General features: G+C 32.6%; 219 protein-coding genes, 2 tRNA genes and 1 pseudogene (2 of these 222 only partly in view). 78 read left to right on the top strand and 144 right to left on the bottom strand.

Annotation, left to right across the window (positions count from 1 at the left end; genetic code table 11):
- The 9 genes from RC62_RS01830 to RC62_RS01870 all read right to left on the bottom strand — a co-directional run.
- Positions 1-557 carry the beginning of a PIG-L family deacetylase gene (locus tag RC62_RS01830; protein WP_055092048.1) on the bottom strand. The gene continues 1,975 nt to the left of window position 1, outside the view, so the window shows 557 of its 2,532 coding nt (coding positions 1-557); the start codon lies at positions 555-557; its stop codon lies off the left edge, out of view.
- Positions 558-728: 171 nt separating this feature from the next.
- Positions 729-1,250: a hypothetical protein gene (locus RC62_RS01835; protein WP_055092051.1), complete on the bottom strand. Its 522-nt coding sequence runs from the start codon at positions 1,248-1,250 to the stop codon at positions 729-731.
- A gap of 192 nt (positions 1,251-1,442) precedes the next feature.
- Positions 1,443-3,272, bottom strand: a complete 1,830-nt coding sequence (locus RC62_RS01840) for a hypothetical protein (protein WP_055092053.1) — start codon at positions 3,270-3,272, stop codon at positions 1,443-1,445.
- 84 nt (positions 3,273-3,356) lie between these two features.
- Positions 3,357-4,457 carry an AI-2E family transporter gene (locus RC62_RS01845; protein WP_055092055.1) on the bottom strand — a complete coding sequence of 367 codons (1,101 nt, stop codon included), beginning with the start codon at positions 4,455-4,457 and terminating at the stop codon, positions 3,357-3,359.
- Between the two features lie 113 nt (positions 4,458-4,570).
- Entirely contained in the window at positions 4,571-5,101 is a 531-nt protein-coding gene (locus tag RC62_RS01850) for a mechanosensitive ion channel domain-containing protein (RefSeq protein ID WP_055092057.1), read from the bottom strand.
- A 10-nt stretch (positions 5,102-5,111) separates the two neighbouring features.
- Positions 5,112-5,696, bottom strand: a complete 585-nt coding sequence (locus RC62_RS01855; protein ID WP_055092059.1) for a Maf-like protein — start codon at positions 5,694-5,696, stop codon at positions 5,112-5,114.
- Positions 5,689-6,615 carry a geranylgeranylglycerol-phosphate geranylgeranyltransferase gene (locus tag RC62_RS01860; RefSeq protein ID WP_082421192.1) on the bottom strand — a complete coding sequence of 309 codons (927 nt, stop codon included), beginning with the start codon at positions 6,613-6,615 and terminating at the stop codon, positions 5,689-5,691. The genes RC62_RS01855 and RC62_RS01860 overlap by 8 nt, the downstream gene beginning before the upstream one ends.
- Before the next feature lie 140 nt (positions 6,616-6,755).
- The gene (locus tag RC62_RS01865; RefSeq protein WP_055092061.1) at positions 6,756-7,283 is read right to left on the bottom strand and encodes a KdsC family phosphatase; all 528 of its coding nucleotides are present in this window, start codon (positions 7,281-7,283) and stop codon (positions 6,756-6,758) included.
- Positions 7,267-8,028, bottom strand: a complete 762-nt coding sequence (locus RC62_RS01870) for a Rossmann-like and DUF2520 domain-containing protein (RefSeq protein ID WP_055092063.1) — start codon at positions 8,026-8,028, stop codon at positions 7,267-7,269. Before RC62_RS01870 ends, RC62_RS01865 begins: the two co-directional genes overlap by 17 nt.
- A gap of 374 nt (positions 8,029-8,402) precedes the next feature.
- Here RC62_RS01870 and ccsA point away from each other — a divergent pair, with 374 nt between their 5' ends.
- Positions 8,403-11,606, top strand: coding sequence for a cytochrome c biogenesis protein CcsA (gene ccsA, locus RC62_RS01875; RefSeq protein WP_055092066.1), 3,204 nt, complete (start codon positions 8,403-8,405; stop codon positions 11,604-11,606).
- 37 nt (positions 11,607-11,643) lie between these two features.
- Here ccsA and RC62_RS01880 read toward each other — a convergent pair whose 3' ends face one another.
- From RC62_RS01880 to RC62_RS01905, 6 genes are all read right to left on the bottom strand, one after another.
- Positions 11,644-12,285 carry a hypothetical protein gene (locus RC62_RS01880; protein ID WP_055092069.1) on the bottom strand — a complete coding sequence of 214 codons (642 nt, stop codon included), beginning with the start codon at positions 12,283-12,285 and terminating at the stop codon, positions 11,644-11,646.
- 16 nt (positions 12,286-12,301) lie between these two features.
- Positions 12,302-12,775 (bottom strand): DUF6428 family protein, encoded by a 474-nt coding sequence (locus tag RC62_RS01885; protein WP_055092072.1) that lies wholly within the window; start codon positions 12,773-12,775, stop codon positions 12,302-12,304.
- 18 nt (positions 12,776-12,793) lie between these two features.
- Positions 12,794-13,126 (bottom strand): ArsR/SmtB family transcription factor, encoded by a 333-nt coding sequence (locus RC62_RS01890; protein ID WP_055092074.1) that lies wholly within the window; start codon positions 13,124-13,126, stop codon positions 12,794-12,796.
- A 103-nt stretch (positions 13,127-13,229) separates the two neighbouring features.
- A complete protein-coding gene (locus RC62_RS01895; protein WP_055092077.1) occupies positions 13,230-13,628 on the bottom strand; it encodes a DoxX family protein in 399 nt (132 codons plus the stop codon).
- A gap of 106 nt (positions 13,629-13,734) precedes the next feature.
- A complete protein-coding gene (locus tag RC62_RS01900; protein WP_055092079.1) occupies positions 13,735-14,523 on the bottom strand; it encodes an anti-sigma factor domain-containing protein in 789 nt (262 codons plus the stop codon).
- A complete protein-coding gene (locus RC62_RS01905; protein WP_055092081.1) occupies positions 14,523-15,053 on the bottom strand; it encodes an RNA polymerase sigma factor in 531 nt (176 codons plus the stop codon). The genes RC62_RS01900 and RC62_RS01905 overlap by 1 nt, the downstream gene beginning before the upstream one ends.
- Before the next feature lie 839 nt (positions 15,054-15,892).
- On the opposite strand from RC62_RS01905, the gene RC62_RS01910 reads away from it, so the two are divergent.
- Positions 15,893-16,480, top strand: a complete 588-nt coding sequence (locus RC62_RS01910; protein ID WP_055092084.1) for a glutathione peroxidase — start codon at positions 15,893-15,895, stop codon at positions 16,478-16,480.
- Positions 16,481-16,716: 236 nt separating this feature from the next.
- On the opposite strand, the gene RC62_RS01915 is transcribed toward RC62_RS01910, so the two are convergent.
- The gene (locus tag RC62_RS01915) at positions 16,717-17,214 is read right to left on the bottom strand and encodes a GNAT family N-acetyltransferase (protein WP_055092087.1); all 498 of its coding nucleotides are present in this window, start codon (positions 17,212-17,214) and stop codon (positions 16,717-16,719) included.
- Between the two features lie 21 nt (positions 17,215-17,235).
- Positions 17,236-18,414, bottom strand: a complete 1,179-nt coding sequence (locus RC62_RS01920; protein WP_055092089.1) for a thioredoxin family protein — start codon at positions 18,412-18,414, stop codon at positions 17,236-17,238.
- A gap of 175 nt (positions 18,415-18,589) precedes the next feature.
- Here RC62_RS01920 and menD point away from each other — a divergent pair, with 175 nt between their 5' ends.
- Positions 18,590-20,257, top strand: coding sequence for a 2-succinyl-5-enolpyruvyl-6-hydroxy-3-cyclohexene-1-carboxylic-acid synthase (gene menD, locus RC62_RS01925; RefSeq protein ID WP_055092091.1), 1,668 nt, complete (start codon positions 18,590-18,592; stop codon positions 20,255-20,257).
- Between the two features lie 87 nt (positions 20,258-20,344).
- On the top strand, positions 20,345-20,686 hold the full coding sequence (locus RC62_RS01930) for a DUF2853 family protein (RefSeq protein WP_055092093.1): 342 nt from the start codon (positions 20,345-20,347) through the stop codon (positions 20,684-20,686).
- A 54-nt stretch (positions 20,687-20,740) separates the two neighbouring features.
- Here the strand turns inward: RC62_RS01930 and RC62_RS01935 are convergent, their stop codons facing one another.
- Positions 20,741-22,090: a M28 family metallopeptidase gene (locus RC62_RS01935; RefSeq protein ID WP_055092095.1), complete on the bottom strand. Its 1,350-nt coding sequence runs from the start codon at positions 22,088-22,090 to the stop codon at positions 20,741-20,743.
- A gap of 168 nt (positions 22,091-22,258) precedes the next feature.
- Here RC62_RS01935 and RC62_RS01940 point away from each other — a divergent pair, with 168 nt between their 5' ends.
- The 7 genes from RC62_RS01940 to RC62_RS01970 all read left to right on the top strand — a co-directional run bounded on the left by RC62_RS01940 (position 22,259) and on the right by RC62_RS01970 (position 29,541).
- Complete coding sequence (locus RC62_RS01940) at positions 22,259-23,116, top strand: S1 RNA-binding domain-containing protein (RefSeq protein ID WP_055092097.1); 858 nt, start codon at positions 22,259-22,261, stop codon at positions 23,114-23,116.
- 725 nt (positions 23,117-23,841) lie between these two features.
- Positions 23,842-24,675, top strand: a complete 834-nt coding sequence (locus RC62_RS01945; protein WP_035625114.1) for a 1,4-dihydroxy-2-naphthoyl-CoA synthase — start codon at positions 23,842-23,844, stop codon at positions 24,673-24,675.
- Between the two features lie 96 nt (positions 24,676-24,771).
- A complete protein-coding gene (gene menA / locus RC62_RS01950; protein ID WP_055092099.1) occupies positions 24,772-25,734 on the top strand; it encodes a 1,4-dihydroxy-2-naphthoate octaprenyltransferase in 963 nt (320 codons plus the stop codon).
- Positions 25,735-25,764: 30 nt separating this feature from the next.
- Positions 25,765-26,442 (top strand): metal-dependent hydrolase, encoded by a 678-nt coding sequence (locus tag RC62_RS01955; RefSeq protein WP_055092101.1) that lies wholly within the window; start codon positions 25,765-25,767, stop codon positions 26,440-26,442.
- Between the two features lie 182 nt (positions 26,443-26,624).
- The gene (locus RC62_RS01960; protein ID WP_209435082.1) at positions 26,625-27,137 is read left to right on the top strand and encodes a DUF2199 domain-containing protein; all 513 of its coding nucleotides are present in this window, start codon (positions 26,625-26,627) and stop codon (positions 27,135-27,137) included.
- 40 nt (positions 27,138-27,177) lie between these two features.
- Positions 27,178-28,380: a tetratricopeptide repeat protein gene (locus RC62_RS01965; RefSeq protein WP_055092103.1), complete on the top strand. Its 1,203-nt coding sequence runs from the start codon at positions 27,178-27,180 to the stop codon at positions 28,378-28,380.
- A 126-nt stretch (positions 28,381-28,506) separates the two neighbouring features.
- A complete protein-coding gene (locus RC62_RS01970) occupies positions 28,507-29,541 on the top strand; it encodes an o-succinylbenzoate synthase (RefSeq protein ID WP_055092105.1) in 1,035 nt (344 codons plus the stop codon).
- A 116-nt stretch (positions 29,542-29,657) separates the two neighbouring features.
- Here the strand turns inward: RC62_RS01970 and RC62_RS01975 are convergent, their stop codons facing one another.
- A complete protein-coding gene (locus tag RC62_RS01975) occupies positions 29,658-30,209 on the bottom strand; it encodes a hypothetical protein (protein WP_055092107.1) in 552 nt (183 codons plus the stop codon).
- A 19-nt stretch (positions 30,210-30,228) separates the two neighbouring features.
- The gene (locus RC62_RS01980; protein ID WP_055092109.1) at positions 30,229-31,140 is read right to left on the bottom strand and encodes an OmpA family protein; all 912 of its coding nucleotides are present in this window, start codon (positions 31,138-31,140) and stop codon (positions 30,229-30,231) included.
- 197 nt (positions 31,141-31,337) lie between these two features.
- Between RC62_RS01980 and RC62_RS01985 the strand changes: the two genes are divergently transcribed.
- Both RC62_RS01985 and RC62_RS01990 read left to right on the top strand, forming a co-directional pair.
- Positions 31,338-31,814, top strand: coding sequence for a CYTH domain-containing protein (locus RC62_RS01985; RefSeq protein WP_055092112.1), 477 nt, complete (start codon positions 31,338-31,340; stop codon positions 31,812-31,814).
- Positions 31,815-31,818: 4 nt separating this feature from the next.
- Complete coding sequence (locus RC62_RS01990) at positions 31,819-32,787, top strand: YpdA family putative bacillithiol disulfide reductase (RefSeq protein WP_055092114.1); 969 nt, start codon at positions 31,819-31,821, stop codon at positions 32,785-32,787.
- A gap of 44 nt (positions 32,788-32,831) precedes the next feature.
- Here the strand turns inward: RC62_RS01990 and RC62_RS01995 are convergent, their stop codons facing one another.
- Together RC62_RS01995 and msrA are read right to left on the bottom strand one after the other, a co-directional pair.
- Positions 32,832-34,400 (bottom strand): protein adenylyltransferase SelO, encoded by a 1,569-nt coding sequence (locus RC62_RS01995; protein ID WP_055092117.1) that lies wholly within the window; start codon positions 34,398-34,400, stop codon positions 32,832-32,834.
- Between the two features lie 124 nt (positions 34,401-34,524).
- The gene (gene msrA / locus RC62_RS02000; protein WP_055092119.1) at positions 34,525-35,058 is read right to left on the bottom strand and encodes a peptide-methionine (S)-S-oxide reductase MsrA; all 534 of its coding nucleotides are present in this window, start codon (positions 35,056-35,058) and stop codon (positions 34,525-34,527) included.
- A 180-nt stretch (positions 35,059-35,238) separates the two neighbouring features.
- Here msrA and RC62_RS02005 point away from each other — a divergent pair, with 180 nt between their 5' ends.
- A complete protein-coding gene (locus RC62_RS02005) occupies positions 35,239-36,726 on the top strand; it encodes an aminotransferase class V-fold PLP-dependent enzyme (RefSeq protein ID WP_055092121.1) in 1,488 nt (495 codons plus the stop codon).
- A gap of 392 nt (positions 36,727-37,118) precedes the next feature.
- On the opposite strand, the gene RC62_RS02010 is transcribed toward RC62_RS02005, so the two are convergent.
- Genes RC62_RS02010 through RC62_RS02030 form a run of 5 tightly spaced genes read right to left on the bottom strand, consistent with a single transcriptional unit; the run spans position 37,119 to position 40,013 of the window.
- Positions 37,119-37,589, bottom strand: a complete 471-nt coding sequence (locus tag RC62_RS02010) for a nuclear transport factor 2 family protein (protein WP_055092123.1) — start codon at positions 37,587-37,589, stop codon at positions 37,119-37,121.
- 52 nt (positions 37,590-37,641) lie between these two features.
- Complete coding sequence (locus tag RC62_RS02015) at positions 37,642-38,166, bottom strand: hypothetical protein (RefSeq protein ID WP_055092125.1); 525 nt, start codon at positions 38,164-38,166, stop codon at positions 37,642-37,644.
- Positions 38,167-38,175: 9 nt separating this feature from the next.
- Positions 38,176-38,652, bottom strand: a complete 477-nt coding sequence (locus tag RC62_RS02020; protein ID WP_055092128.1) for a hypothetical protein — start codon at positions 38,650-38,652, stop codon at positions 38,176-38,178.
- Between the two features lie 6 nt (positions 38,653-38,658).
- On the bottom strand, positions 38,659-39,336 hold the full coding sequence (locus RC62_RS02025; RefSeq protein WP_055092130.1) for a peptidoglycan DD-metalloendopeptidase family protein: 678 nt from the start codon (positions 39,334-39,336) through the stop codon (positions 38,659-38,661).
- Between the two features lie 11 nt (positions 39,337-39,347).
- Positions 39,348-40,013: a spermidine synthase gene (locus RC62_RS02030; protein ID WP_055092132.1), complete on the bottom strand. Its 666-nt coding sequence runs from the start codon at positions 40,011-40,013 to the stop codon at positions 39,348-39,350.
- 66 nt (positions 40,014-40,079) lie between these two features.
- Between RC62_RS02030 and RC62_RS02035 the strand changes: the two genes are divergently transcribed.
- Positions 40,080-40,631 carry a 1-acyl-sn-glycerol-3-phosphate acyltransferase gene (locus tag RC62_RS02035; RefSeq protein ID WP_055092134.1) on the top strand — a complete coding sequence of 184 codons (552 nt, stop codon included), beginning with the start codon at positions 40,080-40,082 and terminating at the stop codon, positions 40,629-40,631.
- 83 nt (positions 40,632-40,714) lie between these two features.
- Here the strand turns inward: RC62_RS02035 and RC62_RS02040 are convergent, their stop codons facing one another.
- Positions 40,715-41,167, bottom strand: a complete 453-nt coding sequence (locus RC62_RS02040) for a helix-turn-helix domain-containing protein (RefSeq protein WP_055092136.1) — start codon at positions 41,165-41,167, stop codon at positions 40,715-40,717.
- A 312-nt stretch (positions 41,168-41,479) separates the two neighbouring features.
- Here RC62_RS02040 and RC62_RS02045 point away from each other — a divergent pair, with 312 nt between their 5' ends.
- From RC62_RS02045 to RC62_RS02060, 4 genes are all read left to right on the top strand, one after another.
- Entirely contained in the window at positions 41,480-42,634 is a 1,155-nt protein-coding gene (locus RC62_RS02045) for a M14 metallopeptidase family protein (RefSeq protein WP_055092138.1), read from the top strand.
- A 77-nt stretch (positions 42,635-42,711) separates the two neighbouring features.
- A complete protein-coding gene (locus RC62_RS02050) occupies positions 42,712-43,191 on the top strand; it encodes an Lrp/AsnC family transcriptional regulator (protein ID WP_008468989.1) in 480 nt (159 codons plus the stop codon).
- 89 nt (positions 43,192-43,280) lie between these two features.
- A complete protein-coding gene (locus RC62_RS02055; protein WP_055092140.1) occupies positions 43,281-45,866 on the top strand; it encodes a phosphoenolpyruvate carboxylase in 2,586 nt (861 codons plus the stop codon).
- Between the two features lie 45 nt (positions 45,867-45,911).
- The gene (locus RC62_RS02060) at positions 45,912-46,427 is read left to right on the top strand and encodes a DinB family protein (protein WP_055092142.1); all 516 of its coding nucleotides are present in this window, start codon (positions 45,912-45,914) and stop codon (positions 46,425-46,427) included.
- Positions 46,428-46,550: 123 nt separating this feature from the next.
- Here the strand turns inward: RC62_RS02060 and recQ are convergent, their stop codons facing one another.
- From recQ to aroB, 5 genes are all read right to left on the bottom strand, one after another.
- Entirely contained in the window at positions 46,551-48,659 is a 2,109-nt protein-coding gene (recQ, locus tag RC62_RS02065; protein ID WP_055092145.1) for a DNA helicase RecQ, read from the bottom strand.
- Between the two features lie 138 nt (positions 48,660-48,797).
- The gene (locus RC62_RS02070; RefSeq protein ID WP_055092148.1) at positions 48,798-49,205 is read right to left on the bottom strand and encodes a hypothetical protein; all 408 of its coding nucleotides are present in this window, start codon (positions 49,203-49,205) and stop codon (positions 48,798-48,800) included.
- A 7-nt stretch (positions 49,206-49,212) separates the two neighbouring features.
- A complete protein-coding gene (locus RC62_RS02075; protein WP_007811609.1) occupies positions 49,213-50,181 on the bottom strand; it encodes a deoxyhypusine synthase family protein in 969 nt (322 codons plus the stop codon).
- A 106-nt stretch (positions 50,182-50,287) separates the two neighbouring features.
- Entirely contained in the window at positions 50,288-51,691 is a 1,404-nt protein-coding gene (locus RC62_RS02080) for a decarboxylase (protein WP_055092150.1), read from the bottom strand.
- Positions 51,692-51,989: 298 nt separating this feature from the next.
- Positions 51,990-53,057 carry a 3-dehydroquinate synthase gene (gene aroB / locus RC62_RS02085; protein ID WP_055092919.1) on the bottom strand — a complete coding sequence of 356 codons (1,068 nt, stop codon included), beginning with the start codon at positions 53,055-53,057 and terminating at the stop codon, positions 51,990-51,992.
- Positions 53,058-53,328: 271 nt separating this feature from the next.
- On the opposite strand from aroB, the gene RC62_RS02090 reads away from it, so the two are divergent.
- Positions 53,329-54,498 carry a proline dehydrogenase family protein gene (locus tag RC62_RS02090; protein ID WP_055092153.1) on the top strand — a complete coding sequence of 390 codons (1,170 nt, stop codon included), beginning with the start codon at positions 53,329-53,331 and terminating at the stop codon, positions 54,496-54,498.
- Positions 54,499-54,677: 179 nt separating this feature from the next.
- On the opposite strand, the gene RC62_RS02095 is transcribed toward RC62_RS02090, so the two are convergent.
- Positions 54,678-56,465: an ABC transporter ATP-binding protein gene (locus RC62_RS02095; RefSeq protein WP_055092156.1), complete on the bottom strand. Its 1,788-nt coding sequence runs from the start codon at positions 56,463-56,465 to the stop codon at positions 54,678-54,680.
- A 263-nt stretch (positions 56,466-56,728) separates the two neighbouring features.
- Here RC62_RS02095 and RC62_RS02100 point away from each other — a divergent pair.
- A tRNA-Val gene (locus RC62_RS02100) sits at positions 56,729-56,803 on the top strand.
- Positions 56,804-57,111: 308 nt separating this feature from the next.
- Here RC62_RS02100 and RC62_RS02105 read toward each other — a convergent pair.
- On the bottom strand, positions 57,112-57,726 hold the full coding sequence (locus RC62_RS02105; protein ID WP_055092158.1) for an NAD(P)H-dependent oxidoreductase: 615 nt from the start codon (positions 57,724-57,726) through the stop codon (positions 57,112-57,114).
- A 115-nt stretch (positions 57,727-57,841) separates the two neighbouring features.
- Between RC62_RS02105 and RC62_RS02110 the strand changes: the two genes are divergently transcribed.
- Positions 57,842-58,207 carry a winged helix-turn-helix transcriptional regulator gene (locus tag RC62_RS02110; RefSeq protein ID WP_055092161.1) on the top strand — a complete coding sequence of 122 codons (366 nt, stop codon included), beginning with the start codon at positions 57,842-57,844 and terminating at the stop codon, positions 58,205-58,207.
- Between the two features lie 379 nt (positions 58,208-58,586).
- On the opposite strand, the gene RC62_RS02115 is transcribed toward RC62_RS02110, so the two are convergent.
- A complete protein-coding gene (locus RC62_RS02115; protein ID WP_055092163.1) occupies positions 58,587-59,108 on the bottom strand; it encodes a GNAT family N-acetyltransferase in 522 nt (173 codons plus the stop codon).
- A 143-nt stretch (positions 59,109-59,251) separates the two neighbouring features.
- Complete coding sequence (locus RC62_RS02120) at positions 59,252-60,091, bottom strand: alpha/beta fold hydrolase (protein WP_055092165.1); 840 nt, start codon at positions 60,089-60,091, stop codon at positions 59,252-59,254.
- A gap of 283 nt (positions 60,092-60,374) precedes the next feature.
- On the opposite strand from RC62_RS02120, the gene RC62_RS02125 reads away from it, so the two are divergent.
- From RC62_RS02125 to RC62_RS02145, 5 genes are all read left to right on the top strand, one after another.
- Positions 60,375-60,989, top strand: a complete 615-nt coding sequence (locus tag RC62_RS02125) for a hypothetical protein (protein ID WP_157472322.1) — start codon at positions 60,375-60,377, stop codon at positions 60,987-60,989.
- Positions 60,990-61,113: 124 nt separating this feature from the next.
- Positions 61,114-61,473 (top strand): VOC family protein, encoded by a 360-nt coding sequence (locus tag RC62_RS02130; RefSeq protein ID WP_055092169.1) that lies wholly within the window; start codon positions 61,114-61,116, stop codon positions 61,471-61,473.
- Positions 61,474-61,617: 144 nt separating this feature from the next.
- The gene (locus RC62_RS02135; protein WP_055092171.1) at positions 61,618-62,079 is read left to right on the top strand and encodes a MarR family winged helix-turn-helix transcriptional regulator; all 462 of its coding nucleotides are present in this window, start codon (positions 61,618-61,620) and stop codon (positions 62,077-62,079) included.
- A 126-nt stretch (positions 62,080-62,205) separates the two neighbouring features.
- Positions 62,206-62,613, top strand: a complete 408-nt coding sequence (locus RC62_RS02140; RefSeq protein ID WP_055092173.1) for a helix-turn-helix domain-containing protein — start codon at positions 62,206-62,208, stop codon at positions 62,611-62,613.
- Between the two features lie 671 nt (positions 62,614-63,284).
- The gene (locus RC62_RS02145) at positions 63,285-64,481 is read left to right on the top strand and encodes a PQQ-binding-like beta-propeller repeat protein (RefSeq protein ID WP_055092175.1); all 1,197 of its coding nucleotides are present in this window, start codon (positions 63,285-63,287) and stop codon (positions 64,479-64,481) included.
- A gap of 106 nt (positions 64,482-64,587) precedes the next feature.
- Here the strand turns inward: RC62_RS02145 and RC62_RS22965 are convergent, their stop codons facing one another.
- The 24 genes and pseudogenes from RC62_RS22965 to RC62_RS02265 form a co-directional block, all read right to left on the bottom strand.
- Positions 64,588-65,724 carry a nuclear transport factor 2 family protein gene (locus RC62_RS22965; RefSeq protein ID WP_167343841.1) on the bottom strand — a complete coding sequence of 379 codons (1,137 nt, stop codon included), beginning with the start codon at positions 65,722-65,724 and terminating at the stop codon, positions 64,588-64,590.
- A 37-nt stretch (positions 65,725-65,761) separates the two neighbouring features.
- Entirely contained in the window at positions 65,762-66,223 is a 462-nt protein-coding gene (locus tag RC62_RS02155; RefSeq protein ID WP_055092178.1) for a nuclear transport factor 2 family protein, read from the bottom strand.
- A gap of 67 nt (positions 66,224-66,290) precedes the next feature.
- The gene (locus RC62_RS02160) at positions 66,291-67,340 is read right to left on the bottom strand and encodes a helix-turn-helix domain-containing protein (RefSeq protein WP_055092179.1); all 1,050 of its coding nucleotides are present in this window, start codon (positions 67,338-67,340) and stop codon (positions 66,291-66,293) included.
- 94 nt (positions 67,341-67,434) lie between these two features.
- Positions 67,435-68,994 (bottom strand): serine hydrolase, encoded by a 1,560-nt coding sequence (locus tag RC62_RS02165; protein WP_055092181.1) that lies wholly within the window; start codon positions 68,992-68,994, stop codon positions 67,435-67,437.
- Between the two features lie 236 nt (positions 68,995-69,230).
- Positions 69,231-69,647, bottom strand: a complete 417-nt coding sequence (locus tag RC62_RS02170) for a hypothetical protein (RefSeq protein ID WP_055092183.1) — start codon at positions 69,645-69,647, stop codon at positions 69,231-69,233.
- 39 nt (positions 69,648-69,686) lie between these two features.
- Positions 69,687-71,063, bottom strand: a complete 1,377-nt coding sequence (locus tag RC62_RS02175; protein WP_055092185.1) for a hypothetical protein — start codon at positions 71,061-71,063, stop codon at positions 69,687-69,689.
- 123 nt (positions 71,064-71,186) lie between these two features.
- The gene (locus RC62_RS02180) at positions 71,187-72,263 is read right to left on the bottom strand and encodes a calcium:proton antiporter (protein ID WP_055092187.1); all 1,077 of its coding nucleotides are present in this window, start codon (positions 72,261-72,263) and stop codon (positions 71,187-71,189) included.
- A 257-nt stretch (positions 72,264-72,520) separates the two neighbouring features.
- A complete protein-coding gene (locus RC62_RS02185) occupies positions 72,521-72,940 on the bottom strand; it encodes a VOC family protein (RefSeq protein WP_055092189.1) in 420 nt (139 codons plus the stop codon).
- An 84-nt stretch (positions 72,941-73,024) separates the two neighbouring features.
- Positions 73,025-73,567, bottom strand: coding sequence for a hypothetical protein (locus tag RC62_RS02190; protein WP_055092191.1), 543 nt, complete (start codon positions 73,565-73,567; stop codon positions 73,025-73,027).
- A 38-nt stretch (positions 73,568-73,605) separates the two neighbouring features.
- Positions 73,606-74,109 carry an endonuclease V gene (locus tag RC62_RS02195; RefSeq protein WP_055092193.1) on the bottom strand — a complete coding sequence of 168 codons (504 nt, stop codon included), beginning with the start codon at positions 74,107-74,109 and terminating at the stop codon, positions 73,606-73,608.
- Positions 74,110-74,214: 105 nt separating this feature from the next.
- Positions 74,215-74,781, bottom strand: coding sequence for a DUF4256 domain-containing protein (locus RC62_RS02200; protein ID WP_055092196.1), 567 nt, complete (start codon positions 74,779-74,781; stop codon positions 74,215-74,217).
- Positions 74,782-74,867: 86 nt separating this feature from the next.
- Positions 74,868-75,250, bottom strand: a pseudogene (locus tag RC62_RS02205) (DoxX family protein).
- A gap of 7 nt (positions 75,251-75,257) precedes the next feature.
- Positions 75,258-75,725 carry an SRPBCC domain-containing protein gene (locus RC62_RS02210; protein WP_055092198.1) on the bottom strand — a complete coding sequence of 156 codons (468 nt, stop codon included), beginning with the start codon at positions 75,723-75,725 and terminating at the stop codon, positions 75,258-75,260.
- Positions 75,726-75,729: 4 nt separating this feature from the next.
- Positions 75,730-76,053 carry an ArsR/SmtB family transcription factor gene (locus tag RC62_RS02215; RefSeq protein WP_055092200.1) on the bottom strand — a complete coding sequence of 108 codons (324 nt, stop codon included), beginning with the start codon at positions 76,051-76,053 and terminating at the stop codon, positions 75,730-75,732.
- 159 nt (positions 76,054-76,212) lie between these two features.
- Entirely contained in the window at positions 76,213-77,799 is a 1,587-nt protein-coding gene (gene abc-f, locus RC62_RS02220; RefSeq protein WP_055092202.1) for a ribosomal protection-like ABC-F family protein, read from the bottom strand.
- Between the two features lie 243 nt (positions 77,800-78,042).
- Positions 78,043-78,411, bottom strand: a complete 369-nt coding sequence (locus RC62_RS02225) for a hypothetical protein (RefSeq protein WP_055092204.1) — start codon at positions 78,409-78,411, stop codon at positions 78,043-78,045.
- 233 nt (positions 78,412-78,644) lie between these two features.
- Entirely contained in the window at positions 78,645-79,577 is a 933-nt protein-coding gene (locus RC62_RS02230) for a hypothetical protein (protein WP_055092206.1), read from the bottom strand.
- 18 nt (positions 79,578-79,595) lie between these two features.
- Positions 79,596-80,447 (bottom strand): substrate-binding domain-containing protein, encoded by an 852-nt coding sequence (locus RC62_RS02235; RefSeq protein WP_055092208.1) that lies wholly within the window; start codon positions 80,445-80,447, stop codon positions 79,596-79,598.
- Positions 80,448-80,501: 54 nt separating this feature from the next.
- The gene (locus RC62_RS02240) at positions 80,502-80,978 is read right to left on the bottom strand and encodes a DUF4265 domain-containing protein (protein WP_055092210.1); all 477 of its coding nucleotides are present in this window, start codon (positions 80,976-80,978) and stop codon (positions 80,502-80,504) included.
- A 70-nt stretch (positions 80,979-81,048) separates the two neighbouring features.
- The gene (locus tag RC62_RS02245; RefSeq protein WP_055092212.1) at positions 81,049-81,441 is read right to left on the bottom strand and encodes a VOC family protein; all 393 of its coding nucleotides are present in this window, start codon (positions 81,439-81,441) and stop codon (positions 81,049-81,051) included.
- A 4-nt stretch (positions 81,442-81,445) separates the two neighbouring features.
- Positions 81,446-81,886 carry a DinB family protein gene (locus RC62_RS02250; RefSeq protein WP_055092214.1) on the bottom strand — a complete coding sequence of 147 codons (441 nt, stop codon included), beginning with the start codon at positions 81,884-81,886 and terminating at the stop codon, positions 81,446-81,448.
- Positions 81,887-81,921: 35 nt separating this feature from the next.
- Complete coding sequence (locus tag RC62_RS02255; protein WP_055092216.1) at positions 81,922-82,791, bottom strand: nucleoside phosphorylase; 870 nt, start codon at positions 82,789-82,791, stop codon at positions 81,922-81,924.
- Between the two features lie 223 nt (positions 82,792-83,014).
- Positions 83,015-83,347 carry a translation initiation factor gene (locus tag RC62_RS02260; RefSeq protein WP_055092218.1) on the bottom strand — a complete coding sequence of 111 codons (333 nt, stop codon included), beginning with the start codon at positions 83,345-83,347 and terminating at the stop codon, positions 83,015-83,017.
- A 112-nt stretch (positions 83,348-83,459) separates the two neighbouring features.
- Positions 83,460-84,410: an isopenicillin N synthase family dioxygenase gene (locus RC62_RS02265; protein WP_055092220.1), complete on the bottom strand. Its 951-nt coding sequence runs from the start codon at positions 84,408-84,410 to the stop codon at positions 83,460-83,462.
- A 172-nt stretch (positions 84,411-84,582) separates the two neighbouring features.
- Between RC62_RS02265 and RC62_RS02270 the strand changes: the two genes are divergently transcribed.
- Together RC62_RS02270 and RC62_RS02275 are read left to right on the top strand one after the other, a co-directional pair.
- Positions 84,583-86,559 (top strand): thiamine pyrophosphate-dependent enzyme, encoded by a 1,977-nt coding sequence (locus RC62_RS02270; RefSeq protein WP_055092222.1) that lies wholly within the window; start codon positions 84,583-84,585, stop codon positions 86,557-86,559.
- Between the two features lie 68 nt (positions 86,560-86,627).
- Positions 86,628-88,370, top strand: coding sequence for a DUF885 domain-containing protein (locus RC62_RS02275; RefSeq protein WP_055092224.1), 1,743 nt, complete (start codon positions 86,628-86,630; stop codon positions 88,368-88,370).
- A 321-nt stretch (positions 88,371-88,691) separates the two neighbouring features.
- Here RC62_RS02275 and RC62_RS02280 read toward each other — a convergent pair whose 3' ends face one another.
- The 3 genes from RC62_RS02280 to RC62_RS02295 form a co-directional block, all read right to left on the bottom strand.
- The gene (locus RC62_RS02280) at positions 88,692-89,663 is read right to left on the bottom strand and encodes a zinc-binding alcohol dehydrogenase family protein (protein ID WP_055092225.1); all 972 of its coding nucleotides are present in this window, start codon (positions 89,661-89,663) and stop codon (positions 88,692-88,694) included.
- Between the two features lie 142 nt (positions 89,664-89,805).
- Complete coding sequence (locus RC62_RS02285) at positions 89,806-90,381, bottom strand: Crp/Fnr family transcriptional regulator (RefSeq protein WP_055092227.1); 576 nt, start codon at positions 90,379-90,381, stop codon at positions 89,806-89,808.
- Between the two features lie 530 nt (positions 90,382-90,911).
- Positions 90,912-91,313 (bottom strand): hypothetical protein, encoded by a 402-nt coding sequence (locus RC62_RS02295; RefSeq protein WP_055092231.1) that lies wholly within the window; start codon positions 91,311-91,313, stop codon positions 90,912-90,914.
- Between the two features lie 184 nt (positions 91,314-91,497).
- On the opposite strand from RC62_RS02295, the gene RC62_RS02300 reads away from it, so the two are divergent.
- The gene (locus tag RC62_RS02300; RefSeq protein WP_055092233.1) at positions 91,498-91,929 is read left to right on the top strand and encodes a hypothetical protein; all 432 of its coding nucleotides are present in this window, start codon (positions 91,498-91,500) and stop codon (positions 91,927-91,929) included.
- Between the two features lie 82 nt (positions 91,930-92,011).
- Here RC62_RS02300 and RC62_RS02305 read toward each other — a convergent pair whose 3' ends face one another.
- A complete protein-coding gene (locus RC62_RS02305) occupies positions 92,012-93,268 on the bottom strand; it encodes a mechanosensitive ion channel family protein (protein WP_055092235.1) in 1,257 nt (418 codons plus the stop codon).
- Entirely contained in the window at positions 93,261-93,548 is a 288-nt protein-coding gene (locus RC62_RS02310) for a DUF3817 domain-containing protein (RefSeq protein WP_055092237.1), read from the bottom strand. Before RC62_RS02310 ends, RC62_RS02305 begins: the two co-directional genes overlap by 8 nt.
- A gap of 104 nt (positions 93,549-93,652) precedes the next feature.
- On the opposite strand from RC62_RS02310, the gene RC62_RS02315 reads away from it, so the two are divergent.
- From RC62_RS02315 to RC62_RS02335, 5 genes are all read left to right on the top strand, one after another.
- Positions 93,653-94,186 (top strand): DUF6155 family protein, encoded by a 534-nt coding sequence (locus RC62_RS02315; protein WP_055092239.1) that lies wholly within the window; start codon positions 93,653-93,655, stop codon positions 94,184-94,186.
- Between the two features lie 108 nt (positions 94,187-94,294).
- Complete coding sequence (locus RC62_RS02320; RefSeq protein ID WP_055092241.1) at positions 94,295-95,839, top strand: DEAD/DEAH box helicase; 1,545 nt, start codon at positions 94,295-94,297, stop codon at positions 95,837-95,839.
- 407 nt (positions 95,840-96,246) lie between these two features.
- Positions 96,247-97,581: a DEAD/DEAH box helicase gene (locus RC62_RS02325; protein ID WP_055092243.1), complete on the top strand. Its 1,335-nt coding sequence runs from the start codon at positions 96,247-96,249 to the stop codon at positions 97,579-97,581.
- 75 nt (positions 97,582-97,656) lie between these two features.
- On the top strand, positions 97,657-98,181 hold the full coding sequence (locus RC62_RS02330; RefSeq protein WP_055092246.1) for a GNAT family N-acetyltransferase: 525 nt from the start codon (positions 97,657-97,659) through the stop codon (positions 98,179-98,181).
- Between the two features lie 120 nt (positions 98,182-98,301).
- Positions 98,302-99,570, top strand: a complete 1,269-nt coding sequence (locus tag RC62_RS02335) for an NAD(P)/FAD-dependent oxidoreductase (RefSeq protein ID WP_055092250.1) — start codon at positions 98,302-98,304, stop codon at positions 99,568-99,570.
- Between the two features lie 146 nt (positions 99,571-99,716).
- Here the strand turns inward: RC62_RS02335 and RC62_RS02340 are convergent, their stop codons facing one another.
- Entirely contained in the window at positions 99,717-100,946 is a 1,230-nt protein-coding gene (locus RC62_RS02340) for a multidrug effflux MFS transporter (protein ID WP_055092252.1), read from the bottom strand.
- Between the two features lie 151 nt (positions 100,947-101,097).
- On the opposite strand from RC62_RS02340, the gene RC62_RS02345 reads away from it, so the two are divergent.
- The 4 genes from RC62_RS02345 to RC62_RS02360 all read left to right on the top strand — a co-directional run bounded on the left by RC62_RS02345 (position 101,098) and on the right by RC62_RS02360 (position 104,877).
- Positions 101,098-101,517, top strand: a complete 420-nt coding sequence (locus tag RC62_RS02345; protein WP_055092254.1) for a hypothetical protein — start codon at positions 101,098-101,100, stop codon at positions 101,515-101,517.
- A gap of 100 nt (positions 101,518-101,617) precedes the next feature.
- Positions 101,618-101,995 carry a hypothetical protein gene (locus RC62_RS02350; protein ID WP_055092255.1) on the top strand — a complete coding sequence of 126 codons (378 nt, stop codon included), beginning with the start codon at positions 101,618-101,620 and terminating at the stop codon, positions 101,993-101,995.
- A gap of 366 nt (positions 101,996-102,361) precedes the next feature.
- A complete protein-coding gene (locus RC62_RS02355) occupies positions 102,362-104,278 on the top strand; it encodes a DUF294 nucleotidyltransferase-like domain-containing protein (RefSeq protein WP_055092256.1) in 1,917 nt (638 codons plus the stop codon).
- A gap of 2 nt (positions 104,279-104,280) precedes the next feature.
- Positions 104,281-104,877 (top strand): PolC-type DNA polymerase III, encoded by a 597-nt coding sequence (locus tag RC62_RS02360; protein WP_055092258.1) that lies wholly within the window; start codon positions 104,281-104,283, stop codon positions 104,875-104,877.
- Positions 104,878-105,027: 150 nt separating this feature from the next.
- Here the strand turns inward: RC62_RS02360 and acs are convergent, their stop codons facing one another.
- The 7 genes from acs to RC62_RS02395 all read right to left on the bottom strand — a co-directional run bounded on the left by acs (position 105,028) and on the right by RC62_RS02395 (position 115,609).
- A complete protein-coding gene (gene acs, locus RC62_RS02365; protein ID WP_055092260.1) occupies positions 105,028-106,938 on the bottom strand; it encodes an acetate--CoA ligase in 1,911 nt (636 codons plus the stop codon).
- Between the two features lie 495 nt (positions 106,939-107,433).
- Positions 107,434-108,903 carry a ketol-acid reductoisomerase gene (gene ilvC / locus RC62_RS02370; RefSeq protein ID WP_055092262.1) on the bottom strand — a complete coding sequence of 490 codons (1,470 nt, stop codon included), beginning with the start codon at positions 108,901-108,903 and terminating at the stop codon, positions 107,434-107,436.
- A 65-nt stretch (positions 108,904-108,968) separates the two neighbouring features.
- Positions 108,969-109,490 (bottom strand): acetolactate synthase small subunit, encoded by a 522-nt coding sequence (gene ilvN, locus RC62_RS02375; protein WP_055092264.1) that lies wholly within the window; start codon positions 109,488-109,490, stop codon positions 108,969-108,971.
- Positions 109,491-109,544: 54 nt separating this feature from the next.
- On the bottom strand, positions 109,545-111,233 hold the full coding sequence (ilvB, locus tag RC62_RS02380; RefSeq protein ID WP_055092265.1) for a biosynthetic-type acetolactate synthase large subunit: 1,689 nt from the start codon (positions 111,231-111,233) through the stop codon (positions 109,545-109,547).
- A 68-nt stretch (positions 111,234-111,301) separates the two neighbouring features.
- Complete coding sequence (gene ilvD / locus RC62_RS02385; RefSeq protein ID WP_055092266.1) at positions 111,302-112,975, bottom strand: dihydroxy-acid dehydratase; 1,674 nt, start codon at positions 112,973-112,975, stop codon at positions 111,302-111,304.
- Between the two features lie 268 nt (positions 112,976-113,243).
- Positions 113,244-114,362, bottom strand: coding sequence for a 3-isopropylmalate dehydrogenase (gene leuB, locus RC62_RS02390; RefSeq protein ID WP_055092269.1), 1,119 nt, complete (start codon positions 114,360-114,362; stop codon positions 113,244-113,246).
- 71 nt (positions 114,363-114,433) lie between these two features.
- Positions 114,434-115,609 carry a 2-isopropylmalate synthase gene (locus RC62_RS02395; RefSeq protein WP_082421216.1) on the bottom strand — a complete coding sequence of 392 codons (1,176 nt, stop codon included), beginning with the start codon at positions 115,607-115,609 and terminating at the stop codon, positions 114,434-114,436.
- Positions 115,610-115,764: 155 nt separating this feature from the next.
- Here RC62_RS02395 and RC62_RS02400 point away from each other — a divergent pair, with 155 nt between their 5' ends.
- Entirely contained in the window at positions 115,765-117,309 is a 1,545-nt protein-coding gene (locus RC62_RS02400) for a hypothetical protein (RefSeq protein ID WP_055092271.1), read from the top strand.
- Between the two features lie 71 nt (positions 117,310-117,380).
- Here RC62_RS02400 and RC62_RS02405 read toward each other — a convergent pair whose 3' ends face one another.
- Complete coding sequence (locus tag RC62_RS02405; protein ID WP_055092272.1) at positions 117,381-117,587, bottom strand: hypothetical protein; 207 nt, start codon at positions 117,585-117,587, stop codon at positions 117,381-117,383.
- Between the two features lie 232 nt (positions 117,588-117,819).
- Complete coding sequence (locus tag RC62_RS02410) at positions 117,820-119,475, bottom strand: M1 family metallopeptidase (protein ID WP_055092273.1); 1,656 nt, start codon at positions 119,473-119,475, stop codon at positions 117,820-117,822.
- Between the two features lie 180 nt (positions 119,476-119,655).
- Between RC62_RS02410 and RC62_RS02415 the strand changes: the two genes are divergently transcribed.
- Positions 119,656-120,354, top strand: a complete 699-nt coding sequence (locus RC62_RS02415) for a carbohydrate-binding family 9-like protein (RefSeq protein WP_055092274.1) — start codon at positions 119,656-119,658, stop codon at positions 120,352-120,354.
- Between the two features lie 164 nt (positions 120,355-120,518).
- Here the strand turns inward: RC62_RS02415 and RC62_RS02420 are convergent, their stop codons facing one another.
- From RC62_RS02420 to RC62_RS02470, 11 genes are all read right to left on the bottom strand, one after another.
- Positions 120,519-121,121, bottom strand: coding sequence for a hypothetical protein (locus RC62_RS02420; protein WP_157472325.1), 603 nt, complete (start codon positions 121,119-121,121; stop codon positions 120,519-120,521).
- Between the two features lie 130 nt (positions 121,122-121,251).
- A complete protein-coding gene (gene hisIE, locus RC62_RS02425) occupies positions 121,252-121,854 on the bottom strand; it encodes a bifunctional phosphoribosyl-AMP cyclohydrolase/phosphoribosyl-ATP diphosphatase HisIE (RefSeq protein ID WP_262494059.1) in 603 nt (200 codons plus the stop codon).
- Positions 121,855-121,969: 115 nt separating this feature from the next.
- The gene (gene hisF / locus RC62_RS02430) at positions 121,970-122,725 is read right to left on the bottom strand and encodes an imidazole glycerol phosphate synthase subunit HisF (protein ID WP_055092278.1); all 756 of its coding nucleotides are present in this window, start codon (positions 122,723-122,725) and stop codon (positions 121,970-121,972) included.
- Between the two features lie 82 nt (positions 122,726-122,807).
- The gene (hisA, locus tag RC62_RS02435) at positions 122,808-123,533 is read right to left on the bottom strand and encodes a 1-(5-phosphoribosyl)-5-[(5-phosphoribosylamino)methylideneamino]imidazole-4-carboxamide isomerase (RefSeq protein WP_055092279.1); all 726 of its coding nucleotides are present in this window, start codon (positions 123,531-123,533) and stop codon (positions 122,808-122,810) included.
- Positions 123,534-123,586: 53 nt separating this feature from the next.
- Entirely contained in the window at positions 123,587-124,168 is a 582-nt protein-coding gene (hisH, locus tag RC62_RS02440) for an imidazole glycerol phosphate synthase subunit HisH (protein ID WP_055092280.1), read from the bottom strand.
- Positions 124,169-124,268: 100 nt separating this feature from the next.
- Entirely contained in the window at positions 124,269-125,405 is a 1,137-nt protein-coding gene (gene hisB, locus RC62_RS02445; protein WP_055092281.1) for a bifunctional histidinol-phosphatase/imidazoleglycerol-phosphate dehydratase HisB, read from the bottom strand.
- A gap of 329 nt (positions 125,406-125,734) precedes the next feature.
- Entirely contained in the window at positions 125,735-126,781 is a 1,047-nt protein-coding gene (hisC, locus tag RC62_RS02450; RefSeq protein ID WP_055092282.1) for a histidinol-phosphate transaminase, read from the bottom strand.
- A gap of 152 nt (positions 126,782-126,933) precedes the next feature.
- Positions 126,934-128,226 carry a histidinol dehydrogenase gene (gene hisD, locus RC62_RS02455; RefSeq protein WP_055092283.1) on the bottom strand — a complete coding sequence of 431 codons (1,293 nt, stop codon included), beginning with the start codon at positions 128,224-128,226 and terminating at the stop codon, positions 126,934-126,936.
- 101 nt (positions 128,227-128,327) lie between these two features.
- Entirely contained in the window at positions 128,328-129,185 is an 858-nt protein-coding gene (gene hisG, locus RC62_RS02460; protein ID WP_055092285.1) for an ATP phosphoribosyltransferase, read from the bottom strand.
- A 309-nt stretch (positions 129,186-129,494) separates the two neighbouring features.
- Complete coding sequence (locus tag RC62_RS02465) at positions 129,495-130,895, bottom strand: sensor histidine kinase (protein ID WP_055092288.1); 1,401 nt, start codon at positions 130,893-130,895, stop codon at positions 129,495-129,497.
- On the bottom strand, positions 130,896-131,561 hold the full coding sequence (locus RC62_RS02470) for a response regulator transcription factor (protein ID WP_055092290.1): 666 nt from the start codon (positions 131,559-131,561) through the stop codon (positions 130,896-130,898).
- A gap of 188 nt (positions 131,562-131,749) precedes the next feature.
- Here RC62_RS02470 and RC62_RS02475 point away from each other — a divergent pair, with 188 nt between their 5' ends.
- Complete coding sequence (locus RC62_RS02475) at positions 131,750-133,840, top strand: alkaline phosphatase family protein (protein ID WP_055092293.1); 2,091 nt, start codon at positions 131,750-131,752, stop codon at positions 133,838-133,840.
- Between the two features lie 328 nt (positions 133,841-134,168).
- Here the strand turns inward: RC62_RS02475 and RC62_RS02480 are convergent, their stop codons facing one another.
- Positions 134,169-135,167: a zinc dependent phospholipase C family protein gene (locus RC62_RS02480; protein ID WP_055092295.1), complete on the bottom strand. Its 999-nt coding sequence runs from the start codon at positions 135,165-135,167 to the stop codon at positions 134,169-134,171.
- 174 nt (positions 135,168-135,341) lie between these two features.
- Here RC62_RS02480 and RC62_RS02485 point away from each other — a divergent pair, with 174 nt between their 5' ends.
- The gene (locus RC62_RS02485; protein WP_055092297.1) at positions 135,342-136,298 is read left to right on the top strand and encodes a hypothetical protein; all 957 of its coding nucleotides are present in this window, start codon (positions 135,342-135,344) and stop codon (positions 136,296-136,298) included.
- Positions 136,299-136,308: 10 nt separating this feature from the next.
- Here the strand turns inward: RC62_RS02485 and RC62_RS02490 are convergent, their stop codons facing one another.
- The 15 genes from RC62_RS02490 to RC62_RS02560 form a co-directional block, all read right to left on the bottom strand.
- Positions 136,309-137,286: a YeiH family protein gene (locus RC62_RS02490; protein ID WP_055092299.1), complete on the bottom strand. Its 978-nt coding sequence runs from the start codon at positions 137,284-137,286 to the stop codon at positions 136,309-136,311.
- Between the two features lie 73 nt (positions 137,287-137,359).
- Positions 137,360-138,256 carry a LysR family transcriptional regulator gene (locus RC62_RS02495; RefSeq protein ID WP_055092301.1) on the bottom strand — a complete coding sequence of 299 codons (897 nt, stop codon included), beginning with the start codon at positions 138,254-138,256 and terminating at the stop codon, positions 137,360-137,362.
- Between the two features lie 5 nt (positions 138,257-138,261).
- The gene (locus tag RC62_RS02500) at positions 138,262-139,047 is read right to left on the bottom strand and encodes a hypothetical protein (RefSeq protein ID WP_055092303.1); all 786 of its coding nucleotides are present in this window, start codon (positions 139,045-139,047) and stop codon (positions 138,262-138,264) included.
- Positions 139,048-139,132: 85 nt separating this feature from the next.
- Positions 139,133-139,537: a hypothetical protein gene (locus tag RC62_RS02505; protein ID WP_055092306.1), complete on the bottom strand. Its 405-nt coding sequence runs from the start codon at positions 139,535-139,537 to the stop codon at positions 139,133-139,135.
- A 48-nt stretch (positions 139,538-139,585) separates the two neighbouring features.
- A complete protein-coding gene (locus RC62_RS02510; protein WP_055092308.1) occupies positions 139,586-141,613 on the bottom strand; it encodes a hypothetical protein in 2,028 nt (675 codons plus the stop codon).
- Positions 141,614-141,760: 147 nt separating this feature from the next.
- Positions 141,761-142,507, bottom strand: coding sequence for a 3-oxoacyl-[acyl-carrier-protein] reductase (gene fabG / locus RC62_RS02515; protein ID WP_055092310.1), 747 nt, complete (start codon positions 142,505-142,507; stop codon positions 141,761-141,763).
- Positions 142,508-142,695: 188 nt separating this feature from the next.
- On the bottom strand, positions 142,696-143,121 hold the full coding sequence (locus RC62_RS02520) for a hypothetical protein (RefSeq protein ID WP_055092312.1): 426 nt from the start codon (positions 143,119-143,121) through the stop codon (positions 142,696-142,698).
- 139 nt (positions 143,122-143,260) lie between these two features.
- Positions 143,261-144,133, bottom strand: a complete 873-nt coding sequence (gene sucD, locus RC62_RS02525) for a succinate--CoA ligase subunit alpha (protein WP_055092315.1) — start codon at positions 144,131-144,133, stop codon at positions 143,261-143,263.
- An 84-nt stretch (positions 144,134-144,217) separates the two neighbouring features.
- A complete protein-coding gene (locus RC62_RS02530; RefSeq protein WP_055092317.1) occupies positions 144,218-144,580 on the bottom strand; it encodes a hypothetical protein in 363 nt (120 codons plus the stop codon).
- Between the two features lies 1 nt (position 144,581).
- A complete protein-coding gene (locus RC62_RS02535; RefSeq protein ID WP_055092318.1) occupies positions 144,582-145,511 on the bottom strand; it encodes a UDP-3-O-(3-hydroxymyristoyl)glucosamine N-acyltransferase in 930 nt (309 codons plus the stop codon).
- A gap of 92 nt (positions 145,512-145,603) precedes the next feature.
- On the bottom strand, positions 145,604-146,170 hold the full coding sequence (gene efp, locus RC62_RS02540) for an elongation factor P (RefSeq protein WP_047775112.1): 567 nt from the start codon (positions 146,168-146,170) through the stop codon (positions 145,604-145,606).
- Positions 146,171-146,264: 94 nt separating this feature from the next.
- Positions 146,265-147,050: an acyl-ACP--UDP-N-acetylglucosamine O-acyltransferase gene (lpxA, locus tag RC62_RS02545; protein ID WP_055092319.1), complete on the bottom strand. Its 786-nt coding sequence runs from the start codon at positions 147,048-147,050 to the stop codon at positions 146,265-146,267.
- Positions 147,051-147,123: 73 nt separating this feature from the next.
- Positions 147,124-148,512 (bottom strand): bifunctional UDP-3-O-[3-hydroxymyristoyl] N-acetylglucosamine deacetylase/3-hydroxyacyl-ACP dehydratase, encoded by a 1,389-nt coding sequence (locus RC62_RS02550; protein WP_055092924.1) that lies wholly within the window; start codon positions 148,510-148,512, stop codon positions 147,124-147,126.
- Positions 148,505-149,548 carry a UDP-3-O-(3-hydroxymyristoyl)glucosamine N-acyltransferase gene (gene lpxD / locus RC62_RS02555; protein WP_055092321.1) on the bottom strand — a complete coding sequence of 348 codons (1,044 nt, stop codon included), beginning with the start codon at positions 149,546-149,548 and terminating at the stop codon, positions 148,505-148,507. Before lpxD ends, RC62_RS02550 begins: the two co-directional genes overlap by 8 nt.
- A 39-nt stretch (positions 149,549-149,587) precedes the next feature.
- A complete protein-coding gene (locus tag RC62_RS02560; protein ID WP_055092323.1) occupies positions 149,588-150,817 on the bottom strand; it encodes an HD domain-containing protein in 1,230 nt (409 codons plus the stop codon).
- A gap of 222 nt (positions 150,818-151,039) precedes the next feature.
- Here RC62_RS02560 and RC62_RS02565 point away from each other — a divergent pair, with 222 nt between their 5' ends.
- The 5 genes from RC62_RS02565 to RC62_RS02585 all read left to right on the top strand — a co-directional run bounded on the left by RC62_RS02565 (position 151,040) and on the right by RC62_RS02585 (position 155,322).
- Positions 151,040-152,593 carry a bifunctional response regulator/alkaline phosphatase family protein gene (locus RC62_RS02565; RefSeq protein ID WP_055092325.1) on the top strand — a complete coding sequence of 518 codons (1,554 nt, stop codon included), beginning with the start codon at positions 151,040-151,042 and terminating at the stop codon, positions 152,591-152,593.
- A gap of 84 nt (positions 152,594-152,677) precedes the next feature.
- Positions 152,678-153,085: a tRNA (adenosine(37)-N6)-threonylcarbamoyltransferase complex ATPase subunit type 1 TsaE gene (gene tsaE / locus RC62_RS02570; RefSeq protein WP_055092327.1), complete on the top strand. Its 408-nt coding sequence runs from the start codon at positions 152,678-152,680 to the stop codon at positions 153,083-153,085.
- A 74-nt stretch (positions 153,086-153,159) separates the two neighbouring features.
- Positions 153,160-153,627 (top strand): GNAT family N-acetyltransferase, encoded by a 468-nt coding sequence (locus RC62_RS02575; RefSeq protein WP_055092329.1) that lies wholly within the window; start codon positions 153,160-153,162, stop codon positions 153,625-153,627.
- A gap of 84 nt (positions 153,628-153,711) precedes the next feature.
- Positions 153,712-154,911, top strand: a complete 1,200-nt coding sequence (locus RC62_RS02580; RefSeq protein WP_055092331.1) for an alanine dehydrogenase — start codon at positions 153,712-153,714, stop codon at positions 154,909-154,911.
- A 36-nt stretch (positions 154,912-154,947) separates the two neighbouring features.
- Positions 154,948-155,322 (top strand): DUF4258 domain-containing protein, encoded by a 375-nt coding sequence (locus tag RC62_RS02585; RefSeq protein ID WP_055092333.1) that lies wholly within the window; start codon positions 154,948-154,950, stop codon positions 155,320-155,322.
- Positions 155,323-155,380: 58 nt separating this feature from the next.
- On the opposite strand, the gene RC62_RS02590 is transcribed toward RC62_RS02585, so the two are convergent.
- Entirely contained in the window at positions 155,381-156,046 is a 666-nt protein-coding gene (locus tag RC62_RS02590; protein ID WP_055092334.1) for a uracil-DNA glycosylase, read from the bottom strand.
- Between the two features lie 134 nt (positions 156,047-156,180).
- On the opposite strand from RC62_RS02590, the gene RC62_RS02595 reads away from it, so the two are divergent.
- Together RC62_RS02595 and RC62_RS02600 are read left to right on the top strand one after the other, a co-directional pair.
- Positions 156,181-158,346, top strand: coding sequence for an endonuclease MutS2 (locus RC62_RS02595; protein WP_055092336.1), 2,166 nt, complete (start codon positions 156,181-156,183; stop codon positions 158,344-158,346).
- Positions 158,347-158,666: 320 nt separating this feature from the next.
- On the top strand, positions 158,667-159,083 hold the full coding sequence (locus RC62_RS02600) for a thiol-disulfide oxidoreductase DCC family protein (protein ID WP_055092338.1): 417 nt from the start codon (positions 158,667-158,669) through the stop codon (positions 159,081-159,083).
- A 250-nt stretch (positions 159,084-159,333) separates the two neighbouring features.
- On the opposite strand, the gene ettA is transcribed toward RC62_RS02600, so the two are convergent.
- From ettA to holA, 3 genes are all read right to left on the bottom strand, one after another.
- On the bottom strand, positions 159,334-161,025 hold the full coding sequence (ettA, locus tag RC62_RS02605; protein WP_055092340.1) for an energy-dependent translational throttle protein EttA: 1,692 nt from the start codon (positions 161,023-161,025) through the stop codon (positions 159,334-159,336).
- Positions 161,026-161,090: 65 nt separating this feature from the next.
- Entirely contained in the window at positions 161,091-161,273 is a 183-nt protein-coding gene (locus tag RC62_RS02610) for a CAL67264 family membrane protein (RefSeq protein WP_035680915.1), read from the bottom strand.
- Positions 161,274-161,340: 67 nt separating this feature from the next.
- A complete protein-coding gene (holA, locus tag RC62_RS02615) occupies positions 161,341-162,345 on the bottom strand; it encodes a DNA polymerase III subunit delta (RefSeq protein ID WP_055092342.1) in 1,005 nt (334 codons plus the stop codon).
- Positions 162,346-162,439: 94 nt separating this feature from the next.
- Between holA and RC62_RS02620 the strand changes: the two genes are divergently transcribed.
- From RC62_RS02620 to RC62_RS02630, 3 genes are read left to right on the top strand one after another with little or no spacing between them, the layout of a single operon-like run.
- Positions 162,440-162,886 (top strand): type I restriction enzyme HsdR N-terminal domain-containing protein, encoded by a 447-nt coding sequence (locus RC62_RS02620; RefSeq protein WP_055092345.1) that lies wholly within the window; start codon positions 162,440-162,442, stop codon positions 162,884-162,886.
- Between the two features lie 25 nt (positions 162,887-162,911).
- Positions 162,912-163,931 carry a glycosyltransferase family 2 protein gene (locus tag RC62_RS02625; RefSeq protein ID WP_055092347.1) on the top strand — a complete coding sequence of 340 codons (1,020 nt, stop codon included), beginning with the start codon at positions 162,912-162,914 and terminating at the stop codon, positions 163,929-163,931.
- A gap of 34 nt (positions 163,932-163,965) precedes the next feature.
- The gene (locus RC62_RS02630) at positions 163,966-164,799 is read left to right on the top strand and encodes a flagellar motor protein MotB (RefSeq protein ID WP_055092349.1); all 834 of its coding nucleotides are present in this window, start codon (positions 163,966-163,968) and stop codon (positions 164,797-164,799) included.
- Between the two features lie 250 nt (positions 164,800-165,049).
- Here RC62_RS02630 and RC62_RS02635 read toward each other — a convergent pair whose 3' ends face one another.
- The 4 genes from RC62_RS02635 to RC62_RS02650 form a co-directional block, all read right to left on the bottom strand.
- Positions 165,050-166,087 carry a carboxypeptidase-like regulatory domain-containing protein gene (locus RC62_RS02635; protein WP_055092351.1) on the bottom strand — a complete coding sequence of 346 codons (1,038 nt, stop codon included), beginning with the start codon at positions 166,085-166,087 and terminating at the stop codon, positions 165,050-165,052.
- Between the two features lie 79 nt (positions 166,088-166,166).
- Positions 166,167-166,787, bottom strand: coding sequence for an L-threonylcarbamoyladenylate synthase (locus RC62_RS02640; RefSeq protein ID WP_055092353.1), 621 nt, complete (start codon positions 166,785-166,787; stop codon positions 166,167-166,169).
- Between the two features lie 227 nt (positions 166,788-167,014).
- Complete coding sequence (locus tag RC62_RS02645; RefSeq protein ID WP_055092355.1) at positions 167,015-169,351, bottom strand: ATP-dependent helicase; 2,337 nt, start codon at positions 169,349-169,351, stop codon at positions 167,015-167,017.
- 530 nt (positions 169,352-169,881) lie between these two features.
- A complete protein-coding gene (locus tag RC62_RS02650; RefSeq protein ID WP_055092356.1) occupies positions 169,882-170,649 on the bottom strand; it encodes a sulfite exporter TauE/SafE family protein in 768 nt (255 codons plus the stop codon).
- Positions 170,650-170,774: 125 nt separating this feature from the next.
- Here RC62_RS02650 and RC62_RS02655 point away from each other — a divergent pair, with 125 nt between their 5' ends.
- Complete coding sequence (locus RC62_RS02655) at positions 170,775-171,296, top strand: hypothetical protein (protein WP_055092359.1); 522 nt, start codon at positions 170,775-170,777, stop codon at positions 171,294-171,296.
- A 50-nt stretch (positions 171,297-171,346) separates the two neighbouring features.
- Here RC62_RS02655 and RC62_RS02660 read toward each other — a convergent pair whose 3' ends face one another.
- The 4 genes from RC62_RS02660 to RC62_RS02675 all read right to left on the bottom strand — a co-directional run bounded on the left by RC62_RS02660 (position 171,347) and on the right by RC62_RS02675 (position 175,909).
- Positions 171,347-172,081 carry a hypothetical protein gene (locus tag RC62_RS02660; RefSeq protein ID WP_055092360.1) on the bottom strand — a complete coding sequence of 245 codons (735 nt, stop codon included), beginning with the start codon at positions 172,079-172,081 and terminating at the stop codon, positions 171,347-171,349.
- Between the two features lie 26 nt (positions 172,082-172,107).
- Positions 172,108-173,010 (bottom strand): patatin family protein, encoded by a 903-nt coding sequence (locus RC62_RS02665; protein WP_055092362.1) that lies wholly within the window; start codon positions 173,008-173,010, stop codon positions 172,108-172,110.
- A 184-nt stretch (positions 173,011-173,194) separates the two neighbouring features.
- Positions 173,195-175,255 (bottom strand): M1 family metallopeptidase, encoded by a 2,061-nt coding sequence (locus RC62_RS02670; protein ID WP_055092364.1) that lies wholly within the window; start codon positions 175,253-175,255, stop codon positions 173,195-173,197.
- Between the two features lie 6 nt (positions 175,256-175,261).
- On the bottom strand, positions 175,262-175,909 hold the full coding sequence (locus RC62_RS02675; RefSeq protein ID WP_157472328.1) for a transposase: 648 nt from the start codon (positions 175,907-175,909) through the stop codon (positions 175,262-175,264).
- Between the two features lie 130 nt (positions 175,910-176,039).
- Between RC62_RS02675 and RC62_RS02680 the strand changes: the two genes are divergently transcribed.
- The 3 genes from RC62_RS02680 to RC62_RS02690 are packed head-to-tail and all read left to right on the top strand — an operon-like array spanning position 176,040 to position 177,741.
- The gene (locus RC62_RS02680; RefSeq protein ID WP_055092368.1) at positions 176,040-176,777 is read left to right on the top strand and encodes a diphthine--ammonia ligase; all 738 of its coding nucleotides are present in this window, start codon (positions 176,040-176,042) and stop codon (positions 176,775-176,777) included.
- A 6-nt stretch (positions 176,778-176,783) separates the two neighbouring features.
- Positions 176,784-177,185, top strand: coding sequence for a hypothetical protein (locus RC62_RS02685; protein ID WP_055092370.1), 402 nt, complete (start codon positions 176,784-176,786; stop codon positions 177,183-177,185).
- A 52-nt stretch (positions 177,186-177,237) separates the two neighbouring features.
- Positions 177,238-177,741 carry an MBL fold metallo-hydrolase gene (locus RC62_RS02690; protein ID WP_055092926.1) on the top strand — a complete coding sequence of 168 codons (504 nt, stop codon included), beginning with the start codon at positions 177,238-177,240 and terminating at the stop codon, positions 177,739-177,741.
- A gap of 21 nt (positions 177,742-177,762) precedes the next feature.
- Here RC62_RS02690 and RC62_RS02695 read toward each other — a convergent pair whose 3' ends face one another.
- Positions 177,763-178,305 carry a DUF1697 domain-containing protein gene (locus RC62_RS02695; RefSeq protein WP_055092372.1) on the bottom strand — a complete coding sequence of 181 codons (543 nt, stop codon included), beginning with the start codon at positions 178,303-178,305 and terminating at the stop codon, positions 177,763-177,765.
- 33 nt (positions 178,306-178,338) lie between these two features.
- Positions 178,339-178,752, bottom strand: coding sequence for a hypothetical protein (locus RC62_RS02700; RefSeq protein ID WP_055092374.1), 414 nt, complete (start codon positions 178,750-178,752; stop codon positions 178,339-178,341).
- 280 nt (positions 178,753-179,032) lie between these two features.
- Between RC62_RS02700 and recG the strand changes: the two genes are divergently transcribed.
- Complete coding sequence (recG, locus tag RC62_RS02705) at positions 179,033-181,141, top strand: ATP-dependent DNA helicase RecG (protein WP_055092376.1); 2,109 nt, start codon at positions 179,033-179,035, stop codon at positions 181,139-181,141.
- A gap of 367 nt (positions 181,142-181,508) precedes the next feature.
- Here recG and RC62_RS02710 read toward each other — a convergent pair whose 3' ends face one another.
- The 3 genes from RC62_RS02710 to RC62_RS02720 form a co-directional block, all read right to left on the bottom strand.
- Positions 181,509-182,111: a PAS domain-containing protein gene (locus tag RC62_RS02710; protein WP_055092378.1), complete on the bottom strand. Its 603-nt coding sequence runs from the start codon at positions 182,109-182,111 to the stop codon at positions 181,509-181,511.
- Positions 182,112-182,203: 92 nt separating this feature from the next.
- A complete protein-coding gene (locus RC62_RS02715; RefSeq protein ID WP_055092379.1) occupies positions 182,204-183,064 on the bottom strand; it encodes a hypothetical protein in 861 nt (286 codons plus the stop codon).
- 29 nt (positions 183,065-183,093) lie between these two features.
- Positions 183,094-183,690: an AhpC/TSA family protein gene (locus RC62_RS02720; protein WP_055092380.1), complete on the bottom strand. Its 597-nt coding sequence runs from the start codon at positions 183,688-183,690 to the stop codon at positions 183,094-183,096.
- A gap of 560 nt (positions 183,691-184,250) precedes the next feature.
- Between RC62_RS02720 and RC62_RS02725 the strand changes: the two genes are divergently transcribed.
- The 5 genes from RC62_RS02725 (at position 184,251) to RC62_RS02745 (ending at position 191,763) form a co-directional block, all read left to right on the top strand.
- Positions 184,251-185,309, top strand: a complete 1,059-nt coding sequence (locus RC62_RS02725) for an efflux RND transporter periplasmic adaptor subunit (RefSeq protein ID WP_055092382.1) — start codon at positions 184,251-184,253, stop codon at positions 185,307-185,309.
- An 85-nt stretch (positions 185,310-185,394) separates the two neighbouring features.
- Positions 185,395-188,493 carry an efflux RND transporter permease subunit gene (locus RC62_RS02730; protein ID WP_055092384.1) on the top strand — a complete coding sequence of 1,033 codons (3,099 nt, stop codon included), beginning with the start codon at positions 185,395-185,397 and terminating at the stop codon, positions 188,491-188,493.
- A 74-nt stretch (positions 188,494-188,567) separates the two neighbouring features.
- Positions 188,568-189,878, top strand: a complete 1,311-nt coding sequence (locus tag RC62_RS02735; RefSeq protein WP_055092386.1) for a TolC family protein — start codon at positions 188,568-188,570, stop codon at positions 189,876-189,878.
- 26 nt (positions 189,879-189,904) lie between these two features.
- Positions 189,905-190,768 carry a bestrophin family protein gene (locus tag RC62_RS02740; protein ID WP_055092388.1) on the top strand — a complete coding sequence of 288 codons (864 nt, stop codon included), beginning with the start codon at positions 189,905-189,907 and terminating at the stop codon, positions 190,766-190,768.
- Positions 190,769-190,839: 71 nt separating this feature from the next.
- Positions 190,840-191,763 (top strand): AraC family transcriptional regulator N-terminal domain-containing protein, encoded by a 924-nt coding sequence (locus RC62_RS02745; RefSeq protein WP_055092390.1) that lies wholly within the window; start codon positions 190,840-190,842, stop codon positions 191,761-191,763.
- Positions 191,764-192,135: 372 nt separating this feature from the next.
- Here the strand turns inward: RC62_RS02745 and RC62_RS02750 are convergent, their stop codons facing one another.
- Together RC62_RS02750 and RC62_RS02755 are read right to left on the bottom strand one after the other, a co-directional pair.
- On the bottom strand, positions 192,136-192,510 hold the full coding sequence (locus RC62_RS02750) for a DUF779 domain-containing protein (RefSeq protein ID WP_055092391.1): 375 nt from the start codon (positions 192,508-192,510) through the stop codon (positions 192,136-192,138).
- 76 nt (positions 192,511-192,586) lie between these two features.
- The gene (locus RC62_RS02755) at positions 192,587-194,092 is read right to left on the bottom strand and encodes an aldehyde dehydrogenase family protein (RefSeq protein WP_055092928.1); all 1,506 of its coding nucleotides are present in this window, start codon (positions 194,090-194,092) and stop codon (positions 192,587-192,589) included.
- Between the two features lie 274 nt (positions 194,093-194,366).
- On the opposite strand from RC62_RS02755, the gene pheT reads away from it, so the two are divergent.
- Positions 194,367-196,787 (top strand): phenylalanine--tRNA ligase subunit beta, encoded by a 2,421-nt coding sequence (gene pheT, locus RC62_RS02760; protein ID WP_055092393.1) that lies wholly within the window; start codon positions 194,367-194,369, stop codon positions 196,785-196,787.
- Positions 196,788-196,843: 56 nt separating this feature from the next.
- Here pheT and RC62_RS02765 read toward each other — a convergent pair whose 3' ends face one another.
- The 6 genes from RC62_RS02765 to RC62_RS02790 all read right to left on the bottom strand — a co-directional run bounded on the left by RC62_RS02765 (position 196,844) and on the right by RC62_RS02790 (position 202,361).
- Entirely contained in the window at positions 196,844-198,082 is a 1,239-nt protein-coding gene (locus RC62_RS02765) for a peptidoglycan-binding domain-containing protein (protein ID WP_055092395.1), read from the bottom strand.
- 12 nt (positions 198,083-198,094) lie between these two features.
- The gene (locus RC62_RS02770; RefSeq protein WP_082421193.1) at positions 198,095-199,768 is read right to left on the bottom strand and encodes a S8 family serine peptidase; all 1,674 of its coding nucleotides are present in this window, start codon (positions 199,766-199,768) and stop codon (positions 198,095-198,097) included.
- On the bottom strand, positions 199,752-200,279 hold the full coding sequence (locus RC62_RS02775) for a hypothetical protein (RefSeq protein WP_055092399.1): 528 nt from the start codon (positions 200,277-200,279) through the stop codon (positions 199,752-199,754). The genes RC62_RS02770 and RC62_RS02775 overlap by 17 nt, the downstream gene beginning before the upstream one ends.
- A gap of 65 nt (positions 200,280-200,344) precedes the next feature.
- The gene (locus RC62_RS02780) at positions 200,345-201,067 is read right to left on the bottom strand and encodes a hypothetical protein (RefSeq protein WP_055092401.1); all 723 of its coding nucleotides are present in this window, start codon (positions 201,065-201,067) and stop codon (positions 200,345-200,347) included.
- A gap of 17 nt (positions 201,068-201,084) precedes the next feature.
- Complete coding sequence (locus RC62_RS02785; protein WP_055092403.1) at positions 201,085-201,489, bottom strand: hypothetical protein; 405 nt, start codon at positions 201,487-201,489, stop codon at positions 201,085-201,087.
- Between the two features lie 20 nt (positions 201,490-201,509).
- The gene (locus RC62_RS02790) at positions 201,510-202,361 is read right to left on the bottom strand and encodes a hypothetical protein (protein ID WP_055092405.1); all 852 of its coding nucleotides are present in this window, start codon (positions 202,359-202,361) and stop codon (positions 201,510-201,512) included.
- 284 nt (positions 202,362-202,645) lie between these two features.
- On the opposite strand from RC62_RS02790, the gene RC62_RS02795 reads away from it, so the two are divergent.
- From RC62_RS02795 to RC62_RS02810, 3 genes are all read left to right on the top strand, one after another.
- On the top strand, positions 202,646-203,086 hold the full coding sequence (locus RC62_RS02795; RefSeq protein ID WP_055092408.1) for a hypothetical protein: 441 nt from the start codon (positions 202,646-202,648) through the stop codon (positions 203,084-203,086).
- Positions 203,087-203,712: 626 nt separating this feature from the next.
- The gene (locus RC62_RS02805) at positions 203,713-204,498 is read left to right on the top strand and encodes a sensor histidine kinase (RefSeq protein ID WP_055092412.1); all 786 of its coding nucleotides are present in this window, start codon (positions 203,713-203,715) and stop codon (positions 204,496-204,498) included.
- Complete coding sequence (locus tag RC62_RS02810) at positions 204,488-205,132, top strand: response regulator transcription factor (protein ID WP_055092414.1); 645 nt, start codon at positions 204,488-204,490, stop codon at positions 205,130-205,132. The genes RC62_RS02805 and RC62_RS02810 overlap by 11 nt, the downstream gene beginning before the upstream one ends.
- Before the next feature lie 40 nt (positions 205,133-205,172).
- Here RC62_RS02810 and RC62_RS02815 read toward each other — a convergent pair whose 3' ends face one another.
- Entirely contained in the window at positions 205,173-205,685 is a 513-nt protein-coding gene (locus tag RC62_RS02815; RefSeq protein WP_055092416.1) for an adenine phosphoribosyltransferase, read from the bottom strand.
- Between the two features lie 114 nt (positions 205,686-205,799).
- Here RC62_RS02815 and RC62_RS02820 point away from each other — a divergent pair.
- A tRNA-Arg gene (locus RC62_RS02820) sits at positions 205,800-205,873 on the top strand.
- Positions 205,874-206,287: 414 nt separating this feature from the next.
- Here the strand turns inward: RC62_RS02820 and RC62_RS02825 are convergent.
- The 4 genes from RC62_RS02825 to RC62_RS02840 all read right to left on the bottom strand — a co-directional run bounded on the left by RC62_RS02825 (position 206,288) and on the right by RC62_RS02840 (position 210,464).
- Positions 206,288-206,881, bottom strand: a complete 594-nt coding sequence (locus RC62_RS02825) for a DUF4136 domain-containing protein (protein ID WP_055092418.1) — start codon at positions 206,879-206,881, stop codon at positions 206,288-206,290.
- Positions 206,882-206,962: 81 nt separating this feature from the next.
- Positions 206,963-207,340, bottom strand: coding sequence for a hypothetical protein (locus tag RC62_RS02830; protein WP_055092420.1), 378 nt, complete (start codon positions 207,338-207,340; stop codon positions 206,963-206,965).
- A 198-nt stretch (positions 207,341-207,538) separates the two neighbouring features.
- Positions 207,539-209,491 carry an alkyl/aryl-sulfatase gene (locus tag RC62_RS02835; protein ID WP_082421194.1) on the bottom strand — a complete coding sequence of 651 codons (1,953 nt, stop codon included), beginning with the start codon at positions 209,489-209,491 and terminating at the stop codon, positions 207,539-207,541.
- 7 nt (positions 209,492-209,498) lie between these two features.
- Positions 209,499-210,464 (bottom strand): transporter, encoded by a 966-nt coding sequence (locus RC62_RS02840; protein WP_055092424.1) that lies wholly within the window; start codon positions 210,462-210,464, stop codon positions 209,499-209,501.
- 542 nt (positions 210,465-211,006) lie between these two features.
- On the opposite strand from RC62_RS02840, the gene RC62_RS02845 reads away from it, so the two are divergent.
- Positions 211,007-212,008 carry a hypothetical protein gene (locus RC62_RS02845; RefSeq protein WP_055092426.1) on the top strand — a complete coding sequence of 334 codons (1,002 nt, stop codon included), beginning with the start codon at positions 211,007-211,009 and terminating at the stop codon, positions 212,006-212,008.
- A gap of 301 nt (positions 212,009-212,309) precedes the next feature.
- Here RC62_RS02845 and RC62_RS02850 read toward each other — a convergent pair whose 3' ends face one another.
- On the bottom strand, positions 212,310-213,734 hold the full coding sequence (locus RC62_RS02850) for a PLP-dependent aminotransferase family protein (RefSeq protein WP_055092428.1): 1,425 nt from the start codon (positions 213,732-213,734) through the stop codon (positions 212,310-212,312).
- Between the two features lie 175 nt (positions 213,735-213,909).
- Between RC62_RS02850 and RC62_RS02855 the strand changes: the two genes are divergently transcribed.
- The 4 genes from RC62_RS02855 (at position 213,910) to RC62_RS02870 (ending at position 217,792) form a co-directional block, all read left to right on the top strand.
- Positions 213,910-214,707, top strand: a complete 798-nt coding sequence (locus RC62_RS02855; protein ID WP_055092430.1) for a Rid family detoxifying hydrolase — start codon at positions 213,910-213,912, stop codon at positions 214,705-214,707.
- 26 nt (positions 214,708-214,733) lie between these two features.
- Positions 214,734-215,216 (top strand): GNAT family N-acetyltransferase, encoded by a 483-nt coding sequence (locus RC62_RS02860; RefSeq protein WP_055092432.1) that lies wholly within the window; start codon positions 214,734-214,736, stop codon positions 215,214-215,216.
- A gap of 275 nt (positions 215,217-215,491) precedes the next feature.
- Entirely contained in the window at positions 215,492-215,896 is a 405-nt protein-coding gene (locus RC62_RS02865; RefSeq protein WP_055092434.1) for a helix-turn-helix domain-containing protein, read from the top strand.
- A gap of 285 nt (positions 215,897-216,181) precedes the next feature.
- Complete coding sequence (locus RC62_RS02870; protein WP_055092436.1) at positions 216,182-217,792, top strand: serine hydrolase; 1,611 nt, start codon at positions 216,182-216,184, stop codon at positions 217,790-217,792.
- A gap of 37 nt (positions 217,793-217,829) precedes the next feature.
- Here the strand turns inward: RC62_RS02870 and RC62_RS02875 are convergent, their stop codons facing one another.
- The 4 genes from RC62_RS02875 to RC62_RS02890 all read right to left on the bottom strand — a co-directional run bounded on the left by RC62_RS02875 (position 217,830) and on the right by RC62_RS02890 (position 220,219).
- Complete coding sequence (locus tag RC62_RS02875) at positions 217,830-218,522, bottom strand: hypothetical protein (protein ID WP_055092438.1); 693 nt, start codon at positions 218,520-218,522, stop codon at positions 217,830-217,832.
- A 176-nt stretch (positions 218,523-218,698) separates the two neighbouring features.
- The gene (locus RC62_RS02880) at positions 218,699-219,121 is read right to left on the bottom strand and encodes an organic hydroperoxide resistance protein (protein ID WP_055092440.1); all 423 of its coding nucleotides are present in this window, start codon (positions 219,119-219,121) and stop codon (positions 218,699-218,701) included.
- Position 219,122: 1 nt separating this feature from the next.
- Entirely contained in the window at positions 219,123-219,557 is a 435-nt protein-coding gene (locus RC62_RS02885; RefSeq protein WP_055092443.1) for a MarR family winged helix-turn-helix transcriptional regulator, read from the bottom strand.
- Positions 219,558-219,586: 29 nt separating this feature from the next.
- Entirely contained in the window at positions 219,587-220,219 is a 633-nt protein-coding gene (locus tag RC62_RS02890; protein ID WP_055092445.1) for an NAD(P)H-dependent oxidoreductase, read from the bottom strand.
- 305 nt (positions 220,220-220,524) lie between these two features.
- On the opposite strand from RC62_RS02890, the gene RC62_RS02895 reads away from it, so the two are divergent.
- Positions 220,525-221,103 carry a TetR/AcrR family transcriptional regulator gene (locus tag RC62_RS02895; RefSeq protein ID WP_055092447.1) on the top strand — a complete coding sequence of 193 codons (579 nt, stop codon included), beginning with the start codon at positions 220,525-220,527 and terminating at the stop codon, positions 221,101-221,103.
- Positions 221,104-221,158: 55 nt separating this feature from the next.
- The gene (locus RC62_RS02900; protein WP_055092449.1) at positions 221,159-221,950 is read left to right on the top strand and encodes a glucose 1-dehydrogenase; all 792 of its coding nucleotides are present in this window, start codon (positions 221,159-221,161) and stop codon (positions 221,948-221,950) included.
- Between the two features lie 112 nt (positions 221,951-222,062).
- Here RC62_RS02900 and RC62_RS02905 read toward each other — a convergent pair whose 3' ends face one another.
- Entirely contained in the window at positions 222,063-222,923 is an 861-nt protein-coding gene (locus tag RC62_RS02905) for a LysR family transcriptional regulator (RefSeq protein ID WP_055092451.1), read from the bottom strand.
- Between the two features lie 89 nt (positions 222,924-223,012).
- On the opposite strand from RC62_RS02905, the gene RC62_RS02910 reads away from it, so the two are divergent.
- Complete coding sequence (locus tag RC62_RS02910; protein WP_082421196.1) at positions 223,013-223,966, top strand: alpha/beta fold hydrolase; 954 nt, start codon at positions 223,013-223,015, stop codon at positions 223,964-223,966.
- 291 nt (positions 223,967-224,257) lie between these two features.
- On the opposite strand, the gene RC62_RS02915 is transcribed toward RC62_RS02910, so the two are convergent.
- From RC62_RS02915 to RC62_RS02930, 4 genes are all read right to left on the bottom strand, one after another.
- Positions 224,258-224,710: an Lrp/AsnC family transcriptional regulator gene (locus RC62_RS02915; RefSeq protein WP_035644147.1), complete on the bottom strand. Its 453-nt coding sequence runs from the start codon at positions 224,708-224,710 to the stop codon at positions 224,258-224,260.
- A gap of 77 nt (positions 224,711-224,787) precedes the next feature.
- Complete coding sequence (locus tag RC62_RS02920; RefSeq protein ID WP_055092453.1) at positions 224,788-225,780, bottom strand: bile acid:sodium symporter family protein; 993 nt, start codon at positions 225,778-225,780, stop codon at positions 224,788-224,790.
- 58 nt (positions 225,781-225,838) lie between these two features.
- Positions 225,839-226,870: a methionine synthase gene (locus RC62_RS02925; RefSeq protein WP_055092455.1), complete on the bottom strand. Its 1,032-nt coding sequence runs from the start codon at positions 226,868-226,870 to the stop codon at positions 225,839-225,841.
- 30 nt (positions 226,871-226,900) lie between these two features.
- On the bottom strand, positions 226,901-227,953 hold the full coding sequence (locus RC62_RS02930; protein WP_209435083.1) for a DUF1852 domain-containing protein: 1,053 nt from the start codon (positions 227,951-227,953) through the stop codon (positions 226,901-226,903).
- 175 nt (positions 227,954-228,128) lie between these two features.
- Here RC62_RS02930 and RC62_RS02935 point away from each other — a divergent pair, with 175 nt between their 5' ends.
- The gene (locus tag RC62_RS02935; protein WP_245176765.1) at positions 228,129-228,851 is read left to right on the top strand and encodes a nitroreductase family protein; all 723 of its coding nucleotides are present in this window, start codon (positions 228,129-228,131) and stop codon (positions 228,849-228,851) included.
- Positions 228,852-229,339: 488 nt separating this feature from the next.
- Positions 229,340-230,242, top strand: coding sequence for a GyrI-like domain-containing protein (locus RC62_RS02940; RefSeq protein WP_055092458.1), 903 nt, complete (start codon positions 229,340-229,342; stop codon positions 230,240-230,242).
- A 375-nt stretch (positions 230,243-230,617) separates the two neighbouring features.
- On the opposite strand, the gene RC62_RS02945 is transcribed toward RC62_RS02940, so the two are convergent.
- Positions 230,618-230,686, bottom strand: partial view of a response regulator gene (locus RC62_RS02945; RefSeq protein ID WP_055092459.1) — the 3' end only. The gene runs 324 nt beyond the window's last position; the window shows 69 of its 393 coding nt (coding positions 325-393); its start codon lies off the right edge, out of view; its stop codon occupies positions 230,618-230,620.

The following is a 230,686-nucleotide window of genomic DNA, read 5'->3' on the forward strand; positions in this document are numbered from 1 at the left end:
TTTGTGAGTTTAAAACTTTCAACACTTAACATTGCCGATGATGTATGATGTCCGTGTGTGGTTCCGGGAGAACGATGATCAAATCTATTGATGATCACATCCGGCTGAAATTTTCTGATTGTCCAGATTACATCTGCAAGAACTTTATCTTTATCCCAGATTTCAAGAGTTTCATCTGGATTTTTTGAGTAACCAAAATCATTTGCACGTGAAAAAAATTGTTCGCCACCATCAATTTTTCTGGCTTCGATCAACTCCTGAGTTCTTATTACACCTAATAATTCGCGTAATTGGGGACCAATCAAATTCTGACCTCCATCACCGCGTGTTAGTGATAAATAACCTGTTCTGGCGTTCATTTCATTTGCCATATACGCAATCAAACGTGTATTTTCGTCGTCAGGATGCGCGGCAACATATAAAACAGAACCTAAAAAATTTAATTTTTTGATTTGATTGTAAATTTCTACTGAACTTGGTTTTTGTGGTTGTTGCGCAAAAGAAATGGAAATCCCTGTTAAAAAAATAAGAAGAATCTGGATCTGAATTTTTCGCATAGTATAGTTAAATGTTTGAAAGAGCTTCAAAAATACTAATTATATTTTTGAAGACTAATTAAATGAAATGTTAATGTTTGGTTATTGATTTCCTTTTTCATTGATAAACTTCACAAAAAAAGAGACTATCAGTATTTTGATAGTCTCTTTTTGAAAATTTATTGGTAAAAATTATCTTCTGCCTCCGTGGTGATCATCATGATCATGTCTGTCGTCGTGTCTATCATGTCTGTCATGTTTATCATGCTTGTCGTGATATCTGTTATCGTGTCTGTACTCTCTGTGAGGACGTTCATTATATCCGTAAACTTCTCTTGGTCTGTAAGGTCTTTGAGGTGCTCCGTGATATCCTTTGTAATATTTTACTCTGTGACGATCAAAATACGTATAAGGAGTTCTTCCGTGATAATCATTTAAAACTACTTTGTATCCTCCGTATAAATCGTAATTTCTATATTGTCTTGGTAAATAAGTTGTTCTAACCCATCTACCTCCTCCAAAATAAATAAACTGCGAAGCTCTTACATCATAATACGCTTCAATATCCGGTAAGTAGTAATATTCCATTTCAGAATATCCCTGAGGTCCCCAGGCAGGAGGTGATCCTATATTAACATTTATAGATACCTGAGCTTGTGTGGCACTTGCAACCAAAAGGAATAAACCTACGATTGCTATTTTTATTGTTTTCATTTTTTTTAGTTTTAATGTTAATGTTATTCCTGTTTAGGGATATTCATATACTGTGCCAAAAATGAAAAACAAAATGTAGTTTATCGGATAAACGATGTATTTTAACGAGTGTAATCTGTTTGATTATTTTGTAAAGTTTTGATTTTGAAAACGTTTTCGTAAAATTTAAATTTTAAAAAAAAGATAAAAATATTATCGGTACTCTACAGCTCTTGGTTTTGCAAGCTCAAAATTTTGCAAACCAAAATCAGTAGTTTCAAAAGTATTTGTTTTAAATACGTTATCACCCTGAAACGGAATAGTAGGGTAGTAGGAAATAGAAAGCTGAAATGAACTGAATACCAGGTAATCATTGCTTATCAATAAACCTAAAGTAATTTTTTGATAGGCTTTATTTCTTCCCATAGCATTATTTGGACTTCCTAATACGGCAATCGAATAATTAAAAAACGGGTTCATACGAAATCCCCAAAGGGCATGAGGAGAATATGTCTGGGTTTGAAGGGACAAAACCATTTTATTTGTTCCGTATATGGCGCTGTTAAATCCAGCCAAACCATTTCGTTCGTTGATATTCAATTGATCTCCAATAATATTCTCTCGATTTGCACCTATAACAAATTTTGGATTTACAAATTGTCTGAGTTTCCAATTCCCAATCTTGTAGAGTTTTGTAAAATAATTGGTTTCCATCAAAAATGCTGTCTGATATGTTTTGGATTGATGAAAGAAGGTTCCGGCTTCAAAATTCATACTTAAAAATCCCCATCTGTAATAATTCCCAAAAGAAAATTGTCCGCCAACATAAGGTCTCCAAAATGTATTCTTGTATTGATATCCAAAAGTAACGCCATAAATTCGGCCTATCGGTACATCCTCGACTTGTCCATTTCTAAAAAGATAAGTCTCTTTTATAAATTTACGTCTGTTAAGCCCAATTCCGGCAAAAAGAAATTTTTCGTCTGAATAAAAATTGGTAGGATCATAAAGTTCAGACGGACTTTCACTGTAATTAACATTCAGAAAGCGTCCGCTTGCCACCAGGTTTGTTATACCATTTTCGTCTTCAAATACTTTAGAAGCATGTCCTGCCCATAAATCCTGAAAATTATTTTTAAAAGGCTGGTAAGCATAACTCATATCCGGTGCCTGCAAGGTATCTCGTCGAAAAATCTGACCTACATAAGCTCCTCCGGCCCATTTTGTAAGCGGGGAGTAAAAGAGCCGTTCTACATTGATACTTTTAGTATAATTGTTATCCAGGTCCATATTATAATAAAGTGTCGTTCCTATGTAAGTATTTTTAATATTAGGAGCGGTATAAGTAACTTCATTAGCGTTTCGTCCATCATCAAACCTGTTGGTAAAACGATATTCTAATTGCTGCCCTGAGCCAAAAAAGTCTTTTTCTTTAAACCCGAGAGAAACACGATTACTAGAGATTGAAAATTTTGGTATTGTACTCCAGGAATCCAGAACACGAATGGTAACATCTACAGAATCTGATGCTGCACCAGCTAGTTTATTTGTTATCCTGACTGCTGTTACATATTTCTGAGAACGTATTAAACGCTCAGATTCCTGTACTTTATAGGTATTATAAGTAGAATTTCTTTTAAACAGCAACAAATTATAGATAGCTATTTTTTTTGTTTTCAAATGCAGCCTGTTTCCCGTTCTTTCACCCCAATTTTTTGGCATTTGGGTTGTATCAGTAATAGAATGTCCAAAAGGATCAAGTGTTACAATATTAATGTTCCTGATGATTTTTCCATTAAAATTGGTCGTATCATTCTGTACAAGAATTTGTTCCTTTTTTTTGGTTTTTGCAGTTCTGAAAAATAATTTATGAAGTGTTTGTGTAAATTTATTCTTTTTTGAATAATTTTTAATTTTTGTATAAACTTCTGTAGTGTCTTTTTTCTCCTTTGTATCTTTCTTAGATTTATCAACCTGAGCATAGGTGCCTTGTAAGCAAAAGCATAACAAAATAAAAACTACTATTTTTTTGTTTACAAACATTAGATAATTGATGACTGGCTTAAAGTTGATTATGATATGAATATATAAAATTAATAAGACTTTTTTGTAAAATCTAAGTACTATTTAGTTTTCGATCTTTGTTTTTCGAATTCTCCAGGTAAATTTTCTGGGCATATGATTGCCCATTAAATAACCCCATGGTTCTAATGATTCTATTCTGTCAAATATGATTTTTAGAATAGCTAAGAGAGGAATGGCTAAAAACATACCTGATATTCCGGCAGCTGCACCACCAATAATAATTCCCATTATAGAAACAAAGGCATTAATTTCGACTTTAGAATTAATGATTAAAGGCACTAATAAATTATTGTCTATTAACTGAACAATGATGTTTACAATTAAAATCCCTAATATAACCGAGCTTTCTCCAGAGCCTGTTAATGATGCCAAAAGGGTGATAATACCAGCAATTAAAATACCAATATAAGGGATAAGATTTAGAATTCCGGTTATTAATCCTAATAAGATGAAGTATTTGATTCCAATAATCCAAAGCCCTAAACCTGTCAATACAGATACGACTATCATTTCTAAAATCAGACTTACAATGTAATTATTAATAGAAACTTTTATTTGTGCTAAAATGGCTTTTAGGTTTGCATGATCATTTTTGTTGACCAATTTTGCCAAAAACAAAATAAAATGATCTTTATATAAAAGGAACAGAAAAGTATAAATAGGAATAATGGTGCAATCTACAAGTAAATCGGTTATGGAAACTATAGCAGAGCCTATAGTTGCTTTTCCGTTTTGTACAGAATCTTTGGCAACCGTATCAATGTATTTTTTCTGTTCGCCAATACTTACATGAAAATTATCTTTTACAAATCTATGAATGTCTGTAATAAACTTATTAGCATTCTTTTTTATAGTGTCAAAATCATTTGCAATATCACTTACCTGATACGAGATAAAAACCAAAATACCCACAATACAAGCTGCAAAAAGTAAAATACAGCAAGCAGCGGCTAAATGTCTGGGGAATTTTAACCGGGAATTTAAAAAAGTAAAAATCGGCACTAATAATACGGCAAATAAAAATGCCATTAATACTGGTGTGATAATATCTTTGCCAAGGCAAAATATAAAAGCAAAAGAAATTAAGCTAACAAGTATAAAAGCAAGTTTAGCATAAAACGGTAATTCTATGTTACGAATCATTTGTAGTTGGTGAATTAGTAAAAACTAGTAATTGGTAAAACAAATATTATATTTTATTTAAGAAATATCGTTTTAGCTTTTTATTATTAGTTTATAAAATTCCCATTATGATTTTAGTCAAAGAACTCTTTGTCTTCGTAATGTGTAGGCATGATTGAAATTCCTTTTTGTAATAAAAGATTATTTGGGAAAATAATTTTTTCGCCTTCTTTTGTTCTTAAGTTAACATGAAATGCACTAATATCTTCAATTTCTGCTTCGATAGGAAAATCTTTATCATGAATTTTAATTGTATCGCCAATTCTGAAAGGAAAGGAAAAAAATAAAATCATTCCGGATGTGATGTTACTCAAAATCGACCATTGTGCAAACATAGCCACACCAATAACGGTTGCAATGGAAGAAACTGTAATAAAAATATCTTTTGTATCTACACCCCAAATAACGATTAAACTTATGGTTACCAGTATATTCATTAATATCTGTATATATTTGATCACCAAATTAGTACGGTGCTCTAATAAATGACTTGTACTGGCGTAACGGCGTATAAGTTTTGCAATAATAACTCTTAACGCGACTAAAGCAAAAAGGAGAACAACAGTGCTTAAAATTTCCTGACTATATTCTTTAAAAGAAAACATAAATAATTTTTTACACTAAAGTACTCAAATATTCGTAAACTTTGGCTGTTGGCAAGCCCATAACATTTGTATAAGAACCTTCAACTTTTGCAACTGCCATGAAACCAAACCATTCCTGAATTCCGTAAGCTCCCGCTTTATCGTAAGGTTTATAGTTTTCGATGTAATATAAAATTTCCTCGTCTGACAGATCTTTAAAAGTAACTTTAGTAACATCATTTAGTACGGTAGAAGTAAAGCTTGTTCTAAAACAAACCGATGTAAAAACTTCATGAGTATTATTTGACATCGATTTGATCATTTCAAAAGCTTCTTCGGCATTTTTTGGTTTACCTAAAGCTTTATTATTGTGCCAAACGATAGTATCGCTGGTTACTAAAATCTCATTTTCTTTTAGTTCACCATCAAATGCACTCGCTTTTAATGCTGCCAAATAATCCGTTATCTCAACTCCTTTTAACTCGGGTGGATATATTTCTTCAATATCTTTTAATCTAATTTCGAAATCGAGATCAAGGTCTTTAAAAAATTGTTGTCTGCGAGGTGATCCCGAAGCCAGAATTAAAGTATATTTTTTTAATTTTTCTTTAAGCATTGTATTTAATATTTAAGGTAATAACCAGAATTGATAAAATTCCGAAAAATAAGATTAGTTTTAAAACACTACTCAAATGATGATAATCCTTATTTGATTTTGCCGAAATTATTTTAATAATAAAATATAAAAGAGGTGCTAATACAAAAGCAAAAGCATAGAAAGTAGCGATATAAAGATTATTCTCAAGAAAATATTTATTGATATAAAGCAGGCAGGAAATAAAAGGAATAATAGCAAAAACCAATGCTACTTTTGCAGCACGGCTTATACCTATCGCAATTGGTAATGTATTCATTCCTTGGTTATAATCGCCATTTACATCCTCAATATCTTTAATGATTTCGCGAATAAAATTGATCATGAAAGCAAACAAGGAATAATCTGTTAATATCGAAAAAAGACTCGCCATTTGTGCCTGATTCTCTGAATTAGTTGCCGGAAAAATATCAAAAACTCCAATAATAAGTACACTTGCAGAAAGCAGTAATGCGACAACAAAATTCCCTAAAATCATGATTTGCTTTAAGGTTGTCGCATAAAAATAAAGCAGTGTCGCAATCAGGATAAAAAGTGATGCAAAATTAGGTCTTAAAATAATATTCGATAAAATAAATCCAATTGCAACACCAGAGATATTAAGTCCGATATAAATATTGTAAGCAGCAGTTTCAGAAATTCCTTTGCCAATTACTACGTCCTCAGGTTTATTGATTGTATCGGTAAAAACATCATAAATGTTATTGATGACATAACCCGCTGCCGCTAATAAAACGGTACTTAATACCAATAATCCATATTGCCAATCTGCTAAAGCCAAAGGAATATCCTGTTGTTTTAAAAATGCATAACGAAATAATATCTGCATAAAAGCAAGCATCAAAAGGTTTTTGTATCGAATAAGTTTAAGGAATTTCATTTTTTTTAAGTTACTGAGTTTTTTTAAGGTTCAAAGAGTCAAAGATGCAAAGGTTTAAAGCTTTTGAGCTATCTTAGATCTTTGTCAAAGTTAACACGGTTATTTATTTAAACTGGAAACTGAAACGGAAAACTGTCCTTTTAATCGTGTTGACCATTAAAATATTCCATCCATTTTCCCTGTACCTTCATTACTTGTTCTATAACATCACGTGCAGCACCTTTTCCGCCTTTTACATGCGAAATATAACGAGAAATATTTTTGATTTCAGGACTTGCATCTTGAGGGCAAGTTGGTAATCCTACTAATTTCATTACATGAAAATCAGGAATATCATCTCCCATATACAATACCTGTTCAGGTTTAATGTTGTAAGTATCAGTGTATTCTTTAAAAGTTTTAACTTTGTCAGGAGTTCCCAAATGAATATCTTTGATTCCCAGATTGTGTAAACGAACACGAACACCTTCGTTGCTTCCGCCAGAAATAATGCAAACATTATAGCCGCTTTCTACAGCCGCTTTCATCGCATAACCATCACGAATATTCATCGTGCGAAGTATTTCTCCTTCATTGGTTACAAAAACCGAACTGTCTGTAAGTACGCCATCAACATCAAAAACAAACGTTGTGATATCGTTCATTATTTCTTTATAACTTTTTGCCATTATTCTGTATAGATTGTGTTAGTATTTTATAAATATTCTTTTGATTTTCTTTGGTCAAATAGTCTAAATGAGTCTGAATTGTCGTGAAATCATTTCGTTTTGCGGGACCAGTTTGCGCGTCAATTGCATCAAGTGTATTGATTTTATTGGCTGTTTCCTGAATTAAAGGTCTTAAAATTTCAAACGGAACCTGGTGTTCTTCGCAAATTTCCTGTCCGATCTGATACATATGATTTGTAAAATTATTTACAAAAACAGCTGCAACATGCAGTGCTTTTCTCTGATCAGAATTAATTGGGAAAATGGCAGTAGAAACACTTTTGGCCACAGTTTCTAAAACTCGGAAATCAAAAGTATTTTCAGCTTCTAAGCAAAGTGGGACTGTCGAAAAATCAATCTCTTTATTTTTAGAAAATGTCTGAAGCGGATAAAAAACACCTTTCCTGTTTTTAGAGTCTAAAACATCAAGCGAAGCTGCGCCGGAAGTATGAACGACGATTCGGTTTTGAAAAGGCAGTTGACTCGAAACATCTGCAATAGCCTTGTCTGAAACGGCTATAATATATAGGTCAGCTTCTTTTAATTCCTCAAAATCACTTGTAATTTTATCGTATTCGATTAAAGAAGACAATGTTTCCTTTTTTCTGGAATATACCTGTACAATTTCTACAAGTTCACTTTTAGAGAAAGCTTTTATCAAATGTTGAGCAACATTTCCGGAACCAATTATCGTTATTTGAATCATATCGCAAAATTAGCATTATTTTTTTTAAAGTTTAACCACGGATTATAGAGATTAAAAGGATTTTTGCTGAACACTTATTTGTTAATGATATTCAAACGCTTTTATAAAGGCGAATATTTATTATACATTAGTTTTAAATTGAGTGTAACAGTTTAATAATCAGTAAAAATAACTTTGATGTTTTTGATTTGTTATAAATATTCAATTTGATGCTGCTATATATACTATTCAATTTGTCAAATTAGGCGTACGTTTTTAAGAATTTGATTTTATTAAAAGCTCTTTTTTTAGTTTTTATTAACAAAGTACAAATATTGCAACTCAACATTTTTAAGTACTTTTGTGCCACTTTTATACAATGTAATTCCTTAAAAATGGATAAAAAAATATTCTCTTTTTTGTTTTCTACAAGATTAATGTCTGTTCTTTTTTTAACATTTGCTATAGCAATGGGTATTGGTACTTTTATCGAAAGTAAGTACAATACAGATACAGCTCGAATTTTGATTTATAATACCTGGTGGTTCGAAGCGATAATGGTCTTTTTTCTGATCAATTTTTTCGGAAATATCAAACGTTACCAATTGCATAAAAAAGAAAAATGGGCGACACTGATACTTCATATTGCGTTTATTTTTATCCTTTTAGGAGCATTTATTACACGATATATCAGCTACGAAGGGATGATGCCAATCCGTGAAGGTGCTGCAGAAAATCAAATTTACTCAGATAAAACATTCCTGACTGTTTTTGCAGACGGAGAATACAAAGGCGAAATGAAACGCAGGTCTTTTGATAAAGCCTTATTGTTTTCGCCGGTAACAAATAACGATTTTACACTTTCAGGTAAATTTGACGAAACTCCTTTTGAAGTAAGTTACGTGAAATATATTATGGGAGCTAAAGAAACGATCAAACCAACTGCCAACGGAACTTTATATCTTAAGTTAGTAGAAGCAGGAGCGGGAGGTCGTGAAGAACATTTTCTGAAAGAAGGAGAAGTTCAAAATATTCACAATGTATTGTTTGCCTTAAACAAACCTACAGATGGTGCAATTAATATTAATACAACAGGTGAAAAATACACCATTCAAACGCCTTTTGAAGGAGAGTTTATGCGAATGGCAGATAAATTAAAAGGAGCCGTAACAAAAGATAATGTACAGCCTCTTATGATGCGTTCCTTATATAGTATAGGTGACATCCGAATTGTTTTTCCGGATCCGGCAATAAAAGGAATTGTTGATTACGAATCAGATAATGATTTTAAAGCCAAGTCGCACCATGATGCCTTAATTGTAAAAGTTAAAGCAGACGGTCAGGAAAAAGAAGTTCGTCTTTTAGGATCTAAAGGCAGTGTAGGAGAACCTCAAACCGTAAAAATTGGTAAAATCGAATACAGTTTATTCTACGGAAGTAAAGCTTACGTTTTACCATTTAAAGTGAAACTAAACGATTTTATCGCAACAAAATATCCTGGAACAGAAAAAAGTTATTCTGCTTTTGAAAGCAAAGTAACCGTTCAGGATTCTACAGAAACTTTTGATGCTAGAATTTTTATGAACAACGTTTTAGATTACAAAGGATATAGATTTTTTCAATCTTCATTCGATCCGGACGAAAAAGGGACTGTATTGTCTGTAAACCATGATTTCTGGGGAACATCTATTACTTATTTAGGATATTTTATGCTGTACTTTGGTTTAATGGCTATTATGTTTACCAAACATTCTCGTTTTGCTGATCTAAAACGTAAATTAGACATTGTGAAAAAGAAAAAAGAAAAACTAATTACCATTTTGATTTTAATGATCAGTATGACCGGTTTTGCTCAGGCACCACATGTTCATACACCGGGTCATAATCACGATCATCCTGTAGATCCTAACGATCATGCCAATCACGTAACTGCGGCACCAAGCCAGAAGCAAATAGATTCGCTCTTAACAATTTATAAAGCTCCGGAAGCACATGCGGAAAAATTCGGACGTTTGATTATTCAGGATGCGGGTGGTAGAATGAAACCTATTAATACGTTCTCATCAGAATTGTTGAGAAAAGTAAGTCAGAGCGATACCTATAACGGAATGAATTCTGATCAGGTATTCTTGTCAATGACACAATACGCTCAGGTTTGGATCCAGGTCCCAATTATTTATTTAAATACAAAAGATGATAGTATTCGTAAAATCATTGGTGTAGACAGAAAAGCAAAACTGGTACCGTTTGTAAAATTCTTTGATGAAAACGGAAATTATAAATTATCACCTTATTTAGATGCAGCTTACAAAGCAGGGAATCCAAATAGCTTTGAGAAGGATTTTATTGAAGCAGATAAAAAGGTTAACCTAATGGAATCTGCGTTAAGCGGAAGTATCCTGAAAATTTTTCCAATCCCCAATGATCCAAATAACAAATGGATTTCGTATTTAGAAATGCAAAATGCAGGTTTAAAAGGAATGGATTCTACTTATGTAAAGCAAATTTTACCTATGTATTTTAGTGCTTTAAACAACGGATCAATTTCTAAAGACTTCACAACAGCTGATCATCTGGTTGAAAGTATAAATGGTTTTCAGAAAAAATTTGGAAGTAAGGTACGACCAAGTGACAAGAAAATCGATCTTGAAATAGCATACAATCAATACAATATTTTACCTAAAATGTTCTATTGGTATTCTCTTGCCGGAATTTTCATGTTGATTTTTACATTGTTTAATATTTTCTTTGATAAAAAATGGCTTCGCATTACAGTAAATGGTTTTCATATACTAATAGGGATAATATTTGTATTTCATACCGTTGCATTAATAGCACGTTGGTACATTTCAGGTCACGCGCCGTGGAGTAATGCTTACGAAGCAATTGTATATGTGGCGTGGTCAACAATGTTCTTTGGATTGGCTTTTGACAGAAAATCGAAGCTTACGGTGGCATCTGCAGCGTTTGTGACAGCGATGATTTTCATGGCATCAAATGCAAACTGGATCGATCCTGAAATTGCAAATTTACAACCTGTTTTGAATTCGTATTGGTTAATGATTCACGTTGCTGTTATTGTGGCTAGTTACGGGCCTACCGCACTTGGAATGATTTTAGGCTTTGTAGCCCTGATATTGATTTTCTTTACCAATGAGAAAAACAAGACTAAAATGGAACTAAACATTAAAGAGATTACTTACATCAACGAAATGGCCTTAACTATTGGTTTAATTATGTTGACAATTGGTAACTTCCTTGGAGGACAATGGGCCAACGAAAGCTGGGGACGTTACTGGGGATGGGATCCAAAAGAAACTTGGGCCCTAATTTCTATTATGTTTTATGCATTTGTGATTCACGCTCGTTTTGTACCATCATTAAGAGGAACATGGTTCTTTAATTTAATGAGTATGTATGCATTTGTGTCGATTTTATTTACCTATTACGGAGTAAACTTCCACTTGGTAGGTTTGCACTCATATGCAAGTGGAGATGCACATTCATTAAGCTGGACTTGGTATTCATTAGGAACAATCTCCCTTATCGGAATTCTGACATATCCAAAATACCGCAAGTATTATAAAAAGAAAAAATAATTAAATAAAGGAGTTTTATTAATTCACAAAAAAAGGTTCACATAAGTGAACCTTTTTTTATTTGTGAGAAAACATAAAACATTTCAGTGGCAATTTGCAGACTTCTTACATTATATTTTTCTGTTTCTTGCGGAGTATTATCAAAAGCTTTTGGATCATCATAAGTTACTGCAATTCTTTTCTCAGCTCCTGAAATAAAAGGACAACCTCCGTCAGCTTGCGAACAAGTCATGATAGCAGCAAATTCACTTTCCGGATTAAAATCGTCATTGTATGTTTTAGAAAAACCAATGATTGGCGATTCGTTTTCGGAAAATTTTATCGCATAAACAGGATTATTGCCTTCTGATATTTTCTTGATTTTAAAACCTGATCCTTCTAGTGTTTCAATGATTTTAGGATATAAAGCTGTAGTTTCAGTTCCGCCAGAATAACAAAACACATTGTTTATATTATAATAATGTGCTGCCGTTTGCGTCCAAACCTGAGCCAAATGACTTCTTCTGGAATTGTGCGTACAAATTAAATTCAATCTAATTTCTTGTTGTTGCTCAAACTTTTGCTGAATAAAACCAACAAGTGGTTGTAGTATGTCTTTACGACCTTTAGAAATTACGGTAAAATCAAAAGATTGCGCTAAAGATAGAATTTTCGAATATAAGGCATTTTGATTCGACATTTTTAACCTTTTAAGTTTAGCAACAACTTCCCCCCGGAGTACAGGAATTTGATTCGTCAACATTCAATTGGGTCAGTTTTAATTTTGGCTTTTCTGACGGAATTCCGCATTGGTCCTGCGCTAGGCAAGCTGTTGTTTTGTTTAATAACAAAAAATATTTTCCGTTAAAACCTAAATCATATTTACCAATTGTGGTATTTTGATATTCTACCTCGATTTCAAAATCCTCGATTCCTAAAACTTTCTCTGAAAGTTCAATAATATGAATTAATTTCTGAGGTTTTAAGCGGTGCTCATAATCATTAGCATTCCAAAGCTGGAAATTTACAACCGTTTCTTTACGAACAACCCCGCCACAATCGATAAAGTTTTTAGTGATCAAACCTACTTCGGTTACATGAAAATATTCGGGAACAAATTTTCCGTCAGGAAGTTCAAAATTAACGGATTCAAGAGTAGTCAGTATTTTTTTAATTTCAGAAAGTTTCATAATAATTCAAATTAATAGTTAGCAGCATTCATTTTTTGTTTTTTCTAAATGGAGGTCAACTTGCGTGAATAGACCTTTGATTTTTGCAAATCCAATTTCATTAATGCAATAGCAAATAGCATTTCCTTCCACATTTCCTTTGATTAATCCGGCATTTTTTAATTCTTTTAAATGCTGAGAAACTGTTGGCTGCGAAAGCGGAAGTTCATTTACAATATCACCGCAGATACAAGTATTTACTTTTAAGAGATATTGAATAATTGCTATTCTTGCAGGATGACCTAAAGCTTTTGTTAAAATAGCCAATTGGTTTTGTTCGTCTGTGAAATGTTCAGATTTTGTAGCTCCCATCGTTTTATTTTTATATTGCAATATTACGATATATATCGATATTAAAAAAGAAAATAATCCAATATTTTCTTTTTTAAAATGTTTATCATGAATATATTAGATTCTATACATCATTTAAGTTATGATTTTTCTTTGCAAATCCTTCAGGATACATAATAGCCAATAAAACAATAATAAGTAAAACGTTATATTCCATACCATTTCTTCCGCCGCCAACAACAAACCAGCCTTCTTTAAAATGAACTAATATAATTCCCATTATTAAAACAAAAATGGTTATAAATCCAGCCAGCTTAATATATTTATTTAAAATCAAAAGTATCGCCGCAACGATATGAGATAATTTAATAGACCACGCCAGGATTACACCAAAAGGAGCAAAGCCAATCTGATTGAGAAATAAATTCCCAAAATCATTAATTCCGTTATCAAATATTCCAAAAATGGAATGAGTAAGAAGTATTACAGCAACAGAAAGACGCAAAAGTAAAGTTGAATTCATGGTTGAAAAGATATTGGTTTGCAGATAGTTATTAGAGTTAAGATAATAAAAAAACGCATATTAAAATAAATTAATATGCGTTTTTAATTTTAATTTATTTCAGTTTTTAAACTTTTCCTAAAGTGTACAATTGTTCCATTGTAGGCGTTAAACTTCCTCCTGCAGGCTCCAGAGTAATCCCAAAAGCTTCAGCTGAATCTGTTTGACTTACAGCAAAGATTTTTTGATCATTTCCTTCAAAATTATCAAGTAAACCAATACTTGTTGGTGTAAGAACCGGGCTTAATTTTAAAGACCAAACTTGGTAAACCATTCCTTTTGGTGGAGTTGGTAAACCTGCAGCGTCAATATAAGTCGTTTTCGTTTCTTTGTTCCAGTATACTTTTGCAAATGATTTAGGAGAAACTGCCTGTCCGCCAAGTGTTACGCCGGTATTTTTAATATCCCTTACAATAGTCAGGTTTTTCTCTGTTTGTTTATTTTGCTGGTCTAAGAAAGCATAATCTCTTTGTATTTTGTTTTTCTCAGTACCAACAGTAGCAATAGCATCTTTTGTTTTAGTAAGTTCCAGTGTTTGATATCCAAAACCTAAAAGTAATAATACTGCTGCAGCCCATCCTACGTATTGTGACCAGTTCGACGCTGGTTTCATCTCTACTACTTTGCCGTGTTTCAATTCTAAACGGGCTTTTATCTTTTCGAAATTAGCTACAGAATGAAAAGGGGAGAAGCTTGATGATAAAGCTACAATAGCTTTTTCTATGGAAATGATTTCCTGTTCGACCTCCGGATTCTTTTTTGCCAGTTCCGCTATTTCCAGATTTTCAGTTTCGGTTAATAAACCATAAACATACAATTCCAGAATTCCTGATTCTATATATTCTTGTGCTTCCATTATATTTTTAAATAATTACGTAAATCGTTAATACAGTTTCTGTTTTGTGTTTTGATAGTCCCCAATGGAATTGCTAATTCTTCTGAAGCTTCCTGTTGGGTATATCCTTTAAAAAATAATAAATCTATAATCTCAATACATTTTGGTTTCAGTTTTTTGACGAATTCCTGAATTCCAATTGTATCAATTCTATTAGTCAATTTATTGCTGTCGTCTAACAGATTTACGAAATTATCTGAAGATAGGTTTTTTTGGCTGTTATTAAAATTCTTTGATCTTAGCTTGTCAATCGATGTATTCCTAGCTATATTAAGGATCCAGGTATAAAAACGACCTTTTCCTTCATTATAAGAATCTATATTTTTCCAGATTTTGACAAAAACTTCCTGCAAAACATCTTCGGCTTCTTCTCGATTTTTTATTAAAACATTGATGACAGAAAACAAACTTTTAGAGTACATATCATACAAATGGGTAAAAGCTCTTTCGTCTTTCTTGTAAATTAAAACTAACAACTCATCTTGACTCATAGATTTTGGATTTTAAAGCTTAAACAAAATTTTAGTATACAATTTTATACTTTGAGATAAAGATAATTTATTTTTTTGTGAAAATTGTAAATTTTTTTGTAGCCTTAAACCTAGTAAAATAAAGGGTTTGAAAAAAAATATAGATTTTTTCTCAATATTTTAAAACCAAAAGTAATCCAATTACGTATATGCTATTATAACATCAAACGATAATTCTGAAAATAGCAGAACGAAAGAAAACAGCTTCAAAATTTAAATTCGCGGAGTAGTTTCAAAACGAAAGTGAGAGGTTAAAATTTAAAAAATTATTAAAATTTAAGTAAAGTAAATCTCAATATTTAAAACCGAATGTCATGGGTTACGTATATACTTTAAGAATATTGATTGTTGGATTAACAACAGTTTTGGCATTAACGAATTTTAATAGTGTTGATTTTCGAAATTCTATCATTTATAATAAAATTCAGATTTAATATAATATTTAATGGTTGATGTCCCCGGACTTCCAAACCGAAAATTAAAAATAAAATTTAAAATAGTTAGATTCATCTCATTATAAGAATTAGTAAATTTTATAATATAAACGCCAGTAAACGATATAAAACAGAAAGATATTTAGATTTTAAATATAATTTTCACAATAACCGGGGCATCAATTATAATAAAAAATATAAAAGCATAACAATTAATTCATGGTTTGATTTGTTTGTATGGGGGGAAGCCTAGCGTCTGATTAACGCTAGGCTTCAATTTTTTATTTAACTTATGTTTAATAAAAATAAAGCAGGCAAAATATTTAATGAAAACAGATTTTAACTAATTTTATAAAAAATTAAACAATGAAAAAAATAGTATTCATAGCTTGTAGTGTTGTCTTTTTATTAGGCACACAAATTCAGGCTCAAACAAGTAAAAATAAATTATCTAAAACAGATAAAGCCATGGCAAAAGAAAACATTTACCAATTTAAAGTTCAGGATTTATCAGGAGATACTTTTGATTTCGCCTCTCTAAAAGGTAAAAAAGTTATGATTGTAAATACTGCTTCAAAATGTGGATTAACTCCTCAGTACAAAGATCTTGAAGCTATTTACAAAGAGTATAAAGACAAAGGTTTTGTAATTGTAGGTTTTCCTGCTAATAATTTTGCCTCTCAGGAACCTGGTACTAACAAAGAAATCGAAACATTTTGCCAACAAAATTATGGTGTAACTTTTCCTATGATGGATAAAGTTTCTGTAAAAGGAGATGATATGTGCGAAGTTTATAAATTTCTGACGCAAAAATCCAAAAACGGATTACAGGATTCTGAAGTAGAATGGAACTTTCAAAAATACCTAATCAACGAAAAAGGAGAATTGGTTAAAGTAATCAAGCCAAGAACATTACCTACAGATCCTGAAGTGATCAATTGGATAAAAAGTTAATAGTAACTATCTCAACCAAAAAATCCACAAATTTGAATCAGTTTCAAGTTTGTGGATTTTTTTATGCCGTTTAGTTGTCAAATGACAAAAAAATAGCATCCAGCTTTGTGCCTTTTGTGGTAAAAAAAAGCTTTCAGGTAAAAGCGTTCCAGAAAATAAACATTGCAGTAAAAAAAAGAAAAAATCCGCGTTAATCAGCGTTTTCGCATTAGCGAATCCGTTTCATCCGCGTCCCATTACTTCAAGATCAACTGCATGAAAACCAAATCAAGCCAATGATCAAATTTATAGCCCACTTCTCGAATTGTTCCTGTAACTGTGAAACCAAATTTTTCATGAAAGGCAATACTTCCTGCATTATCAGCATCAATAGCACCAATCATAACATGATAGCCTTGTTCTTTTGCCAGACGAATTAATTCAAGTAATAGTTTAGATCCAACACCTTTTCCAATTACATTATCAACAACATAAACGGAATGTTCGACCGTATATTGATACCCAATTTTTTCCCGAAACTGTCCGTAGCTGCCAAAACCAACAACTTCTCCTTCCAGCTCTGCCACAACAATAGGCAGGTTCTTGGCTGTTTTATCTTCAAACCATTTCGTTTGTACTTCAAGAGTTTGAATGTCATAACTATAATTTGCAGTAGTATGCAAAATAGAATGATTTACAATTTCAAGAATTTTCTCTAAATCATTGGTTGTGGCAGGTCTAAGTAATACGTTCATGGTTGTTTTGGTAGTTTTTTGTTATTTTTTATTTAGTTCAGCCAATAAATCATCGACATCTTTGGTACTCCAGCCCATTTCAGCACCAATTCCCTTAGCATCTTTAGCATATTTTAAAGCTGATTTTTTGTCTTTTATCTTATTATAAAGTCTGGCAACAAGTAAATTACCATCAAATGAATCATTTAATTCTAAAGAATGTTTTACCCAGGAAATTGATTTGTTTAAGCTTTCGGTATCTGAAATATGTTTTAAATAAATCTGTCCAATATCCTTTAGGAAACTCGCATCATTCCAAACCAATTTTTCTGTATTTTCAAGCGTTACTTTCTTGTAGAAATCCCATTTTTCAGTTCTTTCTGCCAGAGTCAGATCAAATTTAAACACAATTGAATCTGTCTTTTGTAATCGAATAGATTTGGCAACTTCTCTTTGTTTGTAATAGTTTATAGTATCTAAATTATCAACATAAGGACGAAGTAATTCATTTACAATACTTTCAATTTTTCGATCGACACGATTTTGAGAAGCCACGGCAGCAAAATCTTTTTGATGACTTAAAACATATTGAAACTCTCTCGATTTAATATCGGTTACACCATTTGCAATAACACGCCAATTGAGTTCACTAACCAATTGCGTATCAGATTGTGTATTGAGGTAAATATGTGTTGGAATCGATAAATCAGTTCTGTCTTTTCCTTTCTTCAATGTATTCAGATAAGTAAAAAAAGTGGTCGAATTACTTGGGTCTGCAAGAAATTGCTTTTCTAAATACGGCAATTGCATCTTGGGATTCAAAGCATAATTAGCTTCGTTTATAAAATCAGCCTTTTTAGATTCTCCTTTTAAAGCATATAAAAGCGTTTCATTATTTGGGTCTATAAATAAAAAAGCAGGCAGTGATTTTGTGCCATATTTATCCTTAAGAGCAATTCCTTCTTCTTTTTCGATATTTTTCCAGGCACACGTATAGTTTTTCTTTAAAAAATCGATCACTGCAGGATCGCTAAAAACTTCTTTCTTCATCTGGTTGCAATGCGGGCACCAATCTGCATAAAGCATTACAAAAAGTGGTTTACCTTCTTTTTTTGCATTTTCTAAGGCTGTTTTATAAGGCGTATCATCAGGAACAAACTGATTTTGAGATTGTATGGCTTGTAACGAAAGGTAAAAGAATAATATATAGAAGAAACGCATATGGAGTATATTTTTATTAAAAAATCAGTTTTACAAATATATTCCCTTTTTCTAAAAACAGCCCTTAATATCTTCCTATTTATAAGTTAAATCCAATGTGAAGTTTGTAACTTTGTGATATTAAAAAGAAATCGTCAACTTTAGATTTTCTTAAAAAAAGTAATACTCCATAAGAATGATTTACCCCAAAATAGCGCTTGCTCAAAGCATTATCGAAATTTGTTTAGCAAAAGGAATCACCAATATTATAATTTCTCCTGGATCAAGAAACGCACCTCTAACAATTGGGTTTGCACAAAACCCTAATTTTAAATGTTACAGCATTGCTGATGAGCGTTGCGCCGCTTTTTTTGCCTTAGGAATTGCACAGCAAACCAAACTGCCAACTGCAATTGTTTGTACCTCAGGATCAGCATTATTAAATTATTATCCGGCTGTAGCCGAAGCTTTTTACAGTCAGATTCCGTTAATCGTAATTTCGGCAGACCGTCCGCAAAGTAAGATTGATATTGGCGATGGTCAAACCATTCGTCAGGAAAATGTTTTTCAGAACCACTCTGTTTTCAATGCCAATTTAACAGAAGATGCATCTGTCGAAAATGATTTAAAAATCAATAAAGCAATCGAAACCGCTATTCTTCAAAAAGGACCTGTTCATATCAATGCTCCGTTTGAAGAACCTTTATATGAAACGGTTTCACAACTTTCTGTTGAACCAAAAATTACTCACTCAGAGGAAATTCTCGGAACAAAAATTATCGAAAATATTGATGATGTAGTTTCTGTTTGGAATACTTCAAAAAGAAAATTAATTCTTATTGGAGGCATAAACGAAGCTAATTCTGTAAGCAAAGAAATTCTGGAAAACTTCGCCAAAGATCCCTCAATTGTAGTGCTTACGGAGACAACATCAAACTTACATGACCCAAGTTTTATTAATAGTATAGACAGCTTAATTACACCTTTTGACGATTGTGATTTTAAAGAATTAGAACCAGAAGTTTTAATCACTTTTGGCGGTATGATTGTTTCAAAACGTATTAAGGCTTTTTTACGAAAATACAAACCTGCACATCACTGGCATATAGATACTTTACGTGCTTACGATACATTTAATGCTTTAAGTAAACATTTTGTAATGGAACCAGAAGATTTTTTCAAAGAACTGCTTCCAAAAACAGCATTTGTATCGAGTAAATATTTCTCGAAAATTGATAAAATTTACGATTTAAGAAAAATCAGAAAACAGGAATATTTGCGTAAAATTACATTCTCTGATTTTAAAGTATTCGAAAAAGTAATAGAATCACTTCCTAAAAACAGTCAGCTGCAAATTAGCAATAGTTCAGCGATTCGTTATGCGCAGTTAATTGAGATTGATCCTTCAATTGAAGTTTATTGCAACCGCGGAACAAGTGGTATTGACGGAAGCACATCAACAGCAGTAGGTGCGGCGGTAGGAAGAAGCGATAAGCAAACCGTATTTATTACAGGAGATATTGGTTTTCTTTATGACAGCAATGCGCTTTGGAATTCCTATATTCCTAAAAATTTCAAAATTATTTTGATAAATAATGGAGGAGGGGGAATTTTCAGGATTTTACCAGGACACGAAGAAAAACCTGTTTTTAATACCTATTTCGAAACTTCACATCAATTGACAGCAGAACATTTGGCTAAAATGTATGACCTTAATTACTTTACTGCCAAAGATGTAGCTTCTTTAGAAAAGAATATAGCAGCGCTTTATAATGAAAATAACACTGCGGGAATTTTAGAAGTTTTTACTCCAACTTTTGAAAACGATGTTGTTTTAAAACAATATTTCAAAGAGTTGGTATAATTTGTAAATAAAATTAACTAAAAATAATTTTTAATGTAGGATAAATCTTTAAATTTGAATTTTATAAATCTAATTTAAATTTTTATTATGAGTGCAAGAGAAGAATTAATTAAAAAGTATGCAGAAGATCTAAAAGTAAAATGTGGTGTAACACCGGATATGGATTTACTCACAAAAGTAGTTATTGGGTGTGGACCTTCTATTTATAATGCAGATGCATCGACAGTGGCCGGAACCCAACATTCAGAAATAGATACTGTGAGAAAAAATTTCCTGATTAAAAAACTAGGATTGCCGGATGGCCCGGATTTAGAACCTGCCATTTCTACTGTTCTTCAAAAATACGGACATTCGAATAAACACAAATACAGAGCGGTTGTTTATTACTTACTGACATTGCATTTTAAAAAAGAAAGTGTTTACAAATAACATTTTAGATTAAAAAAAGAAAAGCGCCTAATTGGCGCTTTTTTATGTTGTAATTTATCGTATTGGTATCGGAAAAACAGGTAAACTTGCATGTCCTAAGGCATCTACAGCTTGTATGGCAAAAAAGTAATTGTCTTTAGAATAGGGGATTTCAGCTTTTGTATCCTTTACAAAAAATGTTTTTTCCCAGTGAGAAGAGGATGTCTCTCTCATTAAAATCTGATATCCGTATTGTGCTTTTCCATCTGGGGCATTCCAGGAGAAAGCAGATGAATTCGAAAGGTTTTTAACCTCAATACCTACATTTACAGGCGCTTTTGGGGACCAGGCTAAATTGGCAAGAGTAACTAAGTTAGAACAAGTGTTTTTTCGTAAATAATCAAAATCCATAAACTCAACTAAATCACCGTATTTTATATTGTTTTCGGTTCTTAGATCCTGATGCTGATGATCAAAATTCTCATTCATCTCACAAAAACGAACAGCCGCAAAACCATTTTGACTAAACGGAGTATGATCACCGCCACGTAAAAAACGATCATTTCTGTAAACCAGTTTTACTTTTAGCTGATCTACATATTGTTCTGTAACCGTTTTTATATAGCGCGCCAATAATCTCGACGGACTATCATTATCACGACTTGTTGCTTTGCGCATTTTCGCCTCTTCTTCAGTTTCCACAAACGGAATTGTCTCACTAAAAATTCTGATTTGTGTATTATCTCTTAAGTTAGTTCCGCTAGACAAACTATTGCCAATCATATCATTATTTAGCATTGCGATGATATTCCAGTTTGATTCTTTTGCTGTTTCAGCAAGATGACGGGCACCAATAAGACCTTGTTCTTCACCAACAACAGCCACAAAAATAATGGTTGCCGGAAAAGATCTTTTGCTCATTACTTTTGCAAGTTCCATTACAGCCGCTACTCCTGAAGCATCATCATTTGCACCCGGAGCATCTGATTTTACATTCATCACATCAGAAACCCGCGAATCAAGATGTCCGCTTATAATAAGGACACGATTATCATTAGGGTCAGTTCCTTTTAAAGTTGCCATTACATTGCCAAGCTGGCTATCTTTATTAATACGTTTTCCGTCTGCTTTAACTGTAAAATAATCAATTACAGAAGTCAGTCTTCCATTAGATTCCAATGCATATTTATCAAATTCAGATTTCACCCATTGTTGTGCAGCGCCAATTCCTTTGGTTTTACTTTTAGTATCGCTCAGCGTATGCCTTGTACCAAAAGAAACTAATTTACGAACTGTTGCTTCAAGGTTTTCAGCCTTAATTTCGGTAATCATTTTCTTTATTTCCGGATCTTCAACAACTTGAGAAATGGCTACCTGAGTGCAAAACAGAAAGGTAAAAACAGAATAAAAAATGGTCTTTTTCATTGATTTGGAGTTAATTTTAGATGCTCAAATTTAATTAAAAAAAAGAGAAACCGGAAAAAGATGTTGCGATACATTTTTATCTAAAACATTTTTCGTCGTACCATTTTCAAACTTCGTACATTTGCACTTTAAAAACTCAGCTATTTTACAGCTTAGAACCTTATAGAAATGATTGAAATAGGAAAATACAATACCCTTATCATATTACGTGATACCAAAGTTGGTTTATTTTTAGGAAATCCTGAAGAAGATCCGGAAGGAATTCACGATATATTATTACCCAATAAATACGTTCCCAACGAATTTGAAATAGGCGAAGAATTAATCGTCTTTGTATATTTAGACCACGAACAACGCCCTGTCGCTACAACACTTGAACCTTATATATTATTGAATGAATTTGCACTGTTAAGAGTGAATTATATCAATCAGGTTGGTGCTTTTATGGATTGGGGAATGGAAAAAGATATTCTTGTTCCGTTTAAAGAACAAGCCCGTCCGATGGAAAAAGGAAAACGATACTTAGTTTACCTTCATATGGATGAAAAAACCAATCGTCTGGTAGCTTCAAGTAAATTAAATCAATTTTTAAGCAATGAAAACCTAACGGTTGAAAAAGGAGAAGAAGTAGACTTAATTGTTTCGCATATTACTGAATTAGGAATCAATGTAATCATCAATGAACAGCACAAAGGTTTGTTGTACAAAGATGAAGTTTATGATGATGCGATCAGGACGGGAGACAGAATGATTGGTTTTATTAAAAACATTCGTCCTGATAATAAAATTGATGTTGCATTGCAAGTGCAAGGTTACCAAAGTATTGAACCAAATGCAGAAAAAATATTAGATGAATTAAGAGCCAATCGTGGTTTTTTACGTCTAAATGACGCTTCGCATCCGGAGGATATCAAAACGGTTTTGAAAATGAGTAAAAAAACTTTCAAAAAAGCTATTGGAGCTTTATATAAAGACAAACTTATAGAAATTAAAGACGACGGAATTTATCTGATAAAAGATAACTAAAGTTTCTTCTTTAAGATTATTTCTTAAAAACAGGAAAGGCTGCTCATTACAAGCAGCCTTTCCCTTTTTATTCTAGTTTTAAAAAAAATTGTAATTAAAAAAAAACAGAAATAAAATAAATTCGAATCCATTCAAGAGATAACTACTTTAAAAATTTTAGAAATTACTTCTTGAAATGGTATGTCTTCAAACAATCTATCCATTCATATTAAAAGCGAAACATCAATTTCACGGCTAATCCATTGGTTGATAAAATAACTTATAGAAAGTTTTCGTTAGTATTTTTTCCTCTTTTCGTAATCAATTTTATACTAATTACTACACAATTCTAGCATTTAACCTTAGGTGTTACTATTTCCTTTTCGAAGTTTCAACAAATGAGTAAATCATTTGCTCATTATTTAAGGGCTTACAAATAAAAACCATATAAAAATGAGCGACAAATTTTTTAAATTTTCTCAAAAAAATCATTTTTTAGGTTAATAAATCAGTGAAAGAAAATCAATCTGAATCCTATGAAATAAAATGTATCTCATTGATTTCTAGGGTGTAAAATTACTTATTATTTTTTAAAACTAGTGTTAAAAAATGTTATTTTTTGTAAGATAATACCAATTGTTAACATTAGAGGTTATTTTCTCACAGACTTAAAGTAAATTGAGTAGGTAAAAATGTAAAAATGCTTTATTTTTACACTATAATTATTTAAAATTAAACAAATAGAAATGGATTGGATAACTGCCAGAGAATTTGAAGATATAACTTATAAAAAATGTAACGGAGTTGCAAGAATCGCATTCAACAGACCAAATGTAAGAAACGCTTTTCGTCCTAAAACAACTTCAGAATTATACCAGGCTTTTTACGACGCACAAGAAGATACTTCGATAGGAGTGGTTTTGCTTTCTGCAGAAGGACCATCAACAAAAGATGGTGTATATTCTTTTTGCAGTGGAGGAGATCAAAATGCCCGTGGACACCAGGGTTATGTTGGTGAAGATGGTCAGCATCGTTTGAATATTCTTGAAGTACAGCGTTTAATACGCTTTATGCCAAAAGTAGTTATTGCAGTTGTTCCGGGATGGGCAGTTGGCGGCGGGCATAGTTTGCATGTAGTTTGCGACATGACACTGGCAAGTAAAGAACACGCCATTTTTAAACAAACAGATGCAGATGTTACCAGTTTTGATGGAGGTTACGGATCAGCTTATCTGGCAAAAATGGTAGGTCAGAAAAAAGCACGTGAGATTTTCTTTCTAGGAAGAAACTATTCTGCTCAGGAAGCGATGGATATGGGGATGGTGAATGCCGTTATCCCACACGATGAGTTAGAAGATACAGCATACCAATGGGCTCAGGAAATCCTTCAGAAATCACCAACATCTATAAAAATGCTAAAATTCGCCATGAACTTAACAGATGACGGAATGGTAGGACAACAAGTTTTTGCCGGTGAAGCAACTCGTTTAGCATACATGACCGAAGAAGCAAAAGAAGGAAGAAATGCTTTCTTAGAAAAAAGAAAACCAAACTTTGGTGAAAATAAATGGTTGCCATAAAAGTAATTAGTTTCTAGTCTCAGCCACAGTCACAGTCTGAAAACTGAAACTGTGACTGAAAACTTTTTCAAGAAATCTAAAATCTAAAATTAAAATATGAAACATTGGATTGAAGCCGCACGATTGCGCACATTGCCTTTATCAGTTTCTGGAATTATAGTTGGAAGTATTTACGCGCTTTCAAACCCTACAGAAGCAATAAACACCCCAACAGAAGTATTCAGTTGGAAGATTTTTGGTTTTGCACTATTAACAACATTGGGATTACAGGTTTTATCCAATTTTGCAAATGATTACGGAGATGGTGTAAAAGGTACTGATAATGAAGACAGAATAGGACCAAAACGTGCTATTCAAAGTGGTGTTATCACGCCTCAGGCCATGAAAAAAGCTATAATAATTACCTCTTTGCTAACTTTGTTATCAGCAATAATCTTAATTTATTTTGCATTTGGTGAAACTAATTTCGGATATTCCATCTTTTTCTTATTGCTTGGGGTTGCAGCAATTGCTTCTGCAATTCGTTACACAGTAGGAAATTCAGCTTACGGATATAAAGGGCTTGGAGATGTATTTGTTTTCATTTTCTTCGGACTTGTAAGCACATTGGGAGTTAATTTTTTATATTCTAAAGAAGTTGATCCTTTATTGATCCTTCCTGCAATTTCAATTGGTTTATTAAGTGTAGGAGTTTTGAACCTGAACAATATGCGCGATGAAGAATCAGACAGAAAATCAGGAAAAAACACAATAGTTGTTCAAATTGGCGGAGCAAAAGCTAAAATATATCACTTTACGTTGATTATTACAGCGATGCTTCTGGTTGTTGTTTTTGCTGTTTTGAGCGATTACAATTTTGATCAATATCTGTTTTTACTGGCTTATATACCTTTAACTAAACATTTAATTACCGTATATAAAAACCAAAACCCTAAGCTTTTAGATCCTGAATTAAAAAAATTGGCACTTAGCACATTTTTGCTTTCAATATTATTAACGGTATGTATGATTTCCTTGATTTCAGACATAATTGTTAACCTTTTCCTGGGCGGAAGATAAAACAAAGTTCAACTTTAAAATTTTACAAAAATGAAAATCACATTTTACGGACACGCGTCATTGGGCATTGAAGTTGGAGGAAAACATATTATTGTTGACCCATTTATTACAGGAAACCCAAAAGCTGCGGCAATTGACATAAACACACTAAAAGCAGATTATATATTGCTTACACATGCACATGGCGATCACGTTCTTGATGTAGAAGCTATTGCAAAACGTACCAATGCAGTAATCGTCTCAAATGCTGAGATTACAAGCTATTATGCACAAAGAGAGCTAAAAGCACACCCAATGAACCATGGTGGTAGCTGGAATTTCGACTTCGGAAAAGTAAGATATGTAAATGCCATTCATTCAAGCTCTTTCCCTGACGGAAGCTATGGCGGAAATCCAGGTGGGTTTGTGATCGAAAGTGAACACAAAAACATTTACATAGCCGGCGATACAGCACTTACCTATGATATGAAACTGATTCCGTTGCGTACAAAATTGGATTTAGCAATACTTCCAATCGGTAATAATTTTACCATGGATGTAGAAGATGCTATTATTGCTTCTGATTTTATTGAATGTGATAAAATCCTGGGCTATCATTTTGACACTTTCGGTTATATCGAAATCAATCATGAAGATGCAATTCGTAAATTTTTTGATAAAGGAAAAGATTTGATGCTTCTTGAAATTGGAGATTCAATAGAACTTTAATCATTATATTAAGTGAGCTTTTTAGATTTTTGATTTTTTTAAATTAAAATTAGGAATTTTTAGAAATTATAAGGAGCTATTTCCCGCTTTCGGCTATATCTTTTTTGAGAAGATGAAAAATCTTCTCAAAAAAGATATAGCCTTTATCGGGGCTAGGATTTTAGTATTCATAAAAAAAATAGATGAACGACACCATTAAATTCATTTGTGATTGTTGCGGCAAAGAGCATGAAAGCTGGCCCGCATTAACCTACAATTCCCCTAATAGTTATCATAATCTTTCTGATCAGGAAAAAGAGGAAATTGCAGTAATTGATTCCGATTTTTGCGTAATCAAACATCCCGAACATATTCTAAGATTTGTAAGATGTGTTTTATTTCAAAAAGTTAACGATCATTGCGAAGATCTTGAATATGGTTTCTGGGTTTCTCTAAGCGAACAAAGTTTTAAGGATTATTTGGAAAACTTTGATAATGAAAATCACGAAACACAATATTTTGGATGGCTTTCCAATTATATTTCGCAATATGAATTTGCAGGCAGTATCCCAACAACAGTAGTGACTAAAAGCGGTAATGAAAGACCGGAAATTTTCCCTCATAAAGATTTCGATCATCTTTTTGTAAAAGATTTTTATAACGGAATCACAAAAGAAGAAGCTGAAAAAAGAATTCAGCAAATGCTCAAAAATTAGGCCTGAAAATTGCGTAGATATTTAAACTAAATTTTACAAAATGAATTTAAAAAAAGTTGCCCTGTTTTTTTTAATCACAGTTTCATTTCATTCTTTTGCCCAAAAAGATGGTTATTGGGACAAGGAACGTGCTACAACAAAAGAAATCATAGTTTCAGCACGTGATCGAATCGTATTAAAAACCGAAGATCTGCCGGTTGGTACAACAGAAATCGTTTATAGAATTACACTATTAGACGAAAACCAGCAAATGGCAAACAGTTTAGTCTCTGTACTAAAATCAATTCCGGATCCCACCGGAATCAGTCAGGGCTCTGCAGGAGCAGTTTTTTTAATGTCAAAAATCTCCGGAGATGACACCTGTACATATGCACTTTTTACCTCAAATGATGCTGCAAAAAAATACATAGATGATGGCAAGACAGATAAATCCTGCTATGCTCAGGTAGAACCATTAAGCAAAGATGCCAAAAGATTATCGCTTGATAAATCGTCGTGTCTGGGTCAGGATATAAGTACAATCTGGTTTGGATTTCACAGCAAAAATTGGCTTCTTAATCAAAAAATAGTCCTTGAAGTTGTGCCTTGGGTAGACACGAAATTAAACCGCGGGTGGAATCAAGACAATAAAAATGAAATTATAAGCCTTTGCAAAACATCTACAATGGCTCAAAAAATGGCCAATTCTGATGATTTTTGCGTTTGTATTCTGGATAAAATCATAAAACAATATCGCTACACTGAGTTTCAGAAATTATTACCAATAGAAAAAAACAAAGTATACAAAGATTTTGGAAATACGTGTTATAAAGATGCAGATATTTCTAAAAACGTGTATAATGATTTGAGAACCCAGGCTTCGACTTTAATAAAATTACAAAAGTACAATGAAGCGATTCAAAAGTTAAATACAATCATAAATGATGGCAAAGCTACTGCGATAGACTATAGTTCTATTGGGTATTGCTACATCCTTACAAAACAATATGCAAAAGCCATTAAGTTTCTTAAAGAAGGTGAAAAACTGGATGATACCGAGTTATTGGTCAAATTAAATTTAGCGCATGTTTATCTGGTAAGCGACGATTACAGTGAAGCAAAGGCAATCTATAAAAAATATCAGACTCAAAATGTCACGGATAGTTTAAGCTGGAAAGATAAAACAAAACAAGACTTTACCGTTTTTGAAAAAGCAGGTTTACCATCAAAAGACTTTGAAAGAGTTTTAAAATTATACAATTAAAGTTTTACCATTTAAGTTTTACCATTTAAGTTTTACCATTTAAGTTATATAAGTCCATTTAAACGCATTGCACATAATGCGTTACTTCAATTTACTGATATAACTTATATGGTTTAAAATAGAACCATGAAAGCTACTTACCACAAATACATGCTCGAGTTTAAGCGTCCATCAGGAACTTCCAGAGGCGTTATGACGCAAAAGGAAACCTGGTTTATTGTTCTCGAAGAAAACGGCAAAAAAGGAATTGGCGAGTGCGGAATTCTACGGGGTTTAAGTGCAGATGACAGGGATGATTATGAAGAAAAACTAAACTGGGCTTGCGAAAATATTCATTTAGGAGAAACTGCTTTGTGGGAATCATTACTTGAATTTCCTTCTATACAATTCGGGATCGAAATGGCTTTTTTATCACTAAAAAGTAAAGATCCATATGTATTGTTTCCATCAGATTTCACAAACAATTCTAAATCAATTGCTATAAATGGTTTGGTCTGGATGGGAGAAGCTTCGTATATGAAACAGCAAATCGAAGAGAAATTAGCCGATGGTTTCAATTGTATCAAACTTAAAATTGGTGCAATAGATTTTGAGAAAGAATTAGAATTATTACACTTTATCCGAAGTCATTTTTCAGCAGAACAAATTGAAATTCGAGTTGATGCCAATGGTGCCTTTTCTTTAAACGAAGCTTTAGATAAGCTTGTTCAACTTGATAAATTCCAGCTTCATAGTATCGAACAGCCCATTAAAAAAGGTAATATTTCAGCAATGGCAGATTTATGTAAATCAACGCCATTTCCTATTGCACTGGATGAAGAATTAATAGGTGTTTTTTCGTTAGAAGAAAAAGAAAAATTATTACAAGAAATCAAACCTCAGTATATTATTCTAAAACCAAGTTTTATTGGCGGTTTTAGAGGAACTAAAGATTGGATTGATTTGGCTGAAAAATATAATATTGGCTGGTGGATTACATCGGCATTAGAGAGTAATGTTGGACTTAATGCTATTTCACAATGGACATTTCTTCAGCATTCAAATATGCCGCAAGGTTTAGGAACCGGAGCACTTTATACCAACAATATCGATTCTCCGCTTGAAGTTTCGCAAGGGCAATTGTGGTACAATGCTTCTAAAAAATGGGATTCAATTTTTTAGGAGGTTCAAAATAACAAAGGTTCAGAGATTCGAATAAAATAACAAAAGTTTAAAATAAAAATACAGAGTTACAAAGCCTTTGAATCTTTGCAACTCTGTACCTTTGTAACTTTCCTTTACTCTTTCCCTCCAAGCAAACCTTGTTGCCAGTCTTTTAATTCCTGCCATTTTCCCTGATAAGCCAGAAAGGCTTGTTTTGCCCAGGTTCCCGGATTATGAATGGCAAAATTTTCTCCGCCCGCATTAAGAATTGACTGCAATTTTTCAGTTGATGTTTCTGATAATTCCTGCCAGGTTGCAATTCCTGCTGCGTTTAGTAAAGCTTCAATCTTAGGCCCGATTCCTTCAACGATTTTCAAATCGTTTTCTTTGATTTTTTTTCCATAAACAGTTGATGCCAGTACTTCATCAAACAAAAACGCCGGAGCTGTAGCAGAAGCAAAAGATTGTCCGGAAGCCGAAATGGTAGTTTTTGATGCTAAATCATCCTCTAAAGAAGAAATTTTTGCGTTCAAATTTTTTGTATTTGCTTTACAGGCATCTAAATCAGCCTGCAATGATGAAGCAAGTGAATCATCTCCTTTAGAATTCATTTTTCCTAGTAAGTAACCTAAAATTCCACAGATTAATCCAACTAGCACAGGTATTAAGATACATGGTATATTCATAATAGTATATTTTGATTTATTATTTGATTGTAATTACGGTTCTTCTGTTAGTCGCTTTTCCTTCAGCCGTATTATTGTCACCAATAGGTTCGTCAGGTCCTTTTGATTCAGTGGTAATACGACTGTCTTCAATGCCTTTTTCAGATAAATAATTTTTAGAAAAATCGGCACGTTTTTGGGCAAGGATGATATTAGAATCACGATTTCCAACATTATCACTATGGCCAGTCACTAAAATAACAGCATCTTTTTCATGTTTCATATATTGTACTAAATCTGCCACTTTCTGATTTTCGACATCTGTCAGTTTATCACTGGATTTATTGGTGTTAAAATGCAGTATTAAAGGATCTTGATTAATTTTATTTTTCAAAACTACCCATTCATCAGTTGCATCGGGAGTTGCCTCCAATGTTTCAAATTTGTATTCGGCCGGACCTAAAAGTGTATCTGAACTTGTTTTCCATTTATCAATTATCTGACCTTTAGTATCAAATTGCGAATCTGATAAACCTTTAGAGATAAAATACTTCTTTATATCATTTGCTCTTGCAAGACCAAGATTTTCATACGAAGTACTATTGGTTTCATCCGAAGTAGCATAACCGGTGATGGTAATTTTTTGTTTTGGATTTGCAATTAAAAATTTTTTAAGATTTTCAATTCCAATTGCTACAGAATCACTAACAGGCAGTATGACTGCAAAACTGTTTTTCAGAAACTTGATGTTATCGTTTGTATGATAATCAATTCCCGAACCATTTAGAATAAAAGGGACAAAATTAGTCTCCTCAGCTACCACTGCTGGTGCTTTTTCAGTATCAGGCGCTGGTGTTTTTATAGTACAATTGCAACAAAAGTTTACATACAAGTAAGTACCTAAAATAATGGTTATTGCAATGCCTAATAGATAAAGTGCTTTTTTAGACATAAGTGATGGAGTTAAGATTCTATCAAATTTAACAAAAAAATAAATACATAATACATTCATACTCCGATATTTAGAATCTAAATATCTAATTTTTAGATGATTATATTTTTGAAGTAAATCTCATAGATAAAAAAATCTTCATTTTAGGAGTGAATTAAATTAAGTAACTTGCATAAAATTTAATTTAATACAGAGAAATGGTCGAAATAGAAAGAAAGTTTCTTGTAAAATCAGAAGATTTTAAAGAACAGGCTTTTACTCAAAATAAAATTGCTCAGGGATATTTAAGTTCAATCCCGGAAAGAACCGTTCGGGTTAGGATTAAAGGAAATAGAGGCTTTATTACCATAAAAGGAATTGGAAAACAAGGCGGAATGTCCCGTTTTGAATGGGAAAATGAAATTCCCGTTGATGAAGCTCAGGAATTACTTAAATTATGCGAAAAAGGCAAAATAGAAAAGACCCGTTTTGAGATAAAGTCAGGAAAACATGTTTTTGAAGTAGATGAATTTTACGGAGAAAATGAAGGTTTAATAATGGCAGAAATCGAACTGGAATCTGAAACAGAATCGTTTGAGAAACCAGATTGGTTAGGGGAAGAAGTGACCAATGATCCAAGATATTATAATGCTTATCTGAGCAAAAAACCTTTTAAAGACTGGGAAAAACAATAGTACTATGACAGAACAATATGATTTAATCATTGTTGGAGGCGGTCCTATTGGTCTTGCTTGTGCAATAGAAGCTCAAAAGAAAAACCTGCGTTATTTGATCATAGAAAAGGGTGCAATTGTAAACAGTATTTTCAACTATCCTTTGTATATGACTTTTTTTTCAACAGCAGAAAGACTGGAAATTGGAGATATTCCGTTTAATTGCTTGGCACCAAAGCCTGGCCGTCAAGAAGCGCTGGAATATTATCGTAATATACATCGCTACTTTAATTTTAACATTAACTTATTTGAACAAGTTACACAGGTTGAAAAATTAGAAAATAAACGATTTCAAATCACAACAAACAAAACTTCATACGACGCTAAGAATGTGATTATTGCTACCGGATTTTATGACATTCCAATTACAATGAATGTAAAAGGGGAGGAGTTGCCAAAAGTACGTCATTATTATAAAGAAGCACATGAATACGCTTTTAGAAATATTTTAGTTGTGGGTGCTAATAATTCATCTGTTGATGCAGCGCTAGAATGTTGGAGAAAAGGAGCAAATGTTACAATGGTTATTCGTAAAAACGAAATAAACAATCGGGTGAAATATTGGGTAAAACCAGATATCGAAAACCGGATCACCGAAGGCAGTATTAAGGCTTATTTTGAATCTAATATTACTGAAATTAGTGAAGATAAAGTCGAAATTGAAACTCCAAACGGAAAAGTTACAATTGAAAATGATTTTGTCTTAGCATTAACAGGTTATAAACCAGATTTGACTTTTCTTGAAAAAATGGGAATTCAATTATCTGAAGATGAATTAAAAACACCAACATATAATACTGAAACGATGGAGACAAATATCGAAGGTTTATTTCTGGCAGGTGTTGTTTGTGGCGGCATGCAAACTCATAAGTGGTTTATTGAAAACTCACGTGTTCACGCAACTATGATTGTGGATTATATTGCTTCTAAGTAAAAAAGTTTGCCACTAATTTCACGAAATTAGTGACAAAATAGCTTTTATGAACTACAAGAAAGCATAGAACAACCTACTTTAGAGCGAGCCCAATCCGGTCGTTTTGCAAACCATTTTTGATATTCGGGTTGTTCATCATACGGCTTTTGCAACAATATATATAATTCATTTATTAGGGAATAATCTGCTTTGTCAGCGGCATCAATAGCCAATTGCGACATATAATTTCGGAGCACATATTTAGGATTAATAGTATTCATTTTTTCAGATCTGTCATCATCTGATAATGTTTCAGTATTTAATCTTTCGAGATAAACAACAAACCATTTTTTCCATGAATCTAAAATATCCCCCGAAATTTCTTCTGGTATATAAAATGAATATTGAATTTTTTCGATCGCCTCATCAACTGAATCAGTCTTTTTAATCTGGCTTAAATTTCTAAAAAAGATTGTCATATCAGTTTCAGATAATTGTAAAACCGTGTCTAAAGCTATTATTAATTTACTGTCAGCTTCAGTAGAAGTAAATATTCCTAACTTGCTTAAAAACATTTTTTTATAATCTGAATCAAAATCATTAATAAATGATTCTAAGATTTTTTCCAAAGGTTCTGCCTCATTAATTAAAGGATAAAGGGCATTCGCTAATTGATACAAGTTCCACTGTGCAATTTGAGGCTGATTGCCAAAACGATATCTTCTGTTTTGACTGTCTGTAGTATTTGGAGTCCAGTTTGGATCATAGTTTTCTAACCAGCCGTAAGGACCGTAATCAATCGTGATTCCGTGAACCGACATATTATCTGTATTCATTACGCCATGCACGAAACCTACACGCTGCCAATGCAAAATCATTTCACGGGTTTTATCAGCAACTGTTTTAAAAAACTGTACATACTGCTCTTTTGGTTCGCCTTTAATTTCGGGGAAATAATATTTTATATTGTACTCAACAAATTGCTTTAAATTTTTAAGTTCATTTCTTGCAGTCAGCATTTCAAAACTTCCAAAACGTATAAAAGACGGAGCAACGCGGCAAACAATAGCACCTTTTTCGTAAGCTGGATTTCCGTTATATAAAATATCGCGTAAAACCTGATCTCCTGATAACATAAGCGAAAGTGATCGGGTAGTGGGAACACCTAAATGATGCATCGCCTCAGCACATAAATATTCTCTCACAGAAGAACGTAAAACTGCTAAACCATCAGCGGTTCTGGAGTATGGCGTTTTTCCGGCTCCTTTTAATTGAAGTGTAAAAAACTCATTATTATGCTCTACTTCAGTCAAATTGATAGCACGGCCATCACCCAATTGTCCTGCCCAGTTCCCAAATTGATGTCCGGCATAACACATGGCATACGGACGTGTGTCCGGAAGGATTTCTTTTCCTGAAAAAGCATTCAAAAAGGATTCAGATTGAATTTCACCTATTGAAATTCCCACTAATTCAGCAACTTCTTCAGAAGCGTGAATCAATACCGGATTTGAAGGTTTTGTTGGGTCTACATAAGAAAAAACAGCATTGGAAACCTGACGAATTTCATTTGTTTCGTTAGGATCTGCAGGTAATTCAGTAGTAAATCGATTCTTTATTTTTAAATTTTTCATTTGAATTTTTATTTTTTTGCCACAAATTATACAGATTAAAATGATTCTTTTTAAATCTCTAAGAGATCAATAAGTAAGTGAGGAGAATCATTCTAATCCTTCTAATCTGTGTCAAAATCTTTAATTAGTCCACTAACTTATCTGCGTACATTTTTTGTAATTTCTGTACTTTCGGATCTATTACAATCTGGCAATAACGCGCATCCTGATTGTTGTTATAATAATTTTGATGATCTTCTTCTGCGTTGTAAAACACTTCAAAAGCTTTTAATTCAGTTACAATCGAATCTTCATAAAAAGGTTTGACTTCTTCTAAAACTTGTTTCGCAATTGCTTTCTGTTCTTCATCATGACACAAAATAATAGAACGATATTGTGTTCCTGAATCAGCTCCCTGACGATTTAAGGTTGTTGGATCGTGACTTGTCATGAAAATAAAAATAAGATCATGATATGAAATTATGTCAGGATTAAATGTAACTTGTATCACTTCTGCATGTCCTGTCCTGCCAGTACAAACTTCACGATATGGAGGATTTTTGATAAAACCTCCTGAAAAACCTGATTTTAAAGATTCTACTCCTTTTAAACGCTGGATTACAGCTTCAATACACCAAAAACATCCGCCACCGAAAGTAGCTACTGATAAATTTTCCATAAATGGTATTGTTTAGTTTTACTTGCCCTATTAATCCGATAGAATATTGTGATAAATTATTAAAAAAACGACAATTTAAGTAAAGATACTAAGCGGTTATGTAATGTTTGAAGTTTACAATTGATAAATTCGCAATTATATAAAAAAGCAATATATTTGCAGTCAAACTCAGGCACACTAATGAATAGCAAAAATAATACCATCACTCTGGAAACTTATTTTCAGGATTTTAGACAACATATTGTTGGAATTGATCAGGAATTTACTTCTCCATACGGCAAGAAAAAAATCATTTATACAGATTGGACGGCCAGCGGAAGGTTATATCGCCCTATTGAAGAGAAACTTCTCAATGAATTTGGACCTTTTGTAGCGAATACTCATACAGAAACAACTGTGTCAGGTACTGCCATGACAAAAGCATATCATCATGCCAGAAATATCATCAAACGTCATACAAATGCAAATCAGGATGATGTTTTGATTACTGACGGAACAGGAATGACAGGTGTTGTAAATAAATTTCAACGTATTTTGGGTTTGAAAATTCCTGAAAATCTAAAAGATTTTATTAATGTTCCGGCAGAAAAAAAACCAATTGTTTTTATTTCACATATGGAGCACCATTCTAATCAAACATCATGGTTAGAGACTATTGCTGATGTTGAAATTATTCCGTCTTGTGAAAAAGGACTTTTTTGTTTGGATAATTTAGAGGTGTTATTAGAAAAGTATGCTGACAGAACGATCAAAATTGCCTCTATAACATCATGTTCGAATGTTACAGGTTTAAAAACTCCTTTTCATGAAGCTGCAAAATTAATGCACCAACATAACGGAGTTTGTTTTGTAGATTTTGCCTGTTCCGGACCTTACGTAGAAATTGACATGCATCCTGAAGATCCAGAATCGTATCTTGATGCTATTTTCTTTTCTCCACATAAATTTTTAGGCGGGCCGGGAACTTCGGGAGTTTTGATTTTTAATAAAAAACTATACAATAATATGATTCCTGATTGTCCTGGCGGAGGAACTGTAAGCTGGACAAATCCTTGGGGTGAACATAAATATATTGACAATATCGAAGATCGTGAAGATGGTGGTACTCCGGGTTTCCTGCAAGTTATAAAAACAGCGCTGGCAATTGAGCTGAAAGAAGAAATGGGAATTGAAAATATCCTGCAGCGCGAACACGAAATTGTTGATTATGTTTTTAATGAACTTGGTGCGGTTTCTAACATTAAAATTTTAGCCGGTCAACATACGAACCGACTTGGTGTTATTTCTTTTTTTATTGAAGATCTTCATTTTAATTTAGGTGTAAAATTACTGAATGACAAATTTGGAATTCAAACCAGGGGAGGATGCAGCTGTGCCGGTACTTATGGGCATTTTTTACTGCATGTAGATCAGGAAACTTCAAATAAACTGGTAAACGAAATTACCATTGGCGATTTGATCAAAAAACCGGGATGGATTAGAATGTCAATTCACCCAACAACAACTGATAAAGAAATTGCTTTGGTTTGCGAAAGTATTAAAGATCTCGCTAAGAATCACAAAACATGGGCTTTAGATTATTCGTATAATAAAAATACAAACGAGTTTATTCATAAAAATGCAAATTCATTTGAAGATGAATTAGTTGCCGGTTGGTTTAAAAGCTAAAAACAAGCTTTTTCTTTTAAACAAATAAAGCGCAAATATTTTGATCTTATAACATTAGAAAACATAAAGTTCGCAAAGCTGTTTCAAAACAAAGCTTTTCGAACTTTTTTATAAAAATCAATCTAGTTTACGAAATCACTTTTATTTCTTATGAATGATAATTTTCTGGTTAGCCCCGATAGAGCCGATATACTTTGAGAGGAACGAACAAAGATAAAGGCGAAAGCGGGAACAAAAAGTCTTGAAAAAACAGATTTATGTGCTCCCTAAAATTAAGTTACATAATTAGACGTACACCGCCAAGATCAGAAACAGATAATCTTACCGGAAGGCAAATAAGTATAAAGTAAACTAAAGAGAATATCTTAGTTCTGGATTTTTTACAAAACAAATTATTTTGACTCCTGAAACTTTTTTAGTGATAACAAGGCTTGTTCCTGAATTTTTTTATGAAAGTAGCCTGTCCATCCCAATAAATAACCTGTAAGTCCAAAAGCTTGTTTTGACCACTTCCAAACATTAAAACTATCCGTATGTTTGATAATAAGTCCGTCTTGAAATACAAATTCGGCAGAAACTCTATTGATTACTTTTCTATTTGTTTTACTGAAATTATAGGTTGCAATCCATTTTGCAGATCCAGAAACATCATCTGCTTTTATATTTGAAAATTCAATTTTGATATTGCCTTTACTTCTTAAAATCAACATTTCCCACATTTTAGAAACCTGGTCTTCTTTAAGTAAACCAAATGCAGGATCAACAAAATGAATTTTAGGATGGTAGCATTCACTCATAGTTTTAGCATCAGCGTTTGCAAAAGCAGTATAGAATTTAGTAATTAAGGCTTCGTTAGAATTCATAGGATATTAAAATTAGATATAAATATAAGATTTATTAGAGCAAATATTTTATTTATAATGCACTAATTGCTGCAGCTGTATCAAATGTTTTTTTTGATTTATCGAAGGCCGTCGAAAAATAAGACATTTTATTCGAAGCTGTAAAATAGCCCGTTTGATCACCAAAAGTTGCAGTGTTTCCTTTTACTATAAATCTAATTCCTTTAATATCATTTTTTTTAAGCTTAATCATTTCAGCCGGAGTAAAATAATAGTATGAAGATGTTTTACCTTCGATAGTTTCATTACTGTTTTTATCGACACACGGTATAACATCCCCATTTGCTAAATCAACATATAAACCACCTGAAATACGGGTTTTATCATTTGTGGTTTGTATGCTTATTTTTAAAACTCCTCCTTTTTCTGTTTTCGCAATCTGAACATTTGCTTCGCCTGTATATACATATTTTTCACAAATAAAAGTATAATCCTGTGTGGCGGGATAAGGTTTTGAACCTTTTATGCTCATAGTTTCCTGAGCGTTTGCAAATGTCGAAATTAACAATATTATTAAAAGAGATAGTTTTAAATTCATAGTTTTATTTTATTGTTCTGTTAGTTTAGAATCAAATTTTTCATCCCAATCCATTGATTTGATTGCAGAAATTAAATTGTCTTCATTTACAAAAACGCGTAATTCCTTATTAGCAACCTTTTTTGTGTATAAAGCATGATAGCGATAAACGACTTCTTGTTTTGTTTTATAAACTCCATCTAATTTTAAATCTATAAAACTTCCGTAATACTGTCTAAATCTCTGGCAAGTTTTAGTCAGGCGTTCTTCAGTTGTATTTTCCCTTACCGATGACGTAACTTCAGTCTCATTAAAAGGTTTAAACTTTGATGTATTGCAAGTTTCTAAAACCCGCTTGCCTAATTCATAGGCTTTTTGCTGTTGATTGGCATCAATTTCTGAACCAGAAATTTTCTTAATCTTTAAATCTTCCGTGTCTCTGCTGATGTTTTTCGATTTACATCCAATTAGCAACAACAAACATATAATCAATCCTGCTTTCTTCATAACTATTTAAGTAATTTTTAATAATAAGTTGGGGTCAGGGCAGTTTTCGATATAGAAATTCAAATCATTTGTATTACAAACTCCGGGATAATCACCATCATATTCTTCGATATTTTTTATAATCTGAAAGTGAACATGCGGTGCGTAATCTCCATTGACAGAGGAGTTTCCTAAGGATCCAATTTTTTGACCTCTATTAAAAACTTTCCCAACACTAAGGTTTTCTATACTTTCTAACGATAAATGTCCGTATAAAGTATAAAATTTTTCATTTTCGACAATGTGTTCTAAAATTATTGTTGGTCCGTAATCTCCCAAACCAATATTGTTTTTAAAACTATGTACTTTTCCGTTTAACGGAGCTAAAACTGCGGTATCGACTTTTGTCCATAAATCCAGGCCTATATGAATATTACGTTCCGGAATCGAGTCGTTCTTAAAAATGGTACTTCGCTGGTACAAAGTACGGCCTTCAATATAACCGCCAAATGCAACTTGTGCATTATTTTTTTCTAAATAATTTGAAATAAAATTTTCAAATTCCGCAGCATTTTCAGGTTTAGTTTCTACCAACTCATGGTTGGTTATAGATAAATCCAACGGAATATATTTTGATAATTGAATACTGGAATCAATAATCTTAGTAGGCGGCAAAGCTTTTAGTATAGATACAAGAGGTTTCATAAAATTTGATTTTAGGCGACTTTTTCAATAATTATCAGTTCATTATGTACTTCTACGCGGGGCAGCATTTTTGAAGTAAATAACTCAGCGTTTATCTCCGAAATATATTTTTGATTTCGAACATTATGTGCTTCATCTAAAATCATGGTGTTAAAAAGCACAAAACCATTATTTTCTAAAAGAAAACAGATACGTTCGCTAAAAAAACTTTCAAATAAAAAGTTAGGCATTTTTATATCTTCAAAAATATCAATTATAATCAGATCATATTTATTTTTTGTTTTCAATACAAATTCAAATGCATCATCAATAATAATTTCCAATTGTTTTATCTGATCCAGATTAAAATATTGATTTGCGATCTGAATCATATCCGAGTCAATTTCGACACCCGTAATTTTACCTTTGTATTCAATTTCATCCACCAATGTTTTTATAACACTTCCGCCGGCAACTCCTAATAATAAAATATGATCCATTTTAACAATAACATCATAGCCTATATTTCTAAGACCATACCTTAATATACGCTGCAAACTGCCGTATGAATAATTTGTATTTTCAGAATCTAAAACCAATTCACCATTCGCCCAGGTAATTTCGATAATTTTACTTCTTTCTGATTTTTTCTTGAATATTTTTATTGGAATGATATAACTGAATAATTTTTGAATCATTTTTAAATGCTTTTACTCAAATTTACCACTTTAAATCTTTTATTTTGCAACAAAAAATAAATTTTAATGAAAAAACAGTTGTACAAATTCATCTTTTTTAAGCTAATGTGCTGGAAAATAGTAGGAATTGAGAATGCAGAAGTTAAAAAATGTGTGATGATGGTGATGCCACATACGAGTAATCATGATTTTTATTTAGGAATTTTTACGCGTGGAATCTCCGGATTAGAAATGAACTGGGTAGGAAAGAAGGAATTGTTCCAATTTCCGTTTGGATATTATTTCAGAAGTGTAGGGGGAGAACCATTAGATCGCAGCGGCGGACTTAACAAAGTCGATTCGATTGCGGCTATTTTTGAAAGAAAAAAAGTATTTCGTCTTGCTGTTGCTCCTGAAGGAACACGAAAGAAAGTCACAGAAATCAAAAGCGGATTTTATTATATTGCCCTTAAAGCAAATGTACCAATCATTCCGGTTGCTTTTGACTGGGGTAAAAAAGAAGTGAATTTAGGAAAGGCATTTTTTCCAACCGGGAATTATGAAGCCGATCTTCTGGTATTGAAAAAACATTATGAAGGAGTTTTAGGTAAAATTCCTGAAAATGGATTTCAACTCTAAATTTTCAATATTTTTAAAGTCACGTGAGAATCGCTTAAATGAAAATTATTTTTAAAAATTTTAAAATATGCGATTTTTCAAAATTATGGGTTATAGGCCTTGAAAGTTCCGTTTTTATAAAAAATAACTATTTTTTCAATTTCACCTTCTTCAGAAATTAATTTTTGATTTTTAATTTCCGGAGATGGTGTTGTTTCTGTGTTTTGAACTTCTTTATAATTAATCTGAGAAAATAAATCTCCACCTGCAAAATTTTCTTGTGGTGAAACAGGAGCAGGTGTTTTTATAGTTTCTAAATCTTCCTCATTATTTTTAGGAAAACTTCCTTTACCATTTAGGATCCAATATAAATCTACATCCGGAAAAACTTCTAAAATTTTCATTACAAAATCCAGACTTGGTTTGTTTCTTCCGGAAAGAAGGTGAGACATACTTGAACGCTGAACACCAATTCTATCTGCAAAAGAAGAAGCGTTCAATGCATAATAATCCAGTATAATCTCCAGACGTTTTACAAAATCATCGATGTTTACCATTGTAAATTGTTGTTATTTTAATCGTTGTTTACAAATGTAACTAAAAGGATTCAATAAAGCAATTTTACACTTGTAAATTATATATTTTAGCTGTTTATTAGGTAACAATAACTTTAATTAAATAGTTTTAAAACCTTAATATATAGTTATTTAGTTTTACTTATTTAAAGTAATAACATTTGTCAACTACTGATATACTTAATAACTAAATAAAAGCAAAAAATGTGTTTACAATTATAAATTATCTTGTTTTTCAATTGTTTACAATTGTAAAAATAAAGATGTTTACTTTTGTAAACTAATTAAAAGACAATGAATTTAGAAGAATTATTTAGCCAGCATAAAGAACAATCAATATCAGGTCGTTATTTGACTTTAGATCATATTCAACCTTTATTAGAGAAATTAAATACGAATAATCAAGTACAAATAATTGGCAGATCAGTTTTAGATGAACCTATTTACAGTTATAAAATTGGTACTGGAGAAACACGTATTTATCTATGGTCACAAATGCATGGAAATGAAAGTACAACTACAAAAGCGTTGTTTGACTTTATTAATGTATTAAACAGCGGATCTGATTTTGCAGAAAAAATGCTCAATACATTTACCTTTTATAGTATTCCGATCTTAAATCCTGACGGTGCAAGACTTTATACAAGAGAAAACGCTAATAAAGTAGACTTAAACCGTGATTCACAGAATCTGACACAACCCGAAAGCAAAGTTTTGAGAGAAGCTTTTGAATCCTTTAAACCTCATTATTGTTTTAACCTGCATGACCAGCGTACTATTTTTGGTGCGGGAGCAACTGGCAAGCCGGCAACTGTTTCGTTTTTAGCACCTTCATATAATGAAGAAAGAGAGATAAATGAGAACCGCTTAAAAGCTATAAATGTAATTGCAGGAATCAACGATGTATTGCAAAAATATATTCCAGGGCAAATAGGAAGATTTGATGATTCCTTCAATATCAATTGTATAGGGGATACATTCCAGTTTTTAGGAGTTCCAACAATACTATTTGAAGCAGGCCATTTTGCTAATGATTACGAGAGGGAAATGACTCGAAAGTTCCTATTTTTCTCACTTATTTCAAGTTTTGAATTGATAAGCGAAAACGATTTAGTTAATAACAGAATTAATGATTATTTGAATATTTCACAAAATAAAGTGGTTTTTTATGATTTTATGTATAAAAATATCAAAATAAATTATGATGGTATCGAAATTATTACGAATTTTGTCGCACAATACAAAGAAGAATTGATTGAAAATAAAATTCATTTTAACGCTTACATAGTTGAAGTGGGCGAATTGGAAAATTATTTTGGACATTATGAATATGATGCAAAAGGTGCAGTTTATTCAGATGACTTTACTAATTTTCCGAAATTGAATCAAAAAGCAGATTTTTATTTAAATAAAAATGTTAAATTTGTTAACGGATTGATAAAAAGTTAATTTTTATGTGAATTTGTTGTTTTTTATATATATTTTTATACTTTGTAATAGCAATTAGTAATATTAATTAAAGAATTATGAGTAAATTTCGTTTAGATGAAGTAGATCACCAGATTTTAGATATGTTAATAGACAATACGAGAGTTCCGTTTACTGACATTGCAAAAAAACTATTGATATCTGCTGGTACAGTGCATGTTAGAGTAAAAAAAATGGAAGACGCCGGGATAATAATGGGTTCTTCATTGGCCTTAGATTACGATAAATTAGGATATTCATTTATTGCTTATGTAGGGGTGTTCCTTAATAATACGTCTCAAACAAAATTTGTACTAGAGCGAATCAATCAAATTCCGTTTGTAACAGTAGCTTCTGTAACGACAGGAAAATTCAATATCTTTTGTAAAATCAGAGCAAAAGATACTAAGCACGCAAAAGAAGTTATCTTCATGATCGATGACATCGATGGTGTTTACAGAACAGAAACAATGATTTCATTAGAAGAAAGTATAAACGATAAGAAGCGTTTGATGCACACTATTTTTAAAAATATGTAATATCTTCTTGAATGCTATATTTAAATATAACCTCAAGTTTATTCTTGGGGTTTTTTTATGACTAATTAACCAACCAACTACAATAGATTATGTACACGTTGCCTAAAATAGAACGTTTTAATCAAGATGTTCTCTCTAAATACCATATATATAATAGTGTATTTATAACATTACCCTTTGACTCCATAGACAATACCGGAGCTTTACTTCCTTTATTTTCAGAAACTTGCGAAACAGGATTTAAAAAACAAGAAACACCTAAAGAAATTTTTGATTTCTTTTCAGACAGATACTTAAACGATGCTTCAGAGACGGAGAAAATCGATTTAATGTTTCGTTTTATTCAATATATCGAACGTCAGATCGTATTGTTTGATGCAATTGAAGACGCAGCCTTTCCTGAAGTAAACAATATGGAAGGACGCGGATCTTTGCGTGATATCAAAGAGAAATCTGATGCAAAAGAAAAAGATGAAGAACTAATTGAATTTCTTGAAAATTTTAATGTAAGAACTGTTTTAACAGCGCATCCTACACAGTTTTATCCAGGTCCGGTTTTAGGGATTATAAATGATTTGACTGAAGCAATTCGTTTGAATGATTTATTAAAAATAAAACAATTATTGGCACAATTGGGTAAAACTCCTTTTATCCAGAATGAAAAACCAAATCCTTACGATGAAGCAGTTAGTTTGATCTGGTATTTAGAAAATGTTTTTTACGCTACTTCAGGAGAAATTGTTCATTATTTACAAAAAAATATTCTTCAGGGAAGTGCTATTCAAAATCAATTAATCAAACTTGGTTTCTGGCCGGGCGGGGACCGTGACGGAAATCCGTTTGTTACTACTGAGATTACATTAAAAGTTGCAGAACGTTTGCGTACTTCAATCTTGAAATGTTATTATATAGAAATGAGAAACCTAAAACGAAAGTTAACGTTCTCAGGTGTTGATACTTTGGTATCTGAACTTGAACAAAAACTTTATCGTTCTGTTTTTTACTCAAAAGGGGAAATCTATATTACTTTAGACGAATTGTTAACGCAATTAAATCTTATCAGAGATATCATTATCGAAAAACATCAGTCACTTTATTTAGATGAACTGGAATCTTTTTTAGTAAAAATCAATCTTTTTGGTTTTCATTTTGCAACTTTGGATATTCGCCAGAATAGTAAAATTCACGATGCCGTATTTAAAGATGTTGTAAATCATTATCTAAATTCTGACTCTAAAATATTCCCTACTAATTATTTTGAATTATCTGAAGAAGAGAAGTTAGTTGTTTTATCAAAAGTAAAAGGAGAATTAAATCCGGCAGATTTTGATGACGAAATCACAAGATCTACTTTAGAATCTGTTCAGGCAATAAAAACCATTCAGGCTAACAATGGCGAATTTGGAGCAAATCGTTATATTATTAGTAATAACGAAAGTGCGCTGAATGTTATGGAGACTTTTGCCATGATTCGTTTGAATAATTGGGAGAATCCAACAGTGGACATTATCCCACTTTTCGAGTCTGTTGATGATTTGCAAAATGCTCATCAAATCATGGAGCAATTATACACTAACCCTGAGTATTCTAAACATTTGCAAGCCAGAGGAAATAAACAAACTATAATGCTAGGTTTCTCTGACGGAACTAAAGATGGTGGATACCTAATGGCAAACTGGAGTATATATCAGGCTAAAATTGCACTCACTGAAATCTCCAGAAAATATGGTATTAAAGCCATTTTCTTTGATGGCCGTGGCGGACCTCCTGCACGTGGTGGCGGAAAAACACATAAATTTTATGCATCTCTAGGTCCAAAAATTGAGAATAATGAAATTCAGATTACCGTTCAGGGACAAACAATAAGTTCTAATTTTGGAACTTTAGATTCTTGCCGTTATAATATTGAGAATTTATTAAGTGCCGGAGTAACAAATCAGGTATTTAGCAAAGGAAAAAACGAATTGAGCGATGAAGAAACACAAATTTTGACTCAATTAGCAGGTTTAGGATATGATAAATATTTAAGTTTTAAGAACCATCCTAAATTTATTCCTTATTTAGAGAAAATGAGTACCTTAAAATATTATTCTAAAACCAATATTGGAAGCCGACCATCTAAAAGAAGCAAATCTGAATCATTAGATTTTGCTGATTTAAGAGCCATTCCGTTTGTAGGTTCGTGGAGTCAATTGAAACAAAATGTACCTGGATTTTTTGGGGTAGGATCTGCTTTAAAACATTTTGAAGAAAACGGACAATGGGATAAAGTACAAGATTTATATCACAACTCTTTATTCTTTAAAACACTTTTAGAAAACAGTATGATGTCATTGGCCAAATCATTTTTACCATTAACAGCTTATATGAGAAAAGATCCTGAGTTTGGTGAATTCTGGCAAATTATTTACGATGAGTTTTCAGAAACTAAACGTCTTTTATTAAAAATAGCCGGACATAAAACCTTAATGGAAAACTATCCTGATGGTATAGCTTCTATTCAGGTAAGAGAGCGTATTGTATTGCCATTGTTAACAATACAACAATATGCTTTATTGAAAATTAATGAATTGAATAAAGATTCTAATGGTAATGAAGAGTTGATAAAAGTATACGAAAAAATCGTTACGAGATCGCTTTTTGGAAATACAAATGCAAGCAGAAACTCAGCATAAAGTTAGATTAGAAAAAAATTACAGAATAATAAAATTGTAAAAAACATGAATTCAAGTCAATTATTAGAAACAGAATATTCCGGCCCTTTTGCAAATTATGTCCGTGAAGCCGGAGAAGTTAATCTGATCGAAGAGTTAGAAATTTCTCTTCATGATTTTATTCGCTTTGTACAAAATATTCCATTAGATAAATTTGATTATCGCTATGCGGAAGGAAAATGGACTATTAAGGATATTATTCAGCATTTGATAGATTGCGAACGTATTTTTATGTATCGTGCTTTACGTTTTTCAAGAAACGACAAAACTCCTTTACCGGGATTTGAAGAGAATGATTATGTAGACAATACAAATGCAAATGGAAGAAGTATTCAGGATTTACTAACTGAATATTCGGCTGTAAGACATTCAACCTTATTATTTTATAAAAGTTTATCTGATGAACAGCTTAAAAGAACAGGAACTGCTTCAACACATCAATTATCAGCAGGAGCTTTAGGCTTTGTTATTATTGGTCACCAAAAGCATCATCAAAAAGTCTTTGAAGAAAGATATTTGTAGACCTTTGTATTATTGATATAAAAAATCCTGTGAATTGATTCACAGGATTTTTTTTGTTTTTTAAGTACGCAAGCTTCAGTTTCTGAAATTCCTACAGAAATCGCTTCGTTCCTCACAATGACTTTACTTGTTCCTCTCGACTATAGCAAGTCCAAATCTGATTTTATCGTAAGACATTTTTTCTTCAAAATAATCATAATAAGGTCTTAGCGCTGTTGGATATTCTAATTCTATTTGTGCTTTGTGCAATTGCAAAACTTCATTATCAGACACAAATTGACTTAAATCGATATCACTTCCATCTACATATAGTTTAGCTAAATGCGAAACAATCGTCGTTTGTCCCAGATTTCGTTTTTCTGCAATTTCTGCAACAGTATTGCCACCTTCAAACATTTCTAAAGTTGTTTTATAAGTGTTGCCTTCTTTTTTAGCTTTAACTTTTGTCTTTTTTACTTTTTCATAATAAATAATAGCATCTATAAATTCTTGTCCGTATTTTTCAAGTTTTGCTTTACCAACACCATCGATAGCAAGAAATTCTTCATCGCTCATTGGTCGCAAAGTTTCCATTTGTCTTAATGCTGCATCACTAAAAATTACATAAGCAGGAACTTCTTCATCTTTGGCAATTTCGTAACGCAATATTCGAAGTATTTCAAAAAGGGAATTTTTAGCCGTTTTAGTTTTTGCTTCTTTAATTTCGTTCTTATCAATTACTTTTTTGATTACCGTAGTCAGTTGTACTTTTTCACCTTCAAACAAAACCTTCTTTGCAAATGGAGTTAAAAGAATTTTATTGTGCTGATGAAAAGCAATTTCGCAATATCCTAAATTTATCAACTGAATTAGATATTGATTCCAATCATACCAGGATATGTCGGCGCCAATTCCGTACGTTTTTAAGCTTTGATAATTTTTTTCGTAGATATACGCGTTTCTCGAGCCTCTTAAAAAATCTACAATTACAGCCAGAGGTTCAGATTCCTGCAAACGACTTATAGCAGACAATGCTTTTTGCGCGAGAATCGTACCATCGAAAAATCTTGGAGGATTTTTGCAAATATCGCAGTTTCCGCAATTCTCTTTTACGAGTTCACCAAAATAGGAAAGCAGAATTTTTCTTCTGCAACTCAAAGCATCTGCATATTGTTTCATCCGCTCTAGTTTTGCAAGCTGAACATCAGAGTTCAATCCTTCTGAAGCAAATTTCTGAAGCTGAATCACATCGGCATAACTTTCAAATAATACAGTTTCAGCAGGTAAACCGTCACGACCGGCCCTACCAATTTCCTGATAATAACCTTCAATGTTTTTTGGTAAATTATAATGAATTACCCAACGAACATTTGATTTATCAATTCCCATTCCAAATGCAATTGTAGCACAAACCACCTGACAATCATCGTTTATAAATTCATCCTGTGTTTTAGCACGGAGTTTATTTTCCAGACCAGCGTGATATGCTTTGGCTTTTACACCGCTTTTTTGCAATTTTAAAGCAAGTTCTTCTGTAGTTTTTCTGCTTAAGCAATAAATAATCCCGGATTCATTGGGTTTATTTTCTACAAAATCAATAATTTGTTTTACTCTGTCTAATGCCGGACGAACTTCTAAACTTAGATTTTTTCTATCAAATGAAGCTACGAAAGTTTTTGGATTTCTTAATTTCAGCTGTTTTGTTATATCTGTACGTGTTGCTTTATCTGCTGTTGCAGTTAAAGCGAGGACAGGAGTAGAAGGGAAGCGACTTTTTAGATATCCCAAATTGGTATATGCAGGACGAAAATCATGACCCCAAGATGAAATACAATGTGCTTCATCGATTGCAATCAAACTGATTGTCAGCTCATTAAAAACAACATCAAGATAAGACAGGCTTTCGGGAGCGATATAAACGAGTTTGAATTTATTTGATTTTAAGTTATCAATATAAAATTGCTGTTCTTCACTTGATTGACTGCTATTGATATAGCAAGCCAAAATTCCGTTTGTCTTCAAACTGTCTACCTGATCTTTCATGAGGGCGATCAAAGGAGAAATAACAATCGTAATTCCTGGCAGAACCAACGCCGGTAATTGGAAACAAATCGATTTTCCACCTCCGGTTGGCATAATAGCTAAAGTATCCTGACCTGAAAGTATGGTATTGATAATTGTTTCCTGATTGGGTCTGAATTTTTCAAATCCGAAATTTTCTTTTAATTTGGCATGTAAAATTTCTGAAGTCATTGGCTCATATTTATTGATCGCTAAATATAATGAAAAATATTAAATATAGTATTTTTCTTATATTTTTATAATTGTTTTTTAAGTAATAAAAAAAGGAACCCCAATAGAGTTCCTTTAGTTTATTTTTGAAAGATAAAATTAATCTTCGTCGTCTTCATCATCTTCGTCAGCAATATCATCTGGATCTTTGTCATCATCGTCATCATCATCTCCGCCATCAACATCCGGTTTATCAAGCGTATCATCGTCATCGTCATCATCAATATCATCATCAAGATCAAGACCTTTTACTGGTTCGATTACATCAACATCTACGTCGATATCATCATCTTCATCGTAATTCTCGATTCTGTCAGCAAGTTTAGTACTAATTTTTACTAAATAAATAGTGTCTTCAGTACGAACTTCAACAGCTTCGATCAATTCGTTTTTAGCATTTCTAAAACGGATTACATCCGAATCATCATAACCATCAGGAAATTTCTCCACCAAAAGGTTCAAAATTTCGTTGGTAAGTTTAGCGTAGTCTACTATAACTCTTTTCATAAATATCCTATAAATCTAATAAGTAAGCAAAAATTAACGGTGCAACAATTGTAGCATCCGACTCAATAATAAATTTAGGGGTTTTAATATCTAATTTACCCCAAGTGATTTTCTCGTTTGGAACTGCTCCGGAATAAGATCCGTAACTAGTTGTAGAATCTGAAATCTGACAGAAATAACTCCAGAACGGAATATCATGCATTTCCATATCCTGATAAAGCATTGGCACTACACAAATAGGAAAATCTCCTGCAATACCACCACCAATTTGGAAAAATCCAATTCCGTTAGTACTATTTTTTGGATACCAGTCAGCAAGGAATGTCATATATTCAATTCCTGATTTCATGGTAGAAGCTTTTAAATCTCCTTTGATTACGTATGAAGCAAAGATATTTCCCATCGTACTATCTTCCCAACCCGGTACAATAATAGGTAAGTTTTTCTCAGCAGCTGCATACATCCAGCTATCTTTTAAATCTATCTCGTAATATTCTTCTAAAACACCTGATAACAACATTTTATACATAAATTCATGCGGAAAATAACGTTCTCCTTTGTCATCAGCATCTTTCCAGATTTTATAAATGTGTTTTTGCAAACGACGAAATGCTTCATGTTCAGGGATACAAGTGTCTGTAACACGGTTTAGTCCTCTTTCAAGCAAAGCCCATTCATCTTCCGGAGTCAAATCACGATAGTTAGGCACTCTTTCATAATGAGAGTGTGCTACTAAATTCATGATGTCTTCTTCTAGATTGGCTCCGGTACAGGAAATAATTTGTACTTTATCTTGTCTGATTATTTCGGCAAAAATTTTACCAATTTCTGCTGTACTCATTGCGCCAGCCATACTTACCATCATTTTAGCACCATTTGCCAATTGTTGCTCGTATGCTTTTGCAGCGTCAACAAGAGAAGCAGAATTAAAGTGTAAATAATGTTTTTCAATAAACTGACTGATTGGTCCTTTCATTTTGTTTTTGTTTTTTTGTTTTTTTTGAATTAAAAGTGTAACCTTTTGGATGGTACTGCAAATTAATAATTTTATATTTATTAACTTTTATTTTGCAGGTTTTTTTTTATACTTTTTTAGTATATCCTAAAATTTTCAATACATCATCAGAAGTTTGCTGTTCTGAGAAAACTTCAGTCGCTAAAATGCCGTTTTCATCACGATCTATTAAAATATGTTTAGGCTGTGGGATTAAACAGTGGTGTAAACCTCCGTAACCACCAATAGTTTCCTGATACGCACCAGTATTAAAGAAACCAATATACAATGGCTTTTCTTTGTTGTATTTAGGCAAATAAATGGCATTCATATTTTGTTCTGAGTTGTAATAATCGTCACTATCACAAGTCAAACCTCCTAATAAAACCCGCTCGTAAGTATCATTCCAGCGGTTTACCGCTAACATAATAAAACGTTTATTTATAGCCCAAGTATCCGGCAAAGTGGTAATGAATGATGAATCAATCATATTCCATTTTTCTCTGTCATTTTGTTGTTTTTGGTACAAAATCTGATAGATTGCGCCACCGCTTTCACCTACTGTAAATGATCCAAACTCTGTAAAAATATTAGGAACATCAACTTCGGCTTCATCACATGCAATTTTAATCTGATTGATAATTTCATCAATCATATATTGATAGTCATATTCAAACGCAAGAGAATTTTTAATCGGGAAACCTCCGCCAATGTTCAAACCATCAAGGGTAGGACATTCCTTTTTAAGCGCAATATATACTTTAATACATTTTACTAACTCATTCCAGTAATATGAAGTATCGTTTATTCCGGTATTGATAAAAAAGTGAAGCATTTTAAGCTCTAATTTATCATTTTCCTGAATTTGTTTTTTATAAAACGAAACAATGTTTTTATATCCAATACCTAATCTAGAAGTATAAAACTCAAATTTAGGTTCTTCTTCAGCTGCAATACGGATTCCAATTTTGAATTTTCCTTTAATCTCAGCCTGAAGTAAGTCAAGCTCTTCATAATTATCAATAATCGGAATAGTGTTTTTATGTCCGCTATTGATTAATCGTGCAATATTGGTAATGTATTCGTCTCTTTTAAATCCGTTACAAATAACATAAGTACTCTTGTTGATTTTTCCATTTTCAAGCAGATTTTCTACAATATTAACATCAAACGCTGATGATGTTTCTATATGAATGTTATTCTTGAAAGCTTCATTCATAATATATTCAAAATGAGAACTTTTTGTGCAATAACAATAGTAGTATTTTGCGTCGTACTTGTTTTTTTCCATCGATTTTCTGAACCAGGCTTTTGCCTTATTGATGTTTTCAGAAATTTGTGGCAAGTAAGTAAATTTTAAAGGTGTACCGTATTGTTCAACTAATTTCATCAAATCGATATTGTGAAATTGTAAGTTGTCTTTGTTTAGTTTAAATTCCGTTTGAGGAAAATAGTAAGTTTGATTAATTAGATCAGAATATTTTGTATTCATTATATTTTGTGATATTTGAGATTGTAATTTTTAATTTAGAGAACGGTACTAAATCTAAAATTCAAACCCTAATATTCGCAAATACAATTTGCAGTTTTTCGTGTTCTGCTTTTGAGCATTGAAAAATATCACAACAAAACGGACTTTTGCTATTATAAAAACGATTCAACATCCTTAGCAAGGAACTATTGAGCCGGTTTCTATAAGAACTAAATTGTCTTTGTTTTTTGTTTGTTTTCATCGTGGCAAATGTAAAAAATAATATATACCTAAAGCAAAGCTTTTTATTAAAAAAAGTTTAAGATTTATAATCTTGAAACGCGTCTAGAATCAATTTATTTTCAACAGATTGATTAATTTTTATTTTTCCTATTCCTTCAATTAAGGCAAATTGAATCAAACCGTATTCATTTTTTTTGTCATGAATAAGCAATTCCAGGATAGGATCGATGTCATTTTCTTCTACTTTTACATCATCATAAATGCTCTTTATTGCAGTTTTGATTTCTTTGTATTCTTCTGCTGTAATTAAGTTTTTATGCAAAGAGATATAACTTTCCAAAATCATTCCAATTGCAATGGCTTCTCCGTGCAGCAATGTTTTCTTAGTTTCACTTTCTAAAAAGTAACTTTCGATAGCATGCCCTAAAGTATGTCCGAAATTTAATGCTTTACGAATATTTTTTTCCGTTGGATCCTGAATTACGATATCATTTTTAATTTCGACAGAACGATAGATCAATTCATCAAAATCAGCAAAATCAATTGCTTTTAGGTCTAAAAACTGTTTCCAGTATGCTGCATCATATATTAAGCCGTGTTTTAGCATTTCTGCCAATCCGGAACGCATTTCGCTTTGTGGTAAAGTTTCAAGATATTGTGTATCAATCAATACCATTTGAGGTACGTTGATAACACCAATCTGGTTTTTAAGATTTCCTAAATCAACTCCGGTTTTTCCGCCTACAGAAGCATCTACCATAGATAATAAGGTTGTTGGAATATTAATAAAATCGATGCCGCGTTTAAAAGTAGAAGCAACAAATCCGCCAAGATCCGTTACTACGCCGCCTCCAAGATTTATGACAAGTGATTTTCTATCTGCACCAAGTTCTGTTAGTACTTTCCAGATTTCAATACAGGTTTCAATATTTTTATTGATTTCTCCTGATTCAAATTCAATAATTTCAATCTTTAAATCAGTTTCAAGCAAAGGCAAAAATTTAGGCAGGCAATACTCATTTGTTTCATTATCAACTATAATAAACAAATTAGAGTATTTATTTTCTTTTAAATGATTATTTAAGGCTTCGTATGCATTTTGGTTAAAATGTACGAGATAATTATTGGCTTGAATAGATTGCATATTTCTGTAGTTAATTGAAACCGCAAAATAAGGCATTTTTAACTAAATAATATTCAAACTTTGGTTCAAATTTGTTTTAAAACGAATGATTCTAAGTAATGATTTAATCTCTTTATTTTGATTTTTTAAATCTCAATCTATATAAAGAAGTAAACTCTTACTACTTTATATAATAATTGACTCAATCTTATTAACGATATTAAAAATTATGCTGTGTTTTAGTAAATAATATTCAAAACTCTATCTATATTTGCACAAAAAACTGACCTTAATGGAAAAAATATTCGATAACACTCAGGTTGCATTTTCGCTAAAAAGCGATACAGAACTTGATAGAGCTTATTTTCTTTTTAAAATGATCGACAGTCAACCTTTAGTAAGGATAGGAACTGCTGTTACCAATTTTGCGATAAAAGCAAATCTTCCGGTAGAAGGATTAATTCGTGCAACTGTTTTTGACCATTTTTGTGGTGGTGTAAACGAGAACGATTGTATTACAGTGGTAGATAAAATGTTTACCAAAGGTGTTTCATCTGTTTTAGATTATTCTGTTGAAGGAAAAGAGGAAGAAGAGCAATTTGACGCTGCTTTACAAATGACTTTAAAAACAATTGAATTTGCTAAAGAACGTTTGGCAATTCCGTTTGCTGTTTTTAAACCTACAGGTTTTGGCCGTTTTGAATTGTATGAGAAATTAGGCGAAAAACAAACCTTAACTCCGGCAGAACAAGCAGAGTGGGACAGAGTAGTGGCCCGTTTTGACCAGGTTTGTGGTGAAGCGCATAAAAAAGATGTGGCTTTATTGATTGATGGTGAAGAAAGCTGGATGCAGGATGCCGCTGATGATCTTGTTACTGATATGATGCGCAAGTATAATAAGGAGAAAGCAATCGTATTTAATACTTTGCAAATGTACCGTTGGGATCGTCTGGATTATTTAAAGAAATTGCATGAAGTGGCTAAAACTGAAGGCTTTTTTATTGGAATGAAGCTGGTTCGTGGTGCTTATATGGAAAAAGAAAACAAAAGAGCGGAAGAGAAAAATTATGTTTCGCCAATTTGTGTTTCTAAAGAAGCTACAGATATTAATTATGATGCTGCTGTACATTATATGTTAGAGCATCTGGAAATTATGTCAATTTTTGCAGGAACTCACAACGAATTGAGTTCTTATAAATTGATGGAAATGATGCAGGAAAAGGGAATTGCAAAAAACGATAATAAAATATGGTTTGGACAATTATACGGAATGAGTGATAATATTAGTTACAACCTGGCCGAAAACGGTTATAATGTGGCGAAATATTTGCCATTTGGTCCTGTAAAAGATGTTATGCCTTATTTGATTCGTCGTGCAGAAGAAAATACTTCTGTAGCCGGTCAAACAAGCCGTGAACTATCAATGATAAAAGCAGAACGTAAACGTAGAAAAGGGAAATAGTTTTCAGTCTCAGTTTACAGTTTACAGTTTACAGTTTACAGTTTACAGTTTACAGTTTACAGTTTACAGTTTACATAAAAAAAGCTCCAATTTACATTGGAGCTTTTTTATGCACTTTTTTTTAACCGGACAGGTTTCAAAAACCTGTCGGGTTTGATTTTGAGGTTTAGGATTTTCTACTAATAATTACTAAACTGTAGATTACTCAGGTTTTTATAGGTTCCGTTTTCAAGATTTATTAGTTCCTGATGTGTTCCTTCTTCCGTTATTTTTCCGTTATCCAAAACTAAAATTTTATCAGCGTTTCTAATAGTCGAAAGGCGGTGAGCAATTATAATACTTGTTCTTCCTTCCATTAAAACTTCTAAAGCTTCCTGAACTAATTTTTCGCTTTCGCTGTCTAAAGATGATGTTGCTTCATCTAATATCAAAATACTTGGGTTTTTAAGTAATGCTCTTGCAATTGCAATACGCTGGCGTTGTCCTCCGGATAATTTTACACCGCGTTCTCCTACGACAGTTTCGAATTTTTCAGGAAATCCTTCTACAAAATTAAATGCATTTGCTTGTTTTGCAGCCAGGATAATTTCTTCGTTCGTTGCATCTGGTTTTCCGTATGCAATATTCTCTTTTATGGTTCCACCAAATAAAATTACATCCTGCGGCACAATGCTCATATTACCACGAAGATTTTCTAGATCAAAATCATAGATATTTTTTCCGTCAACCGTGATTTCTCCTGAAGTAATATCATAGAAACGCAGTAAAAGGGAAGAAATAGTAGATTTTCCGGCACCACTTGGACCTACAATCGCGATTTTTTGTCCAAATTCAGCAGTAAAATTCACATCTTTTAATACCTGAACTTCTTTTCTTGAAGGATAACTAAATGCGACATTTTTAAAAGAAACATTTCCTTTTATTTTTTCTAGTGGAGTAGTATTTTGTGACGAATTTATTTTTTCCGGTGTTTCTTCTAATAATTCAAAAACTCTTTCGGTAGCACCAATTGCTTTTTGAATTTGTGCATATAATTCAGCAATTCCGCCAAACGAAGCGCCAACAAATGTTGAATACAATACAAATGAAATCAACTGACCAACACTCATTTCTCCTGCAATGCTTAAACGAACTCCGTACCACACAACAGCAACGATGGCGCCAAACAAACAGAAAATAATAAACGATGCAAAGTAACCACGGTATTTACCGCCTTTGATAGCCAGTTTTACAACTTCACTAATTTTTCCTTTATAACGGGTGACTTCGTACCATTCGTTTGCAAAGGCTTTTACAATACTGATTCCCTGCATGGTTTCTTCTACAATAACCTGACTTTCTGCAACCTGATCCTGAACTTGTTTCGAATATTTTCGAATAAAACGTCCAAAAATTACAGCAGCAACGGCTACAAGAGGAACTACGGCCAACATTAATAAGGTTAATTTAAAGCTTTCTGTAGCCAATAAAATAACCCCGCCTATAATAAGTATAAATTGACGTAAAAACTCAGCAATTGTTGATGTTAGTGTATCCTGGATCTGAGTTATATCTGCACTTATACGACTGTTTAGTTCTCCAACTCTTTTTTGAGAGAAGAATGTCATTGGCAGTTTTACTAAATTGGTATATAATGATAATCTCAGGTTTGCTAATGTATTTTCGGTAAAATTAACAAACAATGACAATCTGAAAAACGAACAGAACGATTGCAGAAATAAGATCACAATTAATCCTAATGCAATTTGGTTTGCCTGATCATTGTCTTTATTTTTCACACAGTCAATCAACATTCCCATTAATTTAGGAAAGGCGAGGGCAGTGGCTCCTGTAAGTAAAAGGAAAACCAAGCCAACATAAAATTTCCATTGGTGCTTGCCGGCGTATTTGAATATTATGGTTGCTTTGTTAAGTGAAGTAGCGGTAATTTTTGATTTTGGTAAATCATTTTCTTTAAATCTTGCCATTTGAGTATACAATTAAGGTTTACAAATGTATGATTATAGCAAATGAATACAAAGGATTATTATAAATTAGACTTTGCCATCTGTGTTTTTAACTAAAAGTAAAGAAATAGCATTTTTTTTCATTTTTTAAGAAGCTGAAAAATAGATTAGTAAATAAAAAAGCTAAAAAATATTTCATTTTATTTCAAAAAACGCTTGCAAATACAAAATCTAGCTGTATATTTGCACTCGCAATCACATAACGATAGCAACCTAGAAAAATAGGGCGATTAGCTCAGCTGGTTCAGAGCACCTCGTTTACACCGAGGGGGTCGGGGGTTCGAACCCCTCATCGCCCACAAAAGACAAACAACGCTATTGGAATCCAATAGCGTTGTTTCTATATATAAACCAAGTATTTGAATATATACCCAATTTATAAATTACTTGACTCACTGTAATTTGATTTCAATAAATTTTATTACAAATTAAAATTATATTTAGTAATAGTTTAGACAAAGATTACATTGCTATATACTAAACTTTATATTGCCCATTTTTGATTGTGGTAATAATCTCTTGTAATAATAAAAGTTAATCAAATACGGCTAAAATAATACTCAAGCCATAACTGTTATTTTACCAATAATCACAATTGTTTTTAGTTTCATTTATTTATCATTTTAGAAATCATTTCGAGATGTGTATTGTATTGCTCCATAAAAAGATCAATTGTTGGATTTTTTACAACATCAAAACAATGAAAATTCGGCAAAATATCATAACCGCAAAATTTATAATTTAAGGTAACATTGAATAAAACATCATTGGCTGATTTTCCATTCAAAAAAACTTGGTTGTGATTGTCAAAACTTTCATTAGGTGCATTCCAAGTAGCAGAAATCATTACTTTTTTTCCATCTAAATTTCCTCCAGATCCGTACTGTTTGGTTACATCATTTCTAGATCTTCCGTCGTCATTAAGCATTTTTTGTGATAGCAATCCTTCCATAAAAATTTCATCGGCATATTTTTTATAGATCCATGGGGTATTAAACCAAAAAACTGGTGTTTGAATAATAACCAAGTCTGCATTTATGTGTTTTTCAACTTCTGTTTGCGGATCATATCCATTATCTATAAAAGTTTCTTGAACCTCATATTGCTTGCTTTCAAAAAATGACTTTGCATGTCCTGCTAATGTTTTATTTAATTTTCCTTCCGAAATTCCGTCATATTTTTGATGTGTATGAATAAGTAATATTGTTTTTTTATTTTCCATTTTTTGATTTATTTTTTGACAAAACTATATCTTTACTATGTTTTCGACAAGTACTTACTAAAAAGTAATGTACTTACTTTAAACACATAAATACTGAAAATCAAATAATTATACAATGAAAGTTTTTGAAAAAAAATATGAAAATGCAAATGAATGCCCAATTACAATCTTTATGGATAAAATTGGCGGAAAATGGAAACCTGTAATTGTTTGGCTTTTGCTAAAAAACGGAACCATGCGTTTTAATGAATTAGACAAAGGAATAAATGGAATTACACAAAAGATGCTTTCTCAACAACTGAAAAGTTTAGAAGAAGAAAACATCATAAAACGCATTTCTTATCCGGTAATTCCTCCAAAAGTTGAATACAGTTTGACAAAAAAAGGAAATACTTTATCAGAAATTTTGGAGGGAATTATGCAATGGAGCAACACAAACCTGATAGAAAAAACAACAGTTAACTCCAGTTCAGCAAATTGAAAGGCGTTAGTTTGTAGCCGGCAAAAACTGCTGATAACATAATTCATCCACACAAAGGCAAACTCATTAAAATAGCTATAAATAAAGTTTATTGTATTCGAATAATTTATTTTTTTATTGCAATTTTTGATTTTTTTCTAATCTCAGTTAAATTCAAACCATTAGATAATCTACTTTAAGGTATCAAAAAATGTCAAAATTGGTATCAAGTGTTCGATTGCAGTCCCTGACAGCCCACCAAGAAGCTCCTTAAGAAATTAAGGAGTTTTTTTTATGCCAGCATTTTTCACAAATTTAGCAGGTTTTATATTAACTAGTTAAAAATCAAAAACAATCTCATTTCACAAAAAACTATTCTAATAGTAGAATATTAACAACTTCAAGTCGTCAACCGATACAAAATAAGATTAGGATTATTTTCTACAATATCATCTAGTTTCTTAAAATTTAATTTTTGAAGAAGTTTTGTTGAGCTTTGATTATCTTTATGCGTTTGAGCATCTATCGCTTTTATTTCAAGTGTTTTAATTGCGTATTCGATAACTTTCTTCGCTGCTTCGATCATGATTCCCTGATGCTGATATGGAGTAAGAAGCTCATATCCAATTTCACATTTTTTTAGATCGTCTAAAAAGTCAAATAGACAAATTGTGCCAATAAGTTTATCATCACCGGTTTTTGTAATTGCCCAGTAAAAAAGTTCATCATTTTCATTTTCAATTATAATTTCGATAAAATTTAAGGCGTCATCTATTGTTTTACTTGGCTTTCTGCCAAGGAATTTATTTATTTCTGTGTCTGAGCGCAAATGCAATATTTCTTCGGAATCATTTTTTGAAAGTTTACGAAGTGTTAACCTTTCGGTGAGTAATGTTGGGAAAGTTTGCAAGTTCCTTTTCATTTTTAAAAACGTTTTTTCTGCCTGACTAACTTTTTTATCTGTAATTGACTTTTATTCAGGCTAATATAAAAAATATTTTTTCGTACTGAAACCAAGACAAATTTCAAATGCAAGCTATAAAATCTTAAGATTTACCTCAATTTTTATTTGTGCTTATCAAATAACCATTTTGGAATTTCTTCGGTTGTTAAAAACGGAATCACAATGTTATTATGATTTAGATTGTTAAAGGTAGTAAAGATCAGATTTTTGCTTGAAGACAATTTATTAAACAATTCAACACTTCCAACATATGGATTCTCGTCATCTTTTTCGCCGTGAATAAGCCATATGTTTTTGCTGCTTATTTTTTTAAGATTAGAAAAATCAGGAACAGCCGCAACAGAAACAATAGCAGCAAATTTTTCTGGCGCAATATTTAGTAAGTTTTGAGCCGTAGAACCTCCCATAGAATACCCAATTAAGTAAATTTTGTTTTTATCAATGTTTGAATATTCTTTTTCAACATTTTGAATTAATTCTAATAAGGCAAAAACATCTTCTGAAGGTTTTGAAACTTGAATTCCATCAACATTTTTTTCATAATCTGAAGAACGTTTGCTGAATTGCGGCGCTATAACATAACATTGATATTTAGTATAAATTTCAGGTCTTAACCAAATTTTCGCAAATGGTTCAAGTTGGTTTTCATTATCATTTCCTAATCGGGTAGAGTTGTGAAAGGTAATTGCTAAAGGATATTTCTGATTACTACTATTGTTTTTTGGTGTTAGAAGCCTATATGGAATTTGGATATTTTTTTTAGCAAATATTTTTTTTGCAAAGGCATCAGTATTAAGTGCGTTTACTATTTTTTTATTATTTGCAAAAGTCAAACTATCAACCGTCGTTTCGCGGAATTCTTTTTTCTGTCCGATAGCACAATTCACAGTGAAAGTCAAAAAAAGTACCGCTAGAATTTGTTCTAAATTTCTTTTATACATACATTTTCTATAAAGTTGGCGCTCCCCAAATAAAACAACGACAACATATCTAAGCTATATTAGCTTAATATTATTAATTGGATTTTTCTGGACTAATATAAGAAAAATCTTTATGCTATATAATTCATTTTGGCTGAAATAAACATGAATTTGAACTATTTTATTTAGAATGTCTTTTTATCGCTTTATTGTTTTATTCTTGCACAAACAAATTAGAAACAGGAAATTAAATAAGATGTTTTCGAATAATCAAGAGAGAAAGTAATAATTAATACGAATACATTTGAGATCAAAACAAAATCTAAAAAAAATAGAAAGAAGAAAGCTTAAGAACAAAGAGAAAAAAATCAACCAAAGACATTATATTCTCTTAATAATGGCGATGATTTTTGCTATTATAAATCATACATTCTTTGAAAGCGCTACAATTGGACACAATATTAGATATAACATTTATGTTTTTTTTCTGCCAATAAGTATCGGAATATTATTTTTTGGAATTTACAGGAAAGATTTTTTGATTAGAACCTATTTAAGTTTCACCAAAACATATGAAAAAATATATGTGATTTTATTTTATTTACTGCAAGGAATTATAGTTTCATATTTGAGTTTTGAACAAATTGCAAGTGTGACATGGAATTATATAAACACCAGAGAAGCAGAAAAAAATCTGGTCGAAATAATAAATTGTAAAGTAGAAGGTTTTTACACTAGAAAAAATCCGGACATTTCTTTTAAGTTTCAAAACCGGACTGAAGTCTTCAGCGTTAGTCAGGAAATGAATAGACAAAATTACAATCGCAATCCAAAAGATTATTCGTTAGAAATCACGATCCAAAAAGGAATTTGGAACTACTATGTTGTTAAACACTGGGAACTAAAAAGTATCCGCTGATATAGTTCTATATCTCTCTAAATATTCTATTCTAATTTTAAGTACAAATAATAAATAATCAAAATTATTTGCACATTGTTGTCATGTATACTATATTTGCGACAACAATTTAAATTTATTCAAAATGAGAGAATTAACCTTTGCATCACTACAAGTAAATAATTTAGAAGCATCAAAAGACTTCTACGAAAAAAAATTAGGATTTGAAGTTGGAAACACAAACCCACAAGCCTGTATTTTTAAATACAATCAAGGACAGGCGAGTTTTGCTATTCGCACACCTCTTGAACCAATTGAAGGAAAAGAATTAGGAACCGGCGTGGCACTTTGGTTTGCTGTAAACGAAAATGTAGACGAATTGAAAGAGAAATTTATCGCAAACGGAATAACTACTGCCGGACCAATTATAGAAACACCTTTTGGAAGGGCATTTCATGTAAAAGACCTTGACGGATATAAACTTACTTTTTTGGAGACAAAATAAAAGTAAATTATTTAGTAATTTTAGAAACAAATTCAGAAGCAAAATAATTTTGTTATCCCGTTTTATTAGCGATTCTCCTGACTATCTTTGAAATTTATAAACTCGATTTTGATTTAATATCGACACAAATGCTGCAATATCATTATGCCTAAAGAAATTAATTTTCATTTTAAAAGTCCAAAAGATAGTCCGGGTTATTTGCTTGGACAATTAACTATGCTTTGGCAGCGCAAACTAAAAAAAGTTTTAGATCCATTAGATTTAACGCAAACTCAATTTGTGTTATTGGCTGCTTTAGGCTGGCTTTCGAAAAAAAACGATTCTGTTACACAAATTGATATTGCCAATCAAAGTAATGCTGATCGAATGATGGTTTCAAAAGTGTTGCGAACGCTGGAAGATAAAGGCTTCATAACACGACAAGAACATGAAACTGATACAAGGGCAAAAACGATTAAACTAACCAATGCAGGAGAAAAAGTTTTGCAAAATGCAATTATTGAAGTAGAAAATGCCGATCTTGATTTCTTTTCTACTTTAGATGAAAATCTTTCTCCTTTTAATGCTAATATGGCAAAACTTATTGATAAAAATAAAAATGAATAAAAACATTGTCCTTTTATATAATTTCTGACAAATGAATATTTACAGGATATTTTTTTACCTTTGAAAATAAGAGTTTTTAATCTAGATGGCTTTATATTTGAGCCTTCGGAAAATTTGATATTTATTATGGAACAAAAAATACATCAGGGAAGAAACGTAAAACGTTTTAGAGAAATGCTTGGCATAAAACAAGAAGCATTGGCTTTTGATTTGGGAAATGACTGGAATCAGAAGAAAATTTCTATGCTGGAGCAAAAAGATGTAATTGAAGATAATCTGTTGAAACAAATTTCGGGCGCGTTGAGAATTCCTGTTGAAGCCTTTCAGAATTTTGATGAAGAGCAAGCAATAAATATCATTTCTAATACTTTTAATGATCACTCTAATGGATACAATTATTATCCAAATTTCAATATAAATCCAGTAGATAAATGGATCGAAGCTTTAGAAGAAATCAAAAGATTAAATCTGGAACTTTTAAAATCGAAAGAGGAACAGATTAAGATTTTAGAGAAATTGGTTTCAAATAAATAGACACATATAAACTCCTTAAGAAATTAAGGAGTTTTTTTTATGTTTTTTATTTTTTGACATGGAATTCCAATCATGAGTGTTCAAAACTTTTAAGAATGGCTGAAAGCCCTCAAAGCAATAGCGTAGTGCATCGCGCTACGAATTAAATCAAAATAAAAATCGCCCTGAAAGGGCATAAGAAATAGATAATATAAATTTAAAGAAGGAATAGGTGTTTCTCTCAAAAAATATCATTTAAAATATAATAAACCTTCCCTTTAAGATTAAGCTTGTGCCCTTACAGGGCTAGAACAATAAACATTCCTCATTCATAGCGCTTCGCACCATGCTATTGCTGAGGCTCTTTCAGAGCAAAATGGTTAGGATAACTATAATTGAAAATCTATTATATAATTACAAATTCGTTGAACTCTAATTCACAATTCCTAGGCTTTATAACGCACTATGCTATTGCTGAGACTCTTTCAGAGCAAAAGGTTTAAGACAATTATAGTTGTAAATCTACGTTATCTGATTACAAACCTGTTGAATTGTAATTCATAATTCAAAGCCTTATGACTTCGAAAAATGCTATAATAATTTTTTACTACATTTGACATGCATATTATTTCATTTGGCAACTTTATTGCTAAGAAGAAATAATATCATTTCATTAACCCCAAATTTTAAAAATGAAAAAAAAAAAAATAACTCTTTTATTTGTATTTGCTGTTATAAATATATTTGGGCAAGCGCCAACTACGCCAAAATCTGGCAATCCTAATTCTAATAATAAGATTTTACCACCTAATGAAATCGTCACTAATAAGGTAATGACTCCGCTTAAAAAAGTGGCATTAGATCAGGCATTAGTTTTAATTTATGACTACGACGGTTCTCTTTTTTCATTCGATTTAGAATCTGAACAAATTGGCTGGACTGTAAAAGCTACAGATGCTTATACTGAAATGTGCGCAAATGCAGTAACATTGCTGGATGGAGTTGTATATGTTCCGTTTATAAACGGTGAAATTTTTGCAATTGATAACCAAACCGGTAAACCTTTCTGGAAAACAAGATTAGGTAATATTACGGATCAAATTGTGCTTAAAGACCAAATTCCGGTTATAAACAACGGCAAATTATATATAACTTCTCAAAATGGTAATATTTATGCTCTTGATACCAAGGACGGAAGTTTAATATGGAATTACAAGTTAGATTCTGCAAATAATGATATTCCGGTTCTCTTTTTTGATAATAAAATCTTTACTCAAAGCGGATCTAATTTTTATAGTTTTGATGCAAATACAGGAAAACTTATTTATCAAAAAACCTTTGAAGAACCTCTACACGGAAAACCTGTAACAGATGGTGAGAATGTTTTTGTAGCAAATGAAAAAAATGTACTTTTTGCCTTAAGTGCTAATAAACCAGATGTTTTATGGGAATTTAAATTTGATGAAAATCAAAATAATGTCAAGGAACGTATATTTTGCAAAGACAAGAAAGTATATTTTGCAGCACAAGGCCCAGAAGTTTCTTCTATATATGCTGTAGATTCAAAAGCAGGAACTCAGATCTGGAAAACAGATTTCAAAGCTGATAATGTAGAATATATAGTTGAGGAAAGTGATAATATTTGGGGATATACTCGTAAGAAAAAACTTTTTCAGATAGACATCACAAACGGTGAAATAGCATTAGAAACAAAATTAACAACAAATCCTATTTCAAATCTTGAATTTGCAAATGATGATTTCTTATTTTATTATTCTGATGCTGCTTTAATTCAATTTGAGTTTAAAACACAGGACGAAAACGAAGTGTATCTTCGAACCTCAATCAAGGATGATGTTTATAGCGCATATGTAAAAATGATTCGATAAAAAAACAATCAATTGTTTGATTTTGAAGCCAGATAATTCACAAAAAACTCCTTAAAATATTAAGGAGTTTTTTTTGTGATTTGATTCTTTTATTTTTCTCTTACATTTAAATCTTTTCGTTTTTTGGTAACTCTCTCCAGGAATAACTTTTATGTACAATTTTCCAGGTATTTTGATATTTGAGTATCAAAAAATAGTCGGTAAAAGTACGCTGATTTGGTATTACGATTTCTGCTTTTGCTATTGCTGCGTCATTTTCTATGTCGATTGCAATTATATTTCCAATTCGGTTATTTTTTTTCCCAACTTTTATATTCGCAATGTATTCTTTGCCGGAACGTATCCACAAAGTATCTTTTGCAACAGTATATAAATTAAAATCCGGATGAAACGCCTTTTGTAATCTTTCGGGTTGTCCGTTTGCGGTTCCTTCAATGTAGTCAAGCAATATTTCTGTAATTTGTGCCAAATCACTTTTTACAGCTGGATTGGTATTTTTAAAATTGGTTTTTAAGATCGCTATAACTTCATTTGAAACTTTTAGTGCAGAGCTTGGGTCTTGTCCGGTTACAAATCTTCCATCAACAATATAAAAACCGTCTCCGGCTTTTTCAGAATACTTAAAGTTTCCTTTATTTTTACTTATTTCTTTGTCAATCGAGAACGGAAATGCTTTGTAATATTCGGCATCTTTATTTTCGAATATATCCGGATATCCTGTAATTTTTTTTCCTGCGTATAGCGAATTCCCATTTTCGTTTTTTAGATAGGCGATTCCGGCGGTTCCATGGCAAATTGCAGCAATTACTCCGTTTTTATTGTAAATCTTTCCGGCAATTTTCTGAATAGTAATATCTTCTGCTACGCCAAACATTGCTGCACCACCACCACTGTAAAAAATTGCCAAATAGTTATCTGCAATAATTTCCGTTGGTTTCATTGTATGTTCTAATTTGTTCATAAACCAACCATTATACAAATACTTTTTTTGCAAACTGTCTGATATATTCATGTAACCCAAAGAAATTGCCCCACCTTTAGGACTAATAAAGTCAACTTCGTATCCGGCTTTTATGAATGCGTCATAAGGCACAATAATTTCCTGAAAGTGATTGGCGGCAGGAATATTTGTGTTTCCATAAAATTCCTGGTTTGACGTTACAAACAATATTTTATTTTGCGCATTGATACCTGTAAAATTTAAACCTGTTAAAGCAAGTACTAAGATTATTGTTATTTTCATATGTTAGAAATTAGAATGTTTAACTATAAAAACAACATTATTGTTTTGCTTTTGTCACAGGAACTTCAACGGTTTTATGAGGTGTTCGGGTCGAAATCTTATCTACAATTAACCAACCTTTGTTTGTCTTTATAAAATGAAAATAATCTACAAATAGTAGTGTTGCTGTACTAATTTCGACTTTTGCAATTGCCACATTGTTTGTAATATCTATAAATACAGTGCGACCGGACCAATTTTTAGGTTTTGCATGTGCCGTAAAACTTACAATATATTGCGCTTTAGTAACGGTTTTTAATTCGTTATCAGCAAAATATTTCAATTGCCAGGAATCATCAAATGACGAACCTACTTTGACAGAATCTCCCGTAGCTTGCCCGTCTATGTATAAATTTATTGTTTTTTGGATCAAATCCCAATCGTTTGGAGCGTCGCTTACTTGTGCATTTACATTTAAAGACAAAAGAATAACTGAAATAGATAAAAGCATTTTTCTCATTTTAAGTTTTTTAATTATTAATAATGAGTGCAAATATTCAGGTTTTATGAGCCTTGCGGGTTTTAGATTATAAAGTAGAACTTATTTTTTCAGAATATTTTTTTTGATATTCTGCAGGAGTTAGGCCAGTAATTTTTTTAAATGTGGTAAAAAAGGTCGATTTTGAACTAAAACCACTGTCATAACCCAAACTTTCGATTGTATAATTGTTTGTGGATTCTAAGAGTAATTTTGCCTTTTCAATTCTATATTCTTTAATTAGGTTTGAAAAAGATTTCCCCAATATTTCATTAACATATTGCGAAAGTACATGTTTGGTTACTTTAAGTTCTTTTGCAGCTTTTTCAAGAGAGAAATCCGGATTTAGAAAAAGTTCTTTTTCTAATATAACAGATAGTTTTTGATTCATTAAGCCTAATGTTTCCTTGTCGATTTCTTTATTCTTGTATTTCTCTTTTTCATTAAAGAAAGTAGATTCAGGACTGTTTTTAAAGATTAATAGTAAAATAATTAGATACAAAATAAATGTAAAGGATAAAGCCCCAACAATATATGACGTGTAAACAGCAAAGGTATAAGCCAACCAGATAAATGCCACGCCAAAATAAATGCTAAGAAACCAAACATCGATTCTTTTTAAGGTTTCTTTTTCTTTTATTTTTTGAAGAATCGAACGGATATATTTGAAAGATAAAAGAATGTAGACAAACCATTGAGCGTATATGGCGCATACAATCCATTTGCTCCAAATCGCCCTATGTTCTACATAAGGATATAGCAAACCCAAAATGGTAATTATGACCAAATTGGGTATTACATTTTGTTTCCAGTTTGCTTTTTCAACTTCTGAATATGATTTTAGATATAAATACAGAAACGGACCAATAAGAACGCAGGCAGAAAGTCCAATATGAATGAAAATATTCGATAAATGCGGATTAAAATAAAAAAATACCGATTTGATAATTCTAATACTTAAAACCAATAGGAGCAGGGATAGAAAATAGTTTGTAAAATTTTTCTTTTTAGCATTTACAGCAAAATACAACGAAAGCAAAACACCATTGAAAGCACCTAAAGCACTAAAAAAGAAAAGTAACAAATTTGATCCTGCCATTATTTAGTAAAATTAATTGAGTTTTAATTGGTCGTTAAGCACTTTTATTCGAGCTATCTACACTCATAAGTAATGATCTTTACAGTTCTATATTTTATTTCACTCTTTTTAAATCTAAATCCTGAAAGTCGAAACTAAAATCTATGTTTGGAGAAATTCCTTTCATCAAAATAGATTGTGCTTTACCTGATTCATCAAGCGAAAACATAGCAAAAGCATCGCAATTCATTGCCTGATATTCCCATTTTATAGCAAATGTATTGGCATTATAAAAAGCCATTGGACCACTTAATTTAGGCGAACGGTACGATTTGAACCATAATTGTTTATCTTTTTCAAATATTTCAATTTCACCAAACCATTTATCTGCATAAACACCTATAAAATCTTCATTTTTTACTTTTATATTTTTGGATAACTTCACTTTGTCCCATACTTTTTTTGTAACATCATCACTTGTATTTTCACCTTGTTTCATCCAATCGACTACTTTCCTGGTCCAGCCATAATCCTCCAGGCCTAAATAGCTATCAGCAATAGTATTTGTAACTGCTGTAAAAAGTCCTGCACCGCCATTTTGTGTATTTGTCAAAATTACAATTCCAAGATTCAGGTCCGGATACATTGTTACAATCGAAAGCATTCCTGGTAAACCTCCTGTGTGTGATACTTTTAGGTTTCCTTTTTCATCAGATATTCCCCAACCTAAACCATAACCACTAAAATGAGAATTATATCTGGGATTAGGATCTGAATTTAAAATGGTATGAATACGCCACATTTCTTCATGGTTTTTCTCAGAAAAAAGTTTTGATTTTAAATCATCTCCGTATTGACCTTTATTTAAGCGCACAATCATCCATTTAGACATATCGGCAGCATTGGAGATTATCCCTCCGGCAGCACCATTAACCTGAATCTGAAATCTTTCAATAGTTTTTATTGTCCCTGATTCTGACGAATGTGGTACTGCCAAATTAGTCTGATCGGTCATTAAACTGCTTCCTGCAAACGAATTATTCATTTGCAAAGGCTCAATGATTCGCTTTTGTACAAATGCTTCATAACTCATACCGCTTACTTTTGCAATTACTTCTCCTGCTACAATATAAAGCAGATTATCATAATCGAATTTGGTTCTAAAAGCTGAAACAGGTTTAAAATGCTGAAAACTGCTCATAACATCCTTAATCGTAAAATTTGAACCATCAGGAAAAAACATCAAATCTCCAACACCTAAGCCAAGTCCGCTGCGATGTGTTAATAAATCTTCTATATTAAAATTCTCGGTAACATAATCATTATACATTTTGAATTCAGGCAAATAATCTCTTACTTTATCAGTCCATTTTAACTTTCCTTCATCTTCAAGGATAGAAAGCGCGGTAGTTGTAAAGGCTTTGCTATTCGACGCGATTTGAAAATTGGTATACTCGTTTACAGGCTTTTTAGTTTCTACAGAACTAACGCCATAACCTTTTAGATGAATTACTTTTCCATCTTTTACAACAGCAACTGATGCGCCGGCAACTTTAAGTTCTTTTAATGAATTTTCTACTAAATAATCAATTTTTTCAGATGTTAATTGTGCAAAAATTGAAGATGTAAAACAAATTAAGACGAGGCAGGTAAAACGAATTGTTCTTTTTTTCATAAAAAGTGTTTTTTGATATGTGGTTTTTGTTATCAGTTAGAGATAAATGATAATAATATCCCTAATTTATAAGGAATTTGTATTACAAATTAACATTTATCTTTGGCTAATATAAGAAATATCTTTCGTCTAAAGAATCAACTAATTGAAGTTAATAAAAGACTTATGAACATTATTTTTTATGAATTTTGGAGTGTTTTTTTAAAGACTAGCAATGCTTTTGCAAGGAATACTAGTTATTCCTGGGAACTTTGAATTACAAAAGGTAACCTAAAACAACCGCTTTTATCAAAAACGTTATTCAGGTTTTCTTTTTTCATTGTCTCGATCAATTCATCACAAAAATTCTTTATGGTTATAGTCGCACAATTATTTTTTCCTTTTTTATCGATTTCATAAGAAGATATTATACAATTCGAATCTACATCAAAATTAACGTAAATCGTTTCTTTCTGAACTTCACAATCGTCTGGAAACCGTATAAAACTACTAATTTGAGTAAATTTAGTTCCATTTCCTATGCTTTGGCTAATAATAAGATCTCCGAATTTCGTTTTGATTTTGTTGGTAATTTTTGTGTTCTTTAAATCATCTTCCTGAGCATAAATTGACGATATAAAAATTAGCATAATCATTTGTAGTACAATTTTCATTTCTTGCTAAAAAATTTAATTTATAGTTTTGGAAAAAATTTATTGCTGTTTTATCAATTTAAGAAGATCTTCAATCGTTGATTTTTTTTGATTTAGTAGTATCAATTGGCTTTTATCATTTAATAGAATTTTCTCTGCAAACTCTTTGTCTGCATTGATTTTCCAGTTTTTTAACTCTGGAAACTTATTCTTTATCAGCTTTAGTTTTTCGGTATTATTTTTCGAGACAATAATGATTTTTGTGAGTGTTGTTTTCTGCATATTCTCAATACTGCTTTCTGTAATTTGATCTTCAAATTCTGACCTTGAGCGATATCTAAATAGTTTTCTTATCGTATTCTCATCGTTCTTATTTTCTGACAGTACATATCTGTAAGTCATTATATTATCAAGTTCATTTATCCAATTAGGAAAATTTTCTTCGTAAAGCCTGATATAATTATCAATAAAATTTTTATCAATTGGTTTCTTTTCATCAATATATACTGTAACCAATGGATATATTTGCTTCGCTATTAGGTTAATATACTTTTTGTTATACCAGTCTCCTGTGTCAATTTTACCATCTAATTTTCCATAAACATAGCCATTCCCTAATGTTGTCGCCAGAGCTTCATTCATAAGTTGATAAGCATAATTACTGCATTTTGATTTATTTTCTTTAAAATAAGTATCAATTTCTGTTTTTACTTCAAGTGATTGTTCGTCATATATAATATGATACGTTTCGTGCAGCATAACACTAAAAAGATCTTTATAAGATCCTAAATCAGTTTGTATGGCGCTAATAAAATTGTTGCAAAACGCTTGCGCTGTAAATCCGTTAGAATTAGGCAAAGGATAAAAAGCTATTATAAAAGGAATTGAACTATCCCAATTTGAATTATAAAACAACAATCCGGTTTCAAAATATTTTTCTATTTCCTGCTCGTTAGAATACTTTGTAATTTCGCGAAGTTGCTTTTCGAATTTTTCTTTATTGGGATTATAAATTAGTTCATTATAGATGGGCGTAAATTCTAAAATACTTTCAGCCAGATCACTCAAGGTTTTATTAGGAATAAATCCAATAGTCCGCAGTTTGAAATCGTTTAAATTTTCGGTTTCAATCAGATTTTTTTTCAAAATATCTTCTGTTTGCATGCTCTTTTTTGAGCCATATGGATATTCTTCAAATCTAAAACTATAATCAAGGGATAAATTCTCGAATTTTGAGATTATAGCTTTATACTTCTCAATATTATATTTTGATTGTTGAAATTCAGTCTTAAAAACATTTTCAGGATAATCCTGGGAAAGATTTTGTAAAAAAACAAAAACTGCTAACTGTTCTGAATATTTAATTTTAAAAGTTGTTTTTTGTCCAAAAACAAAGGCTGTCAAAAATAAAAAGATTAGTAGAATTTTGTTTTTCATTGTCTGTTTGGTTATGATGTTATTTGATTCTGTATTTTTTTCTTATTCCAGCGTTAATTCTTTATTTGTAGTTTAAATCACTAATATAAAACTAATTCTATCACAAAAAATATTTTATTTAGATCAAGGATATATCATAAGAAACACAAAGGCAAATAAATTTACCAGAAGTACGACTCCATAAACAATATTCGATTTTCCTTTGCTCAATGACAACATTACGGTAAAGACAGATAAGGCAAGCAAAACAATAGATTTAATATCCAGACCCAGAATAATAGGCATATCCATCATAATACAAACTGCAGCGACACTTGGGATTGTTAACCCAATACTTGCCAAAGCAGAACCCAATGCTAAATTTATACTGGTTTGAAGTCTGTTTTTTCTTGCTGCGATTATAGCTGCAATAGCTTCAGGCAATAAAATTATGGCTGCAATTACAACCCCAACCAAAGTTTTTGGAAGATGATAGCTCACAATGATACTTTCGATAGTAGGAGAGAGGGTTTTCGCCAATAATACCACAATACCCAAACTTACTATAAGAAAAACAAGACTGGTATAAAAAGTTTTATTATCGATTGGTATTGGCTCCACAATGTCTTCGTTCTCGTCGTCACCAACAGTTAGAAAATATTGTCTGTATCTGCTGGTTTGTGCAAACAGAAAAGACGAATAAATAACGATACAGGCAATTGAAGCAAAAACAAGCTGCGGAGTTGAATAATAAGATCCTGAAACACTTTCTGTAAAAGTAGGGAAGACCAGTGTAAATACGATAATCGAAACCAACGAAACCAAGCCAATAGTAACAGAAGAAACAGAAAAATTTTGCTCATAATGTTTTAAACCGCCAATTAAAAGGCAAAGCCCAATAATACCATTTAAGATTAGCATTGTCGCTGCATATACGGTATCACGCGCTAAAGAAGCCGCTTCTGAACCTTCTGAAAGCATTAAGGAAACAATAATCGAAACTTCAATAACGGTTATGGATATGGCCAGAATAATAGTTCCGTAGGGTTCGCCAACTCTTTCTGCTATTATCTCAGAGTGGTGTACGGCAGACATAACACTAAGGATGAGTAATATGCTTGCAATAACCTGAAATATGCTGCTGTTGTCTACAAGTCCGCTAAAAAATAGAACCCAGGCAAGTGCCGGAATTATGATGGTCCACTGAAGTAATTGTTTCATTTTCTTAATATTTTTTGCCAGTAGCTTTTGGTGCAAATTGACTTTTTTATTTTTTGTAATATAGGGCTTTTTGCCAAATGGAGCAAACAAAACAAGGACTCTTTCATTTTTTACTACACAATTCAGGCTTAAAATCAGTAGTTTTAGACCTGGTTTTTATTTGAATTTTCAACAAGAAAATGATTCAGAAACTTCATTTAAAAATAAAAAACTCCATTAGAAATAATGGAGTTTTTGAGTATCTTTTTATTTGTATATTAAACTGGCTCCCAAAGTTCTATTTTGTTGCCATCTGCATCCATGATATGAACAAATTTACCGTAATCAAAAGTTTCAATATTATCCAGTACAGTTACTCCGTTTTGCTTGAGCTGATCTACAAGACCTTCAATATTCTGAACCTGATAATTAATCATAAACTCTTTTTGAGATGGAGAAAAGTAGTTGTCTCCTTTTTTAAAAGGACTCCATTGCATTGAACTTATTTCGTCAGGTTTATTTACTTTTCTAAATTCAAAAGTAGAACCCCATTCGTTAACATTAAATCCTAAATTCTTTGCGTACCAATCTCTGGTTTCCTGAGGATTATCTGAGAAAAAGAAAATACCGCCAATTCCTGTCACTTTTGGCGTGTTCTCATTTGAGGATGAGTCTGTTTGATTTTTTGAATCTTCCATCATATTTGTTTTAATTTATAAATTCAGTTTTATCAAATTTAATTAAAATTTAATTCAGTAAATTACTCATTTACAAGTAATTTATCACCAGGCATTATTATATATTTGATACCTTATGTATTCTAATTTTCGATTGTTGAATTCTAATGTTTTAATGAGATCTGAATCTGTAAAATATTCCAGATAAATAAAATCATCTACCTTTAGTTTTCTGAAATTATCATTATCCATAAAAATATATTTATCTTTTTTTTCAATTTCAGAAAATATTCTAACCACATTATGACTCGTTGAATCTGAATCATGCTCGTTGGTAATTATCTTCTCGATAACTTTAAAAGAACCTGTTATTTTCTTTTGTTTGTATAAGTTTTTCTTCCAATTTAAATTTCGTTCAAAACCTTTGATCAGGGCATAACTAAAAACTCCTAGAAATACAATTTCAAGTATAATAAAGCCATCCAAAACTGAAGCAACCGAAGGAATTCCCTCTAAAAAATTTAAATGATAAAAACCATAATACAAACAAAGCATAATAAATACCCATAAAATGCTGTATCTGTCATATTCCTTAATTCTCTCTTTCAGGAATTGGATATCGTCTCCTGTTAATTCTAATTCTTCCAAATAATCCAGTTTAATTTTATCCGTTTGATATCCTGATTTTATAATTCTTTCGTTAATCGATCCAGTTCTTTTAACAATGTCGGAAACCTAAATTCTCCTGCCATACTTGCTACTTTTTCAAAAGCATCATCCAGCTCAATACCAATAGAAGTAATAAAGAGCGGTTTTTTACTATCGCCTCTAACTAAAGCTCTCTTGTTTTTTTCGATAGCGGCAAAATTTGTTTTTGCAACACCAATAATCGGAATTTCGCTGTTTAGCTTTTCATATAAACGACCTCCTAAACCATATTTTTTTTCATCGTCTAAATAAACAAATCCATCTACAACAATCGCTTCAATGTTTTTTAAATCAATCTTGTTCAATAAACTAATGATGCAAGGCAACTCTCTTTTATAAAATTCTCCCGGAACATATTCCTCGATATTATCGATAATTTCTGTGTGAATTTTAAAGTTTTTACTTTCGTTCCATTCCTCAAATTCCAGGCAAACCGTTTTTGCTTTTTCGTCAAAGTAATACGTATCAAAGGCTAAAATCATTTTTGTTTTTACTTTTTAATATTGCATCATAAAATCAAACTCTTATCAAATAGGACTTGATATCTAATACAATCAAATTTAGAAATCAAAGCTATTTATAAATTACTAAACTCGCAAAAAACCTCGAAAACCTCTTGCAGCATAATACGATTCGGCGCCGTTATGATATACAAATACAGTATTGTAACGGAAATCAGAGAATAATGCTCCGCCCAATTTTCTAATATTAGAAGGTGTTGTAATCCAGCTGGAAGTTTTTAAGTCAAAATTACCCAATGTCTGAAGTTCTTTGTATTGCTCTTCATTCAACAGTTCAATTCCCATTTGGGCAGCTCTATTAAGTGCACTGTCAGCAGGTTTGTTTTCTTTTCTTTTTTCTAAAGCTTCATGATCATAACACAAACTTCTGCGGCCTTTGGGACTTTCTGCAGAACAGTCATAAAAAATATATTCATCGGTTTTTTTATCATAACCCACAACGTCCGGTTCTCCTTCAGTTGTTTCCATTTCATCGAGTGACCATAATTTATTGGGATTAGTCAGTAGTTTAGCTTTTACTTTTTCCCATTCAATATCTTTATGGCGTTGTGTGTTTTTCTCAAAGCGTGTTTCTAAAACATTCAGTATTTCTTCTTGTTGTTCAGGCGACAACTTGTTTTTAGCAGTATCCATATGATTATTTTTATTTAAAAATAGATATTCTTTTATTCTTTAAACGGACATTTAATAAGCTTTACTAAATTAAAAAATTTAAAAGATCAAAGATTTAATGACGTTACTTTTCTTTCTAAAGGTCTGAAATACCACGAAGTCACCGTTAAAACAAGTAATAATATTGGTCCAAAAAGAGCTATGGCAGGATCTCCCGAAGCTAAATGAGAAAAAACAGCTCCGGACATTGAAAAAAGAACCCCGCATAAGCCCATTCTTTCAATAAAGGGAATTTAGGAATTAATATAGCTGTAACGCCTAATATTTTCCAGATTCCCAATAGGGTCAAAAAGTAAATAGGGTAGCCCAAATGGGTCATCATGTCCACTTCTTCTTTCATTTTAATTAATTGTACAATTCCTGTAGATGTCATTCCTAATGCAAGCCACAGAGTAGCGATCCAATAAATAATTTTATTTCTTTTTGTCATGATGTTTTTATTTAAGTTTGTTTACAATTTCCTGCAATCTGTTGTGTGCCATATTTATACCTTGTGCAAAAGGCAATTTCAACATTTGATCACGAAGATCAACAGATTTATAAATTATATGCATCGTGAGTTTACTGGTTTTATCAGAGATCGATTCAAACTCTAAATATTCAAGCTGAACAGCAAAAGGTGAGTTTTCCATTTCAAACGTGCGTATAATTCTCTGGTCCGGACTATATTCATGAATCACGCCATTTGCCTTAAACACAATATTTCCGTGAGGATCAGTCGTTTCAAATTGATAACCGCCGTGTGGGTTGTTTTCTAGTTTCAGTACTTTTGTGCCCATCCATTGTGCTACAATTTCAGGATCATCATAAGCCTTAAAAAGTAATGCCAGCGGAAGATCAAATTCTCTTGTAATTATAAGATCCTGTTTACCATCCTGAGCATCGATTTTTGTTTTTAGTTCCATAAAGTTATTTTTTAGGTTTATAGTTCTTCATAATACTTTCTAATTTATTAAATCGATCATCCCACATTTGACGGAAAGGCTCAATAAAATCAGCTACTTCTTTCATTTTTATGGCATTGATATGATAATAAATTTCTCTGCCATTCTGTGCCTGTTCCAGTAATTCACATTCCGTCAGGATCTGAATGTGTTTTGAAATCGTTTGTCTTGACGAATCAAATTTTTCAGCTATAGTTCCGGGTGTCATAGCCTGAATCGCTACCAAACTTAATATTGCCCTGCGGGTAGGGTCGGCAATTGCCTGAAATACATCTCTACGAATTTCCATTGTGCAGTTATTTGACTGCAAATATAACGCAGTTATTTGACTGCGCAATATATTTATGCTTTTTTTTTACTTACAATCAAGTGTTTAGATGATTTGAAAAATAAAACAACCTCTAAAGTCATACGTCTTTAGAGGTTGTTTTAAGGAATTGTATCTTTATTAAAGCTGAATTGTTTTTTCTATATTTATTTCTTCCAGAAATGATTCATCATGAGAAACCACAATCAATGTTCCTTTATATTCATTAATAGCGGCTGAAAGGATTTCGATATTCTGAATATCTAAATTATTTGTTGGTTCATCTAAAATAATAATGTCCGGTGATCCATTATTTATTGTCAGGCAACACAACATTAGCCGCATTTTTTCGCCACCGCTTAAAGCACTACAAGGTTTATCCCAATATTCTCTATGGAATAAAAAGCGATTAAGTCTCATTTTTATTTCGTGTTCTTCTAATCCTGAGCTATTAAATTGTTGTGCCTGATCATAAACCTTAAGTTCATTATTTATAAGCGAATAATCCTGATCGATATAAACCGATTTATTTTGCGCAGAATATACCGTTCCTGATTTAGGCTCTAATTTTTCCAGAATTATTTTGATCAGAGTTGTTTTTCCGGATCCATTATTGCCTTTAAGAACAATTCTTTCTCCGCTTATTATCTCGATATTTAAATCTTTTTTCCATAATAACCGCTCTTTATAACTGTAGTTGATCGCATTTGCCTTAAACAAAATCTTACCTTTATGTAAACCCGAATTATCAAAACCAAATTTCATCTGATCTACATCAGGCAAAGCAGACCGTAGTTCTCGTAATTCCTTCGATATGCCGTCAATTTTCTCTACATGAACGCTTTTGAGTTTCGAGGAGCTATTTTCGGCATTATTGCGTAACGTATTCATCATTATTCTGGCAACACCTGATTTCTCTTGTTTCTTTTTTCCTCGTGCATCCAGTTTTTGCTGTCTTTCTATTGTTTCACGTTCTTTTTCCCTAGCTTTTCGCAAGGCTTTTTCTTTACTGTGTAAATCCTGGTTCAGGGCAGTTTTTTCGATTTCTTTCTGCTCAGCATAAAAATTATAATTTCCGCCATAAATGCTGATACCACGTTTACTAAGTTCATAAACGGTGTTTAAAAGGTTCAGCAATTTTCGATCGTGGCTCACAATAATCAAACTGCTGTTTGTAGAATCAATAAAGTTGTACAACAATTCTCTTGCTGCATGATCGAGGTGATTGCTGGGCTCATCAAGTAAAACCAATTCAGGTTCATGAATGGAGATACCGGCAAGAAAAACCTTTGTTTTCTGACCTCCGCTTAATGTTTCAATTTTTTGCGTTAGATCTAAATCAGATAATTGCCAATATTTTAGCGCAGTATAACAACGTTCTTCAATAGTCCAGTCATCGTTTAATACCGTAAGATTTTCTTCTGTTACGTTTCCTTCCAGTATTGCTGTAAGTGCATTCAGTTTATCATTGACACGCAAAGCTTCGCCAATTGTAAGATGATTGTATTGCCCAAAAATTTGAGGAATATAATAAGGCTCAGAGTTAACTTTTAGTTCTCCGTTTGAAGGCTGTAATTCGCTGGCAATAATTTTTAGCAACGTCGATTTTCCAACGCCATTATTGCCAATTAGTGCAATTTTTTCCTGATTATTTATTGTAAAACCAATGTTGTCAAACAATAAATCAGTGTTGCTGTGTTTATATGAAATGTTTTGTAGAATAAGCATAATTTCTTTCTGTTAAGATGAATAAATAGCATAACCGCGATTGCAGTTTGCTCTTTAAATTTTCTAAAAGAAATTATTTTTCACATAAATGATTTGTATTATTTTAAGAATGCAAAGATACAATTTGTGTTTTTATTTTAAAGAAAAAATACCAATCCTTATAACGAACCTGAATTTAGAGTTTAATTTAAATAAAAAACCACGCTGTATTGCGTGGTTAATCAGGTTTATATAAAGTATATGCTATATTTTTTTGAGTGTGACTTTCATCTCTTTGCTGTCTAAAATCAGTTCGTCATTAGTTATAGTACTTTCACAAGGATATGGGGTTCCTGTTTCATCTTTTATTACTAAACTTTTTCCTCCTTTTGTCAACGCAAATGTACCATCCGTTATTTCTCTTTGTAGATATCCCGTAACATGTCCGTCTTTTGTAAATGTTAGTTGTCCCTGAGTCAGGATTACATTTTTTAAAGAGTCAGAAAGAGGTATTTTTGGTTCAACAGCTGTGATTTTCCAGGAGTTTACCAGTTTGTTTCGATATTTGTGACATGAAACCATTAATACTGCTAATAATGCAATTCCGAAGATAAATAATTTAGATTTTTTCATGATTTTGTGATTAAGGTTAGACCACAGAAATTTACAAAAATATTTTTAATTAAAAATCTAAAAATCAAATATTTATAAAAATAAACAGGAATTAAACCTACAATTCCTTATTAAATCAGCAAATGCAATACTTGGATAAAAACAGCAATACACAAAAAAAAAGACACCCGTTAGTGTGTCTTCATATAAATTCCTGAAACCTCTAAAATTCAAATCATTACTAACTTTAAAAATTATTTTAAAGTTAGCGCTCCTAAAATTTCTTCGTACATAAATGGTCCGCCGGGATATTTGGCTGTATAATCAAGATTCATCCATACTTGCCCGCGTTCGTCAATATGGTAATGGATTTTTTTGCCATAACTTTCTTTTACAAAAAGTACATTCTTGATTAAATAATTGACTTTTTCCAGATCAATTAAGGAACCAATCAGAATTTCCGGATATATATGCCCTTTAGTATGAATTAGCCTTGGAGTTCCGCCAATAGAACGAATTGCGGCAGCCATTAAAATAGAATGATCATCGCAATCGCCGGAAAAATATTCTAATGATTCGCTTGCCGTTGCAATATAATCACCTTCTTTAGGATCATTAACATAATTCCAACGTCCGTTTATTTCTTTAAAAACTGCAAAACACTGAATAATAGTTCTATAATCTGAATACCCTTTTATCCCTTTAAAGTGCTTTGTAGTCGCCATTATGGCAAAATTGCGAACCTTTGGGTTTTGATATTCTATGGCATTAATAATTTTTGATTTATTAGGAAACGGAAGCAGCTTTGCCACAATAATATCCTGCGGAAAAGGATTATCAGACATCGTATAAATCATTGAATTATAATCTTCGGATATTTCACTAAAACCATAATTTCCTATTACACTTCCGTAGATAAGCACCAATATATAAATTGCTATACATAAGATGATTATAGTTCGCAGATACATTAAAAGAAAGAAAATAGCAGCAAACACAAAGATAAAAATAAAGACACGGTCAAGATTAAATGGCCATTCTAAATCAATTAGGTTCTGATGCAGTATGATAAAAATTGGAATCGTAATTAAAAGGCTCAACAGCATAATAATAATCCTGTCCCAGGGAGATTTCACCTGTAATCTGGATTTTAATTGCGGAAAGTCAATTTTAGGAAATTTTATCATAAGAATCAAAAGCAGTATTTACAGCGCTTTTACAGTTTCAACAAAAGTACTTTTTTTATCAATAATTCCCAGATCAAATAACTGATTTTGAATTTTAATAAATGCTTTTTCGCTCAAATTCTTTTGAGACCATTGTGTAAGTTTTAACCATTCCTGAATATCTTCGATCTTTTGATTGAATAATTCTGATAATGTTTTGTCTATATTAGGGATCTGAGTAAAATCCTGGGTTGTTTTGTTTATAATTTCAAGTATTTTTTCGACTGTTTTAGGGTTCTTTTTCAGGAATTCATCACGAACCGTAATTACAAATGAAGGCCATGGAGTAGGGCAGTCGCCAACACGTCTGAAAATTCCCTGATCTACAAGCGGTTTTGTCATAAAACGTTCCCACATAAAATAATCAGCCGTTCCTTTTGTCAAAGCTTCAACGGCACCATCGATGGTATTGATGATCTCAAATTGCAAATTATCAGTTTGCCAGCCATTTTCATGTGCATTTACGTAAGCCATTAACTGAGATCCGGAACCAATTCTGGAAATTGCTACTTTTTTATCCTTGAGATCTTTTACACTTTGAAAATCTGATTTTGCCGCAACATGAATTCCCCAGATCAAAGGTGACTGAACATAAATCTGAACAATTTTACTGGGGTTTCCGGCAACGATGTCTTTTACAATTCCTTCGGTTAAAATAACAGCAATGTCAGCTTCACCATCACGAAGCATCTGGCACATTTTGCCGGTACCTTCCGGAATATTGTTCCATTGCAAATCAATGCTTTCAGCTTCAAATTCACCATTTTCAATGCATAAATGCCATGGCAAATTGAAGTGTTCCGGAACACCTACAATTTTTACAGTTTTCATTTTTAGTTAAGTTTAAGTTTGGTAAGCGTATTTTAAGTCTGTTTGTTTGTTTGTTTAATTTTTTAATAAATCGGTTCTGTGTTTCTCAGAAAGACAAGGCTCCGCAAATTCTATTATTGAATTTGATTCATATTCATCCAATAAACTTTTAACTATAGAATAATCTACATTTTTAACAATCTCAACAGCAAAAAAAGTATCATTCAACCCTTCTGATATGCAGTTAATTGATTTTAATTTCTCCCTGATAATTTCCTTATCAAATCCTTCTTCCAAAATTAGAACCTGAACGATAGAATTTCCTGAACTCTGTATGGTTTCCCTATGTATAAAGTTTTTTTCATTTTCGTCATATTCTGCACGAAAAATATCATCGGTTGCTATCAAAGGTCCAAAAAACGGAATATTATCCAATTTAAAGTATCCCTTTTCAACATCAATCACTTCAGCCCACATCGTTTCTGAAACAATCTCTTCAAGATAGGTGCTGTAATATTTGAATAGTATTTTTTTATGTGTTTCTTCTGCCATTATTTATTTGTAATATTTTTTAATCTCAAGAATTAAAATCAATTCTCTAATTTTTAAATTGACTTATTATCTAATTAATTTCGTCTATTTCTGCTTTCAAGGGCGAAACAACAATGCGATAACCATCCGGATCCAGGAACATTTGTCCGTTTTCATTCCAGAAAGGATTAATTGCATGTATACTTGAAATATTATGCTGTAAAAGCCTTTTTATTAATTCGTTATAATCTAAAATTGTTTTTGGATAAAGTACAATTACATCATCTTCATCAAAAGAGTGATTTGCTTTTGTTTGGGATTGTGTAAATTCAAAATGCCAGTCTAAACCGGATTTTCCAATAAAAATACCATCATAATTATTATGATTTTCAAAACCTCCTAATCGCTCAAAACCAAGAATGTCGACATAAAAATCTTCAATTGCTTCCAGGTTATTGGTATGTCTTGCTACTCTTAAAAACATAATTCTAAGATTTTATCTGATTGATATGATGTTCTAAATGTTCTATATAATCAGTCATCAAAAACTTTAAATCAATTACTGATTCATCACTCAGAACAATTTTATAATCTAAAACTTTCTCATCAACAGATTTCATGAGTTTCACAATTTGCTTGTTTAATAAAAACCAAAGCTGTGTTAACTCCTGAATATCCATTTCCTGATATTGATTTAAATTTACTAAATCTATTTGATTATATGGTCTGTGTTGGTAAGGTTTTTCGAGATAATTTATTTCTGTAAACCTAACGAGATTATGAAGCGCTGAATCTGTTAAATGTCCTAAAATTTCTTTTTTAGACCATTTTCCGGGTTTTCTTTCCTCTAATATATTTTGAGTTATTGTTGGAAAATAAGTGCCATTTTCCAACAATAATTTTTCAAATCTAAGAATAGCAGTTTGCATAAATTATTTAATTATCTAACTGACAAATTTCCTGATTATTTTTGAGCCAGCTTGTTCAAAGTGTACGTAATCAACTCATCAACTGCTTTATAAGGATCTTCACTAAAAGTTCCAGAAGCACGATTGGCTATAATTGCATTTAGAGATAACGCATTATGTCCTAAAAGTGCTGATAACCCATAGATAGCAGCTGTTTCCATCTCTAAATTAGTGATTTTTTCATCATTAAAATTAAAACTGTCCATTTTACTGTTTAATGCTTCATCCTGAATGTTTAAACGTAAAACACGCCCTTGTGGCCCGTAAAAACCTCCGGCTGTAGCTGTAATTCCTTTAAATATTTTATCTGACTCAATAATTTTTTCTAATTTTTCAGAACACGCAATCGCATAAGGTTTTCCTTTTCTGATATCCCAATTCGTGTGTGCAATAAAAGCATCTTCGATCGCTGCATTCGATACTTCATCAATCAGGTAGGAGCGAAGCATATTATCTAATCCCAAACCAAATTTAGACATCACAAAACTATCAACCGGAATATCAGCATGCAATGAACCTGAAGTTCCAATTCTGATAATATTCAAAGATGTTAATTCTTTTTTTGGCTGGCGTGTCTCTAAATCAATATTTACCAAAGCATCTAATTCATTTATCACAATATCAATATTGTCAGGACCAATTCCGGTTGACATTACAGATATTCTTTTGCCTTTATAAATTCCGGTTTGTGTTTTAAATTCTCTTTTTTGGGTAGAATATTCAATCGAATCAAAAAATTGTGTAATTTTTTCTACTCTGTTTTGATCTCCAACAAAAATTATATCGTGAGCTATATGTTCAGGACGAAGGTTTAAGTGGTAAACGCTTCCGTCCGGATTAAGTATTAATTCTGAGTTTTGTATCATATTTTTTCTTTAAGGTTCAAAGTGACAAAGGTTCAAAGGTTTTATACATCTGAAATTATAATTTAAAAAAATCAAATCTCAATAACCTAAAATTCAAAAGACAAAGCTTTGCGTTCTTAGCCTTTTTGCAAAAAACCTTCACTTGTAATTCTTTGCGTGCTTTGGGGTTAATTTTTTTTATTCAATCTAAAATCTAAAATCAATAATCTAAAATCTAAAATTATCATCCTCCAACACGTTTTGTTTTAAATCCTTTTGCTTTCAGGATTTCCATGATTTTATCGCGATAATCGCCCTGGATAATGATTGAAGCATCTTTAAAAGTTCCGCCAACGCTTAATTTTGTTTTAATTTCTTTGGCCAAAATTTTAAAATCTTCGTCACTTCCTTCATAACCTTCGATTATGGTTGTAGCTTTTCCTTTTCGCTTTTCGAATTTACAAATCATAGGTTCTTTTTGAATATAAAGAACATGATCCTGTTCCTGAATTTCTTCAGTTTCATTTGATTCTACGTGATCCGGAAATAAGTTTTTTAATTGATCTTGTAAGTCCATAAATTTTTATGCTAAAAAATAAATTTCAATAGTTGTGGTTTCTAAAAATTAAATTCCAAATCCCAATTGATAGTTGGAATTTGGAATTTTAATATTTCAATTTTATTTAGTGTTACTTTTTTATCAAACCTAAATCTACTAAACGTTCGTATAAGTAATCTCCCGCAGTAATATCTTCGAATTTCTTAGGATTTTCAGCATCAATACAGTTTTCTAAACAATCCAGGCGCATATCGCTTACAGGATGCATAAAAAACGGAATTGAATAGCGTGAAGTTCCCCATAAATCCCTTGGTGGGTTTACTACCTGATGAATTGTTGATTTTAGTTTGTTATTGGTATGTCTTGATAACATATCTCCCACATTAATAACCAATTGATCGTCTTCTGCGATAGCGTCAATCCATTCTCCATCATGATTTTGAACTTGTAATCCTTTACCTTGTGCTCCCATTAAAAGAGTAATCAGGTTAATATCTCCGTGAGCTGCTGCACGAATTGCGTTTTCCGGCTCAGAAGTAATTGGTGGATAATGAATTGGTCTTAAAATAGAGTTTCCTTCTTTTGCATATTGATCAAAATAAAACTCATCTAAACCTAAATGCAAAGCCAAAGCTCTTAACACATAAACACCTGTTTTTTCAAGCATTTGATATGCTTCTTTCCCCACAACATTAAAACGGGGTAATTCTTTAACTTCTACGTTTTCCGGATACTCTGAAGCATATTTGGAATCTTTGTCAACATACTGACCAAAATGCCAAAATTCTTTCAAATCTCCTTCTTTACGTCCTTTGGCATGTTCTTTTCCAAAAGATACATAGCCTCTTTGCCCGCCAATACCGGGAATTTCATAATTATGCTTAGTTTCTACTGGCAAAGCGAAAAATTTTCTAATTTCGCTATAAAGCTCGTCTACTAACTGGTCGTCTAAAAAATGACCTTTTAGGGCTACGAAGCCAATGTTTTCAAATGCACTGCCGATTTCATTTACAAATTTTTGTTTACGTTTCGGGTCGTCCGAAAGGAAATCACGTAAGTCTACACTAGGAATGTTTTGCATACTTTACATTTTTTATTGATAGGATAAAGGACTTGTAAGACCTTTCAGTAACAAAGGTAGAGAATATTTTAGATTTGCATTTTAAAAGTTATATTAAAATTAAAAAATTATAACAAAAATGAATAAAATTGTTATATTTTTCTATATTTGAAACACTAAAACAACGAACCAAATGATCTTTTACAGACAAAACCTTACTGATGCACAATTATTAGATTTATATAAAAAAATCCTTAAACCCCGTTTGATCGAAGAGAAGATGCTCATTCTGATTCGACAAGGAAAAGTTTCAAAATGGTTTTCCGGAATAGGGCAGGAAGCAATCGCAGTAGGAGTTACAGCAGTTTTAGATGAAACTGAATATGTATTACCAATGCACAGAAACTTAGGTGTTTTTACTACAAGAAATATTCCGTTGCACCGTTTATTTTCACAATGGCAAGGAAAAGCAAATGGTTTTACAAAGGGCAGGGACAGGAGTTTTCACTTTGGAACCCAAGAATATAATATTATAGGAATGATCTCCCATTTAGGCCCTCAATTAGGGATCGCAGACGGAATTGCCTTGGCTGATAAACTTCAAAACAATAAAAAAGTAACAGCAGTATTTACCGGAGAAGGCGCCACAAGCGAAGGAGATTTTCATGAAGCGCTTAATATTGCTGCTGTCTGGAAATTGCCTGTAATGTTTATTATAGAAAATAATGGCTATGGACTTTCGACTCCTACAAACGAACAATATCTATGCGAAAACCTTGCAGATAAAGGTATTGGATACGGAATTGAAAGCTATATCATTGACGGAAATAATATCGTTGAAATCGTTAATAAAATTACGCAGTTAAAAGAAGACATGCAAAAGGATCCGCATCCGGTTTTATTAGAGTTTAAAACATTTAGAATGCGCGGACATGAAGAAGCAAGCGGGACAAAATATGTACCACAGGAATTAATGGACGAATGGGCAGCAAAAGATCCGGTAGCAAACTATAGAAAATATTTAACTGAAAATGGCATCCTTACCACTGAATTTGACGAGCAATTGCACAACGAGATCAAACAGGAAATTGATGAAAATTTAGCCATTGCAAATGCAGAACCAGAAATTGTCCCTACTTATAGCGGAGAATTAGATGATGTCTACAAACCATATCAACATGAAGAAGTTAACCCTTCTGAGGAAGTGAAAAATATACGTTTTATAGATTCTATCAGATATAGTCTGGAGCAATCTATGAAACGTCACGGAAACCTCATACTAATGGGGCAGGATATTGCAGAATATGGAGGCGCTTTTAAAATCACTGATGGTTTTGTAGACTTATTTGGAAAAGACCGCATACGTAATACACCAATTTGCGAAAGTGCCGTGGTTTCTACCGCAATGGGATTGTCTATAAATGGTTATAAAGCGATTGTAGAAATGCAGTTTGCTGATTTTGTTTCGACAGGTTTCAATCCAATCGTAAATTTATTGGCAAAATCGCATTATCGATGGGGAGAAAAGGCTGATGTTGTAGTTCGTATGCCTTGTGGCGGCGGAACTCAGGCAGGACCATTTCACTCACAGACAAACGAGGCCTGGTTTACTAAAACTCCGGGACTAAAAGTAGTTTATCCTGCTTTTCCATATGACGCAAAAGGTTTATTGAATACGTCTATAAATGATCCGAATCCGGTTTTATTTTTTGAACATAAACAATTGTATCGCAGCGTTTATCAGGATGTTCCGGTTGATTACTATACAATTCCTTTAGGAAAAGCAGCTTTGCTGAAAGAAGGAAAATCAGTTACTATTATTGCTTTTGGAGCTACTGTACATTGGGCTTTGGATACTTTATCTAAAAATCCTGAGATCGAAGCTGATTTAATAGATTTAAGAACCTTACAGCCTTTAGATACTGAAACTATTTTTGCTTCTGTAAAGAAAACCGGAAAGGTTATCATCTATCAGGAAGACACTTTGTTTGGTGGAATCGCAAGTGATATTTCAGCCTTAATTATGGAGGAATGTTTTGAGTATCTGGATGCTCCGGTAAAAAGGGTCGCGAGCTTAGATTCTCCAATTCCGTTTACAAAAGCATTAGAAGATCAGTTTTTACCAAAGAATCGTTTTGAAGAAGTTTTATCAGATTTATTGAAATATTGATCACAAATAGCAAATAGTTTTGCATAAAGAACATTTTTTCTATCTTTAAACCATTAAAAAATTAACTTATGAAAAAACTATTTGTTTCAGTTTTTGCAATTTCATTACTTTTTTCTTGTAACAAAAGTACTAAGTCTAACGAAGATAAAGCTTTAGATGGAAAATTTGACAAGTACAAAGATGGTTTTGTAACTTCTCTATGGAAAATTAATCCAGGTTGGGCTTCAAGCGTTGGGTATCATAAATACGATAGTATTTTGTCTATTCCGGATGCTAACGAAGAAAAAGTTCAGCTTGATTTTGTCAATGCGCAATTGGATTCTTTAAAACAATTTGACATTGAAAATTTGTCTGATAATAACAAGACCGATTTTCAAATGATAAAAAATCAGCTTGAAGCTACTATTTTTAGCATCAAAGAAATGAAATCATCTGAATGGAATCCTTCTGAATACAATGTATGTGGAGCATTTGCAGAGATTTTAAATGGAAAATATGATCCTTTAGAAGTTCGTTTGCGTGCTTTTAATGTAAAAATGAATAATGTTCCGGCTTATTATGAAGCCGCTAAAAAGAACATCAAAAATCCAACTATTGAACACACTGAACTTGCAATAGCACAAAATCTTGGCGGTTCATCTGCTTTTGACACTGATTTGAATGCTGCTTTGGAACAAAGTAAATTAAGTGCTGCTGAGAAAAAAGAAATGCTGGATAAAGCAAAAATTGCAAAAAAAGCAGTTACAGATTATGCTGATTGGTTAAAAAAATTACCAAACAAAACGCCGCGTACTTTTAGATTAGGTGCTGCATTATATGCTAAAAAATTTAATTTTGATATTCAGTCAAGCTATACTGCAGATGAAATTTTTAAAGTGGCAAACGATCACAAAAAAGATTTGCATGATAAAATGTTTGTTTTGGCTGATAAACTTTGGACTAAATACAAAGGAAACGAAGCAAAACCAACAAACAAACTGGAATTAATCAAACAAGTAATTGATAAAATTTCATTACAACATACTACACCGGAGAAATTTCAATCTGAAATTGAGAAACAAATCCCGGAATTAACAGCATATGTAAAAGCGAAAGATTTATTATACATAGATCCATCAAAACCACTTGTAGTACGTAAAGAACCGGCTTATATGGCTGGAGTTGCCGGAGCTTCTATTTCTGCACCCGGACCTTATGATAAAAATGCAAATACTTATTATAATGTAGGAAGTATGACAGGCTGGACAGCTGAAAATGCAGAAAGTTATTTACGCGAATACAACGATTATATCCTTCAGATTCTGAATATTCATGAAGCAGTTCCAGGACATTATACGCAACTGGTTTACAGCAACCAATCACCAAGTATCATTAAATCAATCTTAGGAAACGGTGCAATGGTTGAAGGTTGGGCAGTTTATGCAGAGAAAATGATGCTGGAAAGCGGTTATAAAAATTCTGACGAAATGTGGTTAATGTATTATAAATGGAATTTAAGAGCTACTTGTAATACAATCTTAGACATTAGTGTTCATACAAAAAATATGTCTAAAGAAGCTGCTATCGATTTATTGACCAAAGAAGCTTTCCAGCAACAAGCTGAAGCTGATGGAAAATGGAAACGTGTTACTTTATCTCAAGTACAATTATGTTCCTATTTTACAGGATATACTGAAATTTATAACCTGAGAGAAGAACTTAAAAAGAAAGAAGGAGATAAATTCAACCTTAAAAAATTCCATGAGAAATTCTTAAGTTTTGGTAGCGCTCCGGTAAAATACATCAAAGAATTGATGTTGTCGAAAGAGTAATTTTTTACAGCTATTTCAATAAAAAAGGTTTGACGAAAGTAATTCTCGTCAAACCTTTTTTTTTATTTATAGTGTCTTGTCCTGAATATTAAAGATAAATAAAACAGAAAGCTCAGACACAATCTTGTCATTTCGAGGAACGAGAAATCTTCGTGAGTAACTCTACAAAGTTAAGACTATCGTTGCGGAATTTCTTGTGGAGATTTCTCGTTCCTCGAAATGACAAACGGTGTGGATATTTTTTTCACGAATATTATAAAATCCGTTTTTATCCGCGTCATGCTTTAGCAATCCGTTTAATCCGCGTTCAATTAAACAACATTAAACCATAACCACCAATCGTTTACCATCCGGAACTTCTGCATTCCACATTTTTTCAATATCAGCTAAAGGAATAGTTTCAATATTGACTTTCAATTTGTTTTGAGCGGCAAGAAGAAACATTTCCGGAAGAATTTCTAAAAACAATAGTTTTACTTCATCTTTAGTCCAGCTTCCTAAACCTGAACCTGATAATTGCAAATCTACACTTCTTAATATTGCGGCAGATAATTGTATAGAATCACCAGATATAGCGCCAATAGAAACATATCGAACAGGATGCGTAAAATTTCCTTTTCCTTTTAAAAAGGAGAAAATTAATTCTGCCGAATGTCCCCATAAATAATCCAGAATTATATCAATAGGCGTATTTTGCTGAATTACTTTCAATTGAGCAATAATAGCTTCATCTTCATGTTTAAGAGAAATAATTTCATCAGCACCTAATTCCAGTAAACTTTGAAGTGTTTTTTCGTTTCTTCCGGTAACAATTATCTTCTTTGCACCGTAATGTTTTGCAATCTGAATTGCCATTTGACCCGTAAAACCAGTAGCTCCGTTAATCAAAACTGTTTCTCCTGATTGTATTTTAGCCCTAAAACGTAACGCCATCGCTGAACCAGCTACGGCATTTGGCATTGATGCTGCAATTTCATCACTAATTCCTTCAGGTAAAGGAACCATTCTGCTTTTTTCTACAATCGCTTTTTCGGCAATTGTACCGCTGAGTCCACGAGCATAAACCCTTGTTCCGTTTTCAAGAAAACCTATTGCGTCACTGCCAATTACAATTCCGTTTTGATTCTCATGACCAGAAGAATAGTGATCACCGCTTACAATTCCTTTATCCAGATTTGTAATCGCCACTGCTTTTACTGAAATTAAAACTTCATTTTCGTTTTGGATAATCGGATCTGCGAATTCTCCATATTTTGGCAATTCGCCTTTTTTATAAACAACTACTGCTTTCATAATTATTATATTTTATGAAGCAAAATTAGAGCGTCATTTATGGCTGCACGATAACATTTGTTATCAAATAAAATAATAAACCATATAAGTTATATAAGTTAATTTAAGTTTTGCTTATAATTTCTTATATGGTAAAATTTGACTATTTGCTATGTATTAATTTGCTTTTTATACGGCTTAAATGAACGGTTGTTACGCCAAGATAAGAAGCTATATAATGTTGCGGAACACGCTGAATTATTTGAGGTCTTTCTTTAATTAAATTAAGATAACGCTGAGTAGGAGAGTCTTTTATAAAAGAAACAAAATATTTCATATAATCAAATGTGCGCTGAAAAAGCATATCAATTAAACGATCTCGCAACTCTGGAATTTCTTTAATTTCTTCCAAAATTTTATCCAGGTCGTTTTTGTGAATCCACCATAAAACAGAAGATTCAATAGTTTCAACCACAACGGGACTCGGCATTTTTTTTATAAAACTTTCGATAGAAGCAACACTTTGATTTTCGAAAAAGAATTGAGTTGTCAAATCTTTTCCATTATTATTAAACCAAACCCTGATGCATCCTTTTTCAATTATAAAAAGCTTTTTCGAAATTTCACCTTCTTCTAAAAGAGTTGTCTTTGCTGGAACTTCAATGCGACTGAAAAGGTTCGTATATTGAATCCATTTTTCATCAGATAATGGGAATTTATTTCGGAATTGGTTAAACATAAATCCTTAATTTTTATTTCTGTTTATCAATAAATCTCGCAATTCGAAAACTGTTCATCATTAATAAATAACCCATGATAATTTTAAAAAAGTAAAAAATAATCCAACCAGATTTTGAATAATCTTTGAAAAGAATTTTCTGCTGGAAAAAGACAAAAAATTCCTTAAATATAATTGGAATATTCTGGATAAACATAAATCCTCCTATCATAATTACAGCTATTGAAATTATCTTATTTTGACTAGAATTTAATTCTATTGTATCATTTTCAAAACCTTTGTCAAGCCTAAATTTATCGATGATCCAATTAGCTTTGAAAAGAAAAAATCTTGAGATTAAATAAAAGATTAAAAGAACGATAAAGACACTAAAAATAAGGATCATTAAATTTTTTGTATCTCCATTTTCATATAAAAAAATAAATTGATGAAATCCATTCAGGGATTATTGTAATAGTTTGAGAAATTAAAATTAATCCCAATATTTTAATTAAGATTATCCAAAAGGTTCTAATCGACATTTACTATATTTATTTAGTTTCCAACTCAAACAATTGTACCTGGCTTTTCAAGCGTTCAACCAGCAAATTCATCATTCTTTTATTTAAGCTAGAGGAATTCTGGATATAAGTATCATATTCTTCAATTGTAAAAAGCGCCATGATAATTCCTTTTAGAGAATTTCGAAACTTAATATCTTTTTGAATGGAATTTTCTATGGTTTGAAGTTTTTTTTCGATCGTATAGGAGTAAAAATCAGCTTTGTTCTTATTGACGTAGTTGATAAAAACCGCTATAAACAAATCATTTTGAAGTTTTAGAATAGGTCTAATTGTCTGATTTTGAAACAACTCATCTGGTGAAGATTGAGCACTTACAGTTCCTAAAGTTTCGCCTCTGAATTCTCTTAAAAAAGCATCTCTATCTTCCATGTTTTTTCTTTAAATTTAGAAAAAATTCCAATGCAAAAAATAATTTTACACATAAGTTATATATTAAATTTCACCATATAAGTTATATCAGCTATTATAAATTTGAATCATTTAACTAAATAAAATAAACCTACCATTTTAAATGAGCTTACATCACTTATAATGTAAAGAGAAAATCCTTCCTATGAATATAAAATCTTCATTATTTACAATTTTAATCGTAATCATACTAGTTTCCTGCAATTCTAAAGATAAAAAAAGCGAGTACAAACATATTGTATATCACGCTGTAAATGGCAAGGACACTGCAATTTTAGCGATAAATATTAATGATAAACGCTTTTTCGGACGCTACGAAAGATCTTATTATCAACAAGGTAAAGATTCCGGAGATGTAAGAGGAGATATAAAAGGAGATACTTTACGAGGTGATTTTCATTATATATCAAACGGTGGAAGCTGGAAAAGAGTACCGCTTGCTTTATTAAAAAAAGAAAATAAACTATTTTTAGGAAGTGGTGTAATAGGCATATACTTTAATCTTCCATGTTTTATGCCCGGAACACCAATAGAATATGATAATTCGAAATTTATTTTTGAAGAAATTAAAAAATAGTTTTCAGTCTCAGTTCTCAGTCTCAGTTTTCAGTCACAGTATAACTGAAAACTGAGACTGCCACTGAGACTGAGACTGAAAACTAATTAAGCGGTCCTATCGTCGATGGCAATTCGAATATTTCGAGATCAAAATAAATAACCGAAGCCATAACATGATCAAAAATATCTGCCATAATATATTCGTAATTAGCCCAGCGTTTATCACTCGAAAAAGCATAAATCTCTAACGGAACCCCATGCGCGGTCGATTGCAGCTGACGACACATAATATGCATATCTTTATTTAATCCCGGATGCGTTACCAAATATTGCATGATATATTTACGGAATAAACCCAGATTTGTCATATTGCGGCCATTTAAAGAGAGTGATTTATCTACACCACGCAAATCATTGTATTTTTCAATTTCTGCTTGTCTGGTTTCGATATAAGAACTTATAAGCTGAACGCGTTTCATATGATTAAGATCATCGTTATTCAGAAAACGAATACTGCTGCTTTTTATCAGGATATGTCTTTTTATACGTCTTCCGTCAGATTTTTGCATGCCTCGCCAGTTCTGAAAAGAGTCTGAACTCAAAGCATATGTCGGAATCGTGGTAATCGTATTATCAAAATTTCGAACCTTTACTGTTGTCAGGTTTATTTCGATCACATCACCATCGGCACCAAATTTATCCATTGTAATCCAGTCACCAATACGAACCATATCGTTTATGGCAACCTGAACACTAGAAACAAATCCTAAGATTGTATCCCTGAAAATCAAAATGATAATTGCCGAAAGCGTCCCCAAAATGGTTAACAATTCTCCTTTTTTGATTCCGAACAACGTCGAGATAATCATTGCAACACCAAAGATCCAGAGGACAATCATGATAACCTGAACAAAACTGTCAATAGGTTTGTCGCTGTATTCCGGTTTCTGTTTTAGATAATCGCGTAAAGCATTAAAAATTGTTCTGATAATCCATAAACTAATCAAAACGATATAAATACCCACAATTTTTCCAAACAGGGATTCCCAATATTCATATTTGTCCAGAATAATAGGAACCGCTTTGTAAATAAAGAAAAACGGAATTAAATACGCCGTATATTTTGTGGTTTTGTTGTGTATTAAGTAGTCATCAAACTTGGTTTTAGTTTTTTGCGCAAAAATCGCTGTTAAGGTCACTAAAACAAATTTTGCTACATAATATATGGCAAAAGCCAAAACCACCATGATAACAATATTAAGAGTCAGGCTAATATAAGACGCAAAGTTGCGGCTCATTCCCCAATCTCTAAATAGCGGATATAAAAAGTTAAATATTTTATCCAAAAGCTTATGCATTATTTTCCAGATATTTTTTCTCAATATAGAAAGTTCCAAAAGGAATAAGAGAAGCAATCAGGATGATTCCGAAAGTTTTTAAGTCCCAATTTTGAGATTTTCTAAGCAAAACTGCCAATATTATGTATCCAATAAATAAAACACCGTGAGTCATTCCTAACGGACGCAATATCGTGTGATATAATTCAGGATTATTGTTTTTGATAATCAACATATTAGCGAATAATACCAAATAAGAAATTCCCTCTAAAATTGCGGTAACTTTGAAAATCTTGAGCATGTATCTGTTTTTTAAGTTTTATACAAGCAAAATTAAGTATTATGGTTGGTTTTTGCGGTATGAATCAATAAAGTAATTTACTTTTGTAACCTTAAACTTTGATAATGAGTAAACGCGATTTAAAAAAATATTTGGGCGAATTGACCAAGGAACAACTCGAAGAACAAATTATCGAGTTGTATGAAAAATTTAGTCCAGTAAAAGTCTATTATGATTTTGTTTTTAATCCTAAAGAGGATAAACTTTTGCAGGAATCTAAAGTCAAAATTTCACATGAATATTTTCCTATAAAGAAGCCCAATGCAAAATGGCGTCCAAAAGCAAAGTTGAGACGTTCTGTTGCCCAAAAAATCATCAAGCATTTTATAATGATTGGAGTTGATCCTTTTGTAATTGCTGATCTGATGCTTTATAACATCGAAATCGCACAAACCTATTCTTCAAATAATTTTATTAAGCAGGAATTATTTTACAAAAGTATATTTAATTCATTTGAGCAGGCTGTTAATTTTATAATTTCTAACGGAATTTTGACTGAATTTAAAGATCGTGTTTTTTCAATTCAACGAGAAACTATTCAACAAAAATGGAAAAACAAGTATGATTTTGAGGCAATTTCAGACAAAATTGACTTATAAAGGCTTTTCTCATAAAAAATCTTATTTAAAAAAATCATTTATTTTACGTTAAAATAAGATGAATAACTGTTTTTTAGGTGTATTTTTGCAAAAATCCAAAAATAAACAATGTCTCAAAACACTTTAGAAATAGAAAGAGAAGAGAAAAAAGAACTTTATGCATACCAAAAAGGCGATATCGATGCCATTTTTGAACGTTTAGACAATGCTCCTTCGAAACATCATTTATTATATCAATTACCAACAGGTGGAGGAAAAACAGTTATTTTTTCTGAAATCGTTCGTCGTTATTTAGCTAATAATGATAAAAAAGTGGTGGTTTTAACGCATCGTATCGAACTTTGTAAACAAACCTCAAAAATGCTAAAAGGTTTTGGTGTTTCTAATAAAATCATTAACAGTAAAGTAAAAGAATTACCAGACCAAAACGAATACTCTTGTTTTGTGGCTATGGTCGAGACTTTAAAAAACCGTATCAATGATGAGAAATTACATCTTGACAACATTGGTTTGGTTATTATTGATGAGGCACATTACAATTCATTCAGAAAATTATTAAACTCATTCAAAAATGCTTTTATTCTGGGAGTAACAGCAACACCGTTGAGTTCGAATATAAAATTACCAATGCACCAGAGTTACGATGAACTTATTGTGGGAGACACTATTAGTTCATTAATCGACAAAGGTTTCCTTGCCAGAGCAACTACTTATAGTTATGATGTGGGATTAACATCGCTAAAAGTAGGTATCAACGGAGATTATACCGTAAAATCTTCAGACGATTTGTATACGAATACCATCATGCAGGAAAAACTTTTGCATGCATATACAGAACGTTCATTAGGTAAAAAAACCTTGATTTTCAACAATGGTATCCATACATCATTATATGTATACGAAACTTTTAGAGAAGCAGGTTACGACATCAGACATCTTGACAATACAAGCAGTTCTGAAGAACGTAAAGATATTTTAGCATGGTTTAAAAAGACTCCTGATGCAATTCTTACTTCTGTAGGAATCTTAACTACAGGTTTTGATGAGCCAACAGTTGAAACTATTATCTTAAACAGAGCAACAAAATCGCTTACATTATATTACCAGATGATTGGTCGTGGATCTCGTAAATTACCTGGTAAAGACGAGTTTACAGTGATCGATTTAGGAAATAATGCCGCACGTTTTGGTTTATGGAGTGAGCCGGTAAACTGGCAGCATATCTTTAAATCACCAGAATTTTATCTGGAAAATCTGCGTGATGATACTGAGATCGAATTGTATTTTAAATACAGCATGCCACCGGAATTACGTGCAAAATTTGCTAAAACTGCCGATGTTACTTTTGATGTTGATGAAGAACATAAACTCATCATCAAACAAAATTTACGTTCTAAAGTAGTATTAGACAAATCATTAGAACAACACGCCGCAATGTGTGTTGATAATACAGAAACTTTGCAGGAAGCAAAATCATTAGGGAAAGAACTTGATGATGATATCGAATGCCGTATTAAACGTTATGCAAAATGCCTGAGCCAATGCAGTAAAAATTATCGCGAATGGCTGGTTGACGATTATAAACTAAAATTGGTTTTACTAATAGGTAAAAAGTATCGTGAGAAAATCATGAATGAGCCTGACGAAGATTAGAAAAAATTTATTTCAAGTTTTTTTAGTTTCAAGTTTCAAGTTGTCACGCTGAGCAAAGTCGAAGTGCTATCCAATTGGAATTTGGGATTTAAATTTAAAGAATTAGGAGCTATTTCCTGCTGTCCGCTATATCTTTTCCCGGCTAAAGAAGCCAGAAAAAGGATACCGCTTCCATCAGGGCTAAGGCTTTAGATTTCATAAGGAATAATAATTATAAAGTTATGTCACCAAAATGAAGGAGAAATCACACTAGTATTACACAAAGTTTGTCGAATATTGGATGTGATTTCTCCTTCGTCGAAATGACAAAAAAATAAAAGAACCAAAGGTTCTAAAAAAATCATTTTAATCTGAGTAATCTGCGGCAGAAATCTAAAATCTAAAATCAGAACTCTAAAATACAAAGTATGTCTAAACAATTCTCATCATTAGGGATTTCAGCACCAATTTTAAAAGCTTTAAGCGAATTGAACATTGTTGAACCAACAGAAATTCAACAAAAAACAATACCATTATTGCTGTCTGAAACGCATGATGTTGTAGGTTTAGCCAAAACCGGAACCGGTAAAACAGCTGCTTTCGGATTACCATTGTTACAATTAATTGATACGGAATCACCAATTGTTCAGGCTGTAATTTTGGTACCAACCAGAGAACTAGGACAACAAATTTTTAGAAATTTAGAAGATTTCGGAAAACATATTCCAAACATTTCCATAGCTTCAACTTGTGGCGGAATCCCAATAAAGCCTCAAATTGAGCGTTTATCACAGCCAACACATATTGTTGTTGCAACGCCGGGACGTTTAATAGATTTGATTCAGCGTAAAGCAATCGATTTAAAACAAGCACAATATTTAGTACTTGACGAAGCAGATGAAATGGTTTCGATCCTGAAAGAAAGCTTAGACGAAATCGTTGCTGAACTGCCTAAAAAACACAGAACTTTATTATTCTCTGCGACTTTGCCGGGAACAATCAAACAATTGATTCAGAATTACTTAAACAAAAATGTAGTTCAGGTTAGTGCCAACATGGAAACTGTTGGAAACCAAGGAATTGATCATGAATATATTGTAGTGGATCCAATCGAAAAGCTGGATGTATTAATGCATTTCCTGAATTCTAAAGATGGTGAACGCGGAATCATCTTCTGTAAAACCAAAGCTGCAGTCAATAAACTGGCTAAAAACTTAGCGATAAATCGTTTTTCTTCAGGAGCACTTCACGGTAGTTTATCTCAGGGAATTCGTGACAGAATCATGGAACAGTTTCGTGAAGGACATATCAACATTCTGGTAGCCACAGATTTAGCTGCAAGAGGTATCGACGTAAAAGAAATCTCGTATGTGGTTAATTATCATTTACCGGATACGTATGAAAATTACGTTCACAGGAGCGGTAGAACGGCAAGGGCAGGAGCAAAGGGACTTTCGTTAACCGTTTTACAAGAAGAAGAAACAATCGAAATTCCTGAATTTGAAAAAGAATTGGGAATTAAATTTACTCAGTTTCAAAAACCTTCTGTAATAAGTTTAGAAGAAAACAATACCCTTTTATGGGCCAAACAAATCTTCAAAACAAAACCAAATCACGATATTTCAACTGATTTAAAAACGAAAGTAAAAACTGTTTTTCATCATCTTACTAAGGATGAATTAATTGAAAAATTGATGGCAAATTACGTCTTGCAAAACAAAGTTGAAGTTATCGAAAAACCTGTTAAAAAATTCAAAAAGTAATATTTTCACCTCCGGCTTTTCCTAATTTATGTTGTAATTTTATAGGGTAATAATACGCTATAAAACAAAATTGAGATGGCAGATATTGAAATAAAAAGAATAACAATAAACGATCTTGCACAGTTACAAAAAATTGGCAGAAAAACTTTTGAGGAAACCTTTTCAGATTCAAATTCTGAAGAGAATATGAAAGATTATTTAGAGAAAGGGTTTTCGACTGAAAAACTAACAGCTGAGCTTAACAGCAAAGACTCTGAATTTTATTTTGCAATTCTTGAAAATGACGTAATTGGGTATTTAAAAGTAAACTTTGGAGAATCACAAACAGAATTAAAAGACGATAAAGCGCTGGAAATTGAGAGAATCTACGTTTCAAAAGAATTTCATGGCAAAAAGATCGGACAATTACTTTACGACAAAGCAATAGAAGTTGCCACACAAAAAAACAATGACTATGTATGGTTAGGTGTTTGGGAGAAAAATCTGAGAGCAATTGGGTTTTATAAAAAAAATGGTTTTGTTGAGTTTGACAAACACATTTTTAAATTAGGAAACGAAGAGCAAACAGATCTTATGATGAAACTTAAATTAGCAAATTAATTCTGAAACAGTTTGAAATAATCTCAAATTGGGTTTTGTATGTTGGAATTATAATGTTAAATTTATACAACTGCTAAGGCAGATAGTTTTACTCACAAACACTACTAAATAAATACATATATGAACATAGTCATCATAGGAGGTGGTTTTGCCGGACTAAATCTCGCAAAAGAACTTGTAAACCATCCTAAAATACAAGTAACACTTGTAGATAAAAATAATTATAATTTTTTCCCACCACTTATATATCAGGTCGCTACAGCGTTCTTAGAGCCATCCAGTATCAGTTATCCTTTTAGAAAATTCTTTGCAGGCAAAAAAAACCTTCAATTTCGTTTAGGTGAATTACTTTCTGTAGTTCCTGCTGAAAATAAAATAATCCTTAATAACGGCGAATTATCATATGATCACCTGGTTTTTGCTACCGGAGCTGAAACGAGTTATTTTGGCATGGAAAACGTAATGAAAAACGCTATTCCGATGAAAACCTTAAATGATGCCATCGAAATGCGTAATACATTGCTTAAAAACCTGGAAAAAGCAGCAATTACAAAAGACATACGTAAACGTCGTAAATTGCTGACGATTGTTGTTGCCGGAGGAGGACCAACAGGAGTAGAGGTTTCAGGTATGTTTGCGGAAATGCGTAAAAACATTCTTTTAAAAGAATATCCGGAATTAGAAACGTCAGCCAGTAATGTTTATTTGGTCGATGGGGGAGACGCATTGCTTGCACCAATGAGCAAAGCTTCGCAAGAAGACACCTTAGATGCTATTACAAAACTTGGCGTTGTGGTTAAACTAAACAGCCGCGTTACGGATTATATAGATGATACAGTATATTTTGAAAACGGAGAAACCATTAAAACCAAAAATCTAATTTGGGCTGCCGGAGTTTCTGCTAAAATATTTGAAGGAATCCCAAAAGAAAGTTATGGACGTGGCAGACGTATGGCAACAGATCAGTACAATAAAGTAAATGGTCTAATAAATGTATATGCAATTGGCGACACGGCAATTTTAGCCGGTGATAAAAATTTTCCCGACGGACATCCTCAAGTGGCTCAGGTTGCAATTCAGCAAGGATTAAATTTGGCTAAAAACTTTAAAGCATTAGTTCAGAACAAACCATTAAAACCTTTTAGGTACAATGACAAAGGTTCCATGGCGATTATTGGTAAAAATAAAGCCGTAGTAGATTTACCAAGTCCAAAATGGCATTTTAAAGGATTCTTTGCCTGGATTATCTGGCTGTTTATCCACTTGATATCATTAATTACTTATAGAAACAGATTAAACACATTCTGGAACTGGATGGTCGCATATTTTGCAAGAGATCAATCTTTGAGAATGATTATCAGACCTGATAAGAGACAACAAAGTGAATAGATAAATTCCAATAATGGATTATGAATATCAATAAAATATAAAAAGCCAGAATTATTAAATTCTGGCTTTTTTTATGCTCGCAGTTTGTCATTTCGAATGAAAAGAAAAATCACAAGCGAAACTCCGAAATCAAAATTATATTAGTTTTAATGTCCAACTAAAACATCATCATCTACAGATATTTCAACCTTTTCTTTAATGAAACGTTTTCCAATATTTAAAACAACAAAAGCAATAATCGTTGTTACAGTCATAATAAGAACCATTGGTGCGACAGAATCCTTAACAAAAACTCCAACAGCAAATGAAGCTAAAGCACCCAAACCAAGCTGAATTGCGCCCATAAGAGCGGAAGCGCTTCCGGCATTTTTAGCAAAAGGTGCCATTGTAAGTCCGGCAGTATTGGGATTTGAAATTCCCAAACAACCTAAAAACAAAAAAAGCATCGCGATAGTTTCGTACAAGCCCAACAGGTTATTTACAGAAAGAATTAAAAAAACTATACTTATTACAGATTGAATAATTAATGCCGCAAAAATCATTTGTTCGCTTGAAAATTTCTTTAATAAAACTGAATTTAACTGGCTTGATCCGATAAAACTAACAGACATAAAGGAAAAAATCCATCCGTAAGTTTTTGCATCAACGTGATAAATATCCATAAAAACTATAGGAGAGGCCGCAACGTATGTAAATAAGCCTGAAAAAGCAATTGAGCCGGTAAATGCGTATGTAAAAAACTGAGGCTCTTTAAGTACCTTCAAAAAGTTTGAGATAATAGGTTTTGGCTTTAAAGAAATCGAAGTATCAGGCTTATAACTATTTGGCAAACCAAGTTGAGCAGCTATCAAAATAGCTATTCCCATACACATTAAAATAAAAAATACTGTATGCCAGCCATAATCCTCCGTAACATAACCACCAATTGTTGGTGCTAACATTGGCGAAAGACCAAGTACAAGCATTAAAAGGGAAAATACTTTTGGAATATCTTTTACAGGAAATAAATCCCTGACCATTGCCACAGAAGCAACTGTTGCAGCACAACTGCCAATTGCCTGAATAAAGCGTAATAATATGAAAGAATCAATATTAGTTACATAAACACAACCCAAAGAAGCTAATATATACACTAACAAACCAACAAATAAAGGTTTTTTACGCCCAAAACGATCCAATAAAGGCCCGTAAAGTAATTGTCCGGCAGAAATTCCGATAAAATAACTGGATAAACTCATGGAGACTTTTGCTACAGTAGTGTGCAGATCCTTAGCGATACCAGAGAATCCCGGCAGGTACATATCGATTGAAAAAGGACCAAGAGCTGTCAAAGAACCTAAAATAAGTATGAGTTTAATGTATTTTTTTGTTGTCATTATCTTAAAAAATTGCTTTTAATTTCCTGCAAAGGTAAATATTTAGTACCTTGTTATGTAATTAAACACATCTTATAATAACAAAAGATGGTTTATTGACACCTAATTGATTTCAAAAAATGAGATCACCACTAATTTAAATCTAAAATTTATGAAAAATTACATTTTACTATTCGCTCTTATTTTTACAACAATGTCATTTGCTCAGACTATTACAACTAAAATAGAAGATGCAAGCCCAGCTCAATATGCACTTTTACAAAAAGTAAACGAATATTATCCGGATATTACCCTGAACAAATCCGTTACAAATTTCTATGCTGATGGGAAAATTATTGACACACAGCAAGAATTTAATCTTACAACATCAAAATTCTCCAGTTATAAAATTGGAATTGAACCAGATAACAAAAAACTATTATTTGAATACGTTTCTGATGAAACTGGAAAAGTTTACGGAGATGTTACCATTTTTAAAGGAAACGCTTTAAGAACAACTTTTTCAGAAAAAAATAATGAAATAAATGTTGCTTTAAACGGGAAATCTGTTTATTTGAAAAAAATTAAATAATTTTAATTTCTATTCAAAAGAAAAAGCATTCGCTACAGCGAATGCTTTTTTCGTTTATATTTGAAGCGTATTTATTAAAAAGTTTTTTTGAAAATTTTATATGAGAAAATTTCTTCTGTTATTAGTGCTAATTTCTTTTTCAGCGCATGCACAAACAAATCGATTTACAGGAACATGGAGCACTGAAAATTGCAAGGATTGCAGCAAAGAATATATTTTTACGATTAATATAGCGCAATCTAACAATAAGATATTTGGAACTGCAGAAATCATCAGTGACAATCAAAAATTTGTTACGGGCGTTATGGAAGTTTCTGGATATGTAAATTCATTTGGTGAAAAAGCTCAAATAAATATGAAATCTAAAGATGGCTCTGTAAGCGCAGTTCTTTTTACAAATGATGAAGTATTACAATTTATCAAAAGAGGTGGCGCTGATTTAGTTCCTAAAGAAATAATTCTCACTAAATTATATTAGACAAAGCATGGATTTAACCTGAATCACATCTTTAAAAGATATATGATATTTGAACTATAATTTATATTATGTAAAATAGAATATTCTGAAACCTTCTCCAATATATCTGATTCTGACACAAAAGATCTGCAATAAATAATAAAACAAATAATATGTAAGTTTATATTCTCTCTATTCTCAATGAAATTATATCAATTGAAATGTAAATAAAAAATTTTAAGAGACTAAAAAACACTTTTAAAGCCTTGAAAACAGGAAACTTTAGCAATTATTCAAAATAATTATATTCTCGTGAAGATGCTTTCATTGTAAGACTTTATTTTATTATTTTTACATTCGATACTTTAAAAAAAATTATCAAACATTATGAATACAATTGCTGAGCATATTGCAGATTTTTTAAAAGAATACCCGCCATTTGATAATTTAACTTTTCAGGAATTATCTGATATTGCTACAAATATTCGTGTTATCAATTTAGAGAAACACGCTGTTTTGTTTCAAATTAACGACGTACTTCATGATAGTTTTTATGTTGTGGCTTCGGGTGTCATAAATTTAACTACAATTGCTGATGCCGAAGAAACGATTATAAACAAATGTCATGAAGGTGATATTTTTGGTTTGCGTCCGTTTTTTGCTAAAAACAATTATATGATGACAGCAAAAGCGCGTGAAGAAAGTATCATTTATGCTATACCTATAGCGGTTTTCAGACCTTTTGTTGCCAATAATTCAGACGTTTTAAATTTTTTACTTGAGAATTTTGCCATCAATTCAAGACATGCAAAAGACAATGTAAATTCTAACGGAAAACTGATTTCTGATACTGCTTTCTATGTAGATCAGCAAACAGAAATGCAATATATACAATCTCTTGTATACAATAATTCGCCATTAACTACAGAATCTAACCGTATCGTTAAGGATGTGGCGATTTTGATGACAGAATCAATGGTTGACAATATTGTAATTTGCGAAAAAAATAATCCAATTGGTATTGTGACAAATGCTGATTTATCATCTAAAATTGCAACAGGACGTTACCCTATTACAGAAACAATTGATAAGATTATGTCTTCACCGGTTGTTACAGTAATTGAAAATGTTTCTTTGGCCGAAGCACAATTATTAATGCTAAAGCACAATGTTACGCACTTATGTGTTACCAAAGACGGTACAAGTAAATCTGCGGTGAAAGGAATTATTTCTGAACACGATTTAATTGTAGCTCAAGCCAGTAACCCTGGTGTTTTAATTAAAGAAATTAAACGCTCGCAGCTGCCAAAAGACTTAAAACAGATACGTGATCGTTTGTCTGATTTGATTCAGAACTCAATTCAGAAAAATATTCCAATTTCACATATCAGCAATATTGCAAGCGAAATTAATCTGGCTATTATAAAACGTGCTGTCGAGTTATCAATTTTAGATTTGGGCTCCCCTCCTGCTCGTTTTGCATGGTTAAGTATTGGAAGTCAAGGTCGTAAAGAGCAATTACTACTTACAGATCAAGATAGTATACTTATTTTTGAAGATGTTGCGCCAGAGAAATATAGAGAAGTAAAAGATTACTTTTTAAGATTAGCCAAAAGAACAACGGCCATACTTGAAAAAGTAGGTTATGAATATTGCCCAAATGGACATATGGGAAGCAATATGTTATGGTGTAAATCATTGACAGACTGGACAAAACAATATAACAGCTGGATGAATACTCCAGGTGAAAACAGCAATGATTTAAGTAGTATTTTCTTTGATTACGAGATTGTTTTTGGAGAACCAAAAATTGAAGAAGTGATAGAAAATGTTATTTTTAAAAATGCCGTAAACAATACTTTGTTCTTTGACTTTTTAGGAAATGATGCCTTAAAGAAAAACTCTGCTTTGAGCTTTTTCAAAAAATTCATTCTGGAAGAAGAAGGTCCGCATAAAACTAAATTTGATATAAAAACCCGTGCATTAATGCCTTTAATTGATGCAGCGCGATTGTTGATTTTAAATTCAAATATAAAAGGAATCAAAAATACCTATTTACGATTCAAACAACTGGCGATAACAGATTCTAAAAATGCTGAAATATATTTAAGCTGTGCTGAAGCATTCTTAACGTTATCAAAATTTAGAACAGTTGAAGGGTTAAAAAATGATGATTCCGGACAATATATCAATATAAGAGAAATGTCTAAAACAGACAAAGAAAAGTTAAAAAATGCCTTAACCCCAATGAAAGACCTTGAGGAACTAATTAAGAGTAAATTTCAACTTACACAATTCTCATAACTATGCTAGACTGGATTAAAAATATCAACAAAGAGTATCCGGATTTCTGGAAAGATTATCTGACTAAATTCGAAACAAAACCCAATAGATTCGTAGTTTTATCTACAGAAACTTCGGGATTAAACCCCAATAAAGATGTTATTCTGTCTCTGGGAGCTTTTTCAGTCGTGGATGACAGTATTATAATAAAAGAAAATTTCGAGGCTGTTTTACTGCAATACAAATTCCTTCAGGATAATGGACTTTCTAATGAGTTTATCATTGAAAGCAAAATGATCAAAATGCCTGAGCCGGATGCAATTGAAGCGTTTGTAAACTTTATAGGAAATTCTATTCTTGTAGGTCATCATATAAATTTTGATATCGAAATGCTAAATGCTGCACTCGAACGTCTGGATTGTGGACGTTTAAAAAATGAAGCACTGGATATCGATATGATGTATCGCAAATTAATGGACATCAACGATAAACAGTTTTCTTTAGACGATTTAAGCGAAATATTCAAAATTCCTAAAAGTGATAGAAACTCATCTTCTGAAGATGCTTATAAAATTGCACTTTTGTTCTTGAAATTAAAATCCAGATTGGGAATTAAATAATTTTTTTTACCATATAATTTATATAAGAAAAGATAAGTTTTTGTAAATCTTTTACAAATTACTCATGTTAAAATAATACTATTTTAAATATATAAAAAAAGCCTCTTAATTTTAAAGAGGCTTTTTTTTTTATTATTATCTATTTCAGAATTAAGAAATTCTTTCTTTTGTAATTTCTTCTACAACTTCAGGATTTAATAATGTTGAAGTATCTCCAAAATTAGAAAAATCTCCTTCGGCTATTTTACGCAAAATTCTACGCATAATTTTTCCTGAACGCGTTTTTGGTAATCCAGATACGAACTGAATTTTATCCAGTTTTGCAATTGGCCCAATGTGGTCAGAAATATATTGATTAATCTCTTTAGACAGATTTTCTTTATTTCTAACTTCTCCAGTTTCTTTTAGGATTACATAACCATATAAAGCATTTCCTTTAATATCATGTGGGAATCCAACAATCGCAGATTCAGCTACTGCAGGATGCTCGTTGATTGCATCTTCTATAGGAGCTGTTCCTAAATTATGACCTGAAACAATTACAACATCATCTACTCTACCGGTAATTCTGTAATAACCAACTTCGTCTCTTAATGCTCCGTCTCCTGTGAAATATTTTCCAGGGAAAGCAGAAAAATAAGTGTCTTTGTAGCGCTGGTGATCTCCCCAGATTGTTCTGGCGATTCCCGGCCACGGAAATTTAATACATAAACTACCTACAACCTGATTTCCTTCAATCTCATTACGTTTTTCATCCATTAACACAGGCTGAATTCCCGGTAATGGTAAAGTTGCGTATGTTGGTTTTGTTGGCGTTACAAAAGCGATAGGAGAAATCATGATTCCGCCAGTTTCTGTTTGCCACCACGTATCAACCACAGGACATCTTTTATCTCCCACGTGGTCATTAAACCAGTGCCAAGCCTCTTCATTGATTGGTTCTCCTACAGATCCAATAACTTTAAGAGATTTTAGAGGATATTTTTGAATGTAATCTAAGCTTTCTTTTGCTAATGAACGAATAGCAGTTGGCGCTGTATAGAATTGTGTGATTTTATGTTTTTCGATAATATCCCAAAAACGGCTAAAATCAGGATAAGAAGGAACTCCTTCAAAAATTACGGTTGTTCCTCCATTTAATAATGGTCCGTATAGAATATAAGAGTGACCTGTAATCCAGCCAATATCTGCTGTACACCAGAAAATATCATTTTCTTCATGACTAAAAACATTTTTAAAAGTATAAGCAGTGTAAACCATGTATCCGGCTGTAGTATGCACCATACCTTTTGGTTTACCAGTTGATCCTGAAGTATATAAAATAAACAAAGGATCTTCAGCATCCATGATTTCAGCAACACTATTATCTAAAGCTGCATCTAACAAAGGCTGTAAATATTCGTCACGGCCTTCTTTCATTTTGATATTTGTATTGGTTCTTTTGGCAACCAATACTTTAGTAACAGATGGGCAAGTTTCTAATGCTTCATCTACAATTCCTTTTAAATCTATGGTTTTATTTCCTCTGTAACCTCCATCAGAAGTGATTACCATTTTACATTCGCAATCATTAATTCTTGCAGAAACTGCCGAAGCTGAAAATCCTGCAAAAATAACAGAGTGAATTGCTCCAATTCTGGCACAAGCTAAAACAGCTACGGCCAATTCAGGAATCATAGGCAAATAAATACAAACTCTATCACCTTTACGAACACCTTGCTCACGCAAAACATTCGCCATTTTTGAAACTCTTTCGTATAATTCGTTATACGTTATATGTAAAGCACTATCAGAAGGATCATTTGGTTCAAAAATAATCGCCGTTTTTTCTCCTCTTTTACTTAAGTGTCTATCGATGCAATTTTTGGTAATATTAACTTTTGCTTCAGTAAACCATTTCACTTCGGCATCAGCCATATTAAAATCTACTACTTTCTCCCATTGTTGGTACCAAGTAAAATTTTCTTCAGCTATCTTCCCCCAAAATTTCCTTGGCTCCCTTATTGACTTATTGTAATGTTTAAAATATTGTTCTAAATTTTCAATTTTATAATAACTCATATGTTTTTGGAATTTTTTTATAAATGTATTAAATATCAACGTATTCTTAAAATTATTTAATTCATAAATTTTGTCAAAAAAAAACACATATTAAAAAAAATATTGCTTTTTTCTGAATTTACTATAAATTTTTACTTTTATGAATAAAAATGCGTATCATAAAAAAGGCACGATAAATGAATACCATGCCTTTTATTTTTAACAATTTCAATAACAATTAATTTTAGTAATTCTGCATTACAATGCCGGGATCTATTTTGAAAATAGCAGCATCTTTATTAATTAAAATGAAACTTCAACAAGTATATCTATTTACTAAATATACCCCTTAATTAGGGATTAGCTTCACTTAACTTACTTGCTTGCAGAAGTTAAGTGAATGCAATATGCATCTATATCCATTTTTCTTAATAAGTGCTTACTAATTCAAAATATTACATAAAACAGAGATACAGCGCAAATCCCACATTCGAATGTGTGGTAATTCCCAATTTATTATCCAATTTTTTTCATTGCAGTCATAGATTCTCTCAACCATGCTCCTACTTCTTCGATAGGATGCTGACGAATTTCTTTGTTTACTGCAATTAAAACAGCATTATCTACTCCGTTTGAAGTTGAAAATGGTTTCCCTATAACGTTTGTTTCAACAGTTTTCATAAATTCAGTTAATAGCGGTTTACAAGCATGGTCAAATAAATAACAGCCATATTCTGCAGTATCCGAAATAACACGGTTCATTTCAAATAATTTTTTTCTTGCAATTGTATTTGCAATCAAAGGCAATTCGTGTAATGACTCATAATAAGCTGATTCTTCGATAATTCCTGCTTCTGTCATTGTTTCAAAAGCTAATTCTACACCAGCTTTAACCATTGCAATCATTAAAACTCCATTATCAAAATATTCTTGTTCAGCAATTGGAGCATCTGTAGGAGCAGTTTTCTCAAAGTTTGTTTCTCCTGTTGCAGCTCTCCATGTCAATAAATTTTTATCATCATTAGCCCAGTCGATCATCATAGTTCTGGAGAATTCTCCTGAAATAATATCATCCTGATGTTTTTGGAATAAAGGACGCATGATATCTTTTAATTCTTCAGCAATTTCATAAGCTTCAATTTTTGCAGGATTTGAAAGACGATCCATCATATTGGTAATTCCACCATGTTTTAAAGCTTCTGTGATAGTTTCCCATCCGTATTGAATTAATTTTGAAGCATATGCAGGCTCAATTCCTTTTTCTACCATTTTATCAAAACATAAAATAGATCCTGTCTGCAATAATCCGCAAAGGATAGTTTGCTCACCCATTAAATCTGATTTTACTTCAGCTACGAATGATGATTTTAAAACTCCTGCTTTATGTCCTCCAGTTGCAACTGCATACGCTTTTGCCTGATCTAAACCAAAACTGTTTGGATCATTTTCCGGGTGAACTGCAATTAAAGTTGGTACACCAAATCCTCTTTTGTATTCTTCACGAACCTCAGAACCAGGACATTTAGGCGCACACATAATTACGGTAATATCTTTACGAATTTGCATTCCTTCTTCAACAATATTGAAACCATGAGAATATGCTAAAGTCGAACCTTGTTTCATTAATGGCATAATGGCAGTAACCACAGCAGTATGTTGTTTATCCGGAGTAAGGTTACAAACTAAGTCAGCAGTTGGAATTAATTCTTCATAAGTACCTACAGTAAACCCGTTTTCAGTAGCATTTTTATAAGAAGCTCTTTTCTCAGCGATTGCATCTGCACGTAATGCATACGAAATATCTAAACCAGAATCTCTCATGTTTAAACCTTGATTCAAACCTTGCGCACCACAACCTACAATAACAACTTTTTTTCCTGCTAATGCTGAAATACCGTCTGCAAATTCTGATTGCTCCATAAATTCGCAAACTCCTAACTGTTCTAATTGTAATCTAAGTGGTAATGTATTGAAATAATTTGCCATTTTCTTTTTTAATATTTAATGAATGTGTAATTTGATAATTGATTAATAAGTAAACTAAAATGATACTATTTAAATGTTTCTAATAATGTCGAGATCTCCATTTTTTCTTTAGAAACAGATATTCTGCCGGAACGTACAAATTGCATGATTCCGTAAGGCTTAAATTTTGCATATAATTCTTCAATCTCAGAACGTCTTCCTGATTTTGAGATCACAAAGAAATCACGGGAAACCGTTACAATTGTAGCCTGGCTTTCTTTGATGATATTCTGAATTTGTTTTTCATCAAATAACAAACTTGAAGCAATTTTAAACAAAGCATTTTCTAAATAAATTGTTTCTTCGTCTGTATGATAAAATGCTTTTATTACCTCAATTTGTTTTTCTATTTGTCCTACAATATTCTTAACCCATTTTTCAGTTGTATCTACAACGATAATAAATCTTGAAACATTTTCTATCTCTGATTCTGAAACGTTTAAACTTAATATATTAATGTGACGCTTTAAGAATATTCCTGATATTCTATTCAACAAACCCACATTATTTTCTGAGTATACCGATATGGTAAATGTTTTATCTTCCATTTTGTTTTTTAGTTTTTTTTTCCCGATAATTATCGGGATTGAAACTTTTTTTCTTTAGCTTAATCTAATTTCAGAAACACATGCTCCTGTTGGAATCATTGGGAATACATTATTCTCTTTCTCTACCATAACTTCTAAGAAATATGAATCTTTTGAAGCCATCATTTCTGCAACGGCTGCATCTAAATCATCTCTTTGTGTTACTTTTTTAGATTTAATGTAATATCCTTCCGCGATGGCAACAAAATTTGGATTAATCATATTTGTTGATGCATATCTGTTATCAAAAAACAGTTCTTGCCATTGACGCACCATTCCTAAGAACTCATTGTTCAGGATAACAATTTTTACAGGAACTTTAGTCTGAAAAATAGTCCCTAATTCCTGAATCGTCATCTGAAATCCACCATCTCCAATAATCGCAACTACTTCACGATCCGGTCTTCCCATCTTAGCCCCAATTGCGGCTGGTAAAGCAAATCCCATTGTTCCTAAACCTCCTGAAGTAATATTACTTTTGGTTGAGTTAAATTTAGCATAACGACAAGCAAACATTTGGTGCTGTCCAACATCTGAAACAATAATCGCATCACCTTTTGAGTGTTTGTTGATCATTTCCATAGTTTCTCCCATTGAAATTCCTTTACCATTCGTTGGGTTTAACTCTTCATTTATAACAGATTCTACTTCTATTTTATGCAATTCCTTAAACTCATTATGCCATAAATCATGTGATTTTGCATCAATTAAAGGCAATAAAGCGTTTAATGCTTCTTTTACATCTCCTAAAACGGCTACTTCAGTTTTTACATTTTTATCAATTTCAGCAGGATCAATTTCAAAGTGAATCACTTTTGCCTGTTTGGCATAAGTTTTAAGATTTCCTGTTACACGATCATCAAAACGCATTCCTAATGCAATTAAAACATCACATTCATTGGTCAGCATGTTTGGTCCGTAGTTTCCATGCATTCCCAACATCCCAACGTTTAGCGGATGATCTGTTGGCAAAGCTGAAAGTCCAAGGATAGTCCATCCTGCAGGAATTCCTGATTTTTCGATAAAAGCTTTTAGCTGTTCTTCGGCCTGACCGAGAATAATTCCCTGACCAAAAACAATAAAAGGTTTTTTTGCACTATTGATTAAAGCAGCAGCTTCGGCCACTTTGTCTAATTTCAATTTAGGAACCGGAATATAACTTCTGATTCCACTACATTTTTCATAACTAAATTCGAACTCATCAAATTGAGCATTTTTAGTAATATCAATCAATACCGGTCCCGGACGTCCTGAACGGGCAATGTAAAATGCTTTTGCAATAATTTCAGGAATTTCAGATGCTTCTGTAACCTGATAATTCCATTTTGTTACCGGAGTCGAAATTCCGATAATATCAGTTTCCTGAAAAGCATCAGAACCCAGTAAATGTTTTCCAACCTGCCCGGTAATACAAACCATTGGAGTTGAATCGATTTGTGCATCAGCAATTCCGGTAACTAAATTTGTAGCACCCGGTCCTGAAGTAGCGATGGCCACACCCACTTTTCCTGTGGCTCTCGCATATCCCTGCGCTGCATGTGTAGCACCTTGTTCGTGACGTACTAAAACATGGTGTAACTGATCTTGAAATTTATACAATTCGTCATAAACAGGCATTATGGCTCCTCCCGGATATCCATAAACCAAATCTACTCCTTCTGCTAATAAACATCTTATAACGGCTTCTGCCCCTGATATTTTCATAGTATATTTTTTTTATCAATTCTAATTTAAATTGAAATTAGAATTGATTTTGATATGTTGTTGTAAAATTATTTATCGGTAACGCAACCTGTAGAAGCGCTTGAAACCGATCTTGCATATTTAAGCAAAACTCCTTTTGTAACTTTTAGCGGTGGCTGAACCCAAGCCGCTTTACGAGCTGCAAATTCTTCGTCAGATATTTTCAGGTCGATTGTATTTTTTACAGCATCGATAGCGATCAAATCACCATCTTTTACTAAAGCAATACCGCCACCATCATAAGCTTCTGGTGTTATGTGTCCTACCACAAAGCCATGTGAACCTCCAGAGAACCTTCCGTCTGTAATCAGAGCACAGCTGCTTCCTAGTCCCGCACCAATAATAGCCGATGTAGGTTTTAGCATTTCAGGCATCCCCGGACCACCTTTTGGTCCACAATACCTGATGACGACTACATTACCCGGTTTTATTTTTCCAGCCTCAAGACCTGGAATTACTTCAAACTCACCTTCAAATACAACAGCAGGACCTTCGAAATATTCTCCTTCTTTTCCACTGATTTTTGCTACAGCACCTTCAGAAGCAAGATTTCCGTATAAAACCTGAATATTTCCTGTTGGTTTTAATGCTTTTTGAATTTCATGAATTACTTGCTGACCATCTTGTAAATCCGGAGTCGATGCTAAGTTTTCAGCAACAGTTTTTCCTGTTACTGTTAGACAATCTCCGTGAATAAGTCCCGCTTTCAATAAATATTTCATTACAGATGGAATACCTCCAACTTCATGAATATCTTCCATCATATATTTACCACTTGGCTTCATATCTGCCAAAACTGGTGTTCTGTCATTAATTGCCTGAAAATCATCTAAGGTAATTTCGATATCAACAGCGTGAGCCATTGCAATTAAGTGCATAACTGCATTTGTAGAACCTCCTAAAACTGCAACAATTGTAATTGCATTTTCAAAAGCCTTGCGAGTCATGATATCTCTTGGCTTAATATCTTTTTCTAATAAAATTTTTATTGCTTCACCTGCCGCAAGACATTCATCTCTTTTTTCCTGACTTAAAGCAGGATTTGATGAACTGTAAGGTAAACTCATTCCTAATGCTTCAATTGCAGAGGACATCGTATTTGCAGTATACATTCCGCCACAAGCACCAGCTCCCGGACATGCATTTTGAATTACACCTTTAAAATCTTCCGGAGTAATTTCTCCTTTTACTTTTTTGCCTAAAGCCTCAAAAGCAGAAACAATATTCAAAGATTCACCTTTCCATTTTCCAGAGTGAATTGAACCTCCGTAAACCATCATCGACGGGCGGTTTAATCTACCCATTGCAATTAATGCACCAGGCATGTTTTTATCACAACCAGGAATAGCAATTACACCATCGTACCATTGTGCTCCCACAACTGTTTCTATAGAATCTGCAATTACATCACGCGAAACAAGTGAAAAACGCATTCCCTCAGTACCGTTCGAAATTCCGTCACTTACACCAATGGTATTAAAAATAAGTCCGACCAGATTTACATCCCAAACACCTTTCTTAACATCTTTTGCGAGATCGTTCAAGTGCATGTTACAAGTGTTACCATCGTAACCCATACTAACAATACCAACTTGTGCTTTTTTCAAATCTTCTTCAGTTAAACCAATACCGTACAACATGGCTTGCGCTGCAGGTTGTGTTTGATCTTGAGTGATGGTTTTGCTGTACTTATTTAATTCCATTATTGTATTATTTTATTTTAATTTTTATTCAAAAAAAAACCTTCCAGTATTTGGAAGGTTTCTAATATAGTTTTTCAATTATATTTATACCATTCCCAGTGCAGATGTGTGAATCACATTGACAACAAAGACAGAAGTAATAATAATTGAGATTTGCATTCTTTATTTTTTAGTGACACAAAAGTATGAAAACTAATAGGACTAAAAAAATAAAATCTCAACATTTCACATACTTCTTGTTATTTATTTCATTATTTTAATAAAAAACCTAAACAATTGTCGATTGACCGATATGAACATTGTCATTATTAAAATATAGCAAGTCATCTTTGCTGAAAATAAAATTAGAAACAAATTCCCCTACTTCATTTGTACCGAATTTTGAATCTGGTTTTAAATCAACTGTAACAACTTTATACTCGATAGCTTTTTCCACTGCTTCATAAATTACATTTGCCTCTTTAAACAAACCAAAATGTTCTAACAACATTGCAGCCGATAAAATAGAAGCAATTGGGTTGGCAATATTTTTTCCTTTTGCCTGAGGATAAGATCCGTGAATAGGTTCGAACAAAGCATTTTTTTCACCTAAAGAAGCCGAAGCCAATAAACCAATAGAACCCGTAATGACGCTCGCTTCATCTGATAAAATATCTCCAAATAAATTCTCTGTCAAAATCACATCAAATTGTTTTGGATTTAATATCAGCTGCATTGCTGCATTATCAACGAATAGAAAATCTAAAGCTACATCCGGATAATTCACACTCACTTTTTGAACTACTTTTCTCCACAATCTTGAGGTTTCCAAAACATTTGCTTTGTCTACCATTGTTAGTTTTTTGCGTCGGTTTTGTGCCGATTTAAAAGCTAAATGTGCAATTCTGGTAATTTCTTCTTCTGAGTATTCGCATAAATCCGAAGCATGTGTTCCTTCTTCATTTAATGTTTTGGCTCCAAAATAAGCTCCGCCTGTTAATTCTCTGAAAATAGTAAAATCAGCTCCTTCGATAATTTCTCTTTTTAAAGGAGAAGCATCGATCAATGATTTATACGGTTTTATAGGACGAATATTAGCAAATAATCCCAGTTCTTTACGAAGCCTTAATAAACCCTGCTCCGGACGAACTTTTGAATTTGGATTGTTATCATATTTAGGATCCCCGATAGCACCAAACAAAACTGCATCTGTGTTTAAACAAAGATTTAAAGTCTGCTCCGGCAATGGGTTTCCTGTTTTCTCAATAGCAATTGCCCCCATGAGAGCTTCTTCAAATACAAATTCATGATTGTACACCTCACCAATAGCATATAATGCTTTTTTGGCTTGTAAAATTACTTCCGGTCCAATTCCGTCTCCTGGTAAAACTGCTATTTTCAAATTCATAACGTCTCGTTCTTTATGTATTTAAATCTTTTTTTCTTTGTTCTATTTTCTATTTGCTATTCTCTTTTCAACTAGCTTCTTATTAAATCACCTTCAATTTTTGAAGCTTCAATAATTTGGTGAATATCTGCATCTATCACTTCTTTTTTGATATCTGCAAATTTCAAAAACTCTACATATACAATATCCAATTGCACTTTTGTCAGTTCGTAACCCACTTTTTTAGCACGGTAAGCCAAAGCAGCTCTTCCGCTTCTTGCTGTCAAAATGATTGAAGATTCATTTACACCCACATCAAGCGGATCCATGATTTCGTAAGTTGCTCTGTTTTTGATTACACCATCCTGGTGAATTCCTGAACTATGCGCAAAAGCATTCGCTCCAACAATAGCTTTATTGGGTTGCACGATCATTCCCATACTTTCAGAAACTAATCGGCTCATTTCGTTCAATTCTCTTGTATTGATATTGGTATCCAGATTTAAGTAAGGATGTTGTTTAAAAATCATTACCACTTCTTCAAGAGCAGTGTTTCCAGCTCTTTCCCCAATACCATTAATAGTACATTCTATTTGTCTCGCTCCGTTTATAGCTCCTGCAATAGAGTTTGCAGTTGCCATTCCTAAATCATTATGACAGTGACATGAAAGGATCACATTTTCGATACCTTTTACGTTTTCTTTTAGATATTTAATTTTTGCACCATATTCTTCCGGCAAACAATATCCTGTTGTATCCGGAATATTTAATACGGTTGCTCCGGATTTGATTACTTCTTCACAAACTTTTGCCAGGAAAGCATTATCAGTTCTACCTGCATCTTCTGCATAAAACTCAACGTCTTCTACATAAGATTTTGCATGTGATACGGCATATTTTGCTCTGGCAATAATATCTTCTCTTGTGGTATTTAATTTATGGAGTATATGAGATTCAGATGTTCCGATTCCTGTATGGATTCTAGGTCTTTTAGCATGCTTTAAAGCTGCTGCAGCAACATCAATGTCGTTTTTTACGGCTCTTGTAAGTCCGCAGACGGTTGCATTTTCTACAATTTTACAAATCTCAGAGACCGATAAAAAATCGCCCGGACTTGACACAGGAAAACCTGCTTCGATAATGTCAACTCCCATTTTATCAAGTCGTTCTGCGATAACTAGTTTTTGTTTAGTATCTAACTTACATCCTGGAACTTGTTCACCATCGCGCAAAGTGGTGTCAAAAATTTGAACTTTCTCTCTATTCATATTCATTTATTTAATGTAATTTCACATCTTGATAACAAATATATATTGTACTTCTTCAGTATGAAATTCATTTTAATGAAATTATACTGTTCATAACACAATTTATAACGAACTAAATAACTAAAAATCAATAAGTTATATTATTATATTTTACAATGGCTAACCATCAAAAAGATTTCTTATTTGTATTAATAAAATCGCTTTCTAAATCCGAAAAAAGACAGTTTAAGATTTTTGCAAGCCGTTTAGAGACGAGTTCAAATACGAAATTCATTGAATTATTTAATATTCTGGATAAATCTGAAACCTACGATGAAAAGCTTATCCTAAAAAGCGGAATCATCAAAAAAGTACAGTTATCTAACTTAAAATCATACTTGTACAAGCAAATTCTGGTTAGTATCCGACTGAATATTCCGAGTCAGAACATTCGTTATCAATTGCGTGAACAAATAGATTTTGCCGGTATCTTATATAATAAAGGCTTATATAAACAAAGTTTGAAGATTCTGGACAAGACAAAAATCATCGCGCTGGAAAATGACGAGAAATATATGGCGTATGAAATTGTGGAATTCGAAAAACTAATCGAATCACAATATATTACACGAAGTATTCAGGGACGTGCAGACGAATTGGTTATTCAGGCAAAAGAATTGAATTACAGAAATACAATTTCAAGCAAATTATCGAATCTATCGCTTCAGCTTTACGGAATCATGCTAAAAACCGGTTATGTAAAGAATGATGAGGAATATAAATATATTGATGATTATTTTAATAAACATATTGCCAAATTAGACGAAACGAAGTTTGGTTTCCGTGAGAAATACTGGTTTTATAATGCTAATTTATGGCGCAGTTTTCTGGTTCAGGACTTTTTAGCCAGTTATAAATATGCTTATAAATGGGTTACGTTGTTTTATGATAATCCAAATATGATTTACCAGAATCCTGTATTTTTCCTTAAAGGAAATCATTACTTTCTGGAATCCTTATATATGCTGAAATACAAATCAAATTTCAAAAAATACCTATCACTTTTAGAAGAAACAATTCAGGATGAAAAATTTCCGGTAAATGATAACATTGCATCATTATCATTTCTATATGTTTATAACAATAAACTAAACCTGCACATTCTGGAAGGTACTTTTGCCGAAAGCGAATATTTGATTCCTGAGATTTTAGAAAAAATAAAATTACATAGCGAGCATCTTGATGAACATCACGAGATGTTGTTTTTCTATAAAATAGCTTCTATTTATTTTGGAAATGAAAAATATACCGAATGCATCTTTTATCTCGATAAAATCATCAACAACAAGAACTTAAGCATGCGTGAAGATCTAATGTGTTTTGCGAGACTTTTGTCTTTAATAGCGCATTATGAATTAGGAAAAGATTATTACTTAGAAAATCATCTTAAGAATACGTATAAGTTTTTACTGAAAATGAATGACTTACACGAAGTACAAAAAGAAATCATTAAGTTTTTAAGAAACTTAAATAACTTTTATCCTGCTGATATTAAAAAAGAATTTAAAAAAATGCACGCACGTTTCGTTGAACTCGAAAAGAATACCTACGAAAAAAGAGCATTCTTATATCTTGATATTATATCCTGGCTGGAAAGCAAAATCGAGAACCGAAAAATTGCTGATATTATTAAGGAAAAAGCAAAATTTAATAGCCGATAGATTTATTTTTGGCGTTTTATTGAAATAACAAACCCGACAGGTTTTTTTAAATCTGTCGGGTTTACTTTTTTTTATCTGCAATAGCAGCAAGTAGATGTTCCTGCAAGACAAACATCACCTCTTCCGGGTGTATTTGATAAAACTCCACCTGCTTCTCCGCACAATCTGTCGCATAAACCTATAGTTGGATTTACGTATGGGAGACCCCCGCCAATTATAAATTTCTGTGCATTTTTACTTAAAATTTCAATGTTTCTTAGGTTTTTTAGGTTTTTCATAATAGCATGATTTGATTTGTTCCTACTCTATTAGCTTTTCGGAATACGCTTTTTTAAAACATAACTGAATTAACTCACTTATGTTCAGATCATTGTCGTCTAAGTTAAAAAATAAAAAGGTAATATTCGTACAAATAAAACAAAACATAATGATATTAAACGACAAACCCGACAGGTTTTTAAAACCTGTCGGGTTTACTAAACTCCAACGAATTATAATTTGTTTTAAACTTTATTCAACAATATTAGAACTTGTTACATAGAAATTCTTATCGACTGCTATAGTTCTATTTTCGTTTGTTGTTTTTTCAGATTTCCATTCCGTTGTTGGTTTCAACCAAATTTCTTCACCGTTTAAAGTTACTTTTACCGGCATATCAAATTTAGAAACACAATTAGTCCAGTGATATCCAAAAGATCCATTTTTAAAAATATATTCAAAAACCGGAATTTGAGTTGTGGTCAGGTATTGCGCATAAACTCTGTTAAAATTAATTCCTGATTGATTGTTTATATAATCTTCGATTTGTTTAGAAGTAACCGTTTGGTGGTAAAAAGTACTGTTTAAACCTCTTAAAATCGATTTCCATTTTGCATCATCGTTAATTATCTGACGGATCATGTGCAGCATATTTGCTCCTTTTGGATACATATCGCCAGATCCTTCATTATTTACATCATAATTACCAATGATTGGTTTGTCATTTTTAATTCCTTTTCTACATCCAATTACGTATTCTGCCGCAGCATCTTTTCCATAATAATATTCAAGAAACAAACTTTCAGAATAGTTGGTAAAACTCTCATGAATCCACATATCTGCAATATCTTTGTATGTAATATTATTCGCAAACCACTCATGACCGGACTCATGGATAATGATAAAATCAAATTTTAGTCCCCACCCTGTTCCGCTTAAATCGCGCCCCAAATAACCGTTTTTATAACCATTACCATAAGTTACGCTGCTTTGGTGCTCCATTCCTAAATAAGGTGCTTCGACTAATTTATAACTGTCTTCATAAAAAGGATAAGGTCCAAACCAATTCTCAAATGCTTTTAACATTCTTGGAGCATCTTTAAATTGTTCTTTGGCAACGGCTAAATTATCTCTTAAAACATAGTAATTACAATCTAAATCTCCTTTTTCTCCTTTAAACTTTTCAGAGAAATTTACATAATCGCCAATATTTATATTTACGCCATAATTATTAATTGGATTCGAAACATACCAATTAAAAGTTTTAGTACCGTCTTTTTCTTTTTTAACGCTTTTTAATCTTCCGTTTGAAACATCTGTTAAATCTCCGGGAACATTTACGCTGATTAACATATTCTCTACTTCGTCGTACATATGATCCTTACAAGGCCACCAAACACTGGCGCCCAAACCCTGACATGATGAAGCTATAAAATCCTTTCCGTTTTTATCTTTTTTCCAGGTAATTCCTCCATCCCACGGTGGATTAACCGCTTCCTTTGGTTTTCCTCCAAAAGAAATTACGATTTCCTTTGTTTCACCTACTTTTTGATTTGCTGTTAATTCAATAAAAAAAGCGTTTCCGTCCCTTTCAAACTTCAATTCTTTTCCGTCCTGCGTTACTTTATAAATCTGCATAGGTTCCTGCAAATCAATTTGCATTTTATTGTAAGCAGTCAAAACTGTATAACGAACGGTATTTGATCCTGTAATAGTTTTTTCTTTTGGATTTACCTTAACATCTAGATGATAGTATTTTAAATCCCACCAGATTCTTTCTTTTGTAATGCTTCCGCGTAAAGAGTCCTGATGTGTAAAAACAGTTTCTGACTTATTTAGAAGTCCTTGTGCATTGGCTGTAGAACCAATTAAAAAGGCGATAAAAACGCCGCCAAAGTATTTTTTCATACGAATTAAATATTTGCTTTTAACCAAAATAAAGAAGGTAATTCAACCTGCTTTAGCTAGAACAAATGTAAACATTCGAATCAAGTTTTGAATAATTTTATACTACGTCTTCCCACTATTTAATGTTAAATTTCATTTATTCTTCTGTATTTTAGCCTATCCAAATCATTTATACTATTTATGAAAATTAGTACAATCACTTTTGTTCTGTGCCTGATGTACGCGACAATAAATTACTCCCAAAATATTCCTGTTCACAAAACAATTGAAAAATTAAGTATTGACGGAGATTTATCAGACTGGAAAACTCCATTTTCAGGTCCGTTTGTAATTCATAATTCCGGCGAAAGCGCTACACAAAACACTTTTGTTTCACTTTCGTGGAATGATGAAAATCTTTATATCGCCTATCGTTGTACCGATTCTAAAATCATAGGGAAAGTTCAAAAGAAAGATTCACAAATTTTCAATACAGATGATTTGATTGAGATTTTTATAGATCCAGATGGTGATGGTCAAAATTATATAGAAATTGGTGTAAATGCATTTTCTTCTAATTATGATATGGTTCTTAAATGTATTTCACCACTTTGCGGTGGCTGGAATACGAGTATGGCTTTTGATATTTCAGGATTAGAAACCGTAAGTAAAATAACTGCCGAAGGGTATAATACAGAAATCAAGATTCCGTTTTTTAGTTTGAAAACTGTTAAAAATGGAAATTTCACAAAGCCAAAAGCTGGAACAAAATGGAGAGGAAATGCTTTTAGAATTGATTACGGTAATCTTACTGAATATCTTGCCTTACAACATTATAAGAGTTTAAAATATGGCTTTCACCAACCGGAAGAATTTGCGGTTTTTGAGTTTATGGAGTAACGTTGAAATGGTACGCGGATGACACGGATTCGCTAAAGCGAAAACGCAGATTTAGGCGGATTTTTTCTCTCTTTTATTAACCACATTTTTTGTCGTGCTGAACAAAGTTGAAGTCCTGCTAAGTGATTAAACAGACTTACTTAATAGTTTTTTTTTATCTTTACTTAATAAAACTGTGGTATCAAATTAAATTTAACTTCAGAATAAGGCACATCATTAGCGACTAAAAATTTAAAAACCTTATTATCTTCTTTCATTTTATAGATTTCAAATATAGACTTATTAGACTCTATATGAATATTTTGTAAAAACCTATCATTTAAATCTCCATAAACTTTATAAGTTTGTAAAAACATTGAGATTCCTTCTTTTAGAACTTTAGGATTAGTAAACTCTTCTGGAAGAAATATATTTATAAAAGAATCATTATCTACATATATCTCGCCGGTACTATCATTGATTGGGCTAAAATTACCACTAGGTGACTTTTCTAAAAACAAAATTAATCTCTGACCAGTTTTTAGCTCTTTAATTCTTGGATCACAAATCCATTCTTTCCAGATCGAGACCTTGATTTTTAAGGCTGATCTCCCTTTTACAAACTGGCTTATTGTAAATTCATATTCATTCTTTGAAACTTTAGAAATTGTCCCATCAACTATTAAATCTGACTTTGCAATAACAATTGAATATGGTACTTCACGCTTCTTAAAAGCGTAATTAAAACAAGTATTTAACAGCATCAACAAACAGATATACAACTTCATAAAAGAATATTTAGAGAAATTAAATGTACTTTTTTTTCAAATATTAAACACAAAAAATTGCATTATGTTTAAAACTATAATAGTTATAAATCACAATGCAACTTTATTTTCTTTTTTCTTTAAAACTAAACTACTTCTGACGTTTCTTCAACACATCAACAACATCATTCAATTCAAAACCTTTTGCCTGAAGTAAAATTAAGTAGTGAAATAACAAATCGGCGCTTTCGCTTAAGAATAAATCATCATTATCATCTTTGGCTTCGATAACTACTTCTACAGCTTCTTCACCTACTTTTTGAGCAATTTTATTAATTCCTTTTTCGAATAATGAAGCTACATAACTTTTTTCAGAATCGGCATTTTCTCTACGGGTTTTGATAGTGTTTTCTAACTGAGAAATAAAACCGTAATTTTCTTTATTTTCTTCTTGCCAGCATGTATCAGCGCCTGTGTGACATGTAGGTCCCACTGGTTTTGCCTGAATTAAAAGCGTGTCGCCATCGCAATCATTTTTGATGTCTACCAGATTCAAAAAGTTACCACTTTCCTCGCCTTTTGTCCAAAGTCTTTGTTTTGAGCGGCTAAAGAAAGTTACTTTTTGAGTTTCTATTGTTTTCTGTAGCGATTCTTCATTCATATATCCCAGCATCAAAACATTTTTTGTTTCTGAATCCTGAATAATTGCCGGAATCAATCCGTGTGCGCTTTTTATATCTATGTCCATAATTATTGTAGATTTTAGTCCCGAAGCTTCGGGTTCAGATTTTATATTACTGAATTTCTATATTTTTTATTTCTTTCTTCTTGATTCTTTGTTCTATTTTCTATACTCTAAACTCTATTTTCTAAAGCCTTACCTCAATGCCATTATCTCTCAGTTCGTCCTTCAAAGCCTTAATTTCGATTTCTTTAAAGTGAAAAACACTTGCAGCCAAAGCGGCATCCGCTTTTCCTTCTTTAAATGAATCTACAAAATGCTGAATATTTCCTGCACCACCAGAAGCAATAATCGGAATATTAACTAATTCTGATAATTTAGCCAAAGCTTCATTTGCAAAGCCGTTTTTAGTCCCGTCGTTATCCATTGAGGTAAATAGAATTTCTCCTGCACCGCGTTCAGCTACTTCAACAGCCCAGTCAAACAAATTAAGTTCTGTAGGTACTTTTCCACCAACTAAATGTACAATCCATTGTCCGTTAATTTGTTTGGCATCGATGGCAACAACAACACATTGGCTTCCAAATTTCTGCGCCAAATCATTGATCAGCTGCGGATTTTTTACTGCCGAAGAATTTATCGAAACCTTATCAGCTCCGTTATTCAGCAGAATCTCCACATCTTCAACAGATGAAATTCCGCCACCAACCGTAAACGGAATATTAATTTTTTCCGCCACACTTCGCACCATATTAATCAATGTTTTACGACGTTCTTCAGTAGCCGAAATATCCAGAAAAACCAATTCATCTGCACCTTCAGCCGAATAAATTTCTGCCAATTCAACAGGATCTCCGGCATCGCGCAAGTCAACAAAATTAACGCCTTTTACAGTTCTTCCGTTTTTTATATCCAAACAAGGAATGATTCTTTTTGCTAACATTTTTTTAATGTGTCAATTTGAGAATTTGAGAATTAGATAATTTTAAACATGACGTAAAGAATTATCTAATTGACTAATTATCTCATTTTCTAATTATAAAGTTCTCTAGTTGTTTCAAGGTAATCCTGTTCTCGTAAATCGCCTTTCCAATTATAGTCCCTTCACAGCCTAATTCAGCTAATTTAGGAAGTTCGTCGAAAGTTGAAATTCCACCCGAAGCAATAAGTTTTACACCATTTGCTTCCGCTAAAATTTTCTTGTACAAATCAAAGCTTGGACCTTCAAGCATTCCGTCTTTTGCGATATCAGTACAGATAACATACTGAATTCCTTTATTTTGATAGTCCTGAATAAACGGAATCAAATCTTCATTCGAATCTTCCAGCCAGCCTGAAATAGCTACTTTTTCATCTTTGGCATCAGCGCCAAGAATAATTTTATCTGATCCATATTCTGAAATCCATTTTTCGAATATTGCTCTGTTTTTTACCGCAATGCTTCCGCCTGTAATCTGACTTGCACCACTTTCAAAAGCAATCTTTAAATCTTCATCTGATTTTAATCCTCCGCCAAAATCAATTTTCAAACCCGTTTGTGTCGCAATTTGCTCTAATATTTTATAATTGACAATTTTACTTGATTTTGCACCGTCTAAATCTACCAAATGCAAATATTCAATTCCGTGAGCTTCGAATGATTTCGCTACTTCAAGCGGATTTTCGTTGTAAATTATTTTGGTATCATAATCCCCTTTTGATAAACGAACGCATTTCCCGTCAATGATATCTATGGCTGGTATTATTCTCATTTTATTTAAGTCTTAAAGTTAGAAAGTCTAAAGTCGGAAAGTCTTTAATCTTTTTACATTTTTAAAAAATTCTCTAATATTTTCTCCCCAACGGCACCACTTTTCTCTGGGTGAAATTGTGTTCCGTAGAAATTATTTTTCTGCAAGGCCGATGCGTATTCAAGTTCATAATCCGTTATGGCAATAGCTTCAGCACAATTTGGAGCATAAAAACTATGTACCAAATACATAAACTCATTTTCCGGAATTCCTTTAAATAAATCCGATTTTAAATTGTAAATCTGATTCCATCCCATTTGTGGAACTTTTACTTTTGAAGTGAATTTAATTACATCAACATCAAATATCCCTAAACCCTTTGTATTTCCTTCTTCAGATGAATTGCACATCAGTTGCATTCCCAGACAAATTCCCAAAACTGGCTGTTTCAAAGTAGGAATCAAACTATCCAAACCGCTTTCGCGAAGCTTAAGCATAGCTGAACTCGCTTCTCCAACTCCAGGAAAAATCACTTTGTCAGCCGCCAGAATTTCTTCTGGATTATTGCTCAAAACAGCTTTAAAACCAAGCCTTTCAATAGCAAACATAATGCTCTGAATATTTCCTGCTCCGTAATTTATAATTACTATTTTCATTTATTTAGTCTTAAAATCCAAAGTCCAAAATCTTAAAGCCGCTTCTTGATATCTATAATATAGGATCTTTCGACTTTATGACTTTCAACTTTTGACTTAATTAAAGCATTCCTTTCGTCGAAGGTAAAATCATTTTCTCTGTATCTCTTTTCACCGCTACTTTTATGGCTTTCGCGAAAGCTTTAAAAATCGCCTCAATTTTATGGTGTTCGTTCGTTCCTTCGGCTTTTATGTTAATATTGGCTTTAGCTCCGTCAGAGAACGATTTAAAGAAGTGATAAAACATTTCTGTTGGCATTTTACCCACCATTTCACGTTTAAATTCAGTTTCCCAAACCAACCAATTTCTTCCTCCAAAATCAATTGCAACTTGCGCTAAACAATCATCCATTGGCAAACAGAAACCGTAACGTTCTATTCCTAGTTTATTCCCCAAAGCCTTGGCAAAAACTTCACCTAATGCAATTGCTGTATCTTCAATCGTGTGATGTTCATCAACTTCAAGATCACCTTTTACCAGGATTTCTAAATCCATTTGACCGTGACGAGCAATTTGATCTAACATATGATCAAAAAAAGCAATTCCGGTCTCTATCTTACTTTTACCTGTTCCGTCCAGATTTAGGTCGATAAAAATATCGGTTTCATTCGTTTTACGCGTAATCGAAGCCGAACGCGCTTCTAATTTCAAAAACTCATAAATTGTTTTCCAACTCATGGTTTGAAGAATAATTGTTTCGTCTAATTCCTCACGTTTAGATGAGATTTCATTAGTGCCAATTCCGTCATTATCATTAATAAAAATAGCTTTTGCACCCAGATTTTTAGCCAATTCTACATCTGTCAAGCGGTCTCCTAAAACAAAAGAATTTGTCAAATCATAATCGGGATTATTAATATATTTTGTCAGCATTCCGGTTCTCGGCTTACGTGTAGGCGCATTATCTGCAGGAAACGATCTGTCTATAAAAATATCATCAAACAAAATTCCTTCGTTTTCAAAGGCTTTCAGGATAAAATTTTGTGTAGGCCAAAACGTATCTTCCGGAAAACTATCCGTTCCCAATCCGTCCTGATTCGTTACCATTGCCAATTCGTAATCTAATTCATTGGCAATTTTAGCCAGATATTGAAAAGCTTTTGGGTAAAATTCTACTTTTTCCAAAGCATCTAATTGATAATTTTCTGGTTCTAAAACAATCGTTCCGTCACGATCGATAAAAAGTACTTTTTTCATAGTTTATTTATATTTTGGGCGTGACCACAAGGGTCGGGCTTTCGGCTATATTCCCAATTAACAAAAACTACGGCTAAAAAGCCTTGTTTTTCTAAATCGGGAGATACCGCCTCTATCCCTCACGCAAAACGGTCTTCGAGATATTTCTATTTTTTAATTTAATTTATATTTCACGCAGATTTTTAAAAATTTGAGCAGATAAACGCAAATTATTTATAATTAAAAATCAAAATTAAATCTGCTTTAATCAGCAAAATCTGCGTGAAATAATCTTTTTAATCCTTTAAATCTGTGGAAAAAAAACTTTGCTTCCCTCACGGGTTAAACATTTACTTCAACAGCTTTAATTCTTTAATTAAAACTGCATTTTCCTCCGGGATTCCAATTGTAAAACGAAGGCAATTTTCGCATAAAGGCTGAGTCGTTCTGTTGCGAATTACAATTCCTTTTGCTATTAGCTGATCGTATCTTTTGTTCGCATCATCTACTTTTACCAATACAAAATTAGCTTCTGTAGGATAAACTTTTTCTACAAAAATTACCTCTAGTAAAACTTTAAGTAATTCTTTTCTTTGCTCAATAATAGAAGCTATTTCTTGTTTTATTTTGTCCGAATCATTCAAACGAGCAATAGCTCTTTGCTGTGTTAATTCGTTTACATTATAAGGAGGTTTTATTTTATTCAAAACCGAAATTACAGCTTCCGAAGCATAACAAATTCCTAAACGAATTCCTGCCAAGCCATATGCTTTTGACAAAGTTTGTGTAATCACCAAATTAGGATATTCATCAATTTCTGTCAACCAGCTTTCTTTGTCCGAAAAGTCAATATACGCTTCATCAATTACAATCAAGCCTTTAAAATTCTGAAGCAATTTCACCACACTTTCATCCGAAAAAGAATTGCCTGTTGGGTTATTTGGCGAACACAAAAAGATAATTTTAGTGTTCTCATCAACAGCATCGAGAATCTTCTCTACCTGCGGCTGAAAATCTGTAGACAATAATACTTCTCTATTTTCTACAGCATTAATATTTGCCAAAACGCTGTACATTCCGTATGTTGGGGGTAATGAAATAATATTATCAATTTTAGGCTCACAAAAGGCTCTGAAAAGTAAATCCAGTACTTCATCACTCCCGTTTCCTAACAAAATCTGATTTGCCTTTACATTGTTGTTCTTTGCTAAAATCGCTTTAACCGAATTCTGCTGTGGATCCGGATAACGATTTACGCCATTCTGAAACGGATTTTCATTGGCATCCAAAAAAATCATTTCAGCTGTATCAAAATCCTCAAATTCATCCCTTGCAGACGAATAAGGTTTTAATGTCTTTACGTTTTCACGTGTTATATTATTTATATCGAATTCCATTTTTTTTATTTTTTGAGGAGAGGAAAGAGTTAAGAGAAAAAAGTCAAGAAGCAGGAAAATACACTCAAATATAATCCTTAACTTTTCTTCTTACTTCTTTAATCTTGCTTCTCTAATCTTGCTTCTTTAATCTTGCCTCTTTTTTCTATATTCTATTTTCTAACACTCAAACTCTTCAATCTCAAAGTAACAGCATTCTTATGTGCTTGCAAACCTTCGGCTTCAGCCATAATTTCGATAGCACGGCCAATGTTTTGAATTCCTTTTTCAGATATTTTCTGAAAAGTCATTGATTTCATAAAACTATCCAGATTTACCCCACTATAATTTTTAGCATATCCATTTGTTGGCAGTGTATGGTTTGTTCCCGATGCATAATCCCCGGCACTTTCAGGCGTATAATTGCCAATAAAAACCGAACCTGCATTCAAAACCCCATTACAATAGAAATCATCAAATTCAGAACAGATTATAAAATGTTCCGGTCCGTATTCATTAATTAAATCCAATGCAGCCTGGTCATTTTCGACAAAAATTAGTTTAGAATTGTCAATAGCTTTTTTCGCAATTTCTTTTCTCGGAAGCGCTTCAACCTGAATTTGGATTTCTTTTTCTACGGCATCAATCAATTTTTTAGAAGTCGAAACTAAAATAACCTGACTGTCTGTTCCGTGTTCTGCCTGTGATAATAAGTCTGAAGCTACAAATGCAGGTACAGCAGTATCGTCAGCCACAACCAGCAATTCTGAAGGTCCTGCCGGCATATCGATTGCTACTCCAAATTGAGTTGCTAATTGTTTTGCAACGGTTACAAACTGATTTCCAGGTCCAAAAATCTTATATACTTTAGGAATCGATTTTGTACCAAACGTCATTCCTGCAATTGCCTGGATTCCACCTACTTTTAATATTTTTGTTACACCACATAAATGAGCCGCATATAAAATTGCCGGATTTATTTTTCCGGTTTTATCGGGCGGTGAACACAAAACGATTTCTTTACAACCTGCAATTTCTGCGGGGACAGCTAACATTAAAACGGTTGAAAATAAAGGCGCAGTTCCACCCGGAATATATAAACCGATTTTTTGAATAGGTCTTTTTTCTTGCCAGCAATTTACTCCTTCGATAGTTTCAACTGAAATTTTATCTGTCTTTTGAGCAGTATGAAACTTATAAATATTTGCTTTTGCTAATTGAATCGCATCTTTTAATTCATCAGAAATTGAGTTTACTGCTTCTTCAATTTCTGCTGGTGTAACTTCATAATTATCTAAAGCAATTCCGTCAAAAATCGAAGTATATTTTGCAACAGCTTTATCCCCTTTTTTCTGTACTTCTTTGAAGATTTCTTTTACCGTAACTTCAATATCATCGATCGTTTTGGTTGGTCGCTTTAATATTTCTGACCAGGTGTCTGGTTTTGGATTATCTATTTTATTCATTTTTTTATGCTTTATGCTATAAGCTATAGGCTTTAAGCTTTAGTAACTTTGTCATTTTTTGGCTTAAAGCATATTGCCTAAAGCCTATTGCGGGCTAAGCCCTAAAGAACCATTTTCTCAATTGGGCAAACTAAAATTCCTTCGGCACCAGCCTCTTTTAGTTTGTCGATTACATCCCAAAAAGTGTCTTTATCGATTACAGAGTGAACACTGCTCCAGCCTTCCTGAGCTAATGGCAGAACGGTTAAACTTCTTAAAACCGGTAAAATTTTACCTATTTCATCAATTTTATCGTTTGGTACATTCATCAGGATATATTTAGAGTTTCTGGCTCTTAAAACTGATTGAATCCTGAATTTCAAGGTATCTATGTGTTTTTGGATCTCGGGAGAAACTTTTGGAGAAACCGCTAATACTGCTTCACTTTTCAGGATTACTTCTACTTCTCTTAAATTATTTTTGAATAAAGTGCTGCCACTGGAAACGATATCTACAATAGCATCTGCAAGGCCAATATTTGGAGCAATTTCTACAGAACCTGAAATTTGGTGAATGTCAACTGTTAATCCAAAAGAATTGAAATATTCATTAACTGTATTAGGATAAGAAGTTGCTACACGCAAACCTGCAAGATCCTGTATTGAATTGTATTCGAATGTTTTAGGAACAGCAACAGAAACCTTACATTTTGAAAATCCTAATTTCTGAATCACTTCAATATGTTTTCCTTTCTCTACTAACAAATTATCTCCTACAATGGCAAGATCTACAACTCCATCAATTAAATATTGTGGAATATCTGAATTTCTCAGGTACAAAACTTCCAAGGGAAAATTTGAAGCTTCTGCTTTTAACTGGTCGTTTCCGTTGTTGATCGAAATACCGCAATCTTTTAGGATTTGAATGCTGTCTTCGTTTAAACGACCTGATTTTTGAATTGCAATTTTTAACGTACTCATTTTTTTAGTTTTTGTCGGATTAATAGTTTGAGTACAAAGAATAGGAATAAAAAAACCCGTTTGATGTACTCAAACGGGTTTTAAAATATGATGATTTACATGCATACCATTAACACATCGCTTGAGAGCAATAATGAAAATGATGATGATGTAATTGAATAGAAATCATGACTTGGTCTGTTTTTTAATTCTTTGATTCGGTTGCAAATATAATAGTTAATTTCATAAAAAAGCAATTTTTAATTTAACTTAACGATAGTTTATTGTTAAAAAAAAGTTTGAGAAGCCATTTTATTTGATTTTTTCGATTTACGATAACGATTTCATATTATCATTAAAACTCAAAATTACGGTTGTTCCTACTCCTATCTCGCTATCGATTTTAAACTTAATATGAAGCAGTTCAGTAATTCTTTTTACGATCGACAATCCCAATCCAGTTCCTTTAATCTCAGGATGATCTGTTGAATTGGATCTAAAGAACGGATTAAAAATTGTTTCCAGATCTTCTTTTGCAATTCCGATTCCGGTATCTGAAATTTTACAAATTATTTTTCCATTTTCTTCTGCAAGTAAAATGGCAATTTCTCCGTCGTCGTTTGTATATTTAATCGCGTTAGAAATAATGTTTCGCAAAATTGTAATTACTAAAAAAGTATCTGATTTTGTATAATAATCTTTTTCAGCATCAAATTTAATATTGATTTTTCGATTGTTTATTTTATCAGAATTCAATTTTAAAACATCCAGAATAAGTGCATTTAAGTATACAGATTCTGTAACAATGTTTTTTTTCTGGTTCTCAAAACGTGCCATTAAAAGAAGCTGATCAACCAACATATTCAAATGATCCACTTCATTTATACAATAATTTATTTTTTCTTCATATTCCTTGTTGTCTCTAGGTTTACGAATCAATACTTCAAGTGTTCCTTTAATAACAGTCAGAGGCGTTCTTAATTCATGGGAAGCATCTGATGTAAATTGTTTTTCGCGTTCTATAGCATCTTCAATTCGGTTTAATAAATTATTTATGGTTTTAGAAAGCGTATATAATTCGTCGCGTGTTTTGGGCAACTCTATCCTCGTTTTCAAATTATCCTTCGTAATAATTTTCGAGGTATTGATAATCGCATTTATAGGTTTTATACTTCTTCCTGCAAAAAAACGGGCTATAAAAAACAGCAATATCAAAATACCTAAAAAGGATAAACACATGATATCAAATAAATTATTCAATACCATTTTAGAATCCGCCAAAGACATGGCTACAATTACATATCCTATTTTTTTGTTTTTAATATGAAGCGGAACCTGAATTTGTCTGATGGCGTGATCTCCCATTTTGGTATCAAATAATTCAAAGTCTTCTACTGAATCATTAAACTCCAGTGTTTCAGTTTTAAGATTTGGCGCTTTTTCTATAATTTTCTTGTTTACATCCAGAAATTCAACAAATACAGGATTTACATCTACCGTATTATGTTCCCGTTCTTTCCATTCTTCTTCGTCAATAAGGATTACTTTGTTTCCCACTTCTTTGATTTCATCGAGATGGTTCTGAATTTCGACCTTGATATTTTCGTCGATATGGCTATAAACGGTGTGTTTTACAATAGAATATATAACCGAAAAAACTGCTGCAATCAGTAAACCGGTAGTAATAATATAATTTAGGGCAATTCTATTTTTAAAGGAAAGTTGTAACATTTATAAGTCGTTAGCGATATAACCTATACCGCGAATTGTTTTAATATAATCTTCTTCAATTTTAAGATTGAGTTTTTTTCGAATCGCATTCATAAAAACATCAATTACACCGGTATCATATTCAAAATTAATCTCCCAGACATCTTTTAAAATTTGATTTCTTGTACAAACTTTTCCTTTATTTTTTATTAAATAGGTCAATAGTTCAAACTCACGTTGTGTGAGCGCTATTTCCTCTTCATTTTTCAGGACAATATGTTTAGATAAATCCATTTTTATAGTTCCTAACGTCAGAATTTCAGATCCTTTTTGATTTCTAAAATGAATTTTAATTCGTTCAACCAATTCTTCAAAACTAAAAGGCTTTTTTATATAATCATTGGCACCGGCTTTTAAACCTTCTATCGTTTCCTGAACAGTATCTTTTGCAGTCAGAAAAATAATTGGCGTAGTCTGATCTTTAACCCTAATGGCTTTGCATAAATCCAGACCATTAATTTTTGGCAGCATCCAATCTAACAAAATCAAGTCAAATTTCTGATTCTGAACCAGTTCAAAACCTTTTGATCCATCATTTGCTGTTGTAACCTGATAACCTTCTTCTTGCAAACCTTGTTGCAAAAACTGAACAATACCTAACTCATCTTCAACTATTAAAATATGCATTTGCCTTTTCTAATTATGTTTTTATGATTCAAAGATAGATATTTTACCTTTCAGAAATGTCTTAAAACCATTAGAATAGCGAAAACAATATCATCTTAAGTAAATTTTAAGTTTACACTAAGCAAGGTAAAAGCATAACTTCATCAGGAACTAATTTATCAGAATTAATTTTGTAAAAAAATAACTTCATGGTCATTTACAAAAAACTTTCTCCATTTTACAATCTTGCTTTATTCTATTTTATTGTAAGTTTTTTATTGCGAATCGTTTTATTTTTTCATCCGATAACGCAAAGTTCATTCAGCATTCTTGAAAGCCTGAAAATCTTTAGTCTAGGACTAATCTCAGACTTTTTTGTATTTATCATTGCGAGTGTCTTTTTATGGTTGTATTTGATTTTTATTTCAAATTCTAAATACAACAAACCTTCCGGTTATATTATTCTTGGGTTCCTTGCTGCTTTATTTATATATGTTGCTTCAGGAAAAAGTATTTTAGATGAATATGGAGGTGCTTTGCCACGAATTGTTTTAATTTTTATTGGCATTAAAATGGCGCTTTTTTCTCTTTTGCTATTTCTTCCTACATTAAGAGATGAGATCAGGTATTGGTTATTTGCCTTTGTAATGTTCTTGTATGTTTTACTGATTCTACAAAATGGTTTAAGCGAATATTTCTTTTGGAATGAGTTTGGTGTTAAATACAACTTTATAGCTGTAAACTATTTAATTTATACGAATGAGGTTATTGGAAATATTATGCAGTCATATCCTGTAATTCCAATTTTTTCGGGTTTATTTTTAGTAACCGGAATTGTAACTTATTTTATTCTGAAAGGATCAAAAAAGTATATTGATGAGATTCCGACTTTTAATGAAAAAATAAAAATTAGCGGAATCTATATTGTTTTGTTTTTGATTTCTCTGGTTGCAATACCTGCTTTTGCAAAAACAGAAAATTCGAAAAACGTTTTTGTGAATGAATTACAAGCTAACGGATTATATAAATTCTATCTGGCTTTTCAGAATAACAAACTGGATTATTTTAAGTTCTATAAAACATTGCCTTCTGAAAAAGCTTATTCACTTTTAAAACAACAATTTCCAGCAATTTCAGGAGAAAACACCCATCGTATTATTTCAAGCGATTCTCTTGAAAATCATAAAAATGTTGTTTTGATTACCATCGAAAGTTATAGTGCGGAGTTCATGAAGATGTATGGAAACAAACAAAATATCACTCCGTTTCTGGATAGTTTAGCACAAAAAAGTGTACAGTTTACTAATCTTTATGCTGCCGGAAACAGGACTGTTCGCGGACTTGAAGCGGTGACTTTGTGTTTACCTCCAACTGCAGGCGAAAGTGTCGTAAAAAGAGAAGACAATAAAAATAAATTTTCAACAGGATCCATTTTTAAGGATAAAGGTTATAATGTGAAATTTATGTATGGCGGAGATGCATTTTTTGATAATATGCAGGATTTCTATTCCGGAAATGGCTATGAGATTATAGACAAATCAAGCTTTACGCCTGAAGAAATCACATTTTCAAACGTTTGGGGTGTTTGTGATGAAGACATGTACAACAAGGCTATAAAGGTAATGAATACTGAAGCAAAGGAAAACAAACCGTTTTTTAATCATATCATGACAGTTAGTAATCACAGGCCTTTTACGTATCCTAATAATAAAATTGATATTCCCGGGGACATTAAATCCCGTGATGGGGGTGTGAAATATACGGATTATGCTTTGCGAAAATTCTTTGCAATGGCAAGCAAACAACCCTGGTTCAAAAATACGATGTTTGTAATTGTTGCTGATCATTGTGCATCCAGTGCAGGAAAAACACAGCTTCCGCTAGACAAATACAGAATTCCGGCTTTTATTTACAATACAGATTTAAAACCAACAAAATACAATCAGTTAATGTCGCAAATTGATCTTATGCCTACACTTTTTGGTTTACTTCATTTTAGTTACGAAAGTAAGTTTTTTGGTCAGGATGTTTTAAAACCGGATTATAAACCAAGAGCTTTTATTGCTACTTATCAGGATCTTGGCTTAATAAAAGATAATATTCTAACGATTTTATCGCCTAAACAACAAGTAAGGCAATTTCAACTGAACTTAGAAACTAAAGAAGGTGTTGCGCCTGAATATCAAATTGATTATAATGAAAAATGCATGAAAACCGAAAGAACTGATTTGGTAAATGAAACGATTTCTTTTTATCAAACGGCTTCAGATATGTTGAAGAAAAAGAAATATCAGAAATAAATAAAATTCAAATGCGACGGAATAGCGCAAGGATGACGCGGATTTAACTGATTTACGCTGGTTTTATTTATTGTAATGTTTGTTTGTTATCTCTTGCTTTAAAATTAAATATCTTACGAAAACGAGTGCCATAGCCCTGATAGAAGCGGTATCCTTTTATTTTTTTTCTTTAGAAAAAATAAAAGATACAAGCGTCCCGAAGCTTCGGGAGCAGGAAATAGCTCCTAATCCTTAAAATTCGATTATATAAAACAATAAAAAAGCCTCAAATTCAAATGAATCTGAGGCTTTTATTATTTAAATCAGTTACTAAGACTGTAAACTCTGTTTAGTCGTTTTGATTTTTCATTCCGAATAAGTTTCCTTGCTGAAATAATTGTAAATCATCTCGTAAAGACTGGTAGTTTCTTTGTGTAACCGCCGGTGCATCTAAGTCACTTAAATCTGGTTTTCCTGCATTTACCCAAGCAGTATACCAAAAACTTGCTGTAGCAGTAATCGCTTTTTTCATTTGGCTTTCAACCATTCCGTTTAGCTCTTCGTGTAGTTTTTTAGCATACTCATCAGAGAAAACAGCTGTATTATATTTGCTTTTTAATACTTTTCCGTCAGCATCCATTTTATAAACCTTGGCTTCAGGAGTTGCTGTTCTAAGCTTTTTATCAATGTCTAATAATGGCTTAGCTAAACTATGTGTATCATTAATCATATCCCAGATTGCTTTATGAACATCTGCATAATATTGTGCTTGCGGAACATTTAGCTTGTAATTTTTAGCAAATAACTCAGGAAGTCTGCTTTCCCAAAGTGAATGAATCCCTTTTTGATCACTTAATTGACCATCATGATTAGCAGAAGTATGCAATGGCATATGTGCGTCGCCAATATAATGACCCAAGTCTGCAGCAAGAAACAAGATTTCAGCTCTGTTTTTATCTTTAAAAGCTTTTGTTAATTTTGCCATCATATCCTCTAAATACCAAGGCAAAATACCATTATCATTCAGGAATTTAGCATCGTATTTTTTCTTTGCTGCTTCCAGAGTTTGAGGTATACTGTCTACTGCTCCAAAATTTTCCATATCAAAATAATGTCTCGGATTTTCGTCTTTATAGTTTAAAGCATATTTGCGAATATCCGGTACAGAAGCTTCCTGCGTAATAAAATCGATGTGATTGTAAAAAAACACCTGTAGCGATTGAGGCAAAGCCATAACGGCAGCTTTATTAATACGTTCGTGACCAACAATTCCCCAGGATAATGTCAAAAAACCAATTGCCAATGCGAATAATGCGATCAGTCTTGGTTTCATTTTAAAGTTTTTCATTTGTAATTTTGTTTGAGGTGCAAATTTATTTTATTTAAGCATAATTCAAAACAATACCAATGAATATTGTGATATTTTAATTCCTTTTAATTTTTAAAGACAATAAATGATATAAGTTTAAATTAAAAGTTTCTTTGTAAATTCGTTTTGTTTTTATTCTAAATTTTAAAATTTATGCGCCCTATTTATTTAAGTGTTCTTTTCTTTTTATTTTCTTCTGTTTGCTTTGCTCAGGATGATGATCTTGTACAATTAAAAAATGTCAGTGATACTATTTTAAATACGAAAAGGCAACTACAGGTTAAGAATCCGTTTGATGCTGTAAAAACAATGCAAAAGTTGTTTCCGGGTAAATTATATACTATGTCAGACCATAATACTTTTGTGAGCTGGAAATGTAAAAGCTGTAAACCCGTTGCATATATTGACGCAAATGGCGAAGAAGGAGATCAAATGTTTCCATATACAGAAGGTGTAGCTACAAGATTGCTCACTACAATTGATTACTCTGATTCAAAAGGAAATCAATTTAAGTTTCTGGTATTTAATCATTCTGTTTATGACGCAGATGGATTGCAAACGAGCAGGTTTACCGGCGGCCTTTTAAGTATCGCTAAATTTGTAAAAAATGATAATATCTGGGAAATGAAATCTTTTCAGCCTGCTATTCAGGCTTTTGGTTCTTTTGCTCAGGCTCCAGTACCCAAATTAGTACAAATTGGTGAAGATCAATATGCTTTGACCCTTGTACATGCCAATGGCGGCGGCGGTGCACCATATTCCGGCTATCTTTATCTTCTTGTAGGTTTTGATGGAAAATACCAACCTTTAATGGAAGTTAATTATTATAGTCTTTTTAATAGCAGCAGCTCAGATTGGTCAAGTATTTACACTGTGGTTAATGATAACAGTAAAAAGTTTTTTCGTGATTTTATCATTACAACAACAGGTTCATATAAAAAAGCAAAAGGTACTGAGGATGACTATGAAGTAGATTTGCCTGCTGAAATTGCTACATTGGCTAAAACTAAAAAGCAATTTAATTTTGTAATCGAAAGACGTTTTTCATTTAAAGGAAAACATTACAGCATTGTTGGTAAACCAACTGTAAAATTTTCGAATGTAAAATAAAATATCTTTTTTAATTAAGATATAAAATTGAAGCCAAACCTAAAGCAGCAATAAATATCCAGAGCATAACACCTTGTAGTAAAGGCTTCACTCCTACTGATTTTAAGGTACTGATATTTAAAGTTGCTCCTATTAAAAATAAAGTTATTGTTAAACCAATTTTAGCAATGCTAACAATATTTTGCGCAACCAGAACAGTTTGCGGCACATAAGTGTTTAGAAGCATTGCCACAACAAATAATCCAATAAAGTAAGGAATCTTAATTTTTGTTCCTGTACTTTGTGATTGATTTTTGAAAATTATTGCTGTTAAAAGTGAGATTGGGATAATCCATAATGCTCTCGCTAGTTTAACTGTTGTTGCAATTTGCAATGCTTCGGGTCCGTACTTATTGGCCGCGCCAACAACTGAACTGGTATCATGAATGGCTATTGCGCACCATAAACCAAACTCTTTTTGGGATAAATCAAGTTGGTGACCAATAAACGGAAAGACAAATAATGCTATAGAATTCAGAATAAAAATAACCCCTAAGGCTATCGAAGTCTGGTTTTCATTTGATTTAATTACAGGGGAAATTGCCGCAATAGCACTTCCACCACAAATAGCCGTTCCGCAAGAGATTAAATGAGATGTTTTTTTATCGGTCTTTAACCATTTCCCTAAAAATGTACCTAATATAAGAGTGCTGAAAATCGAGAATATCGTCAACAAAAAACCTTCTTTACCAGCAGAAACGGCAGTTGAAGCATTCATGCCAAAACCTAATCCTACAACCGAAAATTGTAATAAATAAGTAATAGCTTTATGATTGAATTCGACAAAAGGATTACCAAAAACATTTACCATAATAACGCCCAGTAATAATGCAATTGGCGGTGAAATAATCGACAATAAACACAATACAATTATTATCGCAAAAAAAGCTTGCTGAATATAAAGGTTGACTTCGAATAATTGGGCTGATGAATGTTGCTTTGTTTTCAAAATGATAAATTTGATATTTGATTACAAAGGTCTGCCCTTTATATCGTATTTACCAATTGTAAAAAGCAATAGGCTATAACTCTAAGTTATAATGAGACGCGATATTTTGAATAAAGAGTTCTGATAAAGAATCTGTTTTACCAAGTAATGTTATGATATAAAAATACCTTTCGACAGACAAACCTTCTACATCTAAAACTGTAAGTTCATTATTTTTAAGCTCTTTATCTACCGCATGTATTGACATAAAAGCAAAACAATCAGAATTCAACAGATACGATTTTATGCTTTCTGTACTTCCTAGCTGCATTTCGATTTGAAGATCAGTAATTTTTACATTAATTTGTTTCAAAGCAAATTCTATAACTTCAAGTGTTCCTGAGCCACGTTCCCGAGTGATGAATTTCATTTTTTTTAAATCTTCCAATGAAATCTCTTTTTGTTTCAGTAAAGGATTTTTTGTATTACAAACCAAAACCAATTCGTCTTTTAAAAACGAAATATATTTAATGGATTGATTTTTAGATTGTCCTTCAACAATTCCAACTTCGATTTCTTTATTGATTAAGGCATTTTCGATTTGTTCTGTGTTTCCGTTTAACAAATTGACTTTTATATCTTTTTGTTTCTGGTGAAAACGGGCTAAAACCGGAGAAATAATATATTGCGAAATGGTGGTACTTGCTCCTAACCTTAATAATCCCTGGCGTTCGTTGATAAATGAACTCATATCAAAGTCGATCTCACGATAAATTTCGAAGATATTTTTGGTATGTTTTAGTAAAATTTCACCGGCTGGAGTTAAGGCAATTTTAGAACCATTACGCTCAAAAAGCTTTGTTTTATAGGTTTCTTCGAGTTCCTGAATGTGTTTAGAAACCGCTGGCTGCGAGATATACAATTCTGTTGCCGCTTTAGTAAAATTTAAGCGAAGTGCAACGGTGTAGAATACTTTTAGCCTGAAATCCATATTCTTTAATATTTCCCTATTGATGTAACTCCATTTTCTGAAAATTTCAATATTTCAGTTGTAATTGGATATCCTGATTTCTCATATTCTTCAACTACGACAGAACCGATACGTTCAGAAAAATACTCAAAATCTTGCTCTCCAAAAATATAACAAAAGTCTCTCACAGGAATAACAGCATAAAATGGAAAACCAATATTATTTTTAACTAAATCCTTAATTCTTGATGAAAAAAGACTGGCACTTTTAAGCCAAACTTCCTCGATATTAATCATTCCTAATTTATGACTATCAACATCTTCAACTTCTATCTGAACTTTATTTAAAAAAGCATCTAAATTTAAATCAACTTGTTTTTTTAGTTCTTCTAAGTCTAAGTTCCAATGTAACAAATCATCATCAGAAATAAATGAAAAATTATTATTAATATTCACCATAAAAACCTTACTGAATTCATCTGTTACCTTTTCGTATACAAGATTTTCAAACTCAAAGGCATTAGGAAAAAATTGAATATATGCCTTATCTTTTATACTCTCCCAATCTTCTTTTTTTGATGAATGTGATACGATTACATTAATTAAATCTGTAATATGACCATCATCAGAGTCTCTCTCGTAATTACGTCTAACATTATCTAAACTTACTTTTAAATCAGATCCTGCCACGTTTATGAGAATAAACCCATCTTTATCAATAGAATCAATAGTTAAGCCTTTGCTTTCAAGTTGTTTTTTAAAATTATTAAAAACAATATCTTCGTTACTATTAATCTTCAATGAATTAGACATATTATCAACAAATTTAGATTTTACTTAATTTTAATGTTTTTTCAAAGCTCTTATCAAGCTTGCTTCTTACTTTTAATCAATATTTTTAATTCTCAAAGATTTGCTTTTCTGCAATTTCTTTCCACGATTCTCCAAATATTAAACCATTATCACTCAATTCATAGGTATAATAAAATGTATAAGCTTCCATTTCTTTTTTATGTTCAACAAAAACGGCAATGGCGTCAGTTTGTTTTTCTTTCAATTTAACATCATAAAAAATAGCTATTGCAAGAAATTCATTTTTTCTCCAACGCAATTCTTTTTTTAGTTCTGCTATTACTGAAGTCGATTTTGGAAAATCATTTTCTTCATCTTCTTCAAGTATTAAGTGTTTAACTTTTTGTTCGATATCTACAACTGCCGATACTGGATAAAATTCTCCATATTCTTTTAACAAATTCTCCACAAATGGGAATATTTCATCTAAAATACTTTGAATATCATTCATTTAATTATGTTTTTAAGTACGTAAAACTTTTAAGCCTTTGCTACTTTTTTAAAGTAACCCATTATATTTTCGAACAAACCATTCTGTAGTCAGCAAAACAGCAATTAAAACCAACAACCAAACCCAATCAATTAACGGTGTTTTGGTCGACACATTTTTCTCGATTGATTTGTACTCTTTATTTTCTAAAAGCTGCTGAATCAAATCATCCGTTTGATTTTCAAAAAAAGCTTTTCCATTGGTTTGCAATGCCAGTTGTTTTAGCTTTACAACATCAGGATTTACAAATTGTTTTTCGATATCAAAATCCAAAATTTCAAAATGACTTGAATAAGATGTATTTGTGTTTAATTCTTTTACCGTAAAATTATATTTTCCGGCAGCTAAACCATCCAGATTTGCTGAGAAAGAATTATTTCCTTTTAGTAAGTCATAGTTTTTAGCTTGCTTCGTTTGCGCATTTGTGACTGTAATCGTTAAATTTGCTTTTTCATCGAATTCATAATTTTTATTGAAGTATTGCGCGTTAATTACAATTGCTTCACCTGAATTATAAAAGCTTTCATGAGTTACAACCAAAGATTTTTTTGAGGTTGTTGATGCGAGATACTGAATAATCTTATCTATAAAAACATCATATTTATCAAATGACTGGTTGTCGATATGACTTTGCAAACGCCATTTCCAACTATTTTCACCTAATAAAAAGGCAGTACGTTTTCCTTGATTTTCGGCGAAAGCCATCAATGGTGCATTTGTAGCAACATTTCTAATTTTTGAAGAAAGTAAAACAGATACATTTCCGTTTGTTGTAATGGTACCAAATAAATTTTGAAGCGGAGGGAAATTTTCAAAACCAATATTTTCGATCGCAAACAAATTAAACTGCGATTGAAATTCTGTTAGATAATCTTCTCTTTGCCCGCTCATTTTAAAAAACAGACTAGTTTGCTGTTGGTTTAGAAAATTAAAATCGGTATTGTTTCCTGTAATAATAAAAGTATTTCTTCCTGCTAATTTATTATTATCAAAAATAGCTTTGAAAGCAGCAGTTGGCTGATATAAAACCAAAACTGATACTTGTTGTAATTGATTAAGATCATTTGGTTTAACTAATATTACTTTACGTTGTGCGTTAACTTCTATCGAACGTTTTAGTGCTGCAATATCAGGATGGTTTATAGCCGAAACTATTGCAATTGTCGACTTTTGATCGATAACTTCTACAGCAAAATTCTTAATGTTGTTATACCCGTTTTTTTCTTTTGAGCCGGATGAAATACTGGCTTTAAAAATTTGCAAGCCTACTTTATCAGCAGGTAAAAGCAAGTTTAAAGTCGCAGTTTTTTTTGAAGCAGAAAAAGAAACTTTCTCTTTTGCAACGATTGTATTTCCTTGTGAAATTGTAAAATCAGCATTTACATTTTTATCTCCCGCATATTGCAAAAAAACTTCAACTGGAAATTTATTTTTATGAAAAACGTATTTATTTACGTTAAGCTGATTGATTTTTAAATCAAGAAAAGTGGTTGTATCTCCTACAACCAAAGGATAAACTTTATTAACAGGATCAAAACGATATACATAATCGTTTCCTGTAGTTTGATTTCCGTCAGTAATAATAACCGTTGGGAAAATCAGATTTTTATTGATACTTTTTAGATTTTTTGCTACTTCGTCAAGGTTGGTTTGTTTTCCTTTAAAATCAAATTTATCTAATGGCTTAAAATCAGCGTCGAATTGATAAGATTGAATTTCAAATTTTTCTTTTAAAGCGGGATTTGAAATTAATTTCTGGTATAATTCTTCTGTTTTTTTATCTGATTTTAAAGCTGTGATTGAATTCGAATTGTCGACTGCAATTGCTAAAGGTGTTTTAGTGATTTCTAGTGCATTTTTTGTCATTATTGGGTTTATCAATAATAGCAATAATCCAAAAATGGCCAGAAAACGTAAAAAAGCCAAAAACCAAACCAAATTGGATTTGTTTTTGGCTTTAAAAAAATATTGAAAATACGATAACCCACCCGCTATTACTAAAGAAAGTAATAATAATAGAATCGTGTTTGTAGTCATAATTATTTAGTATTCAGTATCAGTTTACAGTAATCAGATTAAAAAGTCAATTAATTATGACTATTGTTCAGCTTTTATTCTAGAGTCAGATAAAAACTGATTACTAAAACCTTTGAACCTTTGTAACTTAGAACTTTAATGCTCTATTTATGTAAGCATTCCTCCACAAACATTAAGTACTTGTCCGGTAACATAAGCACTCATGTCAGAAGCTAAGAAAAGACAAGCATTAGCAACATCTTCAACAGTTCCGCCACGTTTTAACGGAATTCCGTCTCTCCATCCTTTTACTACATCTTCCGGTAATTTTGCCGTCATCTCTGTTTCAATAAAACCAGGAGCAATTGCATTGCAGCGAATATTACGAGAACCTAATTCTAATGCTACGGATTTTGTAAAACCAATTGCACCTGCTTTAGAAGCTGCATAATTTGTTTGTCCTGCATTTCCGGAAACTCCAACTACAGAACTAATATTAATAATAGAACCTGCGCGTTGTTTCAGGAAAGTTTTCTGAATTGCTTTTGTCATATTAAATACCGATTTTAAATTCACATCGATAACCTGATCAAAATCAGCCTCAGACATACGCATTAATAAATTATCTTTTGTAATTCCGGCATTATTAATTAAAATATCAACCGTTCCAAAATCTGCCAAAACAGCATCAACGAAAGTTTGCGCTTCATTAAAATCGGCCGCATTCGATTGGTATCCTTTTGCTTTAACTCCTAAACCATTCAATTCAGCTTCAAGAGCCTGAGCAGACTCTACAGATGAGCTATATGTAAAAGCAACGTTTGCTCCGTGTTTAGCAAAAACTTCAGCAATTCCTCTTCCAATTCCACGACTAGCGCCCGTAATAATGGCAACTTTTCCTTCTAGTAATTTCATATTCAAAATTAATGTTAATATTATTTGTAGCTATTTCTGCTATTAATGACTTGTCAAATATATGATAATTCCTTTTTTAAAAAAACTACAATTGCATATTTATGGTAAGCGAAGTGTTTTAAAATTGATTAAACAAAAAAAACACTCCAAACTGAAGTGCTTTTTTATATTTATTTAAAAACAGCTTATTAGAAAGCTACATTCCATCTTGGTAATTTTGCATTTTCATCTAAGAAATTTTGCAAAACTTGTCCTTCAACAGCTGTTGGAATTGCTTTTACATCTGTATTAAAAGTTTCGTACCAAACTACTTCAAGAGCAGTAATAGTTTCTAATTTCATTTGCGCAGGCCATGAATATTTTCTTCCTGTTTTTGCAAATTGGTGTCCGTTTACGATTTTATCATATAAACCACCATTTTTACTTTTTAAAGTTCCATCGTTTTGAACCGTTCCTGTAGAACCTACCATGATTAATTCTTTTGCATCTCCTTCAACAGCATAAACTACAAAAACACCTGCACCTTCAGATGCATTACAAGCTTGTTCTAAACTATCTTCAATGGTAAAAGTAAAGCTATTGCTTACTTTAAACTTTTCTAATTCTTTGTACATATTTTTTGTTTTAAGCTCTAAGTTCGTAAGAATCTAAGTAGCTAAGTTTTTGATTATATTCCATACATTTTTTTAATGTAAAAAAGTCTCAACAAAATATTGAGACTTTTTTGGAATTTATTATTTCAAATATTGGAGACTATCCAAGTATTTCTTTTACTTTTTTACCAATTTCAGCTGGTGAATCAACAACGTGAATTCCGTTGTCTCTCATAATTTGTTTTTTAGCAGCAGCAGTATCATCAGAACCACCAACAATAGCACCTGCGTGACCCATTGTTCTACCAGCAGGAGCAGTTTCTCCAGCGATAAAACCAACAACTGGTTTACGGTTACCATCAGCTCTAACCCATTTAGCAGCATCAGCTTCTAATTGACCACCAATTTCACCAATCATAATGATAAGTTCAGTTTCCGGATCGTTCATTAACAATTCAACAGCTTCTTTAGTTGTAGTTCCAATAATTGGATCTCCACCAATACCAATAGCTGTAGTAATTCCTAAACCTTGCTTTACAACCTGGTCAGCAGCTTCGTAAGTTAAAGTTCCTGATTTAGAAACGATACCAACTGTTCCTTTTTTGAAAACGAAACCTGGCATAATACCAACTTTAGCTTCACCCGGAGTAATTACTCCCGGACAGTTTGGTCCGATTAATCTAGAATTTCTTTCTTTAACATAATTATTTGCTTTAATCATATCTGCTACAGGAATTCCTTCTGTAATAGCAATAATTACTTTAATTCCAGCATCAGCAGCTTCCATAATTGCATCAGCAGCAAAAGCTGGTGGTACGAAAATGATAGATGTATCAGCTCCAGCTTGATCAACAGCATCTTTTACTGTATTAAAAACCGGACGATCTAAATGGCTAGTTCCTCCTTTTCCCGGAGTAACACCACCAACAACATTAGTACCGTACTCAATCATTTGAGAAGCGTGGAAAGTTCCTTCGCTTCCTGTAAATCCTTGAACAATTATTTTGGAATCTTTATTAACTAAAACACTCATGATATATATTTTATGTAGTTTTTAAAATTGTGATGCAAAAGTAAGGTTTTGTAACGTATTTTAACCTTTTTGTCTTCAAAAAAATTAAGAAAATTGACTCATTTGATACCCGCGATATAATTTATCATCTTTTATTTGCCAAATTGTAGCAAAATGGGCTAATAACATCTCTTCTCTTGGATTCTCAATCGTTTTCACAAAATGAGAATATCGTATCGAAACTAAGTCATCTTCAGCTAAAATATGGCTTATTCTTACTTTTGACCGCACATAAGCACGACTAAGTTCATTCGCCATCTCTAACATCGAATTATAATCCATCTCAATTAATCCTTTGGTGCTGTTCCAATCTAATTTTACATCAGGATGCAAATAGATTTTCATAACTTCACTATCAATCAAGGCGTCTGACTTATAAAATTTTTGAACAAATTCTTTAATAGACATATTATTTCAATTTATTTAAAATTTCAGGAATCTTTTTGATATTGGCTAATTGTTTTAACTTTTCTCTTGATTCTTCGATTGGGGTGCCAAAATATGATTTTCCGCCTTCAACCGATTTAGTAACTCCGGTTTGTCCCATAATAACAGCCTTAGCTCCTATTGTAATACCACTTGTAGTACCAACTTGTCCCCAAATTGTCACTTCATCTTCAATAATTACGCATCCTGCAATACCGGTTTGTGATGCAATTAAACATTTTTTACCTATTACAGTATCATGTCCAACATGTACCTGATTATCCAGTTTTGTTCCTTCGCCAATTGTAGTATCGCCCGTAACACCTTTATCTATCGTACAAAGCGCACCAATACCAACATTATTTTCTATGACAACTCTTCCTCCTGAAATTAGCTGATCAAAGCCATCTGGACGTTTTTTATAATAAAAAGCATCAGCTCCCAAAATAGTTCCTGCATGAATCATAACATTATCACCAATTACGGTATTATCGTAAATAGTAACATTGGGATGTATCAAACAGTTTTTACCTATTATTACGTTGTTTCCAACAAAACAATTGGGTTGAATAACGGTTCCTTCTCCAATAGTTGCAGAAAGCGCTATAGAAACAGTGGTAGCCTGAAAAGGTCTGAAATGTTTAGTTAAGGTATTAAAATCTCTAAAAGGATCATCAGAAATTAAAAGTGCTTTACCATCCGGGCAATCTACTTTTTTGTTAATTAAAACAATAGTAGCTGCAGATTGTAATGCTTTATCGTAGTATTTAGGATGATCAACAAAAACAATATCTCCAGATTCAACAACATGTATCTCGTTCATGCCTGAAACCGGAAAGTCTGGGTCACCTATAAATTCGCATTGAAGCAAATTTGCAATTTCTTGTAAAGAATGAATCTTTGGAAATTTCATATTTTTTATTTCGTTTTTAGTCTCAGTTTTCAGTCTCAGTTTTCAATCATCAAACTGAAAAACTGTGACTGAAAACTGAAAACTTAGAAAAACTACTCCTTTACACGCTCCATATAAGAACCTGAAGCTGTATCAATCTTAATTTTATCACCTTCGTTGATGAACAAAGGAACATTTACATTTGCTCCGGTTTCTACCGTAGCAGATTTAGTAGCATTTGTAGCTGTATTTCCTTTTACTCCCGGCTCAGCATAAGTAACTTCAAGAATTACAGAAGAAGGCATATCTACTGATAAAGGCAAATCAGTCTCTGTATTTACCTGAACCATTACACTTGTTCCTTCTTTTAATAATCCCGGAGCATCCAGAATATTTTTATTCAAAGAAATTTGCTCAAAAGATTCAGTGTTCATAAAATGAAACTCATCTCCTTCAGCATATAAAAATTGGTAGTTATGCGTTTCTACACGCACATCATCTATTTTATGTCCTGCAGAAAATGTATTGTCTAATACTCTTCCTGTAGTTAAACTTCTTAATTTTGTTCTTACGAAAGCAGGACCTTTTCCAGGTTTTACGTGAAGAAATTCAACTATTTTATAAATATCGTGATTGAATTTAATACACAATCCGTTTCTAATATCTGATGTAGATGCCATTTTGTTCTTGTTTTATTTAATATTTTGTTTAATCGTTAAATCGTTTATCTGTTTTCGAAGTAACGAATAAACAAATAAACAATTAAACTTTTATTTAATAGTTTCCTGAATAACCTTTCATAATTCCTCTTGATGAATTTCTGATAAAATCTAAAATTTCATCTCTCTCAGGAGTAGCTTCCATTTCAGCTTCAATAATACTTAAAGCTTGTGTTGTATTGTAATTCTTTTGGTATAAAATTCTGTAAATTTCCTGAATTTCTCTAATTTTTTCAGTACTAAATCCTCTTCTTCTTAATCCAACGGAATTGATTCCTACATATGATAGTGGCTCTTTTGCTGCTTTTGTATATGGCGGAACATCTTTTCTTACCAAAGATCCACCTGAAATCATAGCATGGTCTCCAATATGAATAAATTGATGAATAGCTGCTAATCCGCCAATAACAGCGTGATTACCAACTACTACGTGACCTGCCAAAGCAACACCATTTACAATAATAGCATTATTACCAATCTCGCAATCGTGTGCAATATGAGCATAAGCCATAACTAAACAGTTATTACCTAAAGTTGTTTGTCCTGAAGCAACTGTACCTCTATTAATAGTTACACATTCTCTTATCGTACAATTATCTCCTATAATAGCTAAAGAATCTTCGCCACCAAATTTTAAATCCTGTGGTACCGCAGAAATAACTGCCCCAGGAAAAATATTACAATTTTTACCAATTCGGGCACCTTCCATGATGGTTACATTTGAACCAATCCAAGTACCATCACCAATAATAACATTATTGTGAATTGTTGTAAAAGGCTCAATTACAACATTTTTAGCGATTTTAGCGCCTGGATGAACATATGCTAATGGTTGATTCATCTGTGAGTTTTATATTTTATATTAAAATAGTCTAATTTGGGCAACAAACGTAAACAATAAAATTGATTAATTATTATTGTTTTCTTGCAATTTGAGCCATTAATTCTGCCTCTGTTACCAATTTTCCATTTGCGTATGCATTTGCCTGCATGTGACAGATCCCTCTTCTGATAGGAGAAATCAATTCGCATTTAAAAATTAAGGTATCACCAGGCAATACTTTATGCTTGAATTTAACATTATCAATTTTCATGAAATACGTTAAATAATTTTCAGGATCCGGAACAGTACTTAGTACCAGGATCCCTCCTGTTTGTGCCATTGCTTCAACAATTAAAACACCTGGCATTACTGGAGCTTCGGGAAAATGCCCTACAAAGAAATTTTCATTCATCGTTACATTTTTCATACCCACAACATGACTGTCAGACATTTCTATAATTCTGTCGATTAATAAAAATGGAGGTCTGTGTGGCAAAACTGCCATAATTTTATGAATATCCATCAATGGCTCCAGATTTAAATCGTAAACCGGAACATGATTTCTTTGTTCAATTTTAATAATTTTTGCTAATTTTTTGGCAAACTGTGTATTTACATAGTGCCCAGGTTTATTAGCGATAATTTTTCCCTGAATTCTAACACCAATCAAAGATAAATCTCCAACAACATCAAGTAATTTGTGTCTTGCAGCTTCGTTTGGATAATGCAATGTCAGGTTATCTAAAACTCCATTTGGCTTAACTGAAATTTTATCTTTACCAAATGCTTTCTTTAAATTTTCCATTGTAGATTCAGATATTTCTTTATCTACGTATACAATAGCATTATTTAAATCTCCACCTTTTATAAGTCCGTTTTCTAAAAGAGATTCTAATTCATGCAAGAAACTAAAAGTTCTAGAATTAGCAATTTCATCTTTAAAATCGGCTATGCTTTTCATGGTTGCATTTTGAGTACCTAAAACTTTAGTACCAAAATCTACCATTGCAGTTACCTGATAATCATCGCTTGGCATCACTAAGATCTCGCTTCCGGTAGTTTCATCAGTAAATGAAATAACTTCTTTTACCACATATACATTACGTTTAGCATCTTGTTCTTCGATACCGGCTTTTTCAATCGCTTCAACAAAATATTTTGAAGAACCATCCATAATAGGAAGTTCAGAAGCATTCAATTCTATAATAACGTTATCCAAATCGCAACCAACCAATGCCGCTAAAACGTGTTCAGGAGTTTGAATTTTTACACCTAATTTTTCTAAATTAGTACCTCTTTGCGTATTAACAACATAATTAGCATCTGCTTCGATCACGGGCTGACCTTGCAAATCTACTCTTACAAAAGTGAAACCATTATTAATTGGAGCTGGTTTAAAAGTCATTGTAACTTCTTTTCCAGTGTGTAATCCAACGCCTGTTAGTGAAATTTCATTTTTGATGGTCTTCTGTTTAACCATTATTTCCATTTTTTGGGTTTATTATTTGTTTTTTTAATTCTTCAATTTCGGTTACGATTTTAGGCAAGTTCTTAAAATGAACATACGATTTATTAAAATCAGTATATCCAAGTGACGGCGTTCCCTGCAAAATCTCACCATCCTTGATGTTTCTTGCAACTCCTGACTGAGCCTGCAATCTTACATTATTACCTATTGTTAAGTGACCTGCGATACCAACTTGCCCGCCAATCATACAGTTTTCGCCTATCTTAGTAGATCCGGCAACACCAGATTGCGCTGCAATCACAGTATTTCTCCCTATTTCTACATTATGAGCAATCTGAATCTGATTGTCTAATTTAACTCCTTGTCTAATAATTGTAGAACCCAGAGTTGCTCGATCTATTGTTGTATTTGCACCAATATCTACATTATCTTCAATAATAACGTTCCCTATTTGAGGAACCTTACTATAAACACCTTCTTCATCCGGTACAAAGCCAAAACCATCTGCACCAATAATAGTTCCTGAATGAATCGTACAATTGTTACCAATTATAGTTTCAGAATAAATTTTGGCGCCTGCAAAAATATACACATTATCGCCAATAACAACATTATCACCAATAAAACTGTTTGGATAAATTTTTACATTATTTCCTAAAACAACATTTTGACCAACATAACTAAAGCTTCCTAAGTATAAATTGTCTCCATATTTAGTTCCTTCAGACATAAAAGAATGAGCTTCTATTCCGTTTTTATTCAATTTTACCTGATTGTAAAATTGTAAAAGTTTAGAAAAAGACGCGTAAGCATCTTCTACTTTTATTAAAGTTGTAGTAATTTCCTGTTCCGGTATAAAGCTGTCATTAACAATAGTTACTGACGCTTTTGTAGTATATATGTAATTGATATATTTGGGATTAGCCAAAAAAGTAAGCGACCCTTCCTCGCCTTCTTCAATCTTAGATAGCCGAGAAACTTCTGCATTGGGATTCCCAACAACTTCTCCTTCTAAAATTCCTGCTATTTGTTCTGCTGTAAATTTCATTGCGACAAAAATATAAAAAATAGATTTTAAATGTTAATTTTAGATAAGTTGTTTTGGAAAACAGATGTAATATTTTGTCACCAATTTAGATAACGATTTCAAATTCAGCTGATCAGAAGCTTCTACAACATCTTCAATTGTTTTATCTTTTTTTAATATTCTTATTGGTTCAGCCTCTTTACTATAAGCCTGATTTTTTATTTTTCCCCTAAAAATAAAATAACCAGCCTCTAACTGCGTGATATGATGAGCGTTAGCAAATTGTTCTTTTAATGATTGCGATTCTTCTGCCGGAATTTTCTCTGCGCTCAATTTAATTTTCAGTAAATCTCTGTTAATTAACATTTTACTCAAAGTAGAAAGTATAAAATCACTTTGCTTTTGCCAGGCTTTTAAAGCACTAATAATATCAAAATCATCTAATTGAGAAAATAAATCCAGTTTCTCAGCATCAAAATCTTCTAAAGAGACCTTATTTTGCATAAAATACAAAAGTGGTTCACTACAAGGCAAATTAATTCCTTTTAATGTTAATTCTTTCGCTCTTTTTAAAACATTCATCAAAATAAGTTCAGCAACTAAACTTGTTTTATGCAAATATGCCTGCCAGTACATTAATCTTCTCGAAAGCAAAAATTTCTCAACAGAATAAATTCCTTTTTCCTCAATAACAAGAACACCATCAACCACATTCATCATCTGGATCAAACGCTCAGAATTGACATTTCCTTCAGCAACACCAGTGTAAAAACTATCACGTTTTAGATAATCCATTCGATCCATATCTAACTGACTTGAAATCAATTGCAACATGAATTTTCGATGATAATCTCCTTTAAAGACTTGAATAGCAAGACTTAGTTTACCGTCAAATTCATCATTTAACTGATTCATGAATAATAACGAAATCGCCTCGTGATTCACATCTTCTACAATACTTTTTTCCATTGCGTGCGAAAATGGTCCATGCCCAATATCATGTAATAAAATAGCAATCAGCAACGCACATTCTTCATCATTAGAAATCGCAACACCCTTAAAACGAAGCGTCTCTATTGCTTTTTGCATTAAATGCATACAACCTAATGCGTGGTGAAAACGCGTATGATTAGCACCTGGATAAACCAAATACGATAATCCCATTTGCGAAATACGGCGTAAACGCTGAAAATACGGATGCTGAATTAGGTCGTAAATAAGTTCGTTCGGAATGGAAATAAACCCGTAGATGGGATCATTGAATATTTTTAACTTATTGATCTGAGTCACTATTTGATTCTTTTTAGGTCAACAAATATAAGTAAATAAGTATAAACCACTTTGTGTTTTTCATTTAAAAAACAACATTAAATTGTCGTGATTTTCAACCTCATGTCTAATTAAAAAATAGATTTTAGAAAAAAAACGCTTTTTATAATTCTGAAATTTATACTATTTTTAATACTTTTTAAGTTCTATACTTCTAAATTGCATTAAAAATTAAATACGTTTATGGATAAGATAAAAATACTTTGGGTCGATGATGAGATTGACCTTTTAAAACCACATATATTATTTCTGGAGAAAAAAAACTATGCTGTAACAACCTGTAATAACGGTTTGGATGCTATTGCATTGTTTGACGAAGATAATTTTGATATTGTTTTTTTAGATGAAAATATGCCTGGAATGAGCGGTTTGGAAACACTTTCAGAAATGAAAGAAAAAAAATCTGCTATCCCGATGATCATGATTACAAAAAGCGAAGAAGAATATATAATGGAAGAAGCCATTGGTTCTAAAATCGCTGACTATTTAATAAAACCGGTAAATCCGAATCAAATCTTATTGAGTTTAAAGAAAAATCTGGATCATTCCAGACTGATTTCAGAAAAAACGACTTTAGATTATCAAAAAGAATTCAGAAAAATCTCTATGGAAATGGCGATGGTCAATTCTTATGAAGATTGGGTAGAATTATATAAAAAATTAATTTTCTGGGAACTAGAATTAGAAAATATCAACGATCAGGGAATGATTGAAATTCTTGAATCTCAGAAAGTTGAAGCTAATTCGCAATTTGGAAAATATATTGAAAGAAATTACGAAGACTGGTTTGCTCCAAAAGCAGATAAACCAATTCAGTCACATAATTTATTTAAGGAATTAGTAGTTCCGGAAATCAAAAAGAAAGATAAACCAATTTTATTTGTCGTTATTGATAATTTGCGTTACGACCAATGGAAATCTTTTGAAACTGTAGTTGCTAATTACTATAAATTAGAAAAAGAAGTTCCGTATTTCTCTATACTTCCTACTGCAACACAATACGCCAGAAATGCTATTTTCTCTGGTTTACTGCCAACAGAAATGGAAAAACAATTTCCGCAATATTGGAAAAATGATGTAGAAGACGGCGGAAAAAATCTTTATGAAGCTGAATTTTTAAGCGCACAATTAAAGCGATTAGGCTTAAATATTAAAGAAGATTATTTTAAAATCACCAATTATGCCGGAGGAAAAAAACTGGCAGAAAATTTCAAAGCTTTAAAAGGCAATGATTTAGTCACAGTTGTATACAATTTCGTTGATATGTTGTCGCATGCAAAAACCGAAATGGATGTTGTAAAAGAACTTGCCTCTGATGATAAGGCATATCGTTCCCTTACATTAAGCTGGTTTAAAAATTCTCCGCTTTTAGAAATTATTCAACAGGCACAACTTTTAGGTTTCAAATTAATCCTGACAACAGATCATGGAACAATTAATGTAAAAAACCCATCAAAAGTGGTTGGAGATAAAAATACAAGTTTAAATTTGCGTTACAAAACCGGTCGTAGTTTAACATACGAGCAAAAAGACGTGTATGTTATAAAAGAACCTAAAACAATTGGTTTACCGGCAATAAACATGAGCAGTTCTTTTATTTTTGCTAAAAATGATTTCTTTTTAGCCTATGTAAACAACTACAATCATTATGTGAGTTATTACAAAAACACCTATCAGCACGGAGGAATTTCATTAGAAGAAATGATTATTCCGTTTTTGGTATTTAACCCGAAATAAAAAAGAGTTTTCAGTCGCAGTTTTCAGTTTCCCACTGAGACTTAAAACTGCGACCGAGACCAATATAATAAGTAAATTTTAACAATGGATATCGTTTTTTCATTAGATCAAATTAAAGAAGTAGCAGGGAAAATCTTAGCTCAAAATCCAAAGAAAATTATTCTTTTCAATGGAGAAATGGGTGTTGGTAAAACTACTTTAATCAAACAACTTTGTAAAAGTTTAGGAGTTGAAGAAGCCACAAGCAGTCCAACCTTTTCTTTAGTTAATGAATACTATACTTCTAACAATCAAATCATTTACCATTTTGATTTTTATAGATTAAATAAAGAAACTGAAGCTCTTGACATGGGAGTAGATGATTATTTATATTCGGGAAATTGGTGTTTTATCGAATGGTCTGAAAAAATTGCGAGCTTAATTCCTGAAGAACATTCTACAATTACAATTGAGTTATTGGCTGATGGAAACAGAGAATTAAAATTAGTTTAGTTAGTTATGACAAATCTGAAATTAAAATATAAAATTTGACTCAACTTTAATTGAAAATCAAGAATATTGTCAAAATGCAAAATACCATAGAAATAATTCCCTTTTCACCCGATTTAAAAGAACACATCAAAACCTTAAATATAGAATGGCTTGAAAAATATTTTAGAGTTGAGGAAAAAGATGAAATCGTACTTTCAAATCCACAAGAGAAAATTATTGATAAAGGAGGATTAATTTTCTATGCTAAATATAAAGATGAAATTATTGGTACTGCCTCTTTAATGAAAGTCGATCACAATATTTTTGAACTCAGTAAAATGGCCGTTTCAGATAAAGCACAAGGCTTAGGAATTGGAAATCGATTATTAATTCATTGTTTGGCTGTAGCCGAAGAAAATAACATTCAGAAGCTCATTTTATATTCAAACCGAAAATTACTTCCCGCAATTCATTTGTATGAAAAATTTGGTTTTGTTGAAGTTCCTTTAGGGAATGTAAGTTATGAAAGAGCCGACATTAAAATGGAAAAAATTATGCCGTAATTTCATCACATAGTATTAGCAGAATTTTTACATTGATTTTAAAACTTTTTACGTAATTTGTACTCTTAATTTTTCGAACAACACATGTCAATCACATTAACTCCGTTTACGAAACAACAATTGTTGCCACAAGAAGAAAAACTTGAAATTGGCCGATTCAAAAGTGAACTTTTTATAGGAATTCCTAAAGAAACAAGTTACCAGGAGCGTCGTATTTGCTTAACCCCGGATGCGGTAAATTCGCTGACTTATGAAGGTCACCGTGTTATGATTGAGTCCGGAGCAGGAGAAAGTTCGAGTTATTCTGACAAAGAGTACTCAGATGCCGGCGCAGAAGTAACAAAAGACACTAAAAAAGTTTTTGGCTGTCCAATGCTGTTAAAGGTCGAGCCACCTACATTAGCAGAAATTGAAATGATTAATCCTGAAACTATTATTATTTCTGCCATTCAGCTCAAAACGAAAAAGAAAACTTATTTCGAAGCTTTAGCTCAAAAAAAGATAACAGCATTAGCTTTTGAATATATTAAAGATGAAGACGGATCATATCCTGCTGTAAAATCATTAAGCGAAATTGCCGGAACTGCCTCTATACTTATTGCTGCCGAATTAATGATTACTGATGAATTTGGAAAAGGGCTTTTATTTGGAAATATAACCGGCGTCCCTCCTACTGAAGTTGTTATTTTAGGCGCAGGTACCGTTGGTGAATTTGCAGCAAAAACTGCAATTGGCTTAGGTGCAAACGTAAAAGTTTTTGATAATTCGATTACAAAATTACGACGTTTACAGAATAATTTAAACCAGAGAATCTTTACTTCAACTGTGCAGCAAAAAGCATTATTAAAAGCGTTAAGACGTTGCGATGTTGCTATTGGCGCGATGCGAGGGAAAGAACGCTGTCCTATTATAGTGACAGAAACCATGGTTGAGCACATGAAAAAAGGCGCTGTAATTGTCGATGTAAGCATTGATACCGGAGGTTGCTTTGAAACCTCTGAAGTAACAACTCACGAAAAACCAACTTTTATCAAAAGTAATGTTTTGCATTATTGCGTACCTAATATACCTTCAAGATATTCTAAAACCGCCTCATTATCAATAAGTAATATCCTAACTCCCTACCTGCTTCAAATAGCTGAAGATGGTGGTTTAGAAAGTGCTATACGATGTAATAAAGGATTAAAAAACGGAATTTATTTGTATCACGGAATCCTAACCAATAAAGCAATTGGCGAATGGTTTGATTTACCAGATAACGATATCAATTTACTTGTATTTTAAGGGAACTTTAATGTACCTTTGCAAAAATTTTATTTCATGAAGTTCGCACATCGTTTTGCTTATTATTTAATTGGTTTAGTTATGGGATGCTTTTTTGTAGCCCTTGTTTTCAGTGGAAAAGATACTCGCTGCAACTATTTTCCAAATGCCCGAGTTTTAAATAACCTACGTACAAAACCTTTTCAATATTCTGAAAAAGCAATTCAGACTTTAAATGAAAAATGGATTGACACAGCTGACATAAAAAACACTCTGAAATTTGGAGATGTTGATTTTGACCAAAGTAATGTCTCTTTCAAAAAAGGAAAACTTTATATCATCGAAGGAAAAACAGTTAAAAACCAAGAGGTAATCTTAAAAGTTATTAACTACGAAAATAAAGCAGTCTTAGACGAGATCATAAAAAAATAAAAAAAAGCCAGTTAATTAACTGGCTTTTTTTTATAACAACATTATATTTAGTCTGTGATTACCATTCAATTTCTTTCAATCCTTTCGATTTCAAGAAAGAATTTGCTTTACTGAAATGTTTATTTCCAAACCAAAATCCTCTATTTGCACTCAATGGCGATGGATGTCCTGATTTTAGAATATGATGTTTTGAAGCATCAATTAACGCAGCTTTCTTTTGGGCAAAACCTCCCCATAATAAAAAAACAACATCTTTACTATTAGCCGAAATTTGCTTAATTACTGCGTCAGTAAATTTTTCCCAACCTTTTCCCTGATGGCTTCCGGCTTCAGATTGTCTGACAGTCAAAGTAGCATTTAAAAGAAAAACACCCTGATCTGCCCAACGTTCCAGATTGCCTGTTTTTGGAATTGGTATATTTAAATCGGTTTCAATTTCTTTGAAAATATTCTGAAGAGATGGCGGAAATGGTATTCCATCATTTACTGAAAAACACAAACCATTAGCCTGATTAGGGCCATGATAGGGATCTTGTCCGATAATAACAACCTTTACCTGATCAAAATGGCAATGATCAAAAGCTGAAAAAATCTGATTCCCTTTAGGATAACAAACCTTAGTTGCATATTCAGATTTTACAAAATCAATTAATTCGTGGAAATAGGGTTTTTCAAATTCTTCATTTAAAACTGGCTTCCAGGAATCATGCATTTTTACGTCCATACTTTTTTTAAGGCTAATCTCGGAATTTTTTTATTGAAATCATATTTAGAAAGTGATAAAATTTAGACCGGAACTTTATAGAATTCAATGATTATGTTTTCGTACTTTTGTGTGTACTTTGTTAAAGAAATTAAATGATATCCATTACCGAAAAAACATTACAAGATTTACAATTTCCAACTGTTCTCGAAACTATTTCGGCAGGCTGTAATACAGATATAGGAAAAGATAAAGCTTTAAAAATAACACCATTTAGAGATAAAGAAACTTTGATGCAGGCATTGATGCAAACATCAGAGTATGTTTCGTCTTTTGAAAATAACAATGCCATCCCAAATCACGGATTTGATGCCATAACCCATGAAATTAAATTTCTTGCAATCGAGGATAGTTTCCTGGAAGTTGGAAGTTTTAGAAAAATCGCAACACTATCATCAACAGCAAATTTCTTATTGAATTTCCTTAAAAAGTTTGATGATTATTATCCAAATCTAAATGCAAGAGCTTCAAGAGTTGAATATACAAAAGATATTGTAACTCTTATTGATGCAATTGTAGATAAATACGGTGAAATCAAAGACAATGCATCTCCTGCATTACTAAGCATTCGTCAGAATATGAATATCGTTCGTGGTAAAGTAAACCAAAGTTTTGGAGTTGCATTAACACAATATAATAGCTTAGGATATTTAGACGATATCAAAGAAAGTTTTGTACAAAATCGTCGTGTTTTAGCAGTTTTGGCTATGTATCGCCGTAAAGTAAAAGGTTCTATATTAGGAAGTTCCAAAACCGGAAGTATAGCTTACATAGAACCTGAAACTACATTGCAGTATTCAAGAGAACTGGCAAATCTGGAATACGAAGAAAAAGAAGAAATTACCAGAATTTTAAAACAATTATCGAGTGCTATTCGTCCGTTTTTACCCATATTAATTGAGTATCAGGAATTTCTAAGCGATATTGATGTCGTTGCAGGAAAGGCAAAATACGCTAATAGAATAAACGGAATCTTACCTACAATTACCGAAGAAAGAAGACTGTTTTTCAGAGAAGCCTATCATCCAATATTGTATTTGAATAATAAGCAAAAGAATGAAGTTACACATCCGCAAACTATTGAATTAAAACAAGATAACCGAATCATTGTAATTTCAGGACCAAATGCAGGAGGAAAAACAATTTCCCTTAAAACGGTTGGTTTATTGCAATTAATGCTGCAATCCGGAATGTTGATTCCGGTTCACGAGCGTAGTGAAACTTTTTTGTTTGATAGAATTTTAACAGATATTGGAGACAATCAATCTATTGAAAATCACCTAAGTACTTATAGTTACCGATTAAAAAACATGAATTATTTCTTGAAGAAATGCAACAAGAAGACGATGTTTTTAATTGATGAATTTGGTACAGGTTCTGATCCTGAATTAGGAGGAGCTTTGGCAGAAATTTTTCTGGAAGAATTTTATCATCGTGAAGCTTTTGGAATTATTACAACACATTATTCTAATTTGAAAATTTTGGCGAATGAATTGCCATATGCAACAAATGCGAACATGATGTTTGATGAAAAATCTTTGGAACCAATGTACAAACTAGCTTTAGGACAGGCCGGAAGCTCGTTTACTTTTGAAGTTGCATTGAAAAATGGTATTCCGTTTGGATTAATAAATCGTGCTAAAAAGAAGATTGAAGTTGGAAAAGTTCGTTTTGACAAAACTATTGCAACACTTCAAAAAGAACGTTCGAAGCTTGAAAAAACTTCTATCAATCTAAAAGAAGAAGAAACCAGAGCGCGTGAGGAAAGTAAGAAGATGGAAAACATTAATGTAAAAATCAAACAAAAATTAGAAAGCTATCAGGAATTATACGATAGTAATCAAAAGACAATTTACATTGGTCAGAAAATAGAAGATATCTCCGAGAAATATTTCAATAATAAAAATAAAAAAGAGCTTATTGGGGAGTTTTTAAAAATTATTGAAATTGAAAATTCAAAACGTAAAAAAGCAACTCCAAAAGAAACTAAAGCTATAATCGAAAAGAAAAAAGAAGTTATTGCAGAAGTTACGGTTCAGGTCGAAGAAATCCGAAAAGAAAAAAAAGAAAAGAAGCTAAAACCCGTTATCGAAAAACCAAAACCAATTTTAAAAGTTGGCGATCGCGTAAGAATGCTTGACGGAAGATCTGTTGGAAGTATCGACTCGATAGAAAAAAATAAAGCTACAGTAAATTACGGCATCTTTACTTCGAAAGTAAGTTTGGATGAACTCGAATTAGTGGAAGCTGCTAAGAAATAAGTTTTCAGTCGCAGTGGCAGTTTTCAGTTATAAAAAAGCTTAAATTTCGGCGAAAATTAAAATAAAGCGATTTAAAGAAAGATTTTTAAAAAGACAATTAAGAAGATGGATATTTTATAAAAATCGATTAAAAATAATTTATGGAAGCTGTTTTTGATTTGTAAAAATTATTGATTATTGCTTTTTAATAACAAAAATTGATAGTCTTTTTTTGTCATTTCGATGAACGAGAAATGTCAAACTAGATATTAGCTTTGTCAAAGTTGTTAAACTTTGACAAAGTTTAACAACTTGAAACCTTAAACTTGAAACTTTTCCAAATGCAGGACAGTCTTCCACAAAATAAAAAAATAATTCTCTTTGACGGTGTTTGCAATTTATGCAACGGCGCAGTTCAGTTTATTATTAAACATGACAAAAAAGATGTTTTTAGGTTTGTAGCTCTGCAATCTGAATTGGGGATTGAGATTTGTAAATATATTGGAGTTGATCAAAATAAAATTGATAGTATTATTTTATACAATCCAGGCATTGCTTATTATTACAAATCTGACGCAGCAATTGAAATTGCAGATGAACTTGGAGGAATCTATAGTTTGATTTCTGTTTTTAAAATATTTCCTGAAAAACTTAGAAATTATTTCTACGATTACATTGCGAAAAACCGTTATAAATGGTATGGTAAAAAAGAAAGCTGCATGATTCCTACTCCTGAATTGAAAGCAAAGTTTGTTTAAATTCCAATTAAAAAATTCCAAATTCCAACTTTTGACACAATCTTGTCATTTCGAGGAACGAGAAATCTCCGCGGCTAAATTCCGCACAGTTTGGAAACACTTTGCGGAGCTACTTTCGGAGATTTCTCGTTCCTCGAAATGACAAAAGGTACCATATCATCCTAATAAAAGAAAAAACAAAAATCCCAAACTCAAATCTATTACAATTTGGAATTTGGGATTTTAAAAATTTGAAAATTACTTAAAAAACTTATCTAATCAACTTTCTGTATTTCAAACGTTTTGGAGTTAAATCACCACCTAAACGTTTCTTTTTGTTTTCTTCGTATTCAGAGAAACCTCCTTCGAAATAATAAACTTCAGAATCTCCTTCGAAAGCTAGAATGTGTGTACAAATTCTATCTAAGAACCATCTGTCGTGCGAAATAATTACGGCACAACCAGCAAAATTCTCTAAACCTTCTTCAAGCGCACGAAGTGTATTTACGTCCAAGTCATTCGTAGGCTCATCCAGTAAAAGTACGTTTCCTTCTTCTTTCAACGTCATTGCCAAGTGCAAACGGTTACGCTCACCACCTGAAAGCATTGAAACTTTCTTATTTTGCTCGCCTCCACCAAAGTTAAAACGAGAAAGGTAAGCTCTTGAATTTACTTGCTTTCCTCCCATCATAATTAATTCCTGACCATCTGCAAAATTTTCCCAGATAGATTTATTTGGATCAATATTAGAGTGCGATTGATCTACGTAAGCGATTTTCACCGTTTCACCAACTGAAAATTCTCCACTGTCAGTAGCTTGTTCTCCCATGATCATTTTGAAAATGGTAGATTTACCAGCACCGTTTGGTCCAATGATTCCAACAATTCCGGCTTGTGGCAAAGTGAAGTTCAAATTATCGTATAATAATTTGTCTCCAAAAGCTTTCGCTACATTTTTAGCTTCGATAACATTTGTTCCTAAACGTGGACCGTTCGGAATATAGATTTCCAGATTTTCATCCAGTTGTTTTTGATCTTCGTTTAATAATTTGTCGTAATTCTGTAAACGTGCCTTTTGTTTTGTCTGACGCCCTTTTGCTCCCTGACGAACCCAGTCAAGCTCACGTTCTAAAGTTTTTCTGCGTTTTGAAGCTACTTTTTCTTCTTGCGCCATACGGTTTGATTTTTGATCTAACCAAGAAGAATAATTTCCTTTCCATGGAATACCTTCTCCTCTATCTAACTCAAGAATCCAACCCGCAACATTATCCAGGAAATATCTATCGTGCGTTACCGCAATTACAGTTCCGGAATATTGCGCTAAGTGTTGCTCTAACCAAAGAACAGACTCAGCATCAAGGTGGTTGGTAGGCTCATCAAGCAATAATACATCTGGCTGTTGCAATAACAAACGACATAAAGCTACACGACGACGCTCACCTCCTGAAAGGTTTTTAATTGGCGTATCTCCTTCCGGAGTACGTAAAGCATCCATTGCAATTTCAAGTTTTGTATCGATTTCCCAAGCACCAAGAGCATCAATTTTGTCTTGCAATGCTGCTTGACGATCCATCAACTTATCCATTTTATCTGGATCTGAGTAGTTCTCTTCAAGACCAAATAAATCATTAATTTGATTGTATTCTTCTAAAACTGCCATAGTTTCTGCTGCTCCTTCACGAACAATTTCGATAACTGTTTTAGAATCATCAAGAATTGGTTCTTGTTCTAAATAACCAACTGTGTAACCTGGTTGAAAAACAACATCTCCCTGATAATTTTTATCAACTCCTGCAATAATCTTTAATAGAGAAGATTTTCCAGAACCATTTAGTCCAAGAATACCAATTTTAGCTCCGTAAAAGAAACTTAAATAAATGTTTTTAAGCACCGGTTTGTCTGCTCCCTGATAGGTTTTGCTCAATTTTTGCATTGAGAAAATTACTTTCTTATCGTCTGACATATATTAATATTTAATTTTAATTAATTATTTTTTGATATTATATTACAAATTGATCCGTTATAGAATTACACTCTTCCTTTTAAAGCATTAAAAACCCATGCATTAGCAAAAAAACCAACACCAACAGCTACAAATCCCCAACCGGAGACATCTCTGTATCTAAAAGCGCCAAGACCTATAAGTAACAATCCCATAAGTACCATTATAAAAGTAGCCCATCCTAAAACGGTATTTTTATTCATTCCCATATTGTGTAATTATTATTTTAAAAGTAGTAATTTTTTTAGAGATGCAAATATCGTGAATTTTCACGGCTTAATTAAATATTTTGTACAGCATTTCTTTTAATAAATCCGACTGAGGTAAAGCGTTGGCTCCTACTCCTTTACTTTTAACGTCAACATCACGCAAAGCTCCAACAATCTGACTGACCTTACGCATGGGGTAATTTTTAATTGCAAGATCGTATTCTTTTAAAAAATAAGGGTTTACACCAATTGCTGCTGCTACGTTTTTTGGATTTTTATCTTTGAGTCCGTGGTATTTTAAAAGCTGGATAAAAAAACCAAACACCAATCCTGTGGTCATAACTAATGGATATTCTTTAGGATTGTGAGCAAAATTCTCGGCAATTTTATAGGCTTTTAGTTGATTTCTTTCCCCTATTGCTTTTCGAAGTTCGAATACATTATAGTCCTTACTGAAACCAATATTTTCTTCGATATGTTGTGGAGTGATTACAGTTCCTTGTGGTAAAATAATCTGTAATTTCTCCAGTTCATTATTAATTTTACTCAAATCTGTACCTAAAAATTCTACCAGCATGGCATTAGCTTTTGGGTCAATGGTATATTTTTTGCCCGCAAGCACACGCTTAATCCAATCACCAACCTGGTTTTCATAAAGCTTTTTACTTTCGTAAACGATTCCGTTTTGAGCCAATAACTTGGTAACTTTTTTACGCTTATCAAGTGTTTTATATTTGTAACAAAAAACTAAAACAGTAGTTTCCATAGGATTGTTTACATAGGACTCTATTTTATCTATTGTTCTGGACAAATCTTGTGCTTCTTTTACAATAACAACCTGACGATCAGCCATCATAGGATAACGTTTTGCTGTTGAAACAATATCTTCTACAGAAACATCCCTACCATATAATACGGTTTGATTAAATCCTTTTTCTTCTTCTGAAAGTACATTCTGCTCAATATATTCTGATAATTTATCAATATAATAAGGCTCTTCACCCATTAAAAAATAAATTGGTTTTATATTTCCGGCTTTTATATCGTTAACAATTTTTACAACTTCGTCCATTTATTTTAGTTTTCAGTGTTCAGTACCAGTAAGCAGTTTAAAAAAATAATTATCAAATTTTCATATTGACTAATTTTCAAATTATATTTGCCGCATGCAGCAATTAAATTTTCCTACTTATACTTTCCGATTCAAAAATAGCGAAAATAAAGTGTCTATTTTTGATGAAATCAGGAAAAAATTTATCATCCTTACTCCAGAGGAATGGGTGCGCCAACACGTAGTTCATTATTTAATACAAGAAAAAAAATATCCTAAATCGTTAATCAATGTCGAAAAAGTTTTAACAGTCAACGGGTTACGAAAAAGATATGATGTCGTGGTTTTTAATCCGGATGGTTCTATACATATATTAGTAGAATGTAAAGCCCCTGCCGTAAAAATATCCCAGGCAACTTTTGATCAAATTGCCCGCTACAACATGACAATGAAGGCACGGTTTTTGAATGTCACAAACGGTCTGAATCATTTTTATTGTCAAATGGATTTTGAAAACGAAAAGTATCAGTTTTTGAGAAGTTTGCCGGATTATAATGAATAATATTAAAAATAAATAAATTTTACTTTTGGATAAAATAGCAGTTGTCATTTTAAATTGGAACGGCGTAAAATTGTTAGAGCAATTTTTACCCTCCGTTGTTCAGTTTTCAGAAGGAGCTCAAATATATGTTGCAGATAATGCTTCAACAGACGATTCCATCAATTTTATCAGACAAAACTTTCCCACGATTAAAATAGTTGAAAACAGCGGTAATTATGGTTTTGCAAAAGGCTATAATGATGCTTTACAATCTATTAATGCTAAAATTTATGCCCTTGTAAATTCAGATATTGAAGTGACCCGGAATTGGCTGAATCCAATTCTTGAAACTTTCGATACCGAAAAACAAACTGCGATAATCCAACCTAAAATCCTCGATTTTAAAAACAAAGAATACTTTGAATATGCCGGTGGTGCTGGTGGGTTTATTGATAAATTTGGTTTTCCTTTTTGTCGCGGTCGCATTTTTGATACTATCGAAAAAGACAATGGCCAATACGATGATAATTGTGAACTATTCTGGGCTTCAGGAGCTTGTTTTTTTATAAGAAGTGAAGTTTACCATGAATTAGGAGGTTTTGACGAAAGCTTTTTTGCACATCAGGAAGAAATTGATTTGTGCTGGCGTGCCGCTAACGAAGGCCATATTATCAAATACAACTCTGCCTCAACTGTTTATCATGTTGGCGGTGCTACTTTACAACAAGGTAACCCTAAAAAAACCTATTTGAATTTTAGAAATTCATTATTGATGCTGGTCAAAAATCTTCCTAAAAAAAGGATGTTTTTTGTTATTTTCTTCAGAATGGTTTTAGATGGTATTGCTGGCATCCGTTTTCTTACACAAGGAAAATTCCAACATACTTTTGCTATTTTGAAGGCACATTTTTCATTTTATTGTATATCTTTAAAATATCTGCGGGAAAGAAAAGATTTTCAGATACAGCAATACTATACTGTAAAAAGTATCGTTTTCTTGTATTATATAAAGAAACTGACCGTATTTAAAGAAATCTTTAACAGTAATCAAAATATTAAAAACTAAATTTGTAATCAACGTTTAATTAAATATAATACCTATGAGAAAAATAGTAATCGCACTATCAGTATTAATGGCCTTAACTTCGTGTGTATCGAAAAAGCAATATGCAGCACTAGAAGCTAAGAACAAAGAAACCCAAGATTTATTAAACTCCTGTACCGTAAAACTAAATGCTTGTTTAGAGGAAAAAGCAGGGTTAGCAGCTACAGCAGAAAGCTATAAACAACATAATCAAGACTTAATAAGCACTTCTAAAGACTTAACTGTTCTAACTACTAAAGGAGCTGAAAATCTTGAAAAATCATTAGAAAGTTTAAAAGAAAAAGATTTAAAAATATCAAGACTTCAAGATGCTTTAACTAAAAAAGACAGTGTTACACTAGCTTTAGTTACAAGCTTAAAAGGAGCAGTTGGAATCAACGATCCGGATATCGAAATCAATGTAGAAAAAGGTGTTGTATTTATCTCTATCGCAGACAAATTATTGTTTAAAAGTGGTAGCTATGATGTAACTGATGCAGCAAAAGGTGTTTTAGCTAAAGTTGCAAAAGTTGTAAACGACAAACCTGATTTTGAATGTATGGTTGAAGGTCACACAGATAACGTTCCTTACAAAAGCAACGGAGTTTTGTTAGACAACTGGGATTTAAGTGTTAAACGTTCTACATCTATTGTACGTGTATTAACTAATGACCTTGGAGTTAACCCTGCTAAATTAATCGCAGCTGGTAGAAGTTCATATGTGCCTTTAGTTGCAAATGATACTCCGGACAATAAAGCTCGTAACAGAAGAACTCGTATTGTTGTTATGCCTAAAATCGATCAATTCTATGATATGATTGAAAAAGAAATGAAAAAACAACAAAAATAATTTAGAGTTTTAACATACTTTATTATACAGAAAAAGCAGGTCAATTGACCTGCTTTTATGTATTCTTAATTTTTTAATAACCAATTAAATATAATCAAGAATAGCATTATTTTTAATTAACTAACTAAATTTTAACTAATCTAAAGTTAGTTATTTATTTTAAATTATTATACGATTTCAGTTTTTTTTTACAAATAAGCCATATCGATGATTTTTTAATATAGAATCAAAGGCATTGAAAAAGTAATTTTTATTTAATTCCGTAATTAAGAGGCAACATATCTCCCACTTTCTTTTCTGAAATTTTACCTGAAAAAAGTATGCTTTCTATATTGGAGTTGTTTCCATATTTATAAATATAAAAGCTATCGGTCTGAAAAGTAATCTTAGATTCTTCGGTCCTGTTAAAAGCAATATTATATGAAGCCACTATATCTTTTAGGTTTTCATTTTGAATTTCTGCCTTTGGCTGTGGTAAAACTTCAACTTTTACAAAATCATCTTCTTCAATAATTTTGAAACGCTTAAGAGCATCAATACTGTTATCATCATTAAGCAATAAAAATTTCTTTATTCCCCAATCCTTTTTAGCAAAATTTCTGAAAAACTGAATTTGAGATCCCTGATACGTTTTTTCTCGGCGTTCTAAAACGGCAACAGAATTATTAATATCTTCAAATCTGCTTACTCCACCGTAAAAATTCTTGATAACATCTTTAGAATTAATGCTTAATTTATTAAAAGCAACTTCGAAAACTACTAATTCGAAATCAATTTTATACCCTAACGATTCATTCATAATAATTAAAGGTTTATCTGAAGAAGCTGTAAAAACTAATTTTTCCTTATCGTATTTGAATCGAAGATCAGATTCATTTTTTATTACACTTGATTTTGCATTATTTGTTTTTCCTAAAAAATATTCCCTAAACAATTTTAGTTTCTGTTCCCTGGTAAACAATTCATTTGTACTAATAACGACCTCTTTAAGTTCATTTTTTGAAACTGTAAGTGCAATATTCAATGGTTTAGAAGCGTCCAGACTTGTAAGATATTCCGTTTGATATCCCATGAAACTTATCGCTAAAATGTTATTAGCATTTGGTTCATATTTTATTGTGAAATTTCCATTTACATCTGAGATTGTAGAAATGGTAGTCCCGTCAAAATAAATATTCACACCTTCGAGCGGCATATTATCTTTGGATGTAATTTTTCCTTTTAAAATACTTTGTGAGAATGCAGCAACAAAAGAAAATAAAAATAACAAAAGAATGATTCTTTTCATAATATAAAAATGGTTTGGTTAAATTATATGCTAATTAACCAAACCATTTTCTATAATCCTAAATAATCAAGATTTATTCTTACAAAATATTGATATCTCCTTTTCCTTCTCTTATAATTACAGGTTCGTAATCTGATAGATCAATAATAGTCGAACCAACATTATCTCCGTAACCACCGTCAATAACCAGATCAACAAGATTTTGCCATTTCTCGAAAATCAACTCAGGATCTGTTGTATATTCAATTACATCATCTTCATCACGAATAGAAGTAGAAACGATTGGATTACCTAACTTTCGAACTATTTCGAGTGCAATATTATTATCTGGTATACGAATACCTACTGTGGTTTTCTTTTTAAATTCTTTTGGTAAATTATTATTCCCGGGCAAAATAAAAGTGTAAGGTCCGGGCAATGCTCTTTTTAAAATTTTAAAAGTAGCCGTATCAATCTGACGAACATAATCTGATAAGTTACTTAAATCATGGCAGATAAAAGAGAAATTTGCTTTCTCAAGTTTAACTCCTTTTATTTTTGCAATTTTTTCTAAAGCGCGTGAATTGGTAATATCACAACCCAAACCGTAAACAGTATCTGTTGGATAAATTACTAAACCTCCGTTCTGAAGCACTTTTACCACTTTGGCAATTGCAGCTTCATTAGGTTTATCGGGATATATTTTTATGAACTCTGCCATTTTTTTAGAATAAAGAAGTTAGATTATAGAACAAAGACTAATCTTTAATTCTTTTTAAGTTTTTAAAATAAATAACGACCTTCCAATTGAAAATAGATTTAACTAAATAACCCTTATTCTCTTTAAAAGTCATGCAAAATTGTGAAGGTTGAAAATCAAATCCAGTAATAAAAAATTAAATTTTTTCAAAAATCTATTTTCTATCCTCTTTCTTCTATACTCTTTTCTTACCCTACAACATCTAATTTAGCGAAACGAAGTAAAAGTTTTTTTAGACCTCCAACTTCAAATCTTATTTCGGCTTTTTTATCAGCTCCTACACCTTCTAAATTGACTACTTCACCTTTACCAAAACGTTCGTGCATTACAACATTTCCAATGGTTAACTTATTATCAAATAAATTAGGTGCAGCAGTATTGGGGTTTGTTCCCGCAACAGGTTTTAATTTACGAATATTCAAATCCGGTTTTGGCTGATTATCCGTTACATGTTTTGGCGGCGTTGAACCAATTGGTTTTGCAAGACGCAATTTTGATTTATCGATATCTCCAAAAATATCTCCGTCGATTGGCGATTTATATCGGTAATTGCTTTCTGCAGGCGTTAAATATTCCAGATATTGACCATCAATTTCTTCGATAAAACGTGATGGCTCACTATCTGTCAATTTACCCCAGCGGTAACGTGATTGTGCATAAGTTAAATAAGCCTGATGTTCTGCACGAGTTAAAGCTACGTAAAACAAACGACGTTCCTCTTCTAATTCACTTCTTGTACTCATACTCATGGCACTCGGAAATAAATCCTCTTCCATACCCACCACAAAAACATGAGGAAATTCAAGTCCTTTTGCTAAGTGAATCGTCATCAATGCCACACGATCTTCATCAGATGTATCTTTATCTAAATCAGTTGCAAGCGCTACATCTTCCATAAATTCAGACAAAGCTCCTCTTGCACCGTCAATTTCTTTTTGTCCCTCGGTAAAATCTTTCAAACCGTTTAAAAGCTCTTCGATATTCTGAATTTTTGCCATTCCTTCCGGTGTGGCATCTTTCTTTAGTTCCTGAACAAGACCCGTTTTTTTAGCTACATAATCTGTAATATAAAAAGCATCCTGATTTTGATCGATAACCTGAAAACTCTGTATCATCGTAACAAAATCGTTGATTTTGTTTTTGGTTCCTGAGTTTAACTTCAAATCAATTTTATCGATATTTACCATTACTTCCCAAATCGAACGTTTGTAATGATTTGCTGCAATAGTTAGTTTTTCGACTGTTGTATCACCAATTCCACGAGCAGGATAATTAATTACACGAACAAGTGCTTCTTCATCTTTTGGGTTGATTACCAAACGTAAATAACACAAAACATCTTTAATCTCTTTACGTTGGTAGAACGATAATCCACCATAAATTCTATACGGAATATCACGTTTTCTCAACGCATCTTCCATCGCACGAGATTGTGCGTTGGTACGGTACAAAATCGCAAATGAGCCATTATGTAGCTGATTTTGCATTTTTTGTTCAAAAATCGTGCTGGCTACAAAACGACCTTCTTCGGCATCAGTCAAACTACGATGAACTTTTATTTTTTGTCCAAAATCATTTGCAGTCCAGACTACCTTATCAAGTTTAGTCTTATTATGTTCCATTACAGTATTTGCCGCTTCAACAATATTTCTCGTTGAACGGTAATTTTGCTCTAAACGAAACATTATTACGCCTTCATAATCTTTCTGGAAATTCAGGATATTATTAATATTTGCTCCACGGAAAGCATAAATACTCTGCGCATCATCACCAACCACACAAATATTCTGAAACTTGTCTGATAAAGCCCTCACAATCAAATACTGTGAGTGATTTGTATCCTGGTACTCATCTACCAATATATAGCGAAAACGATTCTGATATTTTGCTAAAACCTCAGGAAAACGAGTTAATAACTCATTGGTTTTTAATAATAAGTCATCAAAATCCATTGCTCCCGCTTTAAAACACCGCTCTACATATTGTTGGTAAATTTCTCCTAAACGTGGTCTTTTTGCCATTGCATCGGCTTCTACCAATTCAGGATTATTAAAATATGCTTTAACTGTAATTAAGCTGTTTTTATAAGAGGAAATCCTACCTAAAATTTGCTTTGGTTTATAGACATCACGATCCAGCTGCATTTCTTTAATAATAGAAGAAATCAATCTCGCTGAATCCTGAGAATCATATATTGTAAAATTAGATGGATATCCTAAATGATCTGATTCTGCACGAAGAATACGAGCAAAAATAGAGTGAAAAGTTCCCATCCAAAGGTTTTTTGCTTCAGATGCACCTACAATATCAGAAATCCTGTGCTTCATTTCACGAGCGGCTTTGTTCGTGAATGTTAGCGACAAAATATTGAAAGCATCAACACCTTGTGCCATCAAATAAGCAATTCTAATAGTTAAAACACGGGTTTTCCCCGAACCTGCACCAGCAATAATAATCATTGGCCCGTCTTTTTTCAGAACGGGTTGTCGTTGCGCCTCATTGAGCTGGTCAATGTACTTTTGCATGAAATTCTTCTCCATAATTATTGCAAAAATAAGAATTAATGATTTAATAAGCTACTAAGATTCTAAGGTTCTGAGTGGCTAAGTTTTTTTATTTTTTAGAAGCAGAAACATTAGGTATTTTTCACAAATATAGTTCCCGCTTTCGGCTATATCTCTCCGTTCCACTACGAGGATACCGCCTCTATCGGGGCTAGATTAGAACAATTGTGTTTTTAGAAAGATACTTAGATTCTAAGTTGCTAAGGTTCTAAGGTTTTGTTTCAAAATAACAAACCGCATTTTTTGAGTTTAAAAATTATACCTAATTCGAAGTTTTTCTTTAAAGTCAGAATAGTCGATAATTCTACTGCTTCAATATCCTCTTCACTTTTTTTAATTCTTCGATTAATTTTTCTAAATTCTGATAATTAGCATCTAATTCTGTCATACTCATAATGCATATATTCAACAAAAAAAGCTAATTTTTAAACTATATTTCTTATAATTAATTAAAAAACTTAGTTACTTAGAACCTTAATACCTCAGAACCTTTATTTATAAAAAACATCATAAGCAAATCGAATCAAAGTACCCACAACTACAATTAAAAAGAAAATTCTAATAAATCCATTTCCTTTGTTAATTGCCAATTTTGCACCAAGCCATCCGCCAAATCCATTACTAATTGCCATAGGAATTGCAATCGACCATATGATTTTTCCCTTTATCATAAACAAACAAATAGAACCAAAGTTTGTTGCCAGATTTACCATTTTAGCATTTGCTGAAGCATGCAAGAAGTCGAAACCTAATAAAGCAATAAATGCAACTACAAAAAAACTCCCGGTTCCCGGACCTATAAATCCGTCATAAAAACCAACAATGATACTAATTACAACAGCATAGATTATTTGTGTCCTGGCCGAATGATCTTTTGCAACATGCTGACCAAAATTTTTCTTTGCATATGTATAAATAAATAATAAGGATAAAACCACCAGTAAAAGAGGTTTCATAAAATCATTGCTAACCATTGTTAATATTGTAGAACCCAAAAATGCAGATGGAACCGCCAAGCACATCATAAGTAAAAGCAACTTCCATTGAATCACTACTTTTTTAAGATATTGAAAAGCCGCGAAGGCAGTTCCTGTAAAAGCCGGAATTTTTAATGTTCCCACAACTGTAGAAACAGGTAAGTTTGGCAATAAAATTAGTCCCATTGGTGTCTGGATTAATCCGCCGCCGCCAACAATTGCATCAATAAATCCTGCTGCAAAAGCAGCTAAACAAAGAAAAAATATAATATATGAATCCATTAAGAAGGTGTTTCTGCAAATTAAAAAAGCAAGATGCAAAAGTAAGTCTTCCTTTTTGTTTATTACAATAAATTTAAAGTGGATTTCTCCTTAAAAATTATATTTTTGTTGAAAAATTGAACCAAATGGATTTTAACAGAATTATAGAATTAGCCAGTTATACTTTACCAGCCATTGTTACCGGATTCGTGGCTTACAGTTTTTTTGAACTGCATATAAAAAACAATGATAAAAAGCGAAATTTTTTATTGAACAGAGAGGCTCATAAAGAATCCTTACCAATACGTTTACAGGCTTACGAGCGTATGACTTTGTTTTTAGAGCGCATTAACCTAACGAAATTGCTAATTAGGATAGCGCCAATTTCAAACGAAAAACATGATTATGAAAATTATGTAATTGATCAGATAGAACAAGAATTTGAGCACAATCTTACACAGCAAATTTATATGTCTGATGAATGTTGGACGATTATAACAACTGCTAAAAATTCGACTATACAAATCATTCGTAAAGCTGCGATGAGCGATCGCGTTGACAGCGCAGATAAATTACGTGAAAAGATTTTGAATGATTTATTAGAGAAACAATCTCCAAGCAATGCTGCTTTAGGATATATTAAAAATGAAGTAGCAGGTTTGTGGTAAAATTATAGTTTGGCAAGATTAATTACGACACAATTAATCTTGTCATTTTTTTATTTCCACCACTTTTGATTTGGTTTAACCAGCCAGCCATTTTTCAGGTATTTTGCAGATATACTTAACTGCCCTGCTCCAATATCAAAATCACAGTTTACATTGGGAACCCTATAATCTCCCCAATTACATTTTTTTTCTTTTCCGGAAGTATTAGATTTCCATACACCAACAAATATATTATTGAAATAATTATCCCTGTAACTTTCAATATCATTGTATTTTACTACACCATATTTATCGACATAAAATATAGCTTGTAATTTTCCGTAAAATTCTCCGGTATTTTTTTGATTTTTATTTTCGACAAACTTATAATTGGCAACTAATAAACCCTGACTTTTTATACCTGCAGTTTTGTATTCATCATCAAGTCCTAATTTTGGCTTTTTAAGTTCCTGTATTTTAAGGATCGTTATTGTGCCTGTAAAATCACAAATGTTTGATTTTACTGCTGATTTACCATGAACTATATATTCGTTTTTATTTTTTTCATTTCTTTTAATTGAAATAAATTTTATCAGTATTCGTTCATAATTGTCACCAATAATCCCATAAACAAGATTGTTTTCTGTTTGATTCCATAAAACAGAAAAATCATGATTTGCATACTTTTCGATTTCATTTTTTTGAAATAACTCTGAATTATCCCAAATAGAAGTTCTGCATAAATTTTCCTGACTGAATAAATTTTGCGTAAAAGAGAAAAGAAGAAATAATATTATATTTTTCAATTTAAATTAATTAAAATCAATAATTTTTAAACCCTGTTATCACTCATAACTTCAGACTTATTCTGAGCATATTCGTAACCTTGTTCCCACCATTCTTTCATGACTTCTTTATTAAAAATAAGAGCATTATCAGTAAGTTTCGTAGGCGTGTAATATAAGTTAAGTTTTACATTCTTATTGTTAGCCATAAGTTTTCCTATAGCAATATCATGTTTTTCAACCTGATCTAAAGCAATTCGGAACAAATCGATCATTAGTGAAAACGGGTTTTTACCAATAACCGTTTTATTCATATTAACCTCAGTTTCCAGAATAATAACGTCTATTTCTGTTGCACCACGGTTAATTGCCTCACGAATAGGAACCAAACTCGAAAATCCACCATCACCATATTCATAATTATTTTTCTCTACCAAACTCATAAATGGCACATAATTACTTGAAATCCAAGACCAATCACAAAATTCTTCATATGTACAATCTTTTATAGATTTATATTCTGATTCATTTTTGGTAAAATTAGTAACTGTTATGACAACATCGTTTTTCAGTTTTTTTAAATTATTAAAATCTGATAACGAAAAATTATTTCGGATATATTTCTTCAATCCTTTACTTTCTCCAAAAGTTCTTTTTCCTTTAAAAAACTGTCGCAGTACATTAAAGTGATTTATGGTTACAATATCTACTCCGTCTTTATTTTTAACAACGAATGGGCAAATATTAAAAATACTCGCCATAGTAACATTGGTATAAACTGAGTGAATTTTTTTGATGTGGCCAAGCGCCAAATGCGGAATAAGCAAACTACCGGTAGAAGTTCCTATAAATAAATCATATTCGTGATTTTTTTCTTCTATTAAATACTGCGCTACGCCACCGGCAAATGCGCCTTTACTTCCTCCACCAGAAATAACCAATGCTCTCATAAATATTAATGTAGGTTTTGTGTTTTTAGAAAATAGAAAAAAGAATAAAGAGCAAAGATTTTTCTATTTACCCTAAATCTTTACTCTTTTTATTCTTTTTCTTTTCTCTTGCTTCTTTTCTCTTACTTCTTTTCTCTTACTTCTTTTCTCTATTCTCTTACTTCTTTCCTCTTTCCTCTTTTTTTCACTCTTTCAACAAACGATTCAACTGAAATTGTTCATCGGGTGTCAAATTAGGCAAAATTCTTTCAAACGAAGCACGCATTTCTGAATTTTTTAATAATAATCGAATTGTATCTCTTCCAAATTTTGAAAATTGCCACATATGATGCGTTGTTGCACTAACTAAATTACTCAAAACCTGATCGTTAATAATTTTAAAAGCGATTAACTTCTCCAGTGCATTTTGTCGCGTTGTCGCTTCATATTTAGTAGACGAAAAGTCAATTAATTCTGAGATTAATACCTCTGGACTCTCTGTATAATTTGGAGTTGATAAAGCCAGGGAAAGCCATAAAGTGCGAAGATTATAATCACTAAAACCAATCCAGTTTTTAGATTTATCTAAATATTGGGTACGATGATCCGGAAAGTTACGCCATAAATAATACAAAGCGAGTTCTTGCGTCTGATACGATTTATCATCCAATAAATTCTCGTATTCAGTTCTGAAATCTTCAGGGATTTTTGATAATGAACCTGCCACAGACTGTCGAATTTGAACATTATTGGTTTTTAAAGCTATTTGCAAGAGTTCTTTTTTAGCTTCGTATTTCTCCGTTTCCAATTGATTTACAATTGCTTCTTTTACAGATTCATACACACTCGATTCTAATGTCTTTTTTAAGAATCCTTCTTTTTCCGCCAAAGGTGTTTTCTTTAATTTATCCACTTCTAACCGAACCTGAATTGACTTGTTTCTGCTCAATAAAGCATTTGCAGTTGGAGTATCAAAAGCAGTAGATTCAAGCCAGGTTTTCTGAAATTTATCTAAATCAAAGTCGGATACTTTTTTAATTTCATCAAAGAAGTTTTGCGTGTTTACGGTTTGGTAAGCGTATTTTTTAAGATAGCTTTTTATCGCTTTTTTAAATGCTTTATCACCAATAGACTCATGCAAAACAAATAAAGCCCAAGCCCCTTTTTCATAAAAGGTCAAAGAACTTGCTTTAGCATTTAAAACCGGAATGGCATCCGTACGTGAAGCAAATTTTATTTGTTGAGCGGTTTCGTATAATTTCGAATAAAAGAAATCATCGCCATATATTTCTCTTTCTGCCAATGCAGCATAATAAGTTGCAAAACCTTCCTGAAGCCAGTGATGTGTGCTGCTTTCGGCCGTTATTAAATCACCAAACCAATGATGTGCTAATTCATGCGCATCGACATTTGTGTAATTCCGATCTGTAAAACCAATTGAATCCACCACATAACGGGTTGCAAAAAGTGTCGAAGTTGTGTTTTCCATTCCTGCATATAAAAAATCACGAACCGGAATCTCTCTGTAAATTTCCCAAGGATACTTTACTCCTATTTCTTTTTCCAGAAAATCAAAAATACGCTTCGAATATCGATAAGTAGGTTCAAAACGACTGGCATCTTTATTTTCGAGATAATATTCTAATGGAATTTTGGATTTTGCCCTGAATTCTTTTTTATCATATTTACCAATTGCAAGCATCAATAAATAGGAACTCATTGGTTTTTCCATTTTATATTGCCAATGAATCGAATTTCCATCAGGTTTCTTTTCCTCCAAAATTCCATTAGAAACTACATGATATGGTGCGTCATAACTTATTCCTAAACTAAAAACAACTTTTTCATTGACATCATCAAAGCTCGGAAACCAGTTGCTGGTATATCTACCTTGTCCTTGTGTCCAGATTTGGACTTCATTATTTTCAATAGCAACAAAATATAAGGCTTGTTTCGGTTTAGCCGAATATTCAAAAGTTAAATGATTTTCGCCTTTCTGAAAATTATTCAGGATTTGTAATTCCTTGCCTGTATTAATATAAATAACATCATTATTATCAACCTGAACCTTAGAGAATTCCATGTTTTTAGCATCGATTTTGATCGTATCAATAGGTTTTAAAACCTCAAATTGATAATCGACTACTCCAGAAACTGATTTTTCGACAGCATTTAATTTTAATTGCCCGTTAACCGATTTAAAATCGACAAATTGGGTTTGTTGCGCAAAAACGAAACTGGTAATAAATAAAAAGATGTATTTCATTGAAAATTAAAGTTTCATAGAATCCGTTTCCCATGATGATGGGTTGGTTTTTATATAATTATAAATCGTTTCGAATGTTTTGTAATTTCTAACAATATGATCGTGATAATTCGATTGCCAAATAGAATCAAGACCATTTACTTGTTTTGTTGTTACCGATTTAAAGATAGCAACAAATGATGAAATAGAATTTGGTTTTCGAGATAATTGAGATCCATATTTATTCGCGTGGTTATTCTCATAATTATTCTCATGGTGATTCCGTAGAGGCGCACAGCAGTGCGTCTCCGCAATGTTTGCCGCAATATTCGTTGTCGATATGTCGAACGTAGACGCACTGCTGTGCGTCTCTACAATATGCGATCGTTCAATTTGTGATGTCTCAATCTCTTTGGATAAATTATTTATTTCTCTAGAAACCTTGTTGTTCTGAATTTCTATCAATAAATGAATATGATTGGGCATAACAATCCAATTGTGGAAAAACCAACTGTTACGGATTTTTATAGATTTCAATAATTCATTTTCTATAATTTGACCATTCTCATTTAAAATCATTTTATCCTCTTTAATAGAACCAAAAATACATTCTCTATTTTGAGTAACCAATGTAATAAAATAAATTGCAGCGCTGGAATAATCCCAGTTTTTCAATCTATTTGAATCAATTTTAAATTTATCTTTAAACAATGTCAATTTTTGGCGTGTAAGAAATTCAAAGTTACAAAGGTTTCACTAACAAATCGAATGAAATTTGTAAGTTTACGTAGAAAATTATAACAACGTGCCAACACCCAAAAAAGCAATATTTAACTGGAGCAGCGGAAAAGATTCTGCTCTCGCTTTGTACAAAACACTAGAAAATCCCGATTTTAAAATTGAATATTTACTAACGAGCGTCAATCAGGAATTTCGACGAATTTCGATGCATGGTGTTCGTGTTGAATTACTTGAAGCACAAGCTGAAAGTATTGGATTACCATTGAAAATCATGCAGATTCCTGAAATGCCAACAATGGAAGTTTACGAAAATGTACTTACTGAAACTTTAACAGAATTAAAAAAAGAAGGCATTACGCATTCTTTTTTTGGTGATATTTTTCTGGAGGATTTACGTAAATATCGTGAAGATCAACTGGAAAAAATTAGTATTGAAAGTGTTTTTCCTCTTTGGAAAATTCCAACCCGGGATTTGATAGAGGAATTTATATCTCTTGGTTTTAAAACAATTGTAGTTTGCGTTAACGAACGTTATCTCGATAAAAGTTTTGTTGGTCGGATTATCGATCAGGATTTCATAAACGACTTACCTGAAAATGTAGATGTTTGCGGAGAAAATGGCGAATTTCACACTTTTACTTTTGACGGACCAATTTTTTCAGAACCAATAAATTTTGAAATTGGCGAAATCGTCTATCGGAAATATGAACAGCCAAAAACACAAAATTCTTCTGATACAGCTTGCGATACCAATGCAACAAATGCCTTTGATTTTGGATTTTGGTATTGCGATTTAATTTAAGAAAAAATGAAAATATACAGTTCTAAAAAACTACACGCCTTTCTGTTAGTGATTCTACTTGCTTTTATTTGTCAAAGTTGTTTGGTGAGCAGATGCAAAAGACCTCAAATTGTTGGATACATTTATGACTCTATTACCAGAAAACCCATTGAAAATTGCAAAGTTGGAGAAAATATAACGGATACAAATGGTCACTTTCAGTTAAAAGAACTTCGTTATTCCGAGTTTACATTTATTGGTAATGAAGCACCACCATTATTTGTAAATGAAGCTATTATCAAAGAAGGTTACGAAGAGAAATTCATAGAATTATTTAACCAGTTTGGCGGCGGAATAAGAAAAGGCGCTATCCATAATTCTGATACAATTTTTTTAAAGAGAAAACCAATTCCATCTATCGATAAATAAGTTGCTGCCTCATTATTTAAAAATATTAATTTTATCTGAAAATTCGATTAATATGTCTGTAAAAGCAAGTCCTGAAATGCAGAAAATTATATCCTTTCTAGACGAAATAGGACTAGATATAATTGAAAAAGAATTAGATACTACTTTTTTACCCGGATTAAGTTTAGGGCCAAATTGTCTTTATATCGATTATGACAAATTATTATATCCCGGTGATATTCTGCATGAAGCAGGACATTTAGCAGTAACGAGTTCTGTCGAAAGAAAATTAGTCGGAACTAATAAAATGTCTCCGGACTGGCCAACCCAAGCCGAAGAAATAGGTGCTATTTTGTGGTCATTTGCAGCATTAAATCACCTAAAATTACCACTGGAATTTGTGTTTCACCCCAATGGTTATAAAAACCAATCTGATTGGTTTATTTCTAATTTTAGTACTAAAAACTATATTGGTTTACCTTTCCTGGAATGGATGGGACTGTCTTTATCACAAGATCGTGCGCTCAAAGAAGGGAAACCTGCTTTTCCTGAAATGCTAAAATGGCTGAGAGATTAGTTAGAAAATTAGCTAATTAAATTATTCAGCATACATATTCAATAAATTCGTAACGGTGTTCCAGTTTCTAATTGTTGCGGTAACATTTAGTTTTTTCTCAATATATTTTTGATCAAATCTTGTTTTTCCTGCGCCAACGGCATATTTAATAAAAATTCGGTTTCCGTCAATACTTGCTTCGTCAGGTTTAAATTGGCTGATTTTTAAATCATTTATATTCTCACTTTTCAGGGCAACAGAAACAAAAGCAACATACAGTTTTTTGGTATCGATTTCTTTTTCTTTAAGAAAAGGATTGTTCTTAAAACACAATTCAAGATCTTCTTTAGCAATAACAATCGTAGGAACTTCATGTCCGAATACCTTAAAAATTTCCTGTTTAATCATAAAACCTACTTTCGAAGCACTTTCTTCCTCTGTGTCCACAAAAACATTTCCGGATTGCAGATAGGTTCTTACATTCTGAAAACCAATATTTTCTAACATGGTTTTCAAAGCTTCCATTTTCATCATATTATGACCGGAAACGTTAATGCCGCGTAAAAGTGCTAAGTGAGTTGTCATTTGTAAGTTGTTTTTTTAGCAAACTTACGTTTTTTATTTTGCTTTTTTATATTTCCCGTAACGATCACACATACCCGCATTATCATTTAAATGTCCTTTTTTATCTAAAGTAAAACTCTCTTTTAGCCCTCCCGTACAACTGGATATTAAAAAATTTTGCTCCGGATAAGTTAATACAAAAACGGTTGCATTTTCATTAGTTACAATCTCAAAAGTGCCTGACAAAGTTGTAATCGTATTGTCATAGTTTCTTGTTTTAGTAAAAGTATTGTCTTTATTAAATTGATACGAAAACTGTGTTGAAGACGGATCATTAATATATGGAGCTTCCGCAAATTGAATCCATTTTCCGTAATAATCAGAAACAACAACATCATCGTCTGAATCATTTTTAGAACAAGAAACAAACGCAAGAGTAAACACAAATAAAAGTACAATCTTTTTCATTTTTCTTTATGGTTTTAAGGTTATTATTATAAAGATTCTGATTTATGAAAATAGTTGCGTCATAGATCATTAAGTTTTCACTAAGTTAATATTAAAACGTTTTAAAACTTCCCGGAAAACTAATAAAAGCATAATAAACAATACACTTTCAAATTTCCCAATTAAAATCTATCTTCGCTTTTCTAAAGATAAAAGAGTATAAAGTAAAGAAAACAGACTAAAATAAAATCTATTTTCTTTTTCTATAATCTATAAAGTCTGATTTAACTGTCTATATATAATGTCTAACAATCTTCTCGAAACCTCAATTGAATACTTAAAAGGCGTTGGTCCCAATCGCGGACAATTGCTTCGTAAGGAATTGGGTATTCATAGATATATAGATTTAGTTAATTTTTTTCCGAACAGATATATTGACAGAACGCGATATTATAAAATTAATGAACTTCAAAATACAGGTACCGAAGTTCAGATTATTGGAAAAATAATCAATATAAAAACCGTTGAGTTTGCCAAAAACAAAAAACGTCTGGTTGCTACTTTCGTCGATGATACAGGTCAAATTGACCTAAACTGGTTTCAGGGACATAAATGGATCAGGGAGAGCTTAAAGCTCAATGTACCTTGTGTTATTTTTGGAAAATGTTCTCTTTACGGAAGTCAGTTTAGTATGGCACATCCGGAAATTGAATTGTTAAGCGAGCATGAAAAAAGTCTGCGTTCAGCCATGCAGCCCGTTTATCCATCGACTGAAACTTTGACGAACAGAGGTATTTCAAACCGCACGATCAATAAAATGATGGAGCAATTGTTTATTGAAACGCAGGCGTTATTCAGTGAAACTTTCCCTCCTTATTTGATCGAAGAACTAAAACTAATTTCAAAAAGAGCCGCTTTATTCAACATCCATTTTCCTAAAAGTACAGATGCTTTGGCGAAAGCCCAATTTAGATTGAAGTTTGAAGAATTGTTCTTTATTCAATTGCAGCTCATTACTAAAAACCTGATTAGGAAACATAAAATAAAGGGGCATCCATTTACAAAAGTAGGGGAATATTTTAATGATTTTTATCAGAATTATTTGCCATTTGACCTCACAAATGCTCAAAAAAGAGTGGTAAAAGAAATTCGTGCAGATATGGGCAGCAATGCACAAATGAACCGGTTATTGCAAGGAGATGTAGGTTCCGGAAAAACTATTGTTGCTTTTTTAAGCATGCTTCTGGCTATTGATAATGGTTTCCAGGCTTGCTTGATGGCCCCTACAGAAATTCTTGCAAATCAGCATTTCATAGGATTATCAGAATTGGCTGAAACATTAAATATCAATATAAAAATACTCACCGGTTCAACTAAAACCGCCGCAAGAAGAATTATTCACGAAGAACTTGAAAACGGAAGTTTGCATATTCTTATAGGTACTCATGCTTTGTTAGAAGATAAAGTAAAATTCACGAATTTAGGCTTAGCGGTAATCGATGAGCAGCATCGTTTTGGCGTAGAACAAAGATCTAAATTGTGGAAGAAAAACGAAATTCCGCCACATGTTTTAGTGATGACCGCCACTCCTATTCCGCGAACTTTGGCAATGAGTTTGTACGGTGATCTGGATATTTCGGTAATTGACGAATTACCTCCGGGTCGAAAACCCATTCAAACCGTTCATCGTTTTGACAGTAATCGCTTGAAGGTCTGGAAATTTCTAAGAGATGAAATTGCATTAGGCAGACAAATTTATATTGTTTATCCATTAATCCAGGAATCTGAGAAAATGGATTTTAAAGATTTAATGGACGGTTACGAAAGTATTTCACGCGATTTTCCGTTACCGCAATATTCCATTTCCATTTTACACGGAAAAATGAAACCGGCAGATAAAGACGCTGAAATGAAACGCTTTTCTGAAGGCAAAACCAATATTATGGTGGCAACAACCGTAATTGAAGTTGGTGTAAATGTACCTAATGCGAGTGTTATGATTATCGAAAGTGCAGAACGTTTCGGGTTATCACAACTACATCAATTGCGCGGACGTGTAGGTCGTGGAGCAGAACAGAGTTATTGCATATTAATGACAAGCCACAAGTTAAGTGCTGACAGTAAAACCAGAATGGAAACAATGGTTCAGACGAATGACGGTTTCGAAATTGCCGAGGTCGACCTGAAACTTCGTGGTCCCGGAGACTTAATGGGAACACAGCAAAGTGGTGTTTTAAACCTTCAAATTGCAGATATTGTTCGGGACAGAGATATTTTAAGCCTTGCAAGAAACTATGCCATGAAAATATTAAAAGAAGACGGGCCATTGCAAAAACCGGAGCATGCGGTACTAAAAGCAGTTTTTATAGAGTTAACCAAAAAGAAAAATATTTGGAATTATATTAGTTAGAAAAAGGTTCAAAGTGGCAAAGTAGCAGATTTACAAAGGTTTAAATTGCTATCCCGAAGAATCTTGGCTAAGTATTTTCAAAAAAATTCCAAAAAAGGTAAAATTCAAATTCCCGTTTTTTTAAGAGTCTTGTTCCTAAGCCTCATTACTCTTGAATAATTAAGCTAATGAGTAAAAAAACAATCTTTGTCCCTTTGTTACTTTGTCGCTTTGAACCTTTTCTAAAAAAACTTCACTGTATTAAAAATATCAATATCTCTTATTCTAAGGTGATTTAGATTTGTTGGGGGACAAATTTTTAAGATTGAAATTCAGTGGATACAATGAAGCTATTTTAATTTTTACATTAGCATTTACTTTTAACTTTTTATTTTTTTGGTGGTGCTTTCTTGTCGAACAAACCACTAAAAAGCCCCTTGCTTATTTTATTTTTATCATCTTTTCCTGTGGCAATCAGGTGATCTACATATTCCATATAAGTCTTTTTGCGTTCTTCAAGAAAACCAATTAAATAATCTTCAGAGGCGCCAAGACCGCTTACTTCCTCTATATGAAGCAGTTTTTTATATAAAGGCTCTATAAATTTGACAATAATTTCTTCAGGAACAGATTTTCTGGTACCAAAATAACCTGCAATTTCTCCGTCGCCATCAGCAATAATTTTAAAATCGGTTACAACCCAATAATACCTTCCGGTTTTTGACATGTTTTTTATAACCACATGTATATTTTCACTGGATTTAATACTATCCCACAAAAATTTAAAAATCACTTTTGGCATATCAGGATGACGCACTACATTATGAGGCTGACCAATTAGTTCATGCTCATCATATCCTGAAACGTCAATAAAAGCTTCATTTGCGTATAAAATTGTCCCTTTAATGTCGGTTTTACTTAATAATACTTTAGTTTTATTCCAATCAACTTCTCTGTCTGATGGCGTTGGGCGATTATTTCTGGTATCCATAAATTTTGTATTTTAAATTACTATGCAATTGCATTTGCGTATAATTGAGGGCTGTAAAGTATTATTTTAATTAAGCTCTTTTCTTTTTAAAATTAACTCTGGCCTCTTGTATTAGTCGATTTAACGTGAATATCATTTACCAGATCGTCGATTTTCTTAGCACTTTCTCTCATCATTTCCAGATAACTCAACAGTTTATCATTATCTGTATGTCCTTTTGAAACATCAATAAGTTTAAGAACTGAGTTTACAGGCAATTTTAAGTCAAGAGTTGTTCTGTGTATAAAGTCGTTATAATCTTTTGTAGCCGTCATTGAACTGTATTTTGCCGATGCCAGTTTGATGTTTTCCAACTCATACTCATCAGAAATTTTAGAAATATGTTTTTGGCTGTGTTCTTTAAAATAATACGCCCAATACCCATTCATAAAGAAAACCACTGCAGCCAGAACAACATGGATAATCAGGGTTTCCAAATCAAAATTTACCTGAGAAAAATACAACTGTAATCCTTTTGGATCCGTATAAATAAAGTTCTGCATATATGCCAAAGCAGCGTGATGCAAGACCACCAAAAGCGTAAGCGGAATCTGAAGTTTCCAGTTTTGATATATAATTAAAATTGTACTGGCTATAAAAACCGTAAAATGCATCTCAAACAAACCATGCATCTGGTAGATATATTGTGCCATAAAGATGGCGAGAACTACAGATAAAACGTATTGGTAAAAATTAGAGTTTTTAATAAAGAATTTAGCCGAATAATACAATAGAAGATTCAAAGTACCTACTCCAACCCCAATTTCAAATGTGTCGTACTTAAAAGATAAGGCAATCCCTAGAAGGAAATAAACTGCAAGAACATAATTAATAATAGTATCTGATTTTTGTGTCATGGTAGACATAAAATTGTGCAGATAATCTTGTTCGTTCAAACTGGCTTTTGTTTTCATAAATTAAAAGATTAGGTTAAGAAATAGATTTATTTAGTGCATTTTGGTAGCGAACATCCATAAGCTCTAAGAGCTAAAGCATCAAACGAAGGGGTCTTGGTTTGTTTTAACAAAGAATCAATTGCCATTTGCGCATAATTACTGTCTGCGTTTGTACAATATCTGGTTTTATTATAATTCCCGCGGTAATACAAATTTCTGGAACCATCGAGAATAACTGCCTGAGGCGTTGAGAATACCCCGCAGCTTTTTGCAATACCATTATCAAAATATACCGGAATTTTAGCATCAAATTTTTTCTGAATTTCTTCTATCGAAAAATCCTTTTCTTTATTCAGAACAACAATTTTAAAATTGATTCTGTCTCCATATTTTTTAATCAGTCCGCTTACATGAGGAATATTGAAACGGGAACAAGGACAATCCGGATTAAAAAAATGAATAAAAATAGGTCTGCTATCGGTTATGCAGCATTTTAAATCAATTTTACTTCCCATGACTATATCATGGTAATTTTTAGGGATTGGTGTTGGCAAGCTGTATTTAAATTCGTTCTTCCAGAACAAAGCAGAAATAGCAATGCACAATAATAACATCCATAAGCCAACAAGTAGTTTTCTTAGCATAAAAAGATAGTTTTTGATTGAGAACAGAAAATGATTAAACGATTGTTAAATGATTTATTCCAGTATTTAATAACTTTAACTTAAAAACAAATAAAAAACCTACACATCTTATCGCTTAACCACCAAAAACATTACTATTCTCACAAAAAACGGATCATTTTGTTTAAGCTTATCAATGTTACGAATAAAATCGATAAAGTGCAAAAAAAATCAGTCAAAATGCGAAAAATTTTTTAAATAATAAATAACTTACATAAAATACCATTTAAAAAATATAATTATAGGTATATATTTATTAAAAATGATTTTAATACAAAGTTTTAACAAGACACAATAAACAATGTCAATTATTTTTAAAATAATTCAAATTTGATTTAAACCTTTTTTCGCAACTCATGTCTAATTACAAAAAGCTGGCTTATTTTACTGTTAAAAGACGTTTAAAATTAATATTATCCAAGTGTTAAATAAAACCTAACATCTTTAGTTTTCGTTTCAAAAAGTTAAATTTGTAAGCTTACTAAAAACACATTACCAAAAAAACATTTACCTCAATTTTTATGAAAATAAAAAACCTTATTTATGCCTTACTGATTATTTGTATCGGAGGATTTATAACCTACAGAATTGTTTCTAACAAAAAGAAAAACGAAGATTCGAAAAAATTCGGTGACAAAGACAAGCCAACATCAGTAACCGGAATTGTAGTTAAAACGGCAACTTTTGATAATAATTTATCACTATCAGGATCTATCGAAGCAAATGAACAAGTAGAAATTCATAGTGAGGTTTCAGGAATTGTTGAAGGTATTTACTTTAATGAAGGTAGTTATGTAAATAAAGGTCAGGTACTTTTTAAAGTAAATGATATTGAACTAAAAGCACAATTAAGACAAGCACAAACCAAAGAAAGCCTTACTGCTGAAAACCAAAGAAGAGCTAAACTGCTTTTACAAAAAGAAGCTATTAGCCAGGAAGAATTTGATGTTGCAAATGCAGATCACGCATCTGCACAAGCTCAAAGCCAATTGATTAAAGCTCAAATTGCAAAAACATCTGTAAAAGCTCCTTTTTCAGGAAAAATTGGTTTACGTTCTATTTCTCCCGGAACTTATATTACACCTGCTATTTTAGTGGCAAAATTGGTTAATACAGGCAAATTAAAGATTACTTTTTCTATTCCTGAAAAATATGCAGCTCAGGTAAAAACCGGTTCTGCGATTGATTTTAACGTTTCAGGATCTGATAAAACATATTCTGCAAAAATATATGCTATTGAGCCTGAAATAGCAGTAGCAACACGTACATTACAAATTCGCGCAATTGCTGATAATCACGATGGAAAATTATTTCCGGGAACTTTTGCTGATGTAAAATTACCTCTGAATATTATTAAAGATGCGATTGTAGTTCCTACAGAAGCGATTGTACCTATACAAGATGGTAAAAAAGTCTATATTGCCAATATGGGCAAAGCCAAAGAAGTAAAAGTGGATGCAACAACAAGAACAGATGCTTCAATTTTGATTTTGTCAGGATTAAAAGCCGGAGATACTTTGATAACAAGTGGCGTTATGTCCTTAAAAGATGAGTCTCCGATAAAAGTTAAAGTCAAATAGTCTTAAAGTCTAAAGTCATAAGTCTTTAACATAGATATTAGAAATCAACAATCTAAAATCAACAATCTAAAATCTAAAACCTCACATGAGTTTATCAACTACTAGTATAAGAAGACCTGTTTTAACCATTGTACTGAATCTTTTAATTATTTTATTCGGTTTCATTGGTTATACGTTTTTGGGTGTTCGGGAATTTCCTTCGATTGATCCGGCACAGGTTTCTATCAGAACCAATTATACAGGAGCCAATTCTGATATCATTGAATCGCAAATTACAGAACCTCTTGAAAAAGCCGTAAATGCCATTGACGGAATCAGAAATATTACATCATCAAGTAATCAGGGAAGCAGCAATATAACGATCGAATTTAATTTAGATAAAAACTTAGAAGAAGCAGCAAATGATGTCCGTGACAAGGTTTCGCAGGCTGTTAGAAGTTTACCACAGGATATTGATGCACCGCCTGTAGTTTCTAAAGCCGATGCAGATAGCGAATCTATTATTTCGATGACAGTTCAGAGTGACAGCAGAAGTTCTTTAGAATTAAGTGATTATGCCGAAAATGTTATTTCGCAGCGCTTAGAAACGATTCCGGGAGTAAGCGGTGTTCAGATCTGGGGACAAAAACGTTACGCAATGCGTTTGTGGATCGATCCGGTAAAATTAAATGCCTATAACTGTACAGTTTCTGATGTTCGCGATGCTTTAAATGCTCAAAACGTCGAATTACCATCTGGAAAATTAACCGGAAACAATACCGAATTGACTGTAAAGACAATTGGAAATCTTTCTAAACCAGAAGAATTTAATAATATTATCATTCGAACAGACGGAGATAAAATTGTTCGTTTGAGCGATGTTGGAGGTGCTGAACTAGGTCCTGAAAATATAGAAACTTCTTTGACTTCGTCAGGACTTCCTATGATTGGATTGGCTATTGTGCCAATGCCCGGTGCCAATTACCTGGATATTTCAAAAGAGTTTTATAAAAAATATGATGCTTTAAAGAAAGATCTTCCTAAAGATATAAAACTTAATATTGCACTTGATAATACACTGTTCGTAAAAAAATCAGTACTTGAAGTAGCCGAAACTTTAGGTATTTCGATTATTCTTGTAATCATTATCATCTATTTATTTTTTAGAGACTGGGCCATTGCATTCAGACCTTTAATTGATATTCCGGTTTCGTTAATTGCTACGTTTTTTATCATGTGGCTTTTCGGTTTTTCGATCAATGTATTGACCTTACTGGCAATTGTATTGGCAACCGGTTTAGTTGTCGATGATGGAATTGTAGTTACCGAAAATATCTTTAAAAAAGTCGAAGAAGGAATGTCGCCAATTGAAGCAGCCATTAAAGGTTCTAATGAAATTTTCTATGCTGTAATCTCGATTTCTGTAACATTGGCCGCGGTATTTTTACCTGTAATTTTCTTAGAAGGTTTCGTAGGCCGACTCTTTCGGGAATTTGGGGTTGTAATTGGTGCAGCGGTATTAATTTCTGCCTTTGTATCCCTGACTTTAACTCCAATGTTAAATGCCTATTTAATGAAAGGCGGTGAACAAAAGAAATCTAAATTTTACGTTAAAACCGAACCTTTTTTCGAAAAACTAAACAGCGGATATGCAGCTTCATTAGGTCGCTTTATGGACAAAAAATGGATCTCATTCCCTATTCTTATTGCTTGTTTTGGATTGATTTATTTATTTTTTACCATACTTCCCAAAGAAACTGCACCGTATGATGACCGTAGTTCTGTAACGATGCGTATGACAACCCCTGAAGGTTCTTCATACGAATATACCAATCGTTTTATGCAGGAAATGTCAAAATTGGTTGATGATTCTATTCCGGAGAAAAAAGTAAGTTTAGTAATTACTGCAGGAGGTTCAGGAGGTTCTGCGACAAACTCAGGTTTTATCAGGCTTTCGTTGAAAGAACCGGATGAAAGAACCACATCTCAAAAAGATATTGCTGATAAATTAACCAAATGGACTAAAAAATATCCAAATGCTAAAACATCTGTAATTCAGCAGCCTACAATTTCTGTAAACAGACGTGGAGGTTTGCCTATTCAGTATATTATTCAGGCGCCGACTTTTGAAAAACTGAGAGAAAAAATCCCGGTTTTCATGAATGAAGTGGGTAAAAGTGATGTTTTTTCGACTACAGATGTTAATTTAAAATTTAATAAACCTGAAATCAACGTAAGTATTGATCGTGCAAAAGCAGAGAGTTTAGGAATTTCGATTATGGATATTGCCCAAACTTTGCAACTTTCTTTAAGCGGTCAGCGTTTTGGTTACTTTATTAAAAACGGAAAACAATATCAGGTAATTGGTCAGTTTGATCAAAAAGACCGTTCTAAACCACTGGATTTAACTTCTATGTTTGTGAGAAACAAATCAGGTCAGTTGATTCAGATGGATAATGTGGTAAAAGTCGAAGAACAAAGTAATCCGCCGCAATTGTATCATAATAACCGATATATGTCTGCAACTGTTTCTGCAGGTTTAGCGCCAGGCAAAAGTATTAGTGATGGTATTGAAGAAATGGACCGAATTAAAACTAAAGTTCTGGATCAAAGTTTTACAACGGATTTAAGTGGAGAATCACGAGATTTTGTAGAAAGTAGTTCTAATACTTCTTTCGCCTTTGGATTGGCTTTATTATTGATATTTTTGATTCTTGCAGCGCAATTTGAGAGTTTTATAGATCCGTTGATTATTATCTTAACCGTACCTATGGCCGTTGCTGGAGCTTTATTTTCTTTATGGTTATTCAATCAAACCTGGAATATATTCAGCCAGATTGGTACCGTAATGCTTATTGGACTTGTAACAAAGAATGGTATCTTGATTGTAGAATTTGCCAATCAGTTACGAGAACAGGGGAAACCAAAACTGGAAGCTATTCTTGAAGCATCAGAAGCGCGTTTACGTCCTATTTTAATGACCAGTTTAGCAATTGCATTAGGAGCTTTACCAATTGCAATGTCACTTGGAGCAGCCTCTACCAGTAGAATCGGGATGGGAGTTGTTATCGTTGGGGGAACTATTTTCTCACTTGCCTTAACACTTTTTGTAATTCCTGCTATTTATTTAATGTGGTCTAAAGCCAGAAAACATTATCCTGAATTTGATCATATCGAAGAATATGAAAGAGAGAGCCATAAATAGATACTAAAATTTGAAATAATATAGAAGCTGTGAATTTCGTTTAAAAATTGAATTCACAGCTAACAATTCATCATATGAAAACTAAAATAACAGTAATAAGTCTCGTTTTATTTTTGTTTTGTATAGCAAAAAGCAACGCACAAGAAGTCTTGACTATAGAAGACGCTATGAAAATAGCTTTAGAAAATAATTTTGAAATTAAGATTGCCAAAAACAATTCTAAAATTAGCGAAACCAATGTAACAGTTGGAAACGCAGGAATGCTTCCTACTGCTACGGCTTCGATTACAGACAATAACAGTGTTACAAATTCATCCCAAACACGTCAGGACGGAACTTCAACTTCATTAAACAATGCCAAAAACAACAGTTTGAATTATGGCGTAAGTCTAGGCTGGACGGTTTTTGACGGTATGAAAATGTTTGCCAGACTAGACCAATTAAAAGAGCTGCAAAAGCTTGGCGATGCGGAACTTAAAAGAACCATTTTAGTCAAAATTGGTCAGGTAAATTCTGCTTACTATGATCTAGTACAGCAACAGCAGCAATTATCTGCATTAGATACTACAATTGTAATTTCGAAACAGCGTTTAACCCTTGCACAAAACCGTTTTACAATAGGAAAAGCATCCAAACTTGAAGTTTTAAACGCTCAGGTTGATTTAAACTCAGATCAGGTTGCTTTATTAAGACAGAAAGAATCTTATGCAAATGCTAAAATTTTACTAAACCAGTATTTAGCGCGCGATCCCAAAATTAATTTTACGGTTACGAATCAGGTTACCGTTGACAATAAATTGGTTTTGATTGATTTAATGGAATTGGCCAAGAAACAAAATCCTGCTTTAGAATCCCAAATAATAAACAAACGAATTGCTGAATTGCAGCTTAAACAAATAAAAGCAGATCGTTATCCTGTTGTAAACTTAACATCCGGATATAATTTTGCTGAAAGCCAGTCTAGTTTAGGTTTTACCAGTGAATCTTCATCAAAAGGTTTTAATTATGGTTTTAATGCAACGCTAAACATATTTGACGGTTTTAACCAGCATCGAAATGAAAAAGTAGCAAAACTACAAATTGAGAATACCCAAATTGCAATCGAACAGCAAAATATGATTTTAGATACACAATTGAGCACAGCTTTTCAAACGTATTTAACAAATCTGGAATTAATTGACCTCGAAGAAGATAACGAAGCTATCGCCAAACAAAATTTAGATATCACGCTGGATAAATTCAGGATAGGAACCATAACTACTATTGATTTCAGAACTGCGCAGTTAAATTATGTGAATGCAAAAGTACGCTACAGTAATGCTCAATATGAAGCTAAATTATCTGAAATTGCCTTAAAAGAATTAGCGGGAAATATTAATTTTTAAAGTAAATTTGTTTCAAAACAAACTTAATGATCTCATATAATACCAAAGATTGGTTTACTTTTATTTTTCATTTTCATAAATCAGATACCGTTAGAAAGCTGCTTCCGGTTATGATTGCTATAGGAGTTTATTCTGCTTTAGTTGGTTATCTTGAAGTAGAATATTTTAAGATTGGAAAAAATGATTATATCCATAATATTCCAATCATGCACGGAATGCTTGGTTTTGTAATTTCATTATTGCTTGTTTTTCGAACCAATACTGCATATGATCGCTGGTGGGAAGGTCGAAAACTATGGGGAGGTCTTGTTAATAATAGCCGTAATCTGGCTATTAAACTTTCTGCAATGCTTAAGGATGAAAATGATCGGAAATTTTTCAGAAAATTCATTCCCACATATGCTTCAATCCTGCAAAAACATCTTCATGATTCTGAAACCAGCAAACAGCTTTTTGAAGACGTAGATTTAGAAATCGATCATCATAAACACAAGCCCAATCAGGTAAAAAGAATGATGTTTCATAAAATCAATGATTTGTACGAGGCTAAAAAAATTACCGGGGATCAACTGATAATTTTAAATGAAGAACTGCAATCTTTTACAGATATATGCGGGGCTTGCGAGAGAATAAAAAATACACCTATTCCCTACTCTTACAGCGCTTTTATCAAAAAATTTATTTTCTTTTACATCATGACATTGCCATTTGGCTACTCGATTAGCCTGGGATATTTCGTAGCTCCGGTGGTTGTTTTTATTTTTTATGTACTGGCGAGTCTTGAGCTTATTGCAGAAGAAATCGAAGATCCGTTTGGTGATGATGAAAATGATCTGCCAACAAAAAAAATCGCGGAAAATATCAAAAAACACGTTGAAGAATTAATCTAATAAAACGTTAAATCTCAGCTTGCTATTTCTTTTTTGATTAATTTTAAAGACCCACTTAAAATTTAATCGCAATGAATAATCAACGTGCTTTGATCCATCCTCCTCAATTGTCGAATGAAAAATCATTAAAAACACTAGTCGAAAACAGGACGGTTTATACGCTGAATCATTGTGAATTAAATATTTTTGAAACATATGAATCTTCTAAGCTTGTTCCGCTAAAATTCAATGATTTTGTGGTCACCAGTATGTTGAGAGGTAAAAAAGTAATGCATCTCTTTGATGAACCCGGATTTGATTATTTACCCGGAGAAACAGTTGTTATTCCGTCAAACGTAGAAATGAAAATTGATTTTCCGGAAGCATCCAGAGAAAACCCAACACAATGCCTTGCTTTAGCAATTGATAAGTCGAAGATAAATGATACTTTGAATTTTTTGAACGAACGTTATCCTAAAGAAGGTATCGACGCGTATTGGCAATTGAATTATCAAAATTATTTCTTTTATAATAATGTAGATCTTGCAACGACGGTCAATAAACTTATTAAGGAATGCATGAGTACTTCGATCACAAAAGATGCCCTTGCAGATTTGACTTTGCAGGAATTACTTATCAGAATCATACAAACACAAACTGTAAAATCTATTGACGAAGGAATTGCGATTCAAACCAATAATCCCATTTTTGAAGTCACGGAATTTATTAAACTTAATTTAAAGGAAAATATAAACCTGAAAAGCCTGAGTGAAAAAGCCTGTATGAGTACAGCATCTTTTTATCGTTTCTTTAAACGCGAATTAGGCATGAGTCCGATCGAGTATGTTTTGAATGAAAAAATAAAACATGCCAAGAAATTGCTCAGAAACCCCGGAATACAAATTAATGAAGTCTGCTATTTATCGGGTTTTGAAGATGCTAATTACTTTATAAGATTGTTTAAAAAGCACGAAGGAATTACACCGAAGCAATATCAGTTGTTGTATATTAACTAAGGGAGGTTCAAAGGTTCAGAGTTGCAAAGGGACAAAGGTTCTTTTATAATGTTCTTTCAAAACATTTATTTTACAACGTTTATTTCACAATGTTTATTTCACAATGTTTATCGTAGAGACGCACAGCAGTGCGTGTACGTTCCAATTATCTATATTTTATGTTAGACGCACTGCTGTGCGTCTCTACGATCAATCTTTGTCGCTTTGCAACTATCTCCAATTTCCATATCATATGTTAGACGCACTGCTGTGTGTCTCTACGATCAATCTTTGTCGCTTTGCAACTATCACCAATTTCCATATCATATGTTAGACGCACTGCTGTGCGTCTCTACGGTCAATCTTTGTCGCTTTGAACCTTTGAACCTTTCCTCAATCTATAAAACTAACCGGTTCTAAATCTTTTTCTTCTTCTTCGGTAAAAATGCGGTATTCAATTTGAAATGTTTTTTTTAATGGGGTTTCTAATGAAAAACCTCCTACTCCAAATGCATCAATTACTTTCAATGTAAAATGGGCATGTTTCCAATATTCGAATAAATCCTTATCTACCCAAAATTCTGTATCTTCAATAGTTCCAATGCATACATCTCCCATTCTTTGGTAATATCCTCCTTTTTCAAAACATTGTGGCTGCGTTCCTTCGCAACAACCTCCAGCCTGATAGAACATAAGATCACCATGTTTTTCTTTTAGGACTTTTATTAATTCAATAGCATTTTCTGTGGCATCAAGTCTCTTTATCATGATATTGTTTTTTAATTAAATTTACAAAAAAAAGGTAAGTCAGAAACTTACCTTTTCGAACCAACATAATAACTAATTAAAAGAAACCAAGTTTCTTTTTATCGTAAGAAATCAACATATTTTTTGTCTGGCGGTATTGTCCCAACATCATTTTATGGTTTTCACGACCTATTCCGGATTGTTTATAACCTCCAAAAGGTGCTCCGGCAGGATATGAATGATATTGATTGATCCAGACACGGCCGGATTGAATCGCTCTTGGAACCTGATAAATTTCGTGTGCATCACGTGTCCATACTCCTGCACCCAAACCGTACATAGTATCATTGGCAATTTCAATAGCTTCTTCAGTAGTTTTAAAAGTGGTAACGGCAAGAACAGGTCCGAAAATTTCTTCCTGAAAAATTCTCATTTTATTATGTCCTTTAAACAAAGTCGGCTTAATATAATAACCTCCTTCAAGATCACCGCCCAATTTGTTTTCGTCTCCTCCGGTCAACAATTCTGCTCCTTCTTCTTTACCCAGTTTTATATAAGACATGATTTTTTCTTTTTGCACTAATGATGTCTGTGCTCCAATCATTGTCGATTTATCTAATGGGTTTCCTGCGATAATCGCTTCGGTTCTTTCGATTACTTTAGCAATAAACTTGTCATAAATATCTTCGTGAATCAATAATCTTGAAGGACAAGTACAGATTTCACCTTGGTTTAAGGCAAATAAAACAGCGCCTTCTATTGCTTTATCAAAGAAATCATCATCATGATCTGCTACTGAAGGAAAGAAGATATTTGGCGATTTCCCACCAAGTTCAAGTGTAACAGGTATAATATTTTCTGTCGCATATTGCATCACAAGACGTCCTGTAGTAGTAGAACCTGTGAATGCTGCTTTCGCAACTTTTTTATTTGTCACTAACGGGCGACCCAGTTCTGCACCAAAACCATTTACAATATTCAGAACTCCCGGAGGCAAAATATCCCCAATCAATTCCATTAATACTAAAATAGAAATCGGGGTACTTTCTGCGGGTTTTAAAACGATTGTATTTCCTGCTGCCAGTGCCGGAGCAATTTTCCAGACTGCCATTAAAATAGGGAAATTCCAGGGAATAATCTGGGCAACAACTCCTAAAGGTTCACTTAAAGCAATTGAAACTGTTTGCGAATCCAGTTCAGCAATCGAGCTTTCTTCGGCACGAATCACGCCTGCAAAATACCTAAAATGATCAATTGCCAACGGAATATCTGCTGCGAGGGTTTCACGAATTGGTTTTCCGTTATCGATCGTTTCAACAGTGGCAATATATTCAAGGTTGTCTTCTATCTTTTGTGCAATCTTATTGAGTAAAATACTTCGCTCTGTAACAGATGTTTTCCCCCAGGTTTTAAATGCTTCATAAGCTGCGTCTACAGCCAATTCCAGATCTTCTTTACCTGAATGTGCTGCTTTTGTAAATACTTTTCCATCAATTGGAGAGATAACATCAAAATATTCTCCTTTTACCGGAGCAGTAAATTTACCATTGATGTAATTGTCATATTTTGCCTTAAATTCAGGTCTTTGCGCTATAGTACTCATAATTATATTTTTTTGATTCATTTCAAATTTACCTTCATAAATCGAAACAGAATAGCACTTTTCATTCATGTAGTAGCACAAAAATTACAGATTCGTTTTTATAACTAACTTTTAATCTTTAATTAATAAAATATTAGCATTAAAAATACAAACTACTCAATAACAGCACGTTTTAAATGAAATAAAAACAGCTCGAAAAAACCAAATAAATTGTTTCTTACTACCACACGCAATCCTTATATTTGTATCCTTATTCAAGAATAAAAAAGTTAACATGAAAATATCTTACAACTGGTTAAAACAATTCATTAAAACAGACTGGACATCTGAACAAACTTCAGAATTACTAACAGATCTGGGTCTGGAAGTTGAAGTTGTCGAAAAATACCAATCAGTTAAAGGCGGTTTAGAAGGAGTTGTTGTAGGACACGTACTTACTTGCGAAAAACATCCGGATGCTGACAGATTAAATATTACAACAGTAAATATTGGTTTAGAAGCTCCTATACAAATTGTTTGTGGGGCTGCTAATGTTGCTGCAGGACAAAAAGTACCTGTTGCTACTATAGGAACTATTTTATATGATAAAGATGGTGGTGAATTCACTATCAAAAAAGGAAAAATACGCGGACAGGAAAGCCACGGAATGATTTGTGCGGAAGATGAATTAGGTTTGGGTACAGGTCATGACGGAATCATGATTCTGGATGAAACGCTAATTCCGGGAACACCGGCTGCAGAAGTTTTCCAGATTGCTAATGACGAAGTTTTCGAAATTGGATTAACGCCAAATCGTGCTGATGCCATGAGCCATTACGGAACAGCGCGTGATTTAAGAGCTGGAATGCTTCAACGCGGTGTAAACGTAGAATTAATTACGCCATCTGTGAGTAACTTTAGAGTTGACATGCGTACTTTGAAAATTGATGTAAATGTCGAAGAACCTCTTTTAGCTCCAAGATATTGTGGTGTAACAATTTCTGGAATTTCGGTTCAGGAATCTCCTGCATGGTTACAGGATCGTTTAAAAGCTATTGGATTAACTCCAAAAAATAATATTGTCGATGTTACTAATTATGTTCTACACGAATTAGGACAGCCTCTTCATGCATATGATGCTGCAAAAATCAACGGAAAAGTAATTGTAAAAACACTTCCTGAAGGTACAAAATTTGTGACACTGGATGATGTTGAAAGAACATTGCACAAAGAAGATTTAATGATCTGCGACGAAAAAGGTCCGCTTTGTATTGCAGGTGTTTTTGGAGGTAAAAAATCAGGCGTATCAGATGGTACCACTACTATATTCTTAGAAAGTGCTTATTTTGATGCCGTAAGTATTCGTAAAACGGCTAAAAGACATCAATTGAATACTGATGCTTCTTTTAGATTTGAAAGAGGTATTGATCCCACTATTACAGAATATGCATTGAAACGTGCAGCGCTTTTAATTCAGGAAGTGGCAGGCGGAAAAATAACTTCTGATGTTGTGGAAGTATATCCTAAAAAAGTAGAAGATTATTCAGTTTTATTGAATTTCAGCCATGTATCGAAAATTATCGGACAGGAAATTCCAAAAGATACGATCAAAAAAATCCTGGTTTCTTTAGATATTAAAGTAAACAGTGTTTCTGATTCTGGTTTAGGATTAATAATTCCGGCGTATCGTGTAGATGTTCAGCGTGAGATTGATGTAATTGAAGAGATTTTGAGAGTTTACGGATATAACAATATCAATTTCTCTAAAAAATTCAATGCAACGGTTTCTAATTCGCCAAGAACAGAAGATTATAAAGTACAAAACGTAATTGCCTCTCAATTGAATTCTCAGGGATTTCATGAAATGATGGCAAACTCTTTAACAACAGCTTCTTATGCTAAGTTATCGAGCGTTTTAAAAGAAGAACACAATGTTACAATGCTGAACCCGCTAAGTAGTGATTTATCTACCATGCGTCAATCGTTATTGTTTTCAGGTTTAGAAGCGATCTCTTATAATATTAACAGAAAAAATGCTGATTTAAAATTATTCGAATTCGGAAAATCGTACCATAAATACCTGAACGGTTATGAGGAGCACAAACATCTTACTTTATTAATTTCTGGAAACAGAAATAAGGAAAGCTGGACAAATCCTCAAAAAACTACTGATTTCTTTTTATTAAAAGGATATGTAAAAGGAATTTTAGCCCGTTTGGGAATTGAAAAAATTTCTAATGCACCGGTTCAGACTGATATTTTCTCAGAAGGAACAGCTATTTGTTACAACAATGATACATTGGTAGAAATGGGTGTGGTTAAAAAACCAATCTTAAAACATTTTGGAATTAAACAGGATGTATATTTCGCAGATTTTAACTGGGATTTGATTTTAAAAATCATTACCGGAAAAATTAAATACTCAGAAATTCCTAAATATCCTGAAGTCCGCAGGGATTTAGCGTTATTGATCGATAAGAACATAACTTATGAGAGTATTTATAACCTGGCAAAACAATCTGAGAAAGCGCTTTTAAAAGACGTTAATTTATTTGATGTTTATGAAGGAGAAAGACTTCCTGAAGGCAAAAAATCGTATGCTTTGAGTTTCACGATTCAGGACAATACAAAAACGCTTACAGATGCTCAAATTGATAAAATCATGTCTAAATTACAACAGACATTTGAGACTGAGCTTGGAGCAAGTTTAAGATAAATCCAGTTTCTTTTTATTTATAAAAACCCGACCTTATAAAGTCGGGTTTTCTATTTTTAAAAATTAACTCGCGTCGACAATCTTCGCGCTCCAACAGAATTAGGATGAATCTCATCCCTCCAGTATTCAGAAGAATTTAAAAGTCCGCGGTAATCTATTATCCTGCATTGAAAACGATAACCATAATAATTAAAATGATTTTTAATTTGCAATAAAAGCGCATAAAACTTGTCCAGCAGACGTATAATGATATAAGCTTTTAAAATTTCATCTGTAATTCCCAATCGGTCAAAAACAGGTTTTATCCACGGCCCCAAAGGCAAATCTACTCCTATTATTGAAGGTCTTACTCCCAGTTTAAACAACGGATAATCATACGTATGCATGTAAAATATCGTATTGGGTGTAGCATGCGTATTTATTATACTGCCAAAACCAAGGTAATTTCGCATTATAACAGTAAAAATCCTGTTGAGATTAACCGTATTAAAAAGAGCTGCGTCAAATGTTGCAGTATTTAAATATCTTTTATACCGAATGCATTTTTGATATAAGGAATCGCCGGAAGACATGCTTTTTAGTTCATTCAGCTTTGCTGTATCTGTAAAAAAAGAAGCGTCAAACAAAGTGACTCCAGCATTTAGAATTCTGCCCAGTTGAGGAAAAACATCATTTCCGCCTCCGCTAAAATAAATTCGGTCAATACGATAACCGCTTATATATTGTACAAAATTTGCTCTGTCAGCATACATCTGTGACGTTGTTTCTCCAAATTTAGCCAAGTGCAGACAATTCAGGTTAAGTCTTTGATTGCGATCTGTAATGGTATCATACAGATCTAAAACTCTGGGAACCGGATAATCCAGCCACGAATCACCTTCGAAAATTACATTAAGCGTATTCGCATTTCCGGCATTGCGCCTAAAAATAAACGAATTGGTAATAAAAGGCTGATGCAGGGATTCATCTACTTCTTCAGTTAATGAAATACTTGCACTGTTTAATTGTTTCAACGTATTATAAGTCTGGTCATTTGGATTTATAATTCCTGTAACCTGAATGTTGTTATTTGCCTGAAAATTTAAAATAGAAATAATCGTATTATCTGTTTGACTGTTTGCAATACTGCCATTATTTTGAACTGGATATCCTAATGCTTTGAGATAATTTTGAATTTGCAATACATCTGCGGGATCATTGACAGCATTTAATCCAACACTATTATTTAATATCCTGCGCGCATTTGCAGGATTTCTATTTTGTATAACTGGGATATTCGAAACTAAATTTTCCATTTTATTCCTGATTTATGTTATTTTATTAGGATTTATATAACCGTGTCCGGCCCTGAAAACCTCAAAATTATTTTCTTTGAAAAAAGCGGTATCACAAGCTGCAAAAAGTTTTTTCCTGATCGCAATAATGTCCAGTTCCGGCTCTTTTTCGAGAATTTTCATTACCAGAGAAGCAACATAAGGCGCGGCCATACTGCTTCCGCTTTTAGAAGTCAGCTTATTAGATGCCCTGTTTTCCCGACTTGAAGATGAACACGATGATTTTATCTTAAAGCCAGGCGCAACAAGTTCCGGTTTCATCCTTCCGTCAGCCGTAGGTCCGGAACTGCTAAAAGATAAAATAGTTTTTGTCTCATCGGTCTGATTGTACGCGCCAACTACTATACTGTATTTCGAATTACAAATAGAATTGGTGGTATGCGTTTTATTGGCAATTGCAGGCAAAAAAATAGATTGTCCGCCATCGTCACGCTCAATATAACAATGATATCTTCCGTTTTTTACCGTTCTGCCAACCAGTTCAACTGTCCAGAATTTTGAATTTAATTTACCGTTGATCAAAATATTAATTTGATTTTTACCGGTATTGGGCTCATTACATCTGTGCAGGCAGATTCCTACTTCGTCATCATCTTTTATGATTAATTCATCTTTAAAAGGTGTGGACGAAAGCAGTAAATCCTGATTGTCATCATAAATATTCACGCTCAAAATATCATCTCCGTGATACCAAATTTCCATTTCGTTTGGCGTGCGGTCATTTTTCTTAAACATCCACGGAATTTTGACTTTTTGATTATGTTTTATATCGCCATAGGTATGAACATTTGCCTGATGATAGTTTCCTGTACTTTGCACAATCGCCGTTCCTTTTCTGGTGGTCAAAATATGATCTATGATTTGCTCCAGCAAAGTTTGTCCCGTATGTGCATCGCCATGACCTCCTAAGCTCATATTAATTACAAGCGGCATTTTATTTGCCGTAACGGTACAAAAATGCAATCCGTGTGATGTTTTTACGGAATCTCCTAAAGACAAATTTGATCCGTTGATGTTGTTTAATCCCAGATCTACGGCGGTAATAGCAACATTTGGCGCAAAACTTTTTGTCGCGACAGCACCATTGCCACAAGCAATACCAAGTACATGCGTACCGTGTGTTCCGTTCCCGAATAAATCTGATTTACCGGGATGATAACCCAGCTTTTTAAACGGAAATTCATCTTGCAAAGCGTCATTAATCTGCTCTTTGGTAATAATTCTTCCGTAGCCATATGCATTGCCATCATACCGACCTGATTGTACCCAAATATTTTCGAAACGGGTTTTACCGTTTACAATAAAATCGGGATGCGTAAAATCGAAACCAAAATCGATAATTCCAAACATAACATTAGACACAGGATCGCCGGAAACATTATTTTTTTTATCTAAAACCTCACTTTCAGGATATTGCTCTGTAATTTCATTAGCCGGAACTACAGTTGGAGCTTTTAAGCTTTTTACTTTCTTACTGTTGTAAATAGAGAGCAGATAACGGCGTTTTGTAGTGATGCTTACAATTTTTCCAAATTCGGTAATGATTTTGCAATTTTCGGGATAATCTTTTTCTTTCTCTAATCGCATAAGCAACGATAAGTCCTCGTCAGGATTACCATACAATATAATTTTAAGTCTGGGATCCATGAGTTTCTGGTGGTTTTACGATTTCATCCAATCTTTTTTCGATTGTTGCAATAGACGCATTTATTGCAATTTTTTCTTTATCAAAAGATTCAAGTTTATCCTTTAGACCAGAAAGTTCTTTCAGTATTTTATCTTCTAAGTCTTTATTACTGGTTGTAATTTCGTTTTTAAAAGTCTCCAGGTTTTTTATAGTAACAGCTTCTTCACCAGGCAAAGCAGTTTCTTTTTTAGGATCTTCTTTAATCGGAGTTTGCGAAGTGCCTGATGTTGCCGCTGGTAATGCAGGTATACCATGAGTTACAGGAGTATTTAGTATTGTTAATGAACTGCTGACATTCTCCCCTTCTGATTTTGCTTTGTTATCAATAATTAAATAACTCAGCAAAGGATTTTCTGAAATCATACCTGTCAAAAGCGCCATATTTGTCACTTCCTGATTTCCCGGTACATTATAATAACTCGCCCTGCTGTTTGCTATTACATAATTGATTAATAAATTAAATGGATTCATCTTTTCATATTTTAAGGTTCATAAAAACAAAGGGCAATTGGGTATCAACTGCCCTTTTTTTAATATTACTTGTTCATCATCATGACCATTGCCAACGGTAATATGTTGTTATTGTTTGTAGTGTCCTTATTTTGTTGAGACATAATTAAGACTAATGGTAACATCATATTATTATCTGATTTTCCTGAACCTGAATCTCCCATTGTAGTCATCATAGGCAATAACAGCGACAAGGTTTGATCTACATAAATAGCACTTGTATTCGATTTTTCAACGATTTTTGTAGTCAGTACATTTCCGTCTTTATCTTTCGTATCTGCTACAATCTCCAGATTTTCAGGTTTTAATTTTGGCTGGTTCAAAAGCGATCCCATCATGCTCATCATTTGCATATTCTTTAAGACCTTGGTTTGATTTTCGCCTTTTCTCGCGTCGATTTTTGCAAATTCTGTGTGTTTTTGATCTAATGAAACCAAGGCTTTATTGGTGGCAAGTGAAGTCTTTTTAAGTTCATTAACCTGATTTGAAATTGCATCCAGTGATTTTTTCAGCTCACTTTTAGTGGCATAATCATTAGCTCTTCCGCTCAGGGCTTTACCAAAGTTTGATCTTTGCTTAACAGCAGAACTTACATTTGGTCTGATAGTTCGTGCTGAAGGTCTTCTGCGTTTTGCAGCTTCATCATAACTTTCATCGTAGCTTTCTAATAAATCTTCGCTTAGCAAATCTTCATTATAATAGTCTTCATTTAGTAAATCTTCATCTAAATAACTTTCGAAATAATTCATAATTTTAAATTTTAAGGTTAATTTTTATTGAAATAATGTTTGTTATATTTCTGGATTGCAGGTTGTATATATTTATTAAAAAGAATAAAATCCGGAATACTATTGCCTGGTTTTCCTGTTCCAAAACATTCCGGGCAATCCATATTTTCGCCAAAACATTCCGTACAGGCGCCAATAGCTTTTGCCAGGTCATCGTTTTGATTCAATTCAAATTCCAATTGAAATTTTAACCCTTCGATAATGGTAAAAAGTTTATGATTGATTTTTTTTAGTTTTCTCACTCTTTCTTCGAGTTCCAAATCAATTTTAGGAGTTTCTTTTTCCTCTTCCGGTTCTTTTTTATCCATCATGGGCTGCATCAACTCAAAATATTTAGCCATTTCAGGATTATGTTCTTTCAAATATTCTATATAAGCATCCATTGGTATAACTTTTAAGTATTTTATAAACTGGCAATAGAATTTTCAAGTCGGTTTATTCGGTTTGGTGTATTTGTACCTACAAACTGACCGTATTGATCGATATAATAATCTTCGGCAGGAATTAATCCTCCGTTGTAATATTCGTATAAAATATTCTCTGTGAGGTAATTGACGTTTTCGATTAATTCTGCAAAAGAATGGCTTTCGATGGGTGCATTTGGACTTGCGGTTCCTAAACTTTGCTGTGCTTGTCCGGCTTGAAATTGCGGATTATTAATTACGCCTCCAAGCTGGTTGTAAAGTCCCTGAACCCTGCCAATATCCTGTGCTGCCTGCGGACGCAATTGTACGGGATTGTTTTGTACATATTGCTGAATAGCAGGAATAGCTGCTCTGCCGGCATCCGCGAGATATCGGGTTGTATTGTTCCATGCCTGCCCAATTGGTGACGGATTTTGTCGCGGCCTGTTATTATAAGCCGGTCTGCGTTGTGGTTGTACCGGTCTTTGCTGTTGGCGGTTATTATCTAATGCCGTACTGGCAGAACCTGCCAGATTGCTCACTAATCCTCCTACGGCACCGCCTATTTGCGGAGCTCCAAAATAAGTGCCAATCGCTGTTCCTGCTATGGGAGCAACTGCCGAAACTCCTCTCAAAACTCCGGAACCAATGCTGCTGGCAACATTTCCTAAACTGGACCAAAATCCTTCGGCTTCACTTTCAGACATTTGATCTACTCTTGACAAAAGGACATCTTCTAATTCGTTTTCATTCAAATTAGAATATTCAGGACCTAAAACATATCGTACAGCTTCAAAATAATTGTCTTCGCTGAATGATTCTCCTTGAAAAACTTCATGATATAAACTCATAACTTTTAGTATTACAATTAGTTCTTACTCTTTTAACAGGCTTTTCAGATTTCGCCTGTCCATTTTGTGCACAAAAATGAACGATGTAAAGTTGATTTTTTATAATTTACTACAAAACAGCACTTTAACCCTATTTTTTAAATAAATTCACCCTGTAAAAAAAGGGTATATTTCCCCTTGCAAACTTTATAAGTTTAAAATAATTTTGCATTTAAGTTTTATTTAAAACACTATAAAACAACACATTAACCAATTAACCATTGAATGATTTAATTTTTAAGATTATGAAAAAAGAACCAGGAAGACCGACTCAGTTAATTACCAAAAAAATTGGTAAAGAATTACATTCAAATTTTATGAAGTACAGAGCCAGTATTATTGCGAAATACATAAAAAAAGAAGATGCAAATGCCATTTGGTTTTCATTAGAAGAACTCGAAAACTACATATATTATATAAAGACACAGGGCGAAAAAACCGGCTACAAGGTAAACGGAATCCGTTTTTATTTTGGAGTGTATCCTGAAGAAAAAAAATATGCTGAAAAAGCAGGGTTGATGACGTTATTTTTGACGGCAACGGGCAAAAAAAACAGAATCAACCCTATAGGTTCTAATGATATACACACTTTTGCCTTGGTACGTGAAGATGAAAATGCGGATATATCGACTATAGAACCTATGAATTATGGCAGTATTGGAAGACCGCCAGCTTTATTATATTAAAAAATTATGTTTGAAATTCTAAGATTTTATATCGTTTATCTCGCTTTATTATCCGGTATTACCGGCCTGATATCGCTGCATAAACTCCCGGGCAAAAGAGGTAAATTTTTAGTTGTTTTAATTTGGTTTTCTGCTCTGACTGAAATAGTTGGCTACCATTTTACAGAATGGACAGGAGTATTAAATTATTATGTTTTCAACTTTTATATGTTTGTTACTTTTTGTTCTTATATCTTGCTTATAAGGAGTTTATTGATAAAAATTAATTATAAAGGAACGGCAGCTTTATGTTTGGTTCTATTTGTATTTTCTTTTATCTTAAATATTTTATATTGTAAAGAAGATATCAATCATTCGTTCATTTACAGTTTTGCAATTGGTGTTCTGATAGTTATGATATTATCTTGTTTATATTTGATAGAGATTTTTAATTCGGATAAAATTTTAAACTTTAAAAAATCTGTATTTTTTTGGTACATATTAGGTATTCTTGTCTTTCATGTACCGGTTTTGCCTTTTATGCTGGCTATAAAATGGTTTTTGATTAAACAAGACGAATCAGTGTTTAGTTTAGTATTATTTATATTAAATTTTCTAATGCACGGTTGTTTTATTATTGGATTTTTATGGAGCGAAAAGAAATACAATTACTAGTAATTTCGTTAGGTATCGTTTTTTTTACTTTACTGGTGATTCTGCTTGTCATATTCTTTTATTTCTTAAAGAAAAAGAATACGTATCTGGTCGAAAAAATGGAATCAGAATTGTATTTTCAATCGGAGTTAATAAAAACAAGAATCGAAATTAAAGATCAGACCTTAAGCGAAATCAGTAAAGAACTTCATGACAATATTGGTCAAATTGTATCTGTTGGTATTCTTCAGCTCAATATGTATATCGATAGCGGAAAACCTGTTTATAGCCCGGAATTATCAGATCTCAAAGGAATTCTTGCTAAATCCCTGGACGAAATACGGATTCTATCAAGAATAATAAATAAAGACAACTTATTGCAAACCAATTTTATAGAAGCAATAAAACAAGATTTGGAGCGCATAAAAAAGTTGAAAAATATTCCATATAATTATAACTTTACAGGAGATTTGCCCAATATAAACGAAGAACATGATTTGTTTATTTATCGCATTTTTCAAGAAGCAATGCACAATAGCCTAAAACACTCTCACAGTGATTTATTTGAAGTAAATATTACGACAACAAAAGATGTTTTTTATCTGGAAATGAAAGATTTTGGAATTGGATATGATCCGCTCAAAGCAAATCCCGGATTAGGATTAACCAACATGAAGTTAAGAGCTAAATTAATTGGGGCATTATTAGTCATGAAATCAAACGCATCAGGAACAACTGTAACTTTAGAATATCCCTTAACAAAACCCAATGAAACCTAAAAACAAAATTATTATTGTAGATGATCATTTGCTTTTTTCGCAATCACTGGAGCTTTTGATCAATAGTTTTAAAGATTTTGAAGTAATCAACCGCTTTGAAAACGGAAAAGTTTTTATTTCATATTTACAGGAAAATACCAACTCAGATGTTGATTTAATATTATTAGATGTAAATATGCCGGTTCTCGATGGTGTGAGTACCATGAAATGGATTAAGGAAAACAGACCTGATCTTAAAGTTATTGCACTATCTGTAAACGATGATGAAGAAATTATTATAAAAATGCTGACCAATGGTGCCAAAGGTTATTTACTTAAAGATACATCGCCGGAAATATTTAGGGACTGTATCACATCTGTCATCGAAAAAGGATTTTATTTTACTGAATTAGTGTCTGGCATGTTGGTAAAAAAAGCCAATAATGACACCGCAAAAGTAAACTTAAAAGACAAGGAAATCATTTTTATAAAACACGCCTGTACTGAAAAAACATACAAGGAAATTGCCTCAGAAATGTGTCTGAGTCCCAAAACAATTGATGGTTACAGGGAATGTTTGTTCGACAAACTCGAAATTAAAACCAGAATAGGCTTGGTATTATATGCCATTAAAAATAAAATTGTCTTAGTTTAAATTTACTAAGACAATTTTATTTCATCAATATAATACTGTTTTAGTATGTTAAAGCTGCAAAAATGGGATGTTCATTTATTTTTTCTCTTCCGTTCAGGAAAGTGAGTTCCATTAGAAAGTTGCATTGTACAATTTCGCCGCCTAATTTCTCTACCAATTCACAAACTGCTTTAGCGGTTCCTCCTGTTGCCAAAACGTCGTCATGGATCAAAACCCTGTCTCCTTTTTTTATTGCGTCTGTATGCATTTCTAAGCTGTCTGTGCCGTATTCTAATTCATATGAAGCCGAAATAATTTCGTAAGGAAGCTTTTTTGGTTTTCTAACGGGAACAAAACCTGCATTTAATTCATGAGCTAATAATATCCCGAAGAAAAAGCCACGGCTTTCTGCTCCTACTACCTTGTCTATTTTTTGTCCGTTAAGAGATTCAACCAGAATTTTAAGGCATTCTTTTGTCGCAATTGGGTCATTTAGTAGCGGAGTTATATCTTTAAACAAAATTCCTTCTTTTGGAAAACCCTGAATATCACGTATATAATTTTCTAACTGCATTTTTTTTTAATTTTATGTTATTTTTCTCTTGTATATCTCACATTTCTTCCTATCTTTGCACCCGCAATAAGCAATCAACAAAGCTACGAAAAATAGCTGAATTGATAACAAAAAGGCCTCGTGGCGCAACTGAATAGCGCACTTGATTACGGCTCAAGAGGTTACTGGTTTGAATCCAGTCGAGGTCACTTAAGGAGACAACTATATAATAGTTGTCTCTTTTTTTATATACAAATATGTAGGTTTTCCAAGCCTTGACGACCTAAAATTTGTGGTTGGATTTTTTCAAAAAGAATTCTTAGTCTGTTTGAAATAAACAGTCTAAAAGTGGCTTTATCTGAGATTTAATCGGAGCTGGACGATGGTTCGAAGTCCCGTTAAGGATATAGGATTTTTTTCTCTTTTAGTTTATCGTAATTTTTGATACTAAATAAAGTAATTCCAAAATAAATTCAGCATAGTTTTTATCTGCCTGAATGCCATTCTTGGAAGAATTATAACGGCTTTTTAGTTAGAAACATTCTAACGATTAACAAATCTAAATACATTATCTAATTTGTTAAGCAAAAAAAGCTATTCATTCTGAATAGCTTTATGTTTTCTTATTTTTTCTTTCCTTCACCAGGGGGAAAATCTGCTAACATTTTTTTTATCGCTGCGGCAACAAGTTCGTCCGGATTTCCAGGCTTGCTGCTGATCTTTGTATTTCCGATCCCCTGCCAGACCAGTTTACCGGTTTTTGTCGAAACAATATCAATAATAAGGGACCCGTCAACATAGTCGTAGGTATCATAAGTGGTGTTAGCAGAGCCGGCTACCATAGCAGTTCCTCCCCAGTATCTATACGGACGGTATCTTCCTCCATAAACATAAGCAGAACCGGTGGTATTGGCTACAACTTCTGTCTTATTTTTTAGAACTGAAACGGCGTTTACTTTTACGTCAGGATTCTTAGCGGTTTCAATAAAACCTCTCGCATTCATCTCCGTGCGGATTGCATTCGTTACCCTGTCAACATTGAGCTGGCTCATCTGCCCTTCCTCAGCTTTTAAATCATAAATAGTATAAGTTCTTAATTCCCAAAAATTAGTATCACGGTCATAATCAGTTGTAACCTTTAAAGAAGGCGAACAGCTGTAAAAAAGTCCGGTTAATAGCAGTAAAATGATTGGGAGTTTAATTTTTGGCGTATTCATGGCGTAGAATTTAAAAGATTAATATTCGTTATCTATATTTTTTGGGTTTCTAAAATTATTCTGCTGACCAGATAAAGTTTTTTATTCTTTTTCTGATTTCTGATAAATTATATCCGTTTCAAACTTCTTTCCTGTAGTATGTGCTGTGACGGTTATTCTTTTTTTCTTAATGGCTAAAGTTATTTTTCTGCCGTCCTCATGCTCCAGTTCATAAGTCTTAACTGTTGTCTGCACATCTTTTTTTTCGTCTACAATCTTAAAAATCTGCGGTTCTTTGTAATCAATCCTAACTGTACACTGCTTGATGTTCTCATTCAGCATTACTGAAACATCATGTTTTTCCACTGTACTGCTGCCATCAGCTTTTTTTACATAAATTTTAGCCGTTTCATAATAATGTTCCTGGGAATAAGATACTGCTGCGGTTAATAATAAAACGATAAATAATTTATTTTTCATAATCATTGAGTTTATAAAATTTCTAATGGAGCATGCCGTATTATTATATTTTAAAATGCAGACAGACCCTTTAAAGTCTGTATCTGAAATGTATTTTCAAAAAAACAAGTTTTAAATGTATTATAGATCTAAAAATAAAAAAGCTGGGTTTTATCAACCCAGCTTTACTGTTGATCTTTCGTAATTTAACGCCTGTGATTAAGGTTCGATAAGATTAAACCATACATCAAAATTCTCAATGTTACCAATAAACTTTTTGAAGGCTTCTTTATTACCCGTTACTTTTAGTACTCCTTTTGATAACAATTGATCTACGGTTACATCCTGCGCTTCACCTGTGAGAGCCATAAGTGCTTTTCTAGGTCCGGTAATTGTAGCAGTAACTTTATCTTTTATCGGGCTTCCAACTCTGGTACTCACCGTGCCATTGCTGATTACAAGCCCTACATTTTCTTTTGTATCGGTCAATTCAAAATTAAAATTGAACTTATCTGTATTTTCTTCAGTCCCTTTGTAACGCATAGCCAGATAGTTGAAAAACATCTCTGAAGACATCCCGTTTACCATATCCGGGTTGGATGCGGAAGAATTTTTAAAAACTTTCTTGCCATAGCGGAGTTCCTGTGCCCCGGTCAGATAAAAATTACGCCATGGTCCTGATTCAGCCTGATATCCCATCTGTTCGTAAGCATCTGCAAGCAGATTTCTGGCTTTCTGATTTTTAGGTTCTGCAAAAACCACATGATTTACTATTTCTGCCACCCAGCGGTATTCTCCTTTATCATAAGACTCTTTCGCTTTTTTCAGAATATTCTCGCTGCCTCCCATTAACTCTACGTACTTCTGTCCTTCTTCTACCGGAGGCAGCGGATTTAAGTTAGCGGGATTACCGTCAAAAAAACCAAAGTACAACTGGTACTGCGCTCTTGCATTATGGCTTACCGTTCCGTAGTATCCTCTGTTTGAAAACTGGGTATCGAGCTGCTTAGGCAGTTTTAAAGTGTTTGCGATTTCCACAGGATTCATCCCTTCATTTGCCATCCTCACGGTCTGATCGTGAATGAATCTGAACAGATCTCTCTGGTTTTCCAGAAAATCCACCACTTCAGCATTCCCCCATGTAGGCCAGTGATGCGATCCAAATGAAAACTGCGCGTCTTTTCCCCATTTATCAATAGCCTTATCAATATACATACTCCATTTCTGGCCGTTTCTCACCTGCGCCCCCCTTAAAGTATAAAGGTTATGAAGCGTATGATTTACAACTTCTGCCTGCATGAAAGCTTTATAATCTGGCAGATAGCACATCATTTCAGCTGGCGCTTCAGATTCGGGTGTATAAACAAACTCAAATTTAATTCCGTCAATTATTTTGGTTTCACCCTCCTTTGAGGAAATAATATCCGTTCCGTCCAGAATTCCTGCAGTTCCCGATGCAGTTGTAGTTCCAAGCCCGGAACCTAAGGAACCTGTAGCACTTTTAGGAAGTAAATTTCCGTACATATACATTGCTCTTCTGGTCATGGCGTTCCCTGCAATCAGATTTTCGCTTACTGAGTGTTCCAGAAAACCTTCCGGAGCATATATTTTTATTCTGCCCGATTTTACATCATCTTCATTAACCACACCGCGCATTCCTCCAAAATGATCCATATGGCTGTGCGTAACAATCACGGCAGTAACAGGAAGGTCTTCTAAATGTTTCCTAACAAGCCTCATTCCTGCCTCTACTGTTTCTTTAACTGTCAGCGGGTCTATGATAATCCATCCTGTTTTTCCTCTGATCACCGACATATTGGCGAGATCAAATCCTCTGATCTGATAGATTCCTTCGCTTACTTTAAATAACCCGGCCGTCGCGTTAAATCCGCTCTGTCTCCATAAACTCGGATTAACGCTTTCAGGTGCAGTACCTTTAAGGAAATCAAACTGTTTAAAATTATAAAATCTGCCAATAGTATCCTGCGGATAAGCAGCAATTAGACCTTTATTTACATTTTTCAGATCTGTCTGGTCCTTAAAATCCAGATAATCGTACAATGCTTTATTAGCCGCTATAGTGTATGAAGTCGGCGGATTACTTTTTGGTTGATTCTGGGCTGCTGCCGCTGCTGCGAGCATAAGCGAACAGCATAAAATTATTTTTTTCATACTATAATTATTGGTTGTTTTGATTCTGATTTTTTAAGGCCTGCATTGTTTTTTTCATTCCTCCGCCAAAAACATAAGTGTATTTAACAGTGAATAAGGAGCCGTTTGGAGCATAATCATTACCTCCGGCAGCTGTAATGTAATTAATCCCGAACTGATGAAACAGCGAGGGACTGTAATTAAAAGTTCCTCCTACACCTGCTACAGACTGTGAGTCCTCTTGTGCAATCCCGTCTTTTTTCGTTTCTCCTCCTACACGACCCGCAGCATCAGCAGAGATCCAAAATTTCTGGTTGAAATTGTAAACGGCATGCAGTGTTAATCCGTAAAATGCTTTCTGCTCAAGCTTCGAAGGAGTGCCTGAGGGAAGAAGATTAGGCAGGGCATTGTTTCGGGTAAAAAATTTAGCGTTTAGATAGGCTTCGAAATCCCAGTTATCCACCGGCACTGTTAAAGCAATTTCAGGTTTAAACTGCCAGCGGTTTCCTCCCGGATTGAGAAGCTGAGAGTCCGAATACGATCCTGTAGGCATTGTAACTGCAAGTGACCACGCTAAAGCCAGCTGTTTTTTGGTCTGCAGAAATTGAGGAAAAGAAAGGGCATCACCGCCAATAATATTGGTGCCCAAAACAACCATGATATCACCCATCCCCGATTTATTGGCATTGTAGCCTAAAATATCGGCATCAATATTCACATAGGGAAGCATGACCTGAACACCTGCAGTTTTTCCTGCAAGATTAAAAAAATTAGCATAACGCACATAACCTATATGCGCATTAATATCAATATCTCTGTTAGGAATTGTAATAGCCCCATCGATTGTGGAATTGGTAGTCTGCAGAAGGTATCCTCCCTGCAGCATTTGCATGCCTATTGGATAATTCTGATAAATTTTAGCCTCGGTAGCATTCTGGCTGACAGCCATCTGAATAGTCATCAGAAAAATTAAAGTAGCGTATAGTTTATTCATAAGCATTTGTTTTTCCTAAAATTAAAAAGAAATTATTAAATATAATGCGTACATCACAAAAATTAAACAAAACATCAAACGATCAGTCCCATTCTAACAAATAACACAGAAACAAAACCGAAACACTGTTAATAAGACAATTTACATTTACTTACTTTTTACCATTTACGTAAGAAACTTACAAATGGTTTTAATAAGTTTTATATACCTATGTTTCGTTTAAATCCTAAGTATTATTTTTTCTTAAAATAATATATAAAACACTTATTTTTAACATTTATACGTGTTAAAAAATAAAAATACAAGTAAATAAGTTCTTAACTTAATCATAAAGTCAAAATTAATTTCTTTTGCTGGCACAGTGTTTGAAAATAATTTTTCAACTCTGGCTTTTACTCTGCAGTAAAACAGAATTGAAAATGCAGCTTTTAATAATATGAAATAGTACAGATTTAAAAGCATTTTATAGCTGCATATTTCTCATTCATTTTTATTAAACTGTTACTGAATTGAACAATCAGTAACTCAAACCAAAAACATTTATGATAAGTAAAAATTTCCTTTTTTCGTTAGCAACAGTATGCCTGCTTGGACAATCAATTTTCAGCCAGAATATTAATGATACTCCCTCACTTGGTCTTCCAGGCGATAATCTGGATTTATATGCCGTTCTGGATCTTTTTCAAAAATCAAAAACTATTGAAGATTTTGAAAAATCACTGAATGATAAAAATTCAGGCATTAATAATCTTGATTTAGATCTTGATAAAAAAGTGGATTTTATCAAAGTTACTTCTAAAAGCGAAGGCTCTGATTTTACTTTTGTGCTTCAGGATCCGGTAAGCAAAACTGAAACACAGGATATTGCCGTTATTTTAGTGGACAAGGATAAATCCGGAAAAGTAAACCTGCAGATTGTTGGTGATGAGGATTTGTACGGTAAAAACTATGTCATTGAACCTAAAACAACAGCGACAGCCGCAGTTACTGCTAACCCTGCTTACAGCGGATCAGATCCAGCCAAAAGTGCTCCTGCTTCACAGGCTGTCGTGGTAGAAAAAGTTCCAGTTGTGCAGTATATCTATTCGCCTGCCTATGTTCCCTACTATCCGCCGTATTATTATGGATACTATCCGCCTTACTATATACCTTTTGCGGCTATATCTGTAGCAGTTTATGCTCATCATCATTACCATCATCATCATCATTATTACGGCGGTCATTACGGAGGAGGCGGTACAGTAATTATTCATAATAAAAATGTATATAATAACTATAACATAAACAGAAGCCGATCAAATACTGTAGTTACCAATAGAGAAAGCGGAAAATACCGCACCGCTGCGAATTCCAGCAATAGGCAGCAGGCAAGAAGTTCAGAACAGAGAAGCAGTAAATACAATAAGGGAGCATCAACACAGACCCGTAAGCACAGCCAGGCATCAAACAGACCTGCAAAAAATTACAGTCAGCCACAGAGATCTTCTGCATTAAAAACTACACCGCATGCAGCAGTGAAAAGACCTGTTCGTTCTAAGATGTAGACCTACTTGGAGTCTTTTATAAACATTGGTTCAATTTAATAACATTAAATAAATTATCCTTCGATCCCCAACAGGACATCCAAACCAAAAAGTTGAAGCCATATAAAGACAGCTTCTACTTCCAGTATGACAATTTCTTTAAATCATTCATAAAATGGTTTGTAAATTGTTCAGTAAGGGTCACTAAAAAAACTCTAAATCAATGATTTAGAGTTTTTTTTTTATTCCCTTTACTACTATTTACCAGTAAATTTAAAAAATAGCTACTTTCATTTCTAAACTCACTTTTTCCGTTTTAAATTTATTCACTATTGCTTTGGAAAAATATCTGACCAAGCTTCTCTAATGCTTTCTCGATTTTTGGCTCCCAGACATTGCAGTAATTTAATCTTAAATAATTATCATATTCCTTTTTTGCAGAAAATAATTCACCTGGCGCATAACTTATTCCTTTTTCTATGGCATAATCATATAATAATAAAGGATTTATACGAACCGGTAATTCGATCCACAATACAATTCCGCCATTTGGACAGCTAATTTTTGTTCCATTCGGGAAGTGTTTCTCAATTAATTCTGTAGCACGAAGCAAATTTTTATGAAGTTCTAATCGATATCTTTGCAAATGACGGTCATAAATACCTGAACTTAATAATTGCTGCACTACTCGTTGATTAAAATTAGATGTTGAGCCATTATACATCCATTTAATTCTCGATACTTCAGATAAGAAACGCCCCGGAGCACACCAACCTATTCGAAATCCCGGAACCAAAGTTTTGGTAAAAGAACTACAATACATTACCCAGCCATTTTTATCATATGCTTTGATTGTATCAGGTCTGCTTCCGTTGAAAAAAATTTCTCCATAAAGATCATCTTCAATAATTGGAATATTTCTATTATTGGCAAAATTTGCAAGTTGTTTTTTTGTTTCAGTACTTATACAAGCTCCATCAGGATTGTTGAAATTGCTGACAAACAAACAGGCTTTTATTTGAAGCCTTTTGGTTATGTTTTCAATATCCGTAAACTTAATTCCAGTTTCTGGATCAGAAGGTATTGTTGCGAGTTTCAAATCAAGACATTCAAGAATTTGCAGAATTCCATAATAACAAGGGTCCTGAACAAGTACGGTATCACCTGGTTGCGTTACAGCTTTCAGGCAGCATAACAAAGCTTCTTTTGCACCATTTGTTATAATTACTTCATCGGCATAAAAATTACCATTCCATAAAAATGACCGCTTTGAGATTTCCTCACGAAGTTCTTTATTTCCATTTCGTTGTTCTAAAGTAAGATAAGTTCCTGTAATATCTCTTGATACATTTTGAATTGCACGTTTGATTCCATTAAAAGGCAATAAACGATGGTCTGGTATTGCATTGGCAAAAGACACAAAATCTGCTCCACTCTCTTCTTTATGTATCTTCTGTAAAAGTTCATCAATATATACCTCACTTTCTGAGAAAGAAGCAGGCAATGATCTCGGTATAGGAAGTTTTTTTACTGATTGATGTCTTACAAAATAGCCAGATCTTTCTTTTGAATCGATTATCCCTTTATCAATCAAATAGTTAAAACTTTGAAGAATCGTACCGACACTCGCGTTATTTTCTTTTTGTAAATGACGGAGAGACGGCAATTTGTCTCCAGCTTTATAAACACCTTCCTCTATCATGGAGGCGATTTTATTTGCGAGATTTATATAAACAGGTTCTTTCATTAGGCAAAGATAATAATCTGTTACAGTAAAATATTCAAAATCTGTATCTGTTTTAGTATTAGTTAATTTTAGAAGTTTGCTATGTCTAATTATTAAATAAAATCAAATGAAACTTCAAACCAATATTACATTTTTCATCATGTTATAAACATCTATTAATGCACAAAATAAAACTATGAGCAATACTCAACAATCAGAAAAAACAGTTAGAGATTTTTTAGAAATTGTTCGCTCAGGAAAAGATCCTGAAAGAGCCGCAGAATTTATGTCTGAATCTGTCAAAGCCAATCAATTGAACTCTGAACATCAAGAGGTAATTATGAGAACACCCGCGAACTATTCGGAACATGTAAAAGATTTTATAAAAATGTACGGGAATTATAAGCTTGAAATTACCGAGTTAATAGCCAATGGCGATAAAGTGTATGCACGATGGGAGCAATTAGGAAAACAAATGACCGACATTGATAACTTTAAAGCAACAGAACTTCCAGTAACCATAATTAATCATGCAACTTTCAGAATATCAAAGGGAAAAATCGTAGAATATTGGATCGCTACAGATCGAAAAGGTACAGAATTGCAATTACAAGCAAACGAAAAACTGAGTGAATCGCAGCAACCTAAGAGTGTACCATATTCAGATGCCGTAAAGTCAGGCGACAATCTTTATATATCCGGTCAACTGGGTTTAAATCATACAACTGGGAAATTTAATGAGGGAGATTTTGAATCTGAAGCAAAACAGGCTATGGATAATATTGGTCTTATCCTAAACAAACAGGGCCTTACGTTTAATAATCTGGTAAATGTAACAATTTATCTTACTAATATGGGAAATTACAATACTATAAATAAAATTTATTCTACGTATTTTCAAAGTAATTTCCCTGCAAGAATCTGTATTGCAGTTAAAGAATTGCCACGTAAGGGAAATATAGAAATTGCCGCCGTTGCAAATTTTAAAAAATAAAAGTTTGAATATATTAAATTTAAAAAATGATTACACTGGTAAAATTTGAAAAAGAAATGTACGAACAGTTAATTTCGTGGGTAGAAAGTGAGGAAGATTTAATGCTTTTTGCCGGTCCTAAATTTACTTTTCCTCTTACCACAGAGCAATTGGATGCTTCTTTAACAAACGAACAACGTTTTGCTTTTCAGGTAATTAATGAAGGTAATAATTTACCCATTGGTCATTGTGAAATTTATTTGACAGATGAGATTGCTGTCTTAGGCAGAATTTTAATTGGAGACAAATCATATCGTGGTCAAGGTTTTGGAAAAGCAATTATAATAGCACTTTTAGAGCATATCAAATTGAATATTGATCGTTCAAAAATAGAATTAAATGTTTTTGATTTTAATAGTAATGCCATAAAATGCTACGAGAAAGTCGGTTTTAGAATAAATCAAGACAAGAAATCTGAGATATCCTTCAAAGATAAAAGTTGGACTTTATTGAATATGAGGATTGAATAATTAGTTTTTAACATTTAACCCTTACGATACATACAAACCGCTTTCAAATAAATTCAAATAAATTCAAATAAATAGGACAAGTAATTGTCTTACAAATTCACTTGTATGTAAGTCAATTTCTTTAAATCGTTCATAAAATGGTTTGTAAATTGTGAAGTAGACGTCACAAAAAAATCCCATTTCTAACGAAATGGGATTTTTTTTTTATCTTTGAAATGCAGGATTTTTAATCCAAATGGCTTTATCTTTGAGCTTCTAGAAAATCGATATTCATTATGGAACAGAAAATACATCAGGGGAAAAACGTCAAACGTTTTAGAGAAATGCTTAACATAAAGCAGGAAGCATTAGCTTATGATCTCGGAAATGACTGGAATCAGAAGAAAATTTCTATGCTCGAGCAAAAAGATGTAATTGAAGATAATCTGTTGAAACAAATCTCAGCGGTATTAAAAATTCCTGTGGAAGCTTTTCAGAACTTTGATGAAGAACAAGCTATTAATATTATTTCTAATACTTTTGGAGATAATGCTTGTGTTGGAAATCCAAATTCTTCATTCAACTTTAATCCTATCGAAGAGCTAAAAAAACTTCACGAAGAAAAAATTGCTTTATACGAGCGTATGCTGAAAGAGAAAGATGAAATGATGGTGAGGCTTGAGAAATTGATTGGTAAATAATTATTCATTCTAAGATATATTAAAACAAAAAAGAGACTTTCGAGTCTCTTTTTTTTGTTTTAGAACATTATGTATGCGTGCGAAGTCATGAGATATTCGCATAGATTTCATAAGAACACTTTGTAGAGCGAGGGATATTATTGGATGTATTGGCTTAGCTTGTGCTCTGAATTTTGCTTGAAAATTCAGTTCGGAATTTTTATTTGTAATCTTTTATTATAAATTTACCCAACTGTCGCAAAGGGCAAACTGTTAGTTTGAATTCAATAAAAAGTCAAAAAAAATATGAAATTAATTCAATCAATCACCTTTATTTTATTATTTATAACACAATTGGGTTTTGCACAAAGTAAGAAAGAAAAATTAGAACAACTTTTTGAATTTTACAATCAACAAAATCTATTTAACGGTTCTGTTTTTATTTCTGAAAAAGGAGAAACTTTACTAGATAAAGGTTATGGATTATCAAATGTAGCTTTAAAAAAGGAAAATAACGCTAACAGCATTTTTCAAATATATTCCATTACAAAAACTTTTACAGCAACGGTAATTTTAAAATTAGTAGAAGAAAAAAAACTTTCATTACAGGATAAACTTTCAAAGTTCTATCCGGATTATCCCGATGCAAGTGCTATTTCAATTGAAAGTTTGTTAACCCATACCTCTGGAGTTTATGACTATACCAGAGGAAATGATATGAAAGACCAAACGGAAAAATCATTTATTGAATTTCAAAAAACAAAACCTTTGGATTTTCCAGTTGGAACTGATTGGAGTTATTCTAACTCTGGATATTATTTTCTAGGCTATGTAATTCAAAAAGTTACTGGAATAAGTTACGAAAAAGCAGTTGAAAAATACATATTTAAACCATTGAAAATGAAGCATAGTGGTTTTGCTTTTAAAAATCTGAAAAGTGAAAATAAAGTCATTGGCTATGAGATTTTTTCTGAAAAAGAACAAAAACCATCGATTGTTTATGATCCGCCTATGCCTTTTGCAGCTGGTGGAATATACTCAACTGTTGAAGATTTAAACAAATATTATAATGGACTAAAAAATTACAAAATAATCTCCAAAGAAAATTTAGAAAAAGCATATACACCTTTCAAAAAAAATTATGGTTATGGTTGGATTACAATGCGAATGTTTGGAAAAATGACAGTTGGTCATAGTGGTTATGGAGCTGGTTTTTGTAGCAATTTTGTTCAAATTCCCGAAGATGATATCTGCATTATACTGCTTACAAATACAGAAAGAGGTTTAAACACTGCCACTTATGCTATTATAAAAACTTTGTATAATTTGTATAATAAAGATTATAAAATTCCAATTATAGCCAACGTAAGCTCAGAAACTTTAAACCAATATGTAGGAACTTATCAAGTAGAAGACAATTTTGTAGTTTACCTTACAATTGAAAACAATAAATTAAAATTACAAAGTGGAAACGGGCCCACAACTATTCTATATCCTGTAAAAGAAAATTTATTTTACGCTGAAGAATTAATGGGTGATGTAATTTTTGAAAGAAACGAGACTTCACAAATAGAGTCATTAAATTTTCATGTAGGAAATCAACTAAAAAAAGCAACAAAAATATTTCCTTCTTGGGGAATTGTAGGAACTGCCACAGAAAAAGGCTGGGAAGGTCCTGATGCAAAACTTTTTGAAACTGAAACAAAAGGAATTTGGACAATTAAAAATGTGGCTTTAAAAACAGGAGAGCTTAAATTTCGTTTTAATGACGATTGGACTTTAAATTTTGGAAAAGATATGAGCGACGGAATAATGCCAAAAGGAGATAGTATTGAAGTTTTAACAGGCGTTTATGACATTATTTTGGACATAACTGATTACGAAAAACCAAAATACAAAATTTTCAAGAAAACTTAAAAGTTTGTAAATTGTTCCGTAAGGGCACAAAAAATCCCTAAAGAAATAGATCTCTGTCAGCATCCCAGTTCTTCTCCAAAGCTTCAAAATATTCTATTTTCACACCATCAATTTTTTGATAAATCTCCCTGCTAACTTTGTCCGGAAAAGTATTTAATTCTGAAAAATTAGCCGTTAAAATCATTCTTCCGTATCCAAACAAAACAGAAGTAATACCAAGCAGTATATCTGTATTTCCCCAATCACTTACCAGCATCAATAAGGTTGATGCCGATAATAAAATTACAATCCAGTTTAGATTAGTAAAACGGCTCCAGTCTATCATTCCGTATTGTACCAGCGAACCTGCCAGGATAAGATTAAAGAAACCGGCTATAAAAAAGTAAGATAAAAAAACTTCATTTACATTTAGAATATTTACAAGATCAAATAAAATTAAAATTCCAGTAATTATTGTAAAAATTCCAGACTGTATGAACAATCCCCATACCTCTAATTTTGTTTTATTGGCAAGAGAGAAAAAAATCTCGCAGCCACCATTTATAATCAGTAAAAAAGCAGAAAACCCAATGATGTAAAACTCTATAGAATGCGTAATTAATAAAGAGATGCACCATGTAATATTAAACAGCAAACCACTGACGAAAAATATAGAATTAAAGCGAAGCTTTTCGATCATAAATTTAGGAATGCTTTGAACCTTACTTTTTTTTGTCACATTAAGTTTCATTCAATGATTTCTTTAAAAATTTAATATATTATTTTTTACTTGCAAATTTAGCTTTTTGAATGAGAATGCTAAAAATAATATGTCACATAAACAGGTCTTAAAGTCACTTTTAAAATCAAACATAAAAAAATCTGCATCGAAAGAAGCAGATTTTGTATAATTTAAAGAAATTAATCTTAGTTATTGGTCACCGAGAGCTTAACTTCAATATTGGATCTTGTCGCATTTGAATAAGGACAAATTTGATGGGCTTTTTCTGTTAATTCCTGAGCTTCTTCAATAGAAACTCCCGGAATATTCACATCGAGTTCTGCTGCAAGACCAAAACCACCGTCTTGATTCTGCCCTATGCTTACTTTTGCAGCTACTGAAGTTTCACCAGTTTGAATTTTCGATTTACTAATGATCAAATTTAATGCGCTATCAAAGCACGCTGCATATCCTGCTGCGAAAAGCATTTCCGGATTGGTAAAATCATCATTGGCTCCACCTAAAGCTTTAGGCATTCTTACCTCAAGGTTCAAAATTCCGTTTTCGCTTTTTACCTGTCCGTTTCTTCCGCCTTTTGCAATAACACTTGTAGTATATAATGTTTTCATTTTATTTTTGAATTTTATTTAAAATTTTCTGAACAGTTTCTTTGAGTTCCGATAGATCTTCTATCGTCAGATTTAGTTTTTCCTGCATTTTTGCCGGAATTTCACATGCTTTTTGCTGCAAATTTTTTCCCTTATCGGCTAAAAAAACTTCAACTACTCTTTCATCTTCCTTTTTTCTTTTTCTAATGATAAAACCTTTAACTTCAAGTCTTTTCAGAAGCGGCGTTAAGGTACCGCTGTCGAGAAACAGTTTTTCACCAACCTGATTTACAGTCAATCCATCCTTCTCCCAAAGCACCATCATCACAAGATATTGCGGGTAGGTAATATCAAGTTCATCAAGAAATGGCCTGTACAAACCGATAATTTCTTTTGAAATAACGTAAAGCGGAAAACAAAGTTGGTTTCCCAATTTGAGCGGGTGGTGATTTTCCATAATCTGATGTAAAAAACTAGAGTAAAAAACTATTTTCTAATGATAAATTCCTCCATAGGAATTCTTACTTTCTTCATTTGAGAAAGCCAGTCATTTTCGGCGTCTCTATAACCGAGATATAAAAGGGTAACGCTTTTTAAACCCAACTCCTTTAGATCCAAAATCTCATTTACTGCTTCATTGCTAAAACCTTCAGCAGGAGTGGAATCAATCTTCAGTTCAGCTGCCTGAGCCATTGCTAAACCTAATGCAATATAGCTTTGTCTTGCTGTGTGCGCAAAATGCTGTTCAGGAGTTTGTGCTCCGTAGATTTGTTTAATCTGATCAGTATAACTGCTGAAACGGCCTCTTGGTAATTCTCTTACATCAGTATGATGATCATAAACTTTATCAATTTTCTCATTAGAGTAACTGTCCCACGCTGCAAAAACAAGTACATGAGAACAATCTCTCATAACTTCCGGATTTAATGCCCCTTTTACCATCTTCTCTTTCAATTGCTGGTTTTCAACAACAATCACACGGAAAGGCTGTAAACCAGATGAAGTTGGAGCTAATCTTGCAGCTTCTAAAATTTTATTTAAATCTTCTTCTGATACTTTTTTTGCAGGATCATACGCTTTTACCGCATGTCTCCAATTTAAATCTTCTATTAACGACATTTCTTCTTATTTTATAAATTAAAAATCTGATTGTTAAATCTTTTAAATAATACAACAGCACAAATATACATAACAATTAAATTGCACACAATTTAATTGTTAGAAATATGTTTTAAATCAAGAATTTATTAAATCTATAACAGAAAAATCATGACGAAACAGGTCATTCAAATTATACAATTGCATATGTGACGATAGATAGCTACAAATATTTACAGTTTATTATAAAATTAAACTTCCTTAAAGAAAAGTTATAATTTACATATTTCCGTTTAAATGAATATTATTTCATTTAACTTTACTACATGAGACCATTAGATCCTGATAAAAGAGAAAAAATTTTAAAGTCGGTACTTGTACTTACTGGTAAACAGGGATTAGCAAGCGTTACTATTTCAGGTATAAGTAAAACAGCCGGAATTGCAGCCGGAACCTTGTACATCTATTTCAAAAACAAGGAAGAGGTAGTACAGTTGGCTTATGCAGCTGTAGAGGATAAAATGACTCGCGCAATGTACCGCGACTTTGATATTAATGTACCAATAAAGCAATCGCTTAAGCAGATTTATATCAATATGCTCAACTACAGGCTAAATAACTATGACGAAACCGTGTTTATCGACCAGTATCAGCAGTCCGGCTACATACAGCTCAATTTTTCAAAACAACTGGCCGAGTATGAAAGACAGAATAAACCGCTATATAATCTTTTAGAAAAAGGACAGAAGGAAGAAATCATAAAAGCGCTGGATGCTATTATACTTATCAGCTTTTTTGATGGTGCAGTACGCTCCTGCTCTACAGGAATTATCCAAAAGTTATTTCCGTTAAGCCAGCAACTCATAGATGACAACTTTGATATGATATGGAGGGGCATGAGCTAAAACTTTAAATTTTAAATGAATAATTTTTCACTAATACTTTTTAATACTATATATTATGAGCATATTCAAAGACAAAACAATTATCATTACCGGAGCCGCTATGGGTTTAGGACTCGCGGCAAGTAAAGCCGTAGCACTAAAAGGAGCCAACCTTTCTATTGTAGATTACAATGCCGAAGCACTCGAAAAAGCAAAAACAGAAATCCAGTCTGTTGTACCAACTGCAAAAATTATAACGATCGTCGCTGACGTTTCAGATGAACAGGCAGTCAAAAATTATGTAGACCAAACAGTTGAAAAGTTTGGCGGTATCGATGGATTTTACAACAATGCAGGTATCGAAGGAAAACAGGCTCCATTAGTAGATTATGACATCAATGTATTTAAAAAAGTAATTGACATCAATCTTATGGGTGTGTATTACGGCCTTAAATATGTGATTCCAGTAATGCAGAAACAAGGTGGAGGAAAAATTGTAAACGTAGCTTCTGTAGGTGGAATCAGAGGTGTTATTAATCAGATGCCGTATGTAGCAAGTAAACATGCTGTTTCGGGGATGACAAAAAATGCAGCTATTGAATATGGAAAAGATGGAATATATACCAATGCAATCGCGCCTGGAGCTATTCTTACCCCAATGGTGGCAGAAGCTTTTAAACAGGTAAATCCGGCCGACCCAAAAGCAGCAGAAACAACATATGCGCAAAGAAACCCAACCAGAAAGTTAGGTAAACCTGAAGATGTAGGTAATCTTGTAGCCTTCTTGCTTAGCGATGAATGCCAATATGTAAATGGGCAGACCATTGCAATTGACGGAGGGGAATCAAACCTGTATGGTAATTCATAAATCAACATACTCTATTTAAAAAACGGATCATGGTATACGATGTGATCCGTTTTTTTTATATCGTAGAATACCAGCTAAATAAATAGTAATTTAAATTATTCATATCATCACTTTAATTCCGATACTGATCTAAAAACACATTTAGAGCCTTTGAAGGCGCTTCATCATTTCTATAAATTAAAACTGTGGTCATCGTGGCAAGTTCTTTAGTCACAGGAAAGGTTTTTATATTTCTGTTGCTGTAATATTGGCTTACCACTTCTGCAGGAAGTATACTAATACCAAGTCCTGCCTCCACAAAATTAATAATGCCTTCTATCGAATTGAGTACGGTACTTTTATAGCGAAGTATTCCTTTTGAACCGAGCCAGGTTTCGAGTCTTGCCCTGAAAAAGCAGCCTTGTCCAAAAACTACAATTTTTAAAGGATCTTGTTTTAACAATACTGAAAGCTTGTCGACATCGCCACCGGCTATTATAACAAGTTGCTCGTCACGCACAACAAGCTGCTGCAAACCCGGAATATTTATAGGCGCAGCAACAAAAGCGGCATCCAGTTTATAACTAAGCACATCTTGTATCAGTGTCGACAACATCGAAGAATAAAATTCAAGTTCTACATCTGGATAAAGTTCTGCAAAATCCTTAATGATTTCAGGTACTTTTAGAGCCATTGTTGTCTCAATACAGCCTATGCGTATTGTGCCACCAATTTTGTCTGCGCTCTGGATATCGCTTTTGGCATCATCGAGCAAACGTCCTATTTTTTTAGCGTATTGCAAAAGTGTTTCTCCTGCCTCAGTAAGAACCACTTTTCTGGAAACCCTCCGAAATAATTCGGCACCAAATTCATCTTCAAGGTTTTTGATGCGCGCTGTTACATTAGATTGTACTGTAAAGGTTGCTTCTGCGGCTTTTGTAAAACTTCCGAGTGTTGCGGCAGCTTCAAATATTTTGAGGTCATTGCTATTCATAGTATCACAATTAGTGATTAATTACATCATTATAAATCGTTTTCAGGTATCAAATATAGAATGTAATTTTGTCTTAAACAATTGAAAAAATGAAAAATATAATTAAATCAGTAACTCTAATTCTAGCTATGACTATGCTACCACAAACAGCTGTAAACGCGCAAGTAAAAAAAATTGCAACACAGGCAACTCATTACAACACTATAAAAGTCAACGGACTAAACATATTCTACCGTGAAGCCGGAGACAAAGATGCTCCTACACTATTATTATTGCATGGCTATCCTACTTCATCTCATATGTTTAGAAACCTTATTCCTATTCTAAGCAAAAACTATCATGTAATTGCACCTGATCTTCCTGGTTTTGGCTTTTCAGATGCACCGGATCATCTTAAGTTTGAATATACTTTTGATAATCTTGCCAACATCATGCAAGGATTTATTGATGTACTTGGTTTAAAACGTTTTGCTTTATATGTATTCGATTATGGAGCACCAACGGGATATAGGCTTGCTCTTGCAAATCCAGAAAAAATTACCGGAATTATATCGCAAAATGGTAATGCCTACGAAGAAGGATTAAGTACGGGCTGGAATCCTATCCAGAAATACTGGAAAGATCCATCTCAGACTAACAGAGATGCTCTTAAAGATTTTGTATCTAAAGAATCGACTTGGTTTCAATACCATGAAGGCGCATCAGATGCTTCGCTTATTGCACCTGAAACGTATACACTAGATCAGTACTTTCTGGATCGTCCCGGAAACATTGAAATACAGCTTGATTTACTAAAAGATTACCGAACTAATGTAGCGTTGTATCCTAAATTTCAAGCTTATTTTAGAGATCAAAAACCTATGACATTAGCTGTTTGGGGCAGTCAGGATCCTTATTTTCTTCCAGCAGGAGCAGAAGCATACAAACTTGATAATCCAAATGCTACTGTAAAATTTTATAAAACAGGTCATTTTGCACTTGAAACTCATTACAAAGAAATTGGCGCTGATATATTATTATTTCTTTCCAAACTTCCCAAATAATTAGTATGTACTATTTTTAAAATAGCGGTTCTAATAGACCGCTATTTTTTATAAATAAATGTGTATTCAAATCTCATCACAATGTATTTGGATCTGCAGGTAATTTTGAGGTAAAATTCAAAACTATTATGTAGCTTTTTCTATCGATTTATAGCATTTTTTTGATACTAAATATAGTAATTTCCAAAATAATTTTAGCTTCTTTCCCTCCTGCCTCTATACATTACTTAATTTGGAAAAGCAGGAACTTGATAAAATTTGGCAATTTCAAATAAATAAACCATCGCGGGACTATCCGTAGAGATTTTTTATCTCTGACATAACAAAGGTACTTTGGGTACTCCCTATGCTTTCAACTGATCCCAATTTATTAAACACAAAATCCTGATAATGCTTCATATCTTTGGCCGAAACTTTCATTAAAAAATCATAATCACCAGAAATATTGTAACATTCCACAACTTCTTCTATTTTCATAATATCACTAACAAACTGATTCCCGATATTACGATCGTGCTGTTTAAGTTTGATATTACAGAAAACAATAAATCCTCTGTTTAATTTTTCTGCATCAAGCAGGGCAATATATTTTTTAATATAACCATTGTTTTCCAATCTTTTAATACGCTCAAAAACAGGCGATGCCGAAAGATTTACCATTTTAGCAAGCTCTTTTACAGTGTATTTAGAATTATCGTGAAGTATATTTAATAACTGAAGATCAATATCGTCTATTTGTTCCATAGAATATTTTTATTTAATTTATTTATAAGACAGAATAAAATTCTTCAAATATAGCTAAAAACAATACAAAAATCTTATTATACTTCTTTTCGTCGAGCCATACCCTGAGCGATGATACTAGCTGCAATCAATTGCAAAGCATGGTATAGCATGAGCGGCAGCAATACGATGCCGGTGATGGTACTGTGCTGAAAAAGTACTTTTGACATAACGGTGCCGTGTACCAATGACTTTTTTGACCCGCAGAATAAGACCGTAATACGGTCTTCATCTGAAAAACCAAGCAGGCGGCTGAGTAGTCCGACACAAAAGAATACTGCAAAAAACAACGCCATCATCCCTGCAGCGAGTCCGGCAAGTTCAAGGGCGGTGAAGCCTTCAAAAAGATGTTCAGAAAATGACTTGCAAAACGATGTGTAAATAATGGTTAGAATAACTGCCTGATCGAAATATTTGAGCTGTTTCTTGTATTTTTCGGCAATGGCACCTAAACGGGAATTGAGGCTTATGCCAATGATGACAGGCAGCAAGACTTGAAGAATTAACTTTATGACGATTTGAGTAACATCAAAATCGCCTGTCGCAGAAGCTATAAACAGCCCAACCCAGAGAGGCGTAACGACTACTCCAATCAAACTGGAAATGCTTGCATTGAAAATGGCTGCAGGAATGTTTCCTTTAGCAATGGAAACCATGACCACCGAAGAGGAAACTGTGGACGGCAATGCTGCCAGAAAAAATACACCCAGCCAAAGCAGCCCGAAACCGTTATTGACAAACAACGGGCGAAATGCCAAAACAATGAGCGGAAAAAATAAAAAGGTGGTCAACTGAACGACAATGTGCATTTTCCAGTTAGAAAGTCCGGCTTTTAGTTTCTCAACACTCAGTCGCATGCCGTAAAACAAGAAAATAAAGGAAACGCCTGCATTGGCAATCTCCTCCAGCGAAACAGGTTCTTTGACCATGCCTGGCTTTGGCAAAAAATAAGCCATCAGGATCATGGTGGCGATCATTAACAGGAAACCGTCGAAACCTGCTTTTTTTAATACTTCTAATAATTTCTTCAATGTGTTTTAAATATTATTTCTCCGTGAAGGCACGGACACCATTATTAATACATTGAGACTAAATCCCAAGTTCTTTGCGTATAATTTCTGCTCCTGCGCTTAAAGCACTTAACTTGCCTCTGGCTATGTTTCGGGATAACGGGGCCATACCACAGTTTGTAGAAGGGTAAAGATTTTCGGCATCTACAAACTCAAGGGCTTTACGCAGTGTAGCAGCTACTTCTTCTGGTGTTTCGATAGTGTTGGTTGCCACATCAATGGCACCTACCATTACTTTTTTACCTCGAACAAGTTCCATTAAATCTAAAGGCACATTGGAGTTGTGACATTCTAAAGACACCACATCAATTTTAGATTTTTGAATTTTCGGAAAAATTTCTTCGTATTGTCGCCACTCTGAACCTAATGTCTTTTTCCAATCAGTATTGGCCTGTATTCCATAACCATAACAAATATGAACCGCAGTTTGGCAGTGTAAACCTTCAATAGCTCTTTCTAATGCTGCCATTCCCCAATCGTTTACTTCATCAAAGAACACATTAAATGCAGGTTCATCAAACTGGATAATGTCTACCCCTGCGTCCTGAAGTTCTCTTGCTTCTTCATTGAGTGCTTTCGCAAATTCCCACGCCAATTTTTCCCGGCTTTTATAATGGTCGTCGTACAAGGTATCTACCATTGTCAGCGGGCCTGGCAATGCCCATTTTATAGGCTTATTAGTCTGTTTACGTAAAAATTTAGCATCTTCAACAAAAACTGCTTTTTGACGTGCCACCTCACCTACAACCACTGGAACACTCGCGTCATAACGGTTACGGATTTTTACTGTTTTACGATTTTCAAAATCTACACCGCTTAAATGCTCGATAAAAGTCGTTACAAAATGCTGGCGTGTCTGCTCGCCGTCACAAATAATATCCAGATCTGCCAATTGTTGTTCCTGCAAAGAAATGCGTAAAGCATCTTGTTTCCCTTCAATTAGCTGATCGCCTTCTAATTTCCATGGTGACCAAAGTTTTTCGGGCGGTGCAAGCCAGGCAGGTTTGGGTAAACTTCCAACAATAGAGGTAGGTAATAATAGTTTCTTCATAATAGTATAATTTTAATGCGTTGTAATCAATTAAAGAGTAAAATTAGCAGACCATTGTTCCAGGAGACTTTTGTAAGGTTTAATGAAATGCTCTTCAGCATATTTACCCTGTTCTACTGCCAATCGACTGCGCTCTTCGCGGTCATAATCCACACGAGTCAGTGAATAATCTTCGTGTTTAAGAGTAGGTTGATAGATTTTCCCGGCCACTGAATTTGCATTGTAAATTTCAGGGCGATAAATCTTCTGAAAAGTCTCCATCGTGCTGATTGAGCTGATTAGTCCAAGATCAGTATAATCAGCAAGCAGATCTCCGGTATGATAAAAAGCCATCGGTGCTACACTATTAGTAGGCATGAAAAAACGAACTTTTAAGCCCATTTTAGAGAAATATTCATCAGTGATAGAATACTGATCCTGCAGATACTCAAAACCCAAAACCGGGTGCTGATATTCAGTGCGAGTATACGTTTTGTTGCTCGATACACTTAGACAAATGATCGGTGACATCTTAAAGTGTTCTTTATAAGTGACTGAATTCACAAAGCACTTATAAAGTTTTCCGTGCAAATCACCAAAATCTTCAGGAATACAAAAATTAGGTTTATTTTTATTGTGCTCGATCAATAAAATACTGAAATCATAATCACGAACATAAGACGAAAAATTATTTCCGGCAATACCTTCGATACGCTGGCTAGTCTTACGGTCAAAAATATTCGTTTTTAAAACTTCAATCAACGGCAGATTGTTACTACCATTCTTATCATCAATACGCATCGTTACTGTGATGATTTCAAGTTCTACAAGGTAACGATCAGCTTTTGGATTATCTACATGAGCCAATGCATTGAATCGATTGTTAATCATATTTAATGCATTACGTAAGTTTTGTTGGCGATTACCTCCTCTCGCCAAGTTTGCAAAATTGGTTGTCAAACGCGTTTCATTTGAGGGGTGATAGTTTTCATCTAAACAAGTGCTCTTTAGTGTGAATGCAAAATCATTCTGGATTGTATTCTGGGTGTTTTCAATATTTTGCTTTTCGTTTATTCCCCTATCTTCTTGTATGTTCGCTTTCATCTGATGATAATGTTTAGTTTTTTTACCCTGCAAATTTGAATATAAAAGATTAAATATTTTTATTTACACATAAAATCAGTTAATTATTCTTTTTAAATGTGTTTTTAAAGATTATTAATCTTTAAACAAATGCAATTATGAAGGAAAACAGATAAATATTCTTTAGTGGCTTAAGATGATTGACTTGGAGTTTCCCAGAGCGCTTCAAAAACTCGAAAAAGAAAACAATATCATTTATATTTGTCAAAATTTTAAGATAGACATAGCAATGAATTTGATAGAAAATTTAAAATGGCGTTACGCCACAAAAGCTTACAATAACATTAAAGTAACAGAAGAGAAGGTCGATCAGATCTTAGAGGCTATAAATCTTTCAGCATCTTCTTGTGGTCTTCAATCTTACCGTGTTTTTGTTGTAAGCAATCCGGAAATTCAAAAAAAATTAGGTGCTGATTCGTATAATGGACAGATTAGCTCTTGCTCTCATTTGTTGGTTTTTGCTGCACTAACTGACATGTCTCCGACTTACATTGACGATTATATGACAATGACAGAAAAGCAAAGAGGTCTTGATGCTGGTGCCTTATCAGGATTTAGAAATGGACTGCATTCCTATTTCAGCGCTATTAACGCAGAGCAAAAAGCCCATTGGGCGGCCAAACAGGCTTATATTGCACTAGGAACTGCACTTATTGCTGCGGCAGAATTGAAAGTGGATGCCACTCCTATCGAAGGATTTAATGCCACGACTATCGATGCCGTTTTGGGTTTGAAACAAAAAGGACTGCATTCTACAGTTATCCTCGCTTTAGGATATCGGGATTCGGAAAAAGACTATATGGCGGCTACGAAAAAAGTTCGTTTGCCTATAGATGAAATGATAACGAAAGTTTACTAATACCTACTAAATTTATTATCGAGAAATTTATCAAATGCCATTACAACTTAATAAATTTACAAAATTCATATTTTTAACATTTAACCCTTTACGATACATACAAACCGCTTACTAATCAAAATTCGAGATAATTATCTTACAAATTCACTTAAAAATAAGCCAATTTCTTTAAATCTTGCATAAAATGATTTGGAATTTGTATCGTTGAGGTCACAAAGGCCAAAAGGCGCCAATTGTCTTCAATTGGCGTCTTTTTTTTAAATTGACAAATGGTTCTAAACAAATATTCTATTTTGCTATTGAAAATTGGTGATTACTAATATTGCTGGTTTTATGATAAAACCCCTTCATAATTTTTCATATAAGCGCTGTAAGATTCTCCATACTAGACAGAAGAGCATTAAAATGTTTTTAAATTAATAATTTTGATTCAGCTATTGATTAATATTTCATTAAAAGATTAATTTAGAACGGTAGAAAACTGAAATATGAAAGAAGATTATATAAAACGAATTAATAATGTATTAGTATATATTGACCAAAATTTAGATCAGGAACTGAATTTGGAAACTATAGCTAAAATTGGAAATTACTCGCCATTTCATTTGCACAGAATTTTTAAAGCAATTACAAATGAAACTATAAATGAATACATTACTCGCAAAAGAATTGAAAAAACCGCATTAATACTTATACATAAAAAAGAGATCACAATCTCTGAACTTTCCCTACAATATGGATTTAACAGCAACTCTTCTTTTACCAGAACTTTTAAGAAATTTTACGCAGTAAGTCCCTCTGAGTTCAGAAAAACCTACTCAGACAAATTTAGCAAGATTGGTAAAGTGGATAGCAAGAATGGACAAGAAAATGGAATATCTGACCAATATATTTGCAACATTGATAATCATAAAAATTGGATTAAAATGAAAGCAAAAATTGAAATTAAAGAAATGCCAAAATTAGATCTTGTCTATATTACACAAATTGGACATAACGGAATGCAAGATGCTTATTCAAAATTAATTAAGTGGGCAGCTCCAAAAGGACTTCTGGAAAATGAAAACTTAAAAATAATAACTATCTATCACGATAGTTATAAAGTTACAGATCCTGATAAGGTTAGAATGAGTGCTTGTATTTCACTGAAAGAAAAAATTAGTGTTGACGGAGAAATTGGGTTAACGACAATTGAAAGCGGTAAATTTATTGTTGGACATTTTGAAATTGGAATAAATGAATTTGAGAAATCCTGGAATGCCCTTTTTATCTGGATGAGCGAAAACGGATATAAAAAAGCGGATCGAAATCCTTATGAAATTTATTATAATGATTTCAATGAGCATCCGGAAAAAATAAGTATCGTAGATTTTTGTATTCCAATTCAATAAATTAAAACTTCTTAAAAATGGAATATAAAGAAATAAAAACAGTGATAATTTTGACTTTAATCATTACAATGTTTTTTACATGTTTTGAATTAAACATCACAAAAAAATATTATTTGAATAAGAAGTCCAAAATCAGTTTTACTGAAGTAACAACTTATACCCTGAAAGTTAAAAATACAAAGTAAAAATAAGCTGTAACTATTAAAATTTTTAAAAAAAAACATTCTAAATTTAGATGGTCATATCCATTAGAAATTCAGCGGATTTAAATTTCCCATATTATGTTTTTTTATAACTAAATGGATGCAAAACTTGACGAAAAAAGTTAATAATACAACCTTACAAAATCTTAAATAATTATTATTTTAATTTATTTCAGACTTTTTCAGGTATAATTATCTTTTGCAGGGACTTAAAAAGCTTTCTAAAATCTGTATGCTTCTT

Origin of the sequence: Flavobacterium aquidurense (assembly GCF_001404985.1) — a bacterium.
GTDB classification, from domain to species: domain Bacteria; phylum Bacteroidota; class Bacteroidia; order Flavobacteriales; family Flavobacteriaceae; genus Flavobacterium; species Flavobacterium aquidurense_B.

Excerpts from the sequence above, each read along its gene's own strand:
- RC62_RS02340 (WP_055092252.1), bottom strand. The coding sequence starts at position 100,946 with ATGACAACAAAAAAATACATTAAACTCATACTTATTTTAGGTTCTTTG.
- RC62_RS02295 (WP_055092231.1), bottom strand. The coding sequence starts at position 91,313 with ATGGAAGATAGAGATGCTTTTTTAAGAGAATTCAGAGGCGAAACTTTA.
- msrA (WP_055092119.1), bottom strand. The coding sequence starts at position 35,058 with ATGGAAAATTTATCAGTAGCTACTTTCGGTGGCGGATGTTTTTGGTGT.
- RC62_RS02025 (WP_055092130.1), bottom strand. The coding sequence starts at position 39,336 with ATGAAACCTCTTGTATCTATACTAAAAGCTTTGCCGCCTACTAAGATT.
- RC62_RS01990 (WP_055092114.1), top strand. The coding sequence starts at position 31,819 with ATGACAGAACAATATGATTTAATCATTGTTGGAGGCGGTCCTATTGGT.
- RC62_RS02315 (WP_055092239.1), top strand. The coding sequence starts at position 93,653 with ATGAGTAAACGCGATTTAAAAAAATATTTGGGCGAATTGACCAAGGAA.
- RC62_RS02860 (WP_055092432.1), top strand. The coding sequence starts at position 214,734 with ATGATTACACTGGTAAAATTTGAAAAAGAAATGTACGAACAGTTAATT.
- RC62_RS02710 (WP_055092378.1), bottom strand. The coding sequence starts at position 182,111 with ATGGATACCAGAAATAATCGCCCAACGCCATCAGACAGAGAAGTTGAT.
- RC62_RS02770 (WP_082421193.1), bottom strand. The coding sequence starts at position 199,768 with ATGGATCCCAGACTTAAAATTATATTGTATGGTAATCCTGACGAGGAC.
- RC62_RS02720 (WP_055092380.1), bottom strand. The coding sequence starts at position 183,690 with ATGCTAAGAAAACTACTTGTTGGCTTATGGATGTTATTATTGTGCATT.
- RC62_RS02565 (WP_055092325.1), top strand. The coding sequence starts at position 151,040 with ATGGATAAGATAAAAATACTTTGGGTCGATGATGAGATTGACCTTTTA.
- fabG (WP_055092310.1), bottom strand. The coding sequence starts at position 142,507 with ATGAAATTACTAGAAGGAAAAGTTGCCATTATTACGGGCGCTAGTCGT.
- RC62_RS02405 (WP_055092272.1), bottom strand. The coding sequence starts at position 117,587 with ATGAAAAACCTAAAAAACCTAAGAAACATTGAAATTTTAAGTAAAAAT.
- RC62_RS02590 (WP_055092334.1), bottom strand. The coding sequence starts at position 156,046 with ATGGACGTAAAAATGCATGATTCCTGGAAGCCAGTTTTAAATGAAGAA.
- RC62_RS02225 (WP_055092204.1), bottom strand. The coding sequence starts at position 78,411 with ATGAAAAAATCTAAATTATTTATCTTCGGAATTGCATTATTAGCAGTA.
- RC62_RS02575 (WP_055092329.1), top strand. The coding sequence starts at position 153,160 with ATGCAAAATACCATAGAAATAATTCCCTTTTCACCCGATTTAAAAGAA.
- RC62_RS02095 (WP_055092156.1), bottom strand. The coding sequence starts at position 56,465 with ATGGCAAGATTTAAAGAAAATGATTTACCAAAATCAAAAATTACCGCT.
- RC62_RS02305 (WP_055092235.1), bottom strand. The coding sequence starts at position 93,268 with ATGCATAAGCTTTTGGATAAAATATTTAACTTTTTATATCCGCTATTT.
- RC62_RS02935 (WP_245176765.1), top strand. The coding sequence starts at position 228,129 with ATGATTGACTTGGAGTTTCCCAGAGCGCTTCAAAAACTCGAAAAAGAA.
- RC62_RS02115 (WP_055092163.1), bottom strand. The coding sequence starts at position 59,108 with ATGAAAAGGAACTTGCAAACTTTCCCAACATTACTCACCGAAAGGTTA.
- RC62_RS02825 (WP_055092418.1), bottom strand. The coding sequence starts at position 206,881 with ATGAATACGCCAAAAATTAAACTCCCAATCATTTTACTGCTATTAACC.
- RC62_RS02160 (WP_055092179.1), bottom strand. The coding sequence starts at position 67,340 with ATGGCAGGATCAAATTTGTTACTTTTCTTTTTTAGTGCTTTAGGTGCT.
- RC62_RS02245 (WP_055092212.1), bottom strand. The coding sequence starts at position 81,441 with ATGTTTTTAAGAGTAGCAAGACATACCAATAACCTGGAAGCAATTGAA.
- RC62_RS02345 (WP_055092254.1), top strand. The coding sequence starts at position 101,098 with ATGAAAAATTACATTTTACTATTCGCTCTTATTTTTACAACAATGTCA.
- RC62_RS02335 (WP_055092250.1), top strand. The coding sequence starts at position 98,302 with ATGAACATAGTCATCATAGGAGGTGGTTTTGCCGGACTAAATCTCGCA.
- RC62_RS02215 (WP_055092200.1), bottom strand. The coding sequence starts at position 76,053 with ATGGAAATTCGTAGAGATGTATTTCAGGCAATTGCCGACCCTACCCGC.
- RC62_RS02270 (WP_055092222.1), top strand. The coding sequence starts at position 84,583 with ATGATCTTTTACAGACAAAACCTTACTGATGCACAATTATTAGATTTA.
- RC62_RS02520 (WP_055092312.1), bottom strand. The coding sequence starts at position 143,121 with ATGTACAAAGAATTAGAAAAGTTTAAAGTAAGCAATAGCTTTACTTTT.
- RC62_RS01910 (WP_055092084.1), top strand. The coding sequence starts at position 15,893 with ATGAAAAAAATAGTATTCATAGCTTGTAGTGTTGTCTTTTTATTAGGC.
- RC62_RS02200 (WP_055092196.1), bottom strand. The coding sequence starts at position 74,781 with ATGGATACTGCTAAAAACAAGTTGTCGCCTGAACAACAAGAAGAAATA.
- RC62_RS02325 (WP_055092243.1), top strand. The coding sequence starts at position 96,247 with ATGTCTAAACAATTCTCATCATTAGGGATTTCAGCACCAATTTTAAAA.
- RC62_RS02355 (WP_055092256.1), top strand. The coding sequence starts at position 102,362 with ATGAATACAATTGCTGAGCATATTGCAGATTTTTTAAAAGAATACCCG.
- RC62_RS22965 (WP_167343841.1), bottom strand. The coding sequence starts at position 65,724 with ATGAAAATAACAATAATCTTAGTACTTGCTTTAACAGGTTTAAATTTT.
- RC62_RS02815 (WP_055092416.1), bottom strand. The coding sequence starts at position 205,685 with ATGCAGTTAGAAAATTATATACGTGATATTCAGGGTTTTCCAAAAGAA.
- ilvN (WP_055092264.1), bottom strand. The coding sequence starts at position 109,490 with ATGGAAGATAAAACATTTACCATATCGGTATACTCAGAAAATAATGTG.
- RC62_RS01890 (WP_055092074.1), bottom strand. The coding sequence starts at position 13,126 with ATGGGAGCTACAAAATCTGAACATTTCACAGACGAACAAAACCAATTG.
- RC62_RS02015 (WP_055092125.1), bottom strand. The coding sequence starts at position 38,166 with ATGAATTTAAAACTATCTCTTTTAATAATATTGTTAATTTCGACATTT.
- RC62_RS02250 (WP_055092214.1), bottom strand. The coding sequence starts at position 81,886 with ATGCAAACTGCTATTCTTAGATTTGAAAAATTATTGTTGGAAAATGGC.
- RC62_RS02925 (WP_055092455.1), bottom strand. The coding sequence starts at position 226,870 with ATGAAGAAACTATTATTACCTACCTCTATTGTTGGAAGTTTACCCAAA.
- RC62_RS02530 (WP_055092317.1), bottom strand. The coding sequence starts at position 144,580 with ATGTCTATTAAAGAATTTGTTCAAAAATTTTATAAGTCAGACGCCTTG.
- sucD (WP_055092315.1), bottom strand. The coding sequence starts at position 144,133 with ATGAGTGTTTTAGTTAATAAAGATTCCAAAATAATTGTTCAAGGATTT.
- holA (WP_055092342.1), bottom strand. The coding sequence starts at position 162,345 with ATGGACGAAGTTGTAAAAATTGTTAACGATATAAAAGCCGGAAATATA.
- hisC (WP_055092282.1), bottom strand. The coding sequence starts at position 126,781 with ATGGAATTCGATATAAATAATATAACACGTGAAAACGTAAAGACATTA.
- RC62_RS01895 (WP_055092077.1), bottom strand. The coding sequence starts at position 13,628 with ATGAATTCAACTTTACTTTTGCGTCTTTCTGTTGCTGTAATACTTCTT.
- RC62_RS01855 (WP_055092059.1), bottom strand. The coding sequence starts at position 5,696 with ATGCTTAAAGAAAAATTAAAAAAATATACTTTAATTCTGGCTTCGGGA.
- RC62_RS02130 (WP_055092169.1), top strand. The coding sequence starts at position 61,114 with ATGAGAGAATTAACCTTTGCATCACTACAAGTAAATAATTTAGAAGCA.
- RC62_RS02035 (WP_055092134.1), top strand. The coding sequence starts at position 40,080 with ATGAAAAAACAGTTGTACAAATTCATCTTTTTTAAGCTAATGTGCTGG.
- RC62_RS02755 (WP_055092928.1), bottom strand. The coding sequence starts at position 194,092 with ATGAGTACTATAGCGCAAAGACCTGAATTTAAGGCAAAATATGACAAT.
- ilvD (WP_055092266.1), bottom strand. The coding sequence starts at position 112,975 with ATGGAATTAAATAAGTACAGCAAAACCATCACTCAAGATCAAACACAA.
- RC62_RS01835 (WP_055092051.1), bottom strand. The coding sequence starts at position 1,250 with ATGAAAACAATAAAAATAGCAATCGTAGGTTTATTCCTTTTGGTTGCA.
- RC62_RS02780 (WP_055092401.1), bottom strand. The coding sequence starts at position 201,067 with ATGAATTATTTCGAAAGTTATTTAGATGAAGATTTACTAAATGAAGAC.
- RC62_RS01935 (WP_055092095.1), bottom strand. The coding sequence starts at position 22,090 with ATGAAAAAGACCATTTTTTATTCTGTTTTTACCTTTCTGTTTTGCACT.
- RC62_RS02030 (WP_055092132.1), bottom strand. The coding sequence starts at position 40,013 with ATGATTCAAAAATTATTCAGTTATATCATTCCAATAAAAATATTCAAG.
- RC62_RS02510 (WP_055092308.1), bottom strand. The coding sequence starts at position 141,613 with ATGACTACAAACACGATTCTATTATTATTACTTTCTTTAGTAATAGCG.
- RC62_RS02715 (WP_055092379.1), bottom strand. The coding sequence starts at position 183,064 with ATGAAAACAAAAGCCAGTTTGAACGAACAAGATTATCTGCACAATTTT.
- RC62_RS02135 (WP_055092171.1), top strand. The coding sequence starts at position 61,618 with ATGCCTAAAGAAATTAATTTTCATTTTAAAAGTCCAAAAGATAGTCCG.
- hisH (WP_055092280.1), bottom strand. The coding sequence starts at position 124,168 with ATGAAAATAGTAATTATAAATTACGGAGCAGGAAATATTCAGAGCATT.
- RC62_RS02655 (WP_055092359.1), top strand. The coding sequence starts at position 170,775 with ATGGATTTTAACAGAATTATAGAATTAGCCAGTTATACTTTACCAGCC.
- RC62_RS02280 (WP_055092225.1), bottom strand. The coding sequence starts at position 89,663 with ATGAAAGCAGTAGTTGTTTATAAAAAAGGCGAATTGCCAAAATATGGA.
- RC62_RS01840 (WP_055092053.1), bottom strand. The coding sequence starts at position 3,272 with ATGTTTGTAAACAAAAAAATAGTAGTTTTTATTTTGTTATGCTTTTGC.
- RC62_RS01885 (WP_055092072.1), bottom strand. The coding sequence starts at position 12,775 with ATGAAACTTTCTGAAATTAAAAAAATACTGACTACTCTTGAATCCGTT.
- ilvB (WP_055092265.1), bottom strand. The coding sequence starts at position 111,233 with ATGAAAATATCAGGGGCAGAAGCCGTTATAAGATGTTTATTAGCAGAA.
- RC62_RS01980 (WP_055092109.1), bottom strand. The coding sequence starts at position 31,140 with ATGTCTAAAAAAGCACTTTATCTATTAGGCATTGCAATAACCATTATT.
- RC62_RS02885 (WP_055092443.1), bottom strand. The coding sequence starts at position 219,557 with ATGGAAAATCACCACCCGCTCAAATTGGGAAACCAACTTTGTTTTCCG.
- RC62_RS02110 (WP_055092161.1), top strand. The coding sequence starts at position 57,842 with ATGAAAGTTTTTGAAAAAAAATATGAAAATGCAAATGAATGCCCAATT.
- RC62_RS02835 (WP_082421194.1), bottom strand. The coding sequence starts at position 209,491 with ATGAAAAAAATAATTTTATGCTGTTCGCTTATGCTCGCAGCAGCGGCA.
- RC62_RS01940 (WP_055092097.1), top strand. The coding sequence starts at position 22,259 with ATGATTGAAATAGGAAAATACAATACCCTTATCATATTACGTGATACC.
- RC62_RS02795 (WP_055092408.1), top strand. The coding sequence starts at position 202,646 with ATGAAAAAAGAACCAGGAAGACCGACTCAGTTAATTACCAAAAAAATT.
- RC62_RS02865 (WP_055092434.1), top strand. The coding sequence starts at position 215,492 with ATGGAACAGAAAATACATCAGGGGAAAAACGTCAAACGTTTTAGAGAA.
- RC62_RS02020 (WP_055092128.1), bottom strand. The coding sequence starts at position 38,652 with ATGAAGAAAGCAGGATTGATTATATGTTTGTTGTTGCTAATTGGATGT.
- RC62_RS02810 (WP_055092414.1), top strand. The coding sequence starts at position 204,488 with ATGAAACCTAAAAACAAAATTATTATTGTAGATGATCATTTGCTTTTT.
- ettA (WP_055092340.1), bottom strand. The coding sequence starts at position 161,025 with ATGTCAGACGATAAGAAAGTAATTTTCTCAATGCAAAAATTGAGCAAA.
- hisF (WP_055092278.1), bottom strand. The coding sequence starts at position 122,725 with ATGTTAGCAAAAAGAATCATTCCTTGTTTGGATATAAAAAACGGAAGA.
- RC62_RS02080 (WP_055092150.1), bottom strand. The coding sequence starts at position 51,691 with ATGAATACAAAATATTCTGATCTAATTAATCAAACTTACTATTTTCCT.
- RC62_RS02785 (WP_055092403.1), bottom strand. The coding sequence starts at position 201,489 with ATGGATGCTTATATAGAATATTTGAAAGAACATAATCCTGAAATGGCT.
- RC62_RS01945 (WP_035625114.1), top strand. The coding sequence starts at position 23,842 with ATGGATTGGATAACTGCCAGAGAATTTGAAGATATAACTTATAAAAAA.
- RC62_RS02350 (WP_055092255.1), top strand. The coding sequence starts at position 101,618 with ATGAGAAAATTTCTTCTGTTATTAGTGCTAATTTCTTTTTCAGCGCAT.
- RC62_RS02685 (WP_055092370.1), top strand. The coding sequence starts at position 176,784 with ATGAAAATATACAGTTCTAAAAAACTACACGCCTTTCTGTTAGTGATT.
- RC62_RS02740 (WP_055092388.1), top strand. The coding sequence starts at position 189,905 with ATGATCTCATATAATACCAAAGATTGGTTTACTTTTATTTTTCATTTT.
- RC62_RS02330 (WP_055092246.1), top strand. The coding sequence starts at position 97,657 with ATGGCAGATATTGAAATAAAAAGAATAACAATAAACGATCTTGCACAG.
- RC62_RS02610 (WP_035680915.1), bottom strand. The coding sequence starts at position 161,273 with ATGGGAATGAATAAAAATACCGTTTTAGGATGGGCTACTTTTATAATG.
- RC62_RS02175 (WP_055092185.1), bottom strand. The coding sequence starts at position 71,063 with ATGAAAAACAAAATTCTACTAATCTTTTTATTTTTGACAGCCTTTGTT.
- RC62_RS01880 (WP_055092069.1), bottom strand. The coding sequence starts at position 12,285 with ATGTCGAATCAAAATGCCTTATATTCGAAAATTCTATCTTTAGCGCAA.
- RC62_RS02485 (WP_055092297.1), top strand. The coding sequence starts at position 135,342 with ATGCGCCCTATTTATTTAAGTGTTCTTTTCTTTTTATTTTCTTCTGTT.
- RC62_RS02645 (WP_055092355.1), bottom strand. The coding sequence starts at position 169,351 with ATGCAAAAGTACATTGACCAGCTCAATGAGGCGCAACGACAACCCGTT.
- RC62_RS02580 (WP_055092331.1), top strand. The coding sequence starts at position 153,712 with ATGTCAATCACATTAACTCCGTTTACGAAACAACAATTGTTGCCACAA.
- RC62_RS01905 (WP_055092081.1), bottom strand. The coding sequence starts at position 15,053 with ATGAGTCAAGATGAGTTGTTAGTTTTAATTTACAAGAAAGACGAAAGA.
- RC62_RS01975 (WP_055092107.1), bottom strand. The coding sequence starts at position 30,209 with ATGAATATACCATGTATCTTAATACCTGTGCTAGTTGGATTAATCTGT.
- recG (WP_055092376.1), top strand. The coding sequence starts at position 179,033 with ATGTCTAACAATCTTCTCGAAACCTCAATTGAATACTTAAAAGGCGTT.
- RC62_RS02670 (WP_055092364.1), bottom strand. The coding sequence starts at position 175,255 with ATGAAATACATCTTTTTATTTATTACCAGTTTCGTTTTTGCGCAACAA.
- RC62_RS01865 (WP_055092061.1), bottom strand. The coding sequence starts at position 7,283 with ATGGCAAAAAGTTATAAAGAAATAATGAACGATATCACAACGTTTGTT.
- RC62_RS02855 (WP_055092430.1), top strand. The coding sequence starts at position 213,910 with ATGAGCAATACTCAACAATCAGAAAAAACAGTTAGAGATTTTTTAGAA.
- RC62_RS02420 (WP_157472325.1), bottom strand. The coding sequence starts at position 121,121 with ATGAAGTTGTATATCTGTTTGTTGATGCTGTTAAATACTTGTTTTAAT.
- RC62_RS02055 (WP_055092140.1), top strand. The coding sequence starts at position 43,281 with ATGTACACGTTGCCTAAAATAGAACGTTTTAATCAAGATGTTCTCTCT.
- RC62_RS01860 (WP_082421192.1), bottom strand. The coding sequence starts at position 6,615 with ATGAAATTCCTTAAACTTATTCGATACAAAAACCTTTTGATGCTTGCT.
- RC62_RS02550 (WP_055092924.1), bottom strand. The coding sequence starts at position 148,512 with ATGGTTAAACAGAAGACCATCAAAAATGAAATTTCACTAACAGGCGTT.
- RC62_RS02120 (WP_055092165.1), bottom strand. The coding sequence starts at position 60,091 with ATGTATAAAAGAAATTTAGAACAAATTCTAGCGGTACTTTTTTTGACT.
- recQ (WP_055092145.1), bottom strand. The coding sequence starts at position 48,659 with ATGACTTCAGAAATTTTACATGCCAAATTAAAAGAAAATTTCGGATTT.
- RC62_RS02235 (WP_055092208.1), bottom strand. The coding sequence starts at position 80,447 with ATGAAAACTGTAAAAATTGTAGGTGTTCCGGAACACTTCAATTTGCCA.
- RC62_RS02165 (WP_055092181.1), bottom strand. The coding sequence starts at position 68,994 with ATGAAAAAAAGAACAATTCGTTTTACCTGCCTCGTCTTAATTTGTTTT.
- RC62_RS02870 (WP_055092436.1), top strand. The coding sequence starts at position 216,182 with ATGAAATTAATTCAATCAATCACCTTTATTTTATTATTTATAACACAA.
- tsaE (WP_055092327.1), top strand. The coding sequence starts at position 152,678 with ATGGATATCGTTTTTTCATTAGATCAAATTAAAGAAGTAGCAGGGAAA.
- RC62_RS02930 (WP_209435083.1), bottom strand. The coding sequence starts at position 227,953 with ATGAAAGCGAACATACAAGAAGATAGGGGAATAAACGAAAAGCAAAAT.
- RC62_RS02915 (WP_035644147.1), bottom strand. The coding sequence starts at position 224,710 with ATGGAACAAATAGACGATATTGATCTTCAGTTATTAAATATACTTCAC.
- RC62_RS02640 (WP_055092353.1), bottom strand. The coding sequence starts at position 166,787 with ATGGCAGAGTTCATAAAAATATATCCCGATAAACCTAATGAAGCTGCA.
- RC62_RS02730 (WP_055092384.1), top strand. The coding sequence starts at position 185,395 with ATGAGTTTATCAACTACTAGTATAAGAAGACCTGTTTTAACCATTGTA.
- RC62_RS02300 (WP_055092233.1), top strand. The coding sequence starts at position 91,498 with ATGAATATAAAATCTTCATTATTTACAATTTTAATCGTAATCATACTA.
- acs (WP_055092260.1), bottom strand. The coding sequence starts at position 106,938 with ATGAGTTATTATAAAATTGAAAATTTAGAACAATATTTTAAACATTAC.
- RC62_RS02845 (WP_055092426.1), top strand. The coding sequence starts at position 211,007 with ATGATAAGTAAAAATTTCCTTTTTTCGTTAGCAACAGTATGCCTGCTT.
- RC62_RS02495 (WP_055092301.1), bottom strand. The coding sequence starts at position 138,256 with ATGGATTTCAGGCTAAAAGTATTCTACACCGTTGCACTTCGCTTAAAT.
- RC62_RS02400 (WP_055092271.1), top strand. The coding sequence starts at position 115,765 with ATGGCTAACCATCAAAAAGATTTCTTATTTGTATTAATAAAATCGCTT.
- pheT (WP_055092393.1), top strand. The coding sequence starts at position 194,367 with ATGAAAATATCTTACAACTGGTTAAAACAATTCATTAAAACAGACTGG.
- RC62_RS01845 (WP_055092055.1), bottom strand. The coding sequence starts at position 4,457 with ATGATTCGTAACATAGAATTACCGTTTTATGCTAAACTTGCTTTTATA.
- RC62_RS02105 (WP_055092158.1), bottom strand. The coding sequence starts at position 57,726 with ATGGAAAATAAAAAAACAATATTACTTATTCATACACATCAAAAATAT.
- lpxA (WP_055092319.1), bottom strand. The coding sequence starts at position 147,050 with ATGAATCAACCATTAGCATATGTTCATCCAGGCGCTAAAATCGCTAAA.
- RC62_RS01955 (WP_055092101.1), top strand. The coding sequence starts at position 25,765 with ATGAAAATCACATTTTACGGACACGCGTCATTGGGCATTGAAGTTGGA.
- RC62_RS02775 (WP_055092399.1), bottom strand. The coding sequence starts at position 200,279 with ATGAATCCATTTAATTTATTAATCAATTATGTAATAGCAAACAGCAGG.
- RC62_RS02185 (WP_055092189.1), bottom strand. The coding sequence starts at position 72,940 with ATGGAAGATTCAAAAAATCAAACAGACTCATCCTCAAATGAGAACACG.
- RC62_RS02595 (WP_055092336.1), top strand. The coding sequence starts at position 156,181 with ATGATATCCATTACCGAAAAAACATTACAAGATTTACAATTTCCAACT.
- efp (WP_047775112.1), bottom strand. The coding sequence starts at position 146,170 with ATGGCATCTACATCAGATATTAGAAACGGATTGTGTATTAAATTCAAT.
- RC62_RS02050 (WP_008468989.1), top strand. The coding sequence starts at position 42,712 with ATGAGTAAATTTCGTTTAGATGAAGTAGATCACCAGATTTTAGATATG.
- ilvC (WP_055092262.1), bottom strand. The coding sequence starts at position 108,903 with ATGGCAAATTATTTCAATACATTACCACTTAGATTACAATTAGAACAG.
- RC62_RS02895 (WP_055092447.1), top strand. The coding sequence starts at position 220,525 with ATGAGACCATTAGATCCTGATAAAAGAGAAAAAATTTTAAAGTCGGTA.
- RC62_RS02045 (WP_055092138.1), top strand. The coding sequence starts at position 41,480 with ATGAATTTAGAAGAATTATTTAGCCAGCATAAAGAACAATCAATATCA.
- RC62_RS02665 (WP_055092362.1), bottom strand. The coding sequence starts at position 173,010 with ATGAGAGCATTGGTTATTTCTGGTGGAGGAAGTAAAGGCGCATTTGCC.
- RC62_RS01915 (WP_055092087.1), bottom strand. The coding sequence starts at position 17,214 with ATGAACGTATTACTTAGACCTGCCACAACCAATGATTTAGAGAAAATT.
- RC62_RS02310 (WP_055092237.1), bottom strand. The coding sequence starts at position 93,548 with ATGCTCAAGATTTTCAAAGTTACCGCAATTTTAGAGGGAATTTCTTAT.
- RC62_RS02230 (WP_055092206.1), bottom strand. The coding sequence starts at position 79,577 with ATGATAAAATTTCCTAAAATTGACTTTCCGCAATTAAAATCCAGATTA.
- RC62_RS01985 (WP_055092112.1), top strand. The coding sequence starts at position 31,338 with ATGGTCGAAATAGAAAGAAAGTTTCTTGTAAAATCAGAAGATTTTAAA.
- RC62_RS02890 (WP_055092445.1), bottom strand. The coding sequence starts at position 220,219 with ATGTCGTTAATAGAAGATTTAAATTGGAGACATGCGGTAAAAGCGTAT.
- RC62_RS02075 (WP_007811609.1), bottom strand. The coding sequence starts at position 50,181 with ATGAAAGGACCAATCAGTCAGTTTATTGAAAAACATTATTTACACTTT.
- RC62_RS02410 (WP_055092273.1), bottom strand. The coding sequence starts at position 119,475 with ATGAAAAAATACTTTGGCGGCGTTTTTATCGCCTTTTTAATTGGTTCT.
- RC62_RS02010 (WP_055092123.1), bottom strand. The coding sequence starts at position 37,589 with ATGAATTCTAACGAAGCCTTAATTACTAAATTCTATACTGCTTTTGCA.
- RC62_RS02170 (WP_055092183.1), bottom strand. The coding sequence starts at position 69,647 with ATGAAAATTGTACTACAAATGATTATGCTAATTTTTATATCGTCAATT.
- RC62_RS02630 (WP_055092349.1), top strand. The coding sequence starts at position 163,966 with ATGAGAAAAATAGTAATCGCACTATCAGTATTAATGGCCTTAACTTCG.
- RC62_RS02155 (WP_055092178.1), bottom strand. The coding sequence starts at position 66,223 with ATGAGAAAAATGCTTTTATCTATTTCAGTTATTCTTTTGTCTTTAAAT.
- RC62_RS02750 (WP_055092391.1), bottom strand. The coding sequence starts at position 192,510 with ATGATAAAGAGACTTGATGCCACAGAAAATGCTATTGAATTAATAAAA.
- RC62_RS02005 (WP_055092121.1), top strand. The coding sequence starts at position 35,239 with ATGAATAGCAAAAATAATACCATCACTCTGGAAACTTATTTTCAGGAT.
- RC62_RS02790 (WP_055092405.1), bottom strand. The coding sequence starts at position 202,361 with ATGAGTTTATATCATGAAGTTTTTCAAGGAGAATCATTCAGCGAAGAC.
- RC62_RS02585 (WP_055092333.1), top strand. The coding sequence starts at position 154,948 with ATGAAGTTCGCACATCGTTTTGCTTATTATTTAATTGGTTTAGTTATG.
- RC62_RS02635 (WP_055092351.1), bottom strand. The coding sequence starts at position 166,087 with ATGAAAAGAATCATTCTTTTGTTATTTTTATTTTCTTTTGTTGCTGCA.
- hisG (WP_055092285.1), bottom strand. The coding sequence starts at position 129,185 with ATGAGTACGTTAAAAATTGCAATTCAAAAATCAGGTCGTTTAAACGAA.
- RC62_RS02905 (WP_055092451.1), bottom strand. The coding sequence starts at position 222,923 with ATGAATAGCAATGACCTCAAAATATTTGAAGCTGCCGCAACACTCGGA.
- hisA (WP_055092279.1), bottom strand. The coding sequence starts at position 123,533 with ATGAGAATAATACCAGCCATAGATATCATTGACGGGAAATGCGTTCGT.
- RC62_RS02850 (WP_055092428.1), bottom strand. The coding sequence starts at position 213,734 with ATGAAAGAACCTGTTTATATAAATCTCGCAAATAAAATCGCCTCCATG.
- RC62_RS01900 (WP_055092079.1), bottom strand. The coding sequence starts at position 14,523 with ATGGAAGCACAAGAATATATAGAATCAGGAATTCTGGAATTGTATGTT.
- RC62_RS01850 (WP_055092057.1), bottom strand. The coding sequence starts at position 5,101 with ATGTTTTCTTTTAAAGAATATAGTCAGGAAATTTTAAGCACTGTTGTT.
- RC62_RS02690 (WP_055092926.1), top strand. The coding sequence starts at position 177,238 with ATGTCTGTAAAAGCAAGTCCTGAAATGCAGAAAATTATATCCTTTCTA.
- RC62_RS02470 (WP_055092290.1), bottom strand. The coding sequence starts at position 131,561 with ATGCATATTTTAATAGTTGAAGATGAGTTAGGTATTGTTCAGTTTTTG.
- leuB (WP_055092269.1), bottom strand. The coding sequence starts at position 114,362 with ATGAATTTGAAAATAGCAGTTTTACCAGGAGACGGAATTGGACCGGAA.
- RC62_RS02805 (WP_055092412.1), top strand. The coding sequence starts at position 203,713 with ATGGAGCGAAAAGAAATACAATTACTAGTAATTTCGTTAGGTATCGTT.
- RC62_RS02840 (WP_055092424.1), bottom strand. The coding sequence starts at position 210,464 with ATGAATAAACTATACGCTACTTTAATTTTTCTGATGACTATTCAGATG.
- RC62_RS02600 (WP_055092338.1), top strand. The coding sequence starts at position 158,667 with ATGCAGGACAGTCTTCCACAAAATAAAAAAATAATTCTCTTTGACGGT.
- RC62_RS02940 (WP_055092458.1), top strand. The coding sequence starts at position 229,340 with ATGAAAGAAGATTATATAAAACGAATTAATAATGTATTAGTATATATT.
- RC62_RS02265 (WP_055092220.1), bottom strand. The coding sequence starts at position 84,410 with ATGCAAAACATTCCTAGTGTAGACTTACGTGATTTCCTTTCGGACGAC.
- RC62_RS02415 (WP_055092274.1), top strand. The coding sequence starts at position 119,656 with ATGAAAATTAGTACAATCACTTTTGTTCTGTGCCTGATGTACGCGACA.
- RC62_RS02040 (WP_055092136.1), bottom strand. The coding sequence starts at position 41,167 with ATGGTAAACATCGATGATTTTGTAAAACGTCTGGAGATTATACTGGAT.
- RC62_RS02620 (WP_055092345.1), top strand. The coding sequence starts at position 162,440 with ATGCAGCAATTAAATTTTCCTACTTATACTTTCCGATTCAAAAATAGC.
- RC62_RS02395 (WP_082421216.1), bottom strand. The coding sequence starts at position 115,609 with ATGAATAGAGAGAAAGTTCAAATTTTTGACACCACTTTGCGCGATGGT.
- RC62_RS02700 (WP_055092374.1), bottom strand. The coding sequence starts at position 178,752 with ATGAAAAAGATTGTACTTTTATTTGTGTTTACTCTTGCGTTTGTTTCT.
- menA (WP_055092099.1), top strand. The coding sequence starts at position 24,772 with ATGAAACATTGGATTGAAGCCGCACGATTGCGCACATTGCCTTTATCA.
- RC62_RS02285 (WP_055092227.1), bottom strand. The coding sequence starts at position 90,381 with ATGTTTAACCAATTCCGAAATAAATTCCCATTATCTGATGAAAAATGG.
- RC62_RS02725 (WP_055092382.1), top strand. The coding sequence starts at position 184,251 with ATGAAAATAAAAAACCTTATTTATGCCTTACTGATTATTTGTATCGGA.
- aroB (WP_055092919.1), bottom strand. The coding sequence starts at position 53,057 with ATGCAATCTATTCAAGCCAATAATTATCTCGTACATTTTAACCAAAAT.
- RC62_RS02070 (WP_055092148.1), bottom strand. The coding sequence starts at position 49,205 with ATGAAAAGAGTTATAGTAGACTACGCTAAACTTACCAACGAAATTTTG.
- RC62_RS02535 (WP_055092318.1), bottom strand. The coding sequence starts at position 145,511 with ATGAAATTTCCAAAGATTCATTCTTTACAAGAAATTGCAAATTTGCTT.
- RC62_RS01960 (WP_209435082.1), top strand. The coding sequence starts at position 26,625 with ATGAACGACACCATTAAATTCATTTGTGATTGTTGCGGCAAAGAGCAT.
- RC62_RS02140 (WP_055092173.1), top strand. The coding sequence starts at position 62,206 with ATGGAACAAAAAATACATCAGGGAAGAAACGTAAAACGTTTTAGAGAA.
- hisB (WP_055092281.1), bottom strand. The coding sequence starts at position 125,405 with ATGAAAAAAGTACTTTTTATCGATCGTGACGGAACGATTGTTTTAGAA.
- RC62_RS02695 (WP_055092372.1), bottom strand. The coding sequence starts at position 178,305 with ATGACAACTCACTTAGCACTTTTACGCGGCATTAACGTTTCCGGTCAT.
- RC62_RS02875 (WP_055092438.1), bottom strand. The coding sequence starts at position 218,522 with ATGAAACTTAATGTGACAAAAAAAAGTAAGGTTCAAAGCATTCCTAAA.
- RC62_RS02180 (WP_055092187.1), bottom strand. The coding sequence starts at position 72,263 with ATGAAACAATTACTTCAGTGGACCATCATAATTCCGGCACTTGCCTGG.
- RC62_RS02505 (WP_055092306.1), bottom strand. The coding sequence starts at position 139,537 with ATGAATGATATTCAAAGTATTTTAGATGAAATATTCCCATTTGTGGAG.
- RC62_RS02360 (WP_055092258.1), top strand. The coding sequence starts at position 104,281 with ATGCTAGACTGGATTAAAAATATCAACAAAGAGTATCCGGATTTCTGG.
- RC62_RS02275 (WP_055092224.1), top strand. The coding sequence starts at position 86,628 with ATGAAAAAACTATTTGTTTCAGTTTTTGCAATTTCATTACTTTTTTCT.
- RC62_RS02145 (WP_055092175.1), top strand. The coding sequence starts at position 63,285 with ATGAAAAAAAAAAAAATAACTCTTTTATTTGTATTTGCTGTTATAAAT.
- RC62_RS02745 (WP_055092390.1), top strand. The coding sequence starts at position 190,840 with ATGAATAATCAACGTGCTTTGATCCATCCTCCTCAATTGTCGAATGAA.
- RC62_RS02475 (WP_055092293.1), top strand. The coding sequence starts at position 131,750 with ATGGTCATTTACAAAAAACTTTCTCCATTTTACAATCTTGCTTTATTC.
- RC62_RS02765 (WP_055092395.1), bottom strand. The coding sequence starts at position 198,082 with ATGGAAAATTTAGTTTCGAATATCCCAGTTATACAAAATAGAAATCCT.
- hisD (WP_055092283.1), bottom strand. The coding sequence starts at position 128,226 with ATGAATAAAATAGATAATCCAAAACCAGACACCTGGTCAGAAATATTA.
- RC62_RS01920 (WP_055092089.1), bottom strand. The coding sequence starts at position 18,414 with ATGCGTTTCTTCTATATATTATTCTTTTACCTTTCGTTACAAGCCATA.
- RC62_RS02465 (WP_055092288.1), bottom strand. The coding sequence starts at position 130,895 with ATGTTACAACTTTCCTTTAAAAATAGAATTGCCCTAAATTATATTATT.
- menD (WP_055092091.1), top strand. The coding sequence starts at position 18,590 with ATGATTTACCCCAAAATAGCGCTTGCTCAAAGCATTATCGAAATTTGT.
- RC62_RS02210 (WP_055092198.1), bottom strand. The coding sequence starts at position 75,725 with ATGGAACTAAAAACAAAAATCGATGCTCAGGATGGTAAACAGGATCTT.
- RC62_RS02650 (WP_055092356.1), bottom strand. The coding sequence starts at position 170,649 with ATGGATTCATATATTATATTTTTTCTTTGTTTAGCTGCTTTTGCAGCA.
- RC62_RS01965 (WP_055092103.1), top strand. The coding sequence starts at position 27,178 with ATGAATTTAAAAAAAGTTGCCCTGTTTTTTTTAATCACAGTTTCATTT.
- RC62_RS01970 (WP_055092105.1), top strand. The coding sequence starts at position 28,507 with ATGAAAGCTACTTACCACAAATACATGCTCGAGTTTAAGCGTCCATCA.
- RC62_RS02880 (WP_055092440.1), bottom strand. The coding sequence starts at position 219,121 with ATGAAAACATTATATACTACAAGTGTTATTGCAAAAGGCGGAAGAAAC.
- RC62_RS02090 (WP_055092153.1), top strand. The coding sequence starts at position 53,329 with ATGGAAAAAATATTCGATAACACTCAGGTTGCATTTTCGCTAAAAAGC.
- RC62_RS02240 (WP_055092210.1), bottom strand. The coding sequence starts at position 80,978 with ATGGCAGAAGAAACACATAAAAAAATACTATTCAAATATTACAGCACC.
- RC62_RS02320 (WP_055092241.1), top strand. The coding sequence starts at position 94,295 with ATGTCTCAAAACACTTTAGAAATAGAAAGAGAAGAGAAAAAAGAACTT.
- RC62_RS02910 (WP_082421196.1), top strand. The coding sequence starts at position 223,013 with ATGAAAAATATAATTAAATCAGTAACTCTAATTCTAGCTATGACTATG.
- RC62_RS02900 (WP_055092449.1), top strand. The coding sequence starts at position 221,159 with ATGAGCATATTCAAAGACAAAACAATTATCATTACCGGAGCCGCTATG.
- RC62_RS02195 (WP_055092193.1), bottom strand. The coding sequence starts at position 74,109 with ATGATTTTAGCCTTTGATACGTATTACTTTGACGAAAAAGCAAAAACG.
- ccsA (WP_055092066.1), top strand. The coding sequence starts at position 8,403 with ATGGATAAAAAAATATTCTCTTTTTTGTTTTCTACAAGATTAATGTCT.
- lpxD (WP_055092321.1), bottom strand. The coding sequence starts at position 149,548 with ATGAAATTTACAGCAGAACAAATAGCAGGAATTTTAGAAGGAGAAGTT.
- RC62_RS02735 (WP_055092386.1), top strand. The coding sequence starts at position 188,568 with ATGAAAACTAAAATAACAGTAATAAGTCTCGTTTTATTTTTGTTTTGT.
- RC62_RS02480 (WP_055092295.1), bottom strand. The coding sequence starts at position 135,167 with ATGAAAAACTTTAAAATGAAACCAAGACTGATCGCATTATTCGCATTG.
- RC62_RS01930 (WP_055092093.1), top strand. The coding sequence starts at position 20,345 with ATGAGTGCAAGAGAAGAATTAATTAAAAAGTATGCAGAAGATCTAAAA.
- RC62_RS02830 (WP_055092420.1), bottom strand. The coding sequence starts at position 207,340 with ATGAAAAATAAATTATTTATCGTTTTATTATTAACCGCAGCAGTATCT.
- RC62_RS01870 (WP_055092063.1), bottom strand. The coding sequence starts at position 8,028 with ATGATTCAAATAACGATAATTGGTTCCGGAAATGTTGCTCAACATTTG.
- RC62_RS02060 (WP_055092142.1), top strand. The coding sequence starts at position 45,912 with ATGAATTCAAGTCAATTATTAGAAACAGAATATTCCGGCCCTTTTGCA.
- abc-f (WP_055092202.1), bottom strand. The coding sequence starts at position 77,799 with ATGCTTATTCTACAAAACATTTCATATAAACACAGCAACACTGATTTA.
- RC62_RS02255 (WP_055092216.1), bottom strand. The coding sequence starts at position 82,791 with ATGATACAAAACTCAGAATTAATACTTAATCCGGACGGAAGCGTTTAC.
- RC62_RS02260 (WP_055092218.1), bottom strand. The coding sequence starts at position 83,347 with ATGGACTTACAAGATCAATTAAAAAACTTATTTCCGGATCACGTAGAA.
- RC62_RS02500 (WP_055092303.1), bottom strand. The coding sequence starts at position 139,047 with ATGTCTAATTCATTGAAGATTAATAGTAACGAAGATATTGTTTTTAAT.
- RC62_RS01995 (WP_055092117.1), bottom strand. The coding sequence starts at position 34,400 with ATGAAAAATTTAAAAATAAAGAATCGATTTACTACTGAATTACCTGCA.